Below are 230,686 nucleotides of genomic sequence, written 5' to 3'. Positions count from 1 at the left end.
ACGCGGATGAACCATGCGCTGCGCGTCGCGGAGCGTGTGGCGACCGAGGACATCCTGTCCAACGGCCGTGTCGAGCTTGGTACCGGGCGCGGCAACACCACGCTCGCCCTGCGCGCGTTTGAGGTGGACCCTTCCGAGAACAAGGCTCAGTGGCGTGAGGGCATCGAGCTGATCCGGAGCGCGTTCCTCAACGACGTGTTCTCGTACGTGGGCGAGCACTACAAGGTTCCGCCGCGCAGCCTGGTCCCCAAGCCCCTGCAGGGTCCCTACCCGCCCATTTCGGCTGCCGCCGGCAGCCCGAGCTCGGTCGAGACGGCCGCCTCGATGGGTATCGGCGCCATCATGGGCGGCCTCTACCTCGGGTTCGACCTCGTCGAGAACATGGTCAAGCTCTACGACGACACTCTCGCCGCCACCAACCACCCCTACCCGATCACGCCGCGCAAGATGGTCGCGGTCGCCGGTGGTATGCACTGCGCCGAGACCACTGCCCAGGCCCGCCTCGAGGCGAAGCCCCTGTTCGAGATGGCCAAGCTGTCCACCGACGCATATGAGCGCCTGTCGAAGCTGTCGAAGGACTACGCCTACATGGGCGCTGTCAAGGACATCGACTTCAACGACGAAGAGTACATGTTCGAACGCTCCCAAGGCTTCATGGTCGGCGACCCCGACCACTGCATCGAACACGTACAGCGATACGCGGACATGGGCGTCGAAGCACTCGTCCTGCGTATCGACAGCCTGCCCCACGACCAGCTGATGCGCTCGATCGAACTCTTCGGCAAGTACGTCATCCCCCGCTTCAAAAACCCCCGCAACGTCGTCCGCCCCGCCGACCACGTACTCGCCGACATCCGAGCCGCACGCCCCGCCCACCAAGAAGCACTCCACCACTTCCACTCCCAGCACAACCCCACACACCACAAGGAGACCAGCCGATGACCAACCTCTACAACCACGGCACCGGCGACATCCTCACCGAACACCACGACAACGGCATCCTCCAGATCACGATCAATCGACCCGACCGGTACAACTCGCTCACCCTGCCGATGTTCGAGGAGATGAACCAGATCTGGGCCGACGTCGAGCGCGATGACCAGACCCGGGTCGTCGTCATCACCGGGGCCGGCAAAGCCTTCTGTACCGGGATGGACGTCGCTCAGCCCGATCCCACGCCCCAGGATGCGCTCGCGATGCTGGAGACCGAACGCAAGCGGGTCGCGACGATGTTGCGCATCGAGAAGCCGATCATCTCCGCGATCAACGGCCCCGCGGTCGGCTACGGGCTGTCGACCGCGCTTCTCGCCGACATCAGCATCGCCGCGGACGACGCGGTGCTGATCGAAGGCCATACCAAGGTCGGTGTGACCGCCGGCGACCACGCCGCGCTCATCTGGCCGTTGCTTGTCGGCATGGCCAAGACCAAGTACTACGTGCTCACCTCCGAGAAGCTGACGGGCGCCGAGGCCGAGCGGATCGGGCTCGTGAGCCTGTCCGTTCCCCGCGAGCAGGTGCTGCCCCGCGCGCTCGAGGTCGCGTCCCAGCTGGCCCGCGGTTCCCAGCAGGCGCTCCGTTTCACCAAGCGTGCGCTCAACGCCTGGCTCACCAACGCGATGCCCCAGCACGAGCTGTCCTCGGCACTCGAGATCCTCGACTTCGCCGGTGCCGACTACGCCGAAGCACGCCAGGCTTTCCGGGAGAAGCGCCCCGTGGACTTCCCCTCCGCTCGCGCCGCCGGCGGACCGGCGAACTGAGGGAAGGCGAGCATGAGCATTGCCTCGCACAACACAGCGCCCAGCGCTGTGCACGCGTCCGACGAAGTGGACGGCGTGGTTGTACTCACTCTGAATCACCCGCCGGCGAACGCGCTCAGCAATTCGCTCGTCAGCGAGCTGTCAAAGACGCTGGAAACCCTTGCCAGCGGCCCCGGCACCCCCGCAGTGGTCCTGACGGGAGCTGGTGAGCGCTTCTTCTGCGCGGGTGGCGACATCAAGGAAGCCATCGGCTTCGGCGCCGATTCGATGGTCGAACGGATGGCGTCGTTTCACGCGCTGCTCTGCGCGTTGGAGGACTTTGCCCGGCCGCTGGTGTGTGCGGTCAACGGCTGGTGCGTCGGTGGTGGCATCGAAATGGCACTGTTCGCTGACATGGTGTACGCGTCGACTGAGGCGCGTTTCGTCTTCCCTGAGATCAACCACGGGATGCTGCCGGCCGTGAAGGGGATCACTCGACTGCGCGGGGTCCTGGGTGACCGCGCGGCCCGGCGCCTCCTGCTGGGCGGAGAGCCCGTCGACGCGTTCGATGCGGAGAAGATGGGCATCGTCGACCAGGTGGTCGAGCAGGACGACCTGCTCGCGATCGCGATGGCGGACGCGCGGGCGGCAGCGGCGAAACCACCTGCCGTGTTCGCGGCGCTGAAACGGGCCCTTCACTCAGGGACTTCCAGTTGGCCGGTCGAAGAGCAGCTCCGCGTCACGGTTGCCGACGCGCGCACGGTCTTCGACGACCCTGCCGCCCGAGCTGCCCGCGAGGGATATCATGGTTGATCAATTTCAAGGGCTGGACCCGGCCGCCTTCCGCTCGGCGTTGGCCCGCTTCCCTTCGGGCGTGACGATCGTGACGACGCGAAGCGCGTCAGGCACGCCGCACGGGTTCACCGCGATTTCCTTCGCGGCGCTGTCGCTCGATCCGCCGCTCGTCCTGGTGTGCCTGGACCGAGGAGCGGACTGCTCCCCCGTCTTCATGGCGGCCGAGCGGTTCATCGTCAACATCGTGACTCCCGCGCACGCCGAGTTGGCGATCAAGTTCGCGACAAAAGGTGAAAACAAGTTCGCGTACGGGGCCTTCGAATTCGATGAGAGTGGTCACCCGCTACTGCCCGATGCGGCGGCAGTCATCCGTTGCGAACTGGAGCAAGTCGTACCCGGCGAGGATCATGTGATCCTCATCGGCCGTGTAGACGACGCGCGGACAGGTAGTGGCAAGCCGGTGACGTGGTACCGAGGTGACTTCCTGCACCTCGGGGAGAGTGCCGCATGAATCTCATCGGGCCCGGGCTTGTCGGCTCTGGAAGAGAGGCCGTGTCATGGATCTGACCAATTTCGAGCCAACCCGGACGCTACCGGGGCTCCTGCTCGATCGCGCGAACAGGGAACCCGACGCCGTCGCGCTGCGCTACTGGCGTGACGGGGTTATGCAGACGATCACGTGGCGGACGTACCGGGATCGCGTGCAAGATCTCGCGCTCGGCCTGATCGCGCAAGGTGTGCGGCACGGCGATCGCGTCGCGGTGATGAGCAGCGCACGCCCGGAGTGGGTGTTCGCCGCGCTGGCCGTGCAGAGTGTCGGCGGCGTCGTGATCGGCGTCTATCCGACCAACTCACCTGCCGAGATCGAGCAACTCCTCGTACACAGCGAGGCCGTCGCCTTCATCGGCGAGACGACGACGGAGCTCAGCAAGGTGGCGAAGGTCGCCGCACACACACCGAAGCTGCGGCTCGTGGTCGGAATCGACGCCACTCCGCCGGAGCTACCCGAGGTGATCAGAAGGACACCGTGGGAAGCGCTGTGCGAAGAAGGAACACAGTACGCCGACGACAGCGCCGATCCTCTGTCCGAGCTGGTCGCCGGCGGCTCCCTCGACGATGCCGCCGTGCTGTTTTACACGTCGGGATCCACGGGAGCTCCGAAAGGCGTCACCCACTCGCACCGCACGCTTCAGCACTCGGTTCAGACCTTCGTCGGCCTCTACCCGCAGCTCCTCCGCCACGAGCACGATGCCGTGGGCTTCCTGCCGTTGGCCCACGTGGCGCCGGCGCTGGTGTCGGTGTTCGCGCCGCTGCTCTCACGGCTGGTGGTCACATACTGCCGCATTGGTGACTACGAAGATGTGTTGCGCTCGGTGCGGCCGACGGCAGTGCTCTGGCCGCCGCGGTTCTACGAGAAGATCGCCGGCGAACTGATCGCACAGACGGAGGTCTGGCCGCGACTTCGTCGCTACGCCTATGGCGCCGCCATGTGGGTCGGCCGCAGAGTAGCCGAACGCCGTTGGTCCCATCGCCGGCCCTCGGTACCGCTGCGGATCGCGTACGCTGCCGCACTTCGTTGGGTGTTCTTGCCACTGCGGGCAACCGTCGGAATGGATCGCATCCGGGTTGCCTACACGGCATCTGCCGCGATGCCCGAAAGCGTCATCGCGATTTGGCAGATCTGGGGGCTCGATCTTCGCGAGAACTACGGTCTCACCGAGACCGCCGGGTGTCCCATAGCTCATTTCAACCAGCCATTCCCCCGTCCGGGCTTCATCGGCAGGGAATTCCCGGACCCACGGTTCCAGGTGAAAGTCGCGGACGATGGCGAAATGCTGCTCCGCGCGCCGTTGCTCTTCGACGGATACTGGCGCAACCCGGCGGAGACCGAGGCTGCTTACCAGGATGGTTGGTTCCGCACCGGTGACCTGATGGAGCGCACACCCCACGGCGACATCCGGCTCATCGGCCGGAAGAAGGACGTGATCATCACCCGAGGCGGCAAAACGATCAATCCTCAGCCCATCGAAACCCGGTTGAAGGAGAGCTCACTGATCAACGAAGCGATCGTCGTCGGCGACGCCCGCAAATACCTCACCGTCCTGCTCGAACCGAGCCCAACCGCAGACGCCCGGTCGGCAGAGGTGCTGGCCGAACGCCTGCGAGCGGAGGTCGCTCGGGTCAACGCGGACCTCGCGCGCGTAGAGCAGTTGAAGGACTTTCGCGTTCTGCCGCGGTCCCTGGAAGTCGAGCACGGCGAGCGGACCGCGAACGGCAAGATCAAGCGCAATGCCGTCGTGAACTCGTTCGCAACGTTGATCGACGACATGTACGGCGCGAACGACGACGCGGCGATCGCGAACCACGTGCGCTCGAGGTCGAACTAGGCGGTTGATCACGTGAAGATCGCGTGAAGTGAGATCGGTCCGCAGGCGTGGGAGGAGGGCGTTCAGCTTGATGTGTGAGCGAAGAACCGAACACCCTTCTGATGGCACTCTACGTGTTGATCAACGATCAGGTGGTCGTATCCCGTGCCTGCCGTGGCCATCAGCCGTTGTCGTCCGCCACCCCTGTGCCCTGCGGCATGTCGCGGGAAACGGTCAAGCGCTCGGAGCCGACCGGGCGCGCCGACAACGGCTACAACGCCACCGGACCGCAGGTTCAGTCATGATTGCCACGTCCACCCGAGCGTACGGCAAGAGGTGGAGCCATGCCGATCCCTGACCTGACGCTGCAGCAGCTTCGCGCAGTCCGGACACTCGCCGCATCCGGCAGTTTCACGAAAGCAGCCGCAGCAGAGCACATCTCTCAGTCAGTCCTCAGCAGACGGATCAAGGAAGTCGAACGTCTCCTGCGGGTGCGGTTGTTCGACCGAACCACTCGGCAGCTCGACATCACGGCCGCGGGGCATGCCTTTCTGCTCATGACGGGCGCCGTCCTCGACGACATGGACATGCGACTGAGCCGCTTCATGTCGTACGTGGCGGCCCAGTCCGGAACCATCGCCGTAGCCGCGCTTCCGTCGCTCGCGGCGGCTGTGCTGCCGGGCGTGATGCGCGGCTTCATGCTGGATCACCCCGAGGTGGAGTTCGAGATCATCGACGGGGCCGCGGATGAAGTTGTCGAACGCCTCGAAGGTGGGACTGTCGAACTCGGCTTGACCGCCCACGGTGACCTGCCAGACGGCTTCTTTTTCACGCCACTGCTGCGGGAACAGTTCTACGGCGTCGCGCATCACAGCCATCCTTGGTCGGCGCAGAGTTCCATCTCGTGGGCGGACTTCAACGGTGAGACCGTGATCGCAACGCGGCCCGGAACCAGCATCCGAGCGATCACCGGCGCTGCGTTCAGCAGGTACTCGATCTCGGTGAGCCACCACTTCAATGCCTGTAGCGCGGCGACGATCCGCGGGCTGCTACGGGCCGGCGTGGGCGTGGCAGCTCTGCCGGCCTTGGAGTTGCAGGGTTTCGGTCTGGATGATCTGGTCGCGGTACCCGTGGATTCTCCGGGAGCAACCAGGGTCACCGGCGTGATGTACCGCTGCTCTCAGGACCTCTCGCCCGTCGCGGCTTGTTTCTTGGATTTCATGCACGCGACCGAGATCAACCCCCCGCGAGGAGTCTCCCGCGTTCACGAAGGCCACACCGGCGAACCAGACACATCGAGCCACGCAGGGGCGCAGCTCGCAGAATGAGGTTCCCCCGCTGTGCGGATATGGCTGACTAGCTGGTCAGGACGGGTTGACGTGGTTTCAGCAGCCCGACTGCTGAGTCGAAGGGCAGATGGAGCAGAGCCACGTCCGCTTGCCCGTCCTGCAACAGTTGCTGCTGCTGGTGCGCCTCGCAGAGCAGCAGATCGACGGTGGCTGCGCCGGGTTCCGCGGCGTAGGCGTCGAGCAACTTTGTCAGCAGCTCGCCGACGGTGCCGGTTTTGACGGCGAGGACGAGGCTGGGATGTGCTGTCGCGGCCCGTTGGGTACGCCGCTCAGCCGCGGTCACTGCGCTGAGGATCGCGCGTGCTTCGGCCAGCAGCACGGCTCCGGCCTCGGTGAGCGTGACCTTGCGGCTGGTGCGTTCCAGCAGGGCGACTCCGAGCCGCCGTTCGAGCTGGGTGATCGTGCGGGACAAGGGCGGCTGGGCTATGAAAACGATCGCGCTGGTCACTGGCGCGAACAAGGGAATCGGGTACGAGATCGCGGCCGGGCTCGGTGCGCGGGGCTGGAGTGTCGGTGTCGGCGCCCGGGACGAGCAGCGCCGGGAGGACGCCGTGGCAAGGTTGCGCGCGGCCGGTGCCGACGCCTTCGGCGTACCCCTGGACGTGACCGACGACGAGAGCGTGACCGCCGCGGTCCAACTGATCGAGGAGCGGGCAGGACGGCTCGACGTACTGGTCAACAACGCCTTCACGCAGCCTTGGCCGGGTACTCGGTCCACTGCCGGATGGGTGACTCGGATGCCATGCGAGTCTTCGGCTCGGGGTTCCAGAACTCAGCCCGGCCCCGTGAGCAGAGTAAATCGATGAGGCACCACAGTGGCCGGGCGGCCGGGGCTGACGGAAAGGCGGGCGCCTCCGGTCCGGAAGCGCCCGCGGTGCGGTCATGTCAGCCCGTGTTGTCGGCGCGCCAGGTGACCGTGTGCACGGTGGTCGGGTTGTAGAAGGACTGTCTGCTCGCCTTGCTCGTCGTGACGCACACCGTGCCGTCCACCGGGACGGTCCCGTCGTTCGTGTACGTGGTGTATTCCACGTCGACGGCGCGGGACCCGGTGTTCTGGAACACGAGCCCGTCGGCGTGTCCGGACCAGTCACCGCTCGTCACCAGGACCGGGGTTTCGACGGGTGTGGGGTAGGACGCGAAGGTATGGCACGTGGTCGGTGCGGCGGGCTTCGTGGGGAAGCGTCGTGGGGAAGGACGTGAGCTCGGAAACGACGGTGACCCTATCGAGGGGTTTCCTCGGAAGTCGACACCACGTTCTGCCCCGAGGAGGAGTGCCGCCGGGTGAACCGCGACGGCCGCGGCCGCGACGCCTTCCGGGGCGGGTGCAGCTCGATGGTGAGCGAGGCGGCGGTGAAGACGGAGGAGTAGGTGCCGGCCGCCAGGCCGATGAGCAGGGCGAGGGCGAAGTCGGCGAGGGTGTCGTCGGCGAGGACGGCGAGGGCGGTGAGGATGAGTGCCGCGCCCATGCCCGTGTTGACGGTACGGGGCAGGGTCTGCAGGATCGCCCGGTTCGTCAGACGGGGAAGCGATGTGGTGCGGTCGCGGTCGAGCAGTTCGCGGACGCGGTCGAAGAGGACGACGGAGTCGTTGACCGAGTAGCCGATGACGGTCAGCAGGGCGGCCAGGAAGACCCCGTCGATGGGCTTGCCGAGCCAGGCGAAGGCGCCGATGACGATCACCACGTCGTGGGCGAGCGCGACGACGGTCGCGGTCCCGAAGAACCAGCGGAAGCGCACCGCGAGGTACAGCAGTTGGGCGCCCAGTGCGAGGGAGAGCGCGATGAGGGCGTTGCGGCGCAGTTCGTCGCCCATGCTGGGGCCGATCAGCTCGTCGCGGATCTTCTTCGTCTCGCCGCCGAGGTCGCTGATGGTTTCGGTGACGGTGGCCTCGTCGGCGTTGGTCAGCTTCTCGGCGCGCACCGTGAGCCCGGTGTCACCGGAGGACTGCACCACCGCGCGGGGGAACCCGGCGTCGGTGAGGGTGGTGCGGGCCCGGTCGGGGTCGACGGGGGCGCTGGTGGCGTACTCGATCAGCCGGCCGCCGGTGAACTCGATGCCGAAGTCCAGGCCGCGGACGAGGATGCCCGACGCGGCCATGACGGCGAGTGCGGCGGAGGCCGCCAGCCAGCGGCGCGGACGGCGCATCAGGAACGGGTCGCGGCGCAGCAGCCGGTCGCGGACCCAGCCGGTGCTCGCGATGCCGGTGACGCGGGGTCGGCGGAAGACCGCTGGGCGGTTGGCCGCGTACTCGGCGAGCACCCGGCTGATCACCAGGGCGCTGACCATCGAGGCGAGGACGCCGACGGCGAGGGTGATGCCGAAGCCGCGCACCGGGCCGGAGGCGAAGGCGAACAGGAGAGCCGCGGCGATCAATGTGGTGATGTTGGAGTCGGCGATCGCGCTGAGGGCTCCGCGGAACCCGGCCGTCAGTGCCGATCGGGGGGTGGGGCGGCTGCGGGCCGCGTACTCTTCGCGGGTCCGTTCGAAGACCAGGACGTTGGCGTCCACGGCCATGCCGATCGCCAGGACGAACCCGGCGAGGCCCGGCAGGGTCAGTGTGGCGCCGAGCGCGGCCAGGGCGGCGTAGGAGACGAGGGCGTAGCAGGCCAGGGCCGCGGTAGCGAGCAGGCCCATGAGCCGGTAGACGGCGATGATGAACAGCGCGGTCAGCGCGGTGCCGATGCCGGCGGCCCAGGCCGCGGCCTCGATGGCCGCATCGCCGAGCGTGGCGCCGATGGTGCGCTGTTCCACGGTCTCGACCGGTACGGGCAGGGCTCCGCCGGAGATGAGCAGGGCCAGTTCGCGGGCTTCGGTGTCGTCGAAGGAGCCGGTGATCTGGGTGGTGCCGCCCGGGATGCCGGTCCCGCACGGTACGGAGGGGTCGACCTGCGGCGAAGAGATGAGCTTGTTGTCGAGGACGATGGCGACCCGGCGCCGCGGGTCACCGGCCGGGTGACAGGCGGCCTGTGCGGTGATCTGCCGCCATTGGTCCTGGCCGGTCTTGGAGAAGTCGACCGCGACGTGCCATCCGGCACCGCCCTGCTGGTCGAAGCGGGCGTCGGCGCCTTCGACGTCCCGTCCGGTCAGATCGGCGGCTCGCAGGCGCAGGGGCTGTCCGGACTCGTCCGGCAGAACGCGCTCCTTGGCCGGATCGGTCGCCGGGGCGGTGGCGCCGTCGGCGGTCCGGGCCGGGCCGAGGACCGCGTGGACGGTGAGCTGTGCGGTGCGGCCCAGCACGTCGGCGGCTTTCTTCGGGTCAGACACGCCGGGCAGCTCGACGAGGATGCGGTGGTCGCCGGAGCGGACGAGGGTCGGTTCGGCGACGCCGAGCGCGTCGATGCGGCCGCGCAGCACTTCCACGGTGCGGTCGGTGGCCGCGGCGTCGGCGTCGGTGGTGGGGGTGGAGCGGGTTTCCAGCATGATCTGGGTGCCGCCGCGCAGGTCGAGGCCGAGGCGGACGGGCGTGGTGAGGGCGATGGCCAGCGATCCGGCGATCACGGCGAGGGCGAGCAGCGCACGCACGCGCAAGGACTTGGTGCGGTTGTTCCGGCGGTTGTTCTGGCGGTTGTTCTGTCGGTTGTTCCGGCGTTTCAACACGAGCCTCCGGCAGGCACGCCGCGGCAGCGGCCCGCGCGGCCGCGACGGAGGAAAGGGTGATGGGTCGCGTCAGGTACCTGCGGGTGCCGGAGGGGCCCGGCCGCGGTCGTGGGCCGACCGGCCGGGAGAGGCGGGTGCGCACGCGGAAGGCGCTGAAGCACGGGTACCGACAGCCGGGCCGGCATCCGCGTCAGGGCGGTCGGTGGCGTGGTGATCCGGTGGGCACGGGCGCTCGCCGAGGTGGTCGTGGCGGACCCTGGCCTGGGCCGCGCAGCCGACGGCACACGGGTCGTCCGCGTGGGGACCGGTGTCGGGGCGCTCGGCGCCCGTGGCCGCCGGGGCCGGATCGAGCACCGGAACGGAAGCCGCGCGCGCGGCATCGGCGGGAACCAACGCCAGCAGGACGGCGAGGAGCGCGATGAGCGTCCCCGCGAGCGGGTGAACTGCGGTCGGGGCGCTCCGGGATGCTGGGCGCATGCACCGTCCCCTTCCTGCGGGATGCTCGACTCCTGCCGTGTGCCCGGCGTGGGGTGCCGGTCCGGGGCTCCGGCCGGGGAGTGGACGACCAGAGCCCCGGACATCGGTGCGGGGCGGGCGTCAGGGTTCGATGAGACCTGCGCGGATGGCGTAGCGGGTCAGCTCCAGCCGGTCGTGCAGACCGAGCTTGTGCAGGAGGTTGGCCCGGTGGCGGTGCACGGTCTTGACGCTGATGAACAGGATCTCGGCGATCTCCTTGGAGGAGTGCCCTTCGGCGACGAGTTTGAGGACCTCCTCCTCACGAGGGGTGAGGAACTGGTCGGGGTCTTCCTCGCCGTGGCGGACGCGCTCCAGGTAGTTGCGGATGAGGGCGGTGACCGCGCCGGGGTAGAGGAACGGCTCGTTGCGCATCGCGGCCCGGCAGGCGGCGACCAGGTCGCGGTCGGCAACCGACTTCAGCACATAGCCACAAGCCCCGGCCTTGAGTGCCTGGAACAGGTACTGCTCGTTGTCGTGCATCGTCAGCATCAGGATGCGCAGACCCGGCTTGAGCGCCACCAGCTCCCGGGTGGCCTGAAGACCGGTCAGGCGCGGCATGGCGATGTCCAGCACGGCCAGGTCGATCTCCTGGTTCCGGGCCGCCTCGATGGCCTCGGCACCGTCCCCGGCCTCGGCGACGACCTCCAGGTCGGGTTCCCTGTCGAGGATCAGGCGTACGCCGCGGCGTACGAGAGCGTGGTCGTCGGCGAGCAGGATGCGGATCGGCTTCCCGGCCGTGGCGGACGGTGCCGCGGCCGTGGTGGGTCCGGGCCAGGTCGGATCGGGCATGGTCAGAGCTGCTTCCTGGGGGCGGGTGTGATGAGGCGGATCCGGGTACCGGTGCCAGGCGTCGAGGTGATGTCGAGGGTGGCCCCGGCGAGCAGGGCCCGTTCGCGCATGCCGCGGATCCCGGCGCCTTCGCAGGCGGCCTCGATGCCGCGGCCGTCGTCGGCGATCTCCAGCACCACCGCCTCGCCCACCCGGTGCAGGCTCACCTCGACCTGCCGCGCGTCCGCATGGCGGGCCGCGTTGGTCAGGCTCTCCTGAGCCACCCGGTACAGCACGAGTTCGCTCTCCCGGTCGAGGGTGGGCGGATCGGAATCGAGGCGGCGCACGACCCGCAGCCCGGTGTGGGTGGCGAAGTCCTGCGTGAGCGAGGTCAGTGCGCTGACCAGGCCCAGGTCGTCCAGGACGCCGGGCCGCAGGCGGCGCACCAGGCGGCGGACCTCGTCCAGGCTCTCCCTGGTGATCTCCTGGGCCTGCTGGAGGTCCTCGCGCAGCGGTTCGGGGGCGTCGTCCGCGGCGCGCTTGAGCACCAGCAGGATCGCGGTCATGCTCTGCCCGACCTCGTCGTGCAGTTCCTGGGCGATGCGGCGGCGTTCCGCCTCCTGGGCCAGCAGCGCCCGGGCGCTGGACGTGGCGCGTTCGTGCTCCAGCCGGCCGAGCATGGCGTTGAAGGTGCGGATCAGCTCGGACACCTCGCTACCGCCGCCGGCGCCGGGCACGGGCAGCCGCTGGCCCGGGCGCAGCAGGTCGACGGTGGTCATCAGCCTGGTCAGCCGGTCCAGCGGGGCCAGGCCCCAGCGCAGCAGGGTGCCGTTGGCGACCAGCATGACGGCGAGACCGCCGACCAGGATGATCGCCTCGGTCAGCAGCACCGGCACGGAGACGGTCACCGGCGCCCACAGCAGCAGCGCCGTAGCGGTGCCCAGCACCAGGGCATTGAGCCCGAAGATCCGCCAGAACAGCGACACCGGGGAAGTTCCTCCTTCTGCGCTCCGCGTGTGATCAGCTCTACTGTCGCCCATCGCACCCCGGCGGAGCCGCCACAACTGATCACGACCGAGCCTGACACAGCCTGCCTCCCGCACCGCGCGCGGTCGATGGGGCCCATCACCCATATCCGAGGTCATCGGGTACCCACGCGCCCTTCCCCGCCATCGCCCCGTGGTCACCGCTGCCCCGGGCAAATGGGGTCCGCGCCCGATGGGCTTCCGACGCCGGGTCGAGCAGAGTCGAAGGTGCTCGAGCCGTCCGGTACGGCCAGTGCCCGCGGTCGTGGAGACCGCGGCCGGCGGAACCGGGCGGCTACTGCCGCGCCTGGCGCGCTTTCACGAAAGGACCTCATCGTGCCGCTCGACACCGCCCAGACCGGCCCCCGCCCCGGGCGGCTGGCCTCTCATGAAACCCGTCAGCGCCTCGAACACGCCCGCAACAGCCGCCTGGCTCAGCTGCGTGCCCTCGACGAGAGCGCCCAGAGCACGGACGCCCATCTGGTGTCCGCGCAGACGGAGGCGATCCAGCGAGTCCTCACCGAGATCGACGAGGCGTTCGCCCGCGTGGAGGACGACACCTACGGCATCTGCCAGGGCTGCGCCAAGCCCGTCCCCGCCGAACGCCTGGAGATCCTCCCCTACACCCGGTACTGCGTCGCCTGCCAGGGCCGCGCCGCCGCCTGACCCGCCCCGTCCGCCTCCTGTTTTCGTCTCCGCCCTGCTCAAAGGGGTGAAGTGGTGAACCACCAGACCATCGGCGACCGTGCCGCGCACCTGTCGCCCGAGGACCTCGCCGCGCTGCGGGAGAACCTCCACGAACAGCGCCTGTTCCGCCAGGAACAGCTGCGGCAGATCGCCTCGCCGCCCCGCGCCGAGGACCTGCTCCGGCGCCGCTCCGCGGCACAGGCCGAAGTGCACGTCAAAGTCGCCGCCTCCGCGCGCATGGTCCTCGCCGACGTGGAGGCGGCGCTGCGACGCATCGCCGAGGGCCGCTACGGCACGTGCCACCTGTGCCGTCGCCCTGTCGAGCGCGACCGGCTGATGATCGTTCCACAGGCCCGCTACTGCGCACGGTGCCAGCAGGTACGGGAGGCCGGACGATGACCGTCCGCCGCCGCTTCCGGCCCGGCTCCCCCGCCGGGCACCGGCACCGGCCCTGGCCGTTGTGCCGGCACTGCTGCGGCCTCGCCCTGGACCTGGGCAGCGCCCGCACCCGCGCCTGGATAGCCGGCCGCGGGATGGTCCTCGACGTACCCACCATCACCCTCCCCGGTGCTGGGGCGGTGTATCCGGTCCAGCGCGGCGCCATCGTCGACGTTCCGGGAACGGCCCGGATGCTCGACCGGCTCCTCAGCCACCGCCTGCCCCGCCTCACCCGCCCGCTGGTGGTGGTCACCGCGCCGGTGCTGGACGGCCCCGCCTACCGGGAACGGGCCCGCGCCGCCGTGGAAGTGCTCCGCCCCCGCGCGGTCCTGACCGTCCCCACCGCACGCGCCATCGCCCTGGCCGCGGGCGCCGACCTCTCCCTGCCGCTGCTCGTGGTGGACATCGGCGCCCATCTCACCGAGGTGGTCCTCCTCGTCGACGGCCTGGTCTTCGACGCCCGCCGCACCGCCCTGGGCACCACCGACCTCGCCGGCACCACCGACCTCGCAGACGCCGACGCCACGGCGGAGATCAGCGAAGCCATCAGCACCATGTTCACCTCCATGCTCCGGCAGGACCGCACGTCCCTCACCGCCGAGGCCCTGAGCCGAGGTGCCCTCCTGGCCGGTGGCGGCGCACTGCGCCCCGACCTCACTCACCGGCTCGCCGGCGGCACGCACGCGCCCCTGCGGGCGGTTCCCACACCGCATACCGCGGCGATCCGCGGCGCCGCCACGATGTTGCGGGCCGCGCACGGACATCCGTCGGCCAGGGGCACGTCCCCACCCGGGCCTGGCCCGCTCTTCCGCTGACCTCGCTGCCCCCCTGACCGCCACCTCACCGGCCGGGGTCTGCTGTACGCCCCCTGCCCCGGAAAGGAGAACCTGTGTCCGGCGTGCCACCACCCGCACAGCCCCCGGATCCCCCGCACCACGGGCTCGTGCACCCCCTGTCGCTGTGGCGCTGGCGGCACAATCCGCTGTACCGGCGCACCGACCGCCTCCAGGGCCGGATCGCCCTGGCGATGTTGCTGCTCGTACCGATCCTGGGGCTCGGTGCCATGTTCGCCATCGGTGACACCGCCCACCGGCACTACCGCGCGGCCGCCGAGCACCAGAGGCAGACCCTGCGCCTCACCACCGCCGTCCTCACCCACGACGCCCCGGACCATCCGGAGCCCGGATCGGCGGAGGCGAGAGAGAACCGCTATCCGGCCACGGTCCGCTACACCGACCCGGACGGACGGATCCGCACCGCCGAGACCGACGTCCTGCCAGGGCTCAGCGCGGGCAGCTCCGTCGACGTGTGGGTCGACGCGGACGGAGTGATCGCCGAGCCGCCCATGCCCGCCGAGCAGATCCGCAGCCGGACCATGGGCTGGGCGCTCGTCGGCTTCCTGACCGTGACCCTCGCCGGTGCCGCCGCCTACCGCGGCGTCTCCGTGGTCCTGCGGCGGCGCAATCTCGCCCAGTGGGACGCCAAGTGGGCCGAGACCGCGCCACGCTGGACCACGTTCCCCTGAGCCTGCGCAAACGCTCACGCCTGCCCGGACCGACCACGGCATCCTGGACTGGACCACCGTGTGCGTGGACGACCCCGCCCGTGACCTGTCCGCCCAGTACGGCGCCGCGGGCGAGGAGATGCCGCAGGCCACCCTCACCGGGTACGAGCAGGCGGGCGGGCACGTCCACCCCGGCCTGGCAGCCCAGGCGAAGCACCTGTGGGACGCCTCCCCGATCGGGTACGCCCTGTACGCGCTGACCACCGGCGCCGAGACCGACCTGGCCACCGCAGCCGCGATGCTGAACCCCGTGATTCGTGGGGGCACATGAGGTGGGTCACGCCCCGGTTGAGAAACGGCTCGCTCCACGACTTCAGGGGCGGGCGGTCACGTGGGCTTCTCGCACATTGAGAGGCCGCCCACGGGACACGCGATCAGATGAACGCGCACTGCGAACGGACGACCAGCAACATCCACCGACGCGCCGCCGGAGATCTCCGACACGAACGAATTCGCACCGGATGGCCGACGGCTGCCAGGTGTCGTGCGTCCGGACCCGGCGTCGCGTCCACCATGGGGCGCTCGGCCCGGTAGTGCCCCATGGCGACAGCCATGCCCCGGTCGCGGGCTTCACGGTCCGGCTCTCGCCGCCCGCGGGCGCTTCGCGCTTATCGACGACCGCGCAGCTTCCGCACCAGTTCCTGTGCCTGAGCGCGGCGGCGCGGATCGGTGGCAGTCCGGCGCACCTGTGCAACCGCTCGTCGGCCCTGCGGACTCCTCGCGAACTGCTTGATGCGCTCGACAACTCCAGCCATGACGCTCCTTCCGACCTCGTGCTCTGCTTCTTCTGAGGCACTGGTTGGGTTCTCGGCTACCCCGTGACCCGCGGTCCATCCTCGCTTGTCAGCGACGGCATGGCCAGCGCCATCACATCGGTCAGCCGTACCGGACGCCCGCCGTGCGGTACCAGCACTTCCGTGTCACTCACAAGACTCCTGACCTGATTCTCCCAAGGTCGTCGGCGTCCTGCACGATCTCGGGCACCGGGCCGGCGTGCCACACGATCCCGGCGTCCACGGTGTGGTCGAGCACGGCGCGATGTTGCGTGGCCCAGTCCAGGTCGACGTAATCGACGCACAACCCGGGCACCTGCTGACCTGGCATCGCCGTCCGGTGCGCTGGAAATGGCGCTATACCCCCACCGGCCCCGGCCGGCCACCGCTGTCGGAGGTGATTGCGGCGCTCATCCAGCGCCTGGCGCGAGAGAACCCCACCTGGGAATACGTCAGGATCCAAGGTGAGCTCCGACGGCTCGGGCATCGGGCTGCCGCCGCCACCGTCCGGCGCGTTGTGCGCAGCTCCGGTCTACCGCCCGCACCGCAGCGCGCCTCCCAGCAGACCTGGCGCTCCTTCCTGCGCTCCCAGGCTCACACGCTGCTCGCCTGCGACTTCATGCACGTGGAGACCGTCCTGGTCAACGGTTCGGCCGCCTGCGAGGTAAGCCCTGACCCGACTCCTGCCGAGGAGACTTCGAGCACACAGGATGCGCTGTAGGCCGGTTCGACCGACGATGCGGGGGCACTCGGCGAGGCCAGTCCGGCAACCGCTCCCGCGAGTACGGAGGCGTACGTGGCCGTTCGTCATCGTCTGCTCAAAGCCGACCCCAGCGACGTGCGGACCGCCCTGGCCGACGGCAACAAGTACCTGCGGTGGGTGGTAGGCCCCCGGCGGTCGAGCCGCTGGACGGGCAGCGCCCGTGCCCCGGCCCGGAACCCCGCCATCAGGTCCGCCTCGGCCCTCTGCTGCAGCCCCACGAGACGGTCGTCCGCCGCTGCGAGGAGGGCGCCATCCTGGAGCTGAGCCCACACCGGTCAAGGGAAAAGATCCGAGCCGCGCGCGGCATCGGCGCGACACTGGCACGCGAGACCCCCGGCGCGGCGTCTGGCGCCGGCCCGGCGGTGCGCCGGCCGTCCGCGCCGCGCAAGAGATGAGATGCGGACAGTCGAGATGCAGACGTTCCTGCCCCATTCCGACTTCCGGCGGTCGGCGCGTGAGCTCGACCGGCGGCGGCTGGGCAAGCAGCGCGTCGAGGCCCTCCAGGTCCTACGCGGCCTGACGGTGCCCGGGTACGGCTGGCGGCGGCACCCCGCCGTGCGGATGTGGACCGGATACGAAGAGGCCCTCGTCCGGTACGGGCTGGAGATGTGCCGGGTGTGGCGGGAACTGGGGCATCAGGACAGTTGCGCCGCCTCCCTGATCGCCGACCTCGCCGCTCACCGCCCCGGCCTCCCGGTCCGCGACCAGACCGAACTGGCAGGAGCCGGAGAGCTGCCGCCGTGGCTCGGAAACGCCGCCTTCCACCGCAGTCACCAATCGGCTCTCGTACGTAAGGACCCCGGGGTGTACGCCCCTCGCTTCCCCGGCGTGCCGGACGACCTGCCCTACGTCTGGCCGGCCTCGGACCGGGAGGCCCCGGACGCGCCCGGCCCCTGAGCCATCCGCACCCGGGGTGGGCCGGCGATCGGCTACGGGCCTGCCGAAGCACGGGGAGCCTGTTGCTTCGCATGCTTTTTGCCTGGCTCGTGCCACGTCCAGCAGCGGCAACGTCCGCCAGGACGACGGCTGCTCAGCTGGAACCGCGCACTTCGTCGGCTTGCCCGGTGATTTCAGTGGGCAGAGGGCCGATGGGCGTACCGGCCGTATGGACTTCCCCGGCCCCGGGGGCGGGCGCCCCCGACGTCCCCGGGCCTCCTCCACCGTGCTCCGGCCCGCGTCAGACCCGGCGTTCCCGAACGCCCTCCCCGTCACCGGGCCGCGGACGCGGGATCGGCGCCGGGCCAGTGCTGCCCCGCGGGACGAGTTCCACCGGCAGGACCACGTGTCGCTCCCGATGCGCCTCGGGGTCGTGGATCACGCGGTGGGCCAGCTCCGCTGCCGCCTCGCCCAGTCGGCGGGCCGGCTGGGCCATGGTGGACAGGTCCCACGGCTCGGCCATCGCGTGTCCGTCGAAGCCGAGGATCGACATCCGTTGCGGCACCGGGACGTTGACGCCGCGCAGCACCGTGAGAAGCCTGAAGGCGATGTCGTCCGTCTCGGCGAAGATCGCCGTGGGCGGCTCCGCAAGGCTCAATAGCCGTCCCACCGCCGCTTCCAGGCTCGGCCCCTGCCAGTGGGCGACCTGGCGGACGAGGTCGTCGTCCTGGCCGATGCCCGCCTCCGCCAGGGCCGCGCGGTACCCGTCGAGACGGGCTCTGCTGCTCCAGGCGAAACCCGAGGCGTCCGCGGGCTCCAGATAGGCGATGCGCCGGTGACCGAGGTTGAGCAGGTAGCGGGTGCCGCGCTGGGCGGCCTCCACGTCGTCCACGTAGACGCCGGCCCTGCCCTGTTCATGCTGGCTGACGAAGACCAGGGGCATGCCCAGGTCGTCCAGGCGCGCTCGTTCCTCGGGGGAGAGCGCGAAGCTGACGACGAGCAGGGCGTCGGCGTTGCGGCGGGCCGGCAGGCGGTCGAAGAACTGTGCGCGCTGCTCGGCGGTGGTGACGCTGTAGACCAGCATGTCCAGGCCGGCCGCGTTGAGCGCGGGTGCCATGCCGGCGAGCGCCGCGCCCAGGAACCAGGAGTCGAGGTTGGGTACGAGCACGGCGACCCGGCCCGTGCGCCCCGTGACCAGACTGGACGCGCTGCGCGAAATCGCGAACGACAGCTCGCGCGCCGCCTCTTCCACGCGCGCCCGGGTCTCGGGGGACACCGTCGACAGACCGCGCAGGGTGCGGGAGACGGTCGAGGGCGAGACTCCGGCCCTCTGGGCGACGTCCGCCAAGGTGGCGCCCTTTTCTGCGACTTCACCGGCCATGCCCGGACGCTAACACAACGGTTGCCGCACCAGGACGAGCGGGTGACAGCGCTGTCATGTGAAACCTCGCAGCGATTCAGCGACTGTGAGCGTTGACACTTCATCGTGGCGCTCCCTACGGTGCTAGCGCTGTCATCAGACAGTCCGAGAGGGGAGGAGCACGCCATGTCCCTGCACCGCAGAGCGCTGCTGACGGGCGCCGTGAGCGCCGCCGCGGCGGGCCTGCTGTCCGGATGCGGAGGAAAGGACCTCGAGGACCTGCTCGCGCAGGCCGCGACCGTTCCCCGGAAACCGGCCCGGCTGACCTGGTGGGTCTCCGAGATCCCCGCACGGCGAGGCGCTGTCGTCGCGGATCTGATCATCCGTGCCTTCGAGCGGCGGCATCCTCGTATCCGCGTCTCGAAGATCAACGCGCTGTCCACCTCGGACGGCAACCGCAGCGCCATCGCCACCCAGCTCGCCGGCGGCTCCCCCCAGCCCGACGTGTACCTGGGCGACACGACGTGGCCCGCGCAATTCGGTCACTCCGCGCTCGCGCTGCCGGTGGAGACGCTGCTTCCGGACGACTTCTGGGACGCTTATCCGGCAGCCCTGCGCAGCAGTTCCACGTACCGGGGCAAGGTCTACGCGGTGCCGTTCTTCACCGACAGCACCTACCTCTTCTACCGCAAGGACCTTCTCGCCAAGCACGGGCTGCGCGTTCCCCGCAGCTGGGAGGAGCTGCTGCACACCTCCCGCACGGTGCAACGGGCCGGTGACGCGGAGGCCGGGTTCCTGTGGCAGGCGGCGGTGACCGAGTCGCTGACGGCCAACGTCACCGAGTTCCTGGCCGACGCGGGCGCCGCCGTCCTGGACGGGCGGGGCAGGGCCGTACTGGGCGGAGCGGCGGCGGAGCGGGCATTCTCGCTGATGGCCGAGTTCACCGCTCGCGGGGTCACGCCCCGCACCGTGGCCACGTATCAGGAATCGGACGCGCAGGACGCCTTCGTCAACGGGCGCGGGCTGTTCCTGCGCAACTGGTCGTACGCCTGGGTCAACGCGAGCACCCCCGGGGTCTCCCGCGTCGCCGGGAAGGTCGGGGCCGCGCCGCGTCCGGGCTTCGAGGGCACCGGCCGCTCCGGCGTCTCCTGTGCCGGCGGCTGGAGCAATTTCGTCAACCCCAGTTCCCAGGAGCTGGGCGCCGCCATGGAGTTCGCCCGGTTCTGCGCCTCAGGCGAGGTGCAACGCCTCCTGGCCCGGGAAGCCGGTGTCATCCCCGCGATGACCTCCGTGCTCGACGGCCGGGAGGCGCGCGCCGCCGGCGACCCGACGGTCTTGCGCGCCGCCGACCTGCGGCTGGTCGCCCGGCCCGTGCAGACCCCGTACTACCCGCAGGTCAGCAAGGCGCTGTACACCCCGGCGAACGCCGTCGTGCGCGGCAGCCTCTCCCCCGCGGCCGGCGTCCGCGCCGCACGCGAGGGGCTGCGTACGGCCCTGGAAGGAAAGGCGCTGTGAGTTCCGTACTGCAGACCAAGACGGCGGGAACGCCGTCGAAGGGCGAGGGTGGCGGCGCACGTGCCGGGGCCTGGCGGCAGTCCCCGATGAGCACACCCCCGGGCTCCGCCGCCCGCCGTCGCGCTCGCACCGGGTGGCTGTTCGCCTCCCCCGCGCTCCTGATCATCGCCGCGGTGACGGTCTTCCCCGTCGTCTTCTCGCTGGTGCTGTCGTTCTGCGAGGTCCGGCTCGAGTACGGCGGGCTGCGGCTCGGCTCGCCCACCCTCGCTCACTACGAGGCACTCCTGACGCACTCCGAGTGGTACCGGGCCCTCGCGTTCACACTGGGCTTCACGATCGTCTCGGTCTTCATCGAGCTGGTTCTCGGGACGCTCACGGCGCTCGTCCTGGAACGGCTCGGCGCCGCCCGTGGCTGGATCCTCGCCCTGCTTCTGCTGCCCTGGGCGCTGATCAATGTGATCGCCGCACAGTTGTGGTCGTACCTGTTCAACGGGAGCTATGGCGCGGTGAGTTGGCTGTGTGAGGAGCTGTTCGGCGCCCAGCCCGACATTCTCGGGCGGCCGGTGCCCGCGATGGCGGCGATGGTCGCCGTCGACGTGTGGAAGACGACACCGTTCGTCGCCATCGTCGTTCTCGCCGGTCTGATGCTCATCCCGGGGGACGTCTACGAAGCCGCCGAGATCGACGGCGCCAACGCGTGGACCACCTTCTGGAGGGTCACGCTGCCGCAGCTGCGGCCCATCGTCGCCATCGCGGTCCTCTTCCGCATCCTCCAGGCGTTCGGCATCTTCGACCTGCCGTTCGTGCTGACCCAGGGCGGTCCGGGCACGGCCACCCAGTCGGTGGCGATCCTCGGGTACCGCATCCTCTTCCAGAATCTCGACTTCGGAGGCGGCGCCGCCGTCGCGGTCACCACCGCTGTCATCGTCCTGGGCTGCTGCCTGTTGTTCCTGCGCGTCTTCCGCGCCCACGTCGACGAGGGAGGCCGGGCGTGAGCCGCCACGTCCCGCGCACGGGCGTGCGCCGTTACGTCAATGTCGTCAACCTCGGCGGGCTGCTGATCGCCGTATGCGCCACGCTGCCCCTGGTCTGGATGGCGTCCGCCTCCCTGAAGGGGCCCGGCGAGATCAGCGCGACGCCGCCCTCTCCGCTGCCGAGGCACCCCACCCTCAGCAACTACGAGACCGCGTTCGCCCGCAACGGGATCGGCCACTACTTCCTCAACAGCGTCGTCGTGGCCGGTGTCTCCACCGTGCTGATCCTGTCCCTGGCGTTCTTCGCCGGATACGCCCTCGCCCGGCTGCCGCTGCGCGGGCGCGGGGCCGTCATGACAGCGCTGCTGATGCTGTCGGTCTTCCCGCCGATCGCCCTGCTCGTCCCCCTGTTCCTGATGGAGCGCCAGGCCGGGCTGCTCAACAGCTATCCGGGCCTGGTCATCCCGTACGTGGCGCTGAATCTGCCGTTCGCGATCTGGATCATGCGCAACTACCTCAGCGGCATTCCGGGCGAGCTGGAGGAGGCCGCCGTCGTCGACGGCGCCGGCCCGCTGCGCACCGCCCTGACGGTGATCCTGCCGCTGGCCCGGCCGGGGCTGTTCACGGCCGGGGTGTTCTCCTTCACCGCGACCTGGTCGGAGTTCCTGCTCGCGCTCACCTTCAACGGCTCCGATGACCGCCGCACCGTCTCCGTCGGCATCGCGCTGTTCACCAGCCAGTACCAGGTTCCGTACGGCGTGATCTTCGCCGGCGCCATGGTGGCCACCGTGCCGATCGCGCTCCTGGTGCTGATCTTCCGCCGGTCGGTCGTCTCCGGCATGACCACCGGCGCCGTGAAGGGCTGAGCGGCCCCGCACGAAGCCGCGTCCCGCGTGACGGCCGCCCCCGGCCCTTCCCTCCACCTGTCCGCACACCCGCACCCGACCCTGGGCACGCGCCCGAGAGGTTCACAGATGCCCCACCGCGACTCCCCCGCCCCTTCCCCGCACGATGCGGACTGGTGGCGGCAGGCCGTCGTCTACCAGATCTACCCTCGCAGTTTCGCCGACTTTGACGGTGACGGCATCGGTGACATCCCCGGCGTCACCTCCCGTCTGCCCTACCTCGCCGACCTCGGCGTGGACGCCGTCTGGCTGAGCCCGTTCTACCCCTCGCAGCTCGCCGACGGCGGCTACGACGTCGCCGACTACCGCGACGTCGACCCCCGGCTCGGCACCCTCGACGACTTCGACGAGATGGTCGGCGCGGCCCGCCGGCTCGGCCTGAAGATCATGGTCGACATCGTCCCCAACCACTCCTCCGACCAGCACCTCTGGTTCCAGGAGGCGCTCGCGGCCGCGCCCGGCTCGGCCGCCCGCGAGCGCTACGTCTTCCGCGACGGCCGGGGGGAGGACGGTGAACTGCCGCCCACCGACTGGCCGTCCAGCTTCGGCGGCCCCGCCTGGACCCGGGTGCCGGACGGCCAGTGGTACCTGCACCTCTACGCCCCCCAGCAGCCCGACTTCAACTGGGACAACCCCGAGGTCCGCGAGGACTTCCACGACACCCTGCGGTTCTGGTCCGACCGGGGCGTCGCCGGTTTCCGCGTCGATGTCGCCCACGGCCTCGCCAAGGACCTGCGCGCACCGCTGCGCGACCTCGGCGAGCAGCGGAATTACCAGCCCGACGAACTGCCGGACGACGGCAGTCATCCGCTGTGGGACCGCGACGCGGTGCACGAGATCTACCGCGGCTGGCGGCAGGTCTTCGACGCGTACGACCCGCCGCGCTTCGCCGTCGCCGAAGCCTGGGTGCGTGCCTCACGGCGTACGGCCTACGCCTCCGCGGACGGGCTGGGCCAGGCGTTCAACTTCGATTTCCTCGGCGCCCGGCTCGACGCCGCCGAACTGCACACCATCATCGACTCCGCCCTCGCCGACGCCCGCGCCTCGGGGGCGACCAGCACCTGGGTGCTCTCCAACCACGACGTGGTGCGTCATGTCTCGCGCTACGCCCTGCCCGGCGACTGCACCAAGCGCGATATCGAGGCGTGGCTGCTCACCGACGGCCGGGAACCGGCCCCGGACCTGCCGACGGGTGTGCGCAAGGCGCGTGCCGCGGCGCTGTTGATGCTGGCGCTGCCCGGGTCCGCGTACCTCTACCAGGGCGAGGAGCTGGGTCTGCCCGAGGTCGCCGACCTGGACCGCGCGGACCTGCGGGACCCGATGTGGGTACGCAGCGGCGGACGCGTCAAGGGCCGCGACGGCTGCCGGGTGCCGCTGCCGTGGACCCGCGAGGGCACGAGCTTCGGATTCGGCCCCGGTGGCTCGTGGCTGCCGCAGCCCGCCGGCTGGGGCCGGTACGCGGCGGACGCGCAGCGCGGTGACAAGCAGTCCTTCCTGGAGCTGTACCGCGAGGCCCTGCGGCTGCGCCGCACGCTGGTCGCGGACGAGCGGCTGGAGTGGGTCGGCCCGCGGGAGCGGACGCGTCAGGGGCTGCTGCACTTCGCCCGCGCCGGCGGCTGGCACACCGTCGGCAACCTCTCCGGGGAGCCCGTCCCGCTGCCGCGGGGTGAGGTTCTTCTCGCCTCCGGCGCGCTGACCGGTGACGAGCTACCGCCGTGGACGACCGCCTGGCTGCGGACCGGGTCCGCCTCCGACCGCTGAGGAGCGGTGCCGGGCTCGCTCCGTGAGGCCGGCCGGTGGTGCCGTTCGACCGTGCGCCGGGGGACGTACGGCCGGGCGGCAGCGATCGCCCAGGCGGTCACCGCGCGGGCCGCCGGCTCACGGGCGGGCCCCGCGACGCCAGCGCTCGGGGTCGATCCGGCCCGCGTACAGGGGGAGTTCGAGCGGCGGCCGGCCGTCCTCGAACGGGTCCCACACCCGGGTGAGGCCCGCGGTTCCCCGCGTGCGCACCCGGCGGGCCTCGGCGAGGTCGAGCACATCCGTCAGAACCTCTTCCGGGCCGGGCCCGGCCTCGGCCCGCAGGTGCCCCTCGGGGTCCACGACGACGCTGCGCCCGACGCCGTCCGGCGCCGCCGCGTTGAGGCTGGCCATGAACACCTGGTTCACGATCGCGTTGGCCTGCGCGAGCACGACTTCCTGGGCGCGGTCGACGGTGGGCGTGCGCACCAGGTTCACTACGAGGTCGGCGCCCTGCCACGCCAGGTGGCGGGTGATCTCGGGGAACCAGGCGTCGTAGCAGATCGTCAGGCCCACGCGTCCGTGGTCCGGCATGTCGAAGACCACGAAACTGCTGCCGGACGCCGTGGTCTCGTAGGGCCGCCACGGGAAGATCTTGCGGTACTCCGCGACCCGTTCGCCCGCGGGCGAGTAGACGGGGGCCGTGTTGTAGATCCGGCCGTCCGCGCCCTGCTCGTAGACGCTGCCGGGCACGAGCCAGATGCCCAGTTCGCGGGCGAGGGACGCCAGCCGGGTGCCGCGGGGGCCGTCCAGCGGCCGGGCCGCCGCGGTCATGACCGTCTCGGGGTCCTCGCCGGGCTTGTGGCCGCACAGGTGCAGTTCCGGATACGCGAGCAGCCGGACACCGGGATGCGCCTCGGTGACGCGGCGTACGTCCGCGGCGAACGCGTCCGGATCGTCGGCGGCGTGATGCCGCGCGGCCGTCTGGACGAGGCCGATCGGCAAGGGGATCGTCATCGCAGGGGCAACCTTCCGCGCAGGGGTGTCCGGGGGCGCGGACGAGCCAACCATCGGCACCTTCCACGGGACAAGGCCCCTTCTTCCAGCGGCATCCACAGGGAGACCCAGTGGGTCCGGAGCGGCACCCGTCCGGCGGCCGCGCCGGAGTTCCGTGGTAGAACGACAATCATCGCGTCCGTGACGCGGATCACCGACTCGACAGGACACAGGCGACGTATGACCCTCAACCAGCTGCGGGCCTTCGTCGAGGCGGAGCGGCTCGGGTCGTTCACCGCAGCGGCGCGGGCCATGGACATCGCCCAGGCGTCGGCCTCCGAACTGGTGCGCCGGCTGGAGGCGGAACTGGACGCCGAACTGTTCGCGCGCGGCAGCCGCACCCTGACCCTGACCTCGGCCGGCCAGGAACTGCTGCCGTACGCCCAGCAGGCGCTGGAGGCCGCCGAGAGCGGGACCCGGGCGGTGCGCTCCCTGAGCTCGCTGGGCGGCGGGACCGCCACCTTCGGTGTGCTCCGCAACGCGGACTACTACCTGCTGTCCAACCTCGTGCAGATGTTCCACGCCCGGTATCCGTCCGTCCGGGTCCGCCTCGTGGGGCAGAACTCGGCCGAGACCGCGGCGGCCGTGGCCGCGGGACGGATCGAGGCGGGCCTGGTCGTCCTGCCGATCGACGACGAGGGGCTGATGGTGACACCGCTCCTGCGCGACGAGGTGTTCTTCGTCAGCGCGAGCGAGGAACGCACCCGCACACCGATGACGATGGAGACCTTCGCCCGGACACCCCTGGTCCTCTACGACGCCCACTACGGGTGGCAGGACCCCACCCGGCGGCAGCTCGCGGAGCGGGCGCAGCTCGCCGGGGTCAGCATCGATCCGCTGATCGAGCTGGAACATGTCGAGGCCGCGCTGGGCCTGGTGGCCGCCGGGGTGGGCGACACGATCGCCAGCCGGGCGGTGATCGCCGGACCGGCGTTTCCCGCGGGGCTGCGCACCGCCCCGTTCGCCGACCCTCTCTACGACACGATCGCCCTGGTCAAACGGCGGGGGCATCCGCTGTCGCGGGCCACGCGGGAGCTGGCCCGGCTCGCCGAGGACACCTTGCGCGAACTCCGTACCGACCTCGGCCTCTGATCGGCCGGGCGCACGGGGCGTGGGTGGGCACGCCGCGAAGGTCAGGGAAACCCTGTGGTTCGGACAGGAATGGACCCTCTGGTCCTGTGGTGCCGCGACGTCTAGCGTCCTTGCCATGCAGATCACGCACGACGAAGCCCAGGCCCTTCCCCCGTTCCAGTGGCTCAAGAAGCCGTCCGTGGACGGTCCCCCCGCCCAGCGCGACCCCAAGGTGGTCGAGCGGGTCTCGCAGATGCTGAAGGAGATCGAGCACAAGGGCATGGACGCGGTGCGCGCCTACGCCCAGGAGCTGGACGGCTGGTCCGGCGGCCTGGAGATCGGGGCCGCCGAGCTGAAGAAGTCGGGGGACGCCCTGCCCCCGGACGTGCGCACCGCTCTGGAGATGGGCTACGAGCGCACCCACCGGTTCGCCGCCGCGCAGCGCGAGCACCTGACGGACTTCGAGGCCGAGGTCGCTCCCGGTGTCGTCGGTGGCCAGCGCTACGTTCCCGTCTCCCGCGTCGGCGCCTACCTGCCGGCCGGTCGTTTCCCGCTGCTCGCCAGCGCCTTCATGACGGTGAACGTGGCGAAGACCGCCGGGGTGCCCACCGTGCTGGCGTGCACTCCCCCGTCGGGTGAGCACGGCGCGCATCCCGCCGTGCTGTACGGCGCCTATTTGTCGCGTGCCGACCGGGTCTTCGCGCTCGGTGGTGTCCAGGCGCTCGGAGCGATGGCCTTCGGTCTGCTCGGCGAGGCCCCGGTCGACATGCTGGTCGGCGCGGGCAACGCGTTCGTCACCGAGGCGAAGCGGCAGCTGTTCGGCCGGGTCGGCATCGACCTGCTGGCCGGTCCCTCCGAGGTCGCCGTCATCGCCGACGACAGCGCCGATCCGGTGTGGGTCGCGGCGGACCTGCTGGGCCAGGCCGAGCACGGCCCCAACTCGCCCGCCGCCCTGATCACCACGTCCGAGCAGCAGGGGCGCGCCGTGATCGCGGAGGTGGAGCGCCAGCTGGCGTCCCTGGCCACCCGGGACATCGCGGGCCCGGCGTGGCGCGACTTCGGTTCCGTCATCGTGGTGGAGGACCGGGCCCACGCCGTCGCCGTGGCCGACATGATCGCTCCCGAACACCTGGAGATCCAGACCGAGGACGACGACTACTACCTGGAGAACCTCTCCAACTACGGCTCGCTGTTCATCGGGGCGTGGTCGACGGTCGCCTACTCCGACAAGGGCATCGCGGGCACCAACCACGTGCTGCCCACGGGCAAGACCGCCCGCTACAACGCGGGGCTCTCCGTCTCCCGGTTCCTGAAGCCGCTGACGTACCAACGCGCCTCGCAGGAGGGGACCGCGTCCCTGGCTCCCGCCGTCGAGCGCATCTCGGCGTTCGAGGGGCTGGCCGCCCACGGCGCCACCGCGACGCTCCGCATCGACCAGCTCGGGCGGACGTCCGGCGCGTTCGACGACGTTCCGGCCGCTCTGCGCGACCAGCTCTGATCCCCTCTCGTGCCGCCTCGTCGCGTGCGGCGGCACGGGACCGCCGGTGCGGCCGCCACCGTCGCCTACATCGCCGGGGTGCTCCCGGAGCGGCCGGCCTGACGGCCGTGACGGCTCATCGGACGCGGGCGTGGGTGGCGCGGGGGACGAACTCGGTCGGCAGGACCAGGCGTTCACCGGCCGGGTCGACGTCCTCGGCGATCCGCCGGACCAGCAGACGCGCCGCCTGACGCGACAGCTCCCGCAGGTCGTGCCGGACGGTGGTGAGCTGGAACACCTCCCAGGCGGCCATCGGAAGGTCGTCGAAGCCGATGACGGTGAGCTCGTCGGGGATTTTGACACCAGCGGCGAGAGCCGCGTTCAGGACACCGATGGCGACGACGTCGTTGCCGCAGAACACCGCCGTGGGTGCCTCGTCCGCCTCGAGCAGGGCGGGCAGCGCCCGGTAGCCGGTGTCGTACTCGAACGCTCCGCGCACCACCCGGTTCTCCGGCAGCCCCACGCCCGCCTCGGCGAGAGCCCACCGGAAGCCCAATTCGCGCTCGCGCCCCGTCGTGGTGTTGGCCGCGCCGAAGATGCCGGCGATACGCCGGTGTCCCAGGGCCACGAGTTCCCGGGCGACGAGCCGTCCGCCGCCCTCGTTGTCGACGACGGAGGCGAAGTCGCCGGCCCGGCCCGTGTCGCGGTTGAGGAAGACGTAGGGCACGCCGCGTCCCTCCAGCTGGGCCGGCAGGCGGGAGTCGGTGGTGGCTGTGGCGAGGACGACGCCGTCCATCGACTGGTCGAGCAGCTTCTGCTCGGCGACCGCCTCGTCGGACCGCTCGGTGATCAGCATCATCCGATAGCCGAGGTCGCTCAGTTCGTCGTGGAGCGGGGCGATGAGATGCGGGTAGAACGGGTTGGTCAGGTCGGTGACGATGACACCGATCCGCCGCGTGGCACGCGTCGAGAGGGTGCGTCCGGCCTCGCTCGGCACGTAGTTCAGCGCCTGGGCGGCCCGCTTGACCTTCTCGCGGGTGGCCTGGGACACGCGCGGGTCGTCACGCAACGCGCGGGAGACCGTGGGCTGCGAGACACCGGCCAGCCTGGCCACGTCGTGACTGGTGATCCCCATCGGCTCTCTCCTCGCTGCCACCGGCGCCCCCCGGTGGCGCACCCGATTCAGTATACGTATGTCAAAACACGGTCGCACCCCTCTTGACATCCTCCGATCCAGTGCCTGTTATGGAATGCATACGTATTCCTAACCAAGGAGCGGTCATGCCCGATGTCGTCGTATCGCCCAGTGAGCTGGCCCGCCGTACGGTGCGCCGCAGCGACTTCGTCTCCTGCAACCAGGCATTCATCGACTGCCGTACGCCCGGTTCGGATCGCAAGGAGAACTACGCGATGATCGGGCCGGGCGTCTCGCAGGCCGCCGGCCAGCACGTCAACCTCCGGCTGCCGCACGGCTACAACATCGGTGCCGCCGCGATGCCGCACGGCATCACCAACAACCTGCACCTGCACTACACGGCCGAGGTGTTCATCTGCACCGCGGGCGAATACCTGTTGCGCTGGGGCGTCGACGGCACCGAAGGCGAACTCACGCTCAGGGCCGGTGACATCGCCTCCGTCCCGACCTGGATCTTCCGCGGATTCACCAACACCGGACCGGACGACGGCTGGCTGTTCACCGTGCTGGGCATGGACGACACCGGCGGCATCATCTGGGGCCCGTCGGTCCTACGGGAGGCGCGGAACCACGGCCTGTACCTCACCGTCGACAACAAACTCGTCGACACCGTCGCCGGCGACACCGTCCCCCCGGAGTCCGAGCTCGTCGCCCCCCTGGCCCAGGAACACCTCGACCGGCTGCGCCACTACACCCCCGACGAGATGAAGCGCCGGATCGCCGCCGCGGACGAGCTGGTGTTCTCCGATCACCCCTTCCTCGACAGCACCCTGCCCGGCGGCGGCGCCCGTCTGAGCTGCGTCATCGGCTACGGCATGACCGAGGACCCGCACCAGGAGCCCCGCGTGTTCAATCCGCACGGCCACAACGTCGCCTGGCTCCGCGCCGACCCCGGGCAGGGTGTCTCGGCACACCGACAGCACGAGACCCAGACCCTGATCGTGAAGGACGGTCTGTGGGAGATCACCCTCAACCGCACCGACCCCGTCCCGGTGCGTCTCGGCCCCCGTGACATGCTCTCCGTCCCGCAGGACGCCTGGCGCTCCGTGCGCAACGTCGGCGACGAGCGGAGCGACCTCCTGGTGGTCAACTCCGGTGACGGACGCGTCCGCCTGGAGTGGGACGAGGAGGTGCGCAAGGCCGCGGCGGACGCGGGCCTGGGCATCGACCACAACGGGTACGTCGCCCCGTACGCGCTGCTGCCCCGCTCCGCGCGCACCTGGTGACCGGCGTGCCGTACGAGGACAGGGCCGGTCCGCTGCCGCTCGTCGTCGTGCCCGGAATGCTCTGCGACGCGAGTCTGTGGCGCGACGTCGACTTTCCCGAAGGCCACGACGTCCACCACACCCCGCTGCGGCGAGCGGACATCGGGGCGCTCGCCGAGGACGTGCTCGCCACGGTTCCGGGCCCATTCGTGCTCGTCGGCCTCAGCCTGGGGGCCATCGTCGGCTTCGAGGCGCTGCGCCGGGCGCCCGAGCGCATCGCGGGCCTGTGCGTGATGGCGACCAACGCGGGTGCGCCGCGCCCCGAGCAGTACGCGGCCTGGCGGGCGATGGACGAGCTGATCGCGGCCGGCCGGTTCACCGACGTCGTCGAGGAGACGCTGCCGGACATGTTCCCCGACCGGTGCCCGACGCCCGAGGCCGCGCGGCGCTACCGCGGCATGGCGCACGCCGTGGGCGCCACCGCCGCCCGCGCCCAGCTCGCCGCGCAGGCGACCCGTACGGACGCGACCGGCGTACTGCGTACGGCCCGCTGCCCCACCGTGGTCCTGGCCGGGGCGCGGGACACACTGTGCCCGCCCGCCTTCCACCAGGCGATCGCGGAATCGGTCCCCGGAGCCGGCCTGACGCTGCTGCCCGACGCGGGACACCTGCTGCCGTGGCAACGGCCCGAGGCGGTGACGGCCGCGCTGCGCGAAGTGGTCACGGCCGCCACCCATACGACACCTGCGGCCGCCGCCCCGTGAACTCACCTCCTGTCCCCTTCGTCCCCACTGGAAAAGAGCCGTCATGCCTCGACACCTCACGTCCCCCGAGCCCGGCGCGCACGTGACCGCGGCCCGGCCGGATGTCGCCGTCTGCGTCCACGACCCCCTCGACGACATCCGCCGGCCCGGCGACGACGCCGTCCGCCCGTACTCCGAGTCCGCCGCGCTGCTCGGCGAGGTGTGCGGCCGGGCGCCGCGCCTCGACCTCGCCCGGGGCCACGCCCGCACCGGTGACATCCGCACCGGTGACGCCCGTGCCGCCGAGTACGGCAAGGGCACCGTGCCGTGGAACGAGGAGGGCGGCGCATGAGCGGCGGCACCGCACCGCTGACCGGCCGCACCGCGCTCGTCACCGGGGGAGGCAGCGGCCTCGGCCGGGCCATCACACGGTCCCTGCTCGCCGACGGGGCCCGGGTGGTGATCACGGGCCGCGACGAGACCACGCTCAAGGAGACCGTGTCGCGGCTCGGCCCACAGGTCTCGCACCGCGTCTGCGACGTCTCCCGCCCCGACGACGTCGAGGAGCTCGCCCGAAGTCTGACCGGAGAGGAGATATCGATCCTGGTCAACAACGCCGGGGTCGCCGGGCCGGTGGCACCGCTGACCGAGATCACCCCGCAGGACTGGGACGAGGTCTTCGATGTGAACGTGCGCGGGGTGTTCCTGATGTGCCGGGCCTTCCTGCCCCCATGACCGGGCGGAGCGCGGGCGACATCATCAACATCGCCTCGGTCTCGGGCAAGCGCCCGCTCCTGCGGCGCACCCCGTACTGCGCGTCGAAGATGGCGGTCATCGGTCTCACGACCACGCTGGCCGGCGAGGTCGGGCCGCTGGGCGTCACGGTCAACTCCCTCTCCCCCGGGCCCGTCGCGGGGCCACGTATGGAGCGCAACTTCCGTCTGGAGGCGGAGCGCACGGGCAGCACCTACGCGCAGGCCGAGCAGGCGTTCGTCGCGCGCTCCGCCCTGGGGCGGATGGTCACCGAGGACGAGGTGGGCGAGGCCGTCAGCGCGATGCTGCGCATGCGCGGACTGTGCGGGGCCGACATCGACCTGTCCGCGGGGATGGTGGCCCGGTGACGGCGCGCGGCACACCGCACCGCAGCCTCAAACAGCGCCTGGCGGACGGCGAGCGGCTGCGGGGCATCCTGCTGCGGCTCCCCTCGGAGACGCTGGTGGAGATGGCGGGGGTCGCGGGCTTCGACTATGTCGTCATCGACTGCGAGCACGGGCCGGCCGACACGGCGCTGCTTCAACAGCACCTCACGGCCGCCGCGGCGCACGGGATCGACGTGCTGGTCCGCGTGGGCTCGGCTGAGCCGGCGCTCGCGCTGCGCTGCCTCGACCTGGGCGCCGCCGGGCTGATCCACCCGCATGTGGACAGCCGCGAGGACGCCCGACGGGCGGTGGCCGCCAGCCACTACCCACCGTGGGGAGAGCGGGGTTTCGCCACCTACAGCAGAGCGGGCCGGTTCGGCACGGTCACGGCAGCCGACCATGTGGCCGCGTCCCGCGAAACCCTGGTCGTGGCGATGGTCGAGACACGGCGCGCCTGCGCTGACGCCGACGCGATCGCCGGCACCCAGGGGGTGGACGCGGTCCTGGTGGGCCCCGCCGACCTGGCCGCGGACTGTGGCTTCCCGGAGCCCTGCGTCGTCGACGGGCTGATCGCCCGGGCGCACAACGCGGCGCGCGCCAACAAGCGCGCGGTGATGACGATCGTGCCGACCCTCGACGCCGCCCGGGCCGCCGAGCGCCAGGGGGCTCAGCTGATCCTCTACAACATGGCTCATGTGCTCGTGGCCACCCTGCGCCGCCTGGCCTCGTCCGACAGGACGAGCGCGGCCGAAGACGTCGGATGAGACGAGCGCGGCCGAAATCCCCACCTGAGACGAGCACGGCCGAAACCCCGGCCTGAGACGAGCACGGCCGAAATCCCCGGTCCGACCGGCCGGGGGCAGGCCGCCTTCGCCGACCGACGCGCCCGATGGCGGGGGCGTCGTGTACCCCTGCGTGCCGCGGTGCCGAGCTCTCGGCTGCCGCCTTCCGGGACCGTCGCATCCTCCCGCGACCAACCCTTGACGCCCCATATCCGGATCCTTAGCGTTCACGACCAATTCATACGCATGCACACCCCGTCCCCGCGCGATCGGAGAAGCCATGTCCGCCGCAGCGCCACCCAGCCCAGCCGTCGGCTCCCCCCAGGTCGACCTACTTAAGCGGAACGCGATACGCCGAGCCATTGGCGCGGGCAGCATCGGTAATTTCGTCGAACAGTTCGACTACGGACTGTACGGCTACATGGCGCCGATCATGGCTCCGGCGTTCTTCCCCGACAGCGACAGGACCGTGGCGGTGCTGGGCACGTACGCGATCATCGCCGTCGCCTGCCTTTTCCGCCCGCTCGGCGGCACCCTCGTGGGCCGCTGGGGCGACCGGGTCGGCCGCAAGAAGACGCTGCTGTGGACCATCGTGGCCATGGGCGTGGCCACCGCCCTGATCGGGGTCCTGCCCACGTACCAGCAGATCGGCATCGGTGCGCCGATCCTGCTCCTGCTGCTTCGCGTCGTCCAGGGCGCGGTCTCCGGCGGCGAGTACGTCGGAGCCGTCGCGTTCATCGTGGAGTGGGCGGAGCCGAACCGGCGGGCCTACTACACGTCGTACGCCTCCAACAGCTGCTTCGTCGGCACCCTCGCGGGTGCCGGTACGGCGGCCCTGACCAGCTGGGTGTTCGAGGGCGAGGCCCTGGACTCGTACGGTTGGCGCATCCCGTTCCTGCTGGCGATCCCGCTCAGCCTGGTCGGGATGTGGCTGCGTCGTCACATCGAGGAGACCCCGGAGTTCATCCGCGCGACCGAGGAAGGTACGGACGTCGTCAAGGCACCGGTCCGTGAGGCGTTGCGTTCGCAGTGGCGGCCGATCCTGGTCTTCTGCGGAATCTCGATCATGCTCGCGATCCTCTCCTACAGCTGGGTCACCTTCTATCCGCAGTACCTGACCGGCACGCTCGACCTGCCGCGCTGGATGGGCCTGGCCTCGAACGCCATCTCCATCGCCGTCCTCATCCCGACCCTGCCACTGGCCGGCATGCTGTCGGACCGCATCGGGCGCAAGCCGATGCTCGTCACCGGCGCCATCGCCTGCATCGTGCTGGTCCCGATCGCCTTCCGGGTCGGCGAGCACGGCACCTTCGGAACCGCCGTGGCCAGCCAACTCATCTACATCGTGCCGGAATTCTTCCTCACCGGCATCGTCACCGTCTGCGCGGCCGAACTCTTTGCCACCCGCACCCGGTTCAGCGCCAGCGCCATCGCGTACAACAGCTCGTTCTCCATCTTCATGGGCATCACGCCGTTCGTCGCGACACTGCTGGTCAGCACCTTCGACACCATCTACGCCGTCTGGGCCTATCTGGCGGTGGCCGCTCTCCTGGCCCTGGTCGTCGTGAGCGCCTTCATGACGGAGACGTACCGGAGCCAACTGGGCACGGACAAGTTCGCCCGCTAGCACGGCGGGAAGCCCGGCTCCGGCGGCCCCGGCAGGGAGCCTCCACGGCTACCCTCCTGACCATCCACCTACATACGCATTCACACCACTGGAACGGAAGCACCATGCCCCTGGACCCCGTCGCGTACCTCCCCTACAAGGACCCGGACGACTTCATCCGCGAGGTGACCGACCGCATCTGGGTCGACCGCGACATCGCCTACATCGTCGACAACTACGAGCCCGACTCGATCGTGCACACCAGCCTGGGAACCGTCGTCGGCCGTGACGGTGTCATCGAAGGCAGCACGATCCGCATGGCCAGCACGCCGGGCCACATCGGCCAGGCGGAGGACGTGGTGTGGGAGGCGCGCGGCGACGACGCCTTCCTCAGCTCCCACCTGGTCTTCTCCGCCGACGAGCACCTCGTGGACGGCCGCAGCATCCGCATCCGCAAACGCACGGTGGCCAACTGCCTGTACCGACGCGGCCGGATGGTCGAGGAGTGGGTGGTGCGCGACGAACTGGCCGACTGCCTACAGCGCGGCCTGGACCCGGCCGAGGCCGCTCGCGAGCTGACCTTCCAGGGGTACAGCGGCTCCATGCTCGACGAGCCGCCGCAGGACGTGTTGCTGAACGGGGTCAGCGGTCCGCGTCCGGACGAGTTCCGCCCCGAGTGCGAGATGGTGCTCGAGTTCATCGACGAGGTGTGGACGCGGCGCCGGTTGCACAGGGTCAAGGACTTCATGGAACGCGATCTGTTCCTCCACACGATCGGCGACCGGACCGTCATCCGCCCCGAGCGCTATCAGAGCGACCTCCTCGCCATGGTCGGCCCCTTCCCCGACGCGCGGTTCACCGTCCGCGACATCCAGACGAACCACTCCCCGCGGTACGGGGGCCTGCGCGTGGCCGTCCTGTGGACCATGCACGGCAGCTACCGCGGCGTCCCGGCCTTCGGCCCCCTCACCGGCCGGCCGGTCACGGTGCTCGGCGTCTCCCAGTTCCTGATCCTGGAGGGCCGCATCGTGAAGGAGGTCCGCGTCTACGACGAGATCTCGCTGCGTGCACAGATCAACGCGACACGCGAGGACGGCTCGCAGGTCGAGGCCAACATCTACTGAGCTCCCCTGACGTGGGCGGCCCGCCACCGAAACACCGGTGGCGGGCCGCCCGCGTCGGTGCGCGCACGACCGGGCACCGATCGGGGAGCCGGGCCGGCCCAGGCGCGCAGCGAACGTCCGGCTCACGCTGCTGTGCGTCTCCCCGTGACCCTGCTGTCGCGCACCAGTGCCCGGAAGACCCCTAAGCCCCACATGCCGAGGGCCCGGCGCAGACTGGGCGGCCGACCGCGGATGACGGCGTCGACCGGGTTGAGAGCCGACAAGGCATCCTTTGGGGCACCGTTGACACGTCCGCGAGTGTCCGGGTGCGCCGACGTCCACGGAGCACCGTCATCCGGCAAAGGGCCCCACACCAGCGCGCCCCGGTGAAAACCCAGGAACAACTGCGGCCATCAACGGGCGGGTGCCTTGAGTGAAGGCTTCGGCCAGGGCGGCCGGGAACTCGCTGAGGGATCCGTACCCCGGGGAGGTGAGCGTTTCGCGGCTCACCGCCAGCCAGGTGGAAGGTTGCGAACCGACCACCAGCATCGACTGCCAGGCCGCCCCACGGGGGCAGGGAGTATGGACGTCGGTGCGCCAGCGGTGGTGCGGGCCGCGGGTGCTTCAGGTCGTGCCGCGGCGGTGATCAGCGCGGGCAGGTCGGTGTCGAGACGCCGTTACGAGGTGGCGCCGCGGGTGCGCAGTTCTTCGTTGATGCGCTGGGCTTCTTCGAGTTGGTCTTCGAGGATGATGATGCGGCAGGCGGCTTCGATGGGGGTGCCGGCGTCGACGAGTTCGCGGGCGCGGGCGGCGATGCGCAGCTGGTAGCGGGAGTAGCGGCGGTGGCCGCCTTCGGAGCGCGGTGGGGTGATCAGGCGGTGCTCGCCCAGGGCGCGGAGGAAGGCGGGGGTGGTGCCGAGCATGTCGGCGGCCCGGCCCATGGTGTAGGCGGGGTAGTCATCGTCGTCGAACTTGTCGACGGGGTGGGCACTGCGAGGGGGCATAGACCTCTTCTTCCACAGGGACGCGTCGAGGGGCCCGAGTGCCGTACCGGCACCCGGGCCCCGAGCTTTCAACACCATCTGCCGGCTGACTGCGCCGGCCTTCTTGTTCCGCTGGTCCGCCTGGGAAGGCGGAAGTGCGGGGATCGCGGCTGCGTGACCGGGGACCACCTTCCAATCCGGGGCCTGCGGTACCCGAGCGGTGTTCTGCCTCGCCCGGGCGATCCTGATGGCGTCTGCTCCTTACCTCATTCGGTTACTCGGTTGTACTGCTGGATACCACGGGTACTGCATGCGGCCCCTGAGGCCGCTCGGCCCGGCAGCCAGTGACGGAACCCAGCCTCATCCGGCCCCGCCACTCCACTCCCGTTCCGCATCCTGCTCGACCTGCTCGCACGGCAGTTCATCTCTGCCGTGCCCTCTTCGACTTCTTGGGTACGAGGAAACACTAACCCCCGCACGCGCCCATGTCTACTCCCGCCATGACAGATTTTCTCCACAGTCAGTGAGGGGACTTCTGCCCCGGACACGCACGGAAGAGTGCCATCCGGGGTTGAAGAACCGCCCAGCGGACACAAGCTGAGCCCGGCGGCACAACCGACCCAGGCGGGGTGTGAGCGCGTGAACGACACGGCGACGGCCAACACGACAGCCCCCAGGCCCCCTGTCATCGTCGAAGACGACAGCCCCGCCGACATCCCTCGCACCCGCGACGTCGCCCCGTGCTTTCGCGGACGCCCTCGACCCGGCCCCGGCCCCGGCCCCCGAGACCGCGGAAACCCTGGCCCTGGTGGTCTCCGAACCCGCGACCAACGCCCTGCGCCACGGCGGCGGCCACTACACCCTCCACCTCAGCGCCACCACCGACGCGCTGAACGTCGCCATCAGCGACCTCAACCCGGCGCCCCCGCGCGAACGCACCCCCGACCTCAACGACGGCACCGGTGGCTTCGGATGGCCCATGATCCGCCGCCCCACCGGGGCCGTCACCATCCCCCGGCCCCGGACAGGGAAAGACCATCCACGCCCGCCTCACACGATGACCCCGCCCGCGAGAGCCTTGCACCGGATGGCTGTCCAACTCGGCGCGCCCCGACGCATGACCAACCCGCGGAGGGCCAGGCCACCTCTCACACTCAGCCGGGCCATCTGAAGCACTCACGGACCAGGCCGAGCGCTCAGTCACAGGACGGCACTTTCCGGCGATGACCAACCGTTGCCCTCGAATTCGAACAAGCGATCCAATTGGAGGTATGGCACAGAACGACTTCCCCCACGTGCTCATGGAGACGCAGACCGCCTGGTACCGGACGTACTGGTAGCTCGAGTAATCGTCAAGACCTGTGGATGGGGTGGGATGGGATGTCGCCTCGCGTTGCGCCGCGGTCGCGCCGAGGGGAAGCTTCGTCACTCCGCAGACCGTGGCCGCCTCAGGCGAAGTCTGCTGCGGTGATGCCGTCCAACCAGTTCGGTTCGAAAGACCGCCTCGTGGCGGCCTATCTCACGGAACGCGACCAGCGCTGGCGGTCACTCGTCCGTGCCGCCGTTGACGCCGGCGACACTCCGGCCGAGGCCGTCACCGCCCCCTTCGAGGCCCTGCGGACCTGGAGCAAGACCAACACCCGCGGATGCGCCTTCATCAACGCACTGGCAGAACTCCCGGATCCCTCGCATTCCGCATACCGCATCGCCGCGAACCGCAAGCTCTGGCTGCTGAGCCTGTTCAAGGAACTCGCCGCCACGGCGGGCGCTCGCACCCGGCCATCCTCGCCACCCAACTCCTTGTACTGCACGAGGGTGCTGTCGCCATGCAGCCCCTCTCGCTCGACAGCCTTCCGGAGAGCACTGACCTGGCACGAGCCCTGGTTCAAGCCAGCACATCGCCCGGCCAGTAGAGCGTTTTCGACAAGGTGCTGTCGTTCGGCCAGGCTGGGCGGCGAGAGGCGGGTAGCTCCACTCACTGGCCGATTCACTGTCACGACCCCGAGCGTAGTGAGCGGCGGACCTTTCACAGGCCGTTCGGGCTTGCGCCCACCGTTGCTCGTCACAACCCCTTCCTCGCTCTGGAGGCGTCCTCGGGTCAAGGTCCGCGCGGTGGTCGGCCTCGCGAAGCGGTGTGCGTGATCTCGTCGGCCTCCACCCGCCTCCGGCCTCCGCCCAGGGTTCTGAGGGCTCGTGTTCTGTCGCCCCTGGGCTCTCCGTGTCAAGTGATCTTCACTAGGGCTGTCTACTGGGTTCTGGTAGTTGTTGGGCCGCACTGCTCAGGCAGGAAGGGCGATACCTATGCGGCCGCACATCATGCCTACCGTTCTCACCCTCGCTTGCTACGACAACACCGACGTGCAGGACGCCCGCGGCCTGGACATCGACCACATGGTGCCGCTCGCCGAAGCACGGGACAGCGGCGCCTCCACGTGGTCGGCGCAGGAACGCCAGGACTACGCCAACGACCTCGGCGACACCAGGTCCCTCGTCGCGGTGAGTGCCCGGGAGAACCATTCCCAAGCCGATCAGGACCCCAACCAGTGGCTTCCCACCGATCCGGGAGCCTGCTGCCGTTACATCGAGGAATGGACCGTGCTGAAATCCCGCCGAGCCTGTCGGCGGACCCGGGTGAAGTGACCACGCTCTCCGATCTCGCGGCTGGCTGCCGCGACGCCCGGATCACCTACACACCTGCCTGCTGAAACCAGGCGCCGCATAGCCGTCGCGCAGAGGTAGCATCCACCACCAACATGAAAAGACCCCAGACGAGGGAGCTTGTGGTGGATACCTCTGCCGACAACACCGATCTGAAGTCCCAATACGCCTCACAGATCACCACCGATCTCGAACGCAACTCTGCCGACCACGAACGTCTCAGCTCCGAGATCACTGCGCTGCAGCAGCAGCTGTTGGTGCTGGAAAGCAACCGGGCGCTGCTGCTCAGCATGCGGCAGAGCCTTGGCGACGAAGCCATTGATGCCGTTCCGGGGAACACGGCTGTCAGCGGCTTGGAGAATGGTGCATCCGCTGAGCGGAAGTCCGCGGAGCGGTCGGCGACGGGCAACCCGAGGAAGAAGACCGACGCGGCCAGCGGCAGGCGGAAGGGGCGGAGCCGGGCGGGAGCCGCACCAAGCGGGTGCGGGAAGCGGGTGCGCCCACCCTCCGGAACCTCATCCACGGTGACCTCGCCCAGCACGGTGAACCGCGCTCCGCAGCCGAGGTCACTGCCTCCCTCACTCAGGCTCTTCCGGACCGCGAGGTCAAGGCCACGGTCGTGCGCAGCACTCTCGAGGCTCTCGTCGCCAAGGGCGAAGCTCGCCGCACCAAGCAGCAGAGGTCCGTCTTGTACTCGGTTGCCACCCCGGACGCAGCCGCCGGTGCGGCTGAGCGCAATGAAGCATCTCCTTCCTGAGTATGGCGCCCGCATGAGTGGACGGTTCACCGGCTGGCCGGAGCGAGCCATGGACGTGTTGCTGCATCTGCAGGGCGAGCCATCACACGCGGTGCGCCAGCAGTACCGCGCGGATCGCGAGCGTCTCGTCCGGCAGCCGATGATCGCGCTGCTCAATGATGTGGCGGACGCCGATCCCCGGTACGAGGACTTCTCTGTCTGGCACTACCGCACCAACTCCTGGTGGTGGCAGCATCAGGGCGCGGTGATCCGGCTCGGCCGCAAGATCGAGATCGGTCTGCGGTTCGACCTGGATGGCCTGCGGATCCAGGGCGCTTGGTGGTATCCCGACCCTGGCCAGGTCGACACGTTCCGCAAGGCCGTCGCCGCCGAGGGAAGTGGCCACGAACTATCCGCCATCGTCAAGGACTTGAGAAAGAAGGGCTATGAGATCTCCGGGGACGTGATGAAGCGTCCCCCACGAGGTTATCCGTCCGACCACTCCCGCACGGACCTGCTGCGCCACCGCTCACTGATCGCTGCCCAACCCCTCGGCTGCGACGACTGGCTCCACACTCCTGAAGCGGTCGGCAAGGTCCTCGCGGCCGCCGACGATCTCGACGCCATGCTCACGTGGCTGGTCCGTCACGTGAACAGCTCCGCCTGACTCGAGAAGTTCCAGCGTCGGCACACACCTGGGAAAGTGGCGCACACGTCGCTGACGGGAAGGGGGGCGTACGGGAGCAGGGGCGTGGACGGCGTCGGGTCCCGTCGACGGCGTCGGGGTCAGGGCTTGGAGGACGTCGGTGTGCTGGCGGTCGAAGCGGTGAGTATCGCGGAAGCTCGGCTGGCTGCTCATGCCACGAGGCTGATGTGCCTGCCGGAGTGCACCCATGACGGCCATACGGCCTTCTGCGGTCAACGGAAGAGCCGCGAGGCGGGAGCCAGGAGGGCTCCGACGGCCACCATGCCCGCGAGCAACGGCACGGGTAGGTGGGCGCCAGGCGTGTACTGCAGGTGGCTGAGGTTGGATCCGGCTCCGACCAACCAGAGCAGACTGCCGACTACGATCAGCAGGTAGTTGTCCCTTTCGCCGAGTATGCGCATGCCTGCCCACAGCAGCAGCGGCATCACGAGTAAGATCCCCAGAACGAACGTGACTGCGTGGATTTCAACGCTTACCCATGAGCCGCCGTCGGGATCTGCGCCTTTCTGGGCCCGCGCGGCGGCATAGCCGGCGCAGAGGACAAGGTGGCATACGAGTACCGCCACAGCCGTGACTGCCGCTCCCTTGAGGGGCTGCACCGCTCGGGACATGCCGCATTCCACGCTTTCCAGAGGCCATGGGTCCTGCGTACCGCGCGCAGGACCCCACAGTTTCCGTCTACTGCGCCCTTCATCTCGTCGGCGAGGATGTCGGCGACGCTGTTGACCCATTTCCCCTCAACGCCCTCCATGCCGAGGACGCGTGAGCCGTTGTCCTCCAGAAGCCTGGGACAGCCCATGAGAACGATCTTAGCGTTGGGGGCCTTGTCGTGGATCGTCTTCAACGTTGCGGTGATGCGTGGCCGGATCTGCTCGTGGAGCCACTTCGGCGCCCGCTCGTCCAGCCGTCCGGCTTCGCCGCCGGTCGCCTCGCCGTTGTCCGGGTCGATGTTGTCCAGCGATTCGGCCTGGTCGGCCAGCGCGCCGATCGACTTGCCGTAGCCCGGCAGGGTCACCTGACGCGACCAGGCGCGCCGATCGTCCTCGACGACGCCTGGGCGTCCTCAATGGTGAGCGCCGTCCACTGCTACGAGCGGAACCTGGGGTGGACGGTGAATCCCGACGCCTTCCCGGCCGCTGATCCCCGGGCCAAACCAGTGACTCGCTGCAAGGCCATTCGCTTGCCCGACCCCTCGTTCGACCCGTCCTTCGAGGAGTTCACCCCGTTCTGAGCTTCAGCTGAGGGGCGGGACGCGGCGCCGTTGACGAGAACGGAACTCAGGACACGATCTGCTGCCGGAGCAGCGCGTCTGTGGGGGCTGAGCGGGGGCGGCTTGCCGGTGGCAGGCCGGCCGCCCCCGGTCGCCGCTACGACGGTTCGGGAGCTTCCCAGCGGGTAACCGAGAAGGTCACCGAGGCGGGGGCCTTGGCAGTTACGGCGGTCACCTTCAGCAAAGCGACGTCCTTGTCGAGACTGTCGAACCTGCAGAACCCGTCCCCGGTCCGCAGTTCCGAGACCGGTACCTCGAGTTCGTTGCTCTCGCCACGCGCCGCGGCGTCCTGGCAAGCGGTGAGGTCCATGTCGGCGGCGCCCTTCACCCGGGCCACGTATGCGCTGAACCGCATCTTCGGGCTTCCGGACAGACAGCTCGGGAAGTACTCGATGTCTCCCCCGCCGCCGTTCAGTCTGCTCCGGTACGTAACGACCGGCATGTCCGAACCGAGCCCAACGCTGCCGAAAACGCAGCCGTGTCCCTTGGCCACATCGTCGGAGACCGTGACGGGCTGGTTCTCGTAGACCTTGTCACCGGGCTGCGCCGGTGCACCCTCGGTCTTCGCCGGCCCGGCCCACAGGGTCGCCGATAAGGTCAGCTCCCCGACGGGGGATCCGCTCGCCTTCACCACGCGCAGGAGGACCACCCGGCCGCCCGCGGCGAAGTCCTCGCAGAACCGGTCCCCCGCTGCCAGGGCCCGGGTCTTGTAGCGGTCGACGTGCGTGCCGTTGCCGACCGCTGCCCGTGCGGCATCCTGGCAGCCCGCCTGGTCGAGGTCCCCGGCGTCCGCGGCAACCTTGGCGACGGGCACGTCGTCGAAGTCCAACACCTCGTTGTCCCAGGAGCACGGAGGCTCCCATGACAGGACAGGCGGCCTGCCCTCGTCCGTCTGGTCCCCGTCGTCGTTCAGGCGCGGGTTCGACTCATCGGGCCCGAGGACGCGCGGCCCGCTGTCCGCAAACTCCACGTAGAAGTTGAAATCGGACGGGCATCCGTTCTTGATCGCCTGGACATTACTCAGCGAGACTTCCTTGTCCCGGTAGAGCAGCCCGGTCCTGGAACCGCCCGACCCACCGGACGCCGATCCCTTGGACGCACCCGTCGCCGAGCCGGTCGGGCCTTCGGACTGTCCGCCGCCGTCCCCGCAGCCCGCGAGCACCACGGCCAGCAGCAGCGCGAGACCGCCGCCCCATAACGCCCTTGCCGTACGGCCGTTGTCTCCCCACACGTCAACTCCCCGTTCACGTTCGAAGGGTCACCCACCGTACCGGCTACCGGCAGGTGGAGCCGAGAATCGCCCCGGATGTACGCCAGTTCCAGCGCCCGCCCGCGCATCCGTACGGACGATGAAGGAACCGTCCAACAGCCGTGACGGCCCGCCAGAGGGACTGGCGCGCCGTCACGGGAGTTCGAGGTGCGGGATCAGTACCAGCGGTACAGGAACCACTTGTACTTGCCGTCGTTACCCTTTCCGTAGGAGCACGTGTAGGTGCCGCCGAGAGCGTCTCCCTCGGTGAGGCAGGCGGCCTTGGTCCAGTAGGCGCGGTAGAAGTGCCAGCTGGCCGGAACAGCGTTCGTCTCGCTGGCCGAGAGCTGCGGTGATGCCGTGCCATCGGCCGCCTGGGCCGTCACGGCTGTGCCTCCGAGAGCGAGCGCACCCCCCAGGGCCAGGCTTACCAGTGCACGTCGCATGCGCATGATGTTCCCCTCTGATCTGCGGTGGTCAAGGCTGGCCGGGTGTCGGACACACCGGCACGTGATGCCCAATCTCCCCATCAGCGGGCCACTTCTCGACGAGATTCGGTCTGGACCGAACAACGGCATTTCCAGAAGAATCAGCTGAGACCGTTCCGTATGTGACCTGGGGGAACCGTGGTCTACCGCCTTCACTTCACGCTTGAGGATCTGGCGCGGACACGAGTGGCGCAGCCCCCGCCACTGATGGAACTGAGCGCCGCGGTGCGCAACCTGCAGAATCGCAGTCAGCCGCTGCGCTTCGGAGCCTGGAGACGTGCCGCCCACGCCCGTCTGGGCCCTACGGCGCGCATGGTCCTCGATCTGATTCCACCCGGCGGCTGGGCACCCACGTTTCTCACCTCTGCCGGCATCGGCAATCCACAGGAGTTACTGGAGCAGGTACGGGCCACACCCCGTTCCCGGATCCGCAAGGATCTGGCCCACGTAGCGGAGTGGCAGCCACTCCCGCCGTGGGCGCACCATCTGGCAGACGATTCCGACCTGCTACGGCAGCTCTGCGAGAGCCTGAACCACGTCTACGCAGTGCTGCTGTCCCCTCATTGGGGACACATCACGGGTGAAGCCGCAGCAGACCGAGGGAAACGGATGCGGCAGGTGCTCGCCGGCGGTATGGATCACTTGCTCGCCTCGCTCCACCCGGGGCGTATCCGCTGGAATCCGCCCGTCCTCGAGATAGCGATGGTCTCAGGCTTCGACGGCGACCTGCACCTCGACGGACGCGGCCTGATGCTCGTCCCCTCGGTCTTCGGAGCAGAAGCACCAGCCATTGACATCGACGCCGAGCCGCAGCCCGTGTTGCGATACGCCATCAGCCACGATCAGCCCTCGGGCCCACGGTCCTTGTTCGTCTTACCAGCACACTCGCCCCCGCCTGGAGCCCGATCGCCGTTGGCCCTCCTTCTTGGCCAGACCCGAGCCGCCGTTCTCCACACCATCGCCGACCACCCCGGCTGCTCCACCAAGGAACTCGCCACCCTCGTCGGCATCGCGCCTCCCAGCGCCAGCGAACACGCGACCACTCTGCGCGCAGCTCAACTGATCCGTACCGTTCGGCACCGCAACACGGCACTCCACAGCCCCACCACCCTCGGTATCGCCCTCCTCAACACCCCACCCAGCACGGCTCAGTTCTGAAACCCGGAACGTCCCGGACCACGGGCGGGGCCGTACGCCTGTCGACGGTCACGCAATTCCCCACGATCTTCATGATCGGCGTCACGTCATTCCCCAGCCCCCCGGTCACGACTCCGCACCGGGACGCTGACCGCCGAGGGTGCCGCCGACCGATACGCGAACTGACGTCTCGGCCGTTGTCTCAAAAAGCGCCCGAGCGCCTCACCGGCAAGACCAGGCCTTCGGCCGAGCTGCCCGGCGCCCTGGAGCTGGGGCGAGAGCCACCCCCGGTCAGCCGCGCTTCGCTGACGTCCCGGCCCGCAGGCCATCGACGAGCAAGCCGAGCATGCGCCCGGCCTGCTCCTGATCGTCGGTCGCAAGGAAGATGCCCACCAAGGTGCTGACGACGTCGTCGGAGAGTACGTCTGCCCGGAGCGTCCCTTCCGCGACTCCGGCGGTGAGCAGTGTGCCGACCTGCGCCGGCTCACCGCCCACGACCACGTCGTGCGCGAGACGGTCATGGAGACCCCCGGGCGCGCGACGGGTCCCGCCGCGACCGCCCCGCAGGTCCAGGGCTGCCTCGCCGGGCCCACGGCCGCACTGGTCACCGGGTGCTCCAGTACGCCGGCGGACGTCACCGCGTCATCGGCCCGGTGGCCGCAGGACGCCTCGGGCGGCAGCCCCCCGGCTCGGCCTAGCCGTCCACCTCGTACTGCCCCACCTCACGGAAGTAACGCAGAGTCTCCGGGGAACCGTCGTCCAGGGCCGCGTTGACAGCGGCGCGCAGGGCATCGCTGATGTTCGGGTCCGTGAGCATGCGCACGATGTAGAAGGCGTCGTCCTCGGCCTGGGCCAGCCGGTAGCCCGTCTCCAGCCAGGCGCGCATCTCCTCCGGAGAACCGCTGTCGAGGAGCTTGTTGGCCTCCTCGATGACCCGCTTGTCATGGTTCTGTGTTGCCCCGTGGAGGATACGGGCAATGGCGACCCGGTCGTCCTCGGCCTGGGCCAGCCGATAGCCGGTCTCCAGCCAGGCGCGCATCTCCTCCGGAGAACCGCTGTCGAGGAGCTTGTTGGCCTCCTCGATGACCCGCTTGTCATGGTTCTGTGTTGCCCCGTGGAGGATACGGGCAATGGCGACCCGGTCGTCCTCGGCCTGGGCCAGCCGATAGCCGGTCTTCAAGAAGGCCCGCATGTCCTCCACCGTGCCGTTGAGGGCCTCATTGGCCTCGCGGACGACCCCCCGGCCGCTGTCCTCATCCGCCAGGATGACCGCGATCGCGGCACGCAGTTCATCCTCCGACATCTCGTCCACCGGTGTCCGGGACACCTCCGCCACCGAAGTGTTGGTGGCCCCGGCCGCCGAACCACCGGCAAACGCCGGAGCGGTGAACAGGAGCGCCGGTGTCAGGGCGGTGGCCACGACGAGCAGAGCGGCACGCGTCGGTCTCATGAATGTACGCCTCCGTGATCGAACTTCCAGTAAGCCGATGATCACCCATGCGCCTCAAAACTGCACCAGAAATCCGTTAATCCGGAAAAGCGCTCGCGTACTCACTGGAATCCCCGCCCGCGCACGCCGCGAACGCGGCCCCCGCCACGACACCGAAGCCGACAGGGTGTCGGCGAGCGCACAGGGATCGGTGTCGGACGGATCCCTCCGCAGGTTCGGTGCGCTAGACCGCCTCGATCAGCCCCTCCTGGGTCGGGTAGTGCCGGTGCAGGGCGCCGATCCCGACGCCGCCTCGCGGGCGATGGCCTCCAGGGTCGGCGTCCGTCCGGCAGCGGAGGCAGCGCGCGGCACCCCCAGGAGGCGGGCCCGGTTGCGCCGGCCGTCGGCCCCAGGCGTGGTTCGCGGTCTGCCGTGACCATGAAAATCGGCTGCGGGGCGATGCAGCTCGAGCACGGCGACGACGAGCCCGCCCTCGCCGTGCTGCGCCGGGCGGTCGAGCTGGGGGTCGACCACATCGACACCGCCGAGTTCTACGGCGCGGGCCGCGTCAACGCGCGCATCCGCGCCGCCCTGCACCGGATTCGTGGCTGGGACCGGCCCGCTTCATGACCACGTTGCCGGCCAGTCGGCGCTGGCGAGTACGGGAGTGATCTTCATGCACGGCCCAGGTCGCGGCCGGCGCATCGTTTCGGATCACCGGAACGCCTTCGCCGGGCGATGGCGCTGCCGGCGAGGGCGACGCTTCTTCGGCCGATCTCATCAGCCGAAGGGCGGCCCGGTATGCGAGATCTCGTGCTTGAGCACCTGGTCGCCATCGACCGCGACGGATACGGACGGGCGCGGCGCCACCGCCCGGAAGGCGTCGAGGGCTTCCTGCGACTCCCAGTGCTCGAAGTTGTTCACGCGGCCCGGTTCGATCGGGTCGGGTGAGATGGACAGGTCAAGGCAGCCCGGGTGGCTGCGGGCGGCCTCCACGATGCAGCGATGGCCCTCAAGGAAGCGGCCCCTCTCCGCCGGATTCACGTACAACTTGCCGGCAACAATCACCGTCACGCTGCTCTTCCCTTCTCTCGCGTCTCCAGGGAGATGGATCTCCCCCGCAAGGGCCAGCCGGACAACGGCAGCCCACGGGTATGGACTTTCCGCATCAGCAAGACTCATCGCCTGGTGTCGCCCGGGCCGAGCGGAGGACTCGATACCTTTGCGAGCCAAGCGGTGGGTAATGCCCCGGCCCCGTAGCCAACGGCGCAGGTAGTCCTACTCCTTGTCGCCGGGCAGCTTGGCAGGTCGGCCGCGACACAGCCCGCGCCTGGCACGGATCGGCGGGGTGCCGGGTACCAACGGCTTCAGGGCCAGGCTGTCGTGCAGGTTGGCACCGGAGATGCCCAGCGACATGGGCCAGGTGGCGTCATGGCCGGGGGCGAAGAAGGCCTGGCGCAGGGCGGCGAGACGCTCGTCGTCGGGCAGGGTGAGGTCGCCGACGCGAACGGGGCGTTGTTCATCTCGGGCGAACGGCGCGGGTGGAGGCTGCCGCGAGAATGACAGCGCGGACCTTGCCGGGGTGGTTGGTCGCAACGATGCGGGCGAGGAAGTTCCGGTAGGCGTGTCCGAGGATGACCGCGGGGCCGTGGCCGAGTTGGTCGATGACGTCGGCGACACCGTCGCCGAGGTCATGGATGGTGACGGCCGAACAGGCGCTGGCTCTCGGCTCCACCGGCAAGAAGTGGCGCCGGGGGGCGATCCTGACTGTGCTGGGCAGGCGCTGGAGCGGCTGGGGCAGCCGGACAGGGCAGGCGCGTGTCGGCGCAAGGCTGAGCTGTCCTGGGCGTGGTGGAGTCGGTGATGGCCTCGACCAACCCGCGCCGGTGTCGCTGACCACTTCCGTGGATGGCTGCGTAGGCTGCGTAGGCTGTGTACGAAGGCTTCGTCATCTGCCTGCAGCGCAAGCTGCCGGCTCCCTGCTTCGGCTGGCTCGCCGGCTCAGCATCGCGCCGCTCCATCTCGCGGAACACACCGGACTGCTGCCCCGCTCGGGAAACGTCATCTCACCCCGTCATCCTCTGCGGCTCGATCCCGATCTCACGGTTCCCATCGCGGGCGTCTGCCGCCTGTCGGTCCAGGAGGTCCACAACCTGACCCTCGCCCGGCAAGCGTCGGGATTCCAGGTGATCATGTGCCGGGGTTTTCCTTCTTTCGAGGCTGCGTGGTACGTGATTTGGGCTTGTTGCTGTGCCGGAGCCGGCTTATGAGTGCTCGGACAGCGGTCTGGTTGGCGCCCTTGTGCCAGATCGCTTCGAGGTGTACCTGGTGGCGTAGGGTGACGGCCAGAGGCTGGGCGACGGTTCCGGGGACGGGGTGCCGGGCGGGGCCAGAGGTGACGATCGTCCAGCCGTTTCCGGCGGCGATGTCCTGGACGACAGCGGCGAGGCTGTCGACGGTCGGGGCTCGGCTGGGTGCGAGGACGCCATGATCGGCGAGCGTTTCGAGGATCAGGTCGTAGATCGCGGGGTTGTCTTCTCGGCGGGGCAGGTGCAGTGGGTCATCGGACAAGTCCCGGGGGTTGATGCTGGGGGTGGTGGCGAGGGGGTGGCTGGCCGGTAGCAACGCGTAGACCTGCTGTTCCACACGGAGCGGGGTGCTGCACAGCACTTCGGGTGAGGGCAGGTGTCGGTCGACGGTGAGGGTGAACCCGATGTCGATGTCGCCTTTGGCCACCGCGGCGGGGTGGGCGAGCCAGGGGATGTGGATCAGTTCGACTGCTACCGGGGGCCGGCGGGCTGCCAGCGTTGCGCGGGCCTCGGCGAGGGCGGTGGTGAAGGGGTAGAAGTCGAGGGCGCCTGCTCTCAGGACGGCCGTTGCGGTACGGCCGCGGGCAATGGCGAGGGCGTCGAGCTCATCGGCCGCGCTGACCAGGTGCCGGGCCTGGTCGAGCAGGTCCGCGCCCAATGCGGTGAGCGTCACGCCGCGCGGGCTGCGACGGAACAGCTCAGACCCGATCAGGCGTTCGAGGCGACGAAGTGCTCGGCTCAGCGCCGGCTGGTCGGTTTGGAGTCGTGCTGCAGCCCGGCTCAGGCTTCCAGCGTCGGCGATCGCCACGAACATGCGCCACTGCGCCAGCTCAACGGCCATGTCTCAGGATACATACCGGGGGTGCCCTACCGGCACTTCCCGCAGGTGGCCGGGCAGGACACCGTGGTCGTACCGGACCTTGCCGCACGGAGGCGGGGCCACCGATTCAAGGAGCAACATCATGACCTACCCATTCCCTGTCGATCCCGAGAATCTGTTCGAGGAACGCACGGCGCAGTTCGTGAACCTCGGCCTTCCCTCCGACGAGGTTGCCCGCCTGCGCGCCGCGATCACCAACATGTGGGCTGACGCTCCCGGTGGGTGGACCTGGGAATGGAGCCGGCTGGCAGAGCGGTATGCCGCCGCCGGGGAGCACTACCTGGCGTCCCTGGCCTATGGCGGGGCACGGTTCCCGTGCCTGGCCGACCCGGCCAAGGCGGCCGCCATGGACCGCCAGGTCGAGCAGTACACCCTGGCGGCGCAGGGTTTCCCGGTCGGTTTCGAGCGCCGCACCGTCACCGTCCGCTACCGCGAGGCGATCGTCGAAGTGCGGGTGCACGTGCTCAGCCCGGCCGATGCGGGAGCCGATACCCCGGTATTGATCGCCAGCGGCGGGATCGACACCTGGAAAATGGACCTGCACCCGATGTGGGAGGCGCTCGCGCTCGGCGCCAAGGTACGCATCGTGGCGTTCGAGCACGCCGGGGTGGGGGAACTCACCCACATCCCCATGGCCGCGGACACGCAGGCGATCATCGGTGGCCTGCTCCACTTCGCCCGCACTCTCACCACCGGCAAGGTCGGGCACTTCGGCTTGAGTTTCGGCGGCTACTTCTCCGCCCAGACCGGCCTGCGTGGCGACGCCGACGCGGCCGTCGTCCTGGGCGGCCCGGTAACCAGCGCCACGTTCGGACCCGAACACGCCAAGAACCTGCTGTACGGCATGGCCGACATCTTCGGCAACGCGGTCGGCTTCACCACCAGGCCGGACATGGGCGCCCTCATCACCGCGTTCGAGTCCTTCGCCCTCGACGAACTGCTGACCACCCAGGACAACTGCCCGATGCTGGTGATCAACGGTGACGCAGACGTGCACGTCCCGATCGCGGACACAACGGTTTTCAACGGCCGGCAGAATACGCAGGTCGAGCTCATTCCCGGCGGCAGCCACTGCGCCCTCAACAAGCTCGACCAGATCATGCCGATCATGATCAACTGGATCGCCAACGCCCTGCACCCCTGACCGTCCCCGCCTCGGACGTGAGAGGCGCCGACGAGCGCCATGTCCTGCGCGGCGCCAGCCTGCTGGACGCCTTCGACCTGGACCTGGCCACCCAAACGGCGGGCCCGACCCACCAGGCGACGGCACGCCGGCTCGTCGAGCGGCCGATGTTCACCGAGGATCCGCACGCGATCTGGCCGTACCACCTCCACGACGTCATCCAGACGTCATCCACACCGCACTACGCCGGGCCGATGACCACACCGAGGACCACTGGCCCCGCCGACTGGCACCGAACCGCCGAGCGCGCCCTGGCCGCCCTCGGCCGGCAGCGGGTCTCCCGCCGCCCGCTGCCGCGGCCGTCCAGCGCGTTACCCTTTTTGCAGGGCATCGACCGGATATCGGTGGCTACGGAGGGTATCGGGATGGCGCGTAAAGCCGAGGCCGATTCCGAGGCCGATTCCGAGCCGAGGCCGATTCCGACCGGCTTCGCGCACGGGCCTGAAGCACCCGCTCCGGCCCTCGCTCTCCTGGGCTCCGACGGCACCGTCCTGGAGTGGGGAGAGGGCTGTCGGCGGCTGCTCGGCCACCGCGCGGAGGACGTCGTAGGGCTGCCGGTGCGGGAGCTGCTGGAGACCCCCGCCGAAGCGGTTCCGTGGTTCTCGGCTCCGGAAGACACGGGGCAGCGTGTTGGCCGGGGTCCCGCCAACGGCGTCGTGGAGGTCAGGCACCGTGATGGCACCAGCTTCCGTCTGACGGTGGAGACCATCGCGTTGACCGGCGGGGACGGTGAGAGCTGCTGGTTCGTCGCCATCACGGAGGCGCCGGACGGCGTACGGACGGCCGACGCCGAGGCGGCGCTCCTGGACCGGTCACCGCTGGCCGTGGCGGTGTGGGACGCGGGCACGCGGCTGCTGTGGTCGAACCGGACCTGTCGGGAGACGGTGGGCCACTCCGAGGTGGACGCGCCCACCGGGTCGACCCCCCGCACCGTGCGTGGTCTCGACCGGACCACCATCGAGCCGGTGATACGGCAGGTGCTGACCTCGCGGGAGCCGGCCGGCGACCACGTGCTGCGGTGGGTGTCACCGGAGCACGGCCGGGAGGTCGTCTTCTCCTGCTCCGTCTTTCCCCTCGCCCCCGTCGGCGGCAGCCCACTGGGCGTGTGCACCGTCTCCTTGGTCACCAAGAGCGGGGAGCGCGAGCGGCTGGCGCTGCTCGGCAGAGCGGCCAAGCAGATCGGCACCACGCTCGATGTGATGACGACCGCGCAGGAACTCACGGACGTGGCCGTTCCCGCCCTCGCCGACTACGCCACGGTGGATCTGGCCGATGCCGTCCCGCTGGGCGGGGAGCCGCTGAAGCGGATGTCCGAGGCCCCCTCCGGCATCCCCGTCTTCCGCCGCGCGGGTCAGTCCTCCATCCACAGTGGCATGCCCGAGGCCGCCTTCTTGGTGGGCGATGTGGTGTACGTACCGCCCGGATCGCCGTTCCTCACCGCGCTGTACGGGCACCAGTCCTACTTCGAGCCGGTCATGGAGACCGGCCCGGGGACATGGCTCGGCCGTGACCCCGAGCGCCGACGGATCATCCACGACACCGGCATGCACTCGGTGATGATGATCCCGCTCAGGGCCCGTGGCACCATCCTCGGCATCGCCGTGTTCACACGGACCGACAACGCCGTGTCCTTCTCCCAGGACGACCTGCTGCTGGCCGAGGAACTCTGCGTCCAGGCGGCGTTGAGCCTGGACAACGCCCGCCGCTACGCACGGGAGCGGGCCGCCGCCCTCGCCCTGCAGCGCAGTCTCCTGCCGCAGGAACTGTCGGGCGGCACCGCGGTGGACCTGGCCGGCCGCTACCTGCCGTCGGACCGGCACGAAAGAGTGGGCGGGGACTGGATGGACGCCATCAAGCTGCCGGGCGACCGGATCGCCCTGGCCGTCGGCGACGTCATCGGCCATGGCATCAACGCCGCCGCCGCCATGGGCAGGATGCGCACCGCGGTGCATACCCTCGCCGCCCTCGACCAGCATCCCGCGGAACTGCTCGACCACCTGGACAAGGTCACCGCCCAGCTCGCCGAAACGGGCATCTGGTCTGCGGGGTACTCGTCGATCACCGGCGGAACCTGCGTCTACGCCGTCTATGACCCGGCCACCCGCATCTGCACCCTGGCCCGCGCCGGGCACCCGCCACCGATGCTGGTGACACCCGACGGCCATGCCACGATCGCCGACACACCGGTGGGCCCGCCGGTCGGAATCGGCACCGGACGCTACGAATCCGTCGACCTGGAGCTGCCCGAAGGCAGCCTGCTCGCCCTCTTCACCGACGGACTGGTGGAGTCCAGGCACGCCGACATCGACGCCGGGCTCGACCGGCTGCTCGCCGCGCTGCAACACCCCTCGGCGAGCCTCGAGGACCTGTGTGCCCGCGTTATCGCGAGGATGACCCCGGATGCTCCTCCGGAGGACGACATCGCGCTCCTCATCGCCCGGACACGCACCGACGAGGGCAGCCGGGCGACCGCCCACGGGGAGCACCGCGAGCCGTCGGCCGGCTCCACCAGGCCGTACCCCTCGGCGGCTTCTCCATCGCCCACGTCGCGCGCGGTGTGAACAGCACCACGGCACATGCCGTTTATTTGCCGTCCCGACACCCGGCCGACTCGAGCCCGCCTCGGTTTCGCCGCGCCCAGCACACGGCTCGCCATCTTCACGGCGGACGTGTTCACCGACCGGATGTGGACAATCGGCACGTTCGAACGCGGCGTCACCTGTCCGATTATGATCGGCCACGTGCTCCTCGGAGACGGCCTGATCGCCGCACAGCGAAGTCGGATGACTCCCCCACTGGCGGCCGCCGGTGCACGATTCACGTCACCTGGCCGCCGTTGATCGCGACGGATACGGACGGGCGCGGCGCCACCGCCCGGAAGGCGTCGAGGGCTTCCTGCGACTCCCAGTGCTCGAAGTTGTTCACGCGGCCCGGTTCGATCGGGTCAGGTGAGATGGACAGGTCAAGGCAGCCCGAGTGGCTGCGGGCGGCCGCGGCCCGCGCCTGGCACGGATTGGCGGGATGCCGCGTACCAACGGCTTCAGGGCCGGGCTGTCGTGCAGATTGGTGCCGGAGACGCCCACAGGGTGCTGAAGGTGGACGGCGAAGTCGGAATCAAGCGGGCCTACGATCCACGCACGTGGGGCAAGGCCGCCGAGGCAGGCATGGCCGCCCGGGTCGGCGTGACCTGCGAAAACCTGCGCTCCGCGGGGCAATAAAGTGAAGTAATCACGCGAGGGCGTCAACTGTGTACCGGCACCTCACCAGATAAGACGTCCTCTTAATAGAAAATACGGAAAGGCTCCGGGGTCGGCGTGCCAGTAGGTGGGACCTGGCGTACGCTGAGCAGATGTAGGGCGTTCTGCGGTGCACATGTGAAGGGACACTCACATGATAATGCGTTCCACGGTCAGTAAGTGCCTTCTGAGCACAGGATTCTCAACGATCCGCTATGGACTGGCGCTCAATCTCCTGTCGATTGGGCGGCTCAAGTTCGAAAGTTATGAGGTCGAGAACATTCGGCCCTTGGTCACCGCGAGCCCTGTATTCTCCCGACTCCTCACCGAACTCGGCGAACAAAAACTGGCCAGGGTCCTCGGTGTAACGGAGATGGTTACGGGATCACTGATTGCGGCGAGGCCGTTCGCGCCGAGAGCCTCGGCGCTAGGAAGCCTGGGGGCTGCTGGGATATTCGCCACGACTCTCAGCTTCCTGGCCACCACACCCGAGGCATGGCAAGAGAGGCGCAGAGAACCAAAGCTCTCTCTCGCCGGCCAGTTCCTGGTGAAAGACATCGTGTTGCTGGGGGCTTCCCTGCTCACGGCTGCCGAGTCACTGCAGACCGGACAGCGCAGGTAGTCCACCGCCACCTGTACCGCGCCATCGAACTCACCGCCAGCCGGTCGGAATCGGCATCTGCCCACAGGGACCCGTTCTCCTTCATGCGCCGCAGACCTGCCGCGATCACGCCTTCCCCGACAAAGCGGCCTCCAGCATGGCCCGTGCCCCACTGTCGGTTCCGGCGCGGGCGCTGGCGATCGCATCGCTGCAGTGCACGAAATGAATTCACTCGCTCCAGATACTGGCGGTCACGCGTAAGAATGGCTTCGGCCCAAAAAGCGATGACGGCACGCACCAGCTCGCCCTCGTGACCGCGGCATTGCGCCGCGCACCGTAAGGCGGCACTTTTGCCGAACAGCTTCCGATTCCGCCATAACGGAAACCTTACTGCAGGGAAACCTATTCTAAGCTGGGCCACCGATCAGCTGGTGATCGCGACGCGGCACGGCGATCCGGTCCGAGTTCCCACCCTTCTTGAGAGCGTCGTGGGTGTACATGCGCGGGCAGAACGCGCAGCCGTTGATCTGGGAGGCGCGGATCTTCAACAGCTCGATCAGGAGCGGTCAAGGCCTGCCGCGACGGGCGGTCTCTTCCACCTCCGCCGACCGGGCGATGAGGGCCTTGTCAGCGCTTGGTGCTGCTTGCCGGTGTTGACGCGTGACGGCTACGACCTCGGGTCGTCGACCTTGAGCTTGTCTCCTGTGTTGGAGACGTAGACCACCAGGAGCTTGGCCCGTTCGGTCCGGCTGGTGTTCTCGGTCAGGACGTGGTGCGCGCCCGGCCGCTCGACCCAGTTCTCGCCCTGGCGGTAGGTGCTCACGGGCTTGCCGGCGAGCTTGCTGCGCACGGTCCCTTCGAGGACGTAGGCGTAGACGAACGCCTTGCCGTGCCGGTGCGGCACCGCGCGTGCCTTGGGCGGGAAGTCGACGACCACCGAGGTGAACGTCTTGCCCTTCACGTTCGGGAGGGCCTGCTGGTGCAGGGGCTTGGCGGTTTCGGTGGGATGCTTCGATGTCACGGCCGCGGTGGGTGTCTTGGTGTGGACGGACTGCTCCGAGGCGGTGCAGTCCGTGGCCGCGATCAGCGTGGCGACGGCCAGCAGGCCACCGGCGATCCGCGTTCTGGTCACGATGGGTCTCCTGTTCAGTCTTCGGCGACGCGGATGATCGTCTTGCCCGGGGTACGGGTGGCGGGGGCGAATGCGGCGGGTGCTTCGGTGAGTGGCCGTACGGCGCCGACGACCGGCTTGAGCCGGCCGTCCCTCACCCGCGTGGCGAGGTCGGTGAGCCGGGCGCGGTCGGGTTCGACGACGAAGAAGACGGCCCGCCCGTCCTTGGGCTGGACCTTGGGCGGCATGACGACGGTGACCAATGTGCCGCCGGCCCGGACCAGGGCGGCCGAGCGGTCGAGGATGTCTCCGCCGATCACGTCGAACACGACGTCGGCCTCGCCGACATCCTCCAGCTTCTCGGTCTGCAGGTCCAGGAAGGTGTCGACGCCCAGCGCGAGCGCCGTGTCCCGGTCGGCGGAGCGGCCGGTGCCGATGACGCGGGCGCCGGCCCCGCGGGCGAGCTGTACCGCGATCGAGCCGACGCCGCCCGCGGCACCGTGGATCAGGACGGTCTGGCCCGTGGCCAGGCGGCCGTGGTCGAACAGGCCCTGCCATGCGGTCAGCCCGGAGATCGGCAGCGCGGCGGCCACGGTGTGGTCGATGTCCGCCGGCAGCGGCGCGAGATTGCGGGCCTCCACCGCGGCGTACTCGGCGAGCGAGCCGTTGCGGGCCCAGTCAGCCAGGCCGAACACCCGCTGGCCGACACTCAGGCCGGTGGTGCCGAACCCCAGCTCTTCGACGACACCCGACAACTCGTGCCCGGGCACGCTCGGCGTCCGGTCGCGGCCTGCGCGATCGATCCACGTGGCGGGCCAGTCCAGCTCACCAGGGGTGAAGCCCGCGGCGTAAACCCGCACGATGACGTCGTTCTCGGCCGCATGGGGGTAGGGCATGTCCGTCAGGGACAGCCCGGCGAGACCGGCATCACGGTCCCGCACAGTGATGGCCTGCATAAAGGTCCTTACTGAGGAAGGGCGCCCGAGCGCGCAGCCCTTCACGCAGGGCTCATCGCGGCTCGTCGGCGGAGGAACGCGGCAGATGGAAGCATGCCGTCCGCATGATCGATCCCATCTGTCCGCGAGCGTTCCCTCGCCTGTCCCGATGTGGTTGAGCCGGTTCTCATCAGGGAGATGAGGCAGCCCCTCGGGGTGTGAGCTCAGACGTGGGGCAGCTTGTCCGGGTTGATGACCCTGCGGCACGCGGTTATCAGACCGTCTGTGAGCTGCAGCGTGTCCACGGAGTAGACACGGCCCTCCCGGTGGAACACCAGGGCGAGCTCGCCGCCGACCTCGGCGAGGTCGATGCGGTCCGGACGCCACTGACGGCCCACACGCACTATCACCGCGGCGACGCGCTCACCACCATGGATGAGCTTGCGCGCCGCGGCGGCCTTGCCGCCGCCGTCGGTGACATGGACAGCGTCCGGGTGCGGCAGCCTCACCAGGCCGCTCTTGAGGATGCCGTACGACCGCCGCGCGGCCACCGTGACCAACCAGGCCCGCGGATCGCCGACATCCCGCAGATCCGCTCCGGCCGCCCGCAACCACACATCCTGGGTCACGTCCTCGGCATCGGTCACACCCCCCAGCAGCCGGTAGGCCACACCGAAGACCGCGGGCCGATGACTCTCCCAGCCGGCTCCGAGCACGTCTTCCCGCCCAGACGGCCCCGGCGCGTGCCCGTCACCCATGCAGACGCAACCTCCTCCAGCTCGCGGACCCAGAGTAGCCATCCGGACTCGTGATCTGCGGTGCGCCGCACCCGGAGAACGGGCGGACACCGGGCGCTGCGTTCCAAGGGCCCCTGCGGCTACGACTGCCGACTCGGCCCCCACCTGCAGGCCAAGCTCGCGATGTGGCTCGGCGAGGGGCCGGCCGCGCACGGCTGGAGTGACGACCAAGTGTGGACCGCCTCTCCGGTACGCACGCTGATCGGGCGGAAGTTTCCTATCTCCTACAGCGTCTCCGAGGCGACTCGGCTGCTGCACCGTATGGGCTACAAGCGTGCGGATGCCGGACAGACCCGCCGCCGAGCGCGACGAGGAAGCCGTCGCCATGTGGCGGGAGGCGACCTGGGCCATCCCCATCGGCGCGGTGCTCAGCGGCCCGCCGTCCGGCACCTTCTCCCGAGCCCACTGCCACGGCGCTTCGCTCATCGGCTGGGGCACGGCCATCACGTGCCTCGGCTTCATAGCAGAGGCGTGACCAGTCCCGGTTCCCTTCCCGGAGCTGTCGCTGGGCCCAAGCCTTCTCACGCCGGCGCGCGCATCTTGCCGTGAGTCACGAGGATGGGTGATAGGAACCGAATGCCGGAGCCATGTAAAGCCGGCCGCAATGAGTCGGCATCCTGCAAACGCAGCTCCCGAGAAGGGAGGGACACCGTGGCGCGACTCAAGATTCTCGTCGTGGGCGCAGGCTTCGCGGGCGTCGCCTGCGCAGGCCGTCTGGAGCGCCGGCTGGCTCCCGGCGACGCGGACATCGCGCTCGTCACGCCGGTCTCCTACCAGCTGTATCTGCCGCTGCTGCCGCAGGTCGCGGCGGGCGTACTCACTCCGCAGTCGGTGGCGCTCTCGCTGCGCCGCGGAAGGTACCGCACCCGGATCATCCCGGGCCTTGCCATCGGCGTGGACGCCCGGGCGAAGGTCTGCGTCGTCCGCCGGATCACCGGGGAACTGACGAACGAGCGCTACGACTACATCGTGCTCGCGCCCGGCAGCGTGACCCGCACCTTCGACATCCCCGGCCTGAAGGAACACGGGCGCGGCATGAAGACGCTCGCCGAGGCCGCGTACCTGAGGGACCACGTCATCGCCCAGCTCGACCTGGCCGATGCCGCTGTCGACGAGCAGGAGAAGATCTCCCGACTGCAGTTCGTTGTCGTCGGAGGCGGCTACGCGGGCACCGAGACGGCGGCCTGCCTGCAGCGGCTCACCACTCACGCGGTGCGGCGCTACCCGCGGCTCGATCCAAGCCTGATCAGGTGGCACCTGATTGACATTGCGCCGAAACTCATGCCCGAGCTGGGCGACAAGCTCGGCCGCAGCGCGATGGAGGTGCTCCAGCGGCGCGGGGTGGAGATCTCGCTCGGCGTGTCCGTCGCCGAGGCGAGGCCTGACCAGGTCACCTTCACCGACGGCCGGGTCGTCCCCTCCCGGACCTTGATCTGGACCGCGGGAGTGGTCGCCAGCCCGCTGGTGGAAACCCTGGGGGCCGAGACGGTACATGGACGGCTCGCCGCCACCGCGCAGATGACGCTGCCTGGTTTCGACGGCGTCTTCGCGCTGGGCGACGGCGCCGCCGTACCCGACCTGGAGGGGGGCGACGGCGCAGTCTGCCCGCCCACTGCGCAGCACGCCCACCGGCAGGCCAAGACAGTGGCGGACAACGTCATCGCCGCGCTCCGCGGCGAGCCGCTTCGGTCCTACCGGCACAGGGACCTTGGTCTGGTGGTCGACCTGGGCGGCAGGAACGCGGTCGCCAAGCCGGCGGGCGTCGAGCTGCATGGGATGCCCGCGCAGGCGGTGGCCCGGGGCTACCACGTGGGGGCGATGCGCACCAATGTCGCCAAGGCGCGGGCGTTGACGAACTGGATACTGAACGCTGCTGCGGGTGACGACTTCGTACGGATCGGGTTCCTCGCTGAGGAACAGCCGTCGCTGCGGCACTTCGAACAGACCGACGCCTACATGACACCGCAGCAGGTGCGAGAGCACACCGCATCACTCAACGCCGACCAGGGCTGACGCCGCCGACCCGGCATGTCCCGCCACTGCACGCCGGTCCGCACCCGGTGCAGGATGCCGTCGATCACCTGGCGGTGATCCGGCCACCGACCGCACCGGCCGTTGCTGACCGGCAGAAACGGCCGCAGCCCGGCTACCGAGCTCGGAGTGCGCCGGGGTCGGGAGACGTCGCGAAGGTCTGCACGTAGTCGATGGCTGCCTCCAACGCGTCTTTCAGCGGGGCGATGTCCCGTGCGACCTGGGCGAGAAGCATGCCACCCTGGAAGGCGGCCAGGAGCAGATTGGCCAGCTGCGTGGGATCTGCCTCAGGGCTGATGCGGCTGAGTTGCTGCATGCGCTCGATTCCATCGCGGAAGATGGCCCTCCACTGGTCGAACGCGCTCGCCAGCTCGTCGTGAACGTCAAGGTCCGTCTTGATGATCTCGCTCGCGAGGGAGCCGAGGGTGCAGCCTTCCTGGTAGGCGCGCTCGTAGCCGACGTAGAAATCCGCCCACGCCCGAAACGCGTCGAGGTTGTCGAAGCAGGCGAATCGCTCACCGCGGTGGAATGTGAGGACGCGCTCGGCCTGCCAGGCGATCACGGCCAGGACGAGACTCTCCTTGGTCGGGAAGTAGTGGTTGAGCTGCGATCCGCTGACACCGGCGGCGCGGCGGAGCTGTTCATTGTTCGTCGCGTGGACCCCCTTGGTGTAGATGAGCTCCGCGGCGTGCTCCAAGATGCGGGCCCGCGTTGCCTGTCCCTTGTAGGTGAGCTTGTTGGGCTCCCGAGCCCCGGTGGTGGATTTCATGCTTCAGACGATACCTGGATTGGGCTTGACAGCCCAGTCGCGAGAGGTGTTCACTCAAGAAGTGGGCTGACAAGCCCAAAAAATTCCAAGCCCAACCCGGGCTGACGACGACCACTCACCGGAGGCTGATTCGCCATGTCACGACTGAACGTCCCCTCTCCTGACGACGTCCCCAATGGGGCGGAGAGCACCCTCGACACCATCGGCGCACAGTTCGGCTTCGTCCCGAACATGTTCGCGACTCTCGCGTCGAACCCGACCGTCCTCGACGTCGTCATGACACTGCAGGGGACCTTGAGCCGGGTTCTGGACGCGAAGACGCGGCACACCATCGCGCTCGCCGTGTCGCAAGCCAACGGTTGCGATTACTGCCTGGCGATGCACACGTACGTATCGTCCGAACTCGGTGGCATGTCGAGCGATGACATCGACTTGGCCCGGGCCGGGAGCTCGATCGATCCCAAGCGCGCCGCGGTCGCTCGCTTCGCTCAGCGGGTGGTGGAGAGCCGCGGTCAGGTGAGCGACGCCGACCTGGCAGCTGTGCGAGGTGCTGGGTACGCCGACCCGCAGATCCTGGCGATCGTCACGGTGGTGGTGCAGGTCCTGCTGACCAACTTCCTCAACAACGTCAACCAGACCGACATCGACATCCCCGCCGTCAGCTCGGTCGGTACGCCGGGATGAGCGTCGGCGCCCTCGTCGAGGCGGCGTACCCAGCACCCGTCGACGGAGACTTCGCGGACGGCTACGGCGACGCGTAGTGCCGTCAACGCGGCCAAGGGACGCATCGTCGTCACCGGCCGCACCGACAACTTCATTCAGGGGCGGCCCGACCTCGACGACACCGTCCGGCATCTGACGGCCTTCGCCGAGGTCGGCGCGGATGTGCTCTACGCCCCTTACCCACCCGACCTCGATGCCCTGACCGCAATCGTCACCGCCGTCGCGCCGACGCCGGTCAACGTCCGATCACAGGAAGAAGGCAGATTGACATGAATCTCGACAAGCTCATGAACAAGCACCTCACCAGGTATTTCGACCCCAGCAAGACCATTCCGGAGGAAACACTTCAGCAGCTGCTGAGGTTCCTGCGCTCGACGCCCTCGTCGGTGAACGTACAGCCCAACCACTTCTACGTCCTTGCCACGAACGAAGGCAAAGAGCGGTTGGCGGCCAACCTGGGCGAACGATTCCAGGACAACGGCGAGAAGATCCTGAACGCGTCGCACACCATCATCCTCACCACCCGGGCAGATGTGCCTGACAGCCACCTCGAGGCGGTGTTCACGAAGGAGAAGGCCGACGGCCGGTTCCCTGACCTGTCAAAGCAGGAGCTGTGGGAATCAATGACCCGAGACTTCCTCAATCTGCGCAACTATGGCTACAAGGACCTGAACCACTGGATGGAGAAGCAGACCTACCTGGCGGTGGGCCTGACCATGATGGCGGCCGCTGAGCTCGGCGTCGAGGCCACGCCGCTGGAGGGGTTCGATCCGACCAGCGTCGACAAGGCGTTCAAGATCCGCGAGACCGGTCACAGCACGACGCTGCTGCTGGCCCTCGGCTACCCCGACCCCAAGAAGCAGTACACCACTCCGATCTCGCGATTCGACCCCACCCAGCTGTTCACCTTCGTCTGAACACCCACTCGGAAACCCAAAACCCACAACGCATACGAGGGAGAGGACAATCTCAATGAAAGCCATTGTGGTAACCGACCAGGCCGCGGGAACGGCCGGGATGACGCCGACGGAGCGGCCTGAGCCGCCCGCAGCGATCAACGACGTCATCGTTCGGATTCATGCATCGGGCTTCGTCCCGACGGAGCTGGAGTGGCCGTCGACCTGGGCCGATCGCGCCGGCCGTGACAAAACACCGTCGATCCCCGGCCACGAGCTGGCCGGAGTGGTCACCGCTCTCGGCTACGGCACGACGGGGCTGTCGATCGGGCAGCGGGTGTTCGGCCTCGCCGACTGGCACCGCGACGGCACCCTCGCGGAGTACGTGGCGATCGAGGCACGCAACCTCGCGCCGCTGCCCGGCGACGTCGACTTCACGGTGGGCGCGTCCCTGCCCATCTCGGGTCTGACCGCGTGGCAGGGGCTGTTCCAGCACGGCCGCCTCCAGGCCGGCCAGACCGTCCTCGCCCATGGCGCGGCCGGAGCAGTCGGGACGATGGTGACCCAGCTCGCACGTGAGGCCGGCGCATACGTCATCGGCACCGGACGCGCCGCCGACCGTGAGAAGGCACTCGACTTCGGCGCGCATGAGTTCGTCGACCTCGAGAACGACGCGCTGGAAGACGTCGGCGACGTCGATCTGGTCTTCGATGTCATCGGCGGCGACGTCCAGAGGCGGTCCGCTGCCCTGATCAAGGCCGGAGGAACGCTGGTGTCCGTCGTCGGCCCGGTCGAGGCGCGCCCCGCTGACGGCCTGGCGGTGGACTTCGTTGTCGAGGCCGATCGCGCCGAACTGGGTGAGATCGTGCAGCGGGTGCGGGACGGACGGCTGCGGACAAACATCGATGACGTCGCGAGCTTCGATGATGCCGTTGGAGCCCTTAATCCGACCACGCGGCGCAACGGGAAGACAGTCATCCGCGTACGCCCGTAGGCAGTGACGGCCACAGTCCGACCGGCGGGCGGGTCATCCTCACGGTGTACGAGATGAAGGGGCTCGGCCGCGACGCCGCCGAACTCACCGCGCTCGCCGGCCATGTCGGACCCGACCGCCGCCGTTCGTGGCCGCCACGCGGGAGACGCCACCTTGGTCCCCTGGCCGGGGGGTCACGATCTGTGCTCGTCCACGGTGGACACACTGCGGGCCGAGCCGCAGAGCGACGATGTCACTCTGCTCCTCGCACGGACCCGCTCACTGAGCGCAGACCAGGTTGCCTCGTGGCGGTTCCCCAGCGACCCCGCCGTCGTCAGCCGTGCCCGAACTCTCGCTGTCCGGCAGCTGACCCGGTGGGGACTGGAAAACCTGGCCGAGTCCACAGAGCTGATCGTCAGCGAACTGTTCACCAACGCCATCATCCACGGCAACAGCGACAGCGGCAGCGACCGCACGATCGGCCTACGCCTCATCCGGCACGAGGTGCTGACCTGCGAAGTCTCCGACGCCAGCCACAGCCACCCGCTTGTGCGACACCCCCGCACCACCGACGAACACGGCCGCGGCCTCTTCCTCGTCAGTCAACTGTCCCGCCGATGGGGAACCCGCCACATCCCGGACGGAAAACTCATCTGGGCTGATCAGCAACTGCCGGCCAGTGCGTGAAACCACTTACCCGCCCGACGCAAGCGCTTGGCGGCCAGTGCCTGCGCCCCGGGAAGACCGGCAGCTCATACGTACTATTTATATGGCTGGATAGTGGACGTACGCTCCCATACCACACCAGCAGCAGCGGGAGCCGCAGCCCGGTGTCGAGGGAAAGCCCCATCCGGCCTCCCCGCCTTGCCGCCGAACTCCAACGACTACATCGGAGGTTTCGTGAAGCTCGGACTTCGTCCGCCCCAGAGATCGGGGGTGGATCTGCAACGTGGTCGAAGCAGCCAGAACTGCCGAGGGGGCCGGATACAGCAGTTTGTGGACGTACGAACGGCTGCTCCTCGCGGTGCCCTGTGCCCTGATGCAGCTCGGTGTGCGTACCGAGCGGCGACGCTTCATTGCCGTGCGCGCCGAACCTGGGAGAGCAATGCAGAGCAGATCACCTTTGCACACGACTAGGGCATCGAGCGGATGGCGGGGCTACCGGTGGGTGGCCCTGTGGTCCGTGCTGATCGTGGCGATTCCGGTGGCCGACTGGTTCCTGCCGCCGGACATCCACCTCGCCCATCTGCTGGTCATCCCGCTCGCGCTCGCCGCCACCTTCGCCGACACCCGCCGTACTGCCGTCACCGCACTGCTCGCCCTGGCGGCGCTGGTCGTCGCGGGGGCCGAACGACGCACGCTGACCACGGAAAACGTACTCGTGCAGATGCTGTCCCTGGTGCTGTTCTCGGTGCTGCTCCTGATCGCCACCCGACTGCGCGAGCAACATCTGCGCCACCTGGCCAGGGCGCGCCAGGTCTCGGAAGCCGCGCAGTCCGTGCTGCTGCGGCCACTGCCGCGACGGGCGGGAGCGGTGTCCCTGGCGTCGACGTACGTGGCCGCCGAGACTGAAGCCCGTATCGGTGGAGACCTGTACGCACTGGTCCGCGAGCCTGGCCCCACCCGGCTGATCATCGGGGATGCGCGCGGCAAGGGGCTCGGGCCATCGGGGACATCGAGACCGTCCTCAGTGCCTTCCGCTTCAACGCGCACCGGCACTCCACGCTGTCCGGGCTCGCGTCCGCCCTGGAATCCGATGTGCGCTGGGACCTGAGTCAGTCGCACCACGGGGATCCTGACGAATGGCCCAGTGAACACTTCATCACGGCGGCCGTGCTGGAGATCCCGGACAACCAGCTCTGTGCCCGTCTGATCAGTTTCGGCCATCTGCCGCCGCTTCTGCTGCACGGGGGGCACGTCACGCCCCTGGAAGTCGCTGCCCCCGCTCCCCCGCTGGGTCTTGGCGCCCTGACGGAGACCGAGTACGCCCCATTGACCTTCCGTTTCGCCCCGGGTGACCGGCTGGTGCTGTACACGGACGGAGTCACCGAGGCCCGGGACAGCATGGGCGGCTTCTACCCCCTCGTGGAGCGGATGACGGCTTGGGCCGATCAGCGTCCGGATGAGCTCGTGCACAGCATCGGAGCGGACCTGCGGGCACATACGGGCGGGCCGCTCGCCGACGACATGGCCCTGATCGTGCTGCAGCGCGAGGGGCGCGCGTCCGGGCCCGGATCCCCGAGGACCGGTGGGTTTCGTGACAAGGTGCGGCCCGCTTGAGGAAAAGTGGCAGCGGCCCACGATAGCGGCGCACACCATGCCCGCCGGGCGCCCCCGAGCCCGGGGGCTGCTGCGGGCCGGGCCCGGCGACGCGCCGGTGCGGGCCCTGGGCCAGGTGCGGGGCGTGCGTTCGTGCTCGTAGACGGCGAGGAGGAAGCGCCAGATTCCGCTGACCGCCGGGAAGCGGGCGATCGCGTGCCTCAGACGCTGAGCAGGACCTCGCCGACGACCGCAACGGTGGCCGAGTACAGCAGCTCACTGACCCCCGGGCCGACGAAGGTGACCTCGAGCAGGACGTCACGGTCGAGATCGACCACCGTCCGGGCGTGGCCCGGTAACCGCCCGCATACAGGTTGGCACCCTGGGCCGCGTTGAAGTCGAGGTCCACGGTCTGGATGCGGTGACCGGCCGCGGCCACCAGCTCGGCGCTCAGGCCCACCGCGGCAGCCTTGGGATCGGTGAAGAAGACCTGATGCCGTACTTCGCTCCTGGACGGGCCACGCCCGAACCCGGTCACCGCTCCCACGCCCGCGCCCGGCCGCCACTGCTGGGCCGCCACACCCGGCACTGCGCCGCCCGCGGTGTCCTCGAAGGGAACATCCCGGCTTCCCCGGCCCCACCCATACCCTCACCTCACCTCCATTGGCATAATGGTATGACGTTAAGACTCCAGCGAAAGGACCAGCACATGGGGCGCGGAACGGTTGTCGTGGGTGGAGGGCAGGCCGGAGTGCAGGTGGCCTTGGAGTTGCGGCGGCGCGGGGAGCGTGAAGGGATCACGGTGGTCGGCGAGGAGTCCCGGGCTCCCTATCAACGGCCGCCGCTTTCCAAGGAGTTCCTGGCCGGTGACTACGACGTCGGGCGACTCGCGTTCCGGAAGGCGGAGTACTACGCCGAGGCCGGCATAGATCTCCTCACCGGCGAGCGGGTCGTCGACGCCGGCGACGGTGTCCTCGTCACGGACACGGGGCGGGAGCTGCCGTACGACCGGATCGCCCTCGCCACGGGGGCCGCGCCACGCAAGCTCGCCGTTCCGGGGGCCGGGCTCGGCGGCGTCCATCATCTCCGCGACCTCGCCGACGCGTTCCGGCTCCGGGAGGAGCTGCCCCGGGCCCGCCACGTGGTGGTCGTCGGGGTGGCTTCGTCGGCCTGGAGGTGGCGGCCGCCGCCCGGGCACAGGGCAAGGAGGTAACCGTCGTCGAGGCCGCGCACCGGCTCCTGGGGCGGTCCGTCGCGCCGGTCGTCTCCGAATTCTATCGGCAGGCCCATACACGGCGGGGCACTGTGGTGCGTCTGTCGACGTCCGTCACCGGGTTCGACGGAAAGTCCGGCCGAATGACCGGCGTGCTCCTCGGCGACGGCTCGCAACTCCCCGCCGACGTGGTCCTCGTCGGCGTCGGCGCCGTCCCGCGCACCGACCTCGCCGAGCGGCTCGGCCTCGAGGTGGACGGCGGGATCGTCGTGGACGCCTGTTCCCGGACCAGCCGGCCCGGCGTCGTGGCCGCCGGTGACTGCACCGTACGGCCGCATCCGCGCACCGGGGACGGCAGGATCCGTCTGGAGTCCGTGCCCAACGCCCTCGCGCAGGCCAATGCGGCGGCCGCCACACTGCTCGGCCAGAAGGAGGCGGACACCTCTGTGCCCTGGTTCTGGTCCCACCAGGGAGACCTGAGCCTTCAGATCGCCGGGCTCTCCACCGGATACGACCACTTCGTCGTGCGCGGCGCTCCGGACGAGGAGCGGTTCTCCGTCCTGTACTACCGGCAGGGCGAGCTGCTCGCCGTCGACGCCGTCAACCGGCCCGCCGACTACATGGCCGTACGCCGCGCCCTCACCATCGGCGCCCACATCCCCGCGGACACCGCCGGCGCGGAGGTTCCGCTCAAGACCCTGTTCTGCGAGCGGACGACGGTCTGACGCCGGACACCGGAGGGGCCGGGCAGCACCCGCCTGCCCGGCCCCTCCGGTCAACCCCTCTCCGCGTCAACGCCCTTGGGCCGTCAACAACGCGTCCAGCCGAGGGTAGACACGCCGCGCGTTGCCCTCCAGGACCTGTCGCAGATCGTCCGCGGCGAGGCCGGCCGCGCAGACGTACTTCTTGGTGTCGTCCCAGGCCACCCCCGTCGCCGGGTCGGCGCCCCGTACCGCGCCGAGCATCTCCGAGGCGAACAGGAGGTTGGCCACGGGGACGACACGGGTGAGGAGGTCGATGCCGTCCTGATGGTAGACGCAGGTGTCGAACCAGACGTTCCCCAGGAGCGCTTCGGCGGGGTCGGGCAACCCCATGCGCATGGCCAGGCCCCGGTAGCGACCCCAGTGGTAGGGGACGGCTCCCCCACCGTGCGGGATGACGAACCGCAGCCCCGGGAACCGGGTGAACAGGTCGCCCTGGAGCAGCTGCATGAAGACCGACGTGTCGGCGTTGAGATAGTGGGCGCCGAGGGTGTGCGCGGCCGGATTGCAGGAGCTGGAGACATGGATCATCGCGGGGACATCCAGCTCGCACAGGGCCTCGTAGAGCGGGTACCAGGACGGGTCGGTGAGCGGCGGTGACGTCCAGTGCCCGCCCGACGGGTCCGGGTTGAGGTTGCAGCCGACGAAGCCCGCCCCGGTGACACAGCGGCGGAGTTCGGCCACCGCGTCGTCGACGCCTCCGGCGGGTGTCTGCGGGAGCTGGCAGACGGCGGCGAAATGCTCCGGGAAGAGGGACACCACCCGGGCCACCAGATCGTTGCAGGCGCGCGCCCAGTCGCGGGCGGCCGCCGGGTCGGCGACATGGTGCTCCATACCGGAAGCCTTCGGCGAGAAGAGCATGAAGTCGCCGCCCCGCTCGCGCAGCACCTTCAGCTGGTTGTGCTCGACACTTTCCCGGATGGCGTCGTCGCTGATGGCCGCCGGAGCGGGGGCGGGCAGGGACGGGTCCTCCAGGCGTGCCAGCTGGGCGTCACGGTAGGCCTGGTGGGCAGGGGGCGCGGTCGTGTAGTGACCGTGGATGTCGATGATCAACGGTCGGTACCCTCCGCCGCGGACCACTCGGTGTGGTCGATGTACACCAGCCCCTTGGCGGCCAGGCGTTCACGCATCCGGTTCGCATCGAGGCCGAGTTCGCCGCTCTCATACCGCTTCCGGGACAACGCCTCCTTCGTCTCACGGGCCCGCGCGGCCTCCGCCACCGCGGCGGCACGCGGGCGCGGGATCACGACCGCTCCGTCGTCGTCGGCGACGACCACATCGCCGGGCCGGATGTGCTGCCCGCCGCACACCACCGGTACGTTGACGTCCCCGAGGGTCTCCTTGACGGTGCCGTACGCGCAGATGTGCCGGGCCCACACCGGGAAGCCCATCTCACGAAGTTCGGCGATGTCCCGACAGCCCGCGTCGATGACCAGGCCACGCACTCCGCGGGCGGCGAGGGAGGTGGCCAGGAGTTCGCCGAAGTATCCGGCTTCGGAGGGCGAGGTGGGGGCCACGACGAGTATGTCGCCCTCCCGGCACTGCTCGACGGCGACATGGAGCATCCAGTTGTCGCCGGGCGGCACACTCACGGTGACGGCGGTGCCGGCCGCCAGCGCGCCCGGCCACACGGGGCGCAGGGCGGGATCGAGGAGCCCGGTGCGGTCCTGGGCCTCGTGGAGGGTGGCAACGCCGTGACCGGCGAGCGCGTCGACGGTGGCGAGGTCGGCGCGGGGCGGGTTCCGTACGACGACGCTCATACCGCCGCCCAGGGGAGCAGGGACACGTGGACGGCGTCCTCTCCGGTCTCGCCGCCGACGGTACGGATGGCCCGGTCGGTCTCGGCGAGCGGGAAACTGTGGGTGGCGAGCTTCTCGAGCGGGAAACGGCCGGACGCGAGCTGTTCCAGGGCAAGTTCGCAGGCCCGGTAGCTGTGTCCGCGGGCGCTCTTGAGGGCGATGGACTTCTCGGTCAGCTTCTTCAGGGGGAAGTCGGGGAACGCGGCGAGCTCGCCCTGGACGACCATGACGCCCTCGCGGCGCTTGAGGGCATCGATGCCGAGCAGCACAGGGGCGGTACCGGCGCCCGCGGTGCAGTCGAGGACGACGTCCACGCCGCGTCCGGCGGTGAGGTCGAGGACCCGTTGGAGGGGGTCGTCCTCGGTGACGTCGACGGTGTGATCGGCGCCGAGTTCACGGGCCAGGGCGAGGCGTGCGGCGTCGCGCGGGGTGCCGGTGACGATGATGGTGGAGGCGCCGGCCTGCTTGCAGGCGACCACCTGCGACAGGCCCTGCTGGCCGGGGCCCTGGATGAGAACCGTGGAGGCGTAACCGACGCCCGCGGTGACCAGCGCCCACTCGATGCCGTTCGACAACGGGGTGACCAGGCCCGCGAGTTCGGGTGTGACGCCATCGGGAACGCGGTGGGTGACGGCGTTCCACGGCAGATACAGGTACTGAGAGAAACCGCCCCACAGGTGGTATGGGTTCTCGGCGGAGGTGTACCCGTAGCGCCGGGCGTCAGGGTTGGTGCGCCAGTCGGTGGCCTCGCAGTGGCGGTACTCGCCGGCGTGGCACCAGGCGCAGCGGAAGCAGCCCACATAGTGCTCGACGAAGACGCGGTCGCCTTCGCGCAGGCCCTTGCGGGCGGTGAACTCCCGTCCCGCGCGGGCGATGACGCCCACGTTCTCGTGACCCATGATGACCGGATCGGGAAAGGGCGGCTTGCCGTACATCTTCACGTCGGTGCCACAGATCCCGGCGATCTCGACCTTCAGCAGCGCGCCGTCGGCCGGTATGTCGGGCATCGGGAATTCACGGAGTTCGGTGGTGGAGGGGGCGGTGCGGACGGCTGCCAGCACGTGATCTGCCATGAAGCGACTCCTCGCGCTCTGAGGTTGTCCCGCCGGTCACCGTACTCTATGGACTGATGGACTGACCATGATACCTTTCGGGCCATGACAGACCCCCTGCTCAGGACCTGCACCCGCACCCAGGGCAACAACGAGGCGCTCAAGACGGGCGAGGTGTCCCCCATCGGCTTCGGGTTCGACTTCGAGGAGGTGCCCGTCCTCGTCCACGGCTTCCGCCGTATGGTCCGTGAGCTCGCCTTCGACATCAGTGAGATGGCGCTCACCACCTATCTCGTCGCGAAAGCCCACGGGGCGCGGTTCACCGCCGTGCCCGCGTTCCTGGTACGCGGCTTCCACCACGGCGCGATCCTGCGCGCCGCGGACCGCCCGCTCATCCCCGGGGAACTCGAGGGCGGACGGGTCGGCGTGAACCGTGGGTACACGGTGACCACGGGCGTCTGGGCGCGTGCCGTACTGCGTGACGAGTACGGCGTGGACCTGTCGAAGGTGACCTGGGTGCTCTCCGGCGACGAGCATGTCGCGGAGTACCGCCCGCCCGGCAACGTCGAGCCGCTCGGGACAGATCACACCCTCGAAGAGGCCCTGCGCCAAGGGCGGTTGGACGCCGTCATCGGTGTCCCGCCCCAGGAGGGGCTGGTCCCGCTGATCGACGATCCCACGGAGGCCGGTTTCACGGCGCTGCGGGAACGCGGGCTGTACCCGATCAACCACCTCGTCGTCGTCAAGGACGAACTCCTCGCGGCCCATCCGGACCTGGGCGCCCAGGTCTTCGACGCCTTCGCCCGCTCCAAGCGGCTCTACACCCAGCGGCTGCTCGGCGGGGAGATCGAGACCCCGACGGCGGTGGACACCATGCACCGCCGGGTGGCCGAGCTGACCGGAGCCGATCCGCTGCCGTACGGCCTCGAACCGAACCGGCATGTCCTGGAGGAGCTGCTGCGGCACGCCGTCGACCAGCGCATCCTGGAGCGGGCCGGGCCGCTGGATGAGCTGTTCGCGCCCGGCACCCGCGACCTGGCCGGCTGAGCCCGAGGGGAGACACGCCATGCGCATCGCGATCGCCGGGGACCACAACGGGTTCGCCCTCAAGTCCCTGTTGCGCTCGGAGCTCTCCGCCTCCGGGCACGAGGTGTCCGACCTCGGAAGCCATACCGCCGAGGAGGTCGACTACCCGGAGCTGTGCGTCGAGGTGTGCGCCCGGGTGAGGGACGGGCGGGCCGAGCGGGGCATCGTGCTCGGGGGCAGCGGGCTGGGCGAGACCATCGCCTGCAACAAGCTGCCGGGCATCCGGGCGGGCCTGTGCCACGACGTGTGGACGGCGGAGATCTCCCGCGGCAACAACGACTCCAACGTGCTGGTGCTGCCCGCGAAACGCCTCACCGGCGACCAGGCCCGCGAGATCGTCGCCACCTGGCTGGGCACACCGTTCAAGGGCGGCAAGCACGCCCGGCGGGTGGCGCAGATCGCCGCACTCGAGCAGGGCGGCTGAGCCCGGCCGGGAGAGCCGAAGGGGGCCTTGGACGACCAAGGTCCCCTTCGACCGGTTCAGGCTCCGACCGATTCAGGCGCGCGCGAGGAACTCCAGGATCCGCTCCGAGGTGTTGCGCGGGGTCCGCTCTCCCGGCGGCACCCCCCACCACTCCGTACGGGGCAGGCACTCCCGCAGGTAGTGCGCGGCCGACGGGGCGTGGGAGGTGTCGTCGCCGGGGACGATCAGCGCGGGCACGTCGAGGGTGAGCAGGTCCTCGGGCTCCACACCGGGCACGGTGTCCCGGTCGAAGAGGTGGGTGGCGCTGCCGGTGACCAGCGTCCGGTACCGCTCGGCGTCACACGCCGCATACGCCGAGGCGAAGTCGGCGTCGTGCCGGAGCACCGCCGCCCACGGGCCGACCCGTGGGTCCTTCGAGAAGCCGTCCTCGGTCGCCCTGGCGAGTTCCACCACCCCGCCGAGCCCGGCCTCGCGCACGAACGCGAGGTGCCGCTCGAACCGCTCGTGCTGCTTGCGCCGGTAGTGGACGCCACCGGCCGGGGAGTAGAGGACCATACCGGCCACTCGCCCCGGATGCGCGGCGGCGAGGGCCGCCGCGGTGGAGCAGCCGACGCAGCCGCCCATCAGATGCGCCCGCCCGAAGCCCAGGTGGTCGAGCAGGGCCACGCCTTGGCGGACGTAACCCTCCCAGGCGAGGCGCTCCAGACGGCCGCCGGACCGCCCGGACTCGCGGCGGTCGAAGGTGACACAGGTGAACTCGGCCGCGAGGTGGGCGGGCAACCGAAGCCGCCGGTGAATGCCGGTGGCGTACCAGCTGTCGAGGGTGGAGTCGAAACCGCCCGGGGAGAACATCAGCAGCGGCGGGCCGTCCCCGGTGACCTCGTACCGCGTGGGGATGCCGTCGAGGACCGCGGTGGGCACGGGGTCAGACCTCCTTCGGTACGGGGATGCCACCGGCGATCTGCCGTGCCGCGCGCACATCCCCGGCGTAGGCGGTGAGGGCGTCGAGGGCGGTGGCGGCGACCTGGGCGTAGGTGCCGGGCGGGACGTCGTCGACGGTGTCGGCGGCGTAGCCGATGGCGGCGTGGGCCATGCGCATCCGGCCGTCCAGCCAGGGCCCGCCGCCGAAGCCGCCGACCACGGGGACGGAGACCGCCTCGGCGACGGCTGCGCCGACCACGGGGCCGGAGTTGGTGAAGTTGAGGAGGGCGGCGCCCGCCTCCTCCAGCCGTTTGGCCTCGGCGACCAACTCCCCGCACATCTCCTCGGGCACCTGGTCGCCGGCGGCCGGCACCGCCTTGTACTCGACGCCGTAGCGCAGCGCGGTCTGCGGTGTGATGCCGAACTGGGCGAAGACGGGGATACCGGCCCGGGTGACCGCCTCGACGGCCGCCAGATGGTCCGAGGCGCCATCGAGTTTGACGAGGTCGACGCCGGCCTCCTTGACGTAGCGGATCGCGGCGTCGAGGGCGGCCGCGGTGCCCTGCTGGAGCGGGCCGAACGGAAAGTCCGCGCTGACCAGGGCCCGTTGGACGCCGCGGCGGACCGCCTTGGTGACGGTCAGCATCTCGTCCATGGTGATCTCGAACGGGGTGGCGTGGCCCCACAGGTTGACGCCGACGGTGTCACCGACGGAGACGAGGTCGACACCGGCCCGGTCCGCGATGCGGGCGATCTGGTAGTCCCAGGCCACCACCCCGACGATCTTTTGCCGGGTGTCCTTCATACGCTGCACGTCCCGCAGCGTCACCTTCTCGGGCATATGCGGCTCCAGGTCAGACCCTCAGGGCGGTGAGCAGTTCGAAGACGTCGCTCTCATCGGCGGAGAGCAGCAGGACACGGGCGTACGGGCGCAGCGCGGCGACGGCGTCGTCGGCTTCGAAGCCCTGGCCGAGGACCACGCCCGCGGTGGTGATCCCGTACCGGAAGCAGTGCTGGCCGATTCGCTCGGCGGTGTCGCGGCCGCCGTCCTCGGTGGCGAGGGCGACGACCACGTCCGCGCCGATCAGCGCGGCGGTCAGGGGAAGCGGGCCGCCGCCCAGTTCGCGCAAGTCGCCGACGGCGTCGGCGCGCAGGAACTCGGCGTGCCCCCACGGGTGGGCGGCGAGGCGGGCCGCGACCTGGGCCGCACGGTCGTCGAGGGCGACGACACGGGCGGCCCGGGCGGGCGCGATGGGAACGTCGATGCGGTAGCGGGCCTCGGCCGCGGAGGCGGCACGGGCGCTCTCGCTCTGTCGGCTGGTGGCAAGGCTCATCGTCATACCGTGTGCTGGGCGGTGCCGGGGACGGCCTTGACCGCGTCACGGCACGAGTCGAGGAACGACTCGGCCTGCGGCAGGACGACGGCCGCGGAGCGCACCCTGTGGTGCTCGGGGTCCACACCGGGCGGGGTGACACCCTCGTCGCGCAGCGCCACCGCGGCCTTCCTCAACTTCTGGCGGGCCTTGATGATGCCGCTGTCGGCGGGCACCAGGCGTTCCTTGGAACGGTCGACGATGGGGCCCATCGACTCCTGGAGGGAGGCGTCCTGCATGGCGATGCCGGCGACTCCGGAGTAGGTCTCGCCCCGCTTCTGCGCCTCGCGGTCGATGAGGTAGTCGTTGTCCATGTTGGCCATCGGCCGGTAGGTGCCGGGGATGTTCTTGCTGTGCACACCATGGCCGTCGATCATGGCCTGCCGCTCGGTCTCGGTGAGGGGCCGCACCGGGTGGTAGTCGAAGGAGTAGGTCCAGCAGTTCTCGTCGTCGATGGGCACCCAGAAGTGGCCGTGCACCGGGTGGTCGCCGCGCGGCGGCACCATGGTGAAGGCGGGCATGACCCACGGAGTGATCCGCCAGTAGTACTTACCGTCCTCGGCGTTGCGGCGCGCTCCGACGAACAGCCCGCCGTCGCTGTCGGCGACCTCGAAGAACGGCTTGGTGTCGTTCAGGTTGTACTCGTTGCCCTTCGCGCCCTTGAAGAGCGGGTCGGTCTTGAGGCCGCCCGAGTGGAGGAAGGTGACATGGCTGGAGTCGATGCCGCCCTCGAACGCCTGGAGCCAGTTGCACTGCTGCCAGCGCTTGGAGGTGTAGGTCTGTTCGGCCGGCACCTGGGTCCACTCGAACTCGGGCAGCGGCGGCCGGGTGGCCGCGTCGCCCATATAGGTCCACAACACATCGCCGATCTTGACCAGCGGGTACGAGGTGAGCTTCACGTTCTGGCAGAAGCTGGAGTTGTCGGCCTCGGAGGGCACATCGAGGCACTGCCCGGACACGTCGTACTTCCACCCGTGGTACGGGCAGCGCAGGCCGCCCTCCTCGTTGCGGCCGAACCAGAGGGAGGCGCCGCGGTGGGCGCAGAACTCGTCGACGAGCCCGTAGCGGCCCTCGCTGTCCCGGAAGGCGACCAAGCGCTCCGACAGGAGTTTGACCCGCACGGGCGGGCAGTCGGTCTCCGGGAGTTCCTCGGCCAGCATGGCCGGTATCCAGTACTGGCGGAACAGCTCCCCCATGGCCGTCCCGGGACCTGTCCGGGTGAGGAGCTCGTTGATGTCTTTGCGGAGCACAGCCGTTTCCCTTCCGATAGTGACAACCGACCCGACTGACGGGGCGACTGCTTCGGTGGTGCGGTGACGCCGGAGCCCTCAGGGCTGTTCCGGGGGGATGTCGACGGTCAGGCCGTCGAGTTCGGGCGTGACGGATATCTGGCAGGAGAGCCTGCTGCCGGCACGCCGGTCGGTGACGGCCAGGTCCAGCAGGTCGTCCTCCATCTCTCCGGGAGGCCCGACGAGATCGGTGTAGCTGTCGCGCACCCATACATGGCAGGTGGCGCATGACTGGTTGCCGCCGCATTCCGCGACGACGCCGGGAACGCCGTGGCGAACAGCGGCCGACATGACGGAGTCTCCCGTGGCCGCCTCGACGGTGAGCTCAAGCCCGCCGTCACCGACGAAGGTCACCTTGGGCAAGGTTCGTCCCTCCCAGCTCGATGGTCTGTCCATTAGACCAGAGCTCTGGAACGCGATACAAGAGCGGTGCCGGTGACCCACAATCACCGCCATGAGCCGCCTGATCCTGCTCCGCCACGGCGAGAGCGAGTGGAACGCGAGGAATCTGTTCACCGGCCGTGCGGATGTCGCCCTGACGCCGCGCGGCGAGCGACAGTCCCGTGACGCGGGAGAACTGCTCCGCGCTCTGGGGCTGGCGCCGGACGCCGCCCACTGCTCGAGACTGCGCCGCGCCTGGCACACCTGCGCACTCACCATGGACGCCGCGGGCCGTGGCACCGCGCCCGTCGCGGCCGTGCGCGCCCTGGAGGAGCGGGACTACGGGAGCCTCCAGGGACGGGACAGGGAGGCGGTCCTGCGCGAAGTGGGGGCGGCGGAGTTCCGGCGGATCCGCCGCTCCGCCGACGCCCGCCCGCCCGGCGGCGAGTCACTGGCCGATGTCTCGGCGCGACTGCTGCCGTACTGGCACACCCGCATCGCACCCCAGCTCACCGCCGGCGCCACGGTCCTGGTGGTCGGACACAGCAACTCGCTGCGAGCCCTGGCCGCGCATCTCGACGCCCTCTCCCCCACCGAACTGCTCGGTCTCGAGCTGCCCTCGGGCATCCCCCTGCTCCATGAACTGGATCCGGCTCTTCGGCCCCGGCGGCGCGGCGGCCGGTACCTGCGCCCGGCCGCCGAGGCGGACGCCGAACGGCCCTTGCGGGCCGGAGCGGAGTGACACGCGAACGTTGACGCATACACGGGGTCGACTTATGGTGAGCGGGCTCACAGTAGCGGACTTATGGTTTTACCAATCCGGTTGACCTGCACTTTTGCCCATCACCCTAGCTGTCACAGCCGACGAGAAAGGGCCCAGGATGGCTGAGAACGCGATCGTCAATGACAAGCTCGCCGCCAAGTTCGCCACCGAGAAGGAGTCCCCGTACACACGCTGGGTCGCGGCGGAGGGTCTTGACATCATCGCCGCCCACTTTGTCCCGGATCTGCGCACCGTGGACCTCAAGCCATGGGAGCGGCGCGGTGGCCGCGGCGTGTTCATCAACCATGAGGCCACCCGCACCTCCAACGACTGCTACGTGTGCGAGATCCCGGCCGGCGGCAAGCTCACCCCGCAGCGCCAGCTGTTCGAGGAGATGATCCTCGTCCTCGAGGGCAATGGCTCCACCCGGGTGTGGAACGACGCCGGTGCGTCGGTCACCTTCGAGTGGCAGGCCGGCTCGATCTTCGCGATCCCGCTCAACACCCACCACCAGCACTTCAACGGGTCCGGCGGCAAGGCCGCCCGCTTCGTGGCGTCCACCAATCTGCCGCCGGTCCTGAACCTCTACGCCGACCCGGACTTCGTCTTCGGCACCGCCCGCGACTTCCCGGACCGCTTCGACGGCGAGCCGGACTACTTCTCACCCAAGGGCGAGCAGAAGGGCCTCCTTCTCGACACCAACTTCGTCGCGGACGCGGTCAACCTGCCGCTGATCGAGGCGAAGGAACGCGGTGCGGGCGGCGGCCACATCCGCTTCGCGATGGCCAAGGGGTCGATGAACAGCCATATCTCCCAGTTCCCCACCGCCACCTACAAGAAGGGCCACCGGCACGGCCCCGGCGCCCATGTCATCATCCTCTCCGGCGAGGGCTACAGCCTGATGTGGCCCGAGGGCGAGGAGCCGCGCCGCTACGAGTGGGGTCCCGGCACACTGATCGTCCCGCCGAACATGTGGTTCCACCAGCACTTCAACACCGGCACGGAGCCCGCCCGCTATCTCGCCTTCAAGCACGAGGTGGTCTCCGTGCGCAACGCCCAGGGTGTGCCCAAGGCGTGGATCAGCCAGCGGATCGGCGGCGACCAGATCGACTACGCCGATGAGTCCACCTATGTGCGGGAGACCTTCCGCGAGGCGCTCGCCAAGCATGGGATGACGCCGCGGATGGACGAGGTGTACGAGGCCGAGCTGGCGACCCTGCCGCCGCTGCCGCGAGCCCGCCTCCAGGGCTGATCATGCCACACCCGCACCCGCACACTCATGCACACGGGCACGACGAGGTCCGCCTCGTGCACTCCTCCTACGTGCCCGACCACGACCACGAGCACGACGAGGACCCGGGCCGCATCGAGGACAACCCGATCTGGCAGCAGGACAACGTGACCCTGCACAGCGTCGGCATCGACATCGGTTCCTCGGGGACCCAGGTCCTGTTCTCCCGCCTCTTCCTGCGCCGTATCGGAGAGGAGCTGACCAGCCGCTATCTGGTGGTACGCCGGGAGACCCTGCACCGTTCGCCGGTATGGCTCACTCCCTACGCGAGCGAGACGATGATCGACGCGGGCGCCCTGGGCGCGCTCGTCGACGAGGCGTACGGCGCGGCGGCCATCCGGCCCGAGGACGTGGACACCGGGGTGGTGATCCTGACCGGGGAGGCGCTGCGCCGCCGCAACGCCTCCGCGATCGCCTCGGTGCTCGCGGCCAAGGGAGGCGACCTGGTCACCGCGACGGCGGGCCACCACATGGAGGCCCGGCTCGCCGCCTACGGCTCCGGAGCGGCCCGTGCCTCCTACGAGGCGGGCACCCGGGTGCTCACCGTCGACATCGGCGGCGGCACCACCAAGCTCGCCCTGGTGGACCACGGGCGGGTGGCGGCCACGGCGGCCGTGCACATCGGCGGCCGCCTACAGGTGACCGGGCCCGACGGCCGGATCGAGCGTCTGGCGCCGGCGGGCCGGGACCACGCCCGTCGCGCCGGTTTCGACTGGGACCTCGGAAGCCGGGTGGCGGAGGCCGACCTGGACGCGGTGGCGGCGTCGATGGCCGACCTGCTGGTCCGTGCCCTGCTCGCCCCGCACGAGGTGCGGGATCTGTACCTCACCGATCCCCTGCCGGACCTCGGCCGGCTGGACGGCGTGGTCTTCTCCGGCGGGGTCGCCGAGTACGTCTACGGCCGCGAACACCGCGACTTCGGCGACTTGGGCCGGCGGCTCGGCAGCCGCCTGCGGGCGGCTGCCGAGGACGGGGCGCTGGGAGTGCCGCTGCTGCCCGCCGGTGAGTGCATTCGCGCCACCGCGGTCGGCGCCTCGGAGTACAGCGTCCAGCTGAGCGGGAACACGGGTCACATCTCCTCGCCGGACACCCTGCTGCCCCGCCGTAACCTGGCGGTGGTGTGCCCCGCTTACGCCCCCGGCGACGAGGTGGACACCGCCACGCTCGCCGAGGCCATCCGCAGGCGACTGCGCGAGGCGGACGCCGAGGACCCGGACCGGGATGTGGCACTGGCCCTCTCCTGGCACGGGCCGCCGTCGTACGAGCGGCTGCTGCCGTTCGCCCGCGGCGTCCGTGACGGGCTGGCCGCGCGCACCGCGGCCGGCCGGCCCGTGTACGTGGTCCTCGACGGGGACGTGGCGATGACCCTGGGCCGGCTGCTGACCGACGAACTCGGCCTCCCCGGTGATGTGCTGGTGCTCGACGGCATCACGCTCCAGGACTTCGACTACGTCGACCTCGGCCGGGTGCGGCATCCCTCCGGGACCGTGCCCGTGACCATCAAGTCCCTTGTTTTCGCGGAGCAGCCGACGGCTGTTCCGGGAGGCCGCTCGGGCCGGCCCAGGCCGGTAACGAATCAATAAAGTCCTGTCCGATGGTTAGACCATAATACCTCGGTCTTGTTTCATGCAGGGACAAGCGCGGTGGCCGGAAGGTAGACCGGCCGCCGGCACCCCCCACTCCCCAGACGATCCCTCGGCCCTGGAGTGTGTGATGCGTCATGGTGCTCTTCCCGCCGGCCTGCTGGTCGCCGGTCTGCTGATGTCCGCATGCGGTCCCTCGCCCACGACAACCACCGCCAACGCCCCCCAGGAGGAGTCCAACCCGTACGCCGCCTACGAGAGCCTCAAGGGCGAGAAGCGCACCGCGAAGCTCCTCGCCGACGCCCGGGAAGAGGGCGGTGTACTCGACCTGTACACCTCGAACACCGATATCCAGGACCTGGTCGACGGCTTCAAAAAGGCCCACCCCGACATCAAGGTCCGCGCCTTCCGTGCCAACTCCGAGACGGTGCTCCAGCGCACTCTCCAGGAGAACCAGGCGGGCAAGCCGCAGAACGACGTGATCGACACCAACGACCTCGAGCTGCGCGCCCTCGACTCCCAGCACCTCCTGCGGGCCTACACCGGCCCCTCTCAGGACGGTCTCAAGCCCGAGGCCAAGGGCCTCGGCAACTGGACCGCCGAGCGGTTCAACGCCTTCGTCGCCGGCTGGAACACCCGGGAGATCCCCAAGGGCGAGCAGCCCAAGGACTTCACCGGATTCGCCGACCCGAAGTGGAAGGGGAAGCTCTCGGTCGAGGTCGGCGACTGGGACTGGTACGCCGCCATGCACACCTATCTCACCGAGAAGATGGGAATGAGCGAGGCGGCGGCCGACGCCCTGTTCAAGAAGGTCATCGCCAACGTCAAGGTGGCCAAGGGCCACACCGTCCAGGGCGAGATGCTCAGCGCCGGCCAGTTCGGTCTGGCCTTGTCCGTATACAGCCACACCGTCGACAAGGCCGCCCGCAAGGGCGCGCCCGTCGCCTGGAAGCCGGCCGTCGAACCGGTGATCCTCCGGCCCAACGGGATCGGGCTCATGGCCACTCCGCGGCATCCGGCCGCGGCGCTGCTGTGGACCGACTACGTCCTCGGCGCGGGCCAGAAGGAGATCGCCAAGTCGCTGCGGATCCCCGCGGCGCGGCACGTCCCCGGATACGACGAACCCGTGCCCGCCGGTACGGAGACCTTCACCCTCTCCAAGACCGGCGAGACAGACACCAAGAAATGGGACGCGGCCTACGACGCCCTGCTGCGGGGCGCCCCGCAGGCCGACTGATCTGTCCCTCCCACCCACCTGGAGCTCTAATGAGGAGCCGTACCCCGATCTTCGCGGCAGCCGCGCTGCTGTCCGCCGGTGCCCTCAGCGGCTGCGGCGGCGCCCTGCCGAACGCGGCCGCCGGCGGCAAGGAGAACGCCGTCTACGCCGAGATCGCCGCCCTGCCGAAGGAAAAGCAGCGGGAGAAGGCCCGCGAACTGGCCAAGGACGAGGGCCGCACGCTCACCCTCTACACCTCGATGACGGCCGACATCGCCACCCCCGTCGCGAAGGCATTCGAGAGGGATACCGGCATCCACGTCACCGTCTTCCGCGGTAACTCCGAGACGGTCCTCCAGCGCACCCTTCAGGAGTCGCAGGCCCGCAGGGCGGGCGCGGACGCGGTGGAGACCAACTTCCGCGAAATGGTGGCGCTCTCCGACAACAAGCTGCTCGCCAAGTACAGCGGCTCCCCCTCGACAAGGTGGAGAAGACCGGCAAGTTCGCCACCTGGACCGCCACCCGTCTCAACATCTTCCACCCGGCCTGGAACACCCGCCTCATCAAGCCCGGGGAGGAGCCGACGAGCTGGGAGGACCTCGCCGACCCCAAGTACAAGGGCCGCATCACCCTGGAGGTCAGCGACAGCGACTGGTACGAGAACGTCACCCACTACTGGCTGGAGCACGGCAAGTCCCAGACCGAGATAGACCAGCTCTGGAAGAAGATCGTCGCCAACTCCAAGGTGGCCAAGGGCCACACCACGATGATGCAGTTCCTGACCTCCGGCCAGACCCATATGGAGGCGATGAACTACACCTACATCACCACCCGCTCGGCGACCAAGGGCGCACCGGTCACCTTCCTGCCGAAGAGCGGGAAGTCGACGGTGCCGGCGTTCCCGCGCCCCAACGGCGTCGGCATGCTCAAGTCCGCCCAGCACCCGGCCTCCGCCTGGCTGTTCTACGACTGGATGCTGACCGAGGGCCAGAAGGAACTCGTCAAGCTCCACCTGACCCCGTCCACCAAGGTCCCCGGCGACAAGAGCCTCGACGGCCTGACCCTCGTCCCCTTCGACGTCAAGGGCCTCAGCCACGACCAGGGCACCTGGGACAAGAAGTACGACGCGCTGCTGCGCGGCGTCGACTCCGTGGGGAAGTGACCCGATGGCCCTGATATCCGCCTCCCGCAAGGATCCCGCGGCTCCCTCGCAGGACCCACCGCCGGCGCCCCGGCCAGGACTGCTGACCCGCCTGCGGCGTAAACGGCTCTCCACACAGACCCTCCTGGTCGGCGGCGCCGTGATCGTCGTCGGCTACCTGGCGGTCGTACCCCTCGGCTACCTCATCCACGACACGTTCCTCGACGCCGACGGCTCCGGCATCTCCCTCGATGCCTTCTCCCGCGCCTACGGCGGCAACTCCCAGTCGGGGGACATGCTCCTCAACTCGCTGTGGTTCGCGCTGGGCTCCGCCGCCCTCGCGCTGATCCTCGGCACCACGCTCGCCTACATCCAGGTCCGCACCGACACCCCGTTCAAGAGCCTGTTCTTCGCCGCGTCCCTGGTCCCGCTGATCGTCCCGGGCATCCTGTACTCCACGTCCTGGATCTTCCTCGGCGATCCGCAGAGCGGCCTGCTGAACGCGCTGCTCTTCAAGCCCCTCACCGGCACCTCACCGGTCAACATCTACAGCGTATGGGGCATGATCTGGGTCCAGGGCCTCCACCTGTCCCCCGTCGCGTTCCTCCTGATGGTCGCGGCGTTCCGCGCCATGGACCCCTCGCTCGAGGAGTCCGCGGCGATGTCCGGGGCCTCCCGGCTCACCGTGCTGCGCCGCATCACGGTGCCGCTGGTCCGGCCGGCCCTCATCTCCGCCGCACTGCTGATGTTCGTCCAGTCCCTGGAGAGCTTCGAGGTACCGGCCCTGCTCGGCCTGCAGAACGGCATCTACGTCTTCACCAGCCGGATCTACTTCGTGCTGCGCTCCTATCCCACGGACTACGGTGCCGCCGGCGCCTATGCCATCGGCCTGCTGCTCATCGCCGCGGCCGGTGTGCTTCTCTCGTCGTGGCTCCAGCGCTCCTCGCGCAACTTCCAGACCGTCACCGGAAAGGCGTTCCGCCCCCGCCCGGTCGAGCTCGGCCGGGCCCGGCCCGTCGTGGGCGCCGCGGTCATCCTGTACTTCCTGATCACCGTGGTGCTGCCGGTCGCGGTGCTGGTGTACGCGTCGCTGCTGAAGTACTACGCGGCGCCGTCCGCCGAGACGCTGTCCTCGCTCACCTTCGACAACTACCGGCAGGTCTTCGACATGCCGCTGGCGTTCACCGCGCTGAAGAACTCGCTGATCCTGGGCCTCGGCGCGGCCACCGTGGTCATGCTGCTCACCTCGGTCGTCTCCTGGGTGGTGCTGCGCACCAAGGCGCGCGGGCGGCGCTTCCTCGACCTGCTCGCCTTCACCCCGATCGTCATCCCCGGCCTGGTCCTCGGCCTCGCCCTGGCCTTCGTGTACCTGCGGATGCCACTGCCGATCTACGGCACGCTGCTGATCCTGCTGGTGTCGTACTGCACGCGCTATCTGCCCTACGGCATGCGCTACTCGTCCGCGGCGATGGCGCAGATGGCACCCGAACTGGAGGAGTCCGCCGCGGTGTCCGGGGCGTCCTGGTTCCAGACGTTCCGGCGGGTGCTGCTGCCGCTGATGAGCAGCGGCATCCTGGCCGGCTGGGTGTACATCCTCGTCGTCTCCTTCCGCGAGCTGTCCAGCACGATCCTGCTGTACAGCCCCGGCAAGGAGGTGCTGTCCGTCCTGATCTGGGAGCAGTTCGAGAACGGGCAGTTCACCACACTCGCCGCGCTCGGCGTGTGCATGGTGCTCCTGCTGGTCGTGCTCGTCGCCCTCGCCTACCGGCTCGGCGCCCGCTTCGGGCTTCAGGGCCAGGCCGACTCCTCCAACTAGCCGAAGGACAGGCTGATGCTGACTGTCGAATCCCTGAAGAAGTCCTACGACGAGGCGCCGGGAAGGCAGGCCCGCCGCAAGAAGAGCGACACCACCCGCACCTACGCCGTCGGCGGCGTCGACTTCGAGGTCAACGACGGCGAACTCTTCACGCTGCTCGGTCCATCCGGCTGCGGGAAGACGACGACACTGCGTTCCATCGCCGGTCTGGAACGTCCCACCGAAGGCAAGGTCTCGCTGGGCGGCCGCGTCCTGTTCGACTCGGCGCAGGACGTCAACCTCCGCCCCAACCAGCGCGGTTTCGGCATGGTCTTCCAGTCGTACGCGATCTGGCCGCATATGACCGTGGCCAAGAACGTCTCCTTCCCGCTGGAGGTCATGCCACGCGCCAAGCGGCCCTCCCGCCAGGAGATCGACCACCAGGTGGCCGACGTCCTGGAGAGCGTGGAACTCGGCTCCTACGCACAGCGGTCGGCGACCAAGCTGTCCGGCGGCCAGCAGCAGCGCCTGGCCCTGGCCCGCGCCCTGGTGACCCGGCCCGAGCTGATGCTCCTCGATGAGCCACTGTCCAATCTGGACGCCAAGCTGCGCGAGACGATGCGGTTCGAACTCAAGCGTCTGCAGCGGGAGTTGAACCTCACCGCGATCTATGTGACGCACGACCAGGCCGAGGCGCTGGTGATGTCGAGCCGAATCGCCGTGATGAACGAGGGCCGCGTCGAGCAGATCGGCAAGCCCCGTGAGATCTACACCCGGCCCGCCACCCGCTTCGTCGCCGAGTTCATCGGCACCTCCAACTTCCTGGAGGGCAAGGTCGTCGCCGTGAACGGCGACGAGGTGGAGGTGGACACCCCGCACGGCCGGCTGGTGGCCGCCGACCCGCCGCGCAAGCCCGTCGTCGGCGACCCGGTGCTCCTCTCGATCCGCCCCGAGTGCGTCGACCTGTCGCATGAGCGGCGCGGCCTGCCCAACGAGTGGACCGGTACCGTCCGGACCCGCGCGTTCCTCGGCGATGTCGTCGACCACATCGTGCGGATCGGCGACACCGAGATCCGCAACCGGTCCAACCCGACGCTCTCCATCCCGCCCGGCACGGAGGTCCACTTCTCGGTCACGCCGGACAAGGTGACGCTCGTGCCGGTCGACTGACCGGCCCCGGCCGAACCACCGCCGTCACCACCGACCACAGAGGAGGACCGTGCGTCCGACGCTTCCGGAGGTACTCCGGCAACGCGACTTCGCCCTGTACTGGGCCGGAGTGGTGCTGTGGAGATCGGCACCCGCGGGGCCGTGGCCGCCAACCTGTACCAGGTGTACGAGCTGACCGGGTCGACCGCGCAGGTCGGCCTGGTGGGCCTCGCCCAGGCCGTGGCCCTGCTGGCCCTTTCCCCGCTCGGCGGGGTGTACGCCGACCGGCTCGACCGGCGGCGTCTGCTCCAGGCCACGCAGGCCGTGGCCCTTGTCGTATCGCTCGCGCTGGCCGGCCTCACCCTGACGGGCACTGCCACGGTATGGGCGGTGGCGCTGTCCTCGCTGCTCGCCACGGCGGCCGCCACCTTCGACCAGCCGGCCAGGCAGGCGCTGATCCCGGCGCTCGTCCCGCGCGAGCGGCTCGTCGACGCGTTCGCGCTGCTCAACCCGTCGCGCGAGCTGGCCGTGCTGGCCGGTCCGGCGCTCGCCGGTGTGCTGATCGCGGCCGGCGGGCCGGGGGCTGTCTACGTGTTCGACGCCGTCACCTACGCGGTGCTCGTGGCCGTCCTCGCGATGCTGCGCGTGCCGGCGCTGCCCGGCGGGCAGGGCAAGCCCGCGGGGCTCCTGGCGAGCCTGCGAGAAGGGGCCTCGTATGTGGCCCGCCGCCCGGTGGTATGGCAGCTCATGGGCCTGGACCTGGCCGCCACCGTGAGCGGGGCCTACCGGGTGCTGCTGCCCGCGTTCGCCGCCGATGTGCTCCATGTCGGCGCCACGGGCTACGGGTTGCTGTCCGCGGCCCCCTCGGCCGGTGCGCTGCTCGGCTCGGTATGGGTGTTCCGGCTGGTGCGCACCGCTCGCTCGGGGCACCTGGTGCTGTGGGGCACCGCGGTGTACGGCCTCGCGGTGACGGGGCTCGCTCTGTCGGGCACTTTCGTCCTCGCCCTGGCCGCTGCGCTGACGCTGGGCGCGGCGGACGCGCTGGCGACGACGGTCCGGCACGCCGCCGTGCAGGTCGAGACGCCGGACGAGCTGCGCGGCCGGGTCTCGGCGATCTACCAGATGGCCTCGCGGGGCGGGCCCGCGCTCGGCGACGCCGGGATGGGGGCGCTCGCCGGGGCGATCGGCCCGGTGACCGCGCTCGCGCTCGGCGGGATCGTCCCGGCGGCCGCGGCCGGCCTGGCCGCTGTCCGGGGCCGCCACATTCGCGCCTTCGACGTCCCGAAAGCGGCGCCGTCGGCCGCTTCTTGATCCATCTGTCAGTTCTGCATCAGAGGGAGAGGTTCCTCATGAGTGTGCACACCTCAACCCAGACCACCCACTACCACGTGCAGAAACGGCGACGAGCCCAGTTCCTCGAGGACTGGCGGGCCAACCACCGCACCGTTGTCGCCCTCGAGGACGTCCCGATGCAGGTGACGGAGCGCGGTAGCCGCATCGGCGTATACGTCGGTGCCGACGGCGACCGGACCACCCGCACCATGGACGCACTCGCCCACGAGCTCGACCCGGGTGTCACCACGACGATCCACCGGCACTCCTGGGACGCGATGCTCTTCGTCGTGGCCGGCCACGGCTGGATCGAGATCGACGGCCACCGCGTGGAGTACGGCCCGGGCGACTCCCTGCACATTCCGGCATGGGCCTGGCACCGCAGCGGGAACGACGCCGGGGACACCGTGCGCTACCTGTCGTTCTCCGGCGAGCCGCTCCTCGAGACCATGGGCATGGCGATCCTCGAGGACGCCGGGCACACGCCCGTGGCCGAACTCCCGCCACGTCCGCCGTACTCGGCGGGCCGGGACGGCTCCGACCCCTACGCGGCGCGGCTGCGGCGCCTCGCCCGCGATCAGGACGCCCGGCGCTCCGGCCGCCTGCACACCGACTGGGACGAGCTGGAGCTGCGGAACACCCCCCGCGGCACCCGCACCACGTTCCTCCTGGACCGGGCGATCGGCTACCAGGCGTCCGGCATCACCATGGCCATGTTCGAGATCGGGCCGGGCCGTGCCCAGTCCATGCACCGCCACCCGGGCGAGGCCTGGCTGTACGTGGTCGAGGGCTCCGGCGAGAGCTACCTCGGCCCGGAGCCGGAGGGCGGCACCCGCCACCCGTGGAAGAAGGGCGACATCATCGTCGTCGACCACTTCCTGTGGCACCAGCACATCAACACGGACCCGGAGCGGACCGCGAAGGTAGTACGCATCCATATGTTCGACAGCCTTCTGGAGACCATGCGTGCGCTGTGCGACCCGCTGGTGCTCTTCGAGGAGCCGCCGGAGCACATCCGCGACGCGCAGGCCGGCGACCCGTCGACGATCGAGTGGCCGCCGGTGCGCCGCCCGACGTGGCCGTGAGCGGGGTGACGGGATGAGTGCGCTCCCCCACGGTGTGGCCGGCGTCCACGCGCTGCCGGCCGACCACCACGACGGGCCCTGGGACGCGGTGCTCATCGACCCGGCGGTCAAGGAGCGGCTCCTCGCGACCGCCGTCCTGGTGCTGCGGCACGGGCGGCGGCTCGCGGGGGCGGCGGTCGCCCCGCACGGTCTGGTGGTGCTGGCCGGGCCGCCGGGGACGGGCAAGTCGACGCTGGCGGGGGGTCTGGCGCAGGCCGCCGCCCGCGTCCTCGCCCCCCACGGAGCGACCACGCTCGTCGAGGTCGATCCGCACGCCTTCCCCAGCGAGCTGCTCGGGGAGAGCCAGCGGCAGGTGTCCCGTCTCTTCCGGGAGACACTGCCGGAACTGGCCGCGCGCCGGCCGCACACCGTCGTCCTGGTCGACGAGGTGGAGGCGCTGGCCGTCCGCCGGCACTCGGCGTCGTTCGACACCAACCCCGTGGACGTGCACCGCGCCACGGACGCCGTCCTCAGCGGCCTTGACGCGCTGCGGGCCGAGCGGCCCGGGACTCTCCTCGTAGTGACGACGAACTTCGCCGACGCGGTGGACGACGCGTTCCTCTCCCGCGCCGACCTGGTGATCCGTACCGAGGTCCCGGGTGAGGAGGTCGTCCCTGAGATCGTCGCGGACTCGCTGCGCGAACTGGCCTGCCAATGGGCGGAGTTGAGAACACTCGCGGCGGACGTGTCGGTGCACCGCCGGGTGGGCAAGCTGCTGCACGGGCTCGACGGGCGCCGTATCCGCAAGACCGTTCACGGGGCGCTCGCCCTGCGGGTCGCCACGGCACGCGACCCGTCCCTCCTGACGGCGGACGACCTGGTCGCCGCGGCCGAGGAGGCGGCGGAAGTTCTCCGGCTGACCGCCGGCCCGGCATAGGGCCGGCTGGCCACTGTCTCACGGAAGCGGCCCGGGGCTCGTCGAGCCCCGGGCCGCTTCCGTGAGACAGTGGTCAGCCCTCGTACTCCGGGGCGTTCTCCAGATAGTGGACCGTGTCGTAGCCCAGGTGCTTGAAGATCCGGTTCTGAGCCGAGAAGACCTTCAACGGCGTGCCGTCGTGGGCGAAGAGCTGGCAGATGTGGTTCTGCGGCACATACAGCGTGTCGCCCTTCTTGATCTCGTGCCGGCTCGGCTCGAGGGCGACCCGCGCGTAGTACTTCTCCGCGATCTCCGCCTCGACCTCCCACTGAAGCGCGTAGCCGCCGCCGTCGAGAATGTAGAGCACCTCGTCGGCCATCTTCCAGTACTTGCCCGAACGGCTGCCGGTCGGGATGTCCAGCTCGTAGGCGTCGACGGAGAACAGGCGCGCGTCGGTGCGCTCGGGCGAGGTGAGCACGCGCTGCCGGCCGAGCGGGGTGGTCTCCCAGGTCGTGTCGGCCGGAGAGATGACCTTCTTGCGGTCCAGGACACCCGGGGTCCACACCCGCGACCAGTCCTCGCGGGGGCCGAACTCGTCCGGGCGGTCGATCGGGCCGCTGCGGCCCTGCTGCCACAGGCCCATGAACATCCAGGTGCTCTTGGCCTTCACCACCAGTGCGGTGGCCTGCTCGTCGTACGGGTTGAAGTGGCGGTGGACCGAGTCGGTGTGGACGAAGACGAAGTCGTCCTTGGCCCAGTCGTAGCGCTGGTCGTCGTGGATCTCGTAACCGCGGCCCTCGAGGATGTAGAAGGCGGCCTCATTCTGGTGGCCGTGGCCGTGGTTGCTGGACTGCGGCGGCAGCTGGACGAAGTGGACCTGAACGGTCTGGGTGAGAAACTCCTCGTCACCGGGACCGATCCGCCACCAGGTGCGGGACTTCTCGCTGTCGCCGGAGTGGGCGACCTTGGCGTCGTCGACGACCACCGTGTCGTCCCGGACACGCTTGGAGGCCAACTGCCGGGTCCGGAACTCGCCGAGCCCGTACGTCTCAGAGGTGAGGCCGCGGACGAAGGTGCGCCCCTTCTTTGCCATGGATTCCTCCTGTAGGGCAGCTCAACTGACTAACGGTCTGACCATAATACCGAATCAAGGGAGTGCCAACCCTCTTGCCGGAGCCACTGCTGCCGGTACGGCTGCCGGATCCGCCGCCTCCTGCGCCGCGGGGGCATACGAAAGCGCCCCGGCTCCTGTGGGCCGGGGCGCGTTGGGAATGTGATTCAGTCCTTCACACGGGAGGCGGTCCGCTCCAGGTGGGTGCGCATGATCCTGGTCGCGGCCTCGGCGTCGCGGGCGGCGATCGCCTCGACGAACTCGCGGTGTTCCTTGGTCCCGCGCCGGCCCATCCTCGGCTCGATGGCCTGGGCCTCCCGCAGGCTCATCAGCATCGGGCCGTGGAAGGACTGCACGAGCATCTCGATCGCCGGGTTGTGCGTGCAGGCGGCGACCCGGATGTGGAAGGCCGTGGAGAGCTCCATGGTGTACTGCCCCTCCTTCATCGCCTCCGCGTGGGCGTCGCACATGGCGCGCAGATCGGCGACGTCCTCCTCCGTGGCCCGCTCCACGACCAGGGGCACCACACCCAGCTCGAAGATCAGTCGGGCCTCGGTGACCTGGGAAGCGGTGAGCGGCGAGAGCGTGAGCAGGTCGGCGAGGCCCTCGCTGACCCGGCTCGAGGTCGGCGCCGTCACAAAGGCACCGCCGCGCGCGCCGACTCTGATCTCGACGAGGCCGTTGACCTCCAGGATGCGCAGCGCCTCACGGATGGTGACCCGGCTGACGCCGAACTGCACACACAGCTCGCGTTCGCTGGGCAGGCGATCGCCCGGCTGCAGCCGTTCCTCCTTCAGCAGGCGCCGGATCTGCTCGACGATCACCTGGGAGACACGGCTCGAGGAGACGGCCTTGAACAGCTCCTGCGGGACGGCCGCCCGCCCGGACTGCGCCTCGTTCTCCGAAGTCTGACTCGCTCGGGTTGACATAGAGGCATTCTCCCATGAGAGGGCGACGCTTGACCTGCTTGTGACCAACGGAATAACGTCATACCAAAATTCCATTGGAAAACGCCCTTGGGGAGATCCGTCCGGGAGGTCCCGTGCTGCTCCTCGGCAACGATGTCACCGCCGCCGTTCTCACGATGCCCGATGCGATCGCCGCCCTGGAGGCCTCGTACGGGGACCTCGCCACGGGCGAGGGCGTCTGCCGCCCGCGTATCGACCTGCGCTTTCCGGCCGGTGCCGGCCGGGTCTACCAGTGGGGCACGATGGAGGGCGGCTCAGCCCGCACCGGGTACGCCGCGATCCGCATGAAATCCGACCTCCTCGTCGAGACCGGCCCCGAGGGGGCCGGCACTCAGGAGAAGTACTGCGTCACACCCGGCCGCTACTGCGGTCTCGTCCTGCTTCTGGACATCCGCAGCGGCGAGCCGGTGGCCCTGCTCAACGACGGCCTGCTCCAGCACCTGCGGGTCGGCGCCGACTCCGCGCTCGGCGCCCGGCACGCCGCCCGCCCCGGCAGCCGCGTGCTGGGTCTGCTCGGCTCCGGCGGCATGGCCCGCAGCCATCTGGAGGCGCTGCTGACCGTCCTCCCGCTGGAGCGCGTCCAGGTCTACAGCCCGACCCGCGCCCACCGGGAGGCGTTCGCCGCCGAGGCGCGCGAGCGGTACGGGCTCGAGGCCGTCGTCGTGGAGGACGCCGCGTCCGCCCACCGGGGCGCGGACCTCGTCGCCGGCTGCACGGACGCGGTCGGCGAGGTGGTCTTCGGCGAGCACCTCGCCCCCGGCACGCACATCACCTGCATCGGCGGCCGCCTGGACCGCCGCGCCGTCGAGCGACTCGACGTATGGCTGCGGCTCGGCGACGCCAACGCTCCTCATTCCACGCCGAGTTGGGCCACGGACGAGGAGTACGTGGTCTACCGCGCCCGACCGGACGATCCCGTCTGGCCCCGCCACCGCCACGGTCACACCCGCCGCCCGCCCCAAGGGCCACGCAGGGTCGGCCTGCGCGAGCTCCTCGACGGCACCGCACGGGCCCGCACCGACGACCGGCAGATCACCTTCTCCGAGCGCGGCAACATCCAGGGCGCCCAGTTCCACGCTGTCGCCGCCTTGATCTACGAGCGCGCGCGGGAGCGGGGCCTGGGACGCGAGATCCCGCTGGACTGGCTGCTCCAGGACATCCGCGACTGATCCAGGGCCTATTGGTATAACCATTGACGCTTTCGCATGCTCCCGCCTACCGTGATCAACACACACCTGCCCCTCCCGCCCTTCCCCCGTGTGTGACCGAAGGAGCAGCCCCGATGACCCACCGCCTCCCTCTCTCCTTCGCCTGCGGTGACTACGACCGCGTGCGCGCCCTCCAGGACGGCCGTGTGCGGCCCGAAGGCATCGACCTCACCTTCCTGCCGCTGGGCGTGGAGGAGACGTTCTACCGGCAGCTCCGGCACCGCGAGTTCGACGTCAGCGAACTGAGCCTGTCCAGCTACTCGATGACCCTCGACCAGGACGACCCGCCCTTCGTCGCCCTGCCCGTCTTCCCCTCCCGCTTCTTCCGCCACCAGTCGATCTACGTCAACCTCCGCAGCGGCATCGAGAAGCCGGCGGACCTCGTCGGCAAGCGTGTCGGTACGCCCGAGTACCAGATGACGGCCGGCGTGTGGCAGCGCGGCATCCTCGCCGAGGAGTACGGGGTGCCTGTCGAGTCGGTCCACTACTTCACCGGCGGCATCGAGCAGCCCGGCCGCCCCGAGAAGCTCCCGCTGGACCTCCCCTCCACGGTGAAGATCACGCCGATCGGCCCGGAGCAGACCCTCTCCCGGATGCTCGCCGACGGCGAGATCGACGCGATCTACAGCGCCAGCCAGCCCTCCTGCATGGGCCGCGACCCGCACATCCGGCACCTCTTCGAGGACTTCCCGGCCGTCGAGCGCGACTACTACGCCCGCACCGGCATCTTCCCGATCATGCACGTGGTCGCCGTACGCAGAGCCCTTGTCGAACGACACCCGTGGATCACCCGCTCGCTGACCAAGGCCTTCGAAGAGTCCCTCCGCATCGCCTACGACGACCTGCGCTACCGCAGCGCGCTGAAGATCATGCTGCCGTGGTTGCAGGAGCACGTGACCGCCACGGCCGAGGCGCTCGGCGAGGGCTGGTGGGACTACGGCCTGGAGAACAACCGGACCGCGCTGGAGACCTTCGCCCGCTACCAGCACGAGCAACATCTCGTCTCCCGCCACCGCACGGCGGAGGAGCTGGTGCTGGCGTCCGCCTCCGACACCTTCGTCCTGTGACGTCCACGTCCGCTCCCCAGGAGCTGATCGCGCTCGGCTGCCGGATCCTCGCGTTCCGCGGCCTGGCCGCCGACATCCTCGGCCACATCTCCCTACGCCGCGACGACGGTGCCCTGTACGTGCGATGCCGGGGCCCACACGAACGAGGGCTGCTCCTCACCGAGCCCTCCGACGTCCATCCCATCCCCCTGGACAGCGAGCCGGCGCCACCCGACGGCTACCGGGCCCCCAACGAACTCCCCATCCACCGCGAGATCCTGCGCGCCCGTCCCGACGTCGAAGCGGTCGTCCACGTCCACCCGCCCCATGTGGTGGCCGCCGACCTGGCCGGCCTGCCCCTGCGCCCCATCGTCGGCGCGTACGACATCCCAGCCATGCGCATGGCACTCGACGGCATTCCCGTCTATCCGAGGGCGGTCCTGGTGACCCGCGCCGACCTCGGCCAGGAGGTGGTCGCGGCCCTCGCCGACCGCCCGGTCGCGATCCTCCGTGGCCACGGCATCGTCGCCACCGGGGACTCCGTACAGCAAGCCGTGGTACGGGCCCTGTCGGTCGAGTCGCTCGCGATCATGACCCTGCGCTCGGCCGCCGGACCCACACTCCCCTCCCCCCTGCCACCGCAGGACATCGCCGAACTCCCGGACCTGGGAGGCGGGTTCAACGACACGCTGGTGTGGAAGAGCCATGTGGCGGCCTTGGAACACGCGGGTCTGGGGCTCTGACCACACGGAAGGGGGGCACCCCTGGTGGCTTCGGCCGCCAGGACGTTGCCCAGGGCGATCACGTGGTCTCCTCCCTCGACCACATCCGCGACCTCGCGGGCCGTGCGGGACGTCCATGAGGGCGAGTCCGACGACGGCGATGAGCCCGAACGCGCCCGGGAGGAGGAAGACGTGGGGCGGGCCGACTGCCGCGACGCCCAGTCCTCCCGCGGCACCGCCCAACGCGGAGCTGAGTGCGGCGGAGCTGATGAAGATTGCGGACACGGTGGCGACCGCGCTGGGCAGCAGCCGCTGGGCCATGATGATCCCAAGTGCCGCGAAGACGCCCCACACGCCGCCCATGAGGATCTGCCCGGCGAGCAGTCCGGGCACGGTGGCGGTGGTGGCGAAGCAGATGTTGGCGCCAACGCCGAAGGCGGCTGCCAGTGGCCGCCTGGAGCCGGACTCCGTTCTGGAGGTTGGCCCCTGCCCGGCACGGCTGGCGACAACCGCGTCGAACCATGCCCATCCCGTGTCGCCGTGCGGCACCCGGAGTCCGGGCGCCGCCCCTGCGCCGATCTGCCCGGCGACAGTGACGCTTTGTCACAGTCGACGGCGATCGCCCCGGCACGCCGGCCGACGCGGATCCGCTCGGCCAGGTCGGCGCGCAGCCGCGCGAAGCGCGCCTGGACGAATTCCCGGGTGCGAGGGTGGGCCTGCGCCTGCAGGGCATCGGTGGTCAGTGTGGCGTAGAGCTCGACCAGACCGGGGATCGCCCGGTTCTGTTCGGCGCTCTGCTCCATCACCGCCACTGCCGACACCTCCTCCGGCGTCGGCTTGGCGTCCCCTCCCGCCTCGTGAGCGCGGTACACCTCCAGCAGCAGATCGTCGCGCGTCGCGAAGTAGTACCGCAGTGCCGCATGCGACACACCGATCGAGTCGCCGATCGCCCGCAGCGACGCGCCCACCCCCTGCACGGCGAACAACTCGATGGCGCGCGCGATGATCTGCGCGCGCCTCTCGGGGCCCTTCCGGTACGACCGCCTGCGCGCCGACGTTCGTGGGGTGATTCAGGTGGTGCCCCGCATCCGGATTCAGGGCACGAGGTGACCGGCGGCGCGGAACAGTTCGTACCACTCGGCCCGGGTGAGTCGAAGTTCGGAGCCCTGGGCGGCGCCCGCGACGCGCTCCGGGTTGGTGGTGCCGAGCACGACCTGCATCTGAGCGGGGTGGCGGGTGATCCAGGCAGTCGCGATCGCGATGGCGGGGACGTCGTACTGGCCGGCCAGGCGGTCGATAACGGCGTTGAGCTCGGGGTAGTCCGGCGAACCGAGGAAGACACCCGTGAAGAAGCCGGCCTGGAAGGGAGACCACGCCTGGATGGTGATGTCGTTCAGACGGCAGTAGTCGACGATCCCTCCGCCGTCGAGGGTGGCCGACTGCTGCTCCGTGAGCATGTTCGCAGCGACCCCTTGACCGATGATCGGCGCGTGTGTGATCGAGAGCTGAAGCTGGTTGGCCACGATGGGCTGACGTACGTACCTGCGCAGCAGGTCGATCTGGCGTGGGGTCTGGTTCGAGACGCCGAAGGCGCGTACCTTGCCCGAGGATTCGAGCTCATCGAAGGCGCGGGCCACCTCTTCGGGCTCGACAAGCGCGTCGGGGCGGTGCAGCAGCAGGATGTCGATGCGGTCAGTCCGCAGGGCCGCGAGTGAGCCCTCGACCGATGCGACGATGTGCTCGTAAGAGAAGTCGTAGTACGGCCCGTCCGTCACGATTCCCGCCTTGGTCTGGATCGTGATCTCGTCGCGCTGCGACGGGCTCAGCGCCATCGCGTCGGCGAAGCGGCGTTCACAAGCGTGCAGCTCGCCGCCGTAGATGTCGGCGTGGTCGACGAAGTCGATGCCCGCGTCGCGCGCGGTGCGGACGAGTTCGCGGACGTCCTCGTCGGTCTTGTCGGCGATACGCATCAGGCCGAGCACGACGTTCGGGGCGAGGATGTCGGTGCCGGGCATGGTGAAGGTCTTCACGACGGTTTCCTTTCAGATGTTCAGGTCCGCACGGTACAAGGCGGGGCCCACTGTGCACTTGAGGGGGGCGGAGGGTCCATCGGCGGCGAACGCGATCTCGGCGGCGGGCAGCGAGTCCCGGATACTCGCGCCGAAGCGGCAGCCGGGTGTCCATAGCGGTCGTTGGACAGCCGACGGGGCCACTGCGATCGGTCAGGACGACGGCGATAGCGAACTGTGAGGCGTGGGCCGGCGGACGATCTTCAGGGCGGCGGCGACATCCTGGCCGTGAGCGAAGTACTCCATGAGACGTGCTGTGGCCGGCGTCGCCGCGCTCATCGGCGGCCCGAACCGGGGAACACTCTGCTCCCGGCGCGAGGACGTGCTCAACCGGCGGCCGGAGTGGGGAGCCGTTTCGTTTCCTGCGCGGCGGTGGCTCCGGCCACGCGGCCGAACACCGCGGCGCGCATGAGGGCGGCACCACCGGGATAATCGCCGTAGAACAGGCCACCCACAGCCTCGCCGGCCGCGTACAGACCGGGCACCGGCGTCCCGTCCGCGCTGAGCGCCCGCCCGTCCGGGTCGATCCGGATGCCGCCGAAGGTGAAGGTGAGCCCCGCGACGGCGTGGTAGGCGACGAACGGTGGCTGGTCGAGCGGCGAGGCCCAACCCGACTTGGGCGGTGTGATGCCGGCCGTGCCGCGGCCTTCGGCCGCGCCGTCACCGGACGGGCAGGCGTTGTTGAACGCCTCGAGCGTGTGTGCCAGCCGGTCGGCGGGCACCCCGATCCGCTCGGCGAGTTCCGGGACATTGTGCGCGACGATGGGCTCGGCCGCGCCGGCGAACTCGTCGGCCACCCGGGCCGCGGTGCGCTGGTCGAAGATCTCGAATGCCTCGCATCCCGGTTGGCGCATGATGGCCTTGCCCATCTTCGAGTAGTTCTTGACCCACGGGCCGGGGCCCTCGTCGACGAACCGCTCGCCATCGCGGTTGATGAGTACGCCGAGCCAGAAGCCGTGCAGCGGGAAGGGCGGTGAGGCCTCACTGCGCTGTGGCGAGGGCATGGTCGGGTCGACCGCGGCCGAATGGCAGCTCGCCCAGGTCCCGGCCTTCTCCGCCCCGGCGCGAAGTGCGGCCTGGATCCCGTCGCCCGTGGCCAGGCGGGTGCCGCGCAGGCGCACCGTCTCCCACTGCGGCCCCAGGCACTCGCGGCGAAGTTCCCGGCTGGCCTGGAAGCCGCCGGTCGCGACCACCACCGCGGCGGCGGGGACGGTCTCGCCGCCGTCGCCGACCACGGCACCGGTGACCCGGCCGTCGCTGCGCACCACCTCCACCAGTGGTGCGGACCAGCGGATCTCCACGCCGATCCGCTCGGCGTGCGCCAGCAGGGGCCGGATCACCTCGAACCCGCGTGACATTCCCTCGCCGGTGCACGTCAGGATCTGGCCGGGTGGAATGTGCAGGACGCCGTCGCGGACCGCGGCCCCCACGGTTCGGTTGAACGTGAAGCGGACGCCCTTCGCGGCCAGCCAGCGGACCGTGTCCAACGACCGCTCGGCGAGCCGATCGACCAGCCGCGGCTCGGCTTGGCCGCCGCTCATCGCCGACAACTCGGCCGCGTAGGCCTGGCGGGTGTAGGGGGGCGCCTCTATTCGGTCGGCTTTCATGCCGGGCTCGAAATCCTCCGTGATGGACGTCAGATCGTCCGGCCCGTCATAGCAGAACAGGAACAGCCCGCCGGAAAAGGCGGCGTTCCCGCCGACGTCCTCGCGGCTGCCCTTTTCCAGCAGCACCACGCGGGCGCCGGCCTCGCGGGCGGAGATCGCCGCCGAGAGCCCGGTCAGCCCGGCGCCGGCGACGACGATCGTGGGCGCAGGGGTTTCCGTCACTGGTCCTCCTTGAGGCATGGTGCTGCACCGGCAGGTGCGGGTCGGGGTGGCTGAAGTGCATGGCGAAAGACGCTCATGGGGTGTCACCAGGTGAAGGAGAGGGGTGTGCCGGGCCGGGCGGTGCTCGGTACGGGGCCGGTGTGCCGGACAAATCCCTCGCCGGGCACGCCGACCTCGCCGGTGAGCCAGTTCGCCGTCTGGATCAGACGGGGCAGGTCGATACCGGTGCCGACCCCGGACCGTTCGAGCAGTTGCACGGCGTCCTCGGTGCACAGACCGCCGCCCTGGGTGCCGGGCATCGCCGGGTGGCCGCCGCTGCCGGCAAGGGAGGTGTCGATGTGGTGGACGCCGAGTTCGAGGAGTGGGAGCAGGGCGGCGAGGCCCATGCCGCGGTCGTCGTGGACCTGCACCGTCAGGTTCCCCGGCGGCACGTGCGCGAGCGCGGCGGTGACGAGTTCGCACATCTGGGGCGGCGCCGCGTAGCCGGAGGAATCCGCGAGGATCCAGCGGTCCACCCCGATGTCGAGGAGCCCTCGGGCCAGCGGTTCGAAATCCGCGGCGGTGCGCGGGGGCCGGTCGGCCCACCCCAGGCGAAGATGACGTAGGTGCCGAGCACGATGTTCCGGTCCGCGGCGTAGACGGCCATGCGCTCCAGTTCGCGCATCGAGTCCTGGGTGGACCGTCCGGTGTTGGCGCGGGCGAACTCCTCGTCAGCGGACAGCAGGAAGTACGCCGTGTCGGCCCCCGCGTCGACCGCGCGGGCGAGCCCGCGCAGATTGGCGACGCAGCAGCCGAGGCTGAGTCCGGGCACTCGCGGCACGCGGGCGAACACCTCCGCGGCGTCGGCGAGGCCCGGTACGAGATCGGGCCTGACGAAGGAGGACAGTTCGAACGCGCGGACACCGGCGTCGACGAGCCGCCGCACGAGTTCGATCTTGACGTCGGTCGGGACCGCATGGTCCTGGAAGGTCAGCCGGGGGCGATTTCCCGGATGCGTACGGCGTCGGGCAGGGACATGGCGTTTCCTCAGGCGTGGCGGGTGGGCTTGAGCCCGGCGGCGAGCGCGTCCCAGGCATCGGCGCTGCCCCGGTCACGCAACTGGTGTTTGCGCACCTTGCCGTTGGGTGTGACGGGAAGCCGGTCCACGAAGCGGTAGTAGCGGGGGACCATGAAGTGCGGCATCGACCGGTCGCAGTGAGCGAACAGGCCCATGTGGTCCGGCTCGTGGCCGGGTTCGAGCTGCACGACGGCGAGGACCTCGTCCTCGCCCAGCTCCGACGGCGTGCCGACGGCGGCAGCGGCCACGATGCCGGGGTAGGCCAGCAGGACCGACTCGACCTCGTGGGAGGAGATGTTCTCGCCGCGGCGGCGCAGGGCGTCCTTCTTGCGGTCGATGAAGTAGAAGTAGCCGTCTTCGTCGGTGTAGCCCAGGTCGCCGGTGTGCCACCAGAGATCCTTCATGGTCGCGAGCGTCGCTTCGGGATCGCGGTGGTAGCCGGAGAACATGATGTTCGCCAGGCGGGGCCGGTACACGATCTCCCCGGCCTGGCCCGGCGCGGCACGGTTCCCGAACTCGTCGTGGATCTCCAGGAGGGACGATTCGGTGGGCAGGCCCAGCGAGCCGACCTTCCGGGCGCCGAGGGGGTTGTAGAGAACGTTCTTGATCTCGGTGAGCCCGTAGCCCTCGACGACGTGTACGCCGAAGCGCTCCTCGAAGGGATGGAGCACTTGGGGCGGGGCGGGTGCGGCGAACACCTTCGTCGCCCGGTGGTCGCGATCGCGGTCGGACGGGGGCTGCGCCAGGAGCATCGGCAGGACCGAGCCGAGGGCGTTGAACTGGGTGACCCGGTGGGTGCGCAGTTCGTCCCAGAACCTGCTGGCGCTGAACCGGCGCCCGAGGACCACGGTCGCCCCCGCGTAGAAGGCGTGCATGGATATGTTGATCTGCGCGGCACCGTGGAACAGCGGGAGACATGTGTAGAGCCGCTCATCGGCGGTCGTGGCCATCTGCACCGCGCACTCGCGCGCGGCGACCAGCTGCATCAGGTGCGGGTACACCACGCCCTTGCTCCGCCCGGTCGTTCCGGACGTGAGCATGGTCGCGACCGGGTCCTTGGGCGCGACGCCGGGGAGGTCCGCCGCCGGATCGCCGGCTGCGAGCAGGTCGTTCCAGGTCTGTACCGTCATCGCGGGCGGGATGCGATGGGGCCGGTCTCCGTCCACCAGCACGACGGTCTTGAGTGTCGGTGGTACTTCCGGCAGATCGGCGAGAAGTTCCAGCAGGGCCGCGTCGGTGACCAGCACGCGCACGCCGGTGCTGCGGATCGCGTAGTCGAGGAAGGAGCCCTTGTAGGCGGTGTTGATCGGGACCTCGATGAGGCCGGCGCGGGCCGCTCCGAGCCAGGCGAGCAGGTACTCGGGCCGGTTGGGCAGGAAGATCCCGACGGAGCTGCCCGGGTCGGCGCCTGCCGAGAGGAGACCGCGCGCCACGTCGGTGACCGCCGCGTCGAGTGCGCCGTAGGTCAGTTCGCTGTCCTCGAAGACCAGCGCGGGCTTGTCCGGATGTTCTTCGGCGCGGGCGGCGATGAGGCCGCCGACCGTGCCGTCGGCGAGATCGGAGAAGTTCTCCAGGCCCGGGTCGCCATTGCCCCGGGCGATGGTGGGTGTCATGCCAGCTCCTTCTTCGCCCGGGCCAGGAAACCCTCCAACGACGGGTCCCAGGCCGCCTCCGCGCCGGTCGTCACGAGAAACGTGTCGACCCCGAGCTCCCGGTACCGGCCGAGGGTGTCCAGGATGCGCTCCTCCGTGCCGACCAGCGCCTGGGAGTTGGCGAAGCCGCCCAGGAGCTTGGTCAGCCCGGTCCAGAAGCAGTCGTCGTGCAACTCGTGGTCGGTGAGCGCGAGCGCCCGTTGCCGCCCGACGGAGGTGTCGGTCGACGACGAGCGCAGGAAGGTCGGCGTTCCGGCGGCCTCGGCGATCTGCCGCTCCACGGCACGGGCCCGGGCCCAGGCGTCTTCGTCGGTGTCACCGATGAACAGGCGCAGGCTCAGCGAGAACCGCATGGGGCGGTCATAGCTGTGGGCCGCCGCGGTGACCTGGTCGACGCGTTCCTTCGTGCCGGCGAACGGTTCCCCCCAGAGCATGTACAGGTCGGCGTGGCGGGCGCCGAAGTCCACGGCGTCGGCGCTCTCGCCCCCCATGAAGATCGGCACCTGGCCCTGCACCGGCTTGGTCTGCAGCTTCACCGCCTCGGCCGTGTAGTACTCGCCGTGGTGGTCGAAGGGCTCGGTTTCGGTCCAGGCGCGGCGCACGAGGTCGAGGTACTCGACCGCCCGCCGGTACCGTGCGGCCTTGGGCAGGTCGTCAGACTCACGTCGCAGATCCTTGTCGGAGCCGCCGACGACCACGTTGACGGCGAGCCTCCCGCGGGCCAGCACGTCGAGGGTGGCGAAGTAGCGCGCGGCGGCCACCGGCGCCATGACCCCGGGGCGGTGCGCGACGATGGGCGAGAACTTCTCCGACGCCGCCAGCGCGAACGGTGCGGTGGCGTGGTTGTGCGGCCAGGTGGCGGAGTATCCGACGAGGACCCGGTCAATGGCGTTCGAGCGGTCCAGTTCCTTGATCCTGGAGATCATTCGGTCTGGATCGGCCTCGCCGGCCTGAAGGGGCTGCAGCCCCGTGAAGAATTCGATCATGGGTTTTTCAGCTTTCTGCGTGGAATCCGTTACGGGAGCGGGGCCGGCGGGCGAACCCGGCCTCGTCCCGGGCGAAATGGTGCGGTCGGCGTATCCGCAGTCCGGCCCGGGCGGTCGCCGACTCCGAGCCGGCGAGCGCCGTCCTCAGACACCCGCGGCCTCCCGGCGCAAGGCCGTGACCACCGCTTCGGGCACGTCGATGGTGCCGCGCCGGAGCGTCTGGTTCCGACAGTTCACCGAGCGGTCGAACGGCACCCGGACCGGACTGCCGCCCTCGACGGGACGAGTGGCGCGGACCGATTCGGCGAAGGCCGCGACCCGTCGGCGGTAGTCGCCCGCGTCGGTGAGCACACCGGGATCCAACAGCACGATGAAGAAGCCGCAATCCGAAACACCGGACGGATCAGCGGCGGCGCCTGACATCATGCCGAGCAGCTGGACGACCAGAGCGAGCCCCGAGCCCTTGTGGCCGCCCCACACGCCGAACGCGCCCTCGAGCGCGGCGGCCGGGTCGAGCGTCGGGGCTCCGGCCGCGTCGTAGGCATGGCCGGAAGCCAGCTTCTCCCCGAGCCGCGCCTTCAGCTTCGCCTCCCCATACATCACGGTGGAGGTGCCGATGTCCCAGATGACGGGAGCCGGGGTGGCCGGGAAACCGAACGCGATCGGGTTGGTGCCGAACCGGCCTTCGGTGCCGCCGTGCGGGGCCACCACCGCAGGCCCGCTGCCCGCGATCATCCCGGCGAGGCCGGCTGCCGCGGCCTTTTCGAGGTAGTACGAGAACATCCCGGTGTACCAGGTGTTACGTGCGCCGACCACCGCGACTCCCTGGGCGTGGGCCTTCGCCACGGCAAGCTCCAGTGCGTGCATGCCGACGAGGTAGCCCACCTGGTCGCCGCCGTCCACGGTGGCGGACACCGGCGTCTGGGCCACGATCCGGATCGGCTGCGGCGGCGTCTCGGTTGCGCGCCTTCGCTCCGCTATGGACAGCGCGCGGGCGAGCCCGCCGAAGGACAGCCCGCGCAGTTCGCAGTCGAGCAGGTGGTCGGCGATGGTCTCGACGTCGGTGGCGGAATAACCGCATGTGGTCAGCGCGGCCGCGACGAGTGCGCGGGCGTCGGGAAGGGACAGAGTCGTCATTGACCGACCTTCGCGGTGAGGGAACCTGAAATTCGCCCGTCCATAAGCATGCTTACACAATATAAGCGAGCGAAGTCGAATACAAGCATGCTGATAGTGCTGACCCGGGTGGGCGTCGCGGTCCCCGCGGTGGATCGTCGGCCGCTCCCCCGCAGCGCGGCGAGACCGGACAGCGCTCGTCCTGCCCGGTCTCACCATCCTCGGCTCCGGGCCTGGGGCACTGGCCGGCAGACCCCGCAGCGAGGTCACATCACGGCGTCGGTCTCCAGCGGCCCCGCGGTGACGCGGAGTGTCCGGATGCGGACCGGCTCTTCCTGGTCGAGGTAGAAGATGTGCATGAACGGGGCCCGCACCACCTGGTCCGGATCGCTCTTCTTGGCCATCCTCGCCTCGCCGCGCAGCAGTCGGACGCCGTCGCCCGCGGACCAGAACTCCAGGACCTCGTGGGTGATGATCAGCGGCTCGTCGATCTTGACGAAGAACGCCTTGATGGCGTCGACGCCATGGAGGTGTGCGGTGCCGAAGAACATGTCGGTGTCCTCGGTCAGCGGCGCGAAGCCCTCGCCGAACTCCAGGGTGTCGATGGCATCCATGAACTTCAGGACCCAGCCGGGCACGGCCGTCGCCCGTGCGTTGTTTTCCATAGGTCGCCTCCCGATCAGACCGTGGCGGGCAGGGTGGCAAGGAAGGCGTCGATCTCGGCGTTGACACCCTCGGGGTTCTCGCGGGCGGCGAGGTGGGCGGTGTGCTGGAGCACGCGGAAAGTGCTGCCCTCGATGGCGTCCGCCATCTTCCGCACCACGTGCACCGGGAACTGACTGTCCTCCTCGCCGGCGATGATCAGAACGGGCACGTCCCTGATGGTGTTCAGGCGGCGGTGCTCGTCCTTGCGGCCTATGAGGATGCTGCGCAGCGCCCACGCCACCGACTTCGGGTCGTCGCGCAGCACGAACTTGGTGAACTCGGTGAACTCGGGGTTGGTGGCCTCGGCGGTGGGGCCGGCGAAGGCGGCGCGGGCGGCCTTGGCGGCCAGCGGCGGCATCTTCGAGTGCAGCGAGAGGAACGTGGACAGTGCGGTGGCCCAGATGCTCTCGACGGTCGTGGGCAGGGAGGCGGTGCAGTTGATGCCGATCGCCGCCGCGGTCCGCTGCGGGTAGTGGGCCGGGAAGACCCCGGCGAGCATGCCGCCCCAGCTGTTGCCCACCAGAACGCACTTGTCGATGTCGAGCGCGTCGAGGATCTCGACGAGCGCGTCGGAGCAGTCCTTGAGATCGATGATCTTGCGAAGCGCGTCGGACTTGCCGTGTCCGGGGCTGTCGATGAGCACGACGCGGTGGGTCGGGGCGAAGTGCTCGTACTGGTACTGCCACATGGCGCCGTCCATCATCAGGCTCGGCCAGCACACCATGGCGGGGCCGTCGGAACGGCCGCCGACGCGCACGTTGATCAGACCCAGTGAAGTGGGGATCAGCTTCTCGGTAACCCCTTCGAGCCAGTTCGTCGTCATGATCGGTCCTCCATGACCAAGGAGACGTTCAGTTGCTAGTAGCGTAACGCTACTAGTTCCAAAACGCTACTAGGCCCTCTTCGCCTTCGGACCGAGGTGATCAGTGGGAGCTCGAACCGCGCCCGCCCGGCGCCGCGGAAGCCGGCCCCTATCGCCGGCCGGCACCGCCTTCCTCGGTGGACGTCGGCCGCAGGGTCGAGGCCTCGACCGGCTGATGGCAGCTGCTGCACGCGAGGTACGGACTGGTCGGGTTGCCGCACGTCGTGTGCATCAGCGGGTGGTGCGTGACGTCGGTGTCGGTCGCATAGGTTTCGGCCCACCGCGTGATGGCCGCGATGGCGGGGACGACGAGCTCGCGGGCGCTGTCGGTGAGCTGGTACTCGTACCACGGCTTGTCGGAGCGGTAGGCGCGCTTGGTGAGCAGGCCCAGCTCCGTCAGACTGTTGAGCCGCGCGGTGAGGATGTTCGCCGAGATACCCAGAGCCCGCTTGAGCTCGCCGAAGCGGCCAACACCGAAGAACACCTCCCGCAGGATCCGGTAGTTCCAGCGCTCGGAGATCGCGGCCAGGAACTCCTGCCCATGCTGGAAGGTGACGTGACTCCCCTGGTCAGACACGGCTTCTCCTCCCCGGTGATCCCGGTGGTAGTTTTAAGTCAAAAGTAGTCCCGTAATGTTACTAGCCTCGATCGCAGTGCGAGCCGGGCGAGGGCGATCTGACGATCTCCAGCCAGATCTGGTTCTGTGCGGCGCGGTGGAGCGGGAGATTGCGCAGGCCGGGAGCGCGAGCGGCACGGATACGGTCCTCGACGCGGGGCCGCCGGCGGTGACGCAACATTGCCGCCGCAATCGGACACCACCACCAGCCCTCCTTCCGCCTCCCCACCGGACGAGCTGGGTCCGCGGCGGAGCCGGGCCGTGATCACCGACGACAACCCGGCCGCCACAGATGTGGACCGCGCGGCGGATCAGGTACGGAAGGACGTTCTGTCCAGGGCGCGGCATGCCGTGGCCCGTCTCGAACTGCAGCGACCGACCTTGATCGAAATCGCCTGGAAGGGGAGCGGCAGACCCGTCCAGCCGTCGCGGGACGTGCTGGGCGTCGCCCCGGAGGAACTGATGGGCACGGTGACTCAGGTATCGGAGACCTGTCGACAACTGCCCCTGCATCAACTCGTGGTACTGGGAGCACCGGGTACCGGCAAGAGCGTCGTCGCGATACAGCTCGTTCATGAGATGACCAAAGAACCTCAGCCCGGTGACCCGGTCCCGGTGCTGATGTCGCTGTCGTCATGGCGTCCGGCGATCTCGATGCGGGAATGGATTCTCCGGCAGATCAGGCAGAGCAGCCCAAGCCTCGCCAGCCGGTGGAGGTTCGGGGTGGACGCGGCGCCCGGCCTGTTCGATGCGGGCATGGTGATGCCGGTGCTCGACGGTTTGGACGAGTTGCCGGAGCCGCTGCGCGCGCGGGCGATCGAGGCGATCGACAAGGTGATCCCGGACGGCTGCTGGCTGCTGGTCACCTGTCGCGGCGACGAGTACGAAACGGCGTGTGGGGCCGGGCCCCATCTCACCAGAGCCGCGGTCGTAGAGCTCGAAGCCGTGGAGGCGAAGGCAGCGATCACCTACCTGACACGGTCGAAGCTGTCCGGTGACGACCGCTGGAATGTGGTCTTCGACGCCATGCGAGGGGAGTCGGAGTCGACGTTGGCCCGGACGATGGCCTCACCCCTGATGTTGTACCTGGCCAAGACGACCTACCGGGCGCGCCTTACCGAGCCTGGAGAACTGGTGTCGCAGATGCACTCCAAGGAGGATGTCGAAGACACATTGCTGAACCGGTATCTCCCCGCCGTTTACACGGAGGATCCGCCCACCCGCTACAAGGAGGCGCTGGCCAAGCGCTATCTGACGCTGATGGCTCGCCAGATGCGACGGGACGGAACGGTCGACTTCGCCTGGTGGCAGATCGATGCCCGGCTGACAGGGCCGTTGGTCGGTCTGGCGTTCGGCTCTGTGTGGGGCTGGTTTCTGCACGTGCTGTTCGGTCCGGTATGGGGAGTGGCGACCGGCTGCTTGGTCGGACTCGGGGGGTACCTCGCTCATGCCGCGGTCCGAAACGACCTGAAGCAGGTGTATGTGCCCAAGGCCGCCGAGCATGGACCGAAGGCCCTCTTGCACCGGTACGCGCTCATCGCCGTCGCGTCAGCTCTGGCGATCGGCGGTATCACGGGAGCCTGCGCAGCGTGGTGGCTGGTACGAGAGCTCAGGGCGGAGGGACAGACCGCCTGGTATTACGGCACGATCGTCGGTGCCGCTTCGGGCGTGGCCACCCTGCTCGGCTCGGCCTGGGGGTCATACCAGCTGTCGCGCTCGTGGTTCTGGCTCACCCGTCGGCTGCCATGGCGACTGGCACCCTTCCTCGACGACGCCCGCGAACTCGGCGTACTGCGCCAGATCGGCCCGGTCCACCAGTTCCGGCACGAGCGAGTGCTGAGGCAGTTGGACGGCGGAATCGCCGAGAAGCCGCCCCGGTCGGTTCACGGCAAGTGGAACGCCAAGTGGCGGCGATGGAGGCCTCTGCTACCCGTCTTCGCCAGCCTGTCGCAGGTTGGTTTTGCCATGCTCGGCCTTATGACGGTGGCCGCGATGTACGTTTCCTCGACCAAGATCGAGTTGAGGTACCAATCCGGGGACAAGCCCCGCTACTCCGTCGACACCTCCGTTTGTGCGAACCAGATTGCCTACTCGTGCACAGGCGTAGCGACCTGGTCGTGGAAACTGTCCCAGGGGTCCTCCCGCCGCACGGTCTGGCTGCCGGCAACCCTCCATGGCCGTTCCATTCTGGGCTGGGACGGCAGGATCAAGGCCGACGGCTGTGCAAGAGGCGCTGTCGAGGTGACTCTGGCACTGGCGGGAAAGGCGCCAGTGGCCTTCATCCTGAGCGACTCTGCTGATGTCCGCATGAAGGACCTGACGGAGCCGCCCCCCGGAGCGCCGACCGGTCTCCCTCACCCTGCGGAGACTGGCACGGAGGATCGCTCTCCTTCTGGCACGAGCGGAGAAGTCACAGGGGCGACCTGTCTTCCGCGAACCCGCGGCACCGTCACCGCGGGCAACTCATATCCCTTCCGCTGGGTAGAAACCCGACTTCAAGGTGTCTGTGGCGCACTTTACGCTGCGGGACGCGCTGCGCTTCCGGCAGCGCGCACCCGCGCCGCATCCTGGAGGTCCATCGATGCGTCCAACCCGTCGTTCGTCCAGAAGGACTTCGCCGTTACGGTCCCGGCCCCGTGTCGTGGCCGTGCCGTTCGTGCTGGCGACCACCCTCGCCTCGACGCTGTTCGCCGTCTCGGTCACACCGACCGCGGCCGCCGTGCGGCAGTCCCAGAGCAGGCCCGCGACCGGACCCTCCGCCGAGAGCGCTGCCGTCCGCGCGACGATCCCGGATCCGACCACCGCTTCACTCGAGGCCACGAACGGGCCGCTGACCACCGCCACCTACACCGTTCCCCGTCCGAGCGGGTACGGGTCCGGCACGATCACCTACCCGACGGCCAGCGGCTCGTACCCCGGAGTCGTACTGATGCCGGGCTATCAAGGCACCCAGCAGAACCTGCAGTGGCTAGCGCCCCGGCTCGCTTCCTGGGGCTTCGTCGTCATCAACGTCGGCACCTCCACGCTGGGCGACGATCCCGCGTCGCGCGGTCGGCAGATCAGCGCCGCCGGCACCCAGCTGATCTCGTTCAGCTCCACCGCCGGCAACCCGATCTACGGGAAGGCAAACGGCACGCTCGGCGCGGCCGGGCACTCGATGGGCGGCGGTGGCGTCATGGCCGCCCTCCGGGATGACTCCCGTTTCAGGGCGGGCGTCCCCCTGGCCCCGTACTACCCGAACCAGAACTTCTCCGGAGTCACCGACCCCGCCTTCTTCATGACCTGTCAGAGCGACCCCGTCGCTCACGGCAACACCTACGCTCTGCCCTGGTACAACTCGATGTCCCGGGCCGAGAAGCTCTACATCGAGGTTCCCGGCGACCATCTCTGCCCGATGACCGGCTACGGCAACAAGGCCAAGCAGGGCAAGTGGATCGTGTCGTTCTTCAGCCGCTGGCTGCACGGCGACACCCGCTTCACCCCGTTCCTGTGCGGTGCCGCGCGGGAAGCGGACAAGAACAGCCCCTCCCTGGTCACGCGCTGGCAGGACACCTGCCCGTTCTGAGCGGGTCCTCGCAGGGCTCCCGCGGTCCGCCGCGGGAGCCCTCCTCACGAGCCCGTGCTGCCCGCTCCGTCCGTGACCGCGCCCTGCGGAGGTGTCGGGCTCATGCGCCGTTCCGCCGATGGCACAGCGCCTGGGAGATGGCCCGGCCGGTGGCCATGACAGCGGGCGCGAGCACCCTCCGTCCGGCGGCAGCGGCCCCCGCGACGACGGACACGGCGGCCACGACCTCGCCAGTCGCGTCCCGTACAGGAGCCGCGACCGACACCGTGCCCGCCGGACCGTGCCACCGGCCGATCACCGCTAAGCCCGCCTCCTCCACCTCGGCGAGCATACGACGCAGGCCGGTCGCCGGGGCATGGTGAGCCAGATAGCGTTCCTGGGTGGTCGCCCCGGCGTACGCGAGGAGCACCAGGCCGTCACCGGTGGCGTGCGCTGGGCGCCGACCGCCGACCGGTTCGCCCGCTCCGTCGGTGTCCGGGGTGCCGATCCGCTCGACGAGCACCGTCTCCAGGCCGTCCAGCACCGTCAGCCGAACCTGCTGCCGCCCGGTCCTCCGGTGCAGGCCCTGGAGGAAGGACATCGCCACGTCTCTCAGCTCCAGCCGCCGTGGGGCCATGGCCGCGACCGCCCACAAGTGCAGGCCGATCTCGTAGCGACCGTTCCGGTTGCGTTCGAGCGCACCCCAGGACAACAACTCGCCGACGAGCCGGTGAGTGGTGGCCAGCGGCATCCCCGTCCGCCGGCTGATATCCGAAAGCGTCAGCCGACGGCGTTCTCCGGCGAACGCGTCCAGCACGCTCAGAACCCGGCCCGTCACCGAGCGAGGGGCTGGTTCCTTCTCAGCGGGCGCGCCGCTGGGCGAAGAGGGAGGCGGCGCTGAACGCATGTGACGATCCCTTCGGCGGATAGGGCCGTGCGGAACTGTTGGCATGCATACAACAAGAGCTTCGGACTCGCGCGGTGGCAGGGCCACCCCTGGCCCCCGGATATGAAGCTGTCGTTTGCGCATAAGACAGTCGTGCACACCGCGGAGTTGTCTTTCCCCTGCCCGAGGAGCACGAGCAGACGGCCGGATTGATGCACATGACGCATCGACAGATCCCGGTCCGGATGCTGGACACCGTCCAAACACGGCTTGGAGACTCACCCTGATACGGCGACACTCCACCGCCTTCCTCGCCATCTGCCCCGCCACGCGTCGGCGCTCACCACGCCGTACGGCTCTTCCTCGGTTCACCGCACCAGGCGAACGACTCCACATCCGGCCCTCCCTCGGGCCGCCCGACACCTTACGGAGGACCTATGCGCGGCATCACCAGACGTACGGCGCTCACCATCGCTGCGGGGACCGTCACCGCCTCGACGTTGAGCGACGCGGCCACCGCCGCGGCCGATGCCCCGGCGCCGCGCCGACCGGCGGCGTCCGGAGCCGGTCCCGCTCTGCGGACCGCCCTCGTCACACGGGTGACGCCCAGGAACAACTGGCGGGTGACCGCCGTCGCCATCCACTACGCGAATCCCATCGCCCTGTGCGGCGGCGTCATCCCACCCTCCGCGTTCCAGGTCACCGCCGACCTCGGCGGGCAGAGCGCGGCCCGAACGGTCTCCCGGGTCTATCCGAACACCGCGGCCAGGACGAACGCCCTGCCCAACGCGGAACGGCCGGGCAGATACCTCATCATCGAGCTCGACCCGGACGATGCCAATGCGCAGGCCTCCGGCACCGACCCTCTTCCGCTCCATCGCGCCTACGCCATCAGGCAGGTGGCCGATGTGCGGACGCCCGGCGGCGACCTGGTGCTCGCGGCCGGCCCGTTGGCGATCCGGAACGACGACGTCATCACGCCGGTGGTCGACGACTTCACGGCGGGATCGTTCACCGACTCCACGGGATTCGAGCTGGCCTTCCGGCTGTACCAGCCGCAAGGGTTCGTGCGGAGCCCGGGGGCGGCCACCAGGTATCCGCTCGTCGTCACCCTGCACGGCGGCGGCGAGGTCGCCGACAACAACATGACCCAGCTCACCGCCAATCGCATCGCCGTCACCTTCGCCAAGCCGGCCCGCCAGCGTCGCCACCCGGCGTTCGTGCTCGCTCCCCAGATCCCACTCCCCCGCCCCATGGACGGCCCCGACGGTACGGACTGGACCGACCCCAAGGTCCGAGCGGCGCTGGTCGAACTCATCGACACCTTCACAACGCGGCGCCCCGTCGACGCGGACCGGATCTATCTCGTCGGCCTGTCATCGGGTGCGCGAGGCATCTTCAATCTGCTCCCGAGGCATCCCCACACGTTCGCCGCGGCCCTGGCCACCGCCGGCTGGGGTGACCCGTCCACCATGGGCAGGATCACACACATCCCGATCTGGGCCGATCACTCCATCGACGACCCGGTGGTCCCCTACCGCGAGGGACGGTTCGGAAAACCCGGGACCTGGACGCTGATGAACGCGCTGGAGAGCGCCGGTGCACAGATCACCCGCGGGGAGTGGGCCAACGACCTGCCGAAAGCGAAGTTCGAAGCCCGGTCCAGGGCCCTGCTGAACCGGGCTCGCCGGGCCGAAAGCCATGTGCTGTTCACGAGCTACACGCCCGGAACGACACCGGTGAGCCCGCACTTCGCGTGGGCACAGACATATGAGAACGACGTCGTCATCGACTGGCTCTTCGATCAGTCCCGTAGGCCCTGACACCGAAGTCCCCCTGCCCCGCGACACGGGATCCGTTCAAGAGGGTCGCGGGCACACGGGATGAAGTGAGTCCGATGTCCGGGCCGGCCGCCACCATGGCGAAGGGCGTCCGTCGGCCTGAGTGTGACTTCTGGCTTGGACGCCCTTCTTGCGGCGCTGTACGTGTTCATCGACGACCATGTGTCCCGTTGTCGCCGGATCGGGCGACCCCTGAAACTGACGGACGCCGAACTGCCGTGCCTGGCGGTCGCCCAGGTCCTGCCAGATCCGCAGTTTGCCCACGGGGGCGAAGCCATGGCGGACTCTTCCTCGCCCTCCTCGACGGCGGCGCGATAACCGTGCCCGGCGTTGTTCACAGGTCCCTGGAAGCCGCGGAGCGGTGGGGCGTCACGACCGGTTATTCGAGTCTGCCCGAGCTGCTGTAGGCACGGCCGGACGTCGTGCACATCCGCACGCCCAATGCCACCCACATCGGCTACGCGCGTGCCGTGGTCGAGGCCGGGCTCCACATGGTGATCGAGAAGCCGATCGCCACCAGCCTGAGCGAAGCGCGCGAGCTGGCGGCCGCCGTCCACGCCGCCGGCACGGTCGCGACCGTGCCGTACGCGTACCGGTACCACCCGCTGGTGCGGGAGATCCGCAGCCGCCGGGAGTCGGGCGACTTGGGCGAACTGCTGCTCGTGCACGGTTCCTACCTGCAGGACTGGCTCCTTCCCCCGACGCGTCGACCTGGCGGGTCGACCCCCGAACCGGCGGCGCCTCCCGCGCCTTCGCGGACATCGGATCGCACTGGGCGGTCTGGCCGAGTTCGTCTCCGGCGAGCGGTTCACCGCCCTGACCGCCAGCATCTCCATCGCCCATCCCATGAGACCCGTTGCCCCCGGCCCCTCCTTCAGCGGCGACGCACACGGCGAGCGCGTGCCCATCGAGACCGAGGACATCGCGGTCGCGGCGTTCCGTACCCAAAGGGGCGTGCTCGCGAACACCATCATCTCGCAGGTCTCCGCCGGTCGCGAGAACCGGCTGTGGCTGGAGCTCGACGGCTCGCTCAGGTCGACCGTCTTCGACCAGGAGCAGCCCGGATCCGTCCCATCGAAATCATCGACGCGACTCTGCACAGCGCCGCCACCGGCGGCTGGTCCGAGATCGGTGCCGCCGACGCAGCGGTCACCGCGGAAACGCAGAAGCCGTGACAGAGCAGTCCCGCCGCCCGGTCACCCTCTTCACCGGCCAGTGGGCCGACATGCCCTTCGAGGAGCCGGCGCGCCGCGCCGCCGAGTGGGGCTACGACGGCCTGGTGATCGCCGCCGGCGGCGATCACCTCGATCTGCCCGCGCCGACGAGGACGACGCGTATGTGCGGTCCGGCTCGACATTCTCGACCGCCATGGCTTCATGGTGTGGACGATCTCGGCCTACCTGGCCGGGCAGTTGCAGGATGCGGCGGCCGGTCTATCGGTGAACCGGTGGCGAATGCCTGCGCGGCCCCGCGAGCTGGGGGGATGGGTCGCGGGGCGGGTTTCCGGCCCTGGGGGTCGCCGGGGGCCGACGGGCACGGCCCGGGGTTCCAGCGGGTGCGGGGTCACCGTGCTGGAGATGAGGCATGGCGAGGAGTTCTGTCACCGGATCCGGCCCGACTTCCCGTACTCGCCCCGGGGCGACGCCGAACAGCTGGTGCACACCGCCCTCGAGGCCTTGCGGCACCATATCGGCGAGGGAGAGTGGCACGACCGTAGGGCCCGCGTGTGCGCCGGCCTGGACACCGTCATCAGGCATGCCACCGGCGTGGTCAGAAATGGACACGGCCCAGCTCGTCCACCCTCATCGAGGGGGCCAGCTCCTGGGAGGCCTCTTCGACCTGCCGCAGGATCCGACGCGCCGTCGAAGCCGACGGGATCACCGGTTCACCGTGGGCGGTGAGCTCGATCGGATGCAGACGCAGCCCAGGCGGGCCCTCCGCCAGGGTCACCTCGAACACCGCACTCTCAAACCACGGCCGGTCGAACATCCGTTCCTTATACCGGGAGGGCGGGCGCCGGTCGCAAGGAGACACCTCCTCGGAGGGGTGGAACAAGAAGTTTCCGGTCGAGTAGAGGATGAGGCCGTCCCCGTACCGCTCGACCGGGTGGAGGCAGTGCGGATGGTGCCCGATCACCAGATCGGCCCCGGCGTCGACAAGACGCCGCCCCAGCGGCCGCTGGTACTCGGCCAGCGGCCCCTGGTTGCTGGGCAGATAGCACCAGGGAACGCCCCAGTGCAGCGCCACCACTACCGTGGCGGCCCGGTCCCTGGCCCGCCGGACCGCCTCCTCGGCACGCACCACATCGGCCTCGCGCGCATGGGAGCGGACATACGGCACAGTTCCGGGCTGCTCCTCGATCAGCACGCCGTCGAACTCGTAAGCCTGCTCGACCCTCACCGCCGCGATCCCGGGCCGGTGCGAGGTCGCGTTGAAGCCTGGCGGCAAGGCACAGCACAGGCTCACAAAAGCCACCTCCGTGCGGCCCCGGCCGGTGAGGTGGGCCGCACGCAACGCCTCATCGAGATTCTCCCCGGCTCCGGCGTGCGCGACACCGGCTTGGTCCAGAGCCGCCCTGGTGCTGCGCAGACCCTCGATGCCGTAGTCGAGCGCATGATTGGTCGCCAGCGAACAGGCGTCGAAGCCGAGGCGGGCCAGCTCGGGCGCCATGTCGGCACCCACACGGAAGGCAACCGCCTTCTCGGCCGGGTACCCGGCATCGGTCAGCGGGACCTCAAGATTGCCGATCACCAGATCGGCGTCCCGCAACAGCGGCAGCGCCGAGGTACCGACGGAGAGGTCCCCCTCACAACCCACAGCCGGCCTCCGGGCGACCACCACGTCCCCCACAGCGATCAGCTTCATGCGCCGCTCCCCCAACTCGCGCCACTCCACGACGGCAACAGGTTACGCAGGGGCTGGAAGCCATCCGCCTGGGAGGTGGGGTCCGTCCACAATCCGCGTCGGTCGCCGATCTGCTGCGCGAGATGACGGAGGAGCTCACCCGGCCCATCCCCGGCCGCCCGGGATCGGCATCAAGGTGGGGGCCGGGGTCCGGGACCGCTCGGTCGTGACGCACGAGGAGATCCTCGGCCTCACCGCCGATGGCGAGCCCATGGCGGCCCGGGTCGTGGACGAGGCGGCCCGGGCGCTGGGCACCATCGTGTCCCCGATCGCCAACTTCGCGATGCCCCAGAAGATTCTGCTGGCCGGCGAGGGGGTGGGCCTGCTCGATGTGGCCGGGGCGGCGGTGGAGGAGGCCATCCTCGCCAACCGCCACCCCCAGGCCGACACGGTCAGCCTCGAGACCAAGGTTTCCGACTTCCACGACTGGGCCCGCGGTGCCACTGTCCTGGCCATCCAGGTGCTGGTCCTGGGCTCGGCGGAGGCATGACGCACGCCAAGGCCGCGAAGGAGACAGTCAACTGACCGGCCCGGCCCGAAGCGGGATCGTGAACGCGGGGAGGGGGCAACGTGCACCGCGCGCGGGCAGCGGCACACCGCGACCGGTCACCGACCCAGCACCCTGATGCGTTCAACACCAGTCGGCGCGGACGGTACGGTGCGAGCCGGGAAAGCCGAGCTCGCCGCGATGTCGTCCGCGCCCAGGCGCGTCCGCAGCGGTGGTCGGGCCCGTCGGCCCGGTTGTGCAGCACCGCGCTCAGATTGGCGCCGGTGATCTCGAAAACCCGCTCGACCGCCTCCCGGGGTGAAGAGTCGGAGGCCACATCAAGCGGGTCTTCCTCTTCAGCCGGGACGCGCCGTCTCACACCCCGTACCCCCCGTCGACGTCGAGCATCTGACCGGAGATGAACCCGGCTCGGTCGGAGGCGAGGAAGCACACGGCCTCGGCGATGTCGCTCGCGGATCCGAACCGCCGCAGGGGGATGTTGCCGCGGGCGACCTCCAGGGCCCGTTCGTCCAGGTCGCCCGAACCGATCAGCCGGGCGGCCATCCCGTCGAGCAGCATTCCGGGGCCCACGCAGTTGGCACGCACGCCGAACCGGCCCTCCTCCGCGGCGAATCCCCGTACCAGCGCTTCGACGGCCCCCTTCGGCCCGGCGGAAAGGCCGTCCCGGACCGGGAAACGACGGGTGGCGGCCGTGGTGACCGCGACGATGCCGCCCTTGGCCGCGCGCAGCCGTGGCAGGGCCGGCTGCACCAGGTTGAAGAAGGCGATCGCGTCCGCCTCGATCTGTCGCCGGAACCGGTCCGGTGTCACCCGGCCCAGATGCACCATGGGCACATGCGGACCAGCCGCGTAGACGAGCGTGTGGATGCCGTCGAAGCGGTCCGCGGCCTCGTCCAGAAAGCGCGCCGTCGCGTCGGCGTCCGACAGGTCCAGCGGCCAGGCGGCCGCTCGGACGCCCGTCGCCTCGGCCTCCGCGGTCAAGGCGGCGCCGGCCTCGGCGTTCTTCCGGTACGTCAGTGCCACATGGCTGCCGCGCCCGGCCAGCATGCGGGTGATGGCGGCTCCGATGCCACCAGTGGCACCAGCGATCACGGCCGCACCCGGTCGGCCGTCGAAGTCCCGCATCCGATTCTCCTGTGTGTCGCCGCCGCGCCTATGCATGGATCAACAGCCCCTCGCACTGCCCGTCGTCCGCGCGGACGGCCACCGCGCCGGTACCACCGCCGCGCCGCCGCATCTCGTAGGCCGGCCTCTGCACCATGCGCGCACCCGACATGCCGACCGGATGCCCGAAAGCCGGCGCCCCGCCGTTCACATCGCCCCGCCCCAAGGGGAGACCCAGTGTTCACGCGGCCTCGGCCGCGACTCCGGCCGACTCCTCATGGATCTCGAAAGGCGCGAGATCCGGCACCCCGAGCGTGCCGCCGCGCCGCCGAGCGTCGCGCACCGCGCCCGCCTCAGGTCCGAACCGGGCTCCGTCCACCGAAGCGCCGTGAGCGCCGATCGGCCGCGGGCCGCTCATCGGCTGCCATAGACCGGTTGTGGGATTTCCGAGGCGGCGAGCAGCCCCAGCGCCGCCTCGCCCGCCTCCGCCGGACTCCAGCGGGCCCCTTTGTCCGCGGTCGGTCCGGGCCGCCAGCCCTCCATGACGGTGATCCGGCCGCCCTCCACCTCGAAGACGCGTCCGGTGACCCCTGTGGAGGCGGCTGAGCCCAGCCAGACGACCAGCGGGGAGACGTTCTCCGGGGCCATCGCGTCGAATCCGCCCTCGCCCGGCGCCGCCATCGTCTCGGCGAAGGTGTGCTCGGTCATGCGGGTGCGCGCGGCCGGGGCGATGGCGTTGATCTGGACGCCGTACCGGCCCATCTCGGCGGCGGCGACGAGCGTGAGGCCTATGATTCCGGCCTTCGCGGCGGAGTAGTTGCCCTGACCGACACTGCCGAGCAGGCCGGCGCCCGAGCTGGTGTTGACGACCCGCGCCTGGGGCGTCCGGCCGCCCTTCGCCTCGGCGCGCCAGTGTGCGGCGGCGTGTTGGAGCGGCAGGAAGTGGCCCTTGAGGTGGACCCGCATGACGGCATCCCAGTCGTCCTCGTCCAGATTGACGAGCATCCGGTCGCGGAGGAACCCGGCGTTGTTGACCAGGGTGTCGAACCGCCCGAATGCCTCCAACGCGGTCGTGATCAGCGAGGCGGCGCCGTCGGTGGTCGCGATGTCGCCGCCATGTGCGACCGCATCGCCGCCCAGGGCCCTGATCTCGTCCACGACCCGCTGGGCCGGACCGTCCGTCTCCGCGGCGCCGTCCAGTCCCACACCGAGATCGTTGACCACCACCTTCGCTCCCTCGGCGGCGAGGGCGAGCGCGTGTGCCCGGCCGAGTCCGCGGCCGGCCCCGGTGACGGCGGCGACGCGTCCGGAGCAGATTCCGGTCATCTTCAAGTCTCCTTGTTGGCAGTGGCGGCGTCGAGGAAGGCGGGGCGTTCCCCGCCGCCGTGGACGAGCAGGCTCGCGCCGGAGATGTACGCGGCGCGGTCGGAGGCGAGGAAGACGCAGGCGTCGCCGACCTCGGAAGGCTCCGCGAGGCGCCCGAGCGGCACGGTGCGGCCGACGGCAGCGACGCCCGCATCGTCTCCGTAGTGCAGGGGGGAGAGTTCGGTGCGGACCATGCCGAGGACGAGCGTGTTGATCCGTATGGTCGGTGCCCACTCCACGGCCATGGAGCGGGCGAGGCTCTCCAGTCCCGCTTTGGCGGCGCCGTAGGCGGCGGTGCCCGGGGAGGGGCGGGTGCCGCTGACGCTGCCGATCATGGTGATCGAACCGCCTGCCGTCTGGCGGCTCATCACCTCGTACGCGGCGAGGGAAGCGGTCAGCGGGGCGAGCAGGTTCAGCTCGATCACCCGGGCGTGCCGCTCGGGCCCGCCGTTGCCCAGTGTCCGGAACGGAGTGCCCCCGGCGTTGTTGACGAGGCTGTCAAGCCGTCCGTGGTCGGCGGCCACCCGGGCGAAGAGTTCCCTCACGGCTTCCGGATCGCGCAGGTCGACGGGGAGGAATCGGGCCGTGCGGCCATCCGCCTCCACCGTCGCGTCCGGGGTTCTGCGTGCGCAGACCACGACCTCGGCGCCCGCTTCGAGGAAGGCCCGCGCGATCCCCGCACCCACACCCCGGGTGCCGCCGGTCACTACGGCGACCCGGCCCGACAGGTCGCAAGCCACGCTCACCATGAACCTCCCGCTGTCCGCGATCCGCTGCTACCGTACCTAACAAATGCTTGGTAGAAAGGTAGCTGATGCGCTCATGGGTGTCTCCACCTCCGAGACGGAAAAGGGCGTCGCCGTTGTCACCGTCGACTTTCCGCCCGTCAACGCCCTGCCTGTGCGGGGCTGGTACGACCTGGCCGACGCGATACGCGTGACGGGCGGGGACCCTGACGTGCGGTGCGTCGTGCTCACGGCCGCCGGACGCGGCTTCAACGCGGGCGTCGACATCAAGGAAATGCAGCGCGACGACGGCCACGGCGCCCTGATCGGAGCCAACCGCGGCTGCTTCGAGGCGTTCGCCGCGGTGTACGAGTGCGACGTCCCGGTCGTCGCGGCCGTACAGGGCTTCTGCCTTGGTGGCGGCATCGGACTGGCGGGCAACGCCGACGCGATCGTGGCGAGCGAGGACGCGGTCTTCGGGTTGCCGGAACTGGACCGGGGCGCGCTGGGGGCCGCGACCCATCTGGCACGGCTGGTCCCCCAGCATCTGATGCGCGCCCTCTACTACACCTCGCGCACCGCCACCGCCGAGGAGCTTCATCGGCACGGCTCGGTGTGGAAGGTCGTCCCGCGCGCGGAGTTGCGCAGCGCGGCCCTGGAGCTGGCCCGCGAGATCGCCGCCAAGGACGGATATCTGCTGCGGCTGGCCAAAGCCGCCATCAACGGCATCGACCCCGTGGACGTCCGGCGCAGCTACCGCTTCGAGCAGGGCTTCACCTTCGAGGCGAACCTCAGCGGGGTCGCCGACCGCGTCCGCGCCGCCTTCGGCACGGACAAGGACAGAGGCCAGGAGGGGCAGTCATGAGCAGGGACAAGACCATGACCGCCGATGAGGTCGTCGCCCGCTTGGAGAGCGGCATGACGATCGGCATCGGCGGCTGGGGATCGCGGCGCAAACCCATGGCTCTCATACGGGCCCTCCTGCGCTCGGACATCGCCGATCTGACCGTCGTCTCCTACGGCGGCCCGGACGTCGGCCTGCTGGCCGCCGCCGGGAAAATCCGCAAGCTGATCGCGGCGTTCGTCACGCTCGACTCCATACCCCTCGAACCGCACTTCCGCTCCGCCCGGGAGCGCGGCGCGTTCGAGATGACGGAGCTGGACGAGGCGATGTTCATGTGGGGGCTGACCGCGGCCGGGCACCGTCTGCCGTTCATGCCGATCCGGGCGGGCCTCGGCTCGGATGTGATGAGGGTCAACCCGCAGCTGCGCACGGTGCGCTCCCCGTACGACGACGGCGAGGAACTCGTCGCCGTCCCCGCACTGCGCCTGGATGCCGCGCTCGTCCACCTCAACCGGGCCGACGCGCAGGGCAACGGCCAGTACCTCGGGCCCGATCCCTACTTCGACGACCTGTTCTGCGAGGCCGCGGACCAGGCGTATCTCTCCTGTGAACGGATCGTGGACAGCCCGGAATTGCTCAAGGAACACGGTCCGCAGACCCTGCTGGTGAGCCGGGCGTTCGTCAGCGGAGTGGTCGAGGCCCCGGGCGGTGCGCACTTCACCTCATGCGTTCCCGACTACGACCGCGACGAGGTCTTCCAGCGGGCGTACGCGCAGGCCGCCGCCGATCCCGAGGCGTGGTGGAAGTTCGCCGAACAGTTCCTCTCGGGAGACGAAGACGCCTATCAGGCCGCTGCCGCGGCGTTCGCCAAGGAGGCCACATGAGCGAGAGCGTGACCCGGGCCGAATGCTGTGTGGTGGCCTGTGCCGAGGCGTGGCGCGGCGACGGGGAGATCCTGGCGAGCCCGATGGGCACCGTGCCCACGATCGGCGCGCGGCTGGCGAAGCTCACCTTCTCCCCCGACCTGCTGCTGACCGATGGTCAGGCGCTGCTGATCGGCGACGTCCCGGCGGTGGGCAGTGGTTCCCAGGTGACCGAGGGGTGGCTGCCGTACCGCCGGCACCTGGCGATGGTCGCCGGTGGGCGGCGCCACGTCATGATGGGCGCCGGCCAGCTCGACCGCTATGGCAACCAGAACATCTCGTGCGTCGGCGACTGGGCAAAGCCACGACGGCAGCTCCTCGGCGTACGCGGGGCCCCCATCAACACGCTGAACAACCCGACGAGTTACTGGGTTCCCCGGCACTCGCCACGCGTCTTCGTGGAGCGGGTGGACATGGTCTCGGGGGTCGGCTACGACCGGGCGGCGGCGGCCGAGCCCGTGACGACGCGCTTCCACGAGATCCGCCGTGTCATCACCGATCTGGCGGTCCTGGACTTCGCCACACCCGACCGCTCCCTGCGGCTGTGCTCGGTGCATCCCGGCGTCACGGTGCACCAGGTGCGGGAGGCCACCGGTTTCCCACTGACCGTCCCGGATGAGGTGCCGCACACCCGTAGGCCCTCGGCGGAGGAACTGCGCCTGATCCGGGAGGTCCTCGACCCGAAGGGGCTGCGCGACCGCGAGGTGAGGGCATGAACGGTGTCACGATCGCGACGTCACTGACGAAGCTGGTCGGGGTCCGCCATCCCATCGTCCAGACAGGCATGGGCTGGGTGGCCGGGCCCCGGCTCGTCTCGGCCACGGCGAACGCCGGTGCGCTGGGCATCCTCGCCTCGGCGACGATGACACCGGATCAGCTGCGGGCGGCGGTCCGCGAGGTCAGATCCCGTACGGACGCGCCGTTCGGGGTCAATCTGCGGGCGGACGCGGGGGACGCGGCCGAGCGGGTGCGGATCATCGTGGAGGAGGGCGTGCGGGTCGCCTCGTTCGCCCTCGCCCCCTCCCGCGAGCTGATCGCCCGGCTCAAGGACGCCGGAGTCATCGTGATCCCGTCCATCGGCGCGCGCCGGCACGCGGAGAAGGTCGCCGCCTGGGGCGCCGACGCGGTGATCGTCCAGGGCGGCGAGGGCGGCGGCCACACCGGCAACGTCGCCACCACCGTGCTGCTGCCCCAGGTCGTGGACGCCGTGGACATCCCCGTCGTCGCCGCGGGCGGCTTCTTCGAGGGCCGCGGCCTGGTCGCGGCGCTCGCCTACGGGGCGGCGGGGGTGGCGATGGGCACCCGATTCCTGCTGACGTCGGACAGCACCGTCCCACGCGCCGTGCAGGACCGCTATCTCCAAGCCTCGGTGCAGGACGTCACGGTCACCACGAAGGTGGACGGGCTCCCCCACCGGATGCTGCGCAGCGAACTGGTCGATGCCCTGGAGCGTTCCGGCCGGACGGCGGCGCTGCTGCGCGCCGTACGTCACGCCGCGTCCTTCAGGAAGCTGTCCGGCCTGAGCTGGGCGCGGATGGTCCGTGACGGTCTGGCCATGAAACACGGCAAGGAGCTCACCTGGAGTCAGGTCCTGCTGGCCGCCAACACTCCGATGCTGCTGCGGGCCTCCATGGTCGACGGCCGCACGGACCTCGGAGTGATGGCGTCGGGACAGGTCGCGGGCCTCATCGAGGACCTGCCGTCGTGCGCCGAGTTGGTCGAGAGAATCATGGCCGAGGCACATACCGCGCTGGGACGCCTGCCCCAGGCCACCTGAGCGCGCTGCGCACCAGCCGATCCGCGTGCCGCCGCCGACCCGAATGATCGGGTCGGCGGCGGCAGGCGGGTGGTGTGCGTGTCAGAGCCGTTCGATGATGGTGACGTTGGCCTGGCCGCCACCCTCACACATGGTCTGCAGACCGAACCGGCCCCCGGTGCGCTCCAGTTCGTGCAGCAGCGTCGTCGTCAGCTTGGTGCCGGTCGCGCCGAGCGGGTGGCCGAGCGCGATGGCGCCGCCGTTGACGTTGACCTTCTCCGGGTCCGCGCCGGTTTCCCTCAGCCACGCCAGCACGACGGGTGCGAACGCCTCGTTGATCTCCACCAGGTCGATGTCGTCGAGTGACATCCCGGACTTCTTCAGGGCGTAGGCCGTGGCCGGGATGGGGGCGGACAGCATCCGGATCGGGTCCTCGCCGCGCACCGACAGATGGTGGACGCGGGCGCGCGGGGTCAGGCCGTGCTCGGCGACCGCCCGCTCGGAGGCGACGAGCAGCGCGGAGGCGCCGTCGGAGACCTGCGAGGAGACGGCGGCGGTCAGCCGGCCGCCCTCGACGACCGGTGCCAGAGAAGCCATCTTCTCCAGTGAGGTGCCCCGGCGCGGCCCCTCATCGGTCGTCACCTTCCCGTACGGGATGAGCTCGCGGTCGAAGCGGCCCTCGTCGATGGCCCGTATCGCGCGCTGGTGGGAGCGGAGCGCGAACTCCTCCATCGCCTCCCGGCTGATGCCCCACTTCTCGGCGATCAGTTCCGCTCCGTAGAACTGGTTGACGGGCCGGTCGCCGTAGCGGGCCCGCCAGCCCTCGGAGCCCGCGTACGGGCCGTCGTCGAGGCCGAGCGGTTCGGCGGCCCGGCGGCTGGCGAAGGCGATGGGGATCATCGACATGTTCTGCACCCCGCCCGCGACCACCAGGTCCTGGGTGCCGGAGAGCACGCCCTGCGCGGCGAAGTGCAGGGCCTGCTGGGAGGAGCCGCACTGGCGGTCCACGGTGGTCCCGGGTACTTCTTCCGGCAGCCCGGCGGCCAGCCAGCAGGTGCGCGCGATGTCCCCGGCCTGCGGGCCGACGGTGTCCAGGCAGCCGAAGACGACGTCCTCGACGGCGGCGGGGTCGGCGCCGGAGCGCTCCATCAGCGCCTTCAGCACATGGGCGCCGAGGTCGGCGGGGTGCACGGCGGACAGGGCGCCGTCGCGTTTGCCGACCGGGGTGCGTACAGCTTCGACGATGAAAGCCTCGGGCATGGCTGCTGCTCCTTCGCGGGGTCTCTATGTCTGTACGGCGATCCCGTCCAGCACCATCGACAGGTACTGGCGGGCGATTTCCTCGGGGCTGTGCTGCCCGCCGGGCCGGTACCAGGACGCGGCGACCCACACGGTGTCCCGTACGAAGCGGTAGGTGAGCCGGGCGTCCAGGTCGGCGCGGAAGGCGTGGGCCACGACGCCGCGTTCCAACGTCCCCAGCCACGCCTTCTCGAACTTCTCCTGCGCTGCCGCGAGGTAGGCGAAGCGGGGCTGCGCGGACAGTTGCCGGGATTCCTTCTGGTAGATCGCCACGGCGGCGCGATGCCGGTCGATCTCCCGGAAGGACTCGGTGACCAGGGCCTCGATGGTCGCCCGGGGGGCGAGGTCCGCTTCCAGCACGGCGTCGTATCCGGCCCACAGCTCGTCCAGGAAGCCGGAGAGGATCTCGTCGAGCATCGACTCCTTGGAGTCGAAGTGGTAGTAGAGGCTGCCCGCGAGCATTCCCGCCGCGTCCGCGATCTGCCGGACGGTCGTCGCGCTGTAGCCCTGCTCGGCGAAGACGTCGGCCGCGACCGCGAGCAGTTCGGCACGCCGCGCGGGCGACGGGCTCATCGCGGGCTTCTTCTTGCCGGTCCCCGGCACCCTGGTGTTCCTTGTGTTCGACACCCGGCCATTGTCGTCTCACGCCCGCTGGCTGCTGACCGAGACGATCTCCCCGGTCATGTACGAGGAGTAGTCGCCGGCCAGGAAGACGATCACGTTGGCGACTTCCCAGGGCTCGGCATAGCGGCCGAATGCCTCCCGCTCGGTGAGCTCCGCCAGCAATTCGGCCGTGGTCACCTTCACCAGATGCGGGTGCATCGCCAGGCTCGGGGCGACCGCGTTGACCCGCACGCCGTAGTCGGCCGCCTCCACGGCGGCGCAGCGGGTCAGCGCCATGACTCCGGCCTTGGCGGCGGCGTAGTGGGCCTGCCCGGCCTGCGCGCGCCAGCCGACCACCGAGGCGTTGTTGACGATCACGCCTCCGGCGCCCGCCGACTTCATCCGGCGCAGCGCGGCGCGGGTGCAGCGGAAGGTGCCGTTCAGGGTGACGTCGAGGACCGTGCCCCACTGCTCGTCGGTCATCTCCGTGAGCGGGGCAGTGCCGCCGAGCCCGGCGTTGTTGACCACGATGTCGAGGTGCCCGTGCCGCTCCTCGGCGAGGTCGAGCAGGTCCGCGACCTGCCGCTCGTCGGTGACATCGCAGGGCAGGCCCGCGACCCGGTCGACGCCGAACTCCTCGGACAGCGCGTCGCACGTCTCCTTCAGCCGGCGCGCGTGGGCGTCACCGATGACGATGCGGGCGCCCTCGTCGAGAAATCTGCGCGCGGCGGCCCCGCCGATCCCGGCGCCCGCGGCCGCGGTGATCACTGCTGTGCGGCCGTCGAGCAGGGCGTGGCCGGGGACGTACGGGGGCGGGCCGATGGCAGTCATACAGGGACCTCCTCGAGCCTCGACGGCGCTTATGGCCGTACGGTAATCTACCAAACACTTGTTAGAAAAGGAGGAGTGTGCGGGATGCCCGCTGCCCATGACGAACCGGTGTGCCACGAGACACGGGGCCCGGTCGCACTCGTCACCACGAGGTCTATCCGGGCATGTGCCGACGGTGGCGTGAGCTGCCCAAGCTGGTCATCGCGTCGGTACAGGGCGCCTGCGTGGCGGGCGGCTGATGCTCGCCTGGATCTGCGACCTGATCATCGCCTCCGACGGCGCGTTCTTCGCCGACCCGGTGGTCCGCATGGGCAGCCCCGGCGTCGAGTATTTCGCGCACCCATGGGTGATGCCCCCGCGGATCGCCAAGGAGTTCCCCTTACACCGGCGAGCGGATGAGCGCACAGCGGGCGTACGAGGTCCAGATGGTCAACCGGGTCGTACCGCGCGCCGAACCTGCACCATCTCGCCCACGCGCACAACGCGGAGACCGCCCCCGACTCGCCGGGCGGCATGGACATCCGCGCGATGAAGGAGGCCGGCACCTGATGGATCTCGACTTCAGCACCGCCGAGAACACGTTCCGGGCCGAGGCCCGCGCCTGGCTCGGCGCGCATGTGCCCACCTCTCGCCTGCCCTCCCTGGAGACCGCGGAGGGGTTCGCCGCCCACCGGGAGTGGGAGCGCGCCCTCTTCGCGGACCGGTGGTCGGTCGTCTCCTGGCCCGAGGAATACGGCGGCCGGGGTGCCTCGCTCCTGCAATGGCTGATCTTCGAGGAGGAGTACTACGCGGCGGACGCACCCGGCCGGGTCAGCCAGAACGGCATCAATCTCCTCGCCCCCACCCTCTTCGAGCACGGCACACCGGAGCAGCGTGCCCGTGTCCTGCCGCCCATGGCGAGTGGCGAAGTCATCTGGGCTCAGGCCTGGTCCGAGCCGGAGGCGGGCTCCGACCTCGCGCGTCTGCGCTCCACTGCCAAGCGGACCAATGGCGGCTGGCGCCTGAGCGGTCAGAAGACCTGGTCATCACGGGCCGCCTTCGCCGACCGGGCCTTCGGCCTCTTCCGCAGTGATCCGGCGGCGGACAAGCCGCACCGGGGGCTGACGTATGTGATGTTCCCCCTGGACGCGCCGGGCGTGACGGTGCGGCCCATAGGACGCCTCGACGGCAAGCCCGCCTTCGCCGAACTCTTCCTGGACGGTGTCTTCGTACCCGACGAGGACGTCGTCGGAGAGCCGGGTGAGGGCTGGCGCGTGGCGATGAGCACCGCGGGCAGCGAGCGCGGGCTGACCCTGCGCAGCCCCGGCCGCTTCACGGCCGCCGCGGACCGGTTGGCGCGGCTGTGGCGCGATGAGGCCGACCCGGCGGACACGGCCCTGCGCGACCGCGTGGCCGACGCGGTGATCGGCGCCCGCGCGTATGAACTCTTCGCCTACGCGAGCGTCTCGCGGATCGCGGCCGGAGAGTCGATCGGCGCGGAGTCCAGCCTCAACAAGGTCTTCTGGTCGGAGCTGGACATCGCGCTCCACGAGACCGCCCTCGACCTGCTCGGCCCCTACGGGGAGCTCGCCGATGACGCCGCGGACGCGCCGGCACACGGTGGCTGGGCCGAGGGCTACACCTTCTCCCTCGCGGGACCCATCTACGCCGGAACCAACGAGATCCAGCGTGACATCATCGCCGAGCGGCTGCTCGGCCTGCCGAAAGGACGCCGGTGATGCGGTTCCTCCTCGACACCGAGCAGCGTGCGTTCGCGAAGACCCTGGACGGCATGCTCGGATCGTCGGACACACCGGGCACGATACGGTCCTGGGCGGCCGGGGACGCGGGCCCCGGCCGCACCCTGTGGAACCGGCTCGCCGAGGCGGGAGTCTTCGGCCTCGCCGTACCGGAGCGGCACGAGGGCCTGGGCCCACTGCCTGTCGAACTGACCGTCGCCTTCGCCGAACTGGGCCGCCACGCCGTACCGGGCCCGCTGGTGGAAACCGTCGCCGCGGCCGTCCTCCTCGACCGGCTCGGCGACCGCGCCTCCGCCGAGACGTGGCTGCCGCGGATCGCCGCCGGCGCGGCGCTCGTATCCCTGTGCGCGCCCGATGCCGGGAGCCCTTACGCGCTCGACGCGGACGCGGCAGACGCCGTGTTCGTCGTCGAGGACGACACCGTATGGCGGGCAGCGGGGTGCGGCCCGCTGCAGCGTTCCTCCGATCCGGCCCGCCGATTGTCCCGCCCGACGGGCGCGACGGTCCTCGTCGAGGGACCCACGGTCCGGGCAGCGACCGCGTACGCCACGGATGTGGCGGCCCTGACCACGGCCGCCCAGGCCCTGGGGCTCGGCCGCGCACTGCTGGACCATACCGTCGCGTACGCCGCCCAGCGCACCCAGTTCGGAGTGCCCATCGGCTCGTTCCAGGCCGTGAAGCACCGTCTGGCGGACGTTCTCCTCGCGCTGGAGTTCGCCCAGCCTCTGGTCCACTCCGCCGCCCTGGCCCTGGCCTCGGACGCCCCGTCCGCCCGCCGGGAGTGCGCGGCGGCGAAAGTGACCGCGGGCGAGGCGGCCTACGCCGCCTCGCGCACGGCCCTGCAGGTGCACGGCGCGCTCGGCTACACCGAGGAGCTGGATCTGTCCCTGTGGATCCGCAAGGCCCGTGCCCTCCGTGATGCCTGGGGAACCCCGGCCGCATGCCGATCCCTCGTCCTCGCGCCGTGAGCGGTGTCAGCGGGTGAGGGTGATCACGAAGGCATGGAACGAGCGGACGGGTGCCTCGGCCTCCGGTACCGCGACTTCGGGCTTGTCGGGCGGCGGCTCGGAGGCCCACGCCGAGGGGCTCCACGCCGTCGACGTGGAGCCCTCGGCGCTGCCCGCGGTGAGCGGTCGGAGTCAGAGTGCGGTGTCCGTCTCCTCGGCCAGCGTCTGCAGAAGGCGGTCCTGGAACGCCTCGTCGTGGACGGCGCGGTGCGGTTGCTGCCGCTGACGGTGGTACCAGTACCCGCCGGTGCTCAGGGCCTGGGGTTCCTCGCTCGTCGCGAGCCACTCCTGCGTCCGATGACCGAGTTCCAGATCGTCCGGTGCTCCTGGTCCGCCCATTTTGGTCGGCACCCAGCCCGGATCCACGGCATTGCTCAGCGTCCCGGGCCGCAGGCGGGCCACCGCGGCCGCGAGGGTCGTGACGAAGAGCTTGCTGTCGGAGTACGAGCCCGCCCTTTCGCCCCGCCAGTCGATCCCGGCGAGCGAGGGATGCCCGCGGAAGTGCGAGCTGCTGCTGAGGTACACCAGCCGGCGTGGCCCCGGCAGCAGGGCCGTGAGCAGGTACGGGGCGATGATGTTGACCGGCATGACGGGGCGTCCGCTCCACACGCCGGCGTTGTGGATGACCGCGTCCAGCGGCTGTGTGTCGTTCAGCTCGGCGGCGATATGCCGTAAAGCGTCACGGTCGGTGAAGTCGCCCACGACGAGATGGGCTCCCCGGCCGACCAGCGCGTCGAGGCCCGCCGCGCGCTCATGGTTCCGGGCGTGCACGATGACGTCGTGCCCCGCGGACAACAGGGAGTCCGCCGCGGCACGTCCGAGGCCGTCCGCCGAACCCGTCACCAGGATCCGGCTCACGAGCGCACCGCCCTGTACATGGCTGCTTCTCGCATAGGAGTGTTTTCCCTTTCGCTCGTGGTTGCCCGCCGATGCGGGCCGGGCGGCGGCGACAGCCCGACGTCCGGTGGGCGGAGCATCAGGCGAGCCTGTTTCCGGCGACGCGCAGCAGGAGCGTGTGCAGCGTCTTCCGCTCGGCGGGGGCGAGCGGGGTGAGCAGTTCGTCGGTCACCTCCTGACCCGCCTGATCGGTGTCGCGGAGGAACGCGCGGCCGTCCTCGGTAAGGACGACGATGCGGCTGCGGCGGTCGTCGGGGGCGGGGCGGCGCTCGGCGAAGCCCAGTTTCTCCAGGTCGTCCACCAGGCCGACGATCGCGCTCGGGTCGTAACCGAGCTGGGCGCTGAGTTCGCGCTGCAACGCGCCCTCACCCGTGGCGAGGAAGCGCAGCACGGCGTAGTGCCGCAGCCGCAGCCCCGACTCCTGGAGGAAGGTGTTGAACAACTGACCGGAGCGCAGGCCCAGGCGGTAGAGCAGATAGCCCGTGTCCGCGTGGAGCGCCCGCATCCACGGTTCGTCCGCGTCGATGGGGTGGGGGTCGTCGGTGTGCGGGCGGGTGATGGCGGGCTCCCTGGTCTCGGCCCCGGCGGCGCCGTATCGGCTCCCCGGAAGGGTTGGTCTCGTGTGGGGAGTCCAGTATGACGCACCCGAGGTAGACAACAACTGTTGACGACAACAATTATTGTGCTTAGCTTCGATCTCGATACCACTCCCCGCGCCCAGCCGGCGCACCCCATGCGAAGGGACTCGCTCGTGCCCACCATCGATCTGACCGGCAAGGCCGCCGTCGTCACCGGCAGCGGCCGGGGCCTCGGCCTCGCCTATGCACACGCCCTCGCCGCCCACGGCGCGTCCGTGGTCGTCAACGACATCGACCAGGACGCGGCCGAACAGGCCGTCAAGTCCATCACCGAGGCCGGGGGCACCGCCGTGGCCGAGGTGGTCCCCGTCGGTGGCGCCGAGGCGGCCGACCGGCTGGTGAGCCGTGCCGTCGAGGCGTTCGGCCGACTCGACGTCCTGGTGACCAACGCGGGCATCCTGCGCGACAAGGTGCTGTGGAAGATGACCGACGAGGACTTCGACGCGGTCATCACCACCCACCTGAGGGCCACCTTCACCTGCGCTCGCGCCGCCGCCGTGCGCATGCGCGAGCAGGGCGAGGGCGGCACGCTCGTCCTCGTCGGCTCCCCGGCCGGGCAGCGCGGCAACTTCGGCCAGACCAACTACGCCGCCGCCAAGGCCGGAATCGCCTCCATGGCCCGCACCTGGTCCATGGAACTGTCCCGCGCGAGCATCACCGTCAACGCGATCGTGCCGGTCGCCGCCACCGCGATGACCGAGACCATGCCCGCCCTCGCCCCGTATGTGGACGCCCTCAGGAACGGTGAGCCGCTGCCGGACTTCCTGCGCAAGGGGGAGGGATTCGGCACGCCGGAGGACTGCGCCGCCCTCGTCCCCTTCCTGGCCTCCGACGCCGCCCGCGGCATCACCGGCCAGTGCATCGGCATCGGCGGCGACAAGGTGGCGCTCTGGTCGCATCCGCAGGAGATCCGGGCCGCCTATGCCGACGGCGGCTGGACCTCCGGCGCCCTGGCCGATGCCTGGCCCACGTCGATCGGCGCCGAGCCGCAGACGGTGGGTATCCCCGCGCCGAAGATTCCGGAGGCGTGATGGACATGATGGACCTCCAGGATCTGGTCGCCATCGACGTCCACACCCACGCGGAGGTGTCCGCCAAGGGCCGCTCGTCCCTGGACGACGACCTGCACGACGCCTCCTCCGCCTACTTCAAGGTCGAGGGCAACCGGAAACCCACACTCGAGGAGACGGCCGCCTACTACCGCGAGCGGCGGATGGCCGCCGTCATCTTCACGGTGGACGCCGAGTCCGCGACCGGCACCGAGCCCGTCCCGAACGAGGAGGTCGCCGAGGCCGCCGCCGCCAACGCGGACGTCCTCATCCCCTTCGCCTCCATCGACCCCTTCCGGGGCAAGGCCGGCGTGCGCCAGGCCCGGCGGCTGGCCGAGGAGTACGGCGTGAAGGGCTTCAAGTTCCATCCCAGCGTCCAGGGCTTCTTCCCCAACGACCGCTCGGTGGCGTACGGCCTGTACGAGGTGATCGAGGAGACCGGCACCATCGCGCTCTTCCACACCGGCCAGACCGGCATCGGCGCCGGTGTTCCCGGCGGGGGCGGCATCCGCCTGAAATACTCCAACCCGCTCCATGTGGACGATGTGGCCGCCGACTTCCCGCAACTGAAGATCATCCTGGCGCATCCGTCGTTCCCCTGGCAGGACGAGGCCCTGGCGGTGGCGACCCACAAGCCCGGCGTGCACATCGACCTGTCCGGCTGGTCCCCGAAGTACTTCCCGCCGCAGCTCGTGCAGTACGCCAACACGCTGCTGCAGGACAAGGTCCTGTTCGGTTCGGACTTCCCGGTGCTCACCCCGGACCGATGGCTGGCCGACTTCGAGAAGCTCTCCCTCAAGGACACGGTCAAGCCGAAGATCCTCAAGGAGAACGCGGCCCGACTGCTCGGGCTGACGCAACCGTGAGAGGTGTCAGATGCGCAACGAGGGACTGGGGTCGTGGCCCGCACGCCGGGCCCGCAAAACCCCGCACCGCACCGCCCTGATCCACGGCGAGCGGTCGACCGACTACCGCACCCTGCACACACGCACCACCCGCCTCGCCCACGCCCTGCGCGCCCGAGGCATCCGACGCGGCGACCGCATCGCCCACCTCGGCCCCAACCACCCCGCCTACCTGGAGACCCTGTTCGCCACCGGCCTCCTCGGCGCCGTCTTCGTCCCCCTCAACACCCGCCTCTCCGGACCCGAGATCGCCTACCAGCTCGCCGACTCCGGCGCCAAGGCACTCATACACGGCCCCGCACACGCCCGGCTCGTCGCCGGGCTGCCGGCCGACACCGGGGTACGGACCTGTCTCGAGATCGGCGACGCGTACGAACAGGCCCTGGCAGCCGCGTCGGCCGAGCCGATCGACGAACCGGTCACCCCCGACGACACCTGCCTCATCATGTACACCTCGGGGACGACCGGCCGCCCCAAAGGCGCGATGCTCACCCATGCCAACGTCATCTGGAACGCCGTCAATGTGCTGGTCGACCACGACCTGTTCGCCGATGAACGCGCCCTGGTATCCGCCCCGTTGTTCCACACCGCCGGCCTGAACATGATCACCTTGCCGGTGTTGCTCAAGGGCGGCACCTGCGTCCTGGTGGAGGCCTTCGACCCGGGGACGACCCTCGACCTGATCGAACGGCACCGCATCACCTTCATGTTCGCAGTGCCGACGATGTTCGACCAGGTGGCTCGGCATCCCCGCTGGGCCAATAGCGATCTGTCCTCGCTGCGCATCCTCACCTGCGGCGGATCACCGGTGCCCACCCCGCTCATCGCCGCCTACCAGAAGCGCGGGCTCACCTTCCTCCAGGGCTACGGCATGACCGAGGCCGCGCCCGGCGCACTCTTCCTGGACGCCGAACACGCCACCGGCAAGGCGGGCTCGGCGGGCGTACCGCACTTCTTCAGCGACGTACGGGTCGTACGGCCCGACCTCACCCCGGTCGACATCGGCGAGACCGGCGAAGTGGTGGTGCGCGGACCCCATGTGATGTCCGGCTACTGGGGACTGCCCGAGGAGACGGAGGCCGCCTTCGCGGACGGCTGGTTCCGCAGCGGGGACGCGGCCCGGGTCGACGAAGACGGGTACGTGTACATCGTCGACCGCATCAAGGACATGATCATCTCTGGTGGCGAGAACATCTATCCCGCCGAGATCGAGGACCTCCTCCTCACCCACCCGGGCATCTCCGAGTGCGCGGTGATCGGGGTACCGCACGAGAAGTGGGGCGAGGTGCCACGCGCGGTCGTCGTCCCGGCAGCGGGCACCGAACTCGATCCGGAGCAGGTGCTGGCATCACTGTCCGGGCACCTCGCCCAGTACAAGATCCCCAAGTCCGTGGTGGTCGCGGACGAACTTCCGCGCACCGCCTCCGGAAAGCTCCTCAAGTCCCGGGTGCGCCGCCGCTACGGCACCCCCATCCCTGAACAGAAAGCGGACTCATGAGCATCACCGTCAACGGCCTGGACGAACTGAAGAAGCTCGCCGGCAGCGACCTCGGCACCAGCGAGTGGATCGAGGTCACACAGGACCGCATCGACACCTTCGCCGACGCCACCGGCGATCACCAGTGGATCCACACCGACCCGGAGCGAGCGGCCCAGGGCCCCTTCGGCGCACCGATCGCACACGGCTACCTCACCCTGTCCCTGTTCATCCCCCTCTTCACCCAACTGCTGGACGTGCGGGGTGTGACCACCAAGGTCAACTACGGCCTGAACAAGGTGCGTTTCCCCGCGCCGGTGCGGGTCGGATCCCGCCTGCGGCTCGCCGCCCGGCTCAGCTCGGTCGAGGACGTGCCCGGCGGTGTCCAGATCGCCGTCGACGGCACGATCGAGGTGGACGGCGGCACGAAGCCCGCGGCCGTGGTGCAGACTCTGTCCCGCTTCTACGTCTGAGTCGAGGCAGTGCACGGCGAGCGCCGCGTCCCCGATCCGCTCGCCCCGGTCAGGATCGCGAGTGAGCGTCGTGGGTGAGGAGCGCGAGCTGGACGCGGTTGTCCAGGTCCAGTTTGGCCAGGGCGCTCGAGAGGTGGGCCTTGACCGTGCCGAGGGACAGGTGCAGACGGGTGCCGATGTCGGTGTTGGACAATCCCTCGGCGACCGCCTCGGCCACCTCGCGCTCCCGCTCGGTGAGCAACGCCAGCCGTTGCCGGGCGTGTTCGGCCCGGTCGTCCGGCCCGGCCGCCGCGTACTCGATGAGAGCACGCGCGGCGGAGGGCGACAGTGCGGGTTCGCCGAGAGCGGCCCGGCGTACCGCGGCGACGATGTCCTCGGGCGCGGTGTGTTTGGCGAGGAACCCGGCGGCGCCCGCGCGCATCGCCTCCAGGACCAGGCGGTGTTCGTCGAAGGTGGTCAGCACGATTACCTGCGGGACCTTCGTACCGTGGCGGGTGAGTGCGCGGGTGGCCGCGAGGCCGTCCATGACGGGCATCCGGATGTCCATGAGCATCACATCGGGCTCGTGTTCGCCGACGGCGGCGGCCGCCTGGGCACCGTCCGCCGCCTCCGCCACCACCTCGATGCCGTCCGCCCCGCGCAGCATCATCTTCAGCCCGGTCCGTACCAGGGGGTCGTCGTCGGCCAGCAGCACTCGGATCATGGCATCACCTCGCGGACCACGGTAGCCGGGCGCACAGCGTGAAGGTGCCGTCGGCAGCCCTGTGGTCGAGGGTGCCGCCGTCGAGGCGGACGCGTTCGGCGAGCCCGGTCAGACCGGCGCCGGTGCCCGGGATCGCCTCGTCGCTGCGGGGAGCGGCGGGCAGCTCGTTGCGGACCTCCACGGTGAGGCCGCGGCCCGGACCACCGGCCAGGCATACGCTGACCGGTGCGCCGGGCGCGTGCTTGCGGGCGTTGGTCAGGCCCTCCTGGGCCACGCGGTAGACGGTGCGGTGCAGTTGGCTCCGCAGCTCGTGGACGGCGTCGGCGGCCAGTTCGGGGCGGAAGTCCACCGGCTGGCCGGTGGCGCGGGCATCCGCGACGAGAGAGCCGATGTCCTCGATCCGCGGGAGCAGCGACACCGGCTCGCCGTCGCCCTCCGCCCGCAGCAGGTGCAGCACCTCCTGCAGTTCCTCCACGGCCTCGTGCGCGCTCCCCCGGATCACCTCGGCGCTCTCGGCGACCTCGGCGCTGTCGAGTGCGGGTCCGGCACCGGCTCGCGCCTGCCGGGTGCGGTAGGCCAGCGCGCCCGCGTGCACGGAGAGCAGGGAGATGCGATGCGCCAGCACATCGTGCATCTCACGTGCGATGGCCTGGCGTTCGCCGCGACGGGCGTCGGCGAGCCGGCGCTCGTGTTCGGCCCGGGCCCGCTCGGCGTCCATCCGCAGCCGCTGGAGGAGCAGCCGCCGGGACCGCAGGGCGTGGCCCCAGGCGAAGGTGGTCAGGAGGTAGGCCAGGCAGAACGCGGCATCGATGAACAGGTTCGTACCCCGCCCGTACAGCAACAGGCCGGAGGGCACCATGCACACCACGTACGCACCGAGCGTCAGCAGTGCCCGCCGCCAGCGGAGGCGAAGCGCGAAGTTGGTGACGATCACCGCGCCCGCGGGCAGCGCGCTGGTCGCCAGCGCCACCGCGGGCAGCCCGATCAGGGCCACGGCGAGCGGGAAACGGCGCCGCCACCACAGCGCGAGGCAGGCCACGAGCCCCAGCAGCGGGTCCAGTTCCGCCACCCGGCCCGACAGCTCGCCCTGTTCCTCCACGACGCCGAGGACGACCAGGCCGAGGAAGACGGCGGCGCAGAAGAGCACCGCGTCCACCGCCCAGTCGCGCCAGGTGCGCCCGGCCGGGAGGTCGGGGTCGGGGCCGTTGGTCATAGGGGTGAGGGTATGCGGACCGCCGAGGGCGGCACATCGGCCGACCGGCCAGACCACCTTGGCCACTTGGCACAGGCAGTGGCGCCGAACGTGGCTTCGGTGCCGGGACCGTGGTCCGTTACGGCTTCTCGGGTCGTTCGTTCGCCAACGGCGGCAGGTCCTTCGTCCTGACGCCCGCTCCCTCTTTGCAGACCATCGGCGAATGGTGCCGACTCCGGTGGCCCCCGCAGGCTGCTGCCATCCGAAAGACGGGAGAGAACGAGATGGGCGCAGCCCAGGTCAGCAGGGCACGGTTGCTGCGGCTCGCGGGAGCCGTCGCAGTGGGTGCGGCGCTTCCCGCGGGGCACGCCGCCGCGGCGGAGTGGCAGAACGGAACACACACCTCGCCCGATCGGAAACGGGCGGGGGACGCAAAGCCGGGCGGGGTGCGCTATCGCGGCGTCGTCTACGAGGTAGGGCAGGGCGAGACCCCGGCGACGGGATGGAGCGCGGCGCGTGCCCGGGCTGATCTGCGGTCGATCCGCCGCCAGTTGCACGCCGACACGGTGAAAGTCACCGGCGACGGGGTCGAACGGCTCACGCGCACCGCGGCCGAGGCGGCCGAGAACGGTCTGCACGTCTGGCTGGAGCCGACCCTGGGGGACGTGCCCGCCGACGACATCCTCGACCACCTCGCGGAGACCGGACGGTTCGCGGAACGACTGCGCCGGCAGGGCGTGCGGACGCATCTGAACGTCGGCTGTGAGTTCATGCTGTTCGTGCCCGGAATCGTGCCCGGCGCCACCGCGACCGAACGGATCGACAACCTGGTCAAGGGCAACTACGACCCGGTGAAAACGGCCCAGCGCCTGCGCCGCTTCACCGCACGGGCCGCCGCCGTCGGCCGCTCGGTCTTCCGCGGCCCCCTGTCCTATGGGGCCGCGCAGGACGAAGACGTCGACTGGGACCTGTTCGACCTGGTGTGCATCGACTACTACGGCTGGTATCCGAACCGCTCCGGACACGTCCGGGAGCTGCGCACGTATCAGCGCCACGGCAAGCCGCTCGCGATCACCGAGTTCGGCTCCTGCACCTTCAAGGGCGCTCCGCGCCTGGGCGGCATGGCCTGGGACGTCGTCGATTACTCCACGACGCCACCGCGGGTGAAGAAGGGGCTGGTGCGCAGCGAGCGCGAACAGGCCGCCTACCTGACCGACGTGTTCGGCGTGTTCGAGTCGATGAACCTGTACGCGGCCATGGCCTATACCTTCCTCACGCCCGACGCACCGCACCGCCGCGAGCAGCGACTCGACCTGGACATGGCCGGCTACACCCTGGTGAAAGTGATCCGGGACCGCCCGGCGGATCCGAACTCTCCCTGGCACTGGGAACCCAAGGAATCATTCGAAGCCCTGGCCGACGCGTACGCCCGCCACCAACGGCATCCCTGAGACTCCGGCCGACAGCGGGCTGTGACACGGTGAGCACGCGGGTTCCGCCTCGGTGTTCTCATCGGTCAGCGTTGCCCACAAGGATGGTGCCAGACACGGATGCGCCGCCCAAGCTCTGCGGGCACCGCCAGGAGGATCGTGGTCCGGGAGACGCCCGGAAACTTGGTGATCGAGGTGCTCGTGTTCCCCGGATGGGTCGGCGGCGCACGAGCGTGACTCAGGCGGCCACCGGGCGTGGTCGTGTCGGCTCGGCCCCGGCAGTGGCAGGAGCGATCACAGACCTGCCCGGCTCCTCTCTTCCGGTTCAAGGCCGTCAGCGTCCTGGCTCCCCAGGACGGCGGTGGTGTGCTGGCCCAACAGCGGCGCCGCCGAAGTGGGCTGCAGGATCAGGCCCGCAGCTTCCAGGGGCAGGCCGGCATACTCGTGGGTGCCGGCCTCGGGGTGGGTCAGGCGGGCGAACCACCCTCGATACCGCAACTGTGGATCTTCGAACAGATCCTTGCCGTTCTGTACGGGAGCGGCCGGGACGCCGGCTCGCTGCAATCGCCGCGCGAGAGTCGCCTTGTCTTCTCCTCCGGTCACCGACGACAGGCGGCGTGTGATCTCGTCCGCCCTGGCCTGCCGCCCGGCCACCTCCCGCAACGACGGATCCTCCGCCCAGTCCGTCCAGCCCAACTCCCCGCACAGGGCCGACCATTGGGCCTGATCGAGGACGGCGATGGCGATCCACTGGTCCTCTCCTTGGCAGGGAAACGCGTCGTGGGGGAAGGCGCCGGGCCGCCCGTTGCCCCGCGGGGCGGGGTCCACGCCCGTGGCGATCGCGTCCAGAATGATCTCGCCGATCCAGGCCATGGCGGCTTCACGCTGAGCCACCTCGACATATTGGGCGCGGCCGGTCCGCTCGCGGTGGAGGAGCGCGGTGAGCGCGGCCGCGGCGCCGGCCAGACCTCCCATGGGGTCGAGGTAGGCAGACCCTGAGCCCAGGGGGCCGGAGGCTTCGTCGTATCCGATGAGCGAGGCGATCCCGGACATGGCCTCCATGGTCTGCCCGTAAGCGCGATGGGTCTGCAGCGGCCCGGTGGCACCGAATCCGGACATTTCTACCATGACCGTGGTGGGGTTGACCTTACAGAGCTCATCGAAGCCGAGCCCCAGTCGTTCCATGGTGCCCGGGGTGAAGTTGGTGACCACCAGATCGCATTCCCCGCACAGCCCGAGCGCCCGTTTCCGCCCGGTGTCGGTCTTCAGGTCCAAGAGCACCGACTTCTTGCCCAGGTTCTGCGCGTTGAACCAAGCGTTGCGGTTGTACGGACGGTCGCCCGGGTCGGCATCCGGATAGAACTCCGTGGCGGTCACGGACTTGGCCGGGCCGCGCCAGGCATCCATCCTGGTGGCGCTCTCCACCTTGAGTACCTCCGCACCCAGCAGGGCGAGGATGCGGGTAGCCAGGGGGCCGGACCAGGCCGTCGTGAAGTCGACCACGCGCACACCCGCCAGCGGCCTGTGCGGAGCTACGGCGCGCCGGCCGTCGGCGACCGGGCCACGCGGAGCCTGTGTGCCGTACCGCTCACCGGATCTCGCTCCGGCGGCGGCGCCTGGTTCGTAACCGGCGGGTCGCCACATCGGGCCCAGAACCAGCTGTTGCCGGCCTTCGAATTCCGTGTGCCGCCAGAAGTCTCTGGCCAGTAGTTGGGGATCGTGTCTGAGTTCGCCCGGTGTACGTACCGGCGACATCACCAGCCGACGCTCCACCGCGGCCCGGAGCAGGCTCTCGCGGCTGTGTTTCCGTGATCGCTCCTCGATCCGCGCGAACGCGGGCTGGACGCCGTGCATGAAGGTCTGCCACGACGAGAACGGCGGCGAGTCCGCGAGGTCGTCGGCGCCCACGGCGGCCAGCAGTTCGGCCAGTCGGCCCTCCATGGCGAAGGCGGTCATCCAGCCGTCGGCGCAGCGTATTCGACCCTTCGGCCGGTTCAGCTCACCGCGCTGAGCGATCGTGGCGCTGTAGGCCCACTGCGCGGAGAAGTTCTGTTCCATCGCGGCCGCGGCTTCGTGCACCGCGATCCGTACGATCTCCCCGCCGGGTCCGGAGGCCGGACGTGTGCGCAGTCGGGCCACCAGTGACAGATAGAGGAACAGACCGGCTGCGACGTACGCCCGGTTCCCCGCGCCGTGCAGCGGAGGGCGCCCCGCGAGACCGGTGTAGTGCATCGAGCCGGACAGCGCCTGGTGGATGAGCTCCGACCCCTGCCAGGTGCGGTACGGCCCCTCGTCGGCGAAGTCGGTGGCGACCGCGACCAGCGCGTGCGGCACGAGCCGGGCGGCGACGGCGGCTTCGGCACGGTCGGACACGACCACTACGTCAACGTCCGTGCCGCACTGCCTCACAGCACCTTCCAGCCCGTCCTCCGGGAGGGTGCGGATGGTCTTGGAGTGGTTGAGGTGGAGGTGCAGAGCCCAGTGCGGGCGGGAATCCGGCGGGTCGGTCAGGGTGGCACGGGCCGCCGGCGGCGGAGGCTGCACAAGTGTCACCGCTGCCCCGTGGTCAGCGAGCAGCCGGGCGGCGAACTGGCCGGCGACGGTGCGGGACAGGTCCAGGACCTGTACTCCCTCGAGAGGGAGACTTCGCGCAGCATCGTGCCGGGTGTCGTCTGTCGAATCGCCGGCTGAGAAAGCAACCGTCACAGTAGGTGTCTCCGTTCTGATGCGCGGCGAGCAGAGCCTCTCGCCGCCCGGTCTGGCGTCTGTTCCCTCACCTGCCGACGAACACCGGGGGCCGCTTCGCCACGAACGCCTTCGCGGCCTCGGCGGCGTCTTCGGTCCCGGCACACCGCGAGTGCCTGACCGCCTCGCTGTCCAGCGCCTGGTCGAAGCTTGTGTATTCGCTCTCGAGGAGGTTCCGCTTCATCAGTCGCAGCGCGATGGGTGGCGCTTCCGCCAGGCCCCGGGCGATGGTGTGGACCCGCTCGAGGAGCTGTTCGGCCGGGCAGATTTCCGACACCAGGCCGATGCGCAGCGCCTCATGGGCATCGAACGGCTCGGACAGCAGGTACTTCTCCCGGGCCCGGCCGAAGCCGACGATCCTCGGCAAGGTCCAGGTTCCGCCGAAGTCACCGGACAGGCCCGCGTCGCGGAAGGCGGCATTGAAGCGGGCGTGGTCGGCGGCGAATCGCAGGTCTGTCGCGCAGGCCCAGGACAGGCCCGCCCCCGCGCAGGCGCCGTTGATGGCGGCGATCGTCACCGCGGGCATCGTGTGCAAAAGTGCCGCGGTCTCCATGTAGGTGCGCAGCTGCGCCGCGGCCGCGTTGCCGCGCAGGGAGCCGGTGACGGCGCCGCCCGGCCCCTGGGACAGATCACCGCCCGCGCAGAATCCGCGGCCGGCGCCGGTGAGGATCACGACCTTGACGGCCGGGTTCTGCGCGAGTTGGGAGAACACCTTGTGCGCCTGCTCCAGCAGGTCGGCGGTCATGGTGTTCAGCTTCTCGGGGCGGTTCAGCGTCACCAGGGCGATCCCTGCGTGGTCGATCTCGCTGGTCACCAGCTCGGTCACCATCATCTCCTCCTCGATCTGGGCGTCACGGCTCTTACCGTGCGCCGGTGCTCAGGTGGTGGTCGGTCGGGACAGCGGAGGGTCCCGTGGCCGTGGGGATGTCTTTCCGCGCCGTGCCGATCGGCGTGCGCGCCTTGGCGCCCCGCCCGCTCAGCTGGGCGATGGTCATGATCACCAGGGGGGTGAGGATCGCGATGTAGGCGTTGTCGATACCGAAGGGGTCGCCTGCGATGTACCAGCCGACCACTGCGGGCAGGGACAGGCAGATCGAGGCCAGCGCACCCTGCCGGGAGCCGAACGAGGGCCGATAGAACATCAGGACGACGAACACCGCCAGGGAGGCCCGCAACGCCTTGGCCAGGAAGGTCACTCCCAGGACGTCCGAGGCGAACAGTGCCACCACGACCGGGATCAGCCCGCAGACGAGCGTGGACAGCCGGGCGAATCGCACGGCCTTGGCCTCGTCGTTCTCCTTGTTGAAGTAGGGCTGGTGAAAGTCCTTGAGCAGCAGCGTGGAGGAGCCGATCGTCAACGCGGAGATCAGACCGAACACCGAGGCGATCAGGCCGGTCACCGCGATGCCCTGCAGGAACGGATTGAGGTCGACGACCATCGACGGCAGTGCCTGCAGGCTGTCGATCTCGGGGTGCACGACTGCCGCGCAGACACCGATGAGTGCTGCGAGGATGCCGTAGGGGATCAGGATGAGGCTGGTGTACAGCCCCGCGGTCCTGGCTTTGGCCTCGCTGCTGACGGTGGTCATGGCCTGGACGACATACTGGGTGGCGAACATCGCGCCGCCTCCGGCTACCAGCCAGGCACCGATCTGGCTCCAGCCGACTCCGTCCCAGTCGAGCATCCGCGGCGGCAGAGCGACTCTCAATCCGTGGTAGCCGTCCGCGGCGGCATAGGCGGCGATTGCCACGACGACAATCCCGATGATCTTGACGGCGATATTGATCAGGTTGGTGTAGATGACCGACCGCATGCCGCCGATCACCACGTAGACGCTTGCCAGGACGCCGACGATCACGACGGCCCAGTCCGCGTCGATCCCGAGCAGGGTGGCGATCATCGCGCCACCGCTGACGTAGGCCGCGGTGGCCACCAGCAGCAGCGAGGTGATCATGGTCAGGGACGCGACGCGCCGTACTCCGGGTCCGTACGCCCGTTCCAGCGCGCCCGAGATCGTCACCTCGTCGAGCCGCTTGAACCGCTTCGCGAAGAGCAGGGCGAAGATGACGAATCCGATCCCCAGGGCGCCGAGGTTCCAGGCGGCGGAGATACCGGAGGTGAACGCACCTTGAGCGGTCCCGACGCTGGCCGAGGTCCCCACGACCTCGGACGCCATGAACAGTCCGATCACGGCTGCCGGGAAGACCCGGCCGCCGCGGACGAATCCCTCTGCTGTCCTGCCCGCTTTACGGGCGATGACGCTCACCGCTGCTATCACGATGATGTAGGCCACCACCATCAGAACAACTATCTGGAAAGACGACACTGTTTCTCCTTGGGCTGATGGCTCCGGCTTTCTGCCGACTCTGAAGGTGCAGGGCGTGGCCCCGCGATGGCCCCTAGCAACATCCGGCGAGGTGGCCCTTGACGTAGGCGCCCCAGAGAATGCTGTTGACCAGTCCGGTCCCGTCGGCGGTTGCGAGCATCTCCGCGTCGTCGCGGTAGTCCGCTATTCCGGTCCCGAGGTCCAGACCGTGTCCGGCGCACATGGCCACCAAGTCGGTACAGGCGCGAACGGCGACAGCGCAGGCGTGCGCCTTGGCGCCGCTGGCCAGGGCCGCCGCCGACTCATGGCCCGCTTCCACGGCCTCGACCGCGTGGTAGGCCAGCAGGCGAGCGCCCTGCAATTCGGCGACCAGAGCGCCGAGCCGCTGGGTGGTGATGTCCAGGTCGATGACCCGGACGCCGCGCGCGGTGCGGGTCGCCAGGTACTGCGCGGTCTGGTCCAGCGCCTGGAACGCGAGGGCCACAGCCTGCACGGCGACCAGCACGCGCGCCACACCGAAGCCGGCCTTTGCCCCGGCCGCTCCGTCCTCATCGAGGATCCGCCACGCCTCGACCTCCACCTCGTTGAACAGCAGTGTTCCGAAGGTGAGATGACGCAGTCCGCGGGCGCGCAGCGGCTCCCGCACCACGCCGGGGGCAGCCAGGTCGACGAGCACCCGTACCCGGTTCCCCTGTTCGTCAGCGGCCAGAACGGCGGCGATGTCGGCCGTCATCGCGTGGGTCACCCAGTCCTTGCGTCCGGTCAGGAGCAATGTCTTGCGGCCCGGGAGGATTCTGGTGCGCAGGTTCTTGAGGCTGCTGCCGCCCTGCGGCTCGGTCACGGCCACGGCTCCGATGCTGGTTCCGCCGAGCAGGCCGGGCAGCGCCTGTTGCTTTGCCTCGGGGCTGCCGGACCTGGCGATGAAGCGCTGGACGCTGTGGTTCGACAAGAAGGGCGCCGAAGAGGCCAGCCCTTCGGTCAGCGAAGCGAACTGGCCGAGTTCGAGGCCGGCTCCGCCCGCCTTCTTCTCGATCGTCGATCCCAGGTATCCGGTCGATCGAAGTCCGGCGAACACCTCCAACAGTTGCGCACGCGACCACGGAGTGCCGGCCGGGCGAACGGTGCGGATCGCGGTGGCGGCTGTCCGGCCCACATCGACCCACTGTTGGTCCCGGCCCGGGATCTCGGGCTCATGTCCCATGTGCGGCTCCTATCTGTTGTTGCGTCCGCCTAGAACTGCAGGGATTGCTGGTAGAGGAACTCCTCGATACCCGCTCGCCCCAGTTCGCGGCCGTAGCCGGAGTTCTTGACCCCGCCGAACGGGGCCGCCGGGTTGAACGCCCCGCCGTTGATGTCGACCTGTCCGGTATGTATCTGCCGCGCGGCGGTACGGGCCCGGTCGACGTCGGCCGACCAGACCGCGCCGCCGAGGCCGAAACGGGAGTTGTTGGCGATGGCAATGGCATCGGCCTCGTCGGTGTACCCGATGATGGACAGCACCGGGCCGAAGATCTCCTCCTGGGCGAGGAAGGACCCAGGATCCACTTGGGTGAAGACAGTGGGCCACACATAGTGCCCGGTCTCCAGCGTCTGCCCGGACGGCCGCTGCGGTCCCCCGGCGATGAGCTTGGCCCCATCGGACACGCCACGCTCGATCGCGGCGACGACCTGCGCCCGCTGTCGCGCGCTCACCAGCGGCCCGATCCTGGTCCGCTCGTCGGTCGGGTCGCTGGGAACGTACCGCGCGGCCGCCGCGGCCGCGATCTCCTCGGTCTGGGCGAGCATCTCAAAAGGCACCAGCAGCCGGGTCAGCGCGTTACAGCTCTGCCCGGAGTTCAAGAAGCAGTTGGCGACCCCGACTTTGACCGCCTTGACGAGGTCGGCGTCGTCCAGGATGACGTTGGCGGACTTCCCGCCGAGTTCCAGGGTGATGCGCTTCAAGGTCCGCGCTGCCTGCTGGGCCACCGCACGGCCGGTTGCCTCCGACCCGGTGAACGACACCGCGTCCACTCCAGCATGGTCCACGATGGCCTGGCCCACGGCCGGCCCGTCGCCGTTGACGACGTTCAGTACCCCGTCCGGAAGACCGGCCTCCTGCATGGTCCGGGCCAGCAGCAACGCACTGAGCGGGGCGAGTTCACTGGGCTTGAGCACAACCGTGCAGCCTGCGGCGATGGCTGGGACTATCTTGCTGACGACCTGGTGGACCGGGTAATTCCAGGGCGTGATCGCCCCAACGACGCCAACGGGAACGGAGTGGACACGAGAGTTGGCCACCCCGGTCTCGAACTCCATCGCGCGCAGAGCGCGGGCAGTCTCCCGTACGTCATTCACCGGCAGCGCGGCATGCAATCCGCGCGCCAGTTTGATCGGTGCACCGAGTTCCGCGGTAACCGTCTGCGCCATCTGCTCCTGGCGCTCCTCCAGCAGCGCGGCCAGCCGGTCGAGCAGCCGGGCACGGTCCTCCACGGTCCACTTCGACCATCCCGCGAGAGCGTCGCGGGCCGCCGCGACGGCCCGGTCCACGTGCCGGGCGTCTCCCTCCGGCACGGTCCCGATCACCCGCCCGGTGGCGGGGTTCTCCACCTGGATCGGCCGCCCGCCCTGTTCGTGCTCCCACTTCCCGGCGATGAAGTGTGCGGTCCACTGATGCTGCATGAGTCCCTCCGGCTGCGTCGTGGCATGTAGCCCTGTACGTCCGCCGCAGAGTAGACCTAAACGATCGTTTAGGCAATGCCAGGTGAAGCCATTGACTAAACGACCGTTCAGGACATCGAATGGGAGCATGGACGTCGCGGGCCTCCACACCGGCAGCACGTCCCGCTGCGGATGGGGGCGCCCCGATCCACCCATCAGGTGGACCAGGGCGTAGGGAAGGCAATTGAGGCCCCGCGCACGGCTGCAATCACAGCGTGGCACCGTCGCGCACGGGCATTGCGCCCGTCGGACCAGGCTTGGCACTGACGGATAAAACTGGACCTGGACAGCCGTCGAATATCGTCAGCGGCACATCAACGGCCGTATGCCCACCGAGGGACCAAAAAAAGGGGGCTTGCTGAATCCCATATTCTTGCGCGCGACATGCGCCGCAATGTCCTGGGCCAGGAAGAGCACCTCATGGACCCGGAGGACTGTAAGGGATAACCTGCCTCCACACCTTGGACAGGAGGAAGGAAGTCGAGCTACATCGAATTCATCTCTCGCGCGCCCACCAGCGACAAAGCCATGGCCCCGTACCGGTCCGCGATCTCTTCGGGCGACAGCTCTCCGCTGCTCTTGTACCAGTTGGCGACAGCGGTACACATGGTCACCACGGCTCGACTGGCCTCTCGCGGCCAGGGCGTGGCAAAGACGGCCTCGGCCACGCCGTGCTCGACCACCGCGTCGAACATGCGCTGCAGCTTGTCCCGCTGGGCGATGACGCGACGTCGGTTGACCGGTTCAAGGCTACGGATCTCGCTGTTGACAACGAAACTCGACACCACGTCGGACGCGTTCCACAGAACGTGCGAACGGGCTGCGGCGAACAGTTGCGCAGAAGGTCCGCTCTCAGCTCCGATGGCTGCACTCGTGACCTCAATCGACTGCCCCATAAAGCGGCCGATGATATCTACCAGCAGATCCTGCTTCGATTCGTAATAATGATACATGGCAGCCGGTGTAGTGCCGGATGCCTTGGCGATATCACGTACCGAAGTGCCGTCGTATCCGTGCCGGTAAAAACATTCCAGCGCCGCTTGAAAAATAACTTCCTGGCCAACGCTGTAACGAGGTGCGGAACTCTGCCTCGACGGCACGGTTATCTACTCCTTGAAACACCTGAAATCAGACGTGGGGCACGTTTCTTGGCACTTTTGGTACGAAAATCCTTGACGAGTCTACCGCGTCCGCATACACATGATCAGCCTCCGGACCCGGCTGCCGGATGTGCCGCGTCGTGGGCGAAAGCCGGGACCGCTGCTGCTGAGCGAAGACGAGCGCGCCGTGCTGGAGCGCTGGACGCGGCGGACGAACTCCGCCCGGGCCAGGGCCAACCGCCCGCCGATCAGCGGGAACTGACATGGCGGTAGGCTGCTGCGGCGGTTCGAATCAGGTGAACTTTGGAGTAGTCGATGAAGGCCTTCCGGTACGTGGCGAAGGGCGCCCCGCTGCAGGGTGCCGAACTGGCGGACCCGGTGGCCGGCCCGGGCTGGGTCGTGGTGGACGTCGAGGCCGCCGGACTGTGCCACTCCGACGTTCATGTGATCGACGGCATGATCGAGCCCATCGTCCGACCGCCCTTCACGCTCGGCCACGAGGTCGCGGGCACCGTCTCCGCCCTCGGCGAGGGGGTGGAGGGCTATGCAATAGGCGACCGCGTGGCCGTCGCGATCATCGCGCACCCGGAGGTCAAGGCGTCCTACGCGCCGGGCATCGGCCTCGACGGCGGCTATGCCGAACGCCTGGTGGCCCATGCCTCCACTCTCGTCCCCCTGCCCGACAACGTCTCCACGGTCCATGCGGCGGTCGCCACGGACTCGGTCGTCACGGCCTACCATGCGGTCCGCACCGAGGCTCGGGCCAAACCGGGCGACGTGATCGCTGTCGTCGGCCTGGGCGGCCTCGGCCTCAATGGAGTCCGTACAGGAGTGATCGCGGGGGCCACGGTCTACGGCGTGGACATCAACCCCGACACCTTCGAGGCAGCCCGCGCGGCGGGCGCCCGCGAGTGCTTCACCGACGTCACCGCGCTGGCGGACCTGCGGCCCGACGCCATCGTCGACTTCGCGGGCGTGGGCTCCACCACGTCGGACGCGATCGATGCCGTACGCCGCCTGGGCCGCGTGGTCGTCGTCGGCCTCGGCACCAAGACCACGACCTTCTCCAACGGCAGCCTCATCCGCAAAAGCGTGCAACTCCGCGGCTCCTACGGCGCCGGCAAGGACGAATACCGCCAGGTCCTCGGCTTCATCGCGGAGGGCCGGATCACCCCGATCGTGGAAGAGATCCCCTTCGCCGACCTCAACGAGGGCCTGGACCGGCTCCGCCACGGCAAGGTCCGGGGCCGCCTGGTCACCCGCCCGGGGGACTGACCCGATCTGACACCATGCGGTGTCCGGCGCCAGTCCCTCTGAGCGGACAGCGAGCGTGGTCAAGGAGCCCCGCGGCCTCCGGCGAGGGCCGCCGCCACGGCTCTGATGCGGGGCGACTCACGCCTCCGGCAGCGGGAACAACATGCACGTGCTGGTGGCGTGGGCGAGTACACGGTCCGTCGCGTCGACCAACTGGGCCTGGGCGAGGGCGGTTTGGCGGCCACTGCTGACCACCGTGCCGATCGCGCGGACCGCGCCTGTCTCCACGGTGATCCGGCGCAGGAACTTCACGGTCAGATCAAGTGAGGTGTATGCCATGCCCGGTGGAAGCGTCGACTGGACGGCACAGCCGGCGGCCGAGTCGAGCAGCGTGGCATAGATGCCGCCGTGCACACTGCCGATGGGGTTGTAGTGCTCCTCCCCCGGCACCAGCGAGAACACCACACGCCCCTTCTCCACCTCATCGAGCGAGAAGCCCACGGTCGCGCCCACAGGCGCCCCGGGAAGCCGGCCTGCCTGCAACTCACGCAGGAAATCCAGACCGGAAGACTGCCCCACAGCCGCTGCCGTGAGCGCCGGGTCCTCCCACTCGTACGTGCGCGTTCGTCCCACAGCCCCGCTCCTCCCGATCTGACTTCGCATGGCGAAGCTAGCCGGGTGGGCACCTGACTGTCAATTGCGAAGTCAGGGACTTAGGATGGCGGGATGGAGTGGCTTGAGGCGAGCACGGAGAACTGCCCGGTCCAGCTCACGCTTGATCTGGTCGGGGAGAAATGGACATTGCTCATCCTGCGCGACGCAAGTAATGGCATCCGCCGCTTCGACGAGTTCCGCCGCCACATCGGCCTGTCGGAGGCGGTCCTCAGCGATCGCCTCAGAAAGCTGACCGCGGCCGGCATCCTGAAGACCGTCCAGTATCAGGAACCCGGCAGCCGTGCGCGCAACGAATACCGCCTGACCCGCAAGGGCTGGGACCTCTGGCCCGTCCTGGTGGCGCTGAAGCAGTGGGGCGAGGCGTACACGGGAGACGATGCAGAGGGGCCGGTCCTCGATCTTCGGCACGCCATGTGCGAAGCGCCGGTGCGGGTGACGGTCGAGTGCGAGCGGGGGCATACCTCCCTGTCCCCCTACGACGTCAGCGCCAGGCCCGGCCCGGCAGCCCGGCTCCGGTCCTGAGGACCCGGTTCTGACGGCCCCGGCTGCACGACACGGCTTCGCGCCGCGGCGGGAGGCCGGCCTCTCAGTAGCCGGTCGCCCCCGGCCACACCGTCCGTGACAGACCCGGTCCGGGAGTGACCATCGTGCGGGTGCGGGCGACAAGCCGGAACCGCTGGGTCAGACTTTCACCAGAGGCGGGATTCACCCCCACTGGTGTAAGGGGCTTTTCGTGCTCGATGTGCCGATGTGGCTGTGGGCGGCGTTCGCCGTCACCGTGATCGTGTCGCTGGCGGTGGACCTGCTGGCGCACCGGGAGGCGCACATCATCGGGTTCAAGGAGGCCGCCGCCTGGAGCGGGGTGTGGGTCGGTCTCGCCCTGATCTTCGGGGCGGTCATCTTCCTGGTTCTGGGCATGACGCCGGGGGTGGAGTACACCACCGCGTGGCTGCTGGAGAAGAGCCTGTCGGTCGACAACCTGTTCGTCTTCGCGCTGATCTTCGCCTACTTCAAGGTGCCGCGCCCTTACCAGCACCGCGTCCTGTTCTTCGGCGTCATGGGCGCGCTGGTGTTCCGCGGCATCTTCCTGGCCGCCGGAGTGGCTGTGGTCAGCCGGTTCACCGCAGTGCTGTTCGTCTTCGCGGCCGTCCTCTTCTACAGCACCTACAAGATCCTCCATGAGGAGGACGAGAGCTTCGATCCGGGCAAAAGCATCGCCGTGCGGCTGCTGCGCAAGGTCATGCCCGTTCGGGATGAGTACGCCGGGATGAAGTTCTTCGTCATGGAGGCCGGCAAACGCGTCGCCACCCCGCTGCTCGCGGTCGTCGCCGCGATCGAGGCAGCCGACCTGGTCTTCGCCGTGGACAGCGTGCCCGCCGTTCTCGCGGTCAGCGACGACGCCTTCATCGTCTACACCAGCAACGCCTTCGCCATCCTCGGCCTGCGCGCCCTGTACTTCCTGCTCGCCGGGCTGCTGGACCGGTTCCACTACCTCAGCAAGGGCCTTGCGCTGATCCTCTCCTTCATCGGCGTGAAGCTGATCCTTCAGGCGTCGCACAAGCTGGTCAGCAACAGCATCCCGGAGATTCCGTCACCGGTCAGCCTGGCGGTCATCGTCACGGTCCTGGCGGCGTCCGTCGCGCTGAGCGTTCGGCGCCCCCGTCCGACCGCCCAGGAAGGGACCGCTCCGGCCGCGCGGGAGGAGAGCGACGTTGCCTACGGCCCCACTGGTGACCGCCCGCCGGCGCAGGAGGCGCGGAAGACGGACGACCCATCGCAGGACGGCTGACCAGACTTCGCCCCTTCTCTTTGCAAAAATTATCCCATTTAATGGCGAAATATCTTATTCTGTACCTATGCGCAGCGCCGAGCGAGCGACGGTACCGCGGACCGGGCGTGTGTGCCCCGCCTGTCACCACCCCTTGACCGCGAAGATCACGCGCCACAAGACCATGGGAATCTTCGTTCCTCTATGGATGCCGGGCACCTGCCACAACCCGATCTGCCCGAAGCACGCGCAAGGGGAGAGGAGCCCAAGGGACGGCGGCGCGAAGCCATAACGACTGTGAGGCGGCCGCCGCACGCATCCCTCTCTGGGCCGCGTCAGGTGGCCAGGTCCGATTCCCTCCGCGCCCGGGCGCGGCCGAAGGACCATGCGCCCAGGCCCGCCAGCACGGCCGCCCCGAGTCCGTACAGCGGCAGCCACCGGGTCGTGGTGGATGCCAGACAGTCGGCAACGGCCTCATGGCTTTGGCTGGCCCGCGCGTAAGCCAGGGCGGCACCGTCGCGCCCGGCGAGGTCCGCCAGTGAGACCTCCGTCCGGAGGCTCTCGTACCTGCCCAGCTGCTGACAGCCGCTGCGGCTGCCTGGCATCGGAAAGAGCCACGCCGAGCTGCAACACCAGGGCCAGCGCGATCGCGGCACACAGGCCCACCACCAGGGAGTATGCGACCAGATTCGATACGTACGGGGACCGAAGGCCGGGCGTCCACGGTCCCTCCTTCTCTGCCGAGGCCACCAGTGTTCGCGCAGATGCGCACCTTCGGCCCGACGCCAAGCCGGACCGGAGCGGGAGCCCGCCCGGTTGGCGGGTCCTCCGTCTGAGGAGGCCGACCCGTCCTTCCGGGGATCTCCCACGCCCTCCTCGGATGGGCCCCGGCGGGCCGTACACGCCGGCGCGCCGGGGGTTCCTCACCTCATCGGTCCTTGGCCAGGGCGACGAGCTCGGCGAACAGTCCCCCCGCTTCGGCCAGCTCCTCGTATCCGCCCTGTTCGATCACGCGCCCCTCGCGCATGACCAGGATGCGGTCGGCCAGGCGGGTGTTCTCGAGCTGGTGCGTGACGACGATGGTCATGCACTCGGCGGCGATGCGCTTGATCTCCAGGAAGATCTGGTGCTCGCCCCGCGGGTCCATCTGCGAGGTGGGCTCGTCCAGGATGAGCAGCGGTGTCCGCCGGTACAGGGCGCGGCCGCACACCAGCCGCTGCCACTGGCCGCCGGACAACTCGGCCCCACCGAAGAGTTCACGTGCCAGGAGGGTGTCGAGCTGCCGGGGAAGTTTCTCGACCGCCTCCCGCATGCCGACGGCGTCGACGGCCTGCCACACCGGTTCGTCGTCGAAGGTTTTCGGCTGTCCCAGGGTGATGTTCTCGCGGGCGCGCAGCGGCCAGCAGGCGAAGTTCTGCGGGACCAGGGCGGTGCGCTTCCACACCGCGTCGGGGTCGGCCTGGGTCAGGTCGGTGCCGTCCCACCGGACGCGGCCCTTGTCGGCGAGCAGGATGCCGGTGACGAGTTTGGCCAGGGTGGACTTTCCCGAGCCGTTCTCCCCCACGATGGCCAGGATCTCGCCGCGGCGCAGGGTGAGCGAGACACCGTCGACGGCGGGTTCCTCCTTGCCGGGGTACTGGTAGACCACTTCGTCGAGCCTGATCTCGTCGACACGCTCCGGGATCGTCAACTCGCCGCGCCGCGGGGCCCGTTCGGCGGCCATGTCGAGGAAGGACCGCATATCGGCGAGGTACAGGGAGGTGTGGAACATCGCCGCGCCGTGGATCACGAACTGCGAGAGGGCGGCCAGCGTGGTCTGGACGGCGACCACCGCGGTGGCCGCGACCGGGAGGGCGACCCGGCCGGTGGTGGCCAGCCACGCGAGGGTGGCCCAGGTGCACAGCAGGAAGCACCCGCCCAGGGCGCTGGTCGCCAGGGCGATGCGCAGCATGCGGGGTGCGGCGGTGAGGACGCGCTGGTCGATGCGGTCGGACAGGGCGCGATACCAGTAGATGAGGTAGCCGGTCATCCCGTTGGCGCGGACCTCGTCGCCGTAGCGGGAGTAGGTGGCCCACCAGCGCATCATGGAGCGCACATTGCGGTCGCCGACGTTGAGGTAGTGGGTCTCGTAGTCGACGCGCGCGGACAGCACGGCGCCGACGCCGGCCGGGAGCACGGCGAGCAGGAGCAGCGGGAGCATCAGCCAGTGGAGCGCGGTGATGACGCCGCTCGCGGCGATCATGCGAACCAGCGCGGCCATCAACCGCTGGGCGTCCTGGACCATCATCCGGGTGCGGGTGACGCCCACCTCGGCGGCCTCGTGCCGGTCGGCGAATCCGTCCTCGCCGTACGCGGAGGCTTCGACGCGGCATACGGCGGAGACGAGCGCGACGTCCGCCTCGGTCATCAGCAGGGGGGTGATACGCCCGTCGGCGTAGGAGGACAGGGCGCCGCTGATTCGGCCAACGCCCGCGGCGGCGGTCACGACGATCAGGGCGGGCAGCGCGGCATGCAGCCGTTCGGACACGGCGCCGGTGCCGAGGATGTGGGTCATGGCCTGCGCGGTGAAGGTGAGGACGACGGCGGCCGCGGCACCGGTGAGGAGCTGGCAGACGAGCAGGAGCACGACGCCGGGCTTGTCGACGGCCCAGGCCATCCGCGCGGTGTGCCCGAGCACGGCGGGCAGACGCCTGCACATTGCCCTGAAATTGGCCTCGGCCAGCGGGTTCTTGCCGTGCTGGCCTTCGAAGGTGATGGTGGCCGGGGGTGGAGGGGGCGGCGTCTTCTCGTCTGCGGTCGAGGCGTCGGTCATCGTCACCTGCATCCCTCCTGGGGGTGAGTGCCGCGCCTGGATGGCTCGGCAGTGCACGGCATAACGACGCCGAGAGGGAATCGAACGCGCTCGATTCCGGACGTGCTGGAGCCCTTGAGCCGCAAGGGGGCGAACGTGCGGTCGCCGTGCCGGGGCCGCCCGTGCCGTACTGATGGTTGGCCGAAACGCCGATCTGCGAGACGCAGGTGACGTACGAGGTTTCGGCGCTTCCACGGGGCCCTGTCCGGGAGGTCCGGTCCCGCTCCGTCGACCGGGGTGCCGGCCGGGCTCTACGGTCGCTTCGTCGGGACCGGCCGCAGTGCCGGCCAGCGCGTGAGCATGCGGTGGCGCATGTCGCTGGTGAGGCGGCTGACGCCGCTGAGAGAGGTGTGATCGGCGGTCAGCTTGCTGACGACAGCGAGCCGGTGGACGAGCCGTTGCCGGGCTGTCGCGGTGCCCCACGTCCAGTCCCGCTGCGGAATCCGGGCCAGGTGGTCATCGCTTTCGCGGTGTACCCGCTCGACCAGGGCGTCGCCGCGGAGCAGCCAGCCGGCGCACGCGTCGGCAAGGCCGTCCCGGGTCTCGGCACCGGTCGCGGTGCGCCACGCCGTGCGGTAGGCCTGCTCCGCCCGTTCCAGCAGCGGCTCGGCCGCCGAAGTGACACACCAGCAGGTCGGGAAGCCGATCCGCAGATAGGCCAGCTCCATCAGACCGCTGCCCAGTGACGCCTGCTCGAAGTCGATGAATCTGATCCCCGTGGCGGTGTGGAGGTCATTCCCGGGACAGGGATCCCCGTGCAGCAGAGCATGGCCGGGCGCCTGGTCGAGTCGGTGCACGAGGCCATCGAGTTCATCGGAAACACCGGGCGCCACAGGAACCTGGAGCGCCACGGCCAGCCCGAGGAAGGAGTCGATGTCGGCCCGGTTCGGGCCCTGCCAGCGCGGAAGTGTCCCGGCATCCTCCGGACGGGCGGTGGCATGCAGCCGTGCCAGAGCGGCCGCGTAGCCGACGAGGAACGCGACGAGCTCGGTCGTCGAGAATTTCGTCCAGCCCCCTCGGCGGGCGCTGCTCCTGATAGGCCGAGTCCTGGCGGAGCCCGGCGGCGGCCTGCTCGCGGCGACGGCACTCGCCGCGGCACCCGGCGCACACGTGGCGTCCATCGCCGACATCGGGGCACCGGGTGTCACTCCGGTGTTCTGCCGGATGGACCGCGCGGACCTCACGGCGCTGGTGGAGCTCGCCGAGGCCGGCGAGCTCCACATCCGGATCGGCGCCACCTACCCCCTGGAGCGGGCGGCGGACGCGCAGCGCGCCCTGGCCGCCGGTGGACCCCCGGGCAAGATCGTCATCACCGTCGGCTGATGTGCCGCGCCCTCAGGCCCGGCCGTGCCCCCGGTACAGCTCCAGCTCGGAGTCGAGTTCGACGGCGAGGACCGTGGCGTGGTCGTCGAGATCGGCGGCCGCGGGCGGGTCGATCCACAGCACACCGGGGACCTCGTGCAGGCCGCCGATCACCCGGTGGCCGAGCTCGGTGCCGGTGCCGAGGACGGTCACCCGGCGTACGGGGCTCACCAGGCCCCGTACGCCGATGGGCGAGCGCGGGATGTCGAAGACCGTCAGATAGAGGGTGCGGCGGTCGGCCGCGAGGGTGCTGGGGCCGTAGTGGTGCCCGGCGGGCAGGCCCGCGACGGTGCCGTAGACCGCGTCCGCGTGCCGGGCGATCCAGGCGCCCATGCCTTCGAGGCGCTCGACCTGCTCGCCGGGGATCGTGCCGTCCTCCTTCGGACCCACGGAGAGCAGCAGATTGCCGCCCGCGCCGATGGTCTCGGTGAAGTAGCGGATCAGCTGGGTCGTGGTCTTGTAGTTGTGGTCGTGGTGCTGGAAGCCCCATGAGTCGTTGAAGGTCAGGCACAGCTCCCAGGGCCCCGCGGGTGGTTCGATCGGCACGCCCTGCTCGGGGGTGGCGTAGTCGCCCTCGCTGAGCATGCGCGCGTTCAGCACGCAGTCCGGGACCTCGGCGCGGATGAGGCGGGCCAGCTCGCGGATCCCCCACTGCTCCTCGGTGCGCTCCCATTCGCCGTCGAACCACAGGAGGTCGGGGCGGAATCGGGTGATGAGCTCGTTGACCTGGCCGTCGCGGTAGGCGAGGTAGCGCGCCCAGGCGTCGAGGTCCTCCTCTTCCTTCGGGACCTCGGCGTACGGGTTGTTCTCCTGCTCGGGCGGCCGCCCCTCGTAGCGGGTGGAGGCGTAGTCGGGGTGGTTCCAGTCGCTGTGCGAGTAGTAGAGGCCGACCTTCAGCCCCAGTTCGCGCAGGGCTTCGGCGTACGGGGCCACGAGGTCGCGGCCGGCCGGGGTGTGCCGGACCACGTTCAGGTCGCCGTGGGCGGTGTCCCACAGGGCGACGCCGTCGTGATGGCGACTGGTCAGCACGGCGTAGCGGGCTCCGGCGCGGGCGAAGAGGTCGGCCCAGGCGCGGGGGTCGTAGTGCGCCGCGGTGAACCGGTCGAGCTGCGCCATGTACGTCTCGTGCGGGACGTCGCCCTCGAAGAAGGACCAGGACTCCTGCACGCCGTCCACGGCGTAGATGCCCCAGTGGATGAAGATCCCGAACTTCGCCTCGGGGAACCACGGTCGCATGGCCATGGCGTCAGCTCCTCTTCAGCCGCAGGGTCAGGATCTGGAAGGGGCGCAGATTCACCGTGACATTGCCGTCCGCATCGGTGCTCGGCGCGTCCTCGACCTCGGTGAGCGGGCGTTCCAGCAGATCGGTGACGGTGGCACCGGTGTGGGTGAAGCCGGGGCGCAGGGTGGTGCGGGTACGGCCGCCGAGCGATTCGTAGAGCCGCACCACGACATCGCCCGAACGGTCGTCGGCGAGCTTGACCGCCTCGACGACGGCGGCCGGGCCGTCCGTGGTGACGATCGGCGCCACGGCCGTGCCGGAGTCGGCGACGCGCAGCGGAAGGTTGAGCGCGTAGCCCTCGGCGATCGCGTCCTCGATGGTCGCGCCGGGCAGGAGGGCGTAGGTGAAGCGGTGGATGCCCTGGTCGGCCTCGGGGTCGGGCACCCGCGGGGCGCGCACCAGGCTGAGCCGGACGGTGGTCGTCGTACCGCCGGTGCCCTCGCCCCTCTCGTGGGTGGTGCGGGCCACGTCGTGCCCGTAGGTCGAGTCGTTGAGGACCGCCACGCCGTAGCCCGGCTCGGCGACATGCACCCAGCGGTGGCCGTAGACCTCGAAACGGGCCGCCTCCCAGCTGGTGTTGGTGTGGGTCGGGCGGTGGACGTGGCCGAACTGGATCTCGGCGGTCGACCGGTCCGCGTGGATGTCGATGGGGAAGGCGGCCTTGAGGATCTTCTCGGCCTCGTGCCAGTCGATCTCGGTCGCGAAGTCGATACGGCGGCTGCCCGCGCGGACGGTGATGGTCTGGACGATGCGCGAGCGGCCGCACCTGCCGAAGGCGCGCTCCACGCGCAGGGCGCCGAGCAGCGGGCCCTCTTCTGCGACGGTGACCGCGTCGGCGTCGAGCAGATCGGTCCAGCGCTGCCGGTAGTGCTTGTCGATGTCCCACGCGTCCCAGTAGTTGGGCAGGTCGCTGTGGAGCCGGAGGAGGTTGCCCGCGGCGCCCGGGGCCAGGACCTCACGGCCGGCCACCAGGTCCCGTACCGAGGCGAGCGTGCCGTCCTCGGCGAGCTCGACCCTGACCAGGCCGTTGTCCAGGACGCGGCCGCCGGTGACGGTGACGGGCTCCGGGGCCGTGGCCGCGGTCAGCGGGGCGGCGGCGGACGCCGGCACCTGTGCGTAGACGGCGACGGTGCCGTCCGCCAGCGGCTGGCCCTCGGCCGTGCCCGCGGGGGCGGCGACGACCTCGGAGCGCGGGCGGGGGCTCGTGTTGAACACCCGCGCACCGGATCCGGGCGATGCGGCACCGCCCAGCGCCGCCATCGCCTCCGCCGTGAGCTCGGTCAGCTCCGCCGCCACCCGCGCGTACTCCGACTCCGCCTCGCGGTGCACCCAGGCGATCGACGAGCCCGGCAGGATGTCGTGGAACTGGTGGAGCAGCACCGTCTTCCACAGCCGGTCGAGTCGCTCGTACGGGTAGGGGCGGTCCGCGTGCAGCGCGGCGGCCGTCGACCACAGCTCCGCCTCGCGCAGCAGATGCTCGCTGCGCCGATTGCCCTGTTTGGTGCGGGCCTGTGAGGTGTAGGTGGCGCGGTGCAGCTCCAGATACAGCTCGCCGGTCCACACCGGGGCGTCGGGGTATTCGGCCCGGGCGGCGGCGAAGAAGTCGTCGGGGTGCTCGATGACGACCTTCGCGGAGCCCTCCAGGTTGGCCAGCCGGCGTGCCCGCTCCATCATCTCGCGGGTGGGACCGCCGCCCCCGTCGCCGTGCCCGAAGGGTGCCAGGGAGCGGGTGCCGCGCCCCTTGTCCTGGTAGTTGCGTACGGCGTGGGCCATCTCCTGGCCGGAGAACTCGGCGTTGTAGGTGTCCACCGGCGGGAAGTGGGTGAAGACCCGGGAGCCGTCGATGCCCTCCCACCAGAAGGTGTGGTGGGGCAGCTTGTTGGTCTGGTTCCAGGAGAGTTTCTGGGTCAGGAACCACTCGTTCCCGGCCAGCCGGGCCAGTTGCGGGAAGCAGGCGTTGTAGCCGAAGGAGTCGGGCAGCCACACGCCCTTGGTCTCGATGCCGAACTCCTCCAGGAAGAAGCGCTTGCCGTGGATGAGCTGGCGGGCCAGGGCCTCGCCGCCGGGCAGATTGCCGTCGGCCTCCACCCACATGCCGCCGACCGGCGCCCACTGCCCGCCTCGCACGGCCTCGTGGATGCGGTCCCAGACCTGGGGGTAGTGCTCCTTGACCCAGGCGTACTGCTGCGCCTGCGAGCAGGCGAAGATGAACTCCGGGTACTCCTCGGCCAGCGCCGTGACGTTGGAGAAGGTGCGCGAGGTCTTGCGCTTGGTCTCGCGTATGGGCCACAGCCAGGCGGAGTCGATATGGGCGTGGCCGACGGCCGAGAGGGTGTGGGCGCTGGCGTTGGCGGGGCGCTCCAGCACACCGCGCAGGGCGTCGCGTACGTCGGTGGCGGTGCCGGAGATGTCCTCCAGGTCCAGCCGGTCCAGGGCGCGGTCGAGGGCGTGGGCGATCTCGTGGCGGCGGGGGTCGTGCTCACTCAGCTCCAGCATCAGCTCGCGCAGCACGGTGAGGTCCAGGCCCAGATGCCACACCTGTTCGTCCAGTACGGCCAGGTCGGCGCGGGCGAAGGTGTAGAGGGGGGCGCGGCCCGCGGTGAGCTTGTCGCCGAGCGGGGTGGGGCGGCTGAAGTCGTTGGCGAGGATGTCGGGGTTGGAGGCGGCCTCGATGAGGTACGAGACCTGCTCGCCGCCCTCGGCGGGGTGCGCCACCGGCACGTACTGGTTCTGCGGGTTGACCGCCTTGAGCGGGGCGCCGCCTGTGGTGTGGACCAGTGCCTCGGCCTGGTTGCCCGGCCAGTCGCCGACGAAGCCGAGGTCGAAGACGGCCTCGACGCGCTTGCCCGCCCAGGCGGCAGGGACCTCGCCGTGCACCTTGAACCAGGTGGTGCCCCAGGGCGGGCCCCAGGGGGTCCCGGTGGTGAAGGGCTCGTACGGCGCCCGCGCCGCCTCGGCGAAGGGCACCGGTTCGCCGGGCGCCTGCCACGCCTCGATCGTGAAGGGCACGGAGGCCGAGTGGACGGCGGGCTGGATACGCTGGGTGAGGACGCGCTGGACGCGGTCCTCGATGCGGCGGCGTTCGTCATGCATGGCGAGGGCTCCTACGGGCGGTTCAGGTAGGCGAGTCCGGGGTGTGCCGTGGTGTAGCCGTCGACGAGGCGGTGGGCGACGGCGACCGAGTCCACGAGGGGGTGGAGGGCGAACGCCTTGACGGCGGTGGCGCGCGAGCCGCTGTCGGCGGCGTTCATGACCTCGCGCTCGACGGCCTTGACGGCGCACACCAGGCCGGTGGCGTGGCCGGGCAGCGGGTCGACGGAGACGGGGTGCGCGCCGCTCGCGTCCACCAGGCAGGGGACCTCGATGACGGCGTCCTCGTCGAGCGCGCCCAGCGTGGTGCGGTTGCGGACGTTGAGGATGAGGGTGGTGCGCTCATCGCGGGCGATGGCGCGCATGAGGGCCAGCGCCACCTGCTCGTAGCCGCCGGACTCCAGGTCCGACGCGTCGCGCTCGCCGGCGCCCGCCGCCTCGCGGTTGGCCGCCATGTAGGTGGCCTCGCGCTCGGCGCGGGTGCGGTCCCAGGTCGCGAGCGCGGGGGCGTGGCCCTGCTCCATCACCTCGTAGAACCGCGCCTGCTGGTCGCGGAGGAAGGCGCCGCGGGTCTGCTCGGCCTCGCGGTAGGCGCGTACCGCTTCCCGGTTGAAGTAGTAGTAGTGCAGATACTCGTTGGGGATCGCGCCGAGAGAGGCGAGCCACTCGGGGCCGAAGAGCTTGCCCTCCTCGAACGAGCCGAGGGCCTCGGGGTCGGCGAGCAGCCGCGGGAGTTCGTCGCGCCCGGCGACGCGCAGGCCGCGCAGCCAGCCGAGGTGGTTCAGGCCGACGTAGTCGATCCACGCGCGGTCCGGGTCGGCGCCGAGCGCGCGGGCGACCCGGCGGCCGAGGCCCACCGGCGAGTCGCAGATGCCGATGACGCGGTCGCCGAGGTGGCGGGACATGGCCTCGGTGACCAGGCCCGCCGGATTGGTGAAGTTGATGACCCAGGCGTCGGGGGCCAGGCGGGCGACCCGCCGGGCGATGTCGACGGCGACGGGGACGGTGCGCAGCCCGTAGGCGATGCCGCCCGCGCCCACCGTCTCCTGGCCGAGGACTCCGTGGTCCAGGGCGACGCGCTCGTCGGCGGCGCGGCCTTCGAGGCCGCCGACGCGGATCGCGGAGAAGACGAAGTCGGCGCCGCGCAGCGCCTCGTCGAGGTCGGTGGTGTGGGAGACCGTGGGCGCTCCCCCGGCCTCCGGCCGTTCGGTGCCTCCCGGGCTCGCCGCGGCCTGTTCGGCCAGGACCCGGGCGACGGCGCCCAGCCGAGCGGCGTCCAGGTCGTGGAGGGTGACATGGGTGACGCGGCCCGGGGCGCGGTCGGCGAGCAGCGCCCCGTACACGAGCGGCACCCGGAACCCGCCGCCGCCGAGAATGGTCAGCTTCACACCCGCACCACCTTTACTCCGGCCTGCTCGAACACCGAGCACGTGGCCGAGTCCGAGGGGGCGTTGGTCACTACTGCGTCGAGGTCCTCGGGGCCGCAGACCTTGGTCATGCCGGTGCCGGGGAACTTGCCCGCGTCGGCGAGCAGTACCACCTGGTCACTGGCCGCGATCATCGCCCGTTTCACCGGGACCTCGATGACCGTGGTGTCCATGATCTGCCCGCTGGGACGGACGCCGCTGGTCCCCAGGAAGAGCCAGTCGGCGTGGAGCTGGCGGAGGTTGTCCTCGGTGAGGAATCCGACCAGGGAGCGGTATTCGCGCCGGAGCACCCCGCCGAGCAGCACCAGCTCCACGGCGGTGTCGTCGGCCAGTTCCTCGAACACCACCAGGTTGCTGGTGATCACGGTCAGCCGTCGGCCGTGCAGTTGCCGGGCGAGCCGGTAGGCGGTGGTGCCGATGTCCAGCAGCACGGACTGCCCGTCCTCGATCATGTCCGCGGCCGCCACCGCCAGGGCGTCCTTCTCGGCCACGCGCACCCCGGCGACCTCCGCGAAGGGCTGGTCGCCCTCCTCGACGACCGCGCCGCCGTGCACGCGGGTGAGCAGTCCCTCCTCCTCCAGCTTCAGCAGGTCGCGCCGGACGGTCGCAGGGGAGACCCCGAGCTGTTCGGAGAGGTCGGTCACGGCCGCCGGGCCCCCGGACCGCAGGGCGCGGAGGATCATCTGATGTCGTCGTTCAGCCAGCACGGCGAGCAGCCTACTCGTCAATCTCAATCATTTCTATGCATCTGCGTGCACCCCTCTTGCCATTTTTGCGCAGAGCCCGCACGATCCTCTGCAATGCGCTGCAGTCTCTGCACACTTTTGACGAGAGGAGGAGCTCGTGGCCGAACCTCCCCCGCCCGGGGAACGGGCTCCCGACGCCGCGGGACCCGATGTCCTGGTGACCGGTCTGCTCTTCTACGACCTCGTGATGACCGGGCTCGGCCGACCGCCGGCACCGGGTGAGGAGATCTGGACCCGGGGCATGGGCTGCGGCCCCGGCGGCATCGCCAACCTCGCGGTGGCCACCGCCCGCTTCGGTCTCGCCACCTCGCTGGCCACCGTCTTCGGCGACGACTTCTACGGGGCGTACTGCCGCGACATCCTCGCCCGGCAGGAGGGCATCGACCTCGCGCTCTCGCGCACCGCACCCGGCTGGAACACGCCGGTCACCGTCTCGATCGCCCAGGGGCACGACCGCGCACTGATCACACACGGCCAGGAACCCCCGTACCCGCAGGACGAGTTGATGGCGAGCGCCCCGGGGGCACGGGCGGCCATCGCACACCTCGGCACCGAGCCCCAGGCGTGGATCGCGAAGGCCGCCGCCACGGGCACCAAGATCTTCGCGGATGTCGGCTGGGACCCCACGGGGGCCTGGTCCGGCGAGCTGCTCGACCAGCTCTCCCGCTGCCACGCCTTCCTGCCCAACGAGGGCGAGGCGATGGGCTACACACGCACCGACAGCGCGCGGGCCGCGCTCGGCAAGCTCGCCGATATCGTGCCGGTCGCCGTCGTCACACGCGGCCCGCACGGCGCCCTCGCCGTCGACCAGACGACGGGCGAGGCCGCCGACGTCGCCGCGCTCGACATCGATGTCGTGGACGCGACGGGAGCCGGGGACGTCTTCGGCGCGAGCTTCACCGCCGCCACCCTCGCCGGCTGGCCGCTCGCCGACCGGCTGCGCTTCGCGGGACTGGCCGCGGGCCTGTCCGTCGCCCGGCACGGCGGCGCGCTCGCCGCACCGGGCTGGCACGGCGTCGACCAGTGGTGGCGGACCACCGGCAGCCGTGACCCCGCGCTGCGGAGCGACTACGGATTCCTGGCGGACCGCATCCCCGAGGACCCCGGCCCCGCTCCCCACACCACACCCGTCACCCCCCACACCCTGTAATCGCAGTGCGTACTACCCGAAAGGCGGTGGGAGCGGTGCACCTCTCGCGAAGAGCACTGCTGTACGCGGGCCTCGCCACCACGGCGACCGCGGCGCTCGGCGGCACCACGGCAGGCTGCTCGGTTCCTAACGGCTCGACCGGCCGGAACATGACCCTCTGGTACTGGACCGGCGGGCTGAGCGACAAGGTCGTGGCGGACGCCAAGAAGCGCTTCACCGATGTCTCGCTCAAACCCGCCCAGATCGGCGGCTACTTCAAGTCCAAGCCGCTGACCACGATGACCGGGCGCGCCTACGTACCCGACATCACCGGTCTCAAGGGCGAGGACATGGCCTCGTACCTGCCGAACGCGGAGCAGTTCATCGATCTGCGCACGCTCGGCGCGGAGAGACTCAAGGACCAGTACCTGCCGTGGAAGTGGGCCGAGGGCATCGCTCCCGACGGCAGCATGATCGGCTTTCCCATCGACACCGGCCCGGTCGCCCACTACTTCATGCCCGAGGTGTTCGACCGGGCGGGGCTGCCGACCGATCCGGCGGATGTCGGCAAGGAGATGGACACCTGGGAGAAGTACCTGGCCGCCGGCGAGCGGCTGAAGAAGAAGGTCCGCGGCGCGCATATGGTCATCGACGCGCTCACGATCTACCAGTACATGATCGCGCAGGGCACCCAGCGGTACGTCGATGAGGAACGGCGCTTCATCGGCGACCACGAACATGTGCGCCGCGCCTGGAACATGGCGATCGACGCGTATGAGCGCGGCCTGTGCTCCCGGTACCAGTCCGGCACCCCGGACGGCAACGCGGCCATCGAGAACGGCCTGCTGCCCAGCCAGATCGGCGCCTCCTGGGTGGCCGGCGACCTCAAGCTGACAGTGCCCAAGACCAAGGGGAAGTGGCGGGTGGCCGCACTGCCCGGCGGCCCGGCCAACAACGGCGGCTCCTTCCTGGCGATCACCAAGTCCTGCCGGAAACCCGAGCTGGCCTTCGAGATCGTCACCTGGCTGCTGAACGCGGACAACCAGACCCGCGGTTTCACCGATGCCACGCTCTTCCCGTCCACCCCCGCCTCGTACCAGCGGGAGGCGATGCGCGCGCCGGACCCGTTCTTCGGCGGCCAGGCCACCATCGATGTCTTCGGCCCCACGGCCGAGAAGATCCCGATCGCCTACCACAGCCCGTACGACTACCCCCTGGACCAAGCGGTCTCCGACGAACTGCGCAATGTGAACGCCCTGGGCAAGGATCCCCGCCGGGCGTGGAAGGACGCCATGTCCAAGTGCCGGCGCATAGCGGACCACCTGGGAGTGCTGACATGACCGGAGTAGGTGCCGCCCCCACGCTCGGCGCGCCGGCCGACGACGGTGTGAGATCCGCCGCCGCGCGCGCCAAGCCCCGCTCGGTGCTCGGATACTGGCGGCTGTATCTGGCGATCTCGCCCTTCTATCTGCTCTTCCTGTGCTTCGGCCTGATCCCGGTGGGCTTCTCGCTCTATCTGTCCTTCCACCGGTGGGACGGCCTCGGCTCGATGGAGTACGCGGGCCTGTCGCAGTACCGCTATCTCCTCAGCGACGGACAGTTCTGGAACTCCCTCACCAACACCCTGATCATCTGGGCGATCGCCACCCTGCCGATGCTGTTCATCGCGCTGGTGACCGCGGTGATGCTCAACTCCGCGGTGCGGTTCAAGAACTTCTACCGCTTCGCGTACTTCCTTCCGAACGTCACCTCGGTCGTCGCCGTGGCGATCATCTTCACCTCGATCTTCTCCACCAACTTCGGTCTCGCGAACGCCGTGTTGCAAGGGCTCGGACTCGACCAGGTGGCCTGGCTGAACACGGACTGGGGCATCAAGATCTCCATTGCCGTGCTGATGACCTGGCAGTGGACCGGCTACAACGCGCTGATCTTCCTCGCCGGGCTCCAGACCATTCCGAGCGAGCTCTACGAGGCCGCCCGCGTCGACGGTGCCGGGCCCGTGCAGACCTTCTTCCGGATCACCGTGCCGATGATGCGGCCGATCATCCTCTTCGCCCTGGTCGTCTCGACCGTCACCGGACTGCAGAGCTTCACCGAGCCGCAGGTGCTGCTGGCCAACACCAACAACACCTCCACCTTCGCGGGCGGCCCCGGCAACTCAGGCCAGACGATGGTCCTCTATTTCTTCCAGCAGAGCTTCGACAACAACGACTTCGGCTACGGCGCGGCCATCGCCTGGGGCATCTTCCTGGTCGTCGCCATCTTCTCGATCGTCAACTGGCGCCTGGTACAGCGCGGGGAAAAGTAGAGGGAGACCATCGTGAAAGGCATGAAGGGTACCCGCGCCAGAGGGCTGACCCTGCACATCTCGCTGATCGCCGGTGTGCTCGTCTCGCTCTTCCCGTTCTACTGGACCATCGTGATGTCGACCCATTCGTCGACGGAGATCTTCCAGTACCCGCCGAAGCTGCTGCCGGGCTCGCACTTCGACGAGAACGTCCACCATCTCTTCCAGAAGATCGACTTCTTCGGGTCGATGTTCAACACCCTGATCGTCGCCGTCTCGGTGACCTTCCTCGTGCTGTTCTTCGACTCGCTCGCGGCCTTCGTCTTCGCGAAGTTCCACTTCCCGGGCCGCCGGGCGCTGTTCGTCATCATGATGGGCATCTTCATGGTGCCCGCCCAGCTCCAGGCCATCCCGCAGTTCGTGATCATGGCGAAGCTCGGCTGGATCGGCTCCCTCACCTCGCTCGTCATCCCGGCGGCCGCCAACGCCTTCGGGATCTTCTGGATGCGCCAGTACATGAAGGGCTCCATTCACGACGAACTGATGGACTCCTCCCGGCTGGACGGCTGCGGCTTCCTCCGCCAGTACTGGCACGTGGCGCTGCCCGTGGTCCGGCCCGGCCTCGCCTTCCTCGGCATCTTCACCTTCATGGCCCAGTGGAACGACTACGCCTGGCCGCTGATCGCCCTGATCAACCCGGACCATGTGACGCTCCAGGTCGCCCTCTCGCAGCTCAACAGCGTCAACGGCACCACCGACTACGGCATGGTGATGGCCGGTGCGCTGCTCGCGCTGATCCCGCTGCTCGTCGTGTTCTTCATCGGCGCCCGCCAGATCATGGCGGACCTCGCCAAGGGGGCCATCCGCTGATGGATCCGCGTCCGCTGAACACGCCTCCGACGGACCTGCCTCCGATGGGCCCGCCTCCGTTGGACCCGCCCCCCTCGTATCCGCGCCCGATGGACCTGCGTCCCTGGGAGTCCCCCGAGCTCACCTCCTGGCGACGGCTGCCGATGCACGCCGTGGACCGCGGGGCGGGCGCCCTCTCGCTGGACGACGACCACTGGCGCTTCCAGCTGCTGCCCGCGCCGGAGGTGCCCCCGTCCGAGGACTGGCGGCAGCTGAAGGTGCCCGGCGCCTGGACCACACAGGACACCGGCGACCTGCCGCAGTACACCAACTGGCGGATGCCCTGGCCCGACATCCCGCCGCACTCCCCCGCCGCCAACCCCACCGGCGTACACGAGCGCGACGTCGACATCCCGGCCGACTGGGCCGGGCGCCGCGTCGTCCTGCATGTCGGCGCCGCGACGAGTGTGCTGATCGCCGAGGTGAACGGCCGGGCCGTGGGCATCGGCAAGGACTCGCACCTCGCGTCGGAGTTCGACATCACCGACGCGGTACGGATCGGCGAGGCCAACACCGTACGGCTGACCGTGGTCAAGTGGTCCGACGCCTCGCATATCGAGGACCAGGACCACTGGTGGCACGGCGGCATCACCCGCCCCGTCCTGCTCTACGCCACCGATCCGCTGCATCTGGCCGATGTGAAGATCAGCGCCCCTGCCGACGGACGGCTGCGCGTGGAGGTCCAGGTGCGCCACGCGGACGGGCCACTGCCGGCGGGCTGGCGCGTGTCCGGACACCTCGACGGGGTCGGCGAACTCGCCCCGGACGAGGAGTACGCCGCCTGGTGCGTCCGGGAGGACCGGGTCTCGGGCTTCCTCGGCGAGGCGCGCCTGCTCGCGACCGTGCCCGACGTACGCCGCTGGTCCGCCGAGACGCCCGAGCTGTACGGGCTCGACATCCGGCTGCACCGCCCCGACGGATCCGTCGCCGACACCTCCCGCCACCGCGTGGGCTTCCGCACCGTCGAGATCGTGGGCAACGACCTGCTGGTCAACGGCGAACGCGTCTTCATACGTGGCGTCAACCGGCACGACTTCCACCCGCTCACCGGCCGTACCGTCACCCCGGGCGAGATGCGCGCCGACCTGGAGACCATCAAGCGCTTCGGCTTCAACGCCGTCCGCACCTCGCACTACCCGAACGACCCCACACTGCTGGACCTCGCCGACGAGCTGGGCCTCTACCTCGTCGACGAGGCCGACATCGAAAGCCACGACCACGCCCACGAGATCGCCGACGACCCCCGCTATCTCGGCGCGTTCGTGGACCGGGTCTCGCGCATGGTCCTGCGGGACAAGAACCACGCATGCGTCATCGTGTGGTCGCTGGGCAACGAGAGCGACTACGGCGCGAACCACGACGCGGCCGCGGGCTGGCTGCGCCGCTACGACCCGACCCGCCCGCTGCAGTACGAGGGGGCGGCCAAGACCGACTGGTCCGGGGCGGACATCGCCTCCGACATCCTCTGCCCGATGTACGCGTCACTGGACGAGATCACCGCGCACGCCGCCTCCGGCGAGCAGACCAAGCCGCTCATCCTGTGCGAGTACTCGCACGCCATGGGCAACAGCAACGGCACCCTCGCCGACCACTGGGCGGCCATCGAGACCACCCCGGGTCTCCAGGGCGGCTTCATCTGGGAGTTCTGGGACCACGGCATCCTCCAACGCCTGGCCACGGGCCGCCCCGCGGGCCCTTCCGCGTCCGGCGCCTACGCCCACGGGGTGGCGGCCGACGGCTACCGCTGGGCGTACGGCGGGGACTTCGGCGAGGTGCCGAACGACGGCGCGTTCTGCGCGGACGGTCTGGTCTTCCCCGACCGCACCCCGAAACCCGCGATGTACGAGCACCGCGAGATCGCCGCCCCGGTGCGGCTGGCCCGGAGCGATCCTGGCCGCCCGCCTCGCGTCACCAACGCCCAGCACTTCCGCGATGTGTCCTGGCTGACGGCCGAGTGGCGGCTGTCTGTCGAGGACGGCGGCACCCGCACTGCCCCGGCCACACTGCCCGACCTCCCGCCCGGGGCCTCGGCGGAGCTGCCCCTGCCCCACGGGCTGCTGGCCGAACTGCCCGCCGCGGGCGCCGCCGGCGGCGGCGAGGCATGGCTGACGCTGCATGTGGCCACGCGCCACGACGAGCCCTGGGCGCCGCGCGGCACCGAGGTGTGCGCACCCCAGATCCAGGTGCGCGAACGGCCCGCTCCGGCACCGCGGGCGGCGGTGTCCGTGACGGTGTCCGCCCACTCCCCCGACGTCGACGCGGAAGGGCTGTTGCGCCACCCGCTGCTGACCTGCCCGCCCACCTTGAGCCTGTGGCGGGCGCCCACCGACAACGATCTGCTGGGCGGCGCCGCGGACCACTGGCGCACGCTGGGCCTCGACCGGCTCGTGCGCGAAGCCGTCTCCGTCGACCGGACGGACGGCCGCATTCGCGTCCGCTCCGCCTACCCGACCGGCGCGGGGCCCGTCGAGCACCAGCAGGTCTTCCGCCTCCTCAATGACGACGGCCTGCTCATCGAGGAGACCGCCGTCCTCCCCGAGGGGCTGACCGACGTCGCACGCGTGGGCACGGTCTTCGAGACGGTGGCCGGGCTGAACCACCTCCAGTGGTACGGCCAGGGCCCCTGGGAGACCTACCCGGACCGGCGGACGGGCGGCCCGGTGGGCCACCACCGGGCCCGCGTGGACAGCCTGTTCACCCCATATCTGCGCCCGCAGGAGAGCGGCGGCCGGTCCGGCGTACGCCGCTTCGCGCTGCTGTCGGACACCGGCACCGGTCTCGGCGTACGGCTGGACGCGCCCCGCCAGGTCTCGGTCACCCGGTACCGCGCGGCCGACCTCGCGGCCGCCTCCCACCACGACGAGCTGGCCCCCAGGCCACGGTGCGTGGTCCATCTCGACGCCGCCCACCGTGGCCTCGGCACCGCGTCCTGCGGCCCGGACACCCTCCCGCGCTACCGGCTGGGCCCCGGCACGTACCGCTGGTCATGGGTGCTGCGCCCACTGTGAGGCGCCCGCGTCGGGTGACGAGGAGGTGATACGCGCTACGGGGCCGCCTGCCGGCCCAGGGCCGGGCCGAGCCGGGTGGCGATGTCCGTGAGAATCTGGATGTAGTCCTCGTGGTCGAAGGTGAAGGGCAGGGCGAACGCCACCTCGTCGACCTCCCGGAAAGCGGCATGGGAGGCGAGCCGTTCGGCGATCTCCTCGGAGGTGCCGACGAGATCGGGCGCGAACATCATGCGCGCCGGTCCCTGAGGCGTGGCGGTGCGCGGCATGCGCTGCAGGGCGTACCGCTCATATTTCGCGCGCTGCTCCGGCGAGGCGGTGTCGGTGGGGATGACAACGAGCCCTTGGGAGACACGGGCACGGTCGCCGTCGGGGTGGTGGGCGCGGAAGGTCCGTATGTGCGAGAGCTGGATCTCGGCGAAGTCCTCGGACTCCTCCGCCTTCACGACACTGCTGGTGAGCAGGTTCATGCCATGCTCACCGGCCCACTGGGCCGACCGCAGGCTGCCACCGCCATACCACATGCGGCAGCCGAGCCCCGGGGAGTGCGGCTGCACACGGTCGGAGAACACCTCGAAGCCCTCGACACCGCTGAAGTCGGTGACCGGTTCGCCGCGTACGAAGTCCAGCAGCCGTCGCACCCGCTCGTGGCTGAAGTCCTCGAGGTCGGCGGTGTCGGGGTAGAGCGCGCCCTTGACCTGGTCGTAGTGGTTCGGCGGACCGACACTGACCCCCGGGTTGAGGCGGCCCCGGGACAGGATGTCGACGGTCGCCAGGTCCTCGGCCAGCCGCAGCGGGTTCTCCCATCCCACGGGGATGACCGCGGTGCCCAGCTCGATGCGGCTGGTGCGCTGCGAAGCCGCCGCCAGCACGGCCATCGGGGAGGAGATGCCGTATTGCAGATGGCGGTGGCGCACCCAGGCGCTGTCAAAGCCCAGCCGTTCGCCCATCTCGATGATCTGCAGGGTCGACTCATGGCCCCGGCGAGGGTCGGCCTCGTCGAACAGCCCGATGGTCAGGAAACCCAGCTTCCGTAGGGGTTTCGAGGTCAGCGGCATGGTGCGGCTCCCTGTCACATGGCGGTCGACGACGTGAGGCTGACGGCGGTGGCGAACGCGCCGTCGTGGTGGACGAGGGCGGGGCCCTCGGCGGGACCGCCTCCGGACCGGACCTCGCCGATGACGAGGAAGTGGTCGCCGACCTGTTCACATCGGGTCACGCGGGCGGTGAGCCAGGCCGGTACTCCGTCGAGCACCGGGAGTCCGTCGCCCGCATCCTGCCAGGAGACACCCGAGAAGCGGTCGGTGCCACTGCGGGCGAACCGCTCCGCGAGCGCGGCGTTGTGGGCGCCCAGCACATGGACCGCGAAGCGGTCTGCGCGCTGGACGGCGCCGGCGGTCGAGGCGGTGGCGCCGAGGTAGAACGAGACCAGGGGCGGATCGAGTGACACGGAGGTGAACGAGGTCGCGGTGAACCCGGCGGGCCCCGGCACGGTGATGACCGTGACGCCGGCCGCGTGCCGGCGCAGGGTCCGGCGGAGTATGTCGCCCCCGTCGGCTCCGGTGGGGGCGGTCGCCGGTTCGGTGGCGGGGCGGTCGGTGGACACGGTCATCTGATTCCCTTCCCAGGGTCGGTGCCACGGTCAGGAATGTGCGGGGTGTGCGCCGGTTTCGAGGGTGAGGATCGGGATCGTCTCCCGGTCGGCGCGCAGGCGTTCCAGCCACAGGACGATGGTGGCTGCCGTGGTGCGGTGGGTGGCGTCGTTCAGCACGTCGTGCACGCCCTCGTGCAGTACGCCGAGGGTCGCGTGTGGCAGCTGTTCGGCCAGGCCGCGGGCCTGCTCCAGCGGAGAGATCGGGTCCGCCTCGCCGTGCAGGACCAGGGCGGGGAGGTCGGGCCGGGTATCGGGGAGCAGATGCGCCGGTACGGGGCCGAAGAGGCGACCTCGGACGAACTCCCGGTCGTCGGTGATCTTCTTGCGGTGGGTCGGGCAAGCGGTACGCGCCGCCAACTCGGCTTCCCAGTCGGAGTCGTGGTCGTCGGCCGCGGATCCGGTCGCGGGCGCGGGCCCATCCGCCGTCGGCGCGGTTCCGGCGAGGATCAGGCCCGCCGTCGTGAACGGCGCATCGGTGACGGTTGCCGTGTGCAGGGCCTGGAGGGCGCCGGTGTCGCTGCCGACGAGGACGAGCGGCGGGGCCGGGTGTTCACCCGCGGCCGCCGCCGCCTTGGTCAGCACCTCTCGTGCCGTGTGCTCCGGGGCTGTATCGAGGGCGTGCACGACATAGCCATCCGCCGCGAGCCTGCGGCCGAAGCGCTCGTATGTGCCGCCGTGTTCGCCGCGGCCGGGCAGGACGACGAGGGTGCCCCGCGGCAGGATTCCGGTGGGCGGCTGCCAGCTGCGCACCGTGGTGGCGGGCACGGTGGGTGCGGTGGTCATCGGGTCTCCTGGGTCTCGATCACGCCGCTGAACTCGACCGGCGATCCGGGCGATGGGGAGCGTGGAGTCATGGGTCAGTTGCCTTTCGGGGCGGCCGGGTTGGACGCGGCGGATGTGAACCGGCGGGCCAGTGCCGCGCGGCCGGTGGCGGTGAGGACGGAGTCGTCCTGCGGGGTGTGCACACGGCTGCAGAGCACGTCCCGGTAATGCCGCTGGAGCGGGTTGGCGTGCGTGAGGCCGTGATTTCCGGTGAGCGTGAGGGCCTGGTCGACGGCGGTGATGGCGGCGCGGGTGCCGAGGACCTTGGCGACGCCCGCCTGTTCGACGGCCTCCGGGTCGCCCGCGTCGACGCGGGCGGCTAGCGCGTCCACGACTGTGTCGGCGCCGATGAGCGCCGTCTCGATCTCGCCGACGGCGCTCTGGAAGCGGGGCAGGGTCGCGAGCGGCGCGCCGAGTGCGGTGGGCACGCGCTCGTGGAGGAAGCCGGTCAGCCAGTCACGGGCGGCGCCCGCGACGCCGAGGTAGAGCGCGGTCAGGCCGAGGGCGTTCCAAGCCCCGGTCACCGGGTCGGGGCGGGCGCCCGGCGTGTCGCCGGGCTCGGTGAGGCCGATGACGTCGTCGGCGGGGACCGGTACCGAATCCAGGACGACGTCGTCGCTGCGGCTGGCCCGCAGACCGACGTGGTCCCAGGTCGGCTCCACGGTCAGCCCGGGGCTGCCGGTGCGGACGATGAAGGTGCCGACGCGTACGGGCTCCCCGTCGTCGGGTTCGGTGCGCGCGAAGACCAGCATGCGGCTGAGCCCGATCGCCCCCGTGGAGTAGATCTTCCGGCCCGTCAGCAGCCAATGGCCGCCGTCGCGCCGCGCGGTGGTGGCGGGCAGCCCGCCGCGGATCGGGCTGCCGAGTTCCGGCTCGACGCGCAGGGCGTTGACCAGGGCCGGGCCCGCGGCCGACTCGGCGAGCACGTCGCCGTAGACGGTGGCCGGCCAGGCGGGCGTACGGGCCTCGGCGGCGTGGACGAACAGGGTCATGGCCGCCACCAGGGCCACGGCCGGGTCCCCGGCGCCGACGGCGCGCAGGATGCGGACGGTGTCGGCGAGCCCGGCCCCGGGCCCGCCGTGCCGCGTGGCAACGGTGGCGGTGAGCAGCCCGGCTTCGTGGACCAGGACGACCCCTTCGGTGGGGAAGGAGGCGTCGCGGTCGTGTGCGGGGGCGCGGGCGGCCAGCGCCGCGGTGAGCGCGGGAAGCCGGTCGAAGTCCAGGGGCGGCAGGGCGGTGGGGCGGTGGGTCCGGTCGGTGGTGGAGGTCACGAGGGTCTCCGGGAGTGGCTGTCGCGTCGGCGGTCGTGGTCGTACGGGTGCGGCGCCCACGGTGGGTCGTACGGGGTGCGGCGCCCGCGGCGGTCCGGTACCCGGGAGCGTGCCGTGATCTGGGGGCGGCTGAGCGCCCCCGGATCACGGGAGTTGAAAAGAATTCCGGGCCGGGCCGGTGGCGGGAAGCGGTCACCTACAAGGTGCCGAGCGCTCCCAGCGACGGTGAGAATCGCCGCTCAGCGACAAAGGGCGCTGGAGGTGCGCAGGTAGTCCACATAGCGGCAGAGCACGCCCGGATGCGTCGAGTGCATACCCCTTATGGTCGTGACCGCAGAAGCCGGTGTCAATGGACACCTTTAGGTGTCTCATGGTGCGGAACCCCGGCGACCTGCGCTTTCGGCTGCGGATCAGCGCTGACGAGGCGGCTACCGCCCCGTGCTGGACACTCGTGACGCCGCTACTCGCGCTGCTCGTAGCGCCGCCACTCGCGTCCACCGTCGCGAGAGATCCATAGCCCCTCGCCCTTCACCAGGTCATACGTCGCCGTCGTCGCGTCCGCGATGCCGTAGAGGGTCGTGCCGTCGACGGTCATCGACGTGAATTGCGCCGGCGTCTTCAGTTCGTGGAAGGCGCTGTTGGTGTGGTCATCGGCGAGCCAGTAACGGCCGCCTTCCTCGCCGACGAGCAGCCGCCCGTCCGCAAGCACCTCCAGGACCAGCGACTCCGGGCCACGCTTCAGGTCTCTCCAGGGAATGCCGCCGGTGAGGACCGTCTGCCAGTGCTCGCCGCCGTCCGTCGTCAGCAACAGGCCGCGTACGCCCTCGCCCCGGGTGAGGGACAGCGCCACGGTGCCACCCCGCGCGGCGAGGATGCCCCCCGTGTACGGCTTCGGGACGGCCGTGGAGCCAAGGACGCGACCGTCGTGCTGCCATACGACGCGGTTGGGGTCTTCGGTCAGGGGCTGGTCCAGGCTCCAGGCCGTGCCTCGCTCGTCGATGTCGAGGCGGATGGCGTCGTCCGGCACTCCGGCCGGGGGCGCCACGGTGCGCGTGGCGGGGCGGTAGATGAGGGACGGCTCCAGTTCGGCGAGCAGGACGTCGCCGGGGCGGGTGCGCAGTGGGGTCTCGGTGCTGATGACCTTGTGCGGCTTGCCGCGTACATCGAGGGCGTACGCTCCCTCGACTCCCTCCCCCGGCGGCACCCGCACGAAGCCCCCGCGCACCCCCTTGAACGCGGCCGGCGCCGCCTCCGCGTCCGTGTGTTCCGCGTGCTCGGCGACCGTATGGCCGTCGGGGCCGACGATGCGCCAGGCGGTGGCGGCCGGCCCCTCGTCGTCCTCGACGTTGCCGGCGTTGTACGTCAGGAGCAGCGAGCCGTCCTCGGCGCGGACGACGTCGGTGGGTGCGCCGGCCGCCTCGATGACGTTGGCGGGGCGCGGGTGAGCGTCTTCGATGACGCGCTTGTACCTCGCCTCGCGGTCCCCGTGGTCCCCGTGGTCCCCGTCGTCGGAGCCGCCCGGTCCGCAGGCGGTCAGCGCCAGCGCCGCACTCGCCGCGGCCACGAGCCCGACCCTCCGCCTGCCGCGCTTTCTCAGCGATGCCATTGCCACATCCTCACATGAGGCGGCGGCCGCCTCGGCGGGAACAAGTGACCCAGGCTGCGTTGCGCGCGACCGACGAAGTGATCGCCGACGTCGGACGCTTCCGCTTCCCTCCGAGCAGGACCTGCCCGCCCCGGAGCGGGCCGTGCTCTCTGTGTTCCGTCGGCCGGACGAGAGTTTTGAACGGAGCGCTCCGCTCCGATAGCTTGACCGCGACACACTTCGTTCCGCCGACCCGGAGGACAGATGAAGGCGACAGGCAGGCCGACGGCTCTGGTGACCGGCGGCAGCCGGGGAATCGGCGCGGCGACTTCGCGTGAACTCGCGGCTCGCGGATACCGCGTGGCGGTCAACTACTTCTCGAACCGTGAGGCGGCCGGCCAGGTGGTCAAGCTCATCGAGGCCGACGGCGGCGATGCCTTCGCCGTGCAGGCCGATGTGTACGACCCCGACCAGGCAGCCGAACTGCTGAAGCGCGCCGCCGTCGACGGACGCCTGGATGTCCTTGTCTGTAACGCCGGCGCCCGTTTCACCCCGACCCCCGTGCAGACCCTGCCCTGGGACGACTTCAAGAGGAAGGTGACGGACGAACTGTCGTCCGTCTACACCCTCACCCAGCAGGCCCTGGCGATCATGGGCGCGCGAGGGCAGGGACGGATCTTGTACGTCTCCAGTGCCGTGGCCGACGGTCCACCCACCGCGGGGATGGCCGCCCATGGCACCGCCAAGGCCGCTCTGAACACCTTCGCCCGCTTCGTCGCCTACGAGGCCGGTCCACTGGGCATCAAGGTCAATGTGGTGGCGCCCGGCTTCGTGCGCACCGAGGCCAGCGCGGGGATGCCGCAGGAATTCCAGCAGCGCTTGGTGGAGCGCACCCCGCTCGGACGGGTCGCAGAGCCGGAGGACGTGGCCCGGGCGATCGCGATGCTCGTCGGCGACGATGCCGGCTTCGTCACCGGCTCGGTGCTCACCGTCGACGGTGGGCACGGGGTGGCGCGCCCTTAAGGGAGAATGCTGCGCCATGGGTGACACGCACGCAGCCAAACCGCGAGGCCGCCAACGTGAGGCGGACCGCAACGACGCCCGTCTCATGCAGGCCGCACGCGAAGTCTTCGCCGAGCGCGGCTGGGACGCCCCCGTCTCGGAGATCGCCCGTCGAGCGGGCATCGGCATGGGCAGTCTCTACCGCCGCTACCCCAGCAAGGAACTACTGGCCCAGCGCATGCGGCTCGCGGGCATGGAGCAGCTCGTCACCCAGGCACACACGGCACTCGCCGAAGAACCGGACGCGTGGGCCGCCTTCGCCCGTTTCCTGCACGACGCGTTGTCGGCCCAGGGGTCAAGCGGTCCACTTCTTCCACAGGTCGGCGGGCGACTGCCGGCCACGGACGACGTCGTGGCCGCCGCCGACCGGCTGCGGGCCGCCCTGGACGACCTGGTGGGAGGCGCGCACCGGGCAGGGGTGCTACGTGCGGATTTCACCTCCGCCGACATCCCGTTGCTGCTCGAACATCTCGCCGCACGGATTCCCGTCACCGGTGAGCGTGCCACTGCGCTCCACCTGCGCTACCTGGACCTGGTCCTCGCCGGACTGCGCCCCCCGGCCGCCGATCAGACCACCATTCTGCCGGGACCGGCCCCGGACTGGACGGAGCTCAGCGACCTGTGGAACGCGCCTGGGGGGTGAGAGTCCCACCGACGTCGGACTCCCCGGCGGGCCATGGCGTCGTTCCGACGCCGTAGCCGATCAGAACACCTTCGGACACCCCGCCCGGGCTGCCGCGCTGGGCACCCTTCGCCTTCACCGGGCACCGGGCACCGAGGTGTGGGCGTTGTCAGTCCGGCAGCAGGTGGGACACCAGGGAGCGTGTCCACTCGGGGGTGAGGGCCTGGTCGGTGAAGACCGCCCGGTAGTAGAGGGGGGCGATCACCGCGTCCGTGACGCGTTCGACGGTCGGGGTCTCATGGCCCCGGGCCTGTTCCCGTTCGAGCATGGCCTGGATCTGTTGCCGGCGTTCTCCCGTGCAGGCGCTGGCACCCTGATCTCCGGCTGTGCCGATGGTGGCGCGCACCAGAGGGAGGGTGTCCGGGTCGTTGAGGTCCTTGGCGAGATCGGATGCGTAGCGCTCCAGATCCTCGCGGAGACTCCCGGTGTCCGGCACCACGATGCCGCCGGAGAAACGGCTGGTCGCGACGTCGGTGAGCAGTTCACCGACGGAGCCCCAACGGCGGTAGACCGTGGTGGCGTGCACGCCCGCGCGGGCGGCCACGACCGGGATCGTCAGCAGTTCGTCGGCCTCGTCGGTGAGCAGCTCCGCGACCGCCCGGTGGACGGCAGCGCGGATGCGGGCGGAGCGGCCGCCGGGCCGGCTACCGGTGTGGGGCGGAGGGGCGGCGCGAGTGGACATGTGACCAGTATGGCATCGATCACTGCGTTTGAATGCAGCGATCGATGCGTTTACGGTAGGGCTGACGCCATTAACGCATCGATCACTGCGAGAATCCACATGTCTGCTCCACCTGCAGTCACCGCCAGGCCGCCCGCCGGGGATCCGCACCGCGCACCGTGGAAGGGTGCCTTCCCCTACGTCGGCGCCATCCTCGTCCTCTTCCTGGCCGCCTCCAGCGCACCGTCCCCGCTCTACGCGATCTACCAGCAGCAATGGCATTTCACCGCGTGGGTGCTGTCCGTCGTCTTCGCCCTCTACGTGGTCGGCCTGCTGGGCTCGCTGCTCGTCGTCGGAGCGCTGTCGGACCATCTCGGCCGCCGGCCGGTACTCGCCGGGGCGATCGGGCTGGAGATGGTCGCGCTCGTCCTGTTCTACGTCGCCGGGGACGTGTTCGTCCTGTCCGCCGCCCGGGTGCTGCAGGGCATCGCGACCGGGGCCGCGACGACCACCCTGAGCGCCACCCTCGTCGATCTCGAACCGTCGCATGCCCGCGGCCGCGCAGGCGTCATCACCTCGGTGTCTCCCCTGACCGGGCTCGCTCTGGGCGCCCTCGGCAGCGGTGTGCTGGTGGAGTTCGGTCCCGCCCCGACCCGGCTGGTCTACACCCTGCTCTTCGGCGCGATGGCGCTGGCGGCGGTGGTCGTCGCCCTCACGCCGGAGACGTCGCTCCGCCGCCCGGGAGCCGTCGCCTCCCTGCGCCCACGGGTAGCGATGCCCGCGCACCTGCGCGTGGACATCGTCCCGGTGGTGCCGGCGATGATCGCCGGCTGGGCCTTGGCCGGGATGTACCTCTCGCTCGGCCCGTCCGTCGCGGCCGAGCTGCTGGGGCTGCGCAGTCATCTGATCGGCGGCGTCGTGGTGACGCTCCTGACGGGTACCGGAGCGCTCGCGGTCTTCCTGCTCCGCTCCCGTCCCGCGCCCTCGCTGCTGGCCCCCTCGTCCGCACTGCTCGGACTCGGCACCCTGATATCGCTTGCCGGGGTCGCCGATGACCTCGCCTGGCCGGCCGCTGTCGGCACCGTCGTTTCGGGTCTCGGCATGGGCGCGTCGGTGCTGGCCACGTTCGGCACCTTCGCCCGGATCGCCAAGCCGCACGAGCGCAGCGAGGTCTTCGCCCTGGCGAACATCATCGCCTATCTGGGAAACAGTGTGCCGTCCGTCCTCGGCGGAATCGCGGTCACCGTCCTGGGAGTGAGGACCGCCACCGGGATCTACGCGCTGGCGATCGCGGTGATCGCCGCCACCGCCCTCGTCCTGCGCCTGAGCCGGATACGGGCGGAGCGCCGCGCCGTCATGGCCCGGACGGCCGAGGCTCCGGCCGCCGCGGAGGCCCCGGCGACCGCCGTTTCATGCCACTGAACCGATACACCGATTACCATCCGGAACAGAGCAAGGAGACATCGTGACGACCGCAAGCAGGACCAGGAAGAACCTCGAGGTTCAGCGATCGGGCCACACGACGATCCGGTACACGGCCAGCGGTCCGGCCGGAGGGCGGACGATGGCTCTCATCCATGGCTGGGCGTGCAACCGCGGCGACTACGACGCGGTGACGGACCATCTGCCCGAGGACTACCGCGTTCTCGCCATCGACCTCGCCGAGCATGGTGAGTCGCGGTCGACGCGGGACGTCTGGACCATGGAAGAGTTCGCTCGCGACGTGGCGGCAGTGCTGGAGGCCGAGTCGGTGGACACGTGCGTCGTGGCCGGGCACTCCCTCGGCGGGGCGGTCGCCGTCGAGGTCGGCCGGCTGCTCCCCGACACCGTCTCGCATGTGATCGCACTCGACGCGCTGCACTACCTGTCCCTGTTCCCCGCGCTGAGCGAAGAGCAGACCGATGCGATGCTGAGCATGTTCCGTTCGGACTTCGCCGGAGGGGTGCGCGGTCTCGTCGAGGCGGGTTCGCCGGCCGGGACCGACACGGCCCTCAAGGCTTCGTACTTCGAGAAGATGGTCGCGGTGCGGCAGCCCGCGGGTCTGCGTTCCATCGAGGGTCTGGTGCACTGGGACATGGACGCGGCGCTGCGTGCGACACCGCAGCCGATCACCGTGTTCGCGATACGTGACCTGGTGACGCGGGAAGCGATCGACCGCTATGGCGACCGCTTCGACATCGTGCCCGTCGACCTGGGCAGCCACCACTTCCCAGTGGAGGCACCCGAAGGGACGGCAGCTCTTCTGGCCGGCGTGCGAACCGAGTAGGAACGAGCGTGATGCGGCTCCCCCTCCAGGCCCTCCATCCCTGGAGCTGGGCGAAGTGGCCCCTGGCTTCCATCTTTCGTGGCCAGGGGTGCCGGAGGCCCTGAGGCTCGGTCAGCACTGAGTTGTGTTCCGGGTCGCTGCTGTCGCCACCACCACCGTCGAGGCCGACGAAGCCGAGGTCGGCGATCGCGGCGAGGCCGGCCGTCATTTCTCGGCGGGGGTGGGGGCTCGGGGAAGGCGTAGCCGGAAGCATGCTCCGAGGGTCCGGGGGGTGAGGGTGAGGGTGCCACGGTGGCGGTGGGCCAGGTCGCGGGCGATGGCGAGGCCCAGGCCGGTGCCGCCGTGGTCGCGGGAGCGGGCGTCGTCGAGCCGGACGAAGCGTTCGAAGATGCGCTCGGCGTCCTCGGTGGGCACGCCCGGTCCGTCGTCGTGCACCGTGAGGACGACCCAGGCGTCCTGGTTTCGGATGGTGATCTGGATGCGGTGTGCGGCGTGGCGGGCGGCGTTGTCGATGAGGTTGCGCAGCAGCCGTTCGTATTCGTCGAGGTTTCCGTGTGCGTATGCGGGGGCGGTGCTGTCGCAGGTGAGGGTCAACGGTCGTTCGGAGCGGGGGCATTGCTCGGTCAGCCGGGAGGCGAGGGCTGTCAGGTCGACGGTTTCGGGGCCGGCTGTGGGGGTGCGGGTGTCGAGGCGGGCGAGGAGCAGCAGGTCTTCGGCGAGGGCGTGGAGGCGGCGGGTCTGTCGTGCGGCGGTGGTGGCCGTGGCGGGCCAGTCGGTGCGTTCCGGGTAGGCGAGCGCGACTTCCAGGCTGGCCAGCAGTGTGGTGAGGGGGCTGCGTAGTTCGTGGGCGGCGTCCGCGACGAAGCGGCGTTGCTGGGCGGCGGCGTTGTCGAGGCGTTGGAGGGTGGTGTTGATGGTGGTGGCCAGGGCGGTGATCTCGTGTCCCGTGGCGGGGACGGTGACGCGTTCGCGGGGGTCGCTCGCGGTGACCGAGGCGGTGAGGACGCGGATGGCTTCGACCGGCCGCAGCGCGAATCGGACGGCGAAGTAGGCGACGGCGGCGATCAGTACGACGCTGACGAGCCCGGCCCCCAGCAGCAGGCGGTCGGTGGTCTTGGTGATGGCCTCGGCCGTGTGCGGGAGCACCACCACATAGACCCGCAGCCTGGCGTCGGCGGCGACGCCCAGAGCGGCGGCTTTGTCACGGCTGAGTTCATCGGCCTCGATATCGCAGGTCACGACGCGCTGGGTGCCGCCGGCTATGCCGAATATGTCCTTGGGGTTGTAGTCGCGGTTCACGGGCAGGCGGACGCTGGTGAGCGGTATCAGCGCGGCCACCCCCTCTGTCGGCGGGGTGGGCATCACGTGGTGGGTGCCGGGGTAGGCGTCGCGCAGGGCCCCGCCGGAAGCGACAGCGGTGCGACGCCCGGTCGCGACGACCTCGTACGGCACGGTGGTGGTGGAGTCGGGAACGACACCCTGGCGCAACCGTTCGCAGAGAGACCAGAGCTGACTCTTGGCTTGTTCTTCGGCGATCTGCGTGCTCTGGCGGTAGACGTCGTGGTGTACCCACCAGCCGATGCCGACCAGGATGACGGCGGTGGCCGAGGCGACGGCCAGGGCCGTGCGGGCTCGTACCGAACGCGGCCACCAGCGGCGTCGCAATTCAGTCGCGTTCACGGTCGTCCACCAATCGGTAGCCGGCGCCCCGTACGGTCTGCAGGGACTGCCGGTCGAACGCGGCGTCCACCTTCTTGCGGAGGGCGCTGACGCGCGCCTCCACCAGGTTGGGATCCTGGGCTTCGTCGGGCCACGCGTGATAGAGCAGATCCGTTTTGGAGACCGCCTGGCCCGCCCGGCGGGCCAGCAGCTCCAGCACGGCGAACTCCCTGGGTGTGAGTTCCACCCGGGCCCCGGCCCGGTGGCAGACCCGGCCGGCGACATCCAACGAGAGGTCGCCCACGGCAAGGACGGGCGGGGCGACCGTGGCGGCTCGTCTGACCAGGGCCCGCAGCCGTGCGACGAGCACCACGTAGGAGAAGGGTTTGGCCAGGTAGTCATCGGCCCCCGTGTCCAGGGCCTCTGCCTGATCCCACTCCCCGTCCTTGGCGGTGAGCACCAGGATGGGGGTCGCGTTGCCCTCCCGGCGCAGTTGGGCGCAGACCTTGTAGCCGTTGAGTCCGGGCAGCATCAAGTCCAGTACGACAAGGGCGTATTCGCCGGTCCGGGCCATCCACAGGCCGTGTCGGCCGTCGTGGGCGAGGTCGACGCTGTAGCCCTCGGCGGTGAGACCGGTGTGCAGGGTGTGGGCAAGGTCCACCTCGTCTTCGACGACCAGGATGCGCATGTGGTGCAGCCTTGCACAGCGCAGGCCCGCCTTCCTGATCGGCCGGTCAGGTTGGGTCAGCAGCCGGTCAACGAGGTCCGGGCACGGTGGCGGAGCTTCTTCACCACTACTGAAAGGCCCTGCCGCTGATGTCCGTTGCCGAACGTGGCCCTGCCGTGGCCAGGACGGTTTCCCCTCCCGTACCCGTCCGTCGACCATCACCGGGCCCGGCCAGAGCCGTTGTCGTGACCGCGCCCTTGTCGCTGACCATCGCTCTGGGGCTCTGGGGTATCCGCAGGAAGAACACGATGTGGGGGGACGAGTCCGTCACCTATCAGCTCGCGCACCGCGATCTTTCGCAGATATGGCTCACCGCCCAGCAGATTGATCTGGTCCATGCCCTCTACTACGCCGTGATGCATGAGATCTTCGGTCTCTTCGGCGGAGGCCTGCTGACGTTACGGCTGCCGTCTGTGCTGGCAATGTCCGTGGCGGCGAGTGGAGTCGGGCTTCTGGGGCTACGCCTGGCGGGACCCCGTGTCGGGCTGCTGGCCGGGCTGGTGTTTCCGCTCCTCCCGCAGGTACAGAAGTACGCGCAGGAAGGCCGCTCGTACGCCATGGTCTGTGCCCTGGTCACCTGGGCCACCTATGCGCTCGTGGTCAGCGTCCCGCATCGCGGCCGGTGGCGGTGGGCGGTCTATGGCTCCACCATGCTGCTGGCCTGTCTGCTCCATGAGTTCGCGGTCCTCGCCCTGGTCGCACACGGCGTCACACTGGTGGTCTCCCGTGTTCCACGACCGGTGCTGAGGGCGTGGAGTGTGACTGCCGCGGGCGTTGTGGCCGGGCTGTTGCCGCTGGCGATCCGCAGTGTGGGGCAGTCGGGGCAGGTGTCCTGGATCGGCGGACCGGTGCGGCTTCGTTATTTCCTGGTTGTGGCGGTCGTGGGCATGGCGTGTGCCCGAGCGCCCCTGGGGGTGAAGGGGCCCGTGCGGCTCTCCGTGCTGGCTGTGCCGATTCTTGTGCTTCCCGGTCTTCTGCTGCTGATCGTCTCGCTGGTCAAGCCCCTTTTCGTCGATCGGTATGTGCTCTACAGCAATATCGGAATCGCGTTGCTGCTGGGCGCCTGGATGGATTACTTCCACCGGCGGCGGCAGTCTTCCCGCACCGCGTGGATCGCGGCGGTTGCCGTACTGGCCGCGCTCGTCCCGCCGAGCCTTTCGCTGAGGACGCCCCAGAGCCGGAGCAATGACGTCACCGCCGTCGGCGCCGCCGTACGCGAGGAAGGCCGTCCCGGCGACGGGCTGCTCTATCTCTCCGGCCAGTACCGGGCCTTCACCGCGGCCAGCCCCGAGGACACCCGTTTCCTGACGGATCTGGCCCTGGCACAGGACGCCGTTTCGTCGAACACCCTCGCAGGTGTCGAGCTTCCCGCCCAGGACATAGCGGCACGCATGCTGGAATTCGACCGGATCGTCGCGGTCCGCGGCCCGGCGGGTGCGCAGTCGCCGACCGACCCGCAGGAGGAAGCGAAAACAAGCACCCTGCGGCGCTACTTCCGCGAGTACGGAACAACCCATGTCAACGGGGCGCGAGTCACCGTCTATGTCCGAGGCCACGCCCCTCTCCGAAGGCCGGTCCTGGATCCGACAGCCCGGGAGCGAGCGGTGGGGTGATGGTATCCCGCGACCGGTTGTCGATGTCCGCACGGGCCGCCCGGGCCGGTGGGGTCCCCGCGGTGGCATCGTCGTCACCGCCTTGGAGCCCACCGGCCGAGCCCGTGTCGGCCTGACCGCCCCGCCCGCTCTCCGCGGGACGGCGCTCAGGCGACCAGTTGTGTCCGTTACGCGGCGCGCAGCGGGGCGAGGGCCCCGCTCCAGGCCAGCACCTGGTCCAGCGTGGCGTTCAGCGCATCCACCTGGAATTGGCCGGGCTTGAAGTCGCTGAAGTTCTCGAAGTCGTGGAACAGCGACAGCGCGACCTGAGCGCGCACGTCCGCCATCTGCAGCTCCCCCGCCACCAGGCGCAGGTGCTCCACCGCACGGGCGCCGCCCAGGGAGCCGTAGCTGACGAAGCCGACCGCCTTGTTGTTCCACTCCGCGTAGAGGAAGTCGATCGCGTTCTTCAGCACCCCGGAAGTCGAGTGGTTGTACTCGGGCGTCACCATGATGAAGCCGTCAAACGAGTCGATCTTGCTCGCCCATTCCTGCGTGTGCGGCTGAGCGTACTGACCCAGCGACGGCGGGAGCGCCTCGTCGAGGTGCGGCAGCTTGTAGTCCAGCAGGTCGACCAGTTCGAACTCGGCGTCGGTGCGCTGCGAGGCGATCTCGTGCACCCAGCGGGCCACAGCCGCGCCGTTGCGCCCGGGACGGGTGCTGCCGAGGATGATTCCGATCTTGATCATGCCAAAACCCTTCATAAAGGTGCTCCCGACGCACATCCGGGATATATTTGCTTCACCAAGCAAGTTAATGCCAAGTGATTGCTCCGTCAAGTAATACCTGAGCACACCCCTCCGCTACGCCGCATCAGCCGGTGCGGCCGGAGCAGCGGCTCGAGCCCCACTGACCGTCCGGCCGCGCTCCGATGCCGGGAAGCGGCCGAGCATGGCGCGCAGTTCCTCGGCGCTGGTGTTGGCTCCGAAGGGTTCGGTCCCCGGCTCCAATCCCACGCCGTCGGCGAGCGGGCCGGCGACGACGGGGTCGAAGCCGAAGGCGTCCACGAGGAGGGCGACCGTGGCCCGGTCGCCTGGGTCATCGGCGGCGATGGCGATCCCCTTGCGACCCGTCACCCCGGCGGGCCGGGCCTCGTCCTCCAAGTCGTGGTAGCCCATGTGGTTGAACGCCTTGACCACGCGGGATCCCGGCAGGAACGCCTGGACGAGCTCGCTGGTGGAGGTGCGCGGGTCGGTGAGGTCCTCGCGGACGCCGTCGGCTTCCCACCAGTAGTTCATCGCGTCGATGACCAGCTTGCCGTGCAGCGCTTCGACGGGGACGCCGCGGTACTTGCCCAGGGGAAGGGCCAGGATCGCGATATCCGCCCGGGCCGCGGCCTCGGCCGCGGTGACCGCTTCCGCGCCGGGCGTGAGGACCTCGACGGTGAGGGCGATGTCGCCGGGTTCGCGTGATCCCGCGATCAGCACTCGGTAGCCTGCCGCGAGGGCGAGCCGCGCCAATACGGTCCCCACTTTTCCGGCGCCCAGGATGCCGATCGTGCGGACGTCCTCGAAGTTCATTCCGTTTCCTTTCGCGGGGTCGGTCGGCGAGTCGCGGGGTCAGTCGGCGAGGAGGTCGCGGACCCTCGGGATCACCTTCGTGCCGTAGAGCTCGACCGCACGAAGGCGGGCGCTGATCGGTTGTGAGCCCGCGGTGTAGATGAGGTCGAATCTGCCGACACCGAGTGCGCGTACGGCGCGAGCGATCTTGCGCGCGACCGTCTCGGGCGAGCCGATGTACAAGGAGCCCTGCTCGATCTCGGTGTCGTATTCCTCCCGGCGCAGTGGCGGCCAGCCCCGCAGCGCGCCGATGCGGTCGCGCATGACCCGATAGCTCGGCCAGTACAGCTCACGGGCTTCTTCGTCGTTGTCGGCGACGAAACCGGGCGAGTGCATCCCCACCGGATGCGCGACGGTGCTGAACTGCGCTGCCGCGCGCCGGTAGAGGTCGATGTAGGGCGCGAAGCGCTCAGGGGAACCGGCCGATGATGGCGAGCATGAGGGGGAACCCGTAGCGGGCGGTGCGGACGACCGACTGGGGTGAGCCGCCGACACCGACCCAGGTGGTCAGGTGCCCGGACTCGGTGGTGGGGAAGACCTCGGCGTTCTCCAGAGGGGCCCGCATGGTGCCCTGCCACGTGACGGGCTTCTCCCGGAGCAGCCGCGCGAAGAGCTCGATTTTCTCCTCGAACAGCGCGTCGTAGTCGCTCAGGTCGTACCCGAACAGAGGAAACGACTCCGTGAAGGAGCCGCGGCCCAGGATCACCTCGGCCCGGCCGCCGGAAAGAGCGTCGACCGTTGCGAAGCGCTGGAACACCCGGACGGGATCGTCGGAGCTCAGCACAGTGACACCGGAGGAGAGGCGGATACGCCTGGTGCGGGTGGCGATGCCGGCGAGCACCGTTTCCGGAGACGACACCGAGTATTCGGGCCGGTGGTGCTCGCCGAGTGCGAGAACGTCGACGCCGATGTCGTCCGCCAGGACGGCTTCCTCGAGAACCTGCCGAATCGACCTCGCGTGGGAGACGAGACCACCGGAGTCGTCCTCGGGCACATCGCCGAACGTGTCCAGCCCGAAAACGAGTTCAGACATGGGAAGGCTCCTTACTGAGCAGCTCTCGTACGCGCGGGGCGACTTCGCGGCCCAGCAGTTCGATCGTGCGGGCGCGGGCCTGACGAGGCAGATGCATGATGTCGTACTTGAGGTCGAAGCGGCTCAGACGCAGAGCGCGAGCCACTTGGGCGATCTTGCGGGCGACGGTTTCCGGGGAGCCGACGAAGAGCGCTCCGCTGTCGAGCTCCGCCAGGTAGCGCTCGCGGGTCGGCTTGTAGAAGCCTCGTTCCTCGGCCAGTTGGGTGACGACCGGCTCCCAGTACCGCCACCAGGTCTCGGTCGCCTCCTCGTCGGTGTCGGCGATGAGCCCCAGCGAGTGCTGGCCGATCGGTTGCGGATCGTGTCCGGACTGCTGGAGCGCCCGCTGGAAGAGATCGACGTGGCCGACGAACCGCTGGGGGCGTCCGCCGATGATGGCCAGCATCAGGGGCAAGCCGTAGCGGGCGGCACGGACCACGGAATGCGGGCTGCCGCCCACGCCGATCCAGGTGGGGATCCCGCCGGGCCGCATCCGGGGGCGCAGCCGCTGCTCGACAAGCGGTGCCCGAAACGCCCCGGACCAGGTCACCGTCTCCTCCCGCTGCAGGCGCATGAAGAGCTCGAGCTTCTCGTCGAAGAGCGATTCGTAGTCGGCGATGTCGTAGCCGAACAAGGGAAACGACTCCGTGGCCGACGCACGCCCGAGCACGAGCTGGGCCCGGCCACCGGACACGGCGTCCACAGTGGAGAAATCGTGGTAGATCCGTACGGGGTCATTGGTGCTCAGTACGGTCACCGAGGTGCCGAGGCGGATCCGTTCCGTGACGGCGGCGACAGCGGAGAGCAGTACGGGAGTGGCGCTGTCGACGTGTCCCGACCGGTAGTGCTCGCCGACGCTGAAGACGTCCACCCCCGAGGCTTCGGCGAGCTCGGCCTCCTCGACGAGCAGCCGGACCGTTTCGGCGTCGTCCAGCGCACGACCGTTGTCCGTTGCGACCTCGCCGAACGAGTCGAGCCCGAATTCGAATGTAGAGGCCGTCATGGTCTCCTCCTCATGCGGTCCCGCAGGCAGCTGACCCGTCCGGGTCATTTGATTGACGCGTCAAGCATTAGCCTATATATTTGACATGTCAAGCAGAGCCGCCGGTGACCGGCCCACGCGCACGGCATCCCACATCGAACCACTTGCTACGCCAATCAACTTTCTGCTTGCAGAGTCAAGCGCTACGATGTGCCCATGAGCAGCAGCAAGGAGCCGGCCAAGCCGATGAGTGCGGCCGAGGACGCCTTCATCCGCGCCTTGAGCCGGGTGCTGCTGGCGATGCCGCGCGCCGTTGAGCACGACATGGCACGCGGGGGGCTGCTCCCGCTCAGCGAGTACACGGCACTCATGCACCTCTCCGAAGTCGAGGGCCGGACGATGCGGATGAGCGAACTCGCCTCCGTGTCCAACCTCTCCCTCAGCGGCATGACACGCATCGTCGACCGTCTGGAGCGGCGGAGCCTTGTCAAACGTGTGAGGTGTGACGAGGACGGCCGCGGCTGGAACGCCGTCCTCACCGACGCCGGTCTCGCCGCGTTGACGGAGTCCTGGCCGATCCACCTCGCCAGCGTGCGCCGACACGTCCTCGACCATGTCCAGGGCGAAGACCTGAATCAGCTCACCAAAGTGCTGCAACGCATCGCCACTGACCCCTGACTCGTTTGGCATACGCGCTTTGCGTGCCCGCCGGGCGAGCGTCGGCGCGGTCGACGGCCGCGCGGCCCGGCGGGCGCGGGGCGGTCAGCGCACCGTCAGGCGCCGCAGGCGGGACACCGCCGCATGTGCCGATCCGTCGACCTCGAGGCTGACGTAGCGGGCCGTCCCGGAGGCGGTCAGCCGGCGCACGCGGCTCCGGCCGGTGAGGCTCCCGGCGTCCCGGTAGGTGATGCCGTCCGTGCTGAAGCCGACCTTCGCACCCGGCACCGCGCCCGCCGTCCACTCGGTCTCCACCAGGCGGACCGGGCGGGCCGCGCCGAGGTCAACGACCATGCGGCCGCGCGTGCCCGGTGTCCACGCCGTGTGGGCGTCGCCGTCCACCGCCGCCGCGGGGTCGGACATGCCCTCCGGCAGCGGGCTCGTGGGGAAGACGGTCCTGCCAAGAGCCAGGTCGTCGTGCGGGTGGGCGGCCGCGCCGGCCAGGACGACGGTGATCGTCCGGCCCGCTCGCACCACGGCGACCTGGCTGCGCCCCTGGGCCCGGACGCGCAGGGTGCAGGAGGCCCCGGACAGGCGCACGGTCGCGCCGTCGACGACCTGGACCCGCAGTCCCGACGGCAGGGGGCGGCTCGTGAGGGGGGTGAGCGTGAAGCGCGGGGCAGTACGGCCGCCGTGGCGGCGGGCAGCGCGGCCTCGAAGGACGTGCCGTCGGCGGTCAGGCGCTGCGTGCCCTCGAAGACCACCGTGTCCGTGCCGGTGCGCGGGATCGTGATCCGCGTCCTGACGGGCTCACCGGAGAGATTGAACAGGGTCAGGTGACCGCCCGTCAGCGTCGTGCGCACCGCGGTGTCCTCCGCCGTGGGGGTGGCCCCCCGGGCGATCGCGCGCAGCTTCCCGGCCGACGTGCCGGGGAAGCCCTCGACGAGGAGAGGCGCCGCCGGGCCGTCGCCGAGGACGATCTTGTCGTCGTAGACGCCGATCGGGTTCCGGCCGTCACGCACCACGAGCCCGGCGCGCCCCTCGACATCGAGCCAGCCGCCGCGGCTGCTCACCGCCGGGCTCGGTCCGGTCGTCAGGTCCCTCCAGTCCCGGCCGTCCGTGGACCCCTGGATGCGGTAGGCGCGGCCGGCCGCCGATTCCCAGCGCAGGGTGACCCGGTCGATCCGGCGCTCGGCGCCGAGGTCGACGGCCAGCCAGCTGTCGGCGCGCGGGCGGTCGGCCTTCGACACCGCCCAGCGGGTGGCCGCGACGCCGTCGACCGCGAGCGGCGCGCCCTTCCCGGCGTCGGCCGACGAGGCGGTGGCGGACCCGCCGCGCGCGAGGTCGGCGCCCTGGGCGCCGTCGCGCACCTCGAAGGCGTACAGGGAGTACCCGTAGGCCGGGTCGGGTCGCACGCCGAGCATGCGGACGTGGCGCACCGTCGTGGGGGCGAAGCCGAGGTCGTCGACCCGTCCGGCGGGTGTGTCGGTGGAGGTGTCGCGGGCGCGGACGGTCGCCTCGCCCTCCTCGAAGCGGTAGGTGCGCGCGCCGTCGAGCCCCGGCATGCCGGGCATCGTCAGGTTGTGCACCTCGAGGTGGCCCTCCGCGTCGGCGGTGCCGCTGCTCGCGTAGACGACGGCGCCTGTCGGGAGCGTCGCGAACCCGGCCCAGCCGCCGTCGAGGCGCAGCAGCGTCGCGCTGCCGTCGAAGCCGTCGCGCAGGGACTCGTATACGCGCACGGTCCGGCCCTGGATCTTCGCGTCGGTGGCGGGCAGGAACATCGAGGTGGCCCCGCTGAGCCCAAACAGCCAGTCGTCGTGCCCCGGCTGCCAGGCGAACTTCACGAACCCGGGCTTCGTCACGGCACCGGCCCACGCGGTGCGCGACTGGTGCGACACCAGTCCGGGGCCGGTCCCGAAGTCCGTGACGCCGGAGGCCCGCGCGAACATCTCCTCACGCGAGAGCGCCTCGACGGGCCGCCCGGACGCGGCCGCCCACACATGCAGCAGGTAGCTGATCGCGATCTCGGCGCGTGCCTCCGGCTCGTACTTCGGCTCCCCCGAGAACTTCGCCAACCGGTGCTCGGGCGGGTACTGCTGGTACGCCTCCAGCCGCGACGCCAGCTCCCGCTCCGCGCGCGCCGCGGCCCGGTCGCGCATCACCTGGGAGAGGAAGGCGAGCGGGATGACGTCCCTGCCGTAGAGGTGCTCGCGGTCCTCCACCATCGGCATCAGCGGTTCGCCCGCGTCGCTCATGACACCCAGCAGGGTGCGCCACAGCGGCTGGGCGTTCGGCTGCCGGGCGAGGACCTGCGGGAGGGGGCGTCCGGCGGCCAGGAAGTGCGCGGCGTTGCGGCCGGAGGTGCGCCACAGCTCCTCTTGGTAGTGCGGGCCGAAGGAGCCGTGGTTCTCGACGATGAAGGTGTCGTACAGATTGCGGGCGGTGTTCTCGGAGACGGCGACGCCGTCCACGCGGGCGGGGTTGGCGAGGTCGGCGGGCGGCAGCCCCGCCTCGTTGCGCGACCAGATGCCGTACCACGTGGCCCAGTCGGCCGCGCGGCGGTCGTCGTGGGCCCATGCGAGCGCCGGTGCGAGGGTCTGCGCGTACAGGCCCATCTCTTCCAGCTTGGTGTCGCCGACGTGTCCGCCACTCAGGCCGTTCGGCGTCCAGTCGCCCGAGGCGGGGTCGTCGCCGCTGCCCAACGACACGGTGTAGGCGGCCTGTTCGCGGACGATGGTCTCGACGTTCTTCTGTGTCGCGGTGTCGAGGTCCTTCCACAGCAGCCGGGCGGCGAGGATGAAGTACGACTGGAAGGTGGTGTCGAAGAAGAGTGTGCGGCCCCACTCGTCGCCGCCGGTGAGCCGGTTCGACGCGGCGAAGTGACGGATCGTGGCGAGCGTGCGCCGCTCGAGGGTCTCCCGGTCGGTGCCCGCGCGCGCCGCGTCATAGGTGCCGTGGGTGAGCAGGACCGCGTTGCCGAGGACCACGGCGAACCCGAAGTCCTTGGCGCGGTAGTGGCCCTGGGCCTCGTCCCACTGCGTCTCGGACCACCGGGTGTGGTCCAGGAGCACCCGCAGGTAGGTGGCCGCGACGGCGTCGGGCGGCGTGTCCGTGCGGCCGGGCGCCGCGTGGGCGCTCGCGGCCGCGGTGAGCGGGGGCAGGGCGGCCAGCGCGCCCGTGAGACCGGCGAGGTGCAGGAAGCGGCGTCGGTCGAGGGGCAGGGGCTGATGCGACACGGGGCGATACCTCGCAGGCTGGACAACGTTGTCAAAAGAGGGGCGGCGCACATTCTTCGGCGGTCCCGGTCCGTGCGTCAACGGGTGTGACGTCAGCCGTTCACCCGTTTTCACGGGGCCGTCCGTGCGGCCGTGGTGTTTCCGGGCAGGTTTCGTCGGCCGGTGGGGGCAGGGCCGCCCACCGGCCGTTTCGGGGGTCGTGCGGCGGTCCGGGCCGCCACCCGTGTCACATCAGAGGCCGGAGCCACCTCAGCTTCGCCGCCGCCTGGTACGGCCCGCCGCCCTCGTGGCCGTTGAAGTCGTACACCTCGATGGACTTCTCCTCGTGGGCCCAGGCGTTGAAGGCCGCGAACACGGTGGAGGGCGGGCACGTCTGGTCCTCGAGGGCGGTGGAGAAGAGCGCGGGTGCCCGGCCGCGAGCGGCGAAGTGGACGCCGTCGAAGTAGGAGAGCGTGCGCAGCGCTTCCTCGGTGCGACCGCGGTGCGTGCGCAGGAACAGGCCGATCTCCCGGTACGGGGCCGAGTCCGTCAGGGTGACGGCGCGCGGGAAGTCGCACAGGAACGGCACGTCCGGGGCGACCGCCAGCACGTCGGGGACCAGCCCTCCCACCGCGAGGGAGATCCCGCCGCCCTGGCTCTCCCCGATGACCGCCGTACGGGAGGCGTCGATGAGCGGATGCGTGCGGGCGGCCTCCACCGCCCGCACGGCATCCGTGAACACCCGCCGGTAGTAGTAGTTCTCGGGCGCGTCGATTCCGCGGGTCATGAATCCCGGGTAGGCGGGGGCGGCGCCCACCGGGTCCGGAGTGCCTCCCCCGCCGCCCCAGCCGCTGCCCTGGCCGCGGGTGTCCATCACGAAGTGCGCCCGACCGGTGGACGCCCAGAGCAGATGCTCGTGGGACAGTCCCCGCCCGCCTCCGTACCCCACGAACTCCACGACCAGGGGCACCGGTTCGGCGGCCGCCGCGGGCAGCGTCAGCCAGCCCTTCACCGGGTGACCGCCGAAGCCGGCGAACGTGGCGTCGTACACCCGCACCGTGACAAGGCACGTGTCGACGGGCTCGAAGCGGGCGTCGAGGTCGTGCTGCCGCGCCTCCGTCAGTGTGGCGGACCAGAACGCGTCGAAGTCGTCCGGTTCGGCGGAGGCGCTGCGGTAGCGGTGCAGCTGTTCGCGTGGAAGGTCGAAGAGTGCCATACGGGACTGTCTTCCTCAGAAGGGCCGGTGGTCAGGCGGTGGGTACCCGGGTCCGGCGGGGACCGTGTCTACCCCCGGGCCATCGCGATGGATCCGGCGAGGCGTTCACCCGCTTCGTAGATCATGTACGGGACGCCGTGGTCCGTGCCGAAGGAAGGGGCCGCGGCCCGGCCGTTCTCGGGTGCCGATGAATGGGAGTCGTAGAAGACGCCGAGGTGCTTGCGGAGCGAGAAGTCCTTGCCCACCTCGGTGATCATGAGGTCGCCGCCGCTCGCCTTGTCCTTGTTGTAGACGACGAACGCGGAGCCGCCGCGGGTCAGCAGGTGCGGGCCGCCGACGTTGACCGCGCCGACGTCCGAGTGGCGCACCAGCGGCGTCTGGGCGAAGGTCCAGTTGCGGCCGTCCGCGGACCAGCCCCAGCCGATGTCCCGGTGGTCGGTGGTGTTGTTGGTCATGAACAGCATGACGTAGTGGGCGCCGCGGGAGGGCAGGTCGTACCCGAACACCCGGGCGTAGGACGTCTCGGTGGTGCCGGCGGGCATCATGGACGTGCTCAGGACCACCTTGTCGTAGGTGAAGTGGATCCCGTCCTTCGAGCGGGCGAGGCGGGTGGTGGTGTTCTCGCCGTGGAAGTACAGCCAGAACTCCTTGACGTCCTCCTTCCACAGCACATGCGGCGAGGAGACGTGGCTGACGGAGTAGTGCGGGTCCCATCTGTTGGACACGATCGGGTTCGACGGGTACTCGGTGAACGGGCCTTCCAGGGAGTTCCCGTAGGCCAGGCAGATGCCGCCCGGCGCGTCGTGCGGCGCGTAGTAGAGGTAGTACCGGCCCAGCGGGTTGGCCAGCTTGTCGTAGACCCCGCGGATCGTGGGGAAGATGATCTCGCCCGTCGGGTTGTACTTCAGCTTCGACGGGGTGAGCAGCGTGCGGACGTAGGCGTAGCTCGGGAATCCGCCGGGCGCGGCCGAGGCGGACGGCGTGGCCGAGGCGGACGGTATGGCCGGCCCGCCGACGGTGAGCGCCGCGCCGGACACGGCGGTGGCGCGCAGGAACATACGGCGGTCGAGGCCGGACTGCGGCTCGGGCATGATCGGCTCCTTGGGTCGGATACTGCGGGTTCGATGGCCGGGAGTTCGGTGGCCGGGGGTTCGGTGGCCGGGGGTTCGGTGGCTACGCGGCCGGATGGCGGCGCGGGCCGGTCGAGGCGTGGGACGGGTCGGCTTCGGTCACAGCTCGGTGAAGGCGGTGACGCACAGACCGCCGAAGGCCACGGCCCATACGTAGGGCAGGGTGCGCAGCATGACCTGGTGCGGGGAGACACCCGCGTACTGGGCGCTCCACACGGTCTGGGTGCTGGTCGGGTCGGACACGCCGAAGACCTGGTTGTACGAGGCGGTCATGCCGAGGACGGCGACGGCCGGGTAGATGCCGGTGGCGACGAGGACGCCCGCGATGCCGGCGCCGAGGCCGAAGACGTTCAGCGGGCCGCGGAACAGGCACAGCGGCACCAGCAGGGTGAAGACGAGGATGAACAGGACGGTGTTCTGCGGGCTGACGGCCTTGACGAGGGGCTGCAGGGCGTCGACGGCGCCGGGCAGCTTGACCGCGGCGAGCAGGATGCCGATCGCCACGAAGAGGGTGATGGGCGGGGCGGCCACCTCGAATCCGCCGTAGAGGGTGCGCAGCAGGCGGCGGTTCATCTCCCGCGGCCGGGTCGTCGTCACCAGCGCGTACAGCACGCCGCCGAGGAGCGAGGGGATGATGGCCACGTCCAGGCCGAGGGCGAGGGTGAGCGGGACCGCCGGGGTGAGCAGGGCGTACCAGGGGGCGTCGCCGAGCCGCCGGCGGCGGTCGCCGCGCGAGGGCCGGGCCTGCACCGACTTCAGGGACCAGGTGTGCTCGACGCCGCGGCGCCGGGACTCCACGAGGACATAGGCGACGGCGGCCACCAGCGCGAACGGGAACAGCTTCACCATGAAGCCGCGCACCGTGTCGACGGGCAGGTCCAGGGCGGTGGAGAAGAACTGCCACACCGGCAGCTCGAACGGCACGCCCACGGCGATCCCCATGAGGACCGTGCCCGCCGCGGTCACCTTGGGGATGCCGACCGCGATCATCGCGGGGATGCCGATCAGACCGGCGAGCATCGCGGCGGGCGCCGATCCGGTCACGGTGCCGACCACCGCGGACACGGCGAGCACGCCGAGCGCCACGAACACCGGCCGGTCGCCGCCGAATTCGACGATCTTACGGACCAGGGTGCCCGCGATACCGGTCTCCTCCAGGAGCTTGCCGAGCCACGAGCCGAGCAGAATCGCGATCATCGTGGCGGCGAGCGCGGGCGCCCCCTCCTGGAGCACCGTGTCGAGCACGCTGCCCTTGCCGGTGAGCGGCGCGTCCGCCAGGAACGCGATCACCACGGCGAGCAGCACCAGGGCGAACGCCGTGGGCAGCTTGCGGGTGAGCATGGCGGCGACTCCCGCCGCCATGACGAGCAGAATGACGACACCCATCGTTCAGTTCTCGCTTTCGCAGGACACGGCGGCGGCCAGCGCCTCCGTGAGCAGCAGAGGGCTGCGGCCCAGGCCGCAGGCGGCGTGGGCGTAGGCGTGCGCGGCGACCTCGTCCGCGCCCGCGACGTACGCGTACAGGCGGCGCCGGCCGAACCGCAGTGCCGTGTGGCCCAGCGCCCGCTTGAACTCGGCGCGCACCGCGGTGTGGTGGAGCCAGGCGTGCGCCTGCTCGTGGGCGAGGGCGGCGGCGCGCACCGACCCTTCCGGGAACCAGTGGCGCCAGCCGCGCTCGGCGACCAGCCGCTCGGCGCGTTCCACGGTGTCGGTGTACACCTCGACCACCGGCGGCCGGGAGCGGTACCGGGCCAGCAGCCCGGCGTCCAGCCCGCCGTCCCGCTCCACGACCCGCACGGTCGCGGCCCGCGGGGTCATCCGGTGGCCGAACTCCGTCGCCGCCACCGCCCAGTGGCGCAGCAGCACGGGATCGCGGCCCTCGTGGGTGGGCGTCCCTCCGAGCAGCCGTACCGCGAGGTCCACGTCAAGGTCAGCGCTCATGTCCGCGACTCCACGACGGCGACGACCGGCTCCCCGGCGCCGCGCGGACGCAGTTCGGCGCGGGCCAGGGCGAGCAACGCCTCGGGCTCCAGGACACCGGAGAGGTCCGCGATCCGGCCGCCCACCAGGAGGCGTACGGCAGGAGCCCGTACGCCTCCGTCACCGTAGGAGGTCGCGTCGCGGACCAGTGCGGCGAGCGCCTCGCCGGAGCCCTCGACCGTCATGGTCTCCACCCGCGCGTCCGTCGCGCCGAGCCGCACCACACCGTCCGCGTCCACCACCCGCACCGGGTGGCGGTCCGCCCGCAACCGGCGCCGCACCTCGGTGCCGTACACCGTGTACGCGTCCGTGCCCGCCAGCCTCCGCACCCGGGTCTCGGGGGTCTTGAGGCTGGTGGCGGCGGCGCGCAGCCGCTCGTCGGCATCGGCGCGGTGCGCCCGGTCCTGGGTGCGCAGCTCGGTGGCTCCGGTCGCGACCGCCCGCACGGTGTTGGTCTGCGGGTCGACGGTCACCTCCACCTCGACGCCGTCGGCGGCGGCACCCTGGGCGACGACGGCCCGCTCGGCCTCGGCGCGTACCGCGAGGATCTGTTCCTGGGTGGCGCCGGGCACGATGCGCTCGACCTGCTCGCGCACCAGCGCCAGCGCCACCCCGATGGGGCTGATGACCTCGCTGTGGCGGGCGATGCGTCCTTCGAGCCCGGCGGAGGCGGCCAGGTGCGGGGTCACCGCCGCCGCTCCCCCGCCGCCGCCCACGAGGAGGGCGGTGTCGCGGTCCAGGCGGTAGTCGCGGATCATGGCGTCCACCACCGACCTGACCTGCTCCGTCCCCGCGTCGAGCACCGACCGCGCCGCACCGGCCACGTCCGTGCCGAGCGTGGCGGCCAGCGGGGCGAGGGCGGCCCGCGCGACCTCCTGGTCACTGCGTGCGAAGTCCTCCTCCCCGACCCGTCCGAGCGCGTTCGCCGCGCAGGTCATCGTCACCGCGAACCGGCCGCCCGCCGCGTCGAGGACCACGTAGTCCTCCGGGTCACCGGCCATCGGCCGCACCATCGCCACCCGGGCGTCCCGCAGTTCCTCGATCGAGGCGAAGCAGGCGTACGGCAGGCCCGCGATGTGCGCGCTGCGCGGACCGACACCGGCCACCTGCCCGCGGGAGACCCGCACCATGGAGCCGCCGCCGACCCCGACCGTGCGGACGTCGAGGGCGCTCAGATAGGAGGTCTTGCCGAGGATCGTGGCGTGGCGCACCGCCACCTTTCCGCGCCGCACCACGCTGATGTCGGTCGAGGTGCCGCCCGTCTCCAGGAACACGCCCTCGCTGACCCGCTCCTGCATCAGCGCCCCGGCGACGCCCGCCGCCGGGCCCGACAGGATCGTCAGCAGCGGACGCCGGCGCATCTCGTCCAGCGACATCACACCGCCGTCGCAGCGCATCACCATCAGCGGCGCGGTCACCCCGGCCTTGGTGATGGACGCGTCCACCAGATCGGCCGTGGCCAGCATCCGCGGCAGGATCGCGGCGTTGACCACCGCCGTCCGGGTCCGCTTGTGCAGCCCGTACATCGAGGTGATCTCGTGGGCCGCGGCCAGCGGCAGCCCCGTGGGCCGCGCCACGTCGAGCACCGCCTGCTCGCCCTCGGGCCGGTCCACCCCGAACGGCTCGGTGGCGACGAGGACCTCGGCCCCCTCGGCGCGCACCCGCTCCACGGCCGTGCGCACCTCGGCCTCCGCGGACGGATCGGCCACGTGCGCGTACACCAGCGGAAGCCGCTTGCCAGGGGTGAGTTCGAGCTTGCCGAAGGCCGCGAGCCGCCGCGTGATCACCGCGCCGGGCCCGCCGCCGATCCCGATCAGCCCGACCGTGGCCACATCGCCCTCCAGCAGGGCGTTGGTGGCCTGGGTCGTGCCGTGCGCCAGGAACACGACGTCGCCGGCCGTCCGGTCGACCTTCGCCAGGAGCTGTTCGAGCGCCTCGACGATGCCGTGGGCGACACCGTCCTCGTGGTGGTGACTGGTGGGCACCTTCACCTGGCCCACCAGTGTGAGCGCGACGGCGTCGACCGCCACGGCATCGGTGAACGTGCCACCCACGTCGATGCCGACGCGGATGCGGCGGTCTGGAGTCATGGCGGGCACCTCCTTGTGTGTTGACGTGCTTCAGGTAGTCCGGAGACGGGGGCTGGAAGTGCTGTCGGACGGGGTCAGTAGCCGCGGACGTCGGGCCAGCGGCGCTGCACACCCGCCCGGTCCAGGAGGCGGCCGAACTCCTCGAACCGCTTGTCCTCGGCCTGCACCTGGTGGGGCTCCACGCCCTCGTCCAGGCAGTGCGCGGCGAGCGCGCCCGCGACCTCGCCGACGTTCCACTCGACCGGGTGCAGCCGGTAGCAGCCGTTGGTGATGTGGGTGGTGCCGATGTTCTTGCCGGCGGGCAGCAGGTTGCGCACCCGGCGCGGCACCAGCGCGCCGAGCGGGATCTCGAACGGCACCGAGCCGATGTCGATGTAGCTGTCGCCGCCCGTGGAGGGGTGCAGGTCGATGCGGTAACCGCCCACCCCGACCGAGTCGCGGTAGCGGGTCCTGCCGTAGGGGCCGACCAAGTCGATCGCCACGTCCTGCTCGACGACGGTGGTCACCGCCTTGATGCGCCGCGACTCGCGTACGTAGGCCGCCTTGGCCAGACCGTCCGCGGTGCCGGTGACGTCCGGGCGGATGCGCAGCCCCGGGAAGCCGGTGCCGCCGTCCGCCCGTGGTGCCTCCGTCTGCAGCCAGTACAGCACCGACAGCGACAACTGGCGGGCCTCGCGCAGGGCTTCGGCCTCCTGGCCGATGTACGGCTTGAGCCAGTAGTCGTTCAGCGGCCAGTTGACGAGGGTGATGTCCGAGCCGAAGGCACCCGGTCGGTGCAGTCCGCGGGCGAGGATCCGGCGGAATCCCCACAGTTCCTTGTCCCCGGCGTCGGCGCTCTGATCGGCGCTGACCGCCAGCGGGTCGAGGTCCGGGTTGGGCACGAAGGTGCGGGGCACGGACTCCAGGGTGCGCGGGTCGGGCGCCTCGAAGCCGAGCAGCGGACCCGGCCAGAAGTCGGGCCGGTAGGAGCGCCAGAAGTCGTAGTCCTCGGGCCGCTGCACGGTGTGGTCCTCGCCCTCGTGGTGCGAGAGCGCGAAGCACACGGTGATGCCCTGCTGGTTCTCGGGCCGTGCTTCGGCGGGGGCGTGCGGCTCGCCGAACTCGTCCTGCGCCTCGGCCCCGTTGGCGTGCTCCACACCGGCGAGGTCGAGCAGTTCACCGGTTTCGGTGGCATCGACGACGTACCGGGCGGTGAAGGTGGTCCGCCCGCCGGAGCGCAGGTCGCGTACGGTCACCGCGCGGATCATGTCGCCGTCCGTCTCGGCGGAGACGGCACGGTGCTCGGTCAGGACGGTCAGCAGGCCCGCGGCCCGGTACGGGGCGAGCATGCCCTCGAGGACGGCGAGCGCCACCCGCGGCTCATGGCACAGCTTGCTGACCCGGCCGGCGCCCGGGTTCAGTTCCGCGAGCCCCAGCGCCTCGGCGCGCAGCGGGTACCACTGCCGGTAGTAGGCGCGGATTCCCTCGCGCAGCGCCCGGTAGGTCGCCGTCGTACCGAACTGCTCCACCCAGGGGTGCTCGTCCGGCGGCACCGCCTGCGCGGTGAGCTGACCGCCGATCCAGTCCGTCTCCTCGGTCATCACCACACGTCGGCCCGCCCGGCAGGCGCCGAGCGCGGCGGCGATCCCGCCGAGGCCGCCACCGACGATCAGGATGTCCGGTTCCGCTATCACGCTGCTCCTTGGGGTCGTATCCGAACCGCGGTGTGCGAACCGCGGTGTGCGTCAGAGGGCGTCATGGCCGCCGGCCGGGCGGACCCGCCGTCTCGCCGGTACGGAACGCGCAGGTCACCAGGGGTTCGTGGGTCCCCTCGCCGGCCACCATGGCGGCGAAGAGCCGGACGGCGGCGGCGCCGAGCTGGTGCCGGGGCACGTCGAATCCCATGGGCACGGGTGCCGTGGCCAGGTCCGGTGGCGGGGCGCCGAGCAGCCCGAGCGAGACGTCCCCGGGGCAGCCGAGCCCCGCCTCCCGGACGGCGGCGTCCAGCGCGCGCCAGGCCGCACCGGTGTCCGTCTCCTCCGCGACGAACGCCGTCACCCCGTCCTCGACCAGTGCGCGCACCCGCTCCGCCGTCACCTCGCCCGCCGGGTCGGCGCAGCGCAGCACCGCCTCCGGGCCCGCGTCGCCGCCGACGGCCGCCAGCCCCTCCACAAAGCCGCGCTGACGGTCCGTGGACGCCGGGGCGTCGTCGTCCTCGCGCACCAGGACGATGCGCCGGTGACCCAGTGCCGCCAGATGCTCCACGACGGCGCGGCTGGCGCTGACGTAGTCGGCGCCGACCCAGGCCAGCCCCTCCAGTTCCTCGCGGCGGCCCAGGTGGACCACCGGGAACCCGTCGGCCACCAGCCGCTTGAGCTCGGCGCCCGGCGCGTGGCGGCCGAGGAAGAGGCAGCCGTCGGCCAGGCGCACCCGGCTGAGCGCGTCCGGCCCGCCCGCGCTCGAGCCGGTGAAGAGCACCAGGTCATAGCCGCGGGCGGCCGCCTCCTGCTCGACGCCGACGAGGAACGGGTAGTACGAGTGCTGCACGTCCGTCGGGAACGTCGCGGTGAAGCTGAAGACGCCGAGGAGGTTGTTGCGGGCGGCGGCCAGCCGCCGCGCGGCCGGGTCGTGCACGTACCCGAGGCTGCGGGCGGCGTCGAGGACGCGCTGCCGGGTCTCCTCGGAGATCGTCGCCGCCTTGCCGTCCGTGCGGGCCGACAGCACCAGCGAGACCGTGGCCTGTGAGACTCCGGCGAGCTGGGCCACCTCCGCCTGCCGCGGGCGTGACGTACGGCCGACCGAGCCGGGATTGCGCCCCGGCTTCGCCCGCTTCCTCGACTGCTCCACGCGTGATTCCCTCTCCCCGCCGATTGGTAATGCGCATTACCTATGCGCATTACCGAGCACTCTGCGGGCGGCGTGTGGAGGAGGTCAAGACCTGTGCGATGACTTTCCGTTGAGCGGCACCGCGACCGGCACCGCGACCGGCACCGGATTACGCCCGGCTCTTCGGCCGTCCCGCGTGCGCTGCGGCGTGGCCCAGGGAGCGGCAGGCGACCGCGGCCCAGGCGGCGACGAGCAGCGCGTAGAGGACGACGGCGGGCCAGGTGAACAGGGGTGAGCCGGTACGGGCGGCGAGGGCGGCGGTGCCGGTGACGAAGGCGCCGAGCGGGAAGATGAAAGACCACCAAGTGGGCGCGAAGGGCAGCCCCGCACGGAGTTCCCGCAGGGTCAGCGCCGCGGCGAGTACCAGCCACAGCAAGGCGAAGCCCCAGACCCCGACACCGCCCAGCAGCGCGAGGACTGCCGCGCCCCGCACGTACGGCGCGGGCAGCGCGCCCGGCGCCGCCGTGGCCAGCGCGCCCAGCCCGGTCACGATCTGGCCCAGCGCCCCCAGGCCGATCCACACCGTGGGCACCATCGCCCCCGTGGGCGCGTCATGGTGCACCAGGCGGCTGTAGACCATGGCCAGCACCAGGAGCGCCGCCACCAGGCCGAGTCCGAACATCGCGCAACAGCCCAGCAGCAGGGCCAGCCGCGGCTGGCCGGCAGGCGTATGCGGGACCAGCAGCGCGCCCGTCGTGGCGGAGACCAAGGGCGGCACCACGGGCATCAGCCAGCCACCGAACGCCGCGTCCGGTGCGAAGCGATGCCGGGTGACCATCAGGTATGGCACCGCACAGGCGGTGGCGAGGCCGAGTGCGGTACCGAGCGACCACAGCACGCGGTCCACGTCCAGTGCGGCCCGCGCCCCGATCACCGGCGGGCCCAGTTGCAGCGCCCCGGCGCCCACCGTGAGCAGCGCCACGGCCGGCGCGCCGAAGAATTGCACATGCATCGGATCGGCGGCGTGCAATCGCAGTGCCCGCTGCCGGACGTAGCCGACCGCCAGGACGACGAGCAGCAGACCGGCCCCCCACCAGACCACCGTGGCGGCGCCCCGCAGTCCGGGGAAGCCGCGGGGCAGGGCGACCGCCGCGTTGGCGACGATGCCGGTGCCCATGACGGCCGCGAACCAACTGGGGCCGAGCAGCCGACGGCCTGTTGTGTTCGCCGTGGGCACGGGGGTTCCGAGCGCGGGAAGCCCCGGGTCCACCTCGCGCTCGGTCGGGATGGCTCGGGCACTGCTGGGGTGGGGTGTCACGGCGTGGAACGCCTCTTTTCGCGTCTTGGGGATCACCGTCGTGAACCGGCCGGCCGGGTGGCCCGAGCCCGACAGATCCGGGTCGCGGCCAAGTCCGTCGACCCGTTGGCCTCACGAGGCTATGGCGGCCTCTCGTGCCTGCCGCATACCTGCACGCGCCACAACACCCTCACATCGGGACTGGATGGGGAGAGCCCTCGCCCGGGGTGAGGATTCCGTACCCGGCCGTGACATCGCCGCGCCGCAGGCATGCGCCTGGGCTCACGCGTCCCGAGGGCCGGTCACGGTGCTGCCTGCGTCCGCTCCGAGTGCCGACCCGGCCAGCGCCGCTGGTGCCTCGGCGTCCGCCACTCCGGTGGTGTGGAACCGCGCCCGGAACGCGCCCGGAGTCACCTTGAGATTCCGTACGAACGCTCTGCGCAGCGACTCGGGGAGCCGAATCCGGTGCGGCGGGCGATCACGGCCATGGGATCGTCGCCGGTCTCCAGCATCGCCTGCGCCGCTTCCAGCCGGATCTGCTCCACGTACCGGGCCGGTGTCGTGCCCACCTCGTCGCAGAAGAGCCGGGTCACCTGGCGGGAGCTGACGCCGGCCCGGCGTGCCATGGCGGACAGTGTGTGGTCGGCGCCGGGGTCCTCCGCGATGGCGTCCAGCACCCGGCGCAGCATCTCCTGGCGCGTGTGCGGAGCACGGGCGCGAACGCTGAACTGGGACTGTCCGCCGGGCCGTTGCATGAAGACCACCATGTCCTTGGCCACGTCGCGCGCCACTTCGGCCCCCCAGTGCTCTTCCACGAGCGCCAGTGAGAGGTCGATGCCCGCGCTGGCTCCGGCCGAGCTCATCATCCTGCCGTCCTGGACGAAGATCGCGTCGGGCTTGACGTGGACGGTGGGGAAACGCAGGGCGAGCTGCCGTGAGTGCCGCCAGTGGGTGGCGGCACGGCGGCCGTCCAGAAGTCCGGCGGCGGCCAGCAGGAAGGTGCCGGTGCACACGGAAGCCGTGCGACGAGAGTGCGCGTCGAGCCTGCGCACGATGTCCAGCAGCGCATCGTCCCTGATCGCCTGATCCCAGCCCGGACCTCCTGGGATCACCAGCACATCGCTGGTCTCGTGCACGTCCTCGACGGCCATATCGGCGCCGAGGCGGGTGCCCGCCGACGTCGTCACCTCGTTGCCGTCGGCCGACACCACGTTCAGCCGGTAGCGGCCGCCGAATTCGTTCGCCGAGGCGAACACCTCGATCGGACCGGTCACATCCAGCAACCGGACCCCGGGGAAGACGAAGATCGTCACGAGGAGTGGGCCGGTTCCGGCGGGCTTGTGGTTCATCGAGGGCCTCCGCACGTGGACAGCGTCGATGCTAGACGTAGTGAGTTTGGAAAACAAACCGACTAGAATCGCAACATGACCGATGTCCAGCCACGTGCCTGCCCCATCGCCGGGACCCTCGACCTCGTAGGAGAGCGCTGGTCGCTTCTGGTGCTGCGCGAGGCATTCATGGGCGTCCGGCGCTACGCCGACATCCGCGCCAACACCGGAGCACCGCGGGACGTCCTCACCAAGCGGCTGAGATCCCTGGAGGCCGCGGGGATCCTGGAGCGCCGCCGGTACCAGGACCGCCCTCCCCGCTTCGAGTACCACCTGACGGCCGCGGGACAGGCCCTGGAGCCGGTGCTGATCGGGCTCCGGGAATGGGGTATCCGGCATCTGCCGGACTCGCCGCCCGCACCGCGGTTCCTGCACACGTGCGGCGCCGATGTGGAGACGCGGGTCGTCTGCGCCGCGTGTGGCGAACCCCTTGATGGAGGCGGACTGGTCACCGTCCTGGAGGAGGCGGACCACGTCAGGTCCGATGGGGACCGTTCGCGGTCCGACTGACGGCCGCGCCGGGGCCCCGAGCCCTTTGATGCCGTTCGGTTACACGACCGGCACTCCACGTACGCCGTGGTGTACGAGGATTCCACTCGTCGCCGGACCGATCTTCAACGGGATGTACGGGGGATTCCATGCACCGTTCCATCGCGGCCGCCGCGGCGGTCGTCACACTCACCGCCACCCTTGTGGCATGCGGCGGTTCGGACATAGGCATCGGCAAGGGCGGGCCCACGAAGAACACCGGCCCCAGCGGCCCCGCCGAACCCGGCGGCGAGCAGGCGCCGGACGCCGCGCCCAGCAGCGCGGCGGCGCCGGTCGGCAAGCTCGGCGACACTCTCGCGCTGGAGGGACTCCCCGGCAATCTGGACACCAAGGGCACGGTCCGGGCCGACTTCACGCTGAAGAGGTACGTGGACCGCGCCCAGGCGGAGGTCGCCTACTTCAAGGCTCCCCCCGGGAAACGCCTGGTCGCGGCGGACTTCACGATCGTCGGCACGGGCACGGGCACCTACCACGACAGCGGGTACAACGGCGCGAAGGTCATCGACTCGACGGGCAAGGGGTACTTCGGCAAGCCCGGGTCCCCCACCGTCGGCGAGTCCCTGGACCTCTCCCTGATCCTCCAGCCGGGCGAGCGGGCCACCGGGTGGGTCATCTTCGAAGTACCGGAGGACGCGAAGATCACGGCCGTGACCTACCAGATGGACGCGACCGGCTTCGACGAGGAGCGCGTGGGCAGGTGGAACCTCGGTTAGCACTCCGGCCCGGTCGCGCGATCGCGCAGCCGCTCAGGTCTCCCTCACGGCCTCCCCGCCGACGCCGGTACCCGTATCGGCGTCGGCGGGTTTTGCGACGAAGGGCCCGGGACGATGCCCGGACGCCGCCGGTCGATTCGGGCTCCGATCACTTCGCCTCGTCGGAGTCCTCAAAAAGCCGCCACACACACCCACTTCTTGCCATATATGGTGGACGGGTGAGTTCACATGACCTGGAGCCCCGGCGTCCGTCCCCGCGGGTGGAGAAGATAGACAGCACGCTGGCGGTACTGATCATCATCGGGATCGCCTCGGGATCGTTCTGGCTGGCCTCGGGCCTCACCTCGTCCTACATGTGGCTTCTCACCTGACACGCGGCTCGGCGGTCAGCGGACCCGGGGCATGAGGCGTCGCCCCGGGCCGCTGGGAGGGGAGCCCGGTTCAGTCCGGCAGCCCCCACGGCTTCGCGTCGCCGATGGCCGGTACGTCGCGCGGTCGCAGATCCGGGTGGGCGCCGCGCGGGGCGACGACGGCCGTCTCCTCCCGGCCGAGCGGGATCTCGATACGTCCGGGTCCGGTCTCCCGGTACCGCAGCCGGCGGCCGTGCTCGTCCCGTACGTCGATGGCACCGGCGATGCCGTGTTGCAGCACCAGCGGCGCACCCGCCTCGCTGTGGACCCGCACCCACCGGGTCCTGCCGCCGGCGCGGTCCGCGTCGACGAGGAACGCGCCCTGGGCGCGCAGGGCCTGGAACGAGACGTCCGGCCAGCGCCGTGACACGGAGGGGAAGACCCGAACGACGCCGCCATGGCTCTGTATACCCATGTCGAGGATCGACTGGGCCGTGCTCAGAGGGCTCTCGATGCCGAGGTTGGTGTCCTCCGCGTACATGGTGTTCGCGGTCATGTAGCAGTCCATGTAGGACTCGTCGAAGAGGTTCCCGGTGAAGGTGGTGAGGAAGTCGAGGGCGTCCTCGGGCCGTCCCATCCGCGACGCCATCGAGGAGGCCGCCGCGTAGCTGTACCCCGCCCAGAGGCCGCGGTCCTCGGTCCAGTGGTCGAACGTGGTCCGCATGATGTCCCGGTCGGCCGGCCGGTCCCAGGTGAGCTCGTGGAGCGGGTACAGCCACAGCATGTGGGAGAAGTGGCGGTGGGAGTCGGCCAGTGGTGTGCCGGCGCCGATCGTGACGCCGGTCGCGTCGCGCGGGTAGTCGACCAGACGCCGCAGGATCTCCCGCCAGCGCCCGGCGCGCGGATTGTCGGTGCGGAGGATGCGCAGACAGTCCAGGAGCGTCGCACAGCCCCAGCGGAGCAGGGAGAGGTCGTAGGTGCAGTCCACCGCGTCCGCGTACTCCGGGGACCGGGTGAGCGGCAGATGCAGCTTGCCGTCGCCCCCCTCGTAGAGGAAGTGGTCGTAGTAGTTCACCGCTTTGACGAGGATCGGGTAGAGGACGTCGCGCACAATGCGGATGTCCATGGTGTGGCGGTAGCTGAGCCAGACGTTGTGCATGGCCCAGGAGAGGTTGCCGTTGTTGTCGGTCTTGGTGGAGGTGCCCGGGACGCCGACGGTGTGGGCGCCGGGGCGCAGCGTCCAGTCGGAGGGGTGGGACAGGGCGTAGATCTGCTCGTTCGGGATCTCGGGCGGGAGGGACAGCGGCAGGTTCTTCTCGAAGTCCTTGAAGGTGGAGGTGACGGAGTCGAGTTCGAGGTGGTTGGAGCCCTGGATCAGCCAGGTGGCGATCTGGACGTTGAGGTTCCACCAGACCGCGGTCCAACTCCCCCCGGTCTCCGGGTACCAGGGTCCCCACTCGGACATCGAGGGTCCTCCGGCGCGGGTGGCGCAGGCGGCCTTGTAGAGCTGGATCCAGTAGAAGTCCTGAATCCGCTTGTCGGGCACGGAGAGCAGGCTGCGCCGGTAGAAGCGGTTCCACCAGCCGCGGTGCGCGCGCACCAGCTCGTCCGGGCCCTCGGCCAGGGTGCGCGCCACCTCGGCCACGGCGAGTTCGGTGGTTTTCGCGAGGTCGTCCGGGTAGCGGTAGACGATGTGCGCGGCGAGCAACCTTCCGGTGCCGACGCGGCGTTCGCGCCAGGCGGTGGCCCACCCGCCGCCGGCGATCAGTGGCTGTTCGACGTAGTGGGTGGCGCCCGCGGAGCCGGTGCGGGGGTCGGGGTTGCCCGTGTAGTCGGCGGGCTTGCCCTTGGTCCGGGGCGAGGCGGCGGGCATCCAGGTGAACGACCAGGCGGCGCTCTCCTCGCCCGCGCTCGGCCGGGTGGAGATCAGCAGCGCGCTACGGGCGTTGTGCACCAGCATCGAGAAGCGGACGCTGCCCCGGGTGGTGGTGACGGTGCCGGTCAGCTCGGCGTCCCAGAGGTCGAGTGTCCAGTCGACATCGGTCACCTCTCCGGCGAGGGTGAGGTCGAAGTGGCCGATGGGCAGCCGTGAGTAGCCGTATGTGGCAGCCCACTGGGGTCGCTGGTCCTGTACGTGATAGTGGCTGACCATCACTTTCACGGAGTTGGCCGTGGCACCCCGGTAGACGTTCGCCCCGAGCAGACCATTGCCGAGGAAGGGGCCGTCCTTCCAGTCGCCGGGCATCCGCCGCCACCGCAGGGCGGCGGCCCTGGCCAGCCGTTCGGACAGGCTTCCCGCCTCGTCGGCCCCCCGGGGGGCTGCCCAGGCGGTGCCGGATCCGCCCAGCGGGCCCGCGGCCCCGAGCGCCACCGCCGAGCCGGCTACGGCCGCCGAGCCGATCACACCTCTGCGAGAGATCCCGTTCCCTGTCGTTGGGGTCACGTATGTGCCTCCCATCTCCGGTGGTGAACTACCCGGCATGGTGCAGGCCGCATGAGCCCCAGGGGAAGACCTCCGACGTATCAGACTTCAGAATTCCCCATATTCGCAGGTGAGTTGGATCCGTTCAGCGACTTCGAGGCGATGAAGGGCACCAGCCAACCGATGTATAGCCCCTGACCACACGAGCCGCCGCCACTGGCCGCCGGACACTCCACGTCCGCGCCATATGTTGTCCAAATCCCGTCAATTCCGCCTACCGGCTGCCTGTCTAGAGTCCATGACCGTGGGACCCCGCCGTCTACCGGCGGCGGGGAACGGTCACGACACTCATGGGAGCCAGAGTGAAACGTCGCACCCTCCTGCGTGCCGCCGTCATCGGCGGCTCCTCGGCAGCTTTCGGCGGAACCTTGTGGCGCGGCGCCGCGTACGCCGCACCGGCGCAGCCGGGCGCCGGCCCGTACGGGGCGCTCGGTTCGCCGGACGCCAATCGCGTACGGCTTCCCGCCGGATTCAGCAGCCGGGTCATCGCCCGTTCGCGGCAGACGGTCGCCGGCACCTCGTACACCTGGCACGACGCCCCGGACGGCGGGGCCTGTTACGCCGACGGCAGCGGCTGGATCTACGTCTCCAACTCGGAGATCAACCCGTCGGGCGGGGCGAGCGCGGTGAGGTTCTCCTCGACCGGGGCGGTCACCGGCGCCTACCGCGTCCTCTCCGGTACCCGGCAGAACTGCGCGGGAGGCAAGACCCCGTGGAACACCTGGCTGTCCTGTGAGGAGGTCGACCGCGGCTACGTGTACGAGACCGACCCATGGGGCGTGAAGGCCGCGGTGCGACGCGACGCGATGGGGCGTTTCAAGCACGAGGCGGCGTCGGCCGATCCCGTCCGCCGGACCCTCTACCTGACCGAGGACGTCACGGACGGCTGCTTCTACCGTTTCACGCCGACGACATGGGGCGACCTGTCCTCCGGCAGGCTGGAAGTCATGGTCGCCGGTTCGGGCACCAGTGGCCCCGTCACCTGGGCGACCGTACCGGATCCGACCGGCGCCACCGCCACCCGCAACCAGGTGGCCGGGGCCAAGCGGTTCAACGGCGGCGAAGGGTGCTACTACGCGAACGACACCTGCTGGTTCACCACCAAGGGCGACAACCGGGTGTGGCAGTACGACGCGGCCGCCCAGACGATCGAACTGGCCTATGACGATTCGCTGGTGACCGGCGGCACGGCCCCGCTGACCGGTGTGGACAACGTCACCGGGGCCGCCTCCGGCGATCTGTTCGTGGCCGAGGACGGCGGGAACATGGAGATCTGTGTCATCACCCCGGACGACGTGGTGGCCCCGTTCCTGCGCGTCGACGGCCAGTCGGGTTCGGAGATCACCGGCCCGGCGTTCTCGCCGGACGGCAGGCGGCTGTACTTCTCCAGCCAGCGCGGCACCAGCGGCAGTTCGTCAGGCGGTATCACCTATGAGGTGACGGGGCCGTTCCGCGGCTGAAGGGCCCGGCGGTGAACCGGGGCCGGAGCCGCTGCCGGCCGAGGGCCCGGCGGCGGCTCCGGAGTACGGGCAGCAGACCGTCCGGCCGCCGCCCGGCGGGGTTCACCGGGTGTCGGTCACGGTAACCGGCTCGTCGTTCTTGAGCTCTTGCACAAGCTGTTCGACCTTGGCCTTGTCCCACTGGAGGTTGCCGCCGACGCTGCCGGAGACCAGCATGTTCATCGACTTGCCGTCGTTGCCGGTGACGTCCTGCATGGCGAAGAAACATCAGCTTGTTGTCGCCCAGCGGGCCCTTGATGTCCCCGGACTCGGAGCCGCGCGACTTCGGGATGGTCACGTTCGAGTCGCGCGGCAGCGATATGAGTGTCGCGGCAATGTCTGCGACGGTGTGAATGACCAGCGCTGTCCTTCAAGGAGGCCGGCGATATGGATGAGCGATAGCCTGACGCGAGACCCGCACGAGGCCAGGGGAAGGGGCTGACCATGACAGTGCCACATACCGAGAATGACGGTCCGCTGATCCCCATGCCTGCCCTCACTCTTCCCGCGTTGCGCCAGGCCGTGGCCACAGTGGTGCCCCCCCGCTTGCCGGAGTTCCGCACGCGGCCGAGGCCGCCATGGACAGCGAGGACGCGGGGGTGCGGGCCCGCGCCATCCGCGAGGCAGGGGAGATCGTACGGGCCGCGCACCGAGAGGTCGCCGGTGGCTGACTGGCACTGGGAAGCCGACCCGGACGGTCTTCTCGATGAACTGCCACCCGGGGCAGGCGCCGAGGCTGGGTTCCAGCCCCGGGCTGCGCACCGAGGCCCAGGGCCATCTCATGCTCACCTGTCTCACCGACGTACGCGGCGAGCGCATCGTGGTACTCCAGGGCACCTGGTTCGGCTGACGGACACCGCCGCCTCCGCTAGTCCAGCGGGCAGCTCGTGAGCAGTGTCGCCTGATCCGCGTCGGCCGGGCGCTGAACGGTGTGGTCCGCCGGGGGCGGCCCTTTCCGGACAGCCACTGTTCCAGTGCCGCGAAGGCGGAGCGGTGGCAGGGGACGATCGGGCGGAGCTTGTCGGGGTGGGCGTCGACGAGGGAGTCGACGTGGGTGCCGTCCTCGATACGGTAGTAGCGCAGCAGGGCGCCACGACCGGCCTGGTGCACCATGCGGGCGTAGACGTCCGAATCCTTGCTGATGGGCAGCAGCGCGTCGAGCGTGCCGTGCAGGGTGATCAGCGGTTTGCCGATGCGTCCGGTCAGTGCGATGCGGTCGACGGCGCGGTGGACCGCGGGCGGCCGGGTGGCGTAGTCGTAGTCGGCGTCACAGCCGGGGGCGCCCGGGGCGCAGTAGGGAGTGCCCGCCTCGGTCGCTCCGTCGAAGTCCGGGTCGGCTTCCTCGCGGTAGATGCGCTGGGTCAGGTCCCAGTAGACCTGGTGGTGGTACGGCCACAGAAACTCCGAGCCCGCCGGGTAGCCGGCCTTGCGCATGGCCTTCCAGGCGTCCTCGGCTCCGGCCCCGCCGGCGGCGTAGGCGGGGTATGCGCGCAGCGCGGGCGGCAGGAAGGTGAGCGGGTTGGGGCCGTCGGTGCGCCACAGAGTGCCCTCCCAGTCCACTCCCCCGTCGTACAGCTCGGGGTGGTTCTCCAGCTGCCAGCGCACCAGGTAGCCGCCGTTGGACAGGCCGGTGGCGAGGGTGCGGACGGGCGGCCGGTGATACCGCTGGGTGACGACGGCCCGGGCCGCGCGCGTGAGCTGGGTGACGCGCTTGTTCCACTCGGCGACGGCGTCACCGGGTCTGCGGCCGTCGCGGTAGAAGGCGGGGCCGGTGTTGCCCTTGTCGGTGGCGGCGAAGGCGTAGCCGCGGGAGAGCACCCAGTCGGAGATCGCGCGGTCGTTGGCGTACTGCTCGCGGTTGGCCGGTGTGCCGGATACCACCAGACCGCCGTTCCAGTGGTCGGGCAGCCGGATGACGAACTGCGCGTCGTGGTTCCAGCCGTGGTTGGTGTTGGTGGTCGAGGTGTCGGGGAAGTAGCCGTCGATCTGGAGCCCGGGAACGCCGCTCGGTGTGGGCAGATCCTTGGGGGTGAGTCCCGCGAAGTCGGCCGGATCGGTGTGGCCCGAGGCCACCGTTCCGGCTGTGGTCAACTCGCCCAGGCAGTCGGCCTGTTGGTGGGCCGCACCCGGTACGTGCGGCAGGGCGGATCCGGGGCAGCGGCCGCCCGGTGCCCCCTCCGCGCCGGCCGCGGGCACCGCCGCGACCGATGCGACGACGAGCGCACAGGCGCCCACGAGCGACCGTACTCCGAGAGCGGCACGCCGTCCGGGCCGTCCGCGGGGTGGGGCGGAGGCCGTGCGGGCTGGAGACATCCGATTCTCCTCCGAGTCGAGTGGTGGACGAACCGGAGGCTAGGGCGCGGTCACCCCACAGGACATATGTGGGCCCGCCATGGCGGCGGCTCCGACAGGGGTGCCGGACACCATGACGGGCCGTTTCGCCTCGCCGAGCACGAAAGCCGCGAGTGTGCGAGCGGGAGCGGCCGCTGTCGGCGACCGTGCCCCTAGCCGCCGAGACCGAAGAACTTGGTGATCCAGTAGCTGGAGCAGATCGAGTCCAGGAAGTACGGGGCGCCGGTGCTGCCGCATTGTTCGGCGCCGGTGCCGGGGTCGACCGGCGTGCCGTGGCTGATGCCGGGGACCTTGTTGACCTCCACGGCCACCGTGCCGTCGGATGCCACGTACTCGTCGTGCTGGGTGGCATTGGGACCGATGCTGGAGGTGCGGGTGGGCGTCTGGGACAGCCCGTGCAATGCCGTCCACTGATCGCGCAGTTCGGTGGCGTTGCGCGGCACGACCGTCGTGTCGCGGTCGCCGTACCAGATGGCGGCCCGCGGCCACGGTCCCTGGTACGACGGGTACGCGTCGCGCACCCGCTGGGCCCACTCGTCCGGACCGAGGTCGAGCCCGGGGTTCATGCACAGGTAAGGGCTGCTGTTCTTGGTGCAGTTGTAGGGCAGGCCCGCGACGACCGCGCCGGCGGAGAAGACATCGGGGTAGGTGGCGAGCATGACCGAGGTCATGGCACCGCCGGCGGACAGTCCGGTGATGTAGACCCGCTTGGAGTCCCCGCCATATGCCGACACGGCGTGGCCGGCCATCTGTCGAATCGACAGGGCCTCGCCCTGGTCACGCCGATTGTCGCCGGCCTGGAACCAGTTGAAGCACTTGGTGAGGTTGTTCAACGAGGTGGTTTCCGCGAGCACCAGGACGAACTTGTCGCGGTCCGCGAGCTCGGGCAGTCCTGAGTTGTCGGCGTAGACCTGGGCGCTCTGTGTGCACCCGTGGAGCGCGATGACCACGGGCGCGTTCGCGGGCAGCGACGCCGGCTTGTACACGTACATGTTCAACGCCCCAGGGTTGGAGCCGAAGTTGCTCACCTTCGTGAGGGTGACCGCGGCGTTCGCGGCGGGCGCGGGCCCGGCGAGAACGGCTCCGAGCACGAGGGCGGTGACGGGGAGGAGCCGGGCCGCGATGCGGCTCCATCGGCTCCGTGGCGGTACGTGGCGTGGGGGGACTGTCATGGAAGGCTCCTTCGGTCGATGCGCTCCCGGTGTTCCTGAGGCCGCCGACGCGTCGCTGTGCGCCGGAAGCACCAGACGTGGCCGGAACCGTAGAATCGGCCGTGGCCCCTCGCCATGGCCCTGGGCACCACAAGCGAATTCGCCGCCGTCGGCGTCACACGGATTGCGCGGTCGAGGACCGATCTGCTAATTGGCTCGGCCGCCCCAAGCCGGCCACCTGCCATGTCGGCGCTGGGGCGCGGGCAGCCCGATGTTCCTGCGGATCGCGGCGCTCGCCGACTTCAGTGGTTTGGCGATGTCCTCCACCCGGTGAACGAGTCGCGAGGTGGGGCCGGAAACGTTCACGACCGCGATGATCGAGTCGTTGCGGTCGCGTACCGGTACGCCCACCGAGGTGAGGCCGGCCTCGGCCTCCTCACTGGCGACGGCGTAGCCCCGCGCTCGCTCGGCGCGCAGACGCTCGAGAAGCTCGCTCAGCGTGGCCGGGGCGGCGAGAGCCGACATCGGCGCGGTGAGATCGTTGGCCGTCAGCTCCTCGACCAGCGCGTCATCGCTGTCGAACAGCAGCGCCCGCCCGGAGGCGGTGCAGTGCATCGGGGAGCTGCGTCCGACCCATCCGCCCGCGCGCAAGGACTGGTGGGACTCTTCTCTGAGTACGGTCAGCGAGCGGTTTCCCTGCTGCACGGAGAGAAGGGCGACTTCACCCTTCCGGGACACCAGCGTCTGCAGCACGGGCCGCGCGGCGTGCAGCAGCGGGGTGTCGCCGGCCCCGGCGGCGAGGATCAGCAAGGACCAGCTGAGCCGATACGCCCTGCTTTCGGCGTTCTGCTCGACCAGTCCGCCGCGCTGCAGCGCGTGCAGCATGCGCGAGACCTGGCTGCGCTCACGGCCGACGGAGCGGGCGAGCTCACTCACGGTGTGCTCGCCGCTGGGGCCACCGCCTTCGGACGGTCCAGTGCCTCCCACCACGACCGACGCCGCGACAGCGCCCCCGCTCTACGGCGAACAGACAAGGCTCTCCCTGGGGAACGTTCCGGCGCCTGGCCGGACCTTCGGACAGATCTCCGCGTTCGTCCGCAACTACGTGCTCGTCAAGCAGGCCGCGGCTCAGGCCAACCACGCCGTGGGTGTTCTGGACCCGGAGCGGCGAGACGCCATCGTCGCGGCATGCCGCGAGATCGTCTCCGGCGAGCACGCCGAGCAGTTTCCGTCCGCGCTCGTCCTGGGCGGCGGCGGGACGACGACCAACATGAACGTCAACGAGGTCATCGCCGCCCGGGCCTCGCAGCTGGCCGGCTGTCCCGTCCATCCGAACGATCACGTCAACGCCTCCCAGTCGACCAATGACAGCTATTCCACCGCGATGGCGCTGACGGTCATGGACCTCGCGGAGCGCCCGATCGCCGCGCTGGAGGAGCTCGCCCGCACGCTCGAGGCGAAGGGGGAAGAGTTCGAAGAGACGGTGCACCTCAGCAGGACCTGTCTGCGGGACGCGGTCACCCTCACCGCGGGCCAGTCCCACCGCGCCCAGGCCGCGGCCCTCCGCCGCACCGCCGGCAGCCTGCACGCGGCCGTGGCGTCCATGCACACGGTGCCGCTGGGAGCGACCGCGATCGGTACCGGGGCCGGAGCCCCCCGCGGCTAACACGAGCGGCTACGAGACGGCGACCGCCCGCCTCCGCGACCGGACCCGCGCCTCCGCGGCGGGAAACGGAGCGTGCCATGACTGACCAGATCGTGCAGACGAACCGTCCGGTCGCCTACGACGACGCCCCCTTGACCCGCTTCCACATCCGCGTCGCCGTCGCCGGGACCGGCGGCCCTGGTCACGGAGCACTCTCCCCGGCAGTCCCGCGGCCGCCTCATGAGCCTGCTCGCCGTGGCCTGGGCCGCCGGCTATGTCGTGGCCTACCTCGTCGGCTTCCTGCTCACCCAGGTAGGCGGCGAGTCGTGGCGGTACATGCTCGCCGTCAGCGCGATCCCCGCCCGTCGTGGACGCGTACGGCATCGACATCGCCCTCGGCGGATGCGTCGCCGTTCTCGCCGTCGGCGGGCTCATCTGCTGGGCATGGGCACCGGAGACGGGCAAGGAATCACTGTCCGAAGATGCCTGAGCCGCTCGTCGGGCCACGCCGCGCCGGGTCAGAGTCTGAGGCCCGCGGAGACCTCCAGGATCTGGTGCCGAAGCCAGCGGTGGGCCGCGTCCTGGTTGTTACGGGGATGCCAGTACATGGCCTCGGTCAGCGTGGTCATGGGCACCGGTAGCGGCATCGTCTTGAGCCCCGTCCCCTCGGTCTCACGCGCGAGGAGTCCCTGCAACACGGTGACCAGCCGGGTCCCGGGCACCACATGGGGGCCATGGCGAAACCCCCGATGTCGGCGGCGACCCGGAGCCGGGCGCCGAGGCGGTCGAAGTAGGACTCCACGATGGAGGTCATCGGCCCGTTCACCCGAGAAACGGCAGCCGTCGCATCTCCTCGACGGTGATGGTGTCGCCCACCCCGGGGTGGTTCTCGTCGACGGCCACCACGAACTCGTCGGTGAACAGCGTCTCGCTGAAGAAGCCGGACAGATTCTGGGCCAGACTGGTCGGCCAGATCAGCAGATCGCACTGTCCCCGGCGGAGCTGGTCGACGAAGTCGGCTTGCGCGGGGAAGACGTTGATGCGGATGTTCAACGACTTCGCCTCCACTTTGCGCAGAATGGGCCAGATCAGCACCGCCTGGGCGTAGTCGCTGGCGATCACGGTGAACGTGCGGGGAGGGCCGTCGGCGGGATCGAACGTCCTGCTCGCGCCCATGACGGCCTGGACCGCCGCGAGGGCCTCCTGCGTCGGCCGCACCAGCGACTCGGCCAAGGGGGTCAGCGTCATCCCCCGCCCCTGCCGCACGAGCAGCGGATCCCCGAAATGGCTCCTCAGCCGGGCGAGAGAGGCGCTCATCGCCGGCTGTCCCACGAAGACCCGCTCGGCCGCCCTGGTCACACTGCGTTCGGCCAGCAGAGCGTCCAGGGCGATGAGGATGTTGAGATCGATATTGCCAAGGTCGTCCGACATGTGTGCGCCGCTTTCCCAGGGGACGGTCACGCCCGCCGGTATGGTGCCCGGCAGGCTGTCGGCTCGCGCACGCGGACGCCCGCGGGAACGGCCTGACTCACATCTTCCGGTTCGCCGCGGGCATAACGTCGGCGAATCAGCAAACGCCAGGGCTTTCCCCAGGGGTTCGGGTCCGCCGGTGGCGGAGCCGCCCCGGGGCGCGCGCCGCGCCGATGTGCCGCGGCACGAGGGGGCAGCCGCACGCCACCGGGGGTTGTCGACCGGCCGAAGCGGCCTTCGGGCCTCACACCACCCTGTGCCCGGCCTCGGTCAGCCACTCGGCCACCAGGGCGGCCGTACGGGAAGCGTGCTCCTCCATCAGGGTGTAGTGATCACCGTCCGTGGTGCGGATATCGGCCTCCGCGACGACCGGCGCGGAGCCGTCACCGGCCAGCAGGGGGACGTCGGCCCGTACGGACAGCACAGGCACGGGCAGCGGCGCCGCGGACCACCGCGCGAACAGGTCGCAGTTCCATGCCATCGCCGACAGTCCGGTACCGGTCAGGCCCCGCACCACGTCGCGGCGGTCCGTCATGCCGCGCATCAGCGCGGTGACGAACTCGTCCATCCGGTCCGGCGGGGGCAGATACGTGTCCAGCAGAGCGACCGACCGCACCGGCGCGCCGCGTTCACTCAGCAACGCGGCCATCGCCAGGGCGAGCAGCCCTCCCGAGGAGTATCCGACCAGGACGAACGGGTCGTCCCCGGTTCTGGCCAGGACCCGTTCGGTCTGCACCTGGGCCAGCACCTCCCCCGACTCCGCCAGTGGCTCACCGTCGAGGAATCCCGGGGTGGCCAGGACGTCGACCGTGCGGCTGCCCCGGAATCCGGAGGCGAACCGGGCGTAGGTGTAGGCCCCCGCCAACGGCACCAACGGGGTCAGGCAGACCAGCCGGGGGCTTCGGCACCCGAGACCAGCGGGGTGAAGGCAGGGGTGCCCGGTTCGGCCCGGAAGGTCGGACGGTTGCGGGCGACGGTACGCAGCAGGTCGAACGCCCGCGGCCCGTCGCCCGCTTCGAACGCCGCCGCGCACAGATCGGCGACCAGGTCGGTCGAGGGTGGTGCGGGCGCGGTCGCCGCGTCGGGTTCGGCGCTCAGGTGGGTCAGGAGGTGCTGGGCGAGCCGGGCCGGGGTCGGGTGGTCGAAGGCGATCGAGGTGGGCAGCCTGAGCGAGGTGGCCGAGGCGAGGCGGTTGCGCAGTTCGACGGCGGTCAGGGAGTCCAGACCCAGCTCCGCGAACAGGCCCGCCGGGTCGATCTCCTCGGTGCCGCCGTAGCCGAGCACATCGGCCGCCGTGGCGCGCACCATCTCCAGCAGCCCCTCCTCGGTACGCGCCGGTTTCGCGGCGGCGGTGCCCGCCGCCTTGCGCGGCCCGCGCACCAACCCGGCCATCAGCCGCGGCGGGTCCGGCAGATCGCGGAAGGCCGCCAGGTTCAGCCGAGCGGCGACGACCTGGGCCTCCCCGCAGGTGGCCACGGTGTCGAAGATCGCATGGCCCTGCTCCTCGGCCAGCGGCAGCAGACCCGAGCGCGCGAAGCGCGCGTGGTCGAGTCCCGCGGTCATGGCGCTGGGGAGGTCCCACAGCCCCCAGTCGATCGACACCGCGGGCAGCCCCCGCGCCCTTCGCTGCTGGGCGAGGGCGTCGAGCACGGCGTTGGCGGCGGCGTAGTTCCCCTGTCCCGCCGCGCCGAACACACCCGCGGCCGAGGAGAACAGGACGAAGGCGCTGAGGTCCAGGTCCTGGGTCAGCTCGTGCAGCAGGTGGGCGCCCCCGGCCTTGGGACGCAGCACCGTCTCCAGCCGGTCGGCGTCGAGTTCGCCGATCGTCGCGTCGTCGAGCACTCCCGCGGCGTGCACCACGGCCGTGAGCGGGTGCTTCGCCGGGACGGCGCCCAGGACTCCGCCCAGTGCCGCGCGGTCGCCGATGTCGCAGGCGGCCACGGTCACCGCCGCGCCGGCCCCGGTCAGTTCGTCCCGCAGTTCCCGGGCTCCGGGTGCGTCGATCCCCGTGCGGCTCACCAGGACGAGGCTGCGCACGCCACGTGCCCGTACGAGATGCCGGGCCAGGGACGCGCCGAGTCCGCCGGTGCCACCGGTGAGCAGCACCGTGCCGTCCGGGTCCAGGTCCCGGCCGACGGTCAGCACGACCTTGCCCACATGCCTGGCCTGGCTCAGATAGCGGAACGCGCTCGGGGCCCGGCGTACGTCCCACGTGGTGACCGGCAGGGTCATCAGCTCACCCGTGCCGAACAGGGTGAGCAGCTCGGCCAGCATCTCGCCGATCCGCTCCTCCCCCGCGTCCGACAGGTCGAACGGCAGGTAGTCCACGCCGTCAGGGTGGTTCTCGCGGACGTCGGTCCTGCCCATCTCCGCGAACCGGCCGCCCGTGCGCAGCAGCCGCAGTGAGGCGTCCACGAACTCGCCCGCGAGCGAGTTCAGCACGGCGTCCACTCCCGTGCCGCCGGTGACCTCGGTGAAGGCCCGCTCGAAGTCGAGCGTCCGGGAGGAGGCGATGTGGTCCCGGGCGACCCGAGTCCGGCGACGGCGTCCTGTTTGGGCTCGCCGGCGGTGGCGAACACCTCGGCGCCCCACACCCTGGCGAGCTGGATCGCCGCCATGCCGACACCGCCCGCGCCCGAGTGCACGAGGATCCGCTGCCCCGGTTGCAGGTCGAGCAGATCGCGCAACGCGTAGTAGGCAGTGAGGAACACGGCGGGCACGCTCGCGGCGCGGGCGAAGCTCCAGCCGTCGGGGATCCGTGCCAGCAGCCGCTGATCGGTGACGGCCATCGAACCGAACGCGGCGTCGGCGATGCCGAAGACCCGGTCGCCGGGGCGCAGGGCACGCACGCCGGGACCGACGTCGAGCACCACTCCCGCGGCCTCCACGCCGAGCCGGGTCAGATCGCCGGGCACCATGCCGAGGGTGATCAGCACATCCTTGAAGTTCACCCCGGCGGCACGGACCGCGATGCGGACCTGCCCGTCGGTCAGCGGCTCGGCCGTACGAGGGGCGAGCGCGAGATCATCCAGGCTGCCCGTCGGCGAGGCGGTGAGGTGCCACGCCTCGCCGACGGGCGGTTCCAGCGCGGCGGGTCGCCGGGTCAGCCGTGGCGCATACCGGTCCGCGCCCCGCAGGGCGATCTGCGGTTCCCCGGTGGCCAGGGCGGCGGAGAGGTCGGCCGTGGTGACGGGCCGGTCGGTGTCGAGGAGGACGAATCGTCCGGGGTGCTCGGACTGCGCGGTGCGCACCAGGCCCCACACCGCGGCCCGGTGGGGCACCGGTTCGTCCGCGGGCCGCACGGCCACCGCGTCGCGCGTCAGCACCACGAGCGGTTCGGGACGGTCGGCGGCGATCGTGGCCTGGACCGCGGCCAGGATCCGGTGCAGTGAGGACGAGTCGACGGCCGTCAGCACGATCGACCTGCCCGAGGGCACGGCGGACGCCTCGGGGAACACCGGAACGCCGAGGCCATGGTCGGCCTCGGGGCCGTCGAGGACCGCCCACGCGCGGTCGCCGGTGGGTTCGGGCTCCGGAAGCGGGACCCAGCCCACGGTGAACAGCGAGTCCGCGGGCAGGGCGCCCGTGCCGAACTGGGCGAACGGCCGGGTGAGCAGGCGGCCCGCGTGGAACACGAGCGCTCCCCGACCGTCGACGGCGGTGATCGACATCGCGTCGGGCCCCGCCGGGGCGAGACGGACGAACAGCTCCCGCGCGCCGCGCGCGTGGAGTTCGACATCGGACCACAGGAACGGCAGTCCCGGCTCGTCCCCGCCGGCGAGCGTCATCGCCTGGCAGGCCGCGTCCAGCAGCGCGGGATGCAGCTGGAACCGGTCCGCGGGGACCGCGTCGGCCAAGGCCACCTCGGCGAACAGCTCATCCCCCGCCCGCCACGCCGCGCGCATGCCGCGGAACGACTCGCCGTACCGGTAACCGACGCTGTCGAGTTGCGCGTAGAAGGCATCGAGTGCGACCGGTTCGGCGCCCGGCGGCGGCACCGGCGTGAGCGGAGGAAGCGGCGACGCCGACGCCGAGAGCCGACCCGTGGCATGACGCACCCAGTCGTGCTCGCCCCGGCTGTGCACGGAGAACGGGCGGTCCCCCGACGCGTCGGGGCCGTGCACGGTCAGCTGGATCCGGATGTCGCCGCCGGTCAGTACCAGCGGCGCCGCCAGGACGAGTTCGGCGACTCCACGGCAGCCGGTCTCGTCGGCGGCCCGGACCGCCATCTCCAGGAACGCCGTGCCCGGCAGCAGCACCGAGTCCCGCACCACATGGTCGGCCAGCCACGGATGGGTCCGAGTGGAGAGGGTGCTGGTGAACACCACGTCCGGCGAACCGGCGAGCTCTTCGGCGGGGCCCAGCAGCGGATGTGTTTGGCCGGGGCGCCGCGGTGGCTGGGCCGTCGGCCAGAACCGCTTGCGCTGGAAGGCGTACGTGGGCAGGGCGACGGCCCTGCCGCCGGGCAGCGCGGGGCTCCAGTCCACCGCCACCCCGCGAGTGTGGGCGTCGGCGAGCGAGCGCAGGAAGCGGTCCATACCGCCGTCGTCACGGCGCAGCGACGCGACGGTGTGCACCTGCTGGTCCAGTGCCTCCGCCGTCTCGTGCAGGGCCGCCACCAGCAGCGGGCGCGGGCTCATCTCGATGAACACGGTGTGCCCGTCCTCGATCAGCCGGCGGCCGGCCGTCTCGAACAGCACCGGGCTGCGCAGGTTGCGGTACCAATAGGGCGCGTCGAGGGCAGCGGTGTCCAGGCGTTCCCCGGTCACCGTGGAGTAGAACGGGACGCCGGTGCCGCTCGGGCTCAGTTCGGCCAGCTCGCCGAGCAGCGCGTCCCGGGCCGCCTCGACGGCGGAGGTGTGCGAGGCGTAGTCCATCGGCACCCGCTTGGCCGCGGGCACGGCTTCCAGCACGCGGTCGAGCGCGCTGTTGGGCCCGGCGACCACCGTGGACGAGGGCCCGTTGAACGCGGCGATCTCGACGCCCTCGAAGCGGACGTGTTCGGCGGGGACCGGAACGGACAGCACCCCGTGGTCACCTGAGAGGCGATCGGCGATCACCCGGCCGCGTCGCACGACCGCGACCGCCGCCTGTTCGAGTGGCAGCGCGCCCGCCACGCATGCGGCGGCGTACTCGCCGAGGGAATGCCCGACCACGGCGGCCGGAGTCACGCCATAGGACTCCCACAGCCGGGCCAGCGACACCATGACGGCGAACAGGGCGGGCTGGACGACATCGGCCCGCCGCAGCATCTCCTCGTCGCCGAGCGCCTCCAGCAGGGCCCAGTCGGCCTCGGTGGCCATCGCCCGCGCGCACTCGGCCATCGAGTCCGCGAACACGGGTGAGGACTCGATCAGGGCCCGTCCCATCCCCGCCCAGCTGGAGCCCTGGCCGGGGAAGACGAAGACGGGGCGCTGGTCCTGGCCATTGGCGACGGCGGAGACCACCGAGGGCGCGGATGCGCCCCTCGCCAGCGTGGTGAGCCCGGTGGCCAGTTCGGCGCGGTCCCGGCCGAGGACCACGGCCCGATGGGATTGCTGCGACCGTGTGGTGACCAGGGACCAGCCGATGTCGATCGGGTCGGTCCCGCCGTCCAGCAGCGCGGACAGCCGGCTGGCCTGCGCGGCGAGGGCGGCCGGTCCCCGGCCGGATACGGCCAGCGGGATCAGCGCCGTCTCCCCGGTGGCGCGTGGCTCGGCGGGCGGTGGCGTGTCGGCCTCCAGCACGACGTGGGCGTTGGTGCCCGAGATGCCGAACGCCGAGACCCCGGCCCGGCGCGGAGCGCCGGTGTCGGGCCACGGAGTCCTGCCGCGGGCCAGCCGGACGCTGCCCGCCGTCCAGTCCACGTGGGACGAGGCCGTGGTGGTGTGCAGGGTCGCGGGCACGGTGCCGTGGTGCATGGCCAGCGCCGTCTTGATCACGCCCGCTACACCGGCGGCGGCCTGGGTGTGGCCGATGTTGGACTTGAGCGTCCCGATGAGCAGGGGTCGTGTCCGGTCCTGCCCGTAGGCCGCGGAGAGTGCGTGGGCTTCGATCGGGTCGCCGAGGGGTGTCCCGGTGCCGTGCGCCTCGACCACGTCGACGTCCCGCGCGGACAGGCGGGCGTTCGCCAGGGCTTGGCGGATGACCTCCCGCTGGGCACGGCCGTTGGGCGCCGACAGGCCGTTGGACAGGCCGTCCTGGTTGATGGCCGAGCCACGCACCACGGCCCATACGCGGCGTCCCGCGGCACGCGCGTCGGACAGGCGCTGCAGCACGAGCATGCCCGCGCCCTCGGCGAATCCGGTGCCGTCCGCGGAGTCGGAGAACGCCTTGCACAGGCCGTCGGGGGCCAGCCCGCCCTGGCGGGAGAACTCGGCCAGGCCCAAGGGGGTGGTCATGACCGTGACCCCTCCGACGAGCGCCGTGGTGCAGTCGCCGTTGCGCAGCGACTGTGCGGCCAGGTGCAGGGCGACCAGCCCGGAGGAGCACGCCGTGTCGACGGTGACGGCGGGGCCTTCGAGTCCGAGTGAGTAGGCGACCCGGCCGGAGAGCACCGAGCCCGCGCTGCCGGTGCCCGCGTGGCCGGTGACGTCGTCGGCGTGGGCGCCGGTGAGGAGCGCGTAGTAGTCCTGGCCGGTGCTGCCGAGGAACACTCCGGTGCGGCTGCCGGCCAGGCTGCCGGGCGCGATGCCGCCGTGTTCCAGCGCCTCCCAGGAGGTCTCCAGGACCAGTCGCTGCTGGGGGTCCATGGCCAGGGCCTCCCGGGGCGAGATCCCGAAGAACTCCGCGTCGAAGGCCGCGATGTCGTCCAGGTAGGAGGCCATGGTCACGCAGTCGTCGGGCAGGGCGGCGAGGTCCCACCCCCGCTCGCGCGGCGGCGGTCCCACGGTGCTGCGTTCCTCGGCGAGCAGCTGCCACAGTTCGTCGGGCGAGGTGACGCCGCCGGGAAGGCGGCAGGCCATGCCGACGATGACGATCGGATCGGTGGTGACGGCCGGGTCGGCCACCGTGTGGGGAGGGGGCGTCCCGTCCGGTGTGCCGCCACCGGTCTCCGCGCGCAGGTGGTCGGCGAGCGCGGCGGGTGTCGGGTGGTCGTAGACCACGGTGGTCACCAGGGAGAGCCCCGTCACGGCGTTGAGGCGGTTGCGGAAGTCGACGGCGGACACCGAGTCGAATCCCAATTCGTGGAACGGCCGGTGCGGGTCGACATGCGCCCCGGAGGCGTAGCCGAGCACGGCCGCCGTCTGGGCGCGGACGACCGCGAGCGGATCGGTGGCGTCCGCAGGGGCGGCCCCTTCGGTGAGCAACGAGCCGACCTCGGGGATCTGCGAGAGCGCCGGATTCGGCCGCAACGCGGTGACCGCCGTGTGGTAGCGGTCCCATACGATGTCGGCGAGCACGATCGCGCCGTCGCCGTGTTCCACGGCCGTCCGCATCGCCGCGGTCGCGTCCTGCGGGGACATCCCCGGGACTCCGTGCCGTCGCGCGGCCTCCCCGAGAGGGCCGTCGCCCATCCCGTCCCCGGCCCACACGCCCCAGCCGATCGACGTGGCCGGCAGTCCCTGGGCACGCCGGTGTTCGGCCAGCGCGTCCAGGTAGGCGTTGGCCGGTGCGTAGGTGCCCTGGCCCGAGGCGCCGACCGTGCCGGCGAGCGAGGAGAACAGCACGAACGCGTCGAGGTCCAGGTCTCGGGTGAGCTCGTGCAGGTTGGTCGCGCCCTGTGCCTTGACCGCCAGGACCCGGTCGAACTGCTCCATGGTCAGGGCGTCGATGGCGGCGTCGTCCAGTACGGCGGCGGTGTGCACCACGGTGCGCAGCGGTGTCGCCGGGTCGATGGAGTCGATCACTTCGGCGAGGGCGGCGCGATCGGACAGGTCGCAGCGGACGATGCTGATCCGCGTCCCGAACTCGGCTATTTCCGCGGCCAGTTCACTCGCTCCGGGGGCTTCCGTCCCGCGCCTGTTCACCACGATCACGTGTTCCGCGCCCTCGGCCGCCAGCCAGCGCACGACATGCCGGCCGAGTCCGCCGGTGCCACCGGTCACCAGGGCGGTGCCGCGGACCTGCCAGTCGCCGCCGCTCTCCGGACGCACGGGGGCCCGCAGGATCCGTCGTCCGAACGCTCCGTTCAGGTCGATGCGGACCTGGTCCTCGTGGGTGTCGCCCGACAGTACGGCGGCGATCCGGCGCCGGCCGATGTCGTCCAGCGGTTGCGGCAGATCGATCAGACCACCCCAGGAGCGCGGTCGCTCGAACCCGGCCACCCGGCCGAATCCCCACGTCATGGCTTGCGCCGGGGAGCGCGTCGCGTCCCTGGTCACACACCACAGCGGTGCCTCGACGCCCGCCGCGCCCAACTGCTGCACCAGCCGCACGGTCCGGGCGAAGCCGCGGGGGACGGCGAGGTGGTCCTGCTCCGGGTCCTCGTCGTGAGCCAGCAGCGCGAGGACACCGGCCGGCTCGGGGAGGGCGGTGAGGTCGACCTCACCCGGCGCCCGGACGGCCACTTCGGCACCGTAGCCCCGCAGCGCTTCGACGACGCTGTCGGACCAGGCATCGGGCGTGTCCGTGACGACCAGCCAGGTGCCGTTCAGCACCGGATCGGCGGACTGCCGCAGCGGCGTCCAGTCGGCCCGGTAGCGCAACCGGTCGAGGCGGCTTTCCGTCACTGCGGGGGCGCTGGTCGTCCGCTCCGCGGGCGTCACCCAGTAGCGCTCACGCTGGAACGGGTAGGTCGGCAGCTCCACGGCGCGGGCCTCGGGCAGCGCCGCGGTCCAGTCCACCGGCAGGCCCTGCAGATCGGCGGCGGCCAGCGAGGTGAGCATCCGGTGCAGCCCGCCGTCATCGCGGCGCAGGGTGTCCAGCACCGGGCCCGCGGCGGTGGTGTGCGCGAGTACGGGGTGCGGGCTGACCTCGACCATGACCCCGTGTCCGTCCCTTACGAGGACGTCCATCGTGTCGGCGAAGTTCACCGTCTGCCGCAGGTTGCGGGACCAGTACCCGGGGTCCAGCGCCACCGTGTCCAGGCGGGAGGTGGTCACCGTGGAGTAGAACGGCACGTTCCCCTGGCGGGGCCGAACCGGTGCCAGCGCCTCCAGCAGGTCGGCCTCGATCCCGTCGACATGGGGCGAGTGGGCGGCGAAATCCACCCCGGCCAGCCGCCAGCGCATGATCCCGGCAGCCGACAGACGGCGCTCGACGTCGTCCAGCGCCGCCGGGTCACCGGAAATGGTCACGTTCTGCGGCCCGTTGACGGCGGCGATCGACACGGGGCCCTTCCCCTCGTCCGCCAGCAGCTCGCGCACCCGGTCCGGCGGGGCCATCACCGACATCATCGCGCCACGCCCGGACAGCCGCTCGCGAATGAGGCGGCTGCGCAGCGCCACGATGCGGGCGCCGTCCTCCAGCGGCAGGCCACCGCTGACGCAGGCGGCGGCGATCTCGCCCTGGGAGTGGCCGATCACCGCGGCGGGCTCGACACCGAACGAGCGCCACAGCGCGGCGAGCGAGACCATGACCGCCCACAGCGCGGGCTGCACGATATCGACCTGGGCCAGCGCCTGTTCGTCGGACAGCACCTCCCGCAGCGACCAGTCGACGTACGCGGACAGCGCCTTCTCGCAATGCTGCATCGACTCGGCGAACACCGGTGACTCGTCCCACAGTCGGGCGCCCATCCCGGCCCATTGGGAGCCCTGTCCGGGGAAGACGAACACGACCCGCTCCCCGCGAGCCCGCTGACCGACTCCGAGCACCCGCTCCCCCAGGGCGACGGAGTGCAGCGCGTCCAGCGCCTCGGCTCGGTCATGCACCGGCAGCACGGCCCGGTGCGGAAACCGCGCGCGCGTGGTCGCCAGCGTGAACGCGACATCGGCCACCGGCTCCTCGCGCTCGAGCAGATGCGCGCGCAGCCGGGCCGCCTGGGCGCGCAGGGCGCTCTCGGACCTGCCGGACAGGATGAGCGGCACCGGGCCGGAGTGCTCCGTGCGGGGCTGCTCCTCGGGCGCGGGGACGTCCTCCACGATGACATGCGCGTTGGTCCCGCTGATCCCGAACGACGAGATGCCCGCGCGGCGCGGGCGGTCGACGGCGGGCCAGGGCCGGGCTTCGCGCAGCAGGCGCACCGGGCCACTGGACCAGTCGACGTGCCGGGACGGCCGCTCGACATGCAGGGTCATCGGCAGCCGCCCCGCGCGCAGCGCCTGCACCATCTTGATCAGGCCCACCAGCCCGGCGGCCGACTGGGTGTGCCCGACGTTGGACTTCACCGAGCCCAGCCACAGGGGGTGCGCGCGGTCCCGGCCGTAGGTGGCCATCAGGGCGTCCGCCTCGATCGGGTCGCCCAGGGTGGTGCCGGTGCCGTGGGCCTCGACGGCATCGACCTCGTCGGCGCGGACCCCGGCGTCGGCGAGCGCTTGCCGGATGACCTCTTCCTGCGCGGCGCCGTTGGGCGCGGAGAGCCCGTTGGAGGCACCGTCCTGGTTGATCGCGGACCCGCGTACGACGGCGAGTACCGGGTGCCCGAGCCGCTGGGCGTCGGACAGCCGCTCGACGAGCACCGCGGCGACGCCCTCGCCGAAGTTGGTGCCGTCGGCGGCGTCGGCGAACGCCTTGCAGCGCCCGTCGGCCGCCAGGCCGCCCTGCTTGGAGATTTCGACGAACCCGTGCGGTGCGGAGATCACCGAGACACCGGCGACCAGCGCCTTCGAGCAGTCGCCCTTGCGCAGCGCCTGGGCGGCCAGATGCAGGGCGACCAGACCCGATGAACAGGCGGTGTCGACCGTGACAGCGGGGCCGCGCAGGCCGAAGGTGTAGGCGACCCGTCCGGAGGTGACACTCGGCGCCGTACCGGTGGCGACATAGCCCTCCGCGGCGTCCGGGTTGTCCAGGAGGCGGATCAGGTAGTCGCCCGGTCCCGCACCGACGAACACGCCGGTGCTGCTCTCCCGCAGCGCGTCGGGCGCGTATCCGGCGCGTTCGAACACCTCCCAGGCCGCCTCCAGCAGCAGCCGCTGCTGCGGATCCATCGCGGCTGCCTCGCGGGGCGAGATGCCGAACAGGTCGGCGTCGAATCCGCCCACGTCGTCGATGAAGTAGGCGTCCGTGGCGAAGGGGCTGAGGGATTCCAGGTCCCAGTTCCGGTCCCGGGGGAAGGGCGTGAGCACGTCCCTGCCGGAGTCCACCAACTGCCACAGCTTCTCCGGCGAGTCGGCGCCGCCGGGCAGGCGGCAGGCCATCGCCACCACGGCGATCGGCTCCCTGGCCGCTTCGGTCAGGGCCCGGTTGTGCTCCCGCAGTCGCTCGGTCTCCTTGACCGAGGAGCGAAGCGCGTCGACCAGGCGGTCGGGTGAGATCGTCATGTCGGTCATCCTTCGGAGGTGTGCGGGTCGGCCGTGCCGAGCGCGAGGGACATCAGCTCCTCCACGTCGAGGCCGTCGATGTCCACGTCGGTCAGCGCCCCGTCGCGCCGGTGTTCCGTGCCGGCCTCCTCCGAAGCCGCCCCGGCCTCGGGAAACAGCTCGGTGGCCAGCTTCCGGGCCAGTGCCTGAGGGCTGGGGTGGCTGAACACCGTCGTGGCGGGCAGCCGGAGCCCCGTCGCCGAGTTGAGGCGGTTGCGCAGTTCGACCGCGCTGAGCGAGTCGAAGCCGATCTCGCTGAACGCCCGCGGCGGTTCCACCCGGTCGGCGGCGAGCCCGAGGACAGCGGCCGTATGCGCGCACACCAGGTCGGTGAGCACCCGCACCCGCTCGGCGGCGGGAACACCGGCCAGCAGCTCGGCGGTCGAGGTCTCGGCGACCGGCGTCGCGGCGACCACCCGGCGGACCCGACGGCGCACCAGGTTGCGCCACAGCGGTGGCAGCTCCGTCTCGCCGGACGGATCGACGTCGATGGGCAGCAACAGCGCCTCGTCACGGGAGAGCGCCTGGTCGAACAGGTCCAGCGCGGTCGCCGCGGGCAGCGCGCGGACACCGGAGCGGGCGATCCGCGCCCGGCCGGTTTCACCGAGCGTGGCGGTCAGCTCGCTGGTGTCCGCCCAGAGTCCCCAGGCCAGCGACTGCGCGGGCAGGCCCTCGGCGGCTCTGCGTTCGGCCAGTGAGTCGAGGAACGCGTTGGCGGCGGCGTAGTTCGCCTGTCCGGCGTTGCCGGTGACACCCGCGGCCGAGGAGAACAGCACAAAGCCGGCGAGGTCGTCGGAGCGGGTCAGCTCGTCGAGTACCGCGGCGCCGTCGACCTTGGGGCGGAAGACCGTATCGACATCCGCCCGGCCGAGCGAGCCGACCAGGCCGTCGCTGAGGGCACCGGCGGCGTGCACGACCGCGGTGAGCGGGCGCTGCGGCGGTATCGCGGCCAGGACATCGCGCACGGCGGCCCGGTCGGCGAGATCGCAGGCGGCGAAGGTCACCGAGGACGCGCCGAGGGCGGTGAGTTCCGCCTCCAGCCCGGCCGCCGTGTCCGCGTCCTTCCCCCGGCGGCTGAGCAGCAGCAGGTGCCGGGCACCGCGCTCGGCGACCAGATGCCGGGCGAGCGTGCCGCCCAGTGTGCCGCTCGCGCCGGTGAGCAGCACTGTCCCCGCCGGATCCCACGGCCGGGGCACGGTCAGTACGACCTTGCCGACGTGGCGCGCCCGGCTGATGTAGCGGAACGCCTCCGCGGCACGGCGGACGTCCCATGCCCGGACCGGCAGCGGCGTGAGGGCGCCCCGCTCGATCAGGGCGGCCAGCTCGCCCAGCATGGTCCGGATGCGGTCGGGACCGGCGTCGAGCAGATCGAACGCCCGGTAGCGCGCGGCGGAGTGACGCAGGCCGATCTCGGCGGCGTCCCGGATATCGGTCTTGCCCATCTCCAGGAACCGACCTCCCTCAGCGGTCAGCCGCAAGGAGGCGTCGATGAATTCGCCTGCCAGCGAGTTCAGTACGACGTCGATCCCGTGCCCGCCGAGCGCCGGGCGGAAGTCGTCCTCGAACCGTGTGGTCCGCGAGGACGCCAGGTGGGAGGGGCCGACTCCGCAGGCCCGCACATCGCGCCACTTCGTGGGGTGGGCGGTGGCGAACACCTCGGCCCCCAGGTGCCGTGCGATCTGCACCGCGGCCATGCCGACACCGCCGGCCGCCGCGTGGATCAGCACCCGGTCTCCGGGCCGGACACCCCCGAGGTCGGTCAGTCCGTAGTAGGCGGTGAGGAAGGCGACGGGCGCCGCCGCTCCCTGGGCGAACGTCCAGCCTGCGGGCAACCGCGCCAGCGTGCGGTGGTCGGCCACCGCGACCGGCCCGGCGTAGGCGCCGGTGACCAGGCCCATCACCCGGTCGCCTACCGAGAATCCGGTGACACCCGAGCCGATCTCGGTGATCACGCCTGCCGCCTCACCTCCTTCGGGCCGGTCCCCGCCGGGCACCATGCCGAGTGCGACGAGGACTTCCCGGAAGTTCACGCCCATCGCGCGCACGGACAGGCGGACCTCGCCCTCCGCCAGCGGGGCCAGCACACCTGGGGCGGGCACGATGCCCAGGCCGTCCAGGTTGTCCGCGGAGTTCAGGTCCACGCTCCACGCCTCGGTGTCCGGCGGCGGGACGAGGGCGGGCAGAGTGTCGTCGTCCGTGAGGCGGGGGGCGAGCAACCGGTCGCCCCGCACGGCGACGACCGGTTCGTCGCCGACGAGGGCGGCGGGCGGCAGCTGCGGTGGATCGGCGTCGGGATCGAGGTCGATGACCAGGAAACGGCCCGGGTGCTCGCTCTGCGCCGAACGAACGAACCCGGCGGCGGCCGCCGCGGCCGGGTCGGGCGCGCGGCGCTGGCCGACCGGGAACGCCCCCACCGTCACCACCGCGAGCGTCATGGCGGCGAACCTGTCGTCGGACAGCCACGCCTGGACGGCGGCCCTGGCACGCTCGGTCAACTCGTACGCGGCGGCCGTCGTGTCGCCGGGTCGCGGTACAAGACTCAGCAGGGCGATGCCGGGCGCGGGCTCGGTGCCCATGGTGGCGGCCGGCGCCTCCATACCGGCATACCGGTCGGCGTCCAGTCCGTCGAAGAGAGCCGGGTCGGACTCCGGGCCGTCTGAGAGGACGGCCGCCCTCGGCGGGGGTGACGTGGCCGCGGGGGTCTCCACCCAGTCGACGCGCAGCAGCTTCGCGGTCCGCCCACGGTGCGTGGACGCCGGCCTGCCCCCGGAGACCATCCTGGTGACGACCTCGCCGATGGTCAGGACCGGGACGTTCGCGGAGTCGGCGGCCAGGATCGACACGCTGTCGGCGCCCCGCGGTTCCATCCGTACGCGCAGCGTGCGGGCGCCGGACGCGGACACCGAGATGTCCGACCAGGTGAACGGCAGAAACGTCCGGCCCTCGGCCAGGCTTCCGTGTGCCATCACCTGCAGCGCCGAGTCCAGCAGGACCGGGTGGAGCACGAAATCTTCGGGAGAGGCCGCTTCCGGCAGGGCGATCTCGGCGTAGCGCACGTCCCCATCGCGCCATACCCGCCGCACACCCTGGAACGCCGGCCCGTACACGAGCCCGTCCTGCGCGAGGGCGGCGTAGAAGTGGCCGAGGTCGGCCTCGACTGCGCCCGCGGGTGGCCACGCCTCCCACCGCGGCCCTCCGGCGGCGGGCTCGCGGGCCACGGTCGCGGTCGCGTGCAGCACCCAGCCGGTCGTGGTGCCCGCCGCGCGCGAGTGCACCGTCACCTCACGCCGCCCCTCGCGGTCACCCCCCACCGCCACCTGGACATCGACCCGCTCATGGCCGTCGAACACCAGCGGTGTGTGCAGGGTCAGTTCCTCGACTCGTCCGCAGCCGGTCTCGTCCGCCGCCCTGAGCACCATCTCCACGAAACCCGCGCCGGGGAACATCACCGAGCCCAGTACGGCGTGGTCGACCAGCCAGGGGTGGGAGTCGATGGACAACGAGCCGGTCAGCATGGCGCCGCCGGTCTCGGCGACCTCCAGGACGGCACCGAGTAGGCCGTGCCCGGCGCCCGTCAGGCCGACCGCGGACACGTCGCCGCCGTGTCCGGCGTCGGTGAGCCAGTAGCGCTCGCGCTGGAAGGCGTAGGTGGGCAGGTCGACGAAGACGGGAGGGCGGTCTGCCCACAACGGGCTGAAGTCGACCGCCGCGCCGGCCGCGAACACCGCCGAGGCCGAACGCAGAAACTGGTCCATGCCGCCGGAGCCGCGGCGCAGCGTGCCCACCGTTGCCGCGGGAACGTCCATCTCGGCGAGGGTGTCCTGCACCCCGGGCATCACCACGGGATGGCTGCTGACCTCCACGAAGACGTCGAAGCCCTCGTCGGCGAAGCCGCGTACGGCGGAGTCGAGGCGGACCGGGCGGCGCAGATTGCGCAGCCAGTACTCGGCGTCCAGCGCGGTCCCGGACTCGAACCGCCCGGTCACGGTGGAGAAGAACGGCACCTCGGCCTGTCCGGGGGTCACGGTCTTCAGCGCGCGCAGCAGATCGTCGGCGAGCGGGTCGACCTGTGCGGTGTGGGAGGCGTAGTCCACCTCGATCCGCCGGGCCCGCACGCCTTCTCGTTCGCAGTGGGACATCAGGTCGTCGAGATCCTCGGGCATGCCGGACACGACCACCGACTGCGGGCCGTTGACCGCAGCGATCTCCAGCTCTGTGGACCGGGAGGCGACCAGGTCGGTCGCTTCCGCCAAGCCGAGCGGGACCGACACCATCCCGCCGCGCCCGGCGAGTTTCTCCGCGATCAACCTCGACCGCACGCACACCACGCGCGCCGCGTCCTCCAACGACAAGGCACCCGCCACACACGCAGCCGCGATCTCCCCTGCGAATGACCCACCACGGCCGCAGGCTCCACCCCGAACGACCGCCACAGCTTCGCCAACGACACCATGACCGCGAACAACACGGGCTGCACGACCTCAACCCGCCCCAGCGCCCCCTCGTCATCAAGCACCTCGGCCAGGGACCACTCCACCAACCCCCCAAACGCCCCCGCACACTCCTCCATCGCCGCGGCGAACACCGGCGAGGAGTCCAGCAATTCCACCGCCATCCCCACCCACTGCGGCCCCTGCCCCGGAAACACGAAGACGACGTCATGTGCGGACACACGCGCGGTGTCCGTGACGACGGCGCCGCTGGGCTGCCCGTCAGCCAGGGCGCGCAGGGCGGTGCGTGCCTCGGCGCCGGTGCCCGCGACCACGACCGCGCGAGAGCGGAGAGCCGCCCTGGTGGTGCACAGCGCACGGGCGAGGTCGGTCAGGTCGTGGCGGTCGACGGCGTCGAGCACTCCTTCCGCCTGGGCCCGTAGCGCGGCCGGGGTGCTCGCCGAGAGCACCAGCGGCAGCACCGTGTCCGTGGCCTCGGGCGGCGCAACGGGTTCTTGCGCGAACTCCTCGATGATCAGGTGTGCGTTCGTGCCGGACGCGCCGAAGGAGGAGACGGCGGCGCGGCGGGGACGGTCCACCCCCGGCCACGGACGAGCCTCGGTCAATACCCGGACCGAACCCCACTCGACCTTCGACGACGGCGCGTCCACATGCAACGACCGCGGCAGCACGCCATGCCGCAACGCCATCACCATCTTGATCACACCAGCCACACCCGCCGCCGCCTGCGTATGACCGATATTCGACTTCACCGACCCCAACCACAACGGCCCACCGCCCGAACGGCTGCCATACGTCCGCACCAACGCACCCGCCTCGATCGGATCCCCCAACACCGTCCCCGTCCCATGCCCCTCCACCACATCCACATCCCCCACCGACAACCCACCCGACGCCAACGCCCCCCGAATCACCCGCTCCTGCGCAGGACCCGACGGCGCCGTCAACCCATTCGACGCCCCGTCCTGATTCACCGCAGAACCCCGCACCACCGCCAACACCCGACGCCCAGAAGCCACCGCATCCGACAACCGCTGCACCACCACCAACCCCGCACCCTCGGACCAGCCGGTGCCATCCGCGGCCTCCGCGAACGACTTGCACCGACCGTCCACCGCCAGCCCCCGCTGCCGCGAGAACTCCACGAAGGCGGCGGGCGTGAACATCTGTGTCGCTCCGCCCACGAGTGCGAGGTCGCATTCGCCCTTGCGCAGCGAGTCGCCCGCCAGGTGCAACGCCACCAGCGAGGACGAGCAGGTGGTGTCGAGTGTCATGGCGGGCCCTTCCAGACCCAGGCTGTAGGCGATCCGTCCGGAGGCGACGCCACCGGAGTTGCCGGTGCCGAGATAGCCCTCCAGCTCCTCGGGCGGGCTGGTCAGGCGGTCGGCGTAGTTGTGGTACATGACCCCGGTGAACACACCGGTCCGGCTGCCACGCAGCGAGTCCGGGGCGATACCCGACCGCTCCAGCGCCTCCCACGCCAGTTCCAGCAGCACCCGGTGTTGCGGGTCGGTGGCCAGCGCCTCCCTGGGCGACATGCCGAAGTGCTCGGCGTCGAACCAGACGCCATCGGTGAGGAAGCCGCCGCGTGCCACATAGGACTTGCCACGGCTGGCGGGGTCATCGTCCAAGAGCCCGTCCAGGGCCCAGCCCCGGTCGGTCGGCAGCGAGGTGATGGCGTCGCGTTCGTCGATGACGAGCTGCCACAGCTGCTCGGGGGAGCTGATTCCGCCGGGATAGCGGCACGACATGCCCACGATCGCGAGGGGTTCACGGGCGGCCGACTCGCGCTCCTGCAGACGCTGCCGGGTCTCGTGCAGCTCGGCCGTGACCCAGCGCAGGTGGTTGAGCAGTTCTTCCTCGTTCGGCATGACACGGGGCCTGTCTGTGAGAGTGGCAGGAAGGGCTCTACTTCATGCCGAGTTCGTTGTGGATGAAGTCGAGGAGTTCGCCGGCGCTCGCCGTCCGCAGCTCCGCGGCGGGCTGCCGGGCCGGTGCGCTGTGCGCCTGCAGCCGGGTCAGGCGGTCGGCCAGGACGGTGCGCAGCGCCGTGTCGGTCGACGGCGCGGCGAGTGCCGCCTCGAGCTGGTCGAGAGCGGCCAGCAGCGCCTGCTCGGTGCCGGTCTCCGAGGCCAGTTCCCCGGCCGTCTTCCCGAGTTCCTCGGCCATCTTCCCGGCGAGGGCGTCGGGGCTGGGGAAGTCGAAGGTCGTGGCCGGTGGCAGCCGCAGACCGGTGACCGTGTTGAGCCGGTTGCGCAGATCCACGGCGGTGAGCGAGTCGAATCCGGCGTTGAGGAACGGCCGTTGGGGGTCGATCTCATCACGCCGGGCGAATCCGAGAACGGCCGCTGCCTGCTCGCGCACCAGCCTCAGCAGTTCCCGTTTGCGCTCGGCCGGACTCAAAGCGCCCATCCGCGCGACGAAGTCCGGCTCGGCGACCGCGACCGCGGCGGTCGGTCGCACGGGGCCATGGGCGACCGGTGCCCTGCGCGCGGGCACCGTCACCGGGTCGGTACCGGCCAGCGCACGGTCGAAGAGCGCAAGGCCCTCGGCCGTGGACAGGGCGCCGATCGCGCCCTGGGGGCGGGTGCCCTTGACCGGGGCGGTCAGCGTTGTCGCCTGCTCCCACAGGCCCCAGGCGAGGGAGTGCCCGGCGAGGCCGGCCGCGCGCCGCTGGGTGGCGAGCGCGTCGAGGAAGGTATTGGCCGCCGCGTAGTTCGCCTGCCCCGGAGAGCCGAGAGTCCCGGCCGCCGAGGAGAACAGCACGAACAGCGCAAGGTCCATGCCCTCGGTCAGCCGGTGCAGGTTCAACGCCCCGTCGATCTTCGGTGCGGCGACGGTGTGCAGCCTTTCCGAGGTCATCGAGGTGACGATTCCGTCGTCGAGTACGGCCGCGGCGTGCACGACACCGGCGAGCGGGAACGCGTCGATGCCGTCGAGCAGCGCCCGGACCTGATCCCGGTCGGCGATGTCGCAGGCCACCACGTCGGCCGTCGCACCCAGTGCACCGAGTTCGGCGACCAGCTCGGCCACACCGTCGGCCCGTGGTCCGGAGCGGCTGACGAGGACCAGGTGGCGGACCCCGTGCTCCCCGGCCAGATGCCGCGCCACAAGGGCGCCCAGTCCACTGGTGCCACCGGTGACAAGGACTGCCGAGTCGGCCGGGATCCGCGGGATGTCACCGTCGCTCCGGGCGGGCACGAGCCGGGGGGCCAGGACCGCGCCGCGGCGCAGGGCGAGCTGCGGCTCACCGGTCGCAAGGGCGGCGGGCAACGCGTCGGCGGACTCGTCGTCGATGTCGACGACGACCAGCCGCCCGGGGTGTTCGGTCTGCGCCGAGCGCACCAGGCCCCACACCGGTGTCTGCTGGAGAGCGGACAGTGCGTCGTCGGGACCGGTCGACACGGCGCCACGTGTCACCACGACGAGACGGGAGTCCGGACGGCCCTCGTTCAGCAACCACCCCTGGACGGCCTCCAGTGCCCGGCCCGCCACCTCGACCGGTGCGTCCATGGCCTCGCACTCGTACATCACGACGGGGCCCGGGTCCTCGGCCGACGGGCTGTCCACGGGTGTCCAGTCGAGGCGGAACAGCAGGCCGCCCAGCGACGGATCGGGCTCGTCGGTGCGGAGCGGACGGGAGCGCAGACGGTCCACGGTGACCACCGGTGCGTTCGCCGGATCCGTGGCCAGCAGCGAGATGTCACCGGACGGCGACGCGGCCACGCGCACCCGCAGTGACCGGGCCCCCGAGGCGTGTACCCGAACGCCCGACCAGGCGAAGGGAAGGGAGGTACGGCCGGACTCCGACGCCCCGAAGGCCATCACCTGCAGCGTGGCGTCGAGCAGCGCGGGGTGCAGCACGAACGCGGTCGCCGGCACCTCGTCCGGCAGCGCCACCTCGGCGTAGAAGGCGTCCGCGGACCGCCACATGGCCCGCACGCCCCGGAAGGCGGGGCCGTATCCCAGGCCATTGCCCGCCAGTGTCTCGTAGAACCCCTCGATATCCACCGTTTCCGCCGGCTCGGGCGGCCAGCTCCCCCAGACCTGGGCCTCCTGCGCGCGGTCGGTCATGAACGCGCTCGCGTGGTACGTCCAGTCCGGGTCCGCCGTACGGGAGTGGACCTGGACATGGCCGTCGGTGGTGACCGACACCTGCACATCGACCCGCTCGCCCGCCGGGATCACCAGCGGTGCGTGGATGGTGAGCTCCTCGACGACCGGGCGGTGGACCTCGTCGCCCGCCCGGACGGCCAGTTCGACGAAGGCGGAACCGGGCAGGATCACCGAGCCGCGCACCGTGTGGTCGGCCAGCCATGGATGCGTCAGGAGCGAGAGCGCCCCGGACAGCACGATCTCGCCGGAACCCGCCATGTCCGCCTTCGCCCCGAGCAGTCCGTGGTCCACCGCGGCCAGGCCGACCGTGGACAGGTCACCGCCGGCGGAGCTTCCGTCCAGCCAGAACCGTTCGTTGGCGAACGGGTACGTGGGAAGTTCCACTTGGCGTACGCCGGTGGGGAACACCGGGTTCCAGTCCACCTCGACTCCGCAAACGTGGGCTTGGGCCAACGCCCGCAGGAGCTGCGCCTGCCCACCGGACCGCCTGCGCAACGTGCCCACCACGGCGATCTCGGTGTCCAGGGCGGTGGCGGTCTGCTCGACGGCCGTGGTCAGCACCGGGTGCGGACTCAGCTCGACGAACGCCCGGAAGCCGTCGGCCAGCAGCGCCGACACCGCTCCGGCGAAGTCCACCGGCTCCCGCAGATTGGCGAACCAGTACTCCGCGTCCATGGTCGATCCGTCGACCGGGCCACCGGTCACCGAGCTGTAGACCGGGACCGCGCCCGTGGCCGGCGCGATCGGAGCCAGTGCCTTCAGCACGTCCTCGCACAGGTCCTGGACCATCGGGGAGTGGGAGGCGTAGTCCACCGCGATCCGG

The 230,686-nt window shown here is 70.4% G+C and carries 194 protein-coding genes and 26 pseudogenes (2 of these 220 running past the window's edge); 108 read left to right on the top strand and 112 right to left on the bottom strand.

Features of this window, described 5'->3' with window-relative positions:
* The 7 genes from BLV72_RS37960 to BLV72_RS37930 all read left to right on the top strand — a co-directional run.
* On the top strand, positions 1–942 hold the 3' portion of the coding sequence (locus BLV72_RS37960) for an LLM class flavin-dependent oxidoreductase (protein ID WP_093468079.1). It extends 240 nt beyond the left edge of the window; the window shows 942 of its 1,182 coding nt (coding positions 241–1,182); its start codon lies beyond the left edge, outside the window; it ends in the stop codon at positions 940–942.
* Positions 939–1,757, top strand: coding sequence for an enoyl-CoA hydratase/isomerase family protein (locus tag BLV72_RS37955; protein WP_044580303.1), 819 nt, complete (start codon positions 939–941; stop codon positions 1,755–1,757). The genes BLV72_RS37960 and BLV72_RS37955 overlap by 4 nt, the downstream gene beginning before the upstream one ends.
* 12 nt (positions 1,758–1,769) lie before the next feature.
* Positions 1,770–2,549, top strand: a complete 780-nt coding sequence (locus BLV72_RS37950) for an enoyl-CoA hydratase/isomerase family protein (RefSeq protein WP_093468078.1) — start codon at positions 1,770–1,772, stop codon at positions 2,547–2,549.
* Positions 2,542–3,042 carry a flavin reductase family protein gene (locus tag BLV72_RS37945; RefSeq protein WP_093468076.1) on the top strand — a complete coding sequence of 167 codons (501 nt, stop codon included), beginning with the start codon at positions 2,542–2,544 and terminating at the stop codon, positions 3,040–3,042. Before BLV72_RS37950 ends, BLV72_RS37945 begins: the two co-directional genes overlap by 8 nt.
* A gap of 46 nt (positions 3,043–3,088) precedes the next feature.
* Positions 3,089–4,918: an AMP-dependent synthetase/ligase gene (locus tag BLV72_RS37940; protein ID WP_093468075.1), complete on the top strand. Its 1,830-nt coding sequence runs from the start codon at positions 3,089–3,091 to the stop codon at positions 4,916–4,918.
* A 74-nt stretch (positions 4,919–4,992) separates the two neighbouring features.
* A complete protein-coding gene (locus BLV72_RS37935; RefSeq protein WP_093468073.1) occupies positions 4,993–5,202 on the top strand; it encodes a hypothetical protein in 210 nt (69 codons plus the stop codon).
* 39 nt (positions 5,203–5,241) lie between these two features.
* Entirely contained in the window at positions 5,242–6,225 is a 984-nt protein-coding gene (locus BLV72_RS37930; RefSeq protein WP_093468072.1) for a LysR family transcriptional regulator, read from the top strand.
* A gap of 61 nt (positions 6,226–6,286) precedes the next feature.
* Here the strand turns inward: BLV72_RS37930 and BLV72_RS37925 are convergent.
* Positions 6,287–6,673, bottom strand: a pseudogene (locus tag BLV72_RS37925) (LysR family transcriptional regulator); the annotation flags it as partial.
* On the opposite strand from BLV72_RS37925, the pseudogene BLV72_RS37920 reads away from it, so the two are divergent.
* Positions 6,672–6,932: pseudogene (locus BLV72_RS37920) on the top strand (SDR family NAD(P)-dependent oxidoreductase); the annotation flags it as partial. The pseudogenes BLV72_RS37925 and BLV72_RS37920 sit on opposite strands and share 2 nt — an antisense overlap.
* 199 nt (positions 6,933–7,131) lie before the next feature.
* Here BLV72_RS37920 and BLV72_RS37915 read toward each other — a convergent pair.
* From BLV72_RS37915 to BLV72_RS37900, 4 genes are all read right to left on the bottom strand, one after another.
* On the bottom strand, positions 7,132–7,347 hold the full coding sequence (locus tag BLV72_RS37915; RefSeq protein ID WP_093468070.1) for a hypothetical protein: 216 nt from the start codon (positions 7,345–7,347) through the stop codon (positions 7,132–7,134).
* 119 nt (positions 7,348–7,466) lie between these two features.
* A complete protein-coding gene (gene secD, locus BLV72_RS37910) occupies positions 7,467–9,767 on the bottom strand; it encodes a protein translocase subunit SecD (protein ID WP_107417576.1) in 2,301 nt (766 codons plus the stop codon).
* Positions 9,768–10,439: 672 nt separating this feature from the next.
* Entirely contained in the window at positions 10,440–11,147 is a 708-nt protein-coding gene (locus tag BLV72_RS37905; protein ID WP_244321217.1) for a response regulator, read from the bottom strand.
* Between the two features lie 2 nt (positions 11,148–11,149).
* On the bottom strand, positions 11,150–12,112 hold the full coding sequence (locus tag BLV72_RS37900; RefSeq protein ID WP_167746480.1) for a HAMP domain-containing sensor histidine kinase: 963 nt from the start codon (positions 12,110–12,112) through the stop codon (positions 11,150–11,152).
* Between the two features lie 375 nt (positions 12,113–12,487).
* On the opposite strand from BLV72_RS37900, the gene BLV72_RS37895 reads away from it, so the two are divergent.
* From BLV72_RS37895 to BLV72_RS37860, 8 genes are all read left to right on the top strand, one after another.
* Entirely contained in the window at positions 12,488–12,817 is a 330-nt protein-coding gene (locus BLV72_RS37895) for a TraR/DksA family transcriptional regulator (RefSeq protein ID WP_093468069.1), read from the top strand.
* Positions 12,818–12,868: 51 nt separating this feature from the next.
* Positions 12,869–13,237, top strand: a complete 369-nt coding sequence (locus BLV72_RS37890) for a TraR/DksA family transcriptional regulator (protein WP_093468067.1) — start codon at positions 12,869–12,871, stop codon at positions 13,235–13,237.
* Positions 13,234–14,091, top strand: a complete 858-nt coding sequence (locus BLV72_RS37885; protein ID WP_093468066.1) for a rod shape-determining protein — start codon at positions 13,234–13,236, stop codon at positions 14,089–14,091. The genes BLV72_RS37890 and BLV72_RS37885 overlap by 4 nt, the downstream gene beginning before the upstream one ends.
* A gap of 74 nt (positions 14,092–14,165) precedes the next feature.
* The gene (locus BLV72_RS37880; RefSeq protein ID WP_208905855.1) at positions 14,166–14,801 is read left to right on the top strand and encodes an Rv1733c family protein; all 636 of its coding nucleotides are present in this window, start codon (positions 14,166–14,168) and stop codon (positions 14,799–14,801) included.
* Between the two features lie 64 nt (positions 14,802–14,865).
* Entirely contained in the window at positions 14,866–15,111 is a 246-nt protein-coding gene (locus tag BLV72_RS37875) for a protein kinase family protein (RefSeq protein ID WP_208905854.1), read from the top strand.
* A 190-nt stretch (positions 15,112–15,301) separates the two neighbouring features.
* Positions 15,302–15,631, top strand: coding sequence for a hypothetical protein (locus BLV72_RS48390; RefSeq protein ID WP_167746276.1), 330 nt, complete (start codon positions 15,302–15,304; stop codon positions 15,629–15,631).
* A gap of 229 nt (positions 15,632–15,860) precedes the next feature.
* Entirely contained in the window at positions 15,861–16,334 is a 474-nt protein-coding gene (locus BLV72_RS37870) for a helix-turn-helix domain-containing protein (RefSeq protein WP_244321216.1), read from the top strand.
* A gap of 453 nt (positions 16,335–16,787) precedes the next feature.
* Positions 16,788–17,273: an MSMEG_6728 family protein gene (locus BLV72_RS37860; protein WP_093470782.1), complete on the top strand. Its 486-nt coding sequence runs from the start codon at positions 16,788–16,790 to the stop codon at positions 17,271–17,273.
* A gap of 280 nt (positions 17,274–17,553) precedes the next feature.
* Here the strand turns inward: BLV72_RS37860 and BLV72_RS37855 are convergent, their stop codons facing one another.
* On the bottom strand, positions 17,554–18,633 hold the full coding sequence (locus BLV72_RS37855) for a LacI family DNA-binding transcriptional regulator (RefSeq protein ID WP_342030702.1): 1,080 nt from the start codon (positions 18,631–18,633) through the stop codon (positions 17,554–17,556).
* 165 nt (positions 18,634–18,798) lie between these two features.
* On the opposite strand from BLV72_RS37855, the gene BLV72_RS37850 reads away from it, so the two are divergent.
* From BLV72_RS37850 to BLV72_RS37835, 4 genes are all read left to right on the top strand, one after another.
* The gene (locus BLV72_RS37850) at positions 18,799–20,127 is read left to right on the top strand and encodes an extracellular solute-binding protein (protein WP_093468063.1); all 1,329 of its coding nucleotides are present in this window, start codon (positions 18,799–18,801) and stop codon (positions 20,125–20,127) included.
* On the top strand, positions 20,124–21,122 hold the full coding sequence (locus BLV72_RS37845) for a carbohydrate ABC transporter permease (RefSeq protein WP_244321215.1): 999 nt from the start codon (positions 20,124–20,126) through the stop codon (positions 21,120–21,122). Before BLV72_RS37850 ends, BLV72_RS37845 begins: the two co-directional genes overlap by 4 nt.
* Positions 21,119–21,967, top strand: coding sequence for a carbohydrate ABC transporter permease (locus BLV72_RS37840; protein ID WP_208905852.1), 849 nt, complete (start codon positions 21,119–21,121; stop codon positions 21,965–21,967). The genes BLV72_RS37845 and BLV72_RS37840 overlap by 4 nt, the downstream gene beginning before the upstream one ends.
* 108 nt (positions 21,968–22,075) lie before the next feature.
* A complete protein-coding gene (locus BLV72_RS37835) occupies positions 22,076–23,767 on the top strand; it encodes a glycoside hydrolase family 13 protein (protein ID WP_093468061.1) in 1,692 nt (563 codons plus the stop codon).
* Between the two features lie 117 nt (positions 23,768–23,884).
* On the opposite strand, the gene BLV72_RS37830 is transcribed toward BLV72_RS37835, so the two are convergent.
* Entirely contained in the window at positions 23,885–24,760 is an 876-nt protein-coding gene (locus tag BLV72_RS37830) for a carbon-nitrogen hydrolase family protein (RefSeq protein ID WP_093468060.1), read from the bottom strand.
* A gap of 219 nt (positions 24,761–24,979) precedes the next feature.
* On the opposite strand from BLV72_RS37830, the gene BLV72_RS37825 reads away from it, so the two are divergent.
* Together BLV72_RS37825 and hisD are read left to right on the top strand one after the other, a co-directional pair.
* The gene (locus BLV72_RS37825) at positions 24,980–25,891 is read left to right on the top strand and encodes a LysR family transcriptional regulator (protein WP_044580335.1); all 912 of its coding nucleotides are present in this window, start codon (positions 24,980–24,982) and stop codon (positions 25,889–25,891) included.
* 115 nt (positions 25,892–26,006) lie between these two features.
* Positions 26,007–27,368, top strand: a complete 1,362-nt coding sequence (hisD, locus tag BLV72_RS37820) for a histidinol dehydrogenase (protein WP_093468058.1) — start codon at positions 26,007–26,009, stop codon at positions 27,366–27,368.
* A 115-nt stretch (positions 27,369–27,483) separates the two neighbouring features.
* Here the strand turns inward: hisD and BLV72_RS37815 are convergent, their stop codons facing one another.
* Positions 27,484–28,572: a LacI family DNA-binding transcriptional regulator gene (locus BLV72_RS37815; protein ID WP_093468057.1), complete on the bottom strand. Its 1,089-nt coding sequence runs from the start codon at positions 28,570–28,572 to the stop codon at positions 27,484–27,486.
* 56 nt (positions 28,573–28,628) lie between these two features.
* Between BLV72_RS37815 and BLV72_RS37810 the strand changes: the two genes are divergently transcribed.
* The 8 genes from BLV72_RS37810 to BLV72_RS37780 all read left to right on the top strand — a co-directional run bounded on the left by BLV72_RS37810 (position 28,629) and on the right by BLV72_RS37780 (position 35,141).
* Entirely contained in the window at positions 28,629–29,768 is a 1,140-nt protein-coding gene (locus tag BLV72_RS37810) for a cupin domain-containing protein (protein ID WP_093468056.1), read from the top strand.
* Between the two features lie 5 nt (positions 29,769–29,773).
* The gene (locus tag BLV72_RS37805; RefSeq protein WP_244321213.1) at positions 29,774–30,511 is read left to right on the top strand and encodes an alpha/beta fold hydrolase; all 738 of its coding nucleotides are present in this window, start codon (positions 29,774–29,776) and stop codon (positions 30,509–30,511) included.
* 43 nt (positions 30,512–30,554) lie between these two features.
* Entirely contained in the window at positions 30,555–30,842 is a 288-nt protein-coding gene (locus BLV72_RS48385) for a hypothetical protein (RefSeq protein ID WP_167746479.1), read from the top strand.
* A complete protein-coding gene (locus BLV72_RS51250; RefSeq protein ID WP_280143034.1) occupies positions 30,839–31,225 on the top strand; it encodes an SDR family NAD(P)-dependent oxidoreductase in 387 nt (128 codons plus the stop codon). Before BLV72_RS48385 ends, BLV72_RS51250 begins: the two co-directional genes overlap by 4 nt.
* Positions 31,222–31,611, top strand: a complete 390-nt coding sequence (locus BLV72_RS51245; RefSeq protein ID WP_280143033.1) for an SDR family NAD(P)-dependent oxidoreductase — start codon at positions 31,222–31,224, stop codon at positions 31,609–31,611. The genes BLV72_RS51250 and BLV72_RS51245 overlap by 4 nt, the downstream gene beginning before the upstream one ends.
* Positions 31,608–32,393, top strand: a complete 786-nt coding sequence (locus BLV72_RS37790) for an HpcH/HpaI aldolase family protein (protein WP_244320600.1) — start codon at positions 31,608–31,610, stop codon at positions 32,391–32,393. The genes BLV72_RS51245 and BLV72_RS37790 overlap by 4 nt, the downstream gene beginning before the upstream one ends.
* Before the next feature lie 298 nt (positions 32,394–32,691).
* Positions 32,692–34,038, top strand: a complete 1,347-nt coding sequence (locus BLV72_RS37785; RefSeq protein ID WP_093460071.1) for an MFS transporter — start codon at positions 32,692–32,694, stop codon at positions 34,036–34,038.
* 104 nt (positions 34,039–34,142) lie between these two features.
* Positions 34,143–35,141: a nuclear transport factor 2 family protein gene (locus BLV72_RS37780; protein ID WP_093460073.1), complete on the top strand. Its 999-nt coding sequence runs from the start codon at positions 34,143–34,145 to the stop codon at positions 35,139–35,141.
* 656 nt (positions 35,142–35,797) lie between these two features.
* On the opposite strand, the gene BLV72_RS37775 is transcribed toward BLV72_RS37780, so the two are convergent.
* The gene (locus tag BLV72_RS37775; RefSeq protein WP_093460074.1) at positions 35,798–36,124 is read right to left on the bottom strand and encodes a MerR family transcriptional regulator; all 327 of its coding nucleotides are present in this window, start codon (positions 36,122–36,124) and stop codon (positions 35,798–35,800) included.
* A gap of 787 nt (positions 36,125–36,911) precedes the next feature.
* Here BLV72_RS37775 and BLV72_RS50580 point away from each other — a divergent pair.
* The 4 genes and pseudogenes from BLV72_RS50580 (at position 36,912) to BLV72_RS37750 (ending at position 40,164) form a co-directional block, all read left to right on the top strand.
* The gene (locus BLV72_RS50580) at positions 36,912–37,274 is read left to right on the top strand and encodes an ATP-binding protein (protein ID WP_244321212.1); all 363 of its coding nucleotides are present in this window, start codon (positions 36,912–36,914) and stop codon (positions 37,272–37,274) included.
* Positions 37,275–37,582: 308 nt separating this feature from the next.
* Positions 37,583–38,016 (top strand): annotated as a pseudogene (locus tag BLV72_RS50575) (TetR family transcriptional regulator); the annotation flags it as partial.
* 403 nt (positions 38,017–38,419) lie between these two features.
* Positions 38,420–38,743, top strand: a complete 324-nt coding sequence (locus BLV72_RS37760) for a GmrSD restriction endonuclease domain-containing protein (RefSeq protein ID WP_244321211.1) — start codon at positions 38,420–38,422, stop codon at positions 38,741–38,743.
* An 824-nt stretch (positions 38,744–39,567) separates the two neighbouring features.
* Positions 39,568–40,164 (top strand): DUF2461 family protein, encoded by a 597-nt coding sequence (locus BLV72_RS37750; protein ID WP_093470777.1) that lies wholly within the window; start codon positions 39,568–39,570, stop codon positions 40,162–40,164.
* 251 nt (positions 40,165–40,415) lie between these two features.
* On the opposite strand, the gene BLV72_RS37745 is transcribed toward BLV72_RS37750, so the two are convergent.
* The 4 genes from BLV72_RS37745 to BLV72_RS37730 all read right to left on the bottom strand — a co-directional run bounded on the left by BLV72_RS37745 (position 40,416) and on the right by BLV72_RS37730 (position 43,168).
* Positions 40,416–40,628 (bottom strand): hypothetical protein, encoded by a 213-nt coding sequence (locus tag BLV72_RS37745; protein ID WP_143059841.1) that lies wholly within the window; start codon positions 40,626–40,628, stop codon positions 40,416–40,418.
* Positions 40,629–40,675: 47 nt separating this feature from the next.
* On the bottom strand, positions 40,676–41,218 hold the full coding sequence (locus tag BLV72_RS37740; protein WP_093468051.1) for an SGNH/GDSL hydrolase family protein: 543 nt from the start codon (positions 41,216–41,218) through the stop codon (positions 40,676–40,678).
* A 352-nt stretch (positions 41,219–41,570) separates the two neighbouring features.
* The gene (locus tag BLV72_RS37735; RefSeq protein ID WP_093468050.1) at positions 41,571–42,704 is read right to left on the bottom strand and encodes a hypothetical protein; all 1,134 of its coding nucleotides are present in this window, start codon (positions 42,702–42,704) and stop codon (positions 41,571–41,573) included.
* Positions 42,705–42,898: 194 nt separating this feature from the next.
* Positions 42,899–43,168 carry a hypothetical protein gene (locus BLV72_RS37730; protein ID WP_143059840.1) on the bottom strand — a complete coding sequence of 90 codons (270 nt, stop codon included), beginning with the start codon at positions 43,166–43,168 and terminating at the stop codon, positions 42,899–42,901.
* A 180-nt stretch (positions 43,169–43,348) separates the two neighbouring features.
* Between BLV72_RS37730 and BLV72_RS37725 the strand changes: the two genes are divergently transcribed.
* A complete protein-coding gene (locus BLV72_RS37725; protein WP_093468047.1) occupies positions 43,349–44,368 on the top strand; it encodes a winged helix-turn-helix domain-containing protein in 1,020 nt (339 codons plus the stop codon).
* Between the two features lie 270 nt (positions 44,369–44,638).
* Here BLV72_RS37725 and BLV72_RS37720 read toward each other — a convergent pair whose 3' ends face one another.
* Positions 44,639–44,842, bottom strand: a complete 204-nt coding sequence (locus BLV72_RS37720; RefSeq protein WP_143059839.1) for an SbtR family transcriptional regulator — start codon at positions 44,840–44,842, stop codon at positions 44,639–44,641.
* 199 nt (positions 44,843–45,041) lie between these two features.
* Positions 45,042–45,797 carry an ALF repeat-containing protein gene (locus tag BLV72_RS37710; protein ID WP_093468044.1) on the bottom strand — a complete coding sequence of 252 codons (756 nt, stop codon included), beginning with the start codon at positions 45,795–45,797 and terminating at the stop codon, positions 45,042–45,044.
* 417 nt (positions 45,798–46,214) lie between these two features.
* Between BLV72_RS37710 and BLV72_RS37705 the strand changes: the two genes are divergently transcribed.
* Complete coding sequence (locus BLV72_RS37705) at positions 46,215–46,406, top strand: aldo/keto reductase (RefSeq protein WP_093470776.1); 192 nt, start codon at positions 46,215–46,217, stop codon at positions 46,404–46,406.
* Positions 46,407–46,556: 150 nt separating this feature from the next.
* Here BLV72_RS37705 and BLV72_RS37700 read toward each other — a convergent pair whose 3' ends face one another.
* From BLV72_RS37700 to BLV72_RS37685, 3 genes are all read right to left on the bottom strand, one after another.
* Positions 46,557–46,850 carry a putative quinol monooxygenase gene (locus tag BLV72_RS37700; protein WP_093470775.1) on the bottom strand — a complete coding sequence of 98 codons (294 nt, stop codon included), beginning with the start codon at positions 46,848–46,850 and terminating at the stop codon, positions 46,557–46,559.
* 445 nt (positions 46,851–47,295) lie between these two features.
* On the bottom strand, positions 47,296–47,511 hold the full coding sequence (locus tag BLV72_RS48380) for an alpha/beta hydrolase (protein ID WP_167746478.1): 216 nt from the start codon (positions 47,509–47,511) through the stop codon (positions 47,296–47,298).
* Between the two features lie 455 nt (positions 47,512–47,966).
* Entirely contained in the window at positions 47,967–48,926 is a 960-nt protein-coding gene (locus tag BLV72_RS37685) for a LysR family transcriptional regulator (protein WP_093468041.1), read from the bottom strand.
* Positions 48,927–49,005: 79 nt separating this feature from the next.
* Between BLV72_RS37685 and BLV72_RS37680 the strand changes: the two genes are divergently transcribed.
* Positions 49,006–50,109, top strand: a complete 1,104-nt coding sequence (locus tag BLV72_RS37680; protein ID WP_244321210.1) for an alpha/beta hydrolase — start codon at positions 49,006–49,008, stop codon at positions 50,107–50,109.
* Positions 50,110–50,126: 17 nt separating this feature from the next.
* On the top strand, positions 50,127–52,709 hold the full coding sequence (locus BLV72_RS37675; RefSeq protein WP_093468038.1) for a SpoIIE family protein phosphatase: 2,583 nt from the start codon (positions 50,127–50,129) through the stop codon (positions 52,707–52,709).
* A gap of 429 nt (positions 52,710–53,138) precedes the next feature.
* On the opposite strand, the pseudogene BLV72_RS46940 reads toward BLV72_RS37675, so the two are convergent.
* Positions 53,139–53,231, bottom strand: a pseudogene (locus BLV72_RS46940) (IS5/IS1182 family transposase); the annotation flags it as partial.
* 3 nt (positions 53,232–53,234) lie between these two features.
* Between BLV72_RS46940 and BLV72_RS46935 the strand changes: the two are divergent.
* A pseudogene (locus BLV72_RS46935) lies at positions 53,235–53,366 on the top strand (class II fructose-bisphosphate aldolase); the annotation flags it as partial.
* Positions 53,367–53,544: 178 nt separating this feature from the next.
* Positions 53,545–54,006 carry a YkgB family protein gene (locus tag BLV72_RS37665; protein ID WP_167746477.1) on the top strand — a complete coding sequence of 154 codons (462 nt, stop codon included), beginning with the start codon at positions 53,545–53,547 and terminating at the stop codon, positions 54,004–54,006.
* Between the two features lie 386 nt (positions 54,007–54,392).
* On the opposite strand, the gene BLV72_RS51650 is transcribed toward BLV72_RS37665, so the two are convergent.
* The 4 genes from BLV72_RS51650 to BLV72_RS37645 all read right to left on the bottom strand — a co-directional run bounded on the left by BLV72_RS51650 (position 54,393) and on the right by BLV72_RS37645 (position 56,789).
* Positions 54,393–54,533: a carboxymuconolactone decarboxylase family protein gene (locus BLV72_RS51650; RefSeq protein WP_244321209.1), complete on the bottom strand. Its 141-nt coding sequence runs from the start codon at positions 54,531–54,533 to the stop codon at positions 54,393–54,395.
* A gap of 119 nt (positions 54,534–54,652) precedes the next feature.
* On the bottom strand, positions 54,653–55,117 hold the full coding sequence (locus BLV72_RS37655) for a cupin domain-containing protein (protein WP_093468033.1): 465 nt from the start codon (positions 55,115–55,117) through the stop codon (positions 54,653–54,655).
* A 14-nt stretch (positions 55,118–55,131) separates the two neighbouring features.
* The gene (locus BLV72_RS37650; protein ID WP_093468032.1) at positions 55,132–56,052 is read right to left on the bottom strand and encodes an NADP-dependent oxidoreductase; all 921 of its coding nucleotides are present in this window, start codon (positions 56,050–56,052) and stop codon (positions 55,132–55,134) included.
* Positions 56,053–56,255: 203 nt separating this feature from the next.
* Positions 56,256–56,789: a sigma factor gene (locus BLV72_RS37645; RefSeq protein WP_093468030.1), complete on the bottom strand. Its 534-nt coding sequence runs from the start codon at positions 56,787–56,789 to the stop codon at positions 56,256–56,258.
* A gap of 75 nt (positions 56,790–56,864) precedes the next feature.
* On the opposite strand from BLV72_RS37645, the pseudogene BLV72_RS52235 reads away from it, so the two are divergent.
* Both BLV72_RS52235 and BLV72_RS37635 read left to right on the top strand, forming a co-directional pair.
* Positions 56,865–57,174: pseudogene (locus BLV72_RS52235) on the top strand (helix-turn-helix domain-containing protein); the annotation flags it as partial.
* A 305-nt stretch (positions 57,175–57,479) separates the two neighbouring features.
* Positions 57,480–58,841, top strand: coding sequence for an NAD(P)/FAD-dependent oxidoreductase (locus tag BLV72_RS37635; RefSeq protein WP_093468029.1), 1,362 nt, complete (start codon positions 57,480–57,482; stop codon positions 58,839–58,841).
* On the opposite strand, the pseudogene BLV72_RS46930 reads toward BLV72_RS37635, so the two are convergent.
* Positions 58,826–58,969, bottom strand: a pseudogene (locus BLV72_RS46930) (transposase); the annotation flags it as partial. The gene BLV72_RS37635 and the pseudogene BLV72_RS46930 overlap by 16 nt on opposite strands.
* A 5-nt stretch (positions 58,970–58,974) precedes the next feature.
* A complete protein-coding gene (locus BLV72_RS37625) occupies positions 58,975–59,628 on the bottom strand; it encodes a TetR/AcrR family transcriptional regulator (RefSeq protein WP_093468026.1) in 654 nt (217 codons plus the stop codon).
* Between the two features lie 135 nt (positions 59,629–59,763).
* Here BLV72_RS37625 and BLV72_RS37620 point away from each other — a divergent pair, with 135 nt between their 5' ends.
* From BLV72_RS37620 to BLV72_RS50555, 9 genes and pseudogenes are all read left to right on the top strand, one after another.
* On the top strand, positions 59,764–60,312 hold the full coding sequence (locus BLV72_RS37620; RefSeq protein WP_093468024.1) for a carboxymuconolactone decarboxylase family protein: 549 nt from the start codon (positions 59,764–59,766) through the stop codon (positions 60,310–60,312).
* Between the two features lie 39 nt (positions 60,313–60,351).
* Positions 60,352–60,624 (top strand): annotated as a pseudogene (locus BLV72_RS37615) (isocitrate lyase/phosphoenolpyruvate mutase family protein); the annotation flags it as partial.
* The gene (locus BLV72_RS37610; protein ID WP_093468023.1) at positions 60,621–61,268 is read left to right on the top strand and encodes a nitroreductase family protein; all 648 of its coding nucleotides are present in this window, start codon (positions 60,621–60,623) and stop codon (positions 61,266–61,268) included. The pseudogene BLV72_RS37615 and the gene BLV72_RS37610, both read left to right, overlap by 4 nt.
* Before the next feature lie 55 nt (positions 61,269–61,323).
* Entirely contained in the window at positions 61,324–62,241 is a 918-nt protein-coding gene (locus tag BLV72_RS37605; RefSeq protein ID WP_093468021.1) for an NADP-dependent oxidoreductase, read from the top strand.
* 195 nt (positions 62,242–62,436) lie between these two features.
* A complete protein-coding gene (locus BLV72_RS37600; protein ID WP_342030701.1) occupies positions 62,437–62,907 on the top strand; it encodes an ATP-binding protein in 471 nt (156 codons plus the stop codon).
* Positions 62,908–63,388: 481 nt separating this feature from the next.
* Positions 63,389–63,994, top strand: coding sequence for a hypothetical protein (locus BLV72_RS37595; protein WP_093468018.1), 606 nt, complete (start codon positions 63,389–63,391; stop codon positions 63,992–63,994).
* Positions 63,886–64,500 carry a SpoIIE family protein phosphatase gene (locus BLV72_RS37590; RefSeq protein WP_093468017.1) on the top strand — a complete coding sequence of 205 codons (615 nt, stop codon included), beginning with the start codon at positions 63,886–63,888 and terminating at the stop codon, positions 64,498–64,500. The genes BLV72_RS37595 and BLV72_RS37590 overlap by 109 nt, the downstream gene beginning before the upstream one ends.
* 472 nt (positions 64,501–64,972) lie before the next feature.
* Positions 64,973–66,030: pseudogene (locus BLV72_RS37585) on the top strand (NAD(P)/FAD-dependent oxidoreductase); the annotation flags it as partial.
* A 36-nt stretch (positions 66,031–66,066) separates the two neighbouring features.
* Positions 66,067–66,417 (top strand): oxidoreductase C-terminal domain-containing protein, encoded by a 351-nt coding sequence (locus BLV72_RS50555; RefSeq protein WP_244321486.1) that lies wholly within the window; start codon positions 66,067–66,069, stop codon positions 66,415–66,417.
* A 66-nt stretch (positions 66,418–66,483) separates the two neighbouring features.
* Here BLV72_RS50555 and BLV72_RS37580 read toward each other — a convergent pair whose 3' ends face one another.
* The 3 genes from BLV72_RS37580 to BLV72_RS37570 are packed head-to-tail and all read right to left on the bottom strand — an operon-like array spanning position 66,484 to position 69,325.
* On the bottom strand, positions 66,484–67,506 hold the full coding sequence (locus BLV72_RS37580; RefSeq protein ID WP_093468016.1) for an amidohydrolase family protein: 1,023 nt from the start codon (positions 67,504–67,506) through the stop codon (positions 66,484–66,486).
* Entirely contained in the window at positions 67,503–68,213 is a 711-nt protein-coding gene (locus BLV72_RS37575) for a 4-carboxy-4-hydroxy-2-oxoadipate aldolase/oxaloacetate decarboxylase (RefSeq protein ID WP_093468014.1), read from the bottom strand. The genes BLV72_RS37580 and BLV72_RS37575 overlap by 4 nt, the downstream gene beginning before the upstream one ends.
* Positions 68,210–69,325 (bottom strand): zinc-dependent alcohol dehydrogenase, encoded by a 1,116-nt coding sequence (locus BLV72_RS37570; RefSeq protein WP_093468013.1) that lies wholly within the window; start codon positions 69,323–69,325, stop codon positions 68,210–68,212. The genes BLV72_RS37575 and BLV72_RS37570 overlap by 4 nt, the downstream gene beginning before the upstream one ends.
* A gap of 84 nt (positions 69,326–69,409) precedes the next feature.
* On the opposite strand from BLV72_RS37570, the gene BLV72_RS37565 reads away from it, so the two are divergent.
* Entirely contained in the window at positions 69,410–70,351 is a 942-nt protein-coding gene (locus BLV72_RS37565; protein ID WP_093468011.1) for a substrate-binding domain-containing protein, read from the top strand.
* 19 nt (positions 70,352–70,370) lie between these two features.
* Entirely contained in the window at positions 70,371–70,814 is a 444-nt protein-coding gene (locus BLV72_RS37560; RefSeq protein ID WP_174893739.1) for an RpiB/LacA/LacB family sugar-phosphate isomerase, read from the top strand.
* 72 nt (positions 70,815–70,886) lie between these two features.
* Here the strand turns inward: BLV72_RS37560 and BLV72_RS37555 are convergent, their stop codons facing one another.
* From BLV72_RS37555 to BLV72_RS37535, 5 genes are all read right to left on the bottom strand, one after another.
* A complete protein-coding gene (locus BLV72_RS37555) occupies positions 70,887–71,735 on the bottom strand; it encodes an alpha/beta fold hydrolase (protein ID WP_244321208.1) in 849 nt (282 codons plus the stop codon).
* A 4-nt stretch (positions 71,736–71,739) separates the two neighbouring features.
* Entirely contained in the window at positions 71,740–72,576 is an 837-nt protein-coding gene (locus BLV72_RS37550) for a 3-methyl-2-oxobutanoate hydroxymethyltransferase (protein ID WP_093468008.1), read from the bottom strand.
* A 13-nt stretch (positions 72,577–72,589) separates the two neighbouring features.
* A complete protein-coding gene (locus BLV72_RS37545; protein ID WP_093468007.1) occupies positions 72,590–73,069 on the bottom strand; it encodes a 3-methyl-2-oxobutanoate hydroxymethyltransferase in 480 nt (159 codons plus the stop codon).
* A gap of 2 nt (positions 73,070–73,071) precedes the next feature.
* Complete coding sequence (locus BLV72_RS37540) at positions 73,072–74,358, bottom strand: aromatic ring-hydroxylating dioxygenase subunit alpha (protein ID WP_093468005.1); 1,287 nt, start codon at positions 74,356–74,358, stop codon at positions 73,072–73,074.
* Positions 74,359–74,436: 78 nt separating this feature from the next.
* Positions 74,437–74,751: a 2Fe-2S iron-sulfur cluster-binding protein gene (locus BLV72_RS37535; RefSeq protein WP_244321485.1), complete on the bottom strand. Its 315-nt coding sequence runs from the start codon at positions 74,749–74,751 to the stop codon at positions 74,437–74,439.
* Between the two features lie 100 nt (positions 74,752–74,851).
* On the opposite strand from BLV72_RS37535, the gene BLV72_RS37530 reads away from it, so the two are divergent.
* From BLV72_RS37530 to BLV72_RS37485, 10 genes are all read left to right on the top strand, one after another.
* Positions 74,852–75,520, top strand: coding sequence for a 2,3-bisphosphoglycerate-dependent phosphoglycerate mutase (locus tag BLV72_RS37530; RefSeq protein WP_093468002.1), 669 nt, complete (start codon positions 74,852–74,854; stop codon positions 75,518–75,520).
* 139 nt (positions 75,521–75,659) lie between these two features.
* Positions 75,660–76,793: a cupin domain-containing protein gene (locus tag BLV72_RS37525; protein ID WP_093468001.1), complete on the top strand. Its 1,134-nt coding sequence runs from the start codon at positions 75,660–75,662 to the stop codon at positions 76,791–76,793.
* A 56-nt stretch (positions 76,794–76,849) separates the two neighbouring features.
* Entirely contained in the window at positions 76,850–78,415 is a 1,566-nt protein-coding gene (locus BLV72_RS37520) for an ethanolamine ammonia-lyase reactivating factor EutA (protein ID WP_244321207.1), read from the top strand.
* Positions 78,416–78,545: 130 nt separating this feature from the next.
* The gene (locus tag BLV72_RS37515; protein WP_093467998.1) at positions 78,546–79,652 is read left to right on the top strand and encodes an ABC transporter substrate-binding protein; all 1,107 of its coding nucleotides are present in this window, start codon (positions 78,546–78,548) and stop codon (positions 79,650–79,652) included.
* A gap of 463 nt (positions 79,653–80,115) precedes the next feature.
* The gene (locus BLV72_RS50550; RefSeq protein WP_244321206.1) at positions 80,116–80,793 is read left to right on the top strand and encodes an ABC transporter substrate-binding protein; all 678 of its coding nucleotides are present in this window, start codon (positions 80,116–80,118) and stop codon (positions 80,791–80,793) included.
* Positions 80,794–80,797: 4 nt separating this feature from the next.
* Positions 80,798–82,588: an ABC transporter permease gene (locus BLV72_RS37505; protein WP_093467997.1), complete on the top strand. Its 1,791-nt coding sequence runs from the start codon at positions 80,798–80,800 to the stop codon at positions 82,586–82,588.
* 15 nt (positions 82,589–82,603) lie between these two features.
* Positions 82,604–83,737 (top strand): ABC transporter ATP-binding protein, encoded by a 1,134-nt coding sequence (locus BLV72_RS37500; protein WP_093467995.1) that lies wholly within the window; start codon positions 82,604–82,606, stop codon positions 83,735–83,737.
* A 117-nt stretch (positions 83,738–83,854) separates the two neighbouring features.
* Positions 83,855–85,027: an MFS transporter gene (locus tag BLV72_RS37495; protein ID WP_244321205.1), complete on the top strand. Its 1,173-nt coding sequence runs from the start codon at positions 83,855–83,857 to the stop codon at positions 85,025–85,027.
* 38 nt (positions 85,028–85,065) lie between these two features.
* Complete coding sequence (locus BLV72_RS37490; protein WP_093467994.1) at positions 85,066–86,133, top strand: cupin domain-containing protein; 1,068 nt, start codon at positions 85,066–85,068, stop codon at positions 86,131–86,133.
* Positions 86,134–86,146: 13 nt separating this feature from the next.
* Positions 86,147–87,049 carry an AAA family ATPase gene (locus tag BLV72_RS37485; RefSeq protein ID WP_093467992.1) on the top strand — a complete coding sequence of 301 codons (903 nt, stop codon included), beginning with the start codon at positions 86,147–86,149 and terminating at the stop codon, positions 87,047–87,049.
* Between the two features lie 73 nt (positions 87,050–87,122).
* Here the strand turns inward: BLV72_RS37485 and BLV72_RS37480 are convergent, their stop codons facing one another.
* Entirely contained in the window at positions 87,123–88,121 is a 999-nt protein-coding gene (locus BLV72_RS37480) for a cupin domain-containing protein (RefSeq protein ID WP_093467991.1), read from the bottom strand.
* Positions 88,122–88,306: 185 nt separating this feature from the next.
* Complete coding sequence (locus tag BLV72_RS37475; protein WP_093467989.1) at positions 88,307–89,068, bottom strand: FadR/GntR family transcriptional regulator; 762 nt, start codon at positions 89,066–89,068, stop codon at positions 88,307–88,309.
* Between the two features lie 113 nt (positions 89,069–89,181).
* On the opposite strand from BLV72_RS37475, the gene BLV72_RS37470 reads away from it, so the two are divergent.
* The 3 genes from BLV72_RS37470 to phtC all read left to right on the top strand — a co-directional run bounded on the left by BLV72_RS37470 (position 89,182) and on the right by phtC (position 92,104).
* Positions 89,182–90,276 carry an ornithine cyclodeaminase family protein gene (locus BLV72_RS37470; protein ID WP_093467988.1) on the top strand — a complete coding sequence of 365 codons (1,095 nt, stop codon included), beginning with the start codon at positions 89,182–89,184 and terminating at the stop codon, positions 90,274–90,276.
* A gap of 113 nt (positions 90,277–90,389) precedes the next feature.
* A complete protein-coding gene (locus BLV72_RS37465) occupies positions 90,390–91,382 on the top strand; it encodes a substrate-binding domain-containing protein (protein ID WP_093467986.1) in 993 nt (330 codons plus the stop codon).
* Positions 91,379–92,104 (top strand): 3,4-dihydroxyphthalate decarboxylase, encoded by a 726-nt coding sequence (phtC, locus tag BLV72_RS37460; protein WP_093467985.1) that lies wholly within the window; start codon positions 91,379–91,381, stop codon positions 92,102–92,104. Before BLV72_RS37465 ends, phtC begins: the two co-directional genes overlap by 4 nt.
* Positions 92,105–92,257: 153 nt before the next feature.
* Here the strand turns inward: phtC and BLV72_RS52230 are convergent.
* From BLV72_RS52230 to BLV72_RS52220, 14 genes and pseudogenes are all read right to left on the bottom strand, one after another.
* Positions 92,258–92,476: pseudogene (locus BLV72_RS52230) on the bottom strand (hypothetical protein); the annotation flags it as partial.
* 488 nt (positions 92,477–92,964) lie between these two features.
* Positions 92,965–93,087 (bottom strand): annotated as a pseudogene (locus BLV72_RS51235) (TetR family transcriptional regulator); the annotation flags it as partial.
* A 90-nt stretch (positions 93,088–93,177) separates the two neighbouring features.
* Complete coding sequence (locus tag BLV72_RS37445; RefSeq protein WP_093467983.1) at positions 93,178–94,113, bottom strand: aldo/keto reductase; 936 nt, start codon at positions 94,111–94,113, stop codon at positions 93,178–93,180.
* 222 nt (positions 94,114–94,335) lie between these two features.
* Positions 94,336–94,449 (bottom strand): annotated as a pseudogene (locus BLV72_RS50540) (wyosine base formation domain-containing protein); the annotation flags it as partial.
* 29 nt (positions 94,450–94,478) lie between these two features.
* Positions 94,479–95,981: an FAD-dependent tricarballylate dehydrogenase TcuA gene (gene tcuA / locus BLV72_RS37440; RefSeq protein ID WP_093467982.1), complete on the bottom strand. Its 1,503-nt coding sequence runs from the start codon at positions 95,979–95,981 to the stop codon at positions 94,479–94,481.
* A gap of 83 nt (positions 95,982–96,064) precedes the next feature.
* Entirely contained in the window at positions 96,065–96,496 is a 432-nt protein-coding gene (locus BLV72_RS50535; RefSeq protein WP_425288477.1) for a beta/alpha barrel domain-containing protein, read from the bottom strand.
* Positions 96,394–96,906, bottom strand: coding sequence for a beta/alpha barrel domain-containing protein (locus BLV72_RS52225; RefSeq protein ID WP_425288476.1), 513 nt, complete (start codon positions 96,904–96,906; stop codon positions 96,394–96,396). The genes BLV72_RS50535 and BLV72_RS52225 overlap by 103 nt, the downstream gene beginning before the upstream one ends.
* A 101-nt stretch (positions 96,907–97,007) precedes the next feature.
* Positions 97,008–98,651 (bottom strand): AMP-binding protein, encoded by a 1,644-nt coding sequence (locus BLV72_RS37430; RefSeq protein ID WP_093467980.1) that lies wholly within the window; start codon positions 98,649–98,651, stop codon positions 97,008–97,010.
* Complete coding sequence (locus BLV72_RS37425; protein ID WP_093467979.1) at positions 98,648–99,676, bottom strand: LLM class flavin-dependent oxidoreductase; 1,029 nt, start codon at positions 99,674–99,676, stop codon at positions 98,648–98,650. The genes BLV72_RS37430 and BLV72_RS37425 overlap by 4 nt, the downstream gene beginning before the upstream one ends.
* 144 nt (positions 99,677–99,820) lie before the next feature.
* A complete protein-coding gene (locus BLV72_RS37420) occupies positions 99,821–100,813 on the bottom strand; it encodes an Ldh family oxidoreductase (protein WP_093467977.1) in 993 nt (330 codons plus the stop codon).
* Between the two features lie 245 nt (positions 100,814–101,058).
* Entirely contained in the window at positions 101,059–101,457 is a 399-nt protein-coding gene (locus BLV72_RS37415) for a nuclear transport factor 2-like protein (RefSeq protein ID WP_093467976.1), read from the bottom strand.
* A gap of 14 nt (positions 101,458–101,471) precedes the next feature.
* Positions 101,472–102,320, bottom strand: a complete 849-nt coding sequence (locus tag BLV72_RS37410; protein WP_208905851.1) for an alpha/beta fold hydrolase — start codon at positions 102,318–102,320, stop codon at positions 101,472–101,474.
* Between the two features lie 148 nt (positions 102,321–102,468).
* Positions 102,469–102,936, bottom strand: coding sequence for a winged helix-turn-helix transcriptional regulator (locus tag BLV72_RS37405; protein WP_093467973.1), 468 nt, complete (start codon positions 102,934–102,936; stop codon positions 102,469–102,471).
* Between the two features lie 97 nt (positions 102,937–103,033).
* Positions 103,034–103,171 (bottom strand): annotated as a pseudogene (locus BLV72_RS52220) (IS1380 family transposase); the annotation flags it as partial.
* Between the two features lie 266 nt (positions 103,172–103,437).
* Between BLV72_RS52220 and BLV72_RS52510 the strand changes: the two are divergent.
* Both BLV72_RS52510 and BLV72_RS52505 read left to right on the top strand, forming a co-directional pair.
* Positions 103,438–103,941 (top strand): annotated as a pseudogene (locus BLV72_RS52510) (NACHT domain-containing protein); the annotation flags it as partial.
* Positions 103,942–105,556: 1,615 nt separating this feature from the next.
* The gene (locus BLV72_RS52505) at positions 105,557–106,540 is read left to right on the top strand and encodes a poly(ethylene terephthalate) hydrolase family protein (RefSeq protein ID WP_093467970.1); all 984 of its coding nucleotides are present in this window, start codon (positions 105,557–105,559) and stop codon (positions 106,538–106,540) included.
* A gap of 100 nt (positions 106,541–106,640) precedes the next feature.
* Here the strand turns inward: BLV72_RS52505 and BLV72_RS37385 are convergent, their stop codons facing one another.
* Positions 106,641–107,357, bottom strand: a complete 717-nt coding sequence (locus BLV72_RS37385; RefSeq protein ID WP_244321203.1) for an IclR family transcriptional regulator — start codon at positions 107,355–107,357, stop codon at positions 106,641–106,643.
* Between the two features lie 485 nt (positions 107,358–107,842).
* Here BLV72_RS37385 and BLV72_RS37380 point away from each other — a divergent pair, with 485 nt between their 5' ends.
* The 3 genes and pseudogenes from BLV72_RS37380 (at position 107,843) to BLV72_RS52210 (ending at position 110,421) form a co-directional block, all read left to right on the top strand.
* Positions 107,843–109,228, top strand: a complete 1,386-nt coding sequence (locus BLV72_RS37380; protein WP_093467966.1) for a PHB depolymerase family esterase — start codon at positions 107,843–107,845, stop codon at positions 109,226–109,228.
* A 123-nt stretch (positions 109,229–109,351) separates the two neighbouring features.
* A pseudogene (locus tag BLV72_RS52215) lies at positions 109,352–109,489 on the top strand (IS982 family transposase); the annotation flags it as partial.
* A gap of 179 nt (positions 109,490–109,668) precedes the next feature.
* Positions 109,669–110,421 carry a Gfo/Idh/MocA family protein gene (locus BLV72_RS52210; protein ID WP_093467963.1) on the top strand — a complete coding sequence of 251 codons (753 nt, stop codon included), beginning with the start codon at positions 109,669–109,671 and terminating at the stop codon, positions 110,419–110,421.
* Between the two features lie 595 nt (positions 110,422–111,016).
* Here BLV72_RS52210 and BLV72_RS37360 read toward each other — a convergent pair.
* The gene (locus BLV72_RS37360) at positions 111,017–112,111 is read right to left on the bottom strand and encodes a CapA family protein (protein WP_093467961.1); all 1,095 of its coding nucleotides are present in this window, start codon (positions 112,109–112,111) and stop codon (positions 111,017–111,019) included.
* A 205-nt stretch (positions 112,112–112,316) separates the two neighbouring features.
* On the opposite strand from BLV72_RS37360, the pseudogene BLV72_RS37355 reads away from it, so the two are divergent.
* Positions 112,317–112,640: pseudogene (locus BLV72_RS37355) on the top strand (MarR family transcriptional regulator); the annotation flags it as partial.
* 372 nt (positions 112,641–113,012) lie between these two features.
* On the opposite strand, the gene BLV72_RS37350 reads toward BLV72_RS37355, so the two are convergent.
* From BLV72_RS37350 to BLV72_RS37335, 4 genes are all read right to left on the bottom strand, one after another.
* On the bottom strand, positions 113,013–113,783 hold the full coding sequence (locus tag BLV72_RS37350) for an SDR family NAD(P)-dependent oxidoreductase (RefSeq protein WP_093467960.1): 771 nt from the start codon (positions 113,781–113,783) through the stop codon (positions 113,013–113,015).
* A 28-nt stretch (positions 113,784–113,811) separates the two neighbouring features.
* Positions 113,812–113,988: a hypothetical protein gene (locus tag BLV72_RS37345; protein ID WP_342030700.1), complete on the bottom strand. Its 177-nt coding sequence runs from the start codon at positions 113,986–113,988 to the stop codon at positions 113,812–113,814.
* 188 nt (positions 113,989–114,176) lie between these two features.
* Complete coding sequence (locus tag BLV72_RS37340; RefSeq protein WP_093467957.1) at positions 114,177–115,088, bottom strand: SDR family oxidoreductase; 912 nt, start codon at positions 115,086–115,088, stop codon at positions 114,177–114,179.
* Positions 115,089–115,090: 2 nt separating this feature from the next.
* Positions 115,091–115,876: an SDR family oxidoreductase gene (locus tag BLV72_RS37335; protein WP_093467955.1), complete on the bottom strand. Its 786-nt coding sequence runs from the start codon at positions 115,874–115,876 to the stop codon at positions 115,091–115,093.
* A gap of 73 nt (positions 115,877–115,949) precedes the next feature.
* Here BLV72_RS37335 and BLV72_RS37330 point away from each other — a divergent pair, with 73 nt between their 5' ends.
* The 4 genes from BLV72_RS37330 to BLV72_RS37315 are packed head-to-tail and all read left to right on the top strand — an operon-like array spanning position 115,950 to position 119,396.
* Positions 115,950–116,717: an enoyl-CoA hydratase family protein gene (locus BLV72_RS37330; RefSeq protein WP_093467954.1), complete on the top strand. Its 768-nt coding sequence runs from the start codon at positions 115,950–115,952 to the stop codon at positions 116,715–116,717.
* Complete coding sequence (locus BLV72_RS37325; RefSeq protein ID WP_093467952.1) at positions 116,714–117,580, top strand: CoA transferase subunit A; 867 nt, start codon at positions 116,714–116,716, stop codon at positions 117,578–117,580. The genes BLV72_RS37330 and BLV72_RS37325 overlap by 4 nt, the downstream gene beginning before the upstream one ends.
* Entirely contained in the window at positions 117,577–118,335 is a 759-nt protein-coding gene (locus BLV72_RS37320) for a CoA-transferase subunit beta (RefSeq protein ID WP_093467951.1), read from the top strand. Before BLV72_RS37325 ends, BLV72_RS37320 begins: the two co-directional genes overlap by 4 nt.
* Positions 118,332–119,396, top strand: coding sequence for an NAD(P)H-dependent flavin oxidoreductase (locus BLV72_RS37315; RefSeq protein WP_093467949.1), 1,065 nt, complete (start codon positions 118,332–118,334; stop codon positions 119,394–119,396). The genes BLV72_RS37320 and BLV72_RS37315 overlap by 4 nt, the downstream gene beginning before the upstream one ends.
* An 81-nt stretch (positions 119,397–119,477) precedes the next feature.
* On the opposite strand, the gene BLV72_RS37310 is transcribed toward BLV72_RS37315, so the two are convergent.
* The 3 genes from BLV72_RS37310 to BLV72_RS37300 form a co-directional block, all read right to left on the bottom strand.
* Entirely contained in the window at positions 119,478–120,635 is a 1,158-nt protein-coding gene (locus BLV72_RS37310; protein WP_093467948.1) for an acetyl-CoA C-acetyltransferase, read from the bottom strand.
* A 24-nt stretch (positions 120,636–120,659) separates the two neighbouring features.
* Entirely contained in the window at positions 120,660–121,247 is a 588-nt protein-coding gene (locus BLV72_RS37305; protein WP_093470773.1) for a TetR/AcrR family transcriptional regulator, read from the bottom strand.
* 69 nt (positions 121,248–121,316) lie between these two features.
* The gene (locus tag BLV72_RS37300) at positions 121,317–122,108 is read right to left on the bottom strand and encodes an SDR family oxidoreductase (RefSeq protein ID WP_093467946.1); all 792 of its coding nucleotides are present in this window, start codon (positions 122,106–122,108) and stop codon (positions 121,317–121,319) included.
* A 140-nt stretch (positions 122,109–122,248) separates the two neighbouring features.
* Here BLV72_RS37300 and BLV72_RS50520 point away from each other — a divergent pair.
* From BLV72_RS50520 to BLV72_RS37285, 3 genes and pseudogenes are all read left to right on the top strand, one after another.
* Positions 122,249–122,657, top strand: a pseudogene (locus BLV72_RS50520) (enoyl-CoA hydratase-related protein); the annotation flags it as partial.
* A complete protein-coding gene (locus BLV72_RS37290) occupies positions 122,657–123,826 on the top strand; it encodes an acyl-CoA dehydrogenase family protein (protein WP_093467945.1) in 1,170 nt (389 codons plus the stop codon). The pseudogene BLV72_RS50520 and the gene BLV72_RS37290, both read left to right, overlap by 1 nt.
* Entirely contained in the window at positions 123,826–124,815 is a 990-nt protein-coding gene (locus tag BLV72_RS37285) for an acyl-CoA dehydrogenase family protein (RefSeq protein ID WP_093467943.1), read from the top strand. Before BLV72_RS37290 ends, BLV72_RS37285 begins: the two co-directional genes overlap by 1 nt.
* 171 nt (positions 124,816–124,986) lie before the next feature.
* On the opposite strand, the gene BLV72_RS37280 is transcribed toward BLV72_RS37285, so the two are convergent.
* Together BLV72_RS37280 and BLV72_RS37275 are read right to left on the bottom strand one after the other, a co-directional pair.
* A complete protein-coding gene (locus tag BLV72_RS37280) occupies positions 124,987–125,712 on the bottom strand; it encodes an SDR family NAD(P)-dependent oxidoreductase (protein ID WP_093467942.1) in 726 nt (241 codons plus the stop codon).
* A gap of 118 nt (positions 125,713–125,830) precedes the next feature.
* Positions 125,831–126,256 (bottom strand): MarR family winged helix-turn-helix transcriptional regulator, encoded by a 426-nt coding sequence (locus BLV72_RS37275; RefSeq protein WP_093467940.1) that lies wholly within the window; start codon positions 126,254–126,256, stop codon positions 125,831–125,833.
* 246 nt (positions 126,257–126,502) lie between these two features.
* Between BLV72_RS37275 and BLV72_RS37270 the strand changes: the two genes are divergently transcribed.
* The 4 genes from BLV72_RS37270 to BLV72_RS37255 are packed head-to-tail and all read left to right on the top strand — an operon-like array spanning position 126,503 to position 130,293.
* Positions 126,503–127,420 carry an SDR family NAD(P)-dependent oxidoreductase gene (locus BLV72_RS37270; RefSeq protein ID WP_093467939.1) on the top strand — a complete coding sequence of 306 codons (918 nt, stop codon included), beginning with the start codon at positions 126,503–126,505 and terminating at the stop codon, positions 127,418–127,420.
* Between the two features lie 8 nt (positions 127,421–127,428).
* The gene (locus tag BLV72_RS37265; protein ID WP_093470772.1) at positions 127,429–128,304 is read left to right on the top strand and encodes an amidohydrolase family protein; all 876 of its coding nucleotides are present in this window, start codon (positions 127,429–127,431) and stop codon (positions 128,302–128,304) included.
* Between the two features lie 10 nt (positions 128,305–128,314).
* Entirely contained in the window at positions 128,315–129,841 is a 1,527-nt protein-coding gene (locus tag BLV72_RS37260) for an acyl-CoA synthetase (protein ID WP_093467937.1), read from the top strand.
* The gene (locus tag BLV72_RS37255) at positions 129,838–130,293 is read left to right on the top strand and encodes a MaoC family dehydratase (RefSeq protein WP_093467936.1); all 456 of its coding nucleotides are present in this window, start codon (positions 129,838–129,840) and stop codon (positions 130,291–130,293) included. The genes BLV72_RS37260 and BLV72_RS37255 overlap by 4 nt, the downstream gene beginning before the upstream one ends.
* A gap of 49 nt (positions 130,294–130,342) precedes the next feature.
* Here the strand turns inward: BLV72_RS37255 and BLV72_RS37250 are convergent, their stop codons facing one another.
* Entirely contained in the window at positions 130,343–130,996 is a 654-nt protein-coding gene (locus BLV72_RS37250; RefSeq protein WP_093467934.1) for a response regulator transcription factor, read from the bottom strand.
* 4 nt (positions 130,997–131,000) lie between these two features.
* On the bottom strand, positions 131,001–132,209 hold the full coding sequence (locus tag BLV72_RS37245) for a sensor histidine kinase (RefSeq protein ID WP_093467933.1): 1,209 nt from the start codon (positions 132,207–132,209) through the stop codon (positions 131,001–131,003).
* A 263-nt stretch (positions 132,210–132,472) separates the two neighbouring features.
* Here BLV72_RS37245 and BLV72_RS37240 point away from each other — a divergent pair, with 263 nt between their 5' ends.
* Complete coding sequence (locus BLV72_RS37240; protein WP_093467932.1) at positions 132,473–133,639, top strand: glycoside hydrolase family 113 protein; 1,167 nt, start codon at positions 132,473–132,475, stop codon at positions 133,637–133,639.
* A gap of 273 nt (positions 133,640–133,912) precedes the next feature.
* Here the strand turns inward: BLV72_RS37240 and BLV72_RS37235 are convergent, their stop codons facing one another.
* The 6 genes from BLV72_RS37235 to BLV72_RS37210 all read right to left on the bottom strand — a co-directional run bounded on the left by BLV72_RS37235 (position 133,913) and on the right by BLV72_RS37210 (position 142,487).
* Entirely contained in the window at positions 133,913–136,324 is a 2,412-nt protein-coding gene (locus tag BLV72_RS37235) for a CaiB/BaiF CoA-transferase family protein (protein ID WP_167746474.1), read from the bottom strand.
* Positions 136,325–136,391: 67 nt separating this feature from the next.
* Positions 136,392–137,192 carry an enoyl-CoA hydratase-related protein gene (locus BLV72_RS37230; protein ID WP_208905850.1) on the bottom strand — a complete coding sequence of 267 codons (801 nt, stop codon included), beginning with the start codon at positions 137,190–137,192 and terminating at the stop codon, positions 136,392–136,394.
* A 31-nt stretch (positions 137,193–137,223) separates the two neighbouring features.
* On the bottom strand, positions 137,224–138,663 hold the full coding sequence (locus tag BLV72_RS37225; protein WP_208905849.1) for a sodium:solute symporter family protein: 1,440 nt from the start codon (positions 138,661–138,663) through the stop codon (positions 137,224–137,226).
* A 100-nt stretch (positions 138,664–138,763) separates the two neighbouring features.
* Positions 138,764–139,891 (bottom strand): acyl-CoA dehydrogenase family protein, encoded by a 1,128-nt coding sequence (locus BLV72_RS37220; RefSeq protein ID WP_093467929.1) that lies wholly within the window; start codon positions 139,889–139,891, stop codon positions 138,764–138,766.
* Positions 139,892–139,920: 29 nt separating this feature from the next.
* A complete protein-coding gene (locus tag BLV72_RS37215) occupies positions 139,921–141,348 on the bottom strand; it encodes an aldehyde dehydrogenase family protein (RefSeq protein ID WP_093467928.1) in 1,428 nt (475 codons plus the stop codon).
* 524 nt (positions 141,349–141,872) lie between these two features.
* On the bottom strand, positions 141,873–142,487 hold the full coding sequence (locus tag BLV72_RS37210; RefSeq protein ID WP_167746472.1) for a TetR/AcrR family transcriptional regulator: 615 nt from the start codon (positions 142,485–142,487) through the stop codon (positions 141,873–141,875).
* A 100-nt stretch (positions 142,488–142,587) separates the two neighbouring features.
* Between BLV72_RS37210 and BLV72_RS48370 the strand changes: the two genes are divergently transcribed.
* Positions 142,588–142,749, top strand: coding sequence for a hypothetical protein (locus BLV72_RS48370; protein ID WP_167746471.1), 162 nt, complete (start codon positions 142,588–142,590; stop codon positions 142,747–142,749).
* A 53-nt stretch (positions 142,750–142,802) separates the two neighbouring features.
* Positions 142,803–143,762 (top strand): zinc-binding dehydrogenase, encoded by a 960-nt coding sequence (locus BLV72_RS37205; RefSeq protein ID WP_093467925.1) that lies wholly within the window; start codon positions 142,803–142,805, stop codon positions 143,760–143,762.
* Between the two features lie 117 nt (positions 143,763–143,879).
* Here the strand turns inward: BLV72_RS37205 and BLV72_RS37200 are convergent, their stop codons facing one another.
* Positions 143,880–144,374 (bottom strand): PaaI family thioesterase, encoded by a 495-nt coding sequence (locus tag BLV72_RS37200; protein WP_093467924.1) that lies wholly within the window; start codon positions 144,372–144,374, stop codon positions 143,880–143,882.
* A 93-nt stretch (positions 144,375–144,467) separates the two neighbouring features.
* Between BLV72_RS37200 and BLV72_RS37195 the strand changes: the two genes are divergently transcribed.
* Both BLV72_RS37195 and BLV72_RS37190 read left to right on the top strand, forming a co-directional pair.
* Positions 144,468–144,938, top strand: a complete 471-nt coding sequence (locus BLV72_RS37195) for a winged helix-turn-helix transcriptional regulator (protein ID WP_093467922.1) — start codon at positions 144,468–144,470, stop codon at positions 144,936–144,938.
* A 211-nt stretch (positions 144,939–145,149) separates the two neighbouring features.
* Entirely contained in the window at positions 145,150–146,205 is a 1,056-nt protein-coding gene (locus BLV72_RS37190) for a TerC family protein (protein WP_093467921.1), read from the top strand.
* 314 nt (positions 146,206–146,519) lie between these two features.
* Here BLV72_RS37190 and BLV72_RS37180 read toward each other — a convergent pair whose 3' ends face one another.
* From BLV72_RS37180 to BLV72_RS37170, 3 genes are all read right to left on the bottom strand, one after another.
* Positions 146,520–146,789: a hypothetical protein gene (locus tag BLV72_RS37180; RefSeq protein ID WP_093467918.1), complete on the bottom strand. Its 270-nt coding sequence runs from the start codon at positions 146,787–146,789 to the stop codon at positions 146,520–146,522.
* Between the two features lie 323 nt (positions 146,790–147,112).
* On the bottom strand, positions 147,113–148,996 hold the full coding sequence (locus tag BLV72_RS37175) for an ATP-binding cassette domain-containing protein (protein ID WP_093470770.1): 1,884 nt from the start codon (positions 148,994–148,996) through the stop codon (positions 147,113–147,115).
* A 290-nt stretch (positions 148,997–149,286) separates the two neighbouring features.
* Entirely contained in the window at positions 149,287–150,156 is an 870-nt protein-coding gene (locus BLV72_RS37170) for a phosphotransferase family protein (RefSeq protein WP_244321201.1), read from the bottom strand.
* Between BLV72_RS37170 and BLV72_RS37165 the strand changes: the two genes are divergently transcribed.
* A complete protein-coding gene (locus tag BLV72_RS37165) occupies positions 150,062–150,358 on the top strand; it encodes a zinc-binding dehydrogenase (RefSeq protein ID WP_093467916.1) in 297 nt (98 codons plus the stop codon). The two genes, BLV72_RS37170 and BLV72_RS37165, sit on opposite strands and share 95 nt — an antisense overlap.
* A gap of 12 nt (positions 150,359–150,370) precedes the next feature.
* On the opposite strand, the gene BLV72_RS37160 is transcribed toward BLV72_RS37165, so the two are convergent.
* Genes BLV72_RS37160 through BLV72_RS37145 form a run of 4 tightly spaced genes read right to left on the bottom strand, consistent with a single transcriptional unit; the run spans position 150,371 to position 156,903 of the window.
* Positions 150,371–151,639 carry an alpha-L-fucosidase gene (locus BLV72_RS37160; protein ID WP_093467914.1) on the bottom strand — a complete coding sequence of 423 codons (1,269 nt, stop codon included), beginning with the start codon at positions 151,637–151,639 and terminating at the stop codon, positions 150,371–150,373.
* Between the two features lie 4 nt (positions 151,640–151,643).
* A complete protein-coding gene (locus BLV72_RS37155; RefSeq protein ID WP_093467912.1) occupies positions 151,644–154,772 on the bottom strand; it encodes an alpha-mannosidase in 3,129 nt (1,042 codons plus the stop codon).
* Positions 154,773–154,783: 11 nt separating this feature from the next.
* Entirely contained in the window at positions 154,784–156,157 is a 1,374-nt protein-coding gene (locus BLV72_RS37150) for a 6-phospho-beta-glucosidase (protein WP_093467910.1), read from the bottom strand.
* Complete coding sequence (locus BLV72_RS37145; RefSeq protein ID WP_093467908.1) at positions 156,154–156,903, bottom strand: DeoR/GlpR family DNA-binding transcription regulator; 750 nt, start codon at positions 156,901–156,903, stop codon at positions 156,154–156,156. Before BLV72_RS37145 ends, BLV72_RS37150 begins: the two co-directional genes overlap by 4 nt.
* A gap of 136 nt (positions 156,904–157,039) precedes the next feature.
* On the opposite strand from BLV72_RS37145, the gene BLV72_RS37140 reads away from it, so the two are divergent.
* The 5 genes from BLV72_RS37140 to BLV72_RS37120 all read left to right on the top strand — a co-directional run bounded on the left by BLV72_RS37140 (position 157,040) and on the right by BLV72_RS37120 (position 164,275).
* The gene (locus BLV72_RS37140; protein ID WP_093467907.1) at positions 157,040–158,092 is read left to right on the top strand and encodes a PfkB family carbohydrate kinase; all 1,053 of its coding nucleotides are present in this window, start codon (positions 157,040–157,042) and stop codon (positions 158,090–158,092) included.
* A gap of 35 nt (positions 158,093–158,127) precedes the next feature.
* Complete coding sequence (locus BLV72_RS37135) at positions 158,128–159,411, top strand: extracellular solute-binding protein (protein WP_093470769.1); 1,284 nt, start codon at positions 158,128–158,130, stop codon at positions 159,409–159,411.
* Positions 159,408–160,379, top strand: coding sequence for a carbohydrate ABC transporter permease (locus BLV72_RS37130; protein WP_093467905.1), 972 nt, complete (start codon positions 159,408–159,410; stop codon positions 160,377–160,379). Before BLV72_RS37135 ends, BLV72_RS37130 begins: the two co-directional genes overlap by 4 nt.
* A 21-nt stretch (positions 160,380–160,400) precedes the next feature.
* The gene (locus tag BLV72_RS37125) at positions 160,401–161,228 is read left to right on the top strand and encodes a carbohydrate ABC transporter permease (protein WP_371834508.1); all 828 of its coding nucleotides are present in this window, start codon (positions 160,401–160,403) and stop codon (positions 161,226–161,228) included.
* An 89-nt stretch (positions 161,229–161,317) separates the two neighbouring features.
* A complete protein-coding gene (locus BLV72_RS37120; RefSeq protein WP_244321200.1) occupies positions 161,318–164,275 on the top strand; it encodes a glycoside hydrolase family 2 TIM barrel-domain containing protein in 2,958 nt (985 codons plus the stop codon).
* 35 nt (positions 164,276–164,310) lie between these two features.
* On the opposite strand, the gene BLV72_RS37115 is transcribed toward BLV72_RS37120, so the two are convergent.
* From BLV72_RS37115 to BLV72_RS37095, 5 genes are all read right to left on the bottom strand, one after another.
* Positions 164,311–165,330, bottom strand: coding sequence for an LLM class flavin-dependent oxidoreductase (locus BLV72_RS37115; RefSeq protein ID WP_093467901.1), 1,020 nt, complete (start codon positions 165,328–165,330; stop codon positions 164,311–164,313).
* A 14-nt stretch (positions 165,331–165,344) separates the two neighbouring features.
* Entirely contained in the window at positions 165,345–165,884 is a 540-nt protein-coding gene (locus BLV72_RS37110) for a flavin reductase family protein (RefSeq protein ID WP_093467899.1), read from the bottom strand.
* Positions 165,885–165,914: 30 nt separating this feature from the next.
* A complete protein-coding gene (locus BLV72_RS37105; protein ID WP_093467898.1) occupies positions 165,915–166,709 on the bottom strand; it encodes an alpha/beta hydrolase in 795 nt (264 codons plus the stop codon).
* 74 nt (positions 166,710–166,783) lie between these two features.
* Positions 166,784–168,019: an acyl-CoA dehydrogenase family protein gene (locus BLV72_RS37100; protein WP_093467896.1), complete on the bottom strand. Its 1,236-nt coding sequence runs from the start codon at positions 168,017–168,019 to the stop codon at positions 166,784–166,786.
* Positions 168,020–168,479: 460 nt separating this feature from the next.
* Positions 168,480–169,625: a beta propeller repeat protein gene (locus tag BLV72_RS37095; RefSeq protein WP_093467895.1), complete on the bottom strand. Its 1,146-nt coding sequence runs from the start codon at positions 169,623–169,625 to the stop codon at positions 168,480–168,482.
* Between the two features lie 243 nt (positions 169,626–169,868).
* Here BLV72_RS37095 and BLV72_RS37090 point away from each other — a divergent pair, with 243 nt between their 5' ends.
* Both BLV72_RS37090 and BLV72_RS37085 read left to right on the top strand, forming a co-directional pair.
* A complete protein-coding gene (locus BLV72_RS37090; RefSeq protein ID WP_093467893.1) occupies positions 169,869–170,627 on the top strand; it encodes an SDR family oxidoreductase in 759 nt (252 codons plus the stop codon).
* A 16-nt stretch (positions 170,628–170,643) separates the two neighbouring features.
* Positions 170,644–171,309: a TetR/AcrR family transcriptional regulator gene (locus BLV72_RS37085; protein WP_093467892.1), complete on the top strand. Its 666-nt coding sequence runs from the start codon at positions 170,644–170,646 to the stop codon at positions 171,307–171,309.
* A 148-nt stretch (positions 171,310–171,457) separates the two neighbouring features.
* Here the strand turns inward: BLV72_RS37085 and BLV72_RS37080 are convergent, their stop codons facing one another.
* Complete coding sequence (locus BLV72_RS37080; RefSeq protein WP_093467890.1) at positions 171,458–172,030, bottom strand: TetR-like C-terminal domain-containing protein; 573 nt, start codon at positions 172,028–172,030, stop codon at positions 171,458–171,460.
* Positions 172,031–172,129: 99 nt separating this feature from the next.
* Here BLV72_RS37080 and BLV72_RS37075 point away from each other — a divergent pair, with 99 nt between their 5' ends.
* Both BLV72_RS37075 and BLV72_RS37070 read left to right on the top strand, forming a co-directional pair.
* Positions 172,130–173,431 carry an MFS transporter gene (locus BLV72_RS37075; protein ID WP_093467889.1) on the top strand — a complete coding sequence of 434 codons (1,302 nt, stop codon included), beginning with the start codon at positions 172,130–172,132 and terminating at the stop codon, positions 173,429–173,431.
* A 142-nt stretch (positions 173,432–173,573) separates the two neighbouring features.
* On the top strand, positions 173,574–174,275 hold the full coding sequence (locus BLV72_RS37070) for an alpha/beta fold hydrolase (RefSeq protein ID WP_244321199.1): 702 nt from the start codon (positions 173,574–173,576) through the stop codon (positions 174,273–174,275).
* Between the two features lie 204 nt (positions 174,276–174,479).
* Here BLV72_RS37070 and BLV72_RS37065 read toward each other — a convergent pair whose 3' ends face one another.
* Positions 174,480–175,955 (bottom strand): sensor histidine kinase, encoded by a 1,476-nt coding sequence (locus BLV72_RS37065; RefSeq protein WP_093467886.1) that lies wholly within the window; start codon positions 175,953–175,955, stop codon positions 174,480–174,482.
* Positions 175,942–176,622 carry a response regulator transcription factor gene (locus tag BLV72_RS37060; RefSeq protein ID WP_093467884.1) on the bottom strand — a complete coding sequence of 227 codons (681 nt, stop codon included), beginning with the start codon at positions 176,620–176,622 and terminating at the stop codon, positions 175,942–175,944. The genes BLV72_RS37065 and BLV72_RS37060 overlap by 14 nt, the downstream gene beginning before the upstream one ends.
* A 224-nt stretch (positions 176,623–176,846) precedes the next feature.
* On the opposite strand from BLV72_RS37060, the gene BLV72_RS37055 reads away from it, so the two are divergent.
* Entirely contained in the window at positions 176,847–178,274 is a 1,428-nt protein-coding gene (locus tag BLV72_RS37055; RefSeq protein ID WP_244321198.1) for a glycosyltransferase family 39 protein, read from the top strand.
* A gap of 167 nt (positions 178,275–178,441) precedes the next feature.
* Here the strand turns inward: BLV72_RS37055 and BLV72_RS37050 are convergent, their stop codons facing one another.
* From BLV72_RS37050 to BLV72_RS37035, 4 genes and pseudogenes are all read right to left on the bottom strand, one after another.
* Complete coding sequence (locus BLV72_RS37050; RefSeq protein WP_093467883.1) at positions 178,442–179,002, bottom strand: NADPH-dependent FMN reductase; 561 nt, start codon at positions 179,000–179,002, stop codon at positions 178,442–178,444.
* A gap of 114 nt (positions 179,003–179,116) precedes the next feature.
* Positions 179,117–179,833, bottom strand: a complete 717-nt coding sequence (locus BLV72_RS37045) for an NADPH-dependent F420 reductase (protein ID WP_093467881.1) — start codon at positions 179,831–179,833, stop codon at positions 179,117–179,119.
* A 39-nt stretch (positions 179,834–179,872) separates the two neighbouring features.
* Positions 179,873–180,905: pseudogene (locus BLV72_RS37040) on the bottom strand (LLM class flavin-dependent oxidoreductase).
* Positions 180,898–181,947, bottom strand: a complete 1,050-nt coding sequence (locus BLV72_RS37035; protein ID WP_093467880.1) for an LLM class flavin-dependent oxidoreductase — start codon at positions 181,945–181,947, stop codon at positions 180,898–180,900. Before BLV72_RS37035 ends, BLV72_RS37040 begins: the two are co-directional and overlap by 8 nt.
* 195 nt (positions 181,948–182,142) lie before the next feature.
* Between BLV72_RS37035 and BLV72_RS37030 the strand changes: the two genes are divergently transcribed.
* On the top strand, positions 182,143–182,604 hold the full coding sequence (locus tag BLV72_RS37030; protein ID WP_093467878.1) for a MarR family winged helix-turn-helix transcriptional regulator: 462 nt from the start codon (positions 182,143–182,145) through the stop codon (positions 182,602–182,604).
* Positions 182,605–182,688: 84 nt separating this feature from the next.
* Here BLV72_RS37030 and BLV72_RS37025 read toward each other — a convergent pair.
* The 10 genes and pseudogenes from BLV72_RS37025 to BLV72_RS36980 all read right to left on the bottom strand — a co-directional run bounded on the left by BLV72_RS37025 (position 182,689) and on the right by BLV72_RS36980 (position 197,665).
* Positions 182,689–185,819, bottom strand: a pseudogene (locus BLV72_RS37025) (discoidin domain-containing protein).
* Between the two features lie 226 nt (positions 185,820–186,045).
* Positions 186,046–187,014 carry an acetylxylan esterase gene (locus BLV72_RS37020; RefSeq protein ID WP_093467877.1) on the bottom strand — a complete coding sequence of 323 codons (969 nt, stop codon included), beginning with the start codon at positions 187,012–187,014 and terminating at the stop codon, positions 186,046–186,048.
* 68 nt (positions 187,015–187,082) lie between these two features.
* Positions 187,083–188,105, bottom strand: a complete 1,023-nt coding sequence (locus BLV72_RS37015; protein ID WP_093467875.1) for a glycoside hydrolase family protein — start codon at positions 188,103–188,105, stop codon at positions 187,083–187,085.
* Between the two features lie 138 nt (positions 188,106–188,243).
* Positions 188,244–189,530, bottom strand: coding sequence for a TRAP transporter large permease subunit (locus tag BLV72_RS37010; RefSeq protein WP_093467874.1), 1,287 nt, complete (start codon positions 189,528–189,530; stop codon positions 188,244–188,246).
* A 3-nt stretch (positions 189,531–189,533) separates the two neighbouring features.
* Positions 189,534–190,085 carry a hypothetical protein gene (locus BLV72_RS37005; protein ID WP_093467872.1) on the bottom strand — a complete coding sequence of 184 codons (552 nt, stop codon included), beginning with the start codon at positions 190,083–190,085 and terminating at the stop codon, positions 189,534–189,536.
* Positions 190,082–192,214: a hydantoinase/oxoprolinase family protein gene (locus tag BLV72_RS37000; protein WP_093467871.1), complete on the bottom strand. Its 2,133-nt coding sequence runs from the start codon at positions 192,212–192,214 to the stop codon at positions 190,082–190,084. Before BLV72_RS37000 ends, BLV72_RS37005 begins: the two co-directional genes overlap by 4 nt.
* Before the next feature lie 74 nt (positions 192,215–192,288).
* Positions 192,289–193,887 carry an FAD-dependent oxidoreductase gene (locus BLV72_RS36995; RefSeq protein ID WP_093467869.1) on the bottom strand — a complete coding sequence of 533 codons (1,599 nt, stop codon included), beginning with the start codon at positions 193,885–193,887 and terminating at the stop codon, positions 192,289–192,291.
* Between the two features lie 61 nt (positions 193,888–193,948).
* Complete coding sequence (locus BLV72_RS36990; RefSeq protein WP_208905848.1) at positions 193,949–195,040, bottom strand: LacI family DNA-binding transcriptional regulator; 1,092 nt, start codon at positions 195,038–195,040, stop codon at positions 193,949–193,951.
* 148 nt (positions 195,041–195,188) lie between these two features.
* Positions 195,189–196,337, bottom strand: coding sequence for a TDT family transporter (locus BLV72_RS36985; protein ID WP_244321197.1), 1,149 nt, complete (start codon positions 196,335–196,337; stop codon positions 195,189–195,191).
* A 389-nt stretch (positions 196,338–196,726) separates the two neighbouring features.
* On the bottom strand, positions 196,727–197,665 hold the full coding sequence (locus BLV72_RS36980) for a GlxA family transcriptional regulator (protein ID WP_342030699.1): 939 nt from the start codon (positions 197,663–197,665) through the stop codon (positions 196,727–196,729).
* A 75-nt stretch (positions 197,666–197,740) separates the two neighbouring features.
* On the opposite strand from BLV72_RS36980, the gene BLV72_RS36975 reads away from it, so the two are divergent.
* From BLV72_RS36975 to BLV72_RS48365, 3 genes are all read left to right on the top strand, one after another.
* Complete coding sequence (locus tag BLV72_RS36975; RefSeq protein WP_093467866.1) at positions 197,741–198,214, top strand: winged helix-turn-helix transcriptional regulator; 474 nt, start codon at positions 197,741–197,743, stop codon at positions 198,212–198,214.
* A gap of 128 nt (positions 198,215–198,342) precedes the next feature.
* On the top strand, positions 198,343–198,966 hold the full coding sequence (locus tag BLV72_RS36970) for a hypothetical protein (protein ID WP_093467865.1): 624 nt from the start codon (positions 198,343–198,345) through the stop codon (positions 198,964–198,966).
* A gap of 218 nt (positions 198,967–199,184) precedes the next feature.
* On the top strand, positions 199,185–199,337 hold the full coding sequence (locus tag BLV72_RS48365) for a hypothetical protein (RefSeq protein ID WP_014057504.1): 153 nt from the start codon (positions 199,185–199,187) through the stop codon (positions 199,335–199,337).
* Positions 199,338–199,407: 70 nt separating this feature from the next.
* Here the strand turns inward: BLV72_RS48365 and BLV72_RS36965 are convergent, their stop codons facing one another.
* Positions 199,408–201,759, bottom strand: a complete 2,352-nt coding sequence (locus tag BLV72_RS36965; protein WP_342030698.1) for a glycosyl hydrolase family 95 catalytic domain-containing protein — start codon at positions 201,757–201,759, stop codon at positions 199,408–199,410.
* Between the two features lie 341 nt (positions 201,760–202,100).
* On the opposite strand from BLV72_RS36965, the gene BLV72_RS36960 reads away from it, so the two are divergent.
* Positions 202,101–203,258, top strand: coding sequence for an alkaline phosphatase PhoX (locus tag BLV72_RS36960; RefSeq protein WP_093467862.1), 1,158 nt, complete (start codon positions 202,101–202,103; stop codon positions 203,256–203,258).
* Positions 203,259–203,360: 102 nt separating this feature from the next.
* On the opposite strand, the pseudogene BLV72_RS46920 reads toward BLV72_RS36960, so the two are convergent.
* A pseudogene (locus BLV72_RS46920) lies at positions 203,361–203,522 on the bottom strand (LCP family protein); the annotation flags it as partial.
* Between the two features lie 481 nt (positions 203,523–204,003).
* Between BLV72_RS46920 and BLV72_RS48360 the strand changes: the two are divergent.
* Complete coding sequence (locus BLV72_RS48360) at positions 204,004–204,147, top strand: hypothetical protein (protein WP_167746470.1); 144 nt, start codon at positions 204,004–204,006, stop codon at positions 204,145–204,147.
* 18 nt (positions 204,148–204,165) lie between these two features.
* Here BLV72_RS48360 and BLV72_RS36955 read toward each other — a convergent pair.
* The 3 genes and pseudogenes from BLV72_RS36955 to BLV72_RS36945 form a co-directional block, all read right to left on the bottom strand.
* A pseudogene (locus tag BLV72_RS36955) lies at positions 204,166–205,610 on the bottom strand (3-hydroxybutyrate oligomer hydrolase family protein).
* Positions 205,611–205,804: 194 nt separating this feature from the next.
* Positions 205,805–206,821 (bottom strand): annotated as a pseudogene (locus BLV72_RS36950) (extracellular catalytic domain type 1 short-chain-length polyhydroxyalkanoate depolymerase); the annotation flags it as partial.
* A 186-nt stretch (positions 206,822–207,007) separates the two neighbouring features.
* Complete coding sequence (locus BLV72_RS36945; protein ID WP_244321196.1) at positions 207,008–207,736, bottom strand: IclR family transcriptional regulator; 729 nt, start codon at positions 207,734–207,736, stop codon at positions 207,008–207,010.
* A 40-nt stretch (positions 207,737–207,776) separates the two neighbouring features.
* Here BLV72_RS36945 and BLV72_RS36940 point away from each other — a divergent pair, with 40 nt between their 5' ends.
* From BLV72_RS36940 to BLV72_RS51230, 3 genes and pseudogenes are all read left to right on the top strand, one after another.
* Positions 207,777–208,466, top strand: coding sequence for a lyase family protein (locus BLV72_RS36940; protein ID WP_244321195.1), 690 nt, complete (start codon positions 207,777–207,779; stop codon positions 208,464–208,466).
* Positions 208,467–208,685: 219 nt separating this feature from the next.
* A pseudogene (locus BLV72_RS52205) lies at positions 208,686–208,748 on the top strand (hypothetical protein); the annotation flags it as partial.
* A gap of 64 nt (positions 208,749–208,812) precedes the next feature.
* A complete protein-coding gene (locus BLV72_RS51230; RefSeq protein ID WP_280143032.1) occupies positions 208,813–208,935 on the top strand; it encodes a hypothetical protein in 123 nt (40 codons plus the stop codon).
* 28 nt (positions 208,936–208,963) lie between these two features.
* On the opposite strand, the gene BLV72_RS36935 is transcribed toward BLV72_RS51230, so the two are convergent.
* The 9 genes and pseudogenes from BLV72_RS36935 to BLV72_RS50510 all read right to left on the bottom strand — a co-directional run.
* Entirely contained in the window at positions 208,964–209,170 is a 207-nt protein-coding gene (locus tag BLV72_RS36935) for a type 2 periplasmic-binding domain-containing protein (protein ID WP_093467859.1), read from the bottom strand.
* 97 nt (positions 209,171–209,267) lie between these two features.
* Positions 209,268–209,876, bottom strand: a complete 609-nt coding sequence (locus BLV72_RS48355) for a LysR family transcriptional regulator (RefSeq protein ID WP_093467857.1) — start codon at positions 209,874–209,876, stop codon at positions 209,268–209,270.
* A gap of 283 nt (positions 209,877–210,159) precedes the next feature.
* Positions 210,160–210,786, bottom strand: a complete 627-nt coding sequence (locus BLV72_RS36925; protein WP_244321479.1) for an alpha/beta fold hydrolase — start codon at positions 210,784–210,786, stop codon at positions 210,160–210,162.
* 8 nt (positions 210,787–210,794) lie between these two features.
* Positions 210,795–212,429: an SDR family NAD(P)-dependent oxidoreductase gene (locus BLV72_RS36920; protein WP_244321478.1), complete on the bottom strand. Its 1,635-nt coding sequence runs from the start codon at positions 212,427–212,429 to the stop codon at positions 210,795–210,797.
* Complete coding sequence (locus BLV72_RS50515) at positions 212,351–221,251, bottom strand: SDR family NAD(P)-dependent oxidoreductase (RefSeq protein ID WP_483153945.1); 8,901 nt, start codon at positions 221,249–221,251, stop codon at positions 212,351–212,353. The genes BLV72_RS36920 and BLV72_RS50515 overlap by 79 nt, the downstream gene beginning before the upstream one ends.
* An 11-nt stretch (positions 221,252–221,262) precedes the next feature.
* Positions 221,263–222,456, bottom strand: a pseudogene (locus BLV72_RS52200) (type I polyketide synthase); the annotation flags it as partial.
* A gap of 51 nt (positions 222,457–222,507) precedes the next feature.
* A pseudogene (locus BLV72_RS52195) lies at positions 222,508–224,847 on the bottom strand (polyketide synthase dehydratase domain-containing protein); the annotation flags it as partial.
* A 213-nt stretch (positions 224,848–225,060) separates the two neighbouring features.
* Positions 225,061–227,588, bottom strand: a pseudogene (locus BLV72_RS52190) (type I polyketide synthase); the annotation flags it as partial.
* Positions 227,589–227,655: 67 nt separating this feature from the next.
* Positions 227,656–230,686, bottom strand: partial view of a type I polyketide synthase gene (locus BLV72_RS50510; protein ID WP_425288554.1) — the 3' portion only. 2,135 nt of this gene lie beyond the right edge of the window; only the last 3,031 of its 5,166 coding nucleotides appear in the window; its start codon lies beyond the right edge, outside the window — the gene reads right to left on this strand; its stop codon occupies positions 227,656–227,658.

It is taken from the genome of Streptomyces melanosporofaciens (genome assembly GCF_900105695.1).
Lineage (GTDB): Bacteria > Actinomycetota > Actinomycetes > Streptomycetales > Streptomycetaceae > Streptomyces > Streptomyces antimycoticus.
This window is presented reverse-complemented; position numbering and strand designations above follow the sequence as displayed.

What these genes read in the sequence shown, in the direction of transcription:
- BLV72_RS37250 (WP_093467934.1), bottom strand. Translation starts at nt 130,996, where the DNA reads ATGATCCGAGTGCTGCTGGCCGACGACGACCCCCTGGTACGGACCGGG.
- BLV72_RS37325 (WP_093467952.1), top strand. Translation starts at nt 116,714, where the DNA reads ATGAGCAGGGACAAGACCATGACCGCCGATGAGGTCGTCGCCCGCTTG.
- BLV72_RS37000 (WP_093467871.1), bottom strand. Translation starts at nt 192,214, where the DNA reads ATGACTCCAGACCGCCGCATCCGCGTCGGCATCGACGTGGGTGGCACG.
- BLV72_RS37760 (WP_244321211.1), top strand. Translation starts at nt 38,420, where the DNA reads ATGCCTACCGTTCTCACCCTCGCTTGCTACGACAACACCGACGTGCAG.
- BLV72_RS37855 (WP_342030702.1), bottom strand. Translation starts at nt 18,633, where the DNA reads ATGGCCGGTGAAGTCGCAGAAAAGGGCGCCACCTTGGCGGACGTCGCC.
- BLV72_RS37265 (WP_093470772.1), top strand. Translation starts at nt 127,429, where the DNA reads ATGGACCTCCAGGATCTGGTCGCCATCGACGTCCACACCCACGCGGAG.
- BLV72_RS37050 (WP_093467883.1), bottom strand. Translation starts at nt 179,002, where the DNA reads ATGATCAAGATCGGAATCATCCTCGGCAGCACCCGTCCCGGGCGCAAC.
- BLV72_RS37075 (WP_093467889.1), top strand. Translation starts at nt 172,130, where the DNA reads ATGTCTGCTCCACCTGCAGTCACCGCCAGGCCGCCCGCCGGGGATCCG.
- BLV72_RS37020 (WP_093467877.1), bottom strand. Translation starts at nt 187,014, where the DNA reads ATGGCACTCTTCGACCTTCCACGCGAACAGCTGCACCGCTACCGCAGC.
- BLV72_RS37245 (WP_093467933.1), bottom strand. Translation starts at nt 132,209, where the DNA reads ATGACCAACGGCCCCGACCCCGACCTCCCGGCCGGGCGCACCTGGCGC.
- BLV72_RS37930 (WP_093468072.1), top strand. Translation starts at nt 5,242, where the DNA reads ATGCCGATCCCTGACCTGACGCTGCAGCAGCTTCGCGCAGTCCGGACA.
- BLV72_RS37415 (WP_093467976.1), bottom strand. Translation starts at nt 101,457, where the DNA reads ATGGAAAACAACGCACGGGCGACGGCCGTGCCCGGCTGGGTCCTGAAG.
- BLV72_RS37650 (WP_093468032.1), bottom strand. Translation starts at nt 56,052, where the DNA reads ATGCAGGCCATCACTGTGCGGGACCGTGATGCCGGTCTCGCCGGGCTG.
- BLV72_RS37545 (WP_093468007.1), bottom strand. Translation starts at nt 73,069, where the DNA reads ATGAGCCTTGCCACCAGCCGACAGAGCGAGAGCGCCCGTGCCGCCTCC.
- BLV72_RS37940 (WP_093468075.1), top strand. Translation starts at nt 3,089, where the DNA reads ATGGATCTGACCAATTTCGAGCCAACCCGGACGCTACCGGGGCTCCTG.
- BLV72_RS48360 (WP_167746470.1), top strand. Translation starts at nt 204,004, where the DNA reads ATGAACTGCCACCCGGGGCAGGCGCCGAGGCTGGGTTCCAGCCCCGGG.
- BLV72_RS37885 (WP_093468066.1), top strand. Translation starts at nt 13,234, where the DNA reads ATGACCGTCCGCCGCCGCTTCCGGCCCGGCTCCCCCGCCGGGCACCGG.
- BLV72_RS37070 (WP_244321199.1), top strand. Translation starts at nt 173,574, where the DNA reads ATGGCTCTCATCCATGGCTGGGCGTGCAACCGCGGCGACTACGACGCG.
- BLV72_RS37565 (WP_093468011.1), top strand. Translation starts at nt 69,410, where the DNA reads ATGACAGACCCCCTGCTCAGGACCTGCACCCGCACCCAGGGCAACAAC.
- BLV72_RS37035 (WP_093467880.1), bottom strand. Translation starts at nt 181,947, where the DNA reads ATGACGGCCTCTACATTCGAATTCGGGCTCGACTCGTTCGGCGAGGTC.
- BLV72_RS37605 (WP_093468021.1), top strand. Translation starts at nt 61,324, where the DNA reads ATGAAAGCCATTGTGGTAACCGACCAGGCCGCGGGAACGGCCGGGATG.
- BLV72_RS37290 (WP_093467945.1), top strand. Translation starts at nt 122,657, where the DNA reads ATGGATCTCGACTTCAGCACCGCCGAGAACACGTTCCGGGCCGAGGCC.
- BLV72_RS37775 (WP_093460074.1), bottom strand. Translation starts at nt 36,124, where the DNA reads ATGCCCCCTCGCAGTGCCCACCCCGTCGACAAGTTCGACGACGATGAC.
- BLV72_RS37785 (WP_093460071.1), top strand. Translation starts at nt 32,692, where the DNA reads ATGTCCGCCGCAGCGCCACCCAGCCCAGCCGTCGGCTCCCCCCAGGTC.
- BLV72_RS37730 (WP_143059840.1), bottom strand. Translation starts at nt 43,168, where the DNA reads ATGCGACGTGCACTGGTAAGCCTGGCCCTGGGGGGTGCGCTCGCTCTC.
- BLV72_RS37215 (WP_093467928.1), bottom strand. Translation starts at nt 141,348, where the DNA reads ATGCAGCATCAGTGGACCGCACACTTCATCGCCGGGAAGTGGGAGCAC.
- BLV72_RS37420 (WP_093467977.1), bottom strand. Translation starts at nt 100,813, where the DNA reads ATGACGACTCTGTCCCTTCCCGACGCCCGCGCACTCGTCGCGGCCGCG.
- BLV72_RS37275 (WP_093467940.1), bottom strand. Translation starts at nt 126,256, where the DNA reads ATGCGGGCGCTCCACGCGGACACGGGCTATCTGCTCTACCGCCTGGGC.
- BLV72_RS48390 (WP_167746276.1), top strand. Translation starts at nt 15,302, where the DNA reads ATGGCCGACGGCTGCCAGGTGTCGTGCGTCCGGACCCGGCGTCGCGTC.
- BLV72_RS37835 (WP_093468061.1), top strand. Translation starts at nt 22,076, where the DNA reads ATGCCCCACCGCGACTCCCCCGCCCCTTCCCCGCACGATGCGGACTGG.
- BLV72_RS37300 (WP_093467946.1), bottom strand. Translation starts at nt 122,108, where the DNA reads ATGACTGCCATCGGCCCGCCCCCGTACGTCCCCGGCCACGCCCTGCTC.
- BLV72_RS37575 (WP_093468014.1), bottom strand. Translation starts at nt 68,213, where the DNA reads ATGAGCGTCGTCGTACGGAACCCGCCCCGCGCCGACCTCGCCACCGTC.
- BLV72_RS37710 (WP_093468044.1), bottom strand. Translation starts at nt 45,797, where the DNA reads ATGAGACCGACGCGTGCCGCTCTGCTCGTCGTGGCCACCGCCCTGACA.
- BLV72_RS37240 (WP_093467932.1), top strand. Translation starts at nt 132,473, where the DNA reads ATGGGCGCAGCCCAGGTCAGCAGGGCACGGTTGCTGCGGCTCGCGGGA.
- BLV72_RS37195 (WP_093467922.1), top strand. Translation starts at nt 144,468, where the DNA reads ATGGAGTGGCTTGAGGCGAGCACGGAGAACTGCCCGGTCCAGCTCACG.
- BLV72_RS37045 (WP_093467881.1), bottom strand. Translation starts at nt 179,833, where the DNA reads ATGAACTTCGAGGACGTCCGCACGATCGGCATCCTGGGCGCCGGAAAA.
- BLV72_RS37465 (WP_093467986.1), top strand. Translation starts at nt 90,390, where the DNA reads ATGACCCACCGCCTCCCTCTCTCCTTCGCCTGCGGTGACTACGACCGC.
- BLV72_RS37685 (WP_093468041.1), bottom strand. Translation starts at nt 48,926, where the DNA reads ATGGCCGTTGAGCTGGCGCAGTGGCGCATGTTCGTGGCGATCGCCGAC.
- BLV72_RS37160 (WP_093467914.1), bottom strand. Translation starts at nt 151,639, where the DNA reads ATGGCCATGCGACCGTGGTTCCCCGAGGCGAAGTTCGGGATCTTCATC.
- BLV72_RS37610 (WP_093468023.1), top strand. Translation starts at nt 60,621, where the DNA reads ATGAATCTCGACAAGCTCATGAACAAGCACCTCACCAGGTATTTCGAC.
- BLV72_RS37080 (WP_093467890.1), bottom strand. Translation starts at nt 172,030, where the DNA reads ATGTCCACTCGCGCCGCCCCTCCGCCCCACACCGGTAGCCGGCCCGGC.
- BLV72_RS37015 (WP_093467875.1), bottom strand. Translation starts at nt 188,105, where the DNA reads ATGCCCGAGCCGCAGTCCGGCCTCGACCGCCGTATGTTCCTGCGCGCC.
- BLV72_RS37570 (WP_093468013.1), bottom strand. Translation starts at nt 69,325, where the DNA reads ATGGCAGATCACGTGCTGGCAGCCGTCCGCACCGCCCCCTCCACCACC.
- BLV72_RS37950 (WP_093468078.1), top strand. Translation starts at nt 1,770, where the DNA reads ATGAGCATTGCCTCGCACAACACAGCGCCCAGCGCTGTGCACGCGTCC.
- BLV72_RS37285 (WP_093467943.1), top strand. Translation starts at nt 123,826, where the DNA reads ATGCGGTTCCTCCTCGACACCGAGCAGCGTGCGTTCGCGAAGACCCTG.
- BLV72_RS37260 (WP_093467937.1), top strand. Translation starts at nt 128,315, where the DNA reads ATGCGCAACGAGGGACTGGGGTCGTGGCCCGCACGCCGGGCCCGCAAA.
- BLV72_RS37310 (WP_093467948.1), bottom strand. Translation starts at nt 120,635, where the DNA reads ATGCCCGAGGCTTTCATCGTCGAAGCTGTACGCACCCCGGTCGGCAAA.
- BLV72_RS37340 (WP_093467957.1), bottom strand. Translation starts at nt 115,088, where the DNA reads ATGACCGGAATCTGCTCCGGACGCGTCGCCGCCGTCACCGGGGCCGGC.
- BLV72_RS37665 (WP_167746477.1), top strand. Translation starts at nt 53,545, where the DNA reads ATGCGTTCCACGGTCAGTAAGTGCCTTCTGAGCACAGGATTCTCAACG.
- BLV72_RS37090 (WP_093467893.1), top strand. Translation starts at nt 169,869, where the DNA reads ATGAAGGCGACAGGCAGGCCGACGGCTCTGGTGACCGGCGGCAGCCGG.
- BLV72_RS37625 (WP_093468026.1), bottom strand. Translation starts at nt 59,628, where the DNA reads ATGAAATCCACCACCGGGGCTCGGGAGCCCAACAAGCTCACCTACAAG.
- BLV72_RS37255 (WP_093467936.1), top strand. Translation starts at nt 129,838, where the DNA reads ATGAGCATCACCGTCAACGGCCTGGACGAACTGAAGAAGCTCGCCGGC.
- BLV72_RS37825 (WP_044580335.1), top strand. Translation starts at nt 24,980, where the DNA reads ATGACCCTCAACCAGCTGCGGGCCTTCGTCGAGGCGGAGCGGCTCGGG.
- hisD (WP_093468058.1), top strand. Translation starts at nt 26,007, where the DNA reads ATGCAGATCACGCACGACGAAGCCCAGGCCCTTCCCCCGTTCCAGTGG.
- BLV72_RS37335 (WP_093467955.1), bottom strand. Translation starts at nt 115,876, where the DNA reads ATGGTGAGCGTGGCTTGCGACCTGTCGGGCCGGGTCGCCGTAGTGACC.
- BLV72_RS37170 (WP_244321201.1), bottom strand. Translation starts at nt 150,156, where the DNA reads ATGGACGCCACGTGTGCGCCGGGTGCCGCGGCGAGTGCCGTCGCCGCG.
- BLV72_RS37320 (WP_093467951.1), top strand. Translation starts at nt 117,577, where the DNA reads ATGAGCGAGAGCGTGACCCGGGCCGAATGCTGTGTGGTGGCCTGTGCC.
- BLV72_RS37230 (WP_208905850.1), bottom strand. Translation starts at nt 137,192, where the DNA reads ATGGTGACCGAGCTGGTGACCAGCGAGATCGACCACGCAGGGATCGCC.
- BLV72_RS37175 (WP_093470770.1), bottom strand. Translation starts at nt 148,996, where the DNA reads ATGACCGACGCCTCGACCGCAGACGAGAAGACGCCGCCCCCTCCACCC.
- BLV72_RS48385 (WP_167746479.1), top strand. Translation starts at nt 30,555, where the DNA reads ATGCCTCGACACCTCACGTCCCCCGAGCCCGGCGCGCACGTGACCGCG.
- BLV72_RS37905 (WP_244321217.1), bottom strand. Translation starts at nt 11,147, where the DNA reads ATGCCCGATCCGACCTGGCCCGGACCCACCACGGCCGCGGCACCGTCC.
- BLV72_RS37745 (WP_143059841.1), bottom strand. Translation starts at nt 40,628, where the DNA reads ATGCCGCTGCTGCTGTGGGCAGGCATGCGCATACTCGGCGAAAGGGAC.
- BLV72_RS37815 (WP_093468057.1), bottom strand. Translation starts at nt 28,572, where the DNA reads ATGTCAAGAGGGGTGCGACCGTGTTTTGACATACGTATACTGAATCGG.
- BLV72_RS48370 (WP_167746471.1), top strand. Translation starts at nt 142,588, where the DNA reads ATGATCAGCCTCCGGACCCGGCTGCCGGATGTGCCGCGTCGTGGGCGA.
- BLV72_RS37155 (WP_093467912.1), bottom strand. Translation starts at nt 154,772, where the DNA reads ATGCATGACGAACGCCGCCGCATCGAGGACCGCGTCCAGCGCGTCCTC.
- BLV72_RS52505 (WP_093467970.1), top strand. Translation starts at nt 105,557, where the DNA reads ATGCGTCCAACCCGTCGTTCGTCCAGAAGGACTTCGCCGTTACGGTCC.
- BLV72_RS37850 (WP_093468063.1), top strand. Translation starts at nt 18,799, where the DNA reads ATGTCCCTGCACCGCAGAGCGCTGCTGACGGGCGCCGTGAGCGCCGCC.
- BLV72_RS37030 (WP_093467878.1), top strand. Translation starts at nt 182,143, where the DNA reads ATGAGCAGCAGCAAGGAGCCGGCCAAGCCGATGAGTGCGGCCGAGGAC.
- BLV72_RS37490 (WP_093467994.1), top strand. Translation starts at nt 85,066, where the DNA reads ATGAGTGTGCACACCTCAACCCAGACCACCCACTACCACGTGCAGAAA.
- BLV72_RS37115 (WP_093467901.1), bottom strand. Translation starts at nt 165,330, where the DNA reads ATGCCGCTGACCTCGAAACCCCTACGGAAGCTGGGTTTCCTGACCATC.
- BLV72_RS37305 (WP_093470773.1), bottom strand. Translation starts at nt 121,247, where the DNA reads ATGAGCCCGTCGCCCGCGCGGCGTGCCGAACTGCTCGCGGTCGCGGCC.
- BLV72_RS37380 (WP_093467966.1), top strand. Translation starts at nt 107,843, where the DNA reads ATGCGCGGCATCACCAGACGTACGGCGCTCACCATCGCTGCGGGGACC.
- BLV72_RS37505 (WP_093467997.1), top strand. Translation starts at nt 80,798, where the DNA reads ATGGCCCTGATATCCGCCTCCCGCAAGGATCCCGCGGCTCCCTCGCAG.
- BLV72_RS37560 (WP_174893739.1), top strand. Translation starts at nt 70,371, where the DNA reads ATGCGCATCGCGATCGCCGGGGACCACAACGGGTTCGCCCTCAAGTCC.
- BLV72_RS37120 (WP_244321200.1), top strand. Translation starts at nt 161,318, where the DNA reads ATGGACCTGCGTCCCTGGGAGTCCCCCGAGCTCACCTCCTGGCGACGG.
- BLV72_RS36970 (WP_093467865.1), top strand. Translation starts at nt 198,343, where the DNA reads ATGCACCGTTCCATCGCGGCCGCCGCGGCGGTCGTCACACTCACCGCC.
- BLV72_RS37480 (WP_093467991.1), bottom strand. Translation starts at nt 88,121, where the DNA reads ATGGCAAAGAAGGGGCGCACCTTCGTCCGCGGCCTCACCTCTGAGACG.
- BLV72_RS37010 (WP_093467874.1), bottom strand. Translation starts at nt 189,530, where the DNA reads ATGGGTGTCGTCATTCTGCTCGTCATGGCGGCGGGAGTCGCCGCCATG.
- BLV72_RS37550 (WP_093468008.1), bottom strand. Translation starts at nt 72,576, where the DNA reads ATGCCCGAGAAGGTGACGCTGCGGGACGTGCAGCGTATGAAGGACACC.
- BLV72_RS36975 (WP_093467866.1), top strand. Translation starts at nt 197,741, where the DNA reads ATGACCGATGTCCAGCCACGTGCCTGCCCCATCGCCGGGACCCTCGAC.
- BLV72_RS37830 (WP_093468060.1), bottom strand. Translation starts at nt 24,760, where the DNA reads ATGACGATCCCCTTGCCGATCGGCCTCGTCCAGACGGCCGCGCGGCAT.
- BLV72_RS37525 (WP_093468001.1), top strand. Translation starts at nt 75,660, where the DNA reads ATGGCTGAGAACGCGATCGTCAATGACAAGCTCGCCGCCAAGTTCGCC.
- BLV72_RS37125 (WP_371834508.1), top strand. Translation starts at nt 160,401, where the DNA reads ATGAAGGGTACCCGCGCCAGAGGGCTGACCCTGCACATCTCGCTGATC.
- BLV72_RS51245 (WP_280143033.1), top strand. Translation starts at nt 31,222, where the DNA reads ATGACCGGGCGGAGCGCGGGCGACATCATCAACATCGCCTCGGTCTCG.
- BLV72_RS37955 (WP_044580303.1), top strand. Translation starts at nt 939, where the DNA reads ATGACCAACCTCTACAACCACGGCACCGGCGACATCCTCACCGAACAC.
- BLV72_RS37410 (WP_208905851.1), bottom strand. Translation starts at nt 102,320, where the DNA reads ATGACGACGAACTGGCTCGAAGGGGTTACCGAGAAGCTGATCCCCACT.
- BLV72_RS51250 (WP_280143034.1), top strand. Translation starts at nt 30,839, where the DNA reads ATGAGCGGCGGCACCGCACCGCTGACCGGCCGCACCGCGCTCGTCACC.
- BLV72_RS37180 (WP_093467918.1), bottom strand. Translation starts at nt 146,789, where the DNA reads ATGCCAGGCAGCCGCAGCGGCTGTCAGCAGCTGGGCAGGTACGAGAGC.
- BLV72_RS37485 (WP_093467992.1), top strand. Translation starts at nt 86,147, where the DNA reads ATGAGTGCGCTCCCCCACGGTGTGGCCGGCGTCCACGCGCTGCCGGCC.
- BLV72_RS37530 (WP_093468002.1), top strand. Translation starts at nt 74,852, where the DNA reads ATGAGCCGCCTGATCCTGCTCCGCCACGGCGAGAGCGAGTGGAACGCG.
- BLV72_RS48355 (WP_093467857.1), bottom strand. Translation starts at nt 209,876, where the DNA reads ATGTCGGACGACCTTGGCAATATCGATCTCAACATCCTCATCGCCCTG.
- BLV72_RS37750 (WP_093470777.1), top strand. Translation starts at nt 39,568, where the DNA reads ATGGACGTGTTGCTGCATCTGCAGGGCGAGCCATCACACGCGGTGCGC.
- BLV72_RS37315 (WP_093467949.1), top strand. Translation starts at nt 118,332, where the DNA reads ATGAACGGTGTCACGATCGCGACGTCACTGACGAAGCTGGTCGGGGTC.
- BLV72_RS37060 (WP_093467884.1), bottom strand. Translation starts at nt 176,622, where the DNA reads ATGCGCATCCTGGTCGTCGAAGACGAGGTGGACCTTGCCCACACCCTG.
- BLV72_RS37005 (WP_093467872.1), bottom strand. Translation starts at nt 190,085, where the DNA reads ATGAGCGCTGACCTTGACGTGGACCTCGCGGTACGGCTGCTCGGAGGG.
- BLV72_RS37645 (WP_093468030.1), bottom strand. Translation starts at nt 56,789, where the DNA reads ATGGGTGACGGGCACGCGCCGGGGCCGTCTGGGCGGGAAGACGTGCTC.
- BLV72_RS37205 (WP_093467925.1), top strand. Translation starts at nt 142,803, where the DNA reads ATGAAGGCCTTCCGGTACGTGGCGAAGGGCGCCCCGCTGCAGGGTGCC.
- BLV72_RS37105 (WP_093467898.1), bottom strand. Translation starts at nt 166,709, where the DNA reads ATGACCACCGCACCCACCGTGCCCGCCACCACGGTGCGCAGCTGGCAG.
- BLV72_RS37220 (WP_093467929.1), bottom strand. Translation starts at nt 139,891, where the DNA reads ATGGGACATGAGCCCGAGATCCCGGGCCGGGACCAACAGTGGGTCGAT.
- BLV72_RS37110 (WP_093467899.1), bottom strand. Translation starts at nt 165,884, where the DNA reads ATGACCGTGTCCACCGACCGCCCCGCCACCGAACCGGCGACCGCCCCC.
- BLV72_RS37620 (WP_093468024.1), top strand. Translation starts at nt 59,764, where the DNA reads ATGTCACGACTGAACGTCCCCTCTCCTGACGACGTCCCCAATGGGGCG.
- BLV72_RS37475 (WP_093467989.1), bottom strand. Translation starts at nt 89,068, where the DNA reads ATGTCAACCCGAGCGAGTCAGACTTCGGAGAACGAGGCGCAGTCCGGG.
- BLV72_RS37810 (WP_093468056.1), top strand. Translation starts at nt 28,629, where the DNA reads ATGCCCGATGTCGTCGTATCGCCCAGTGAGCTGGCCCGCCGTACGGTG.
- BLV72_RS37130 (WP_093467905.1), top strand. Translation starts at nt 159,408, where the DNA reads ATGACCGGAGTAGGTGCCGCCCCCACGCTCGGCGCGCCGGCCGACGAC.
- BLV72_RS37330 (WP_093467954.1), top strand. Translation starts at nt 115,950, where the DNA reads ATGGGTGTCTCCACCTCCGAGACGGAAAAGGGCGTCGCCGTTGTCACC.
- BLV72_RS37350 (WP_093467960.1), bottom strand. Translation starts at nt 113,783, where the DNA reads ATGCGGGACTTCGACGGCCGACCGGGTGCGGCCGTGATCGCTGGTGCC.
- BLV72_RS37945 (WP_093468076.1), top strand. Translation starts at nt 2,542, where the DNA reads ATGGTTGATCAATTTCAAGGGCTGGACCCGGCCGCCTTCCGCTCGGCG.
- BLV72_RS37085 (WP_093467892.1), top strand. Translation starts at nt 170,644, where the DNA reads ATGGGTGACACGCACGCAGCCAAACCGCGAGGCCGCCAACGTGAGGCG.
- BLV72_RS37095 (WP_093467895.1), bottom strand. Translation starts at nt 169,625, where the DNA reads ATGGCATCGCTGAGAAAGCGCGGCAGGCGGAGGGTCGGGCTCGTGGCC.
- BLV72_RS36980 (WP_342030699.1), bottom strand. Translation starts at nt 197,665, where the DNA reads ATGAACCACAAGCCCGCCGGAACCGGCCCACTCCTCGTGACGATCTTC.
- BLV72_RS37360 (WP_093467961.1), bottom strand. Translation starts at nt 112,111, where the DNA reads ATGAAGCTGATCGCTGTGGGGGACGTGGTGGTCGCCCGGAGGCCGGCT.
- BLV72_RS37500 (WP_093467995.1), top strand. Translation starts at nt 82,604, where the DNA reads ATGCTGACTGTCGAATCCCTGAAGAAGTCCTACGACGAGGCGCCGGGA.
- BLV72_RS37515 (WP_093467998.1), top strand. Translation starts at nt 78,546, where the DNA reads ATGCGTCATGGTGCTCTTCCCGCCGGCCTGCTGGTCGCCGGTCTGCTG.
- BLV72_RS37425 (WP_093467979.1), bottom strand. Translation starts at nt 99,676, where the DNA reads ATGATCGAATTCTTCACGGGGCTGCAGCCCCTTCAGGCCGGCGAGGCC.
- BLV72_RS37705 (WP_093470776.1), top strand. Translation starts at nt 46,215, where the DNA reads ATGAAAATCGGCTGCGGGGCGATGCAGCTCGAGCACGGCGACGACGAG.
- BLV72_RS37780 (WP_093460073.1), top strand. Translation starts at nt 34,143, where the DNA reads ATGCCCCTGGACCCCGTCGCGTACCTCCCCTACAAGGACCCGGACGAC.
- BLV72_RS37225 (WP_208905849.1), bottom strand. Translation starts at nt 138,663, where the DNA reads ATGGTGGTGGCCTACATCATCGTGATAGCAGCGGTGAGCGTCATCGCC.
- BLV72_RS37430 (WP_093467980.1), bottom strand. Translation starts at nt 98,651, where the DNA reads ATGACACCCACCATCGCCCGGGGCAATGGCGACCCGGGCCTGGAGAAC.
- BLV72_RS37860 (WP_093470782.1), top strand. Translation starts at nt 16,788, where the DNA reads ATGCAGACGTTCCTGCCCCATTCCGACTTCCGGCGGTCGGCGCGTGAG.